Below are 222,230 nucleotides of genomic sequence, written 5' to 3'. Positions count from 1 at the left end.
AGCCACTGATGCACGCCAACGCCGCGCTTGAGAGGGATGGGCGCTGCGTCGGCAGCCACAAGCAAGGCGAGCACCCAGGCAACAACATACACCGCTTTTTGCATCGCTCCCTCCGCATGCTCGCGGGAGATATTAACCGCAACGAACGGGAAAGAAGATTGCCGGCCCGCAGCTTTTCGACGGCATGGTATACAAGGACCGAAACGTTGACGGGGCGTGCATGAGAATCGGCTGGTACATCAACCGATTGCGCAGCATGGGACCGGCCGAGGTGTTGCACCGGCTGGGCGAGCAACGTCGAAGGATCGCGTCGCGCCGCCGCGATGATGGGTGGGAGCGCTATCCATCGCCGCAGTTGCACCCAGTGCTGCCCGGATTTCGCCATGCTGCGCTGGCAGCGACCGACGCTCAACGGCAAGCCATAGCGGCGGCCGCGCAAGAGATACTTCACGGCCGGTTTTCGGCACTCGGGCGGACATGGCCAAAGCGTGAGCCAGATCTTTTGTTTCCTGCTGAGCTTTGGCGTCTTGATCCGGTGACCGGCAGGCTTTGGCCTGGCCCCGAGGCTCATACCTTCGATATCGATTTTCGCGATGGCGGCGACCTTGGCGATATAAAATATGCCTGGGAGATCAACCGGCTGCAGCAATTGCCAGTACTGGCTGCATACCTGCTCCTCAGCGAGGACAATCGATCCCGGAATGCCATCGAGGCGGCAATCGGCAGCTGGCATTCCGCCAATCCGCCGTTCCGAGGCATTGGCTGGGCTTCCGGCATCGAAGTAGCGCTGCGAGCCATCAGCCTGATCATCACCCTGGACCTTATCGGTGACCGGCTTGACCCGGCGACGCTGCGGAAAGCTGGTGAGATACTCGCGGCAAGCTCCTATTGGCTGCCGCGGTTTCCGTCGCGATATTCCTCCGCCAACAACCATCTTGTCGCAGAGTTGGCTGGCGAATATCTGGTTGGCCTGGCGCTCGGGGCCGAATCCGAAATTGCCCGCAGCGTCCTTTTGAATGAGACGCACAAGCAGATTCTTGCCGACGGCGCCGGTGCCGAGCAAACGCCGACCTATGCAGCTTTCAGCGCCGAACTCATCTTGCTGTGCGCCGCCGCGGCACGCCAGGCGGGAATGCCGTTTCCCTCGGCCGTCGAAGCGCGTCTGGGCGCCTTCGCCAATTTCGTCGGCTGGCTGCCACAGAAAGCCGCCCGCTTCGGCGACGACGATGAGGGCCATGTGCTGAAGCTGGGCGACGAGCCGAACTATATCCGATCGGTCGCGGCCGCCATCCACGGCTTACTGGGGACGCCGGGCAACGCGCCGGAGCCCGACGATTTTCGTTCGCTTTTCTTTGGTGCGCCGTCGGGCCCGACGCCCGCGGCGCATGGCTTGCAGACGTTCACGCAAGGCGGGCTCTCCGTCTGGCGCGGAGCAATGAATGGCCGCAATATCGAACTGACGTTCGACCATGGACCGCTCGGCTATCTCTCGATAGCGGCCCACGGCCATGCCGACGCGCTGTCGCTCACCCTGTGCATCGACGGTGAGCCGGTGCTGGTCGATCCCGGCACCTGGCTCTACGGTTCGGGAGGCGCATGGCGCGACTGGTTCCGCTCCACACCGGCGCACAACACGCTGAACATCGAGGGCAAGAGCCAAAGCACCATCGCTGGAAGTTTCAACTGGTCGCACAAGGCAGTCGCAGCGCTGGTGGAGAGCAAGCCGGGGACGCACTGGAGGCTGAGCGCCCGGCATGACGGCTATAGAAGCCGCTTCGGCGTCGTGCATCAGCGCACCTTGGCACGCCAGACCGATGGCATCCTCATCACCGACCAACTGCTCGGCGGCAGGCGCCAGTCCGAGATCGTCTTCCAACTGGCCGCCGGCCTCCATGCCGACCGGCACGAAAACACGGTCACGGTGTTGCGCGACGACGAGGCGCTGTTGGCCATCCGCTTTCCCGATGCTGCGCTCGATATCGGCGCCGGCGGTGACATGCCAGGGCAAGGCGGTTGGGTTTCACTGCGTTTTGGCACCAGGCAGCAAGCCGAACGCCTCGCCTGGCACGGTGAAGTGGGCGAAGCCGGGATCAATATCCATCTTGCCCCAATTCATCAGCCGCAATGGCAAAAACCGTCGCCAACGTAGAGTTGCCGGGCGAGTTCCAGCCGTATTCGACATTAATTACGTTTGGACATTTAGCGGTTTCGTTACCGTTGATCTGCTAGTCTCGCACCATCCAGCCTGCTTTGCCCGCTGCGTCCGCAACAGCCACTGGTTGCAGGCGGCGTAGCGGGTTTGGCGGGATTTTGTGCTTTGCTATTCGCCAGATCGCCTTCTTGCGACCCCAGACTGCCTTCTTACGACCAGGAGCCGCTGCAACGATGTTTCCCGAATTTGCCCGAGCGATTGTGGAAAAGCTTTCGAACGTCAATCTGACCACGCTCGGCCTGCTTCTCCTCACCGCTCTGGGCAGCGCGGTGATCGCCTACTGGCGAACTGCCGAACATAAGTCCCTCAGGGACTTTTTCGACTTCGCCTTCCCACAGGAAGTCATCCTGCACCCGTCGGCGCGAGCCGACGCCCTGTTCTGGATCACGAAACGGGCGATAATGCCTTTCCTGCTTATTCCTGCCGGCGTCACCTTCGTCGTCGCGGTGGGCTATGGCACACGCGAGGCAATTGGCTGGTTCCTTAACATCCACGCGCCGCTTCTAGGCGGCCCGGCGGGACCAGTGACGATCGTCATCTTCACCGCAACCATGTTGGTCGCCTATGATATTTCATACTACCTCTACCACGTCGCCCAGCACCGTTTCCCGTTCCTGTGGGAATTGCACAAGGTACATCATTCGGCCGAAGTGATGGTGGGGATCACCAAGGACCGGGTTCATCCGCTGGACGATCTGATGAACCGTATGTGGGATGGCGTCATCCCGGGCATCTGCTTCGGTATCTGGAGCCTGATCGCACTCCATCCGGTAGAGGTCGCTATCTTCGGCATCAACGTCTACGTCATCCGCAACATCCTGATGATGGACTTTGTTCGCCATACGCATCTCAAAATATCGTTCGGCCCGTTGAACAACATCATCCTGTGTCCGCACTGGCACCAGGTGCATCACAGCATCGACCCGCGTCACTACGATAAGAATTTCGGCCTGCTTTTTTCGTTCTGGGATCGTCTGTTCGGAACGCAATTTGTCCCGGAGCCGGATGAAGACCTGAAATTTGGCCTGGTCGATCGCGATGTGCGCGATTACCAGTCGCTCTTTGGGCTCTACATCCTGCCGCTCAAGAAGATGGCAAGGCATGTCATGCGACTGTTTCACAGACGGCCCAATGTGGTCGCGCAGCCACAGGACAGTTCTCCTTCATGAACACCGCTGTTTCCATCGACGTCCTAGGCGCGGAGCGCCTGGAAATCGTCCGTTCGGCGGATCGCCTGGCTGCGGTCGAAGCCGCTTGGATGGAGCTTTGGCATCGTACCGACGGGCTGATCTTTCAAAGCCATCCCTGGATTTCGGCATGGTGGAGTACCGTACAACGCCGTGACCAGCGCGCGTTGCGGATCGGCCTGGTCTGGAAGGGCGAGAGACTCGTCGCTGTCGTTCCGCTGGCGATCGGCAGGCGCAGGGGGCTGCGGTTTCTCGAATGGGCGGCCGGCAGCTATACCGACTATGGGGATATTCTCGTCGCTCCGGAATGCTCGTTGTCGGCGCTGCAGGAGCTATGGACCCAACTCTGCGATGCAGGTGGCTTCGATCTGGCCTTGATCAGTCGTCTCTCGCCGGATGCGGCGGCCCGCAAAATTTTCACGCCGGGAGCTTCCGCCGGCATCAGGCTCCGTCACTTTCACCGAACGGAAGTCAGCTATCGCGTTGCCGGACAATGGGAAAGCGGAGCGGCATGGTTGGCGGACCAGTCGAAAAAGACGCGCCAGAACTATCGGCGCGGCATCAAAGCGCTGGAAGAAACCGGAGAGGTGAGATTTCGCCTGCTTGCGCCCGACGAGCCGCTGCAACCGGTACTGGAACGCCTCGCGGCCTTGAAGCGGAAATGGCTGACCGAGCGCATGCGTGAGTCAGACCTCTTCGAAGAGGGCGTGCCGGTACTCGCCGCGCTCGTCGATGCGCTGGCGCGCGCCGGCGTGCTGCATATCTTCGTCCTCGAATGCAATGGCGTGATGGTCGCTGTGTCGATCAACTTCGTTCAGCACGACGTGATGATGGCCTTCGTGACGACGTTCGATCCGGATTTCGGCCGGGCGTCGCCGGGTGTGATCCTGTTGATGGATTACGTGAAGTGGTCAATCGATCACGGCTTGAGCACTGTCGATTTCCTCTGTGGCGCAGAGTCGTTCAAACACAAATTCTCGACGCAGGCGGTTACGCTGGAATCCGTCATCGGGACGCGCACGGCACAGGGTGTGCTTGCATCTCTTGCCGATCGTGTCCTTCAGACCGTCAGGCACATGCGCGAGCGTTCATCGGCAGCACCAGAGGGACGTGGTACGCCCACTCAAGCCGAAGCAGCCTTGGATTAGCGGCCCGCTCGCAAAAAGCTCAAATGAAGCCCGGTATCGGACCGTTTTGCGGCGTGGTGCGGTCGCCGAGGTCGAGGAAGATCTCGTCGATGTAGCACCACCCCCAGCCTTCCGGCGGATCGTAGCCTTCGATGACAGGATGGCCGGTTGCCCGAAAATGCTTGGTGGCATGGCGGTTGGGCGAGTCGTCGCAGCAGCCGACATGGCCGCATGTGCGGCAGAGCCGCAGATGCACCCACTGCGAACCGCTCTTCAGGCATTCCTCGCAACCGAGCGCGCTCGGGGTCACGTCGCGAATATCCCCGACGTGCCTGCATTCGTCTGCCATCATACGCTCCTGATCAGTTGTGGCGCCACGGCGAGACTGCCGTTTCGCGCGAGATATGCATGCAGCGCCGCAACCACCTGGGCGCCTTCACCGACAGCAGCCGCGACGCGCTTGATCGAGCCCGAGCGCACGTCGCCGATCGCGAACACCCCGCCGCGGTTCGTCTCCAGCGCACCACGTTCCTGGCCAATATCCGGACCCGTGCGAACGAAGCCCTTCGCGTCCAACGCCACGCCGCATTGCGCCAGCCAATCGGTGTTGGGGTCGGCACCGATGAACAGGAAGAGGTGGCGGATTGGACGCGAAGTCTCGGTGTCGCGGTTGCGCCAGCGCACTTTGCCAAGATTGCCGTCGTCGCCTTCCAGCGCCGTGATCTGCGTCTCAGCCAGCACTTCGATGTTCGGCTGTGCCCTGACGCGCTCCACCAGATAACGCGACATGCTCGTATCCAGGCTGCTGCCGCGCGCCAGCAGCCATACCTTCTTCACATGCGCCGCCAGGTAGACGGCAGCCTGGCCAGCCGAATTGCCGGCGCCGACCAGGGCCACATCTTGTCCGGCGCAAAGCCGCGCTTCGATCGGCGAAGCCCAGTAATGCACGGAGGTTCCCTCGAATTGCGCCAGGTTTGCCATGTCAAGCCGGCGATAGCGCGCTCCGCTGGCGATCACCACCGACCGTGCCCGCACGGTCTCCCCGCTGCCGACAGCGAGCGTGTAATGGGCGCCGGACGTGTCGCTTGCACTGCCCAGCAGCTTCGCCTCGTCCGGTATCACCATCTCGACGCCGAATTTCTGCGCCTGATTGTAGGCGCGCGCCATCAGCGCCATCCCCGAAATGCCGGTCGGGAAACCGAGATAGTTCTCGATGCGCGAGGAGGCGCCCGCCTGTCCGCCAAAGGCACGGCAATCGAGCACGATCGTCGACAACCCTTCGGAAGCCGCATAGACGGCCGCCGCAAGGCCGGCCGGTCCGGCGCCGACAATGGCTACGTCGTACAGCTTGCTGGAGTCGATCGGCCTCACCAGGCCGATGCAGCGGGCAAGCTCGTTCTCTCCGGGATTGAGCAGCAGCTTGCCGTTCGGACAGAGCACGATCGGCAAATGGTGGATATCGACATGGAAGCGTTCGATCAGCGTCCTGGCGCAGGGATCGGCAGCCGAATCGAGAACCCGGTGCGGCTGACCGCTGCGGGCCAGAAAACCTTGCAGCCGCAACACGTCGCCGCTGTCGACCGGTCCGACAATGATCGGTCCGGCTGTGCCGCTCTCGAGCAGGCCGACACGGCGCAGGATCAGCGCCCGCATGATGCGCTCGCCGAGGTTTGCTTCCTGTACCATCAGGTCCCGCAGCCTTTGTGAGGGGATGACGAGCGCCTCGACCGGCTCGATCGCCTCCACATCCACTAGTGAGGGCCGGGCTGAAAGCTGCGCCAACTCGCCGACGAAATTGCCCGCACCATGCGTGACGATTGTTTCGCGCCGGCCGAAGCTGCCGCCCTGGATAATATCCACCTTGCCGGACAGGACCACGATCAGACCGGGTGCCAGCTCGCCGGCTTTGACGATCCGTTCGCCTGTGGCATAGGACACGGCTTCGCCGAAACGGCCCATGCGGTCCAGGTCCGCCTCAGCCAGCGCTGGAAACATCTGATCGTGACGGGCAATGGAGATCGGACTAGCGGATTGAGACATGGTTCGAACCTATCGCCGGTGTCCGACGGTTTGAAGGGGTTTTTTGCGGCTTGCGGCCGGTAGAAACCTAGCCCGCCTGTCGGCAAACGCTGTGCCCTGCGCTTCGCAGTTAACTGACGGCGGCGCGTGCGACGATGTCGTCGCGACGTGCCTCACAATCCGTTGCATCTCCTTGATTTGTTTGATTTGCGCATCCCGGCAAACCCGGCGCATGCTGCTTCAGCCGGCACCCGTGTAAGCCGGCCAGGCCCGGCGCGCCGTCCTGTGTCAAACTCTCGGCCGCCGGGCTTCTGGGCTGCAGAAAACGGCCTGTGTCCGAGCACTCCGCAAACTGGCCTGCGGCCTGTTGTTCGGCGAGTGCTCAGGCGGCTACCTGAAGCACGATCTTGCCGCGCGTGTGCTGCTTTTCGAGCCGTTCCTCGGCCTTGGCGACTTCCTCGAGAGGATAGATTGCCTGCACGAACGGCCTGACCTTCCCGGCGTCGATGAGGCGGCTGATTTCGGCAAGCTGCGCCGCGTTCGGCTTGGTCAAATAGGAAACGCCGCGAGCCCGATGCAGGCGGGCCTTCTCCGCTGATGGTTCGGAAAGCGTTGAGACGAGCGTCCCGCCAGGCTTGAGCACGTCCCACGAGCGGTCCTGTGTTTCACCCCCTACCAGGTCGAAGACGAGGTCGACGTCCTCGACAACTTCCTCGAAGCGCTGGTTCTTGTAATCGACCGCCTGGTCGGCGCCAAGCGCGCGGACGAAATTGAAATCCTGCGCGGAAACGGTCGTCGCGACGAAGGCGCCCGCGGCCTTTGCAAACTGCACCGCCAGATGACCGACGCCGCCGGCGCCGCCATGGATGAGGACCCGGTGCCCGGATTTGAGGCCGCCGTGATCGAACAGGCCTTGCCACGCGGTAAGGCCCGCAAGCGGCACGGCGGCCGCTTCTGTGTGGCTTAAGCGTTGCGGCTTCGCCGCCGCCTCCGTTGCCTTGACGACGACATATTCGGCGTTGCCGCCGCGGTCGTTGCCGAGCATGGCATATAGCGGATCGCCCTTCTTCAGCGTATGGGCCCGCGTGCCGCACAGTTCCACCACGCCGGATACGTCGCGGCCGAGCGTGACGGGCAGATCCGCGCCCGAAGATCCCTCGCGAACCTTGTAGTCGACGGGATTGACGCTTGCCGCGTAGACCTTGAGCGTGACCTCGTCGTCATGCGGCTGAGGCAACGGAACCGCATCCAGCGAAAGAACCTCCGGTCCGCCAAAATCGTGGATACGGACGGCCTTCATAGTAATCATGGCTCGCTCCTCGTCGGGTTGCAGTCCAGTTTGCCTCTGAACAGTTTCGCCGGCAGGCCGGCGTCTATCCAGCCGGCGGTTCGGTCGTAGCAAAGGCCGGCCGGGGTTGCGCGGTCAGTGTATCGTTTGCGAATGCTCGCCGCCGGGTTGCGAGATGCCGCTTAGCGCTTCACCTGCTGTCGCCGTCTCGCTGTTGGTGGCGAGGTCGCCCAGCGAAACGATGCCGACGAGGCGCTTGTCGCGGTTTAGCACCGGCAACCGGCGCACTTTCAGGTCAGCCATGTTGCGCAGAACATCCTCCGCGTCTTCGTCTTCGAAGCAATACCTGACCTCGGTGCTCATCACTTCCCGTACCTTGGCGTCAGGTGTCTTGCCTTGGGCGACGCCACGGATTGCGATGTCGCGATCGGTTACCATGCCGACAAGCCGGTCGTTCTCGCCCACCGGCATCGCGCCGGCGTCGAGGCGCCCCATCATTTCTGCCGCATCGCGCAGGGTTTGCTGCGGATTGGCGATCTCGACGTCCTTTGTCATGCAGTTGCCAACTTTCATTTTGACCTCCGCTGGTTGCAGGCCCGCCGCCGAATTCCGTGATGGAAGGGTGAATGAGCGCCAGCGCAAAACGTTCCATGGCAGGACCCGTTTCGAGCGCTTCGCCGGAATCACCCTTGCCATCTTCCACCCGACCGCCCCTTCAGGCGGTCGGCCCGGGAAAGGTCGGTTCCGAAGGAATTTCGGAAGGCGTGCCAGGAGGAACTCCGATCGGCTCCTGGTCCGGCGTTGGAATTGGATCCGGCGAGGGAGGGGGTACGCCTGGAGGTTCTCCCGGCGGCGTCTCCGGCGGGGCAGGCGGCCGGGCCGGCTCAGGATTGGGATTGTCCGGCAGTGGATTCGGGTTGTTCGGATCGGGATTGTTCATCGATCACTCCCCTGACATCTGTGACTGATCTCCGCCAAGACTGGGTTGCCGCAGCGGCGATCAAGGCTCTCTTGTGCTAAACCAAGGGGGAGCAAAAGCGTTCCCGCACCCGATGCCAAGCGCGGTGCCAATCCATCGGGCTATCGGGCGGTTCCCAGGCTGGCATACATTCCGTTAGTGCGGAACTGCGTCGGGTTGATGCCGTAGAGGCGGCGGAAGACCTTCGAAAAATAATTGGCATCCTCGAAGCCGCACATGATGGCGACTTCCTTGACCGGCAGGAAATCGGCCTTCGTCAGCAACTTCGCCGCGCGCTGCAGTCGCTGCTGCAGCACGAATTCGGCGGGCGGAAGTCCCTCGCTCTCGGCGAAGCAGCGCGAGAAATGCGCGCGGCTCAGGCCGCTGATCTCGGCGAGATCGGCAACGCGGAGCGGCCTGTCGAGATTGGCCTTGATGTGATCGATGACCGGCTGCATGGCGCTCTTGTCGTCGGTGACGGCATGCGAGCCGAAGACATCGTCGTAGAGCGCCATGGCTGCTTCATAGGCGACTGCCGAGGCGGCTCCCGGCGAGACCGCGCCCGTGATCAGGCGCACGCTGCAATCGGCGAGATGATCGATCGTCGAGGGCTGCAGCCGCAGTACCGGACCGACGGCAGCAAGGATCGACTTGTGGATGCGCAGTGCCTCCTCGCCGTTCATCGATATCCAGAAGAACTCCCAGCGCTCGCCCCTGGCCAGCCAGTAACGGTGGTTGTGCGGCACGAGAACCAGCAAAGTGTCGCCCTTTTGCAGGCGGTAGTTCCGGTTCTCGTAGCGCAATCGGCCGGTGCCGCTGATCGAATGCTGGAGCACGGTAAACGGCGTCTGGCCGCGCTTGCGCCCATCCCAGTCGTAGACCTCGTTCTCGCGCACTTCATAGCCGGTGCTTGTCGGCATGGTGTGTAGGCGCTGGCGCCCGCGCGGCAGGGATACCGTCCTGCCCGCCGGGCCGATGTCGATCAAGTTCCGCAGCACAAAATTACCCCTAAAAGCATAATCCTTCTCTGGTCGCGTGCCGAATAAGGCGCATAATCCCTCGAGAAAAGCAAAAGAAACCGCGGTCAAAGAGCGGATGGGAGGAAGTGCCGGATTCCAGCCTGCATAGCGTGGCAGGCGGGCCAGGCTTCTTTTCGCCGCCTTTGCCCTAGCGTTTGATCAGGTCGAGGTGAGGACTGATGAGTTTCAAGATCGCTATCATCGGTGCGGGAAGCGTCGGGTTCACCAAGAAGCTCTTCACCGACATTTTGTGCGTTCCTGAATTCAGGGATGTTGAATTCGCATTGACCGATCTCAGCGAGCGCAACCTCCAGATGATCAAGTCGATCCTCGACAGGGTCGTCGAATTCAACAGGCTGCCGACCAAGGTTACGGCAACGACCGACCGCCGTGCTGCCCTCGAGGGTGCCCGCTACATCATCAGCTGCGTTCGCGTCGGCGGTCTCGAAGCCTATGCGGACGACATCCGCATTCCGTTGAAGTATGGCATCGACCAGTGCGTCGGCGACACGATCTGCGCCGGCGGCATCCTCTATGGCCAGCGCAACATTCCGGTGATCCTCGATTTCTGCAAGGATATCCTCGAAGTCGCCGAGCCTGGGGTGAAATTCCTGAACTACGCCAATCCGATGGCCATGAACACCTGGGCGGCGATCGAATATGGCAGGGTCGATACCGTCGGCCTCTGCCACGGCGTCCAGCATGGCGCCGACCAGATTGCCGAAGTGCTCGGCGCCAAGTCGCGCACCGAGCTCGACTACGTCTGCTCCGGCATCAATCACCAGACCTGGTTCATCGACCTGCGTCTCAACGGCCGCAAGATCGGCAAGGACGAGCTGGTTGCCGCCTTCGAGGCGCATCCGGTCTATTCGCAGCAGGAAAAGCTGCGCATCGACGTCCTGAAGCGCTTCGGCGTCTATTCGACTGAAAGCAACGGCCACCTTTCCGAATACCTGCCCTGGTATCGCAAGCGGCCGGACGAAATCACCCGCTGGATCGACATGTCCGACTGGATCCACGGCGAGACCGGCGGCTACCTTCGTTATTCGACCGAAACGCGCAACTGGTTCGAAACGGAATTCCCGCAATTTCTGGAATCCGCCGCCAGGCCGATCGATCCCGCCAAGCGCTCCAACGAGCATGCCAGCCACATTCTCGAAGCGCTTGAGACGAACCGCGTTTATCGCGGCCATTTCAACGTCAAGAACAACGGCATCATCACCAACCTGCCGCAGGACGCGATCATCGAGTCGCCCGGCTTCGTCGATCGCTTCGGTATCAACATGGCGGCCGGCATTACGCTGCCGGAGGCCTGCGCTGCCACTTGCATTTCCTCGATCAACGTCCAGCGCATGTCGGTTCATGCGGCAATCTCCGGCGATATCGACCTGCTTAAGCTCGCGGTCCTGCACGACCCGCTGGTCGGCGCGGTTTCGACGCCGGAAGAGGTTTGGCAAATGGTGGACGAGATGGTCGTCGCCCAGGCTCGCTGGCTGCCGCAATATGCCGATGCGGTGCCGGCCGCGAAGGAACGGCTTTCGAAATCCAGGGTCAAGACCCGCGAATGGGCCGGTGCGGCACGGCGCGACGTCCGTTCGATCGAGGAGCTACGTGCGGAAAAAACGGCTCTCAAGCAGGCCGTCTGAATGTCGCCTGGACGGATCGCGGCGAGCTTTCGGGAGGATTTTCCGCACCCGTCTGTACATTGTTCGAGGAGAGATGGAGCAGCGTCAACGCGCTCCTGAACAACAGGGAGGAGAGACGATGAGGAATTTTCGAAACATTGGCATTCTCGCCGGGCTGGCGCTTAGCGTCTCAGCCTCGGCGCTGAACGCGTATGCATCCGAGCCGACCGTGCCGCCGGTGCCTGCGCAATTTCCCGCCGAGGGAAAGATCAAATACGTCGCGCGCGACTCGATCCTGGAGTTCAAGGCACTTCCGGAATACCACGAGCCCGATTGGGTTACCGACAAATACGTCAAGGCAGGCAAGCTGCCGCCGGTCAAGGACCGGCTGCCGAAGGAGCCGCTGGTCTTCAAGACCGGCAACATGCCGGACGGCGTCGGCGTCTACGGCGATACGATGCGCCATGTCATCGGCGGCCGGCCGGAGGGCTGGAACTACGGCGCGGGCCAGACGCAAGGCTGGGGCGGCATCGACATCGGCCTTTCCGAATGCCTGACGCGCACCGCACCGCTTTTCCAGGTCGAGGCCAAGGACACGGAGCCGCTGCCTAACCTCGCCAAGAGCTGGGACTGGTCGAAGGACGGCCACACGCTGACGATGCATCTGGTCGAGGGCGCGAAATGGTCTGACGGCGTTCCGTTCAACGCCGACGATGTGATGTTCTACTGGGACGACGAGGTGATCGACCCTAATGTCTCGCCGCTGAACGGCGCGACGCAGGAGACCTTCGGCGTCGGCACGATGTTGAAGAAAATCGACGACTACACCGTCGAGTGGACCTTCAAGGACGCCTTTCCGAAGCAATATCTCTACGCCATGGCTTACGGCACCTTTTGCCCCGGCCCGTCGCATATCCTTAAGCCGCAGCATCCGAAATATTCGAAGAACACCTACGAGCAGTTCAAGAACGCCTTCCCGCCGGAATATATGAACATGCCGGTGATGGGTGCCTGGGTGCCGGTGGCATACCGCCCCGACGACATCATCGTCCTGCGGCGCAATCCGTACTATTGGAAGGTCGACGAGAAGGGCAACCAGCTGCCGTATCTCAATGAACTGCACTACAAATTGTCGACCTGGGCCGATCGCGACGTTCAGGCGGTCTCGGGGGCGGGCGACTTCTCCAATCTGGAGCAGCCGGAGAACTTCGTCGCCTCGCTGAAGCGCGCGGCGCAAAAGGACGCACCGGCACGGCTTGCCTTCGGCCCGCGGTTGATCGGCTATAATCTGCGCATGAATTTCTCGGCCAATGGCTGGGGCAACCCCGACGAGCGCGGACAGGCGATACGCGAGCTGAACCGCAACGAGGATTTCCGCAAGGGCGTCACCATGGCGCTCGACCGCAAGGCGCTCGGCGACTCGCTGGTCAAGGGTCCGTTCACTGCCATCTATCCAGGCGGCTTCTCCTCGGGCACGAGCTTCTACGACCGGAAGTCGACGGTCTACTACCCCTTCGATCTCGAAGGCGCCAAGGCGGAACTCGCCAAGGCAGGCCTGAAGGACACGGACGGCGACGGCTTCGTCAATTTTCCTGCCGGCACCGCCGGCGGCAAGAATGTCGAGATCGTGATGCTGGTCAACAACGACTACACCACCGACAAGAGCCTCGCGGAGGGCGTCGTCGGTCAGATGGAGAAGTTAGGTATTCGCGTTGTCCTGAACGGGTTGAACGGTACCCAGCGCGATCAGGCCAATTACTCCGGTCGCTTCGACTGGCTGATAAGGCGCAACGAAACAGAGCTCACCTCGGTCGTGCAGAACACCGAGCAACTGGCGCCGGTCGGCCCACGCACTAGCTGGAACCACCGCGCTCCGGAAAACGGCCAGGTCGATCTGATGCCGTTCGAGAAGGACCTTGTCGACATCGTCAACAAGTTTGTTTCCTCGTCAGACAATGACCAGCGCGCCAGCCTGATGAAACAGTTCCAGAAGATCTCGACCGAGCACGTCTACAATGTCGGTCTGACCGAATATCCCGGCGCTCTGATCATCAACAAGCGCTTTTCGAACATTCCGCAGGGCACGCCGATCTTCATGTTCAACTGGGCCGAGGATTCGATCGTCCGCGAGCGGGTCTTTGTTGCTGCCGACAAGCAGCAGAAATATGAACTGTTTCCCGAACAGCTTCCCGGAAAGCCCGGCGACAGGGGTCCGACGAACTGAGTTTCCTCCCTGACTTGAAAATTCCCGGCCGCGCTGCTGGCGCGGCCGGGACAAAGCCAGCGGTGAGGCATAACTGAGAACCTGAGCGAGGAGAAGAACGGTCGATGCTGCGATTTCTGCTTATGCGCATAGCATCCGCAATACCGGTTCTCGCCATTTTGAGCGTGGTTACCTTCGCGATCATCCAGGCACCGCCGGGTAACTATGCCGATTACATTCGCTTGCAGCTTATCAACCAGGGTGGAGCCTCCTTTGCCGAGGCCGACGCCCAGGCGAAGGCTTACAGCGTGGAGCATGGCCTCGATAAGCCGGTTCCGCTCCAATACCTGAACTGGATCGCCGGCATCGTCACCCGCGGCGATTTCGGCCACAGCCTGTATTACAACAAGCCCGTCGCCGACGTGGTAGGCGAGCGGCTGCCGCGCACGCTGCTGCTTGCGCTTGTCTGCCACCTGTTGGCTTCGGTGCTGGGCATCGGCTTTGGTATCTGGGCGGCGACCCGGCAGTACAGCTGGATCGACAGTACGCTATCAGCGATTTCCTTTCTCGGAATGACGGTACCGCGCTTCCTGATGGCGCTGATCATCGTCTATCTGCTGGTCTTCCAGTTCAACGTCTCCGAGATCGGCAGCTTCTTTTCGCCGCAATTTGGGGGGGCGCCGTGGTCCTGGGCGAAGTTCGTCGATCTCGTCCGGCATGTCTGGCCGGTTGTCGCAATCGCCACCTTCGGCGGGCTCGCCTACAACATGCGGGTGATGCGCGGCAATCTGCTCGACACGCTGAACGCGCAATATGTCGAAACCGCTCGCGCCAAGGGCCTCAGCGGCGGTGCGGTGGTCATGCGTCATGCCGTGCCCAATGCGCTGCATCCGCTGGTCATGTATCAGGGTGTGGTGCTGCCTTATATGCTGACCGGCGAGATTGAGACCGCGATCATCTTTGCCCTGCCGACCGTCGGCCCGGCGATCGTTGGCTCGATGGCGGTCGGCGACGTCTATGTCACGGCGACCTTCATGATGGTGCTGTCGGCAACGCTGATCGTCGGCAACATCATCGCCGACATGCTGCTCGTCATGCTCGACCCGCGTGTACGCCAATATGCAGGGTCCTGAGATGCTTGCGTTCGAGCCCTCGCTGCCGCCACTTGCCGAGGAATCGGCCAAGATCAAGCCGCGCGGCAATGAGAGCTACATCGCACTCGTCTGGCGCCGCCTGAAACGGTCCTGGACCGGCATGGCCGGGCTCATCCTGGTCGCGTTTCTGGTGCTGCTGGCGGTCTTTGCCGACTTCTTCGCACCGATGGATCCCAAGGTGACCGATGTCGGCTTTGCCCCGCCGCAGATGATGAGCTTCCATGACAAGGACGGCAACTTCGTCTTCCAGCCACGCGTCTATGCCCTGACGGATTCGGAAGACCTCGACCCGGTTACCTTCCAACCCGTCGTCGGACCGGACTACGACCATCCGCGGCTGCTCGGCTTCTTCGTCAAGGGAGCGGAGTACAGACTGCTCGGCCTGCTTCCCGCGAACCGGCACTTCTTCGGCTCGACCGACGGCCAGCCGGTCCACTTCCTTGGCACCGACAAATTCGGCCGCGATGTGCTGGCGCGTGCGATCTATGGTTCGCGCATCTCGTTGATGATCGCATTGACCGTGGTCTTCATCGTCACCGTGATCGGCACGACGGTCGGCATGGTGTCGGGCTATTTCGGCGGCACATTCGATGTCTGGGTCCAGCGCTTCGTCGAACTGGTGCTCGCATTTCCGCAATTGCCGCTTTATCTGGCGCTGACCTCGCTGGTTCCGGTGACGGCGCCGACGAATGTCTTCCTGGCCTTCGTAATCGTTGTCATGTCGGCACTCGGCTGGGCGCAGATGTCGCGCGAAGTGCGCGGCAAGACCTTGGCACTGGCGCGGATCGACTACGTTCGTGCGGCGATGGCGGTCGGCGCCACAGATGGCCGCATCATCATGCAACACATTTTTCCAAATGTGATGAGCCACGTGATCGTTGCGGTCACGTTGGCAATCCCCAGCGTGGTCCTGCTCGAATCCTTCCTCGGTTTTCTCGGCTTCGCAGTGAAGCCGCCGCTGATCTCCTGGGGCCTGATGCTGCAGGACACCGCGACCTATTCGGTCATCGGCACCTATCCCTGGATCCTCTCACCGGTCGGCTTCGTGCTTGTCACCGTCTTCGCGTTCAACGCGCTTGGCGATGGACTTCGCGATGCGGTCGATCCTTATTGAGCGTGACATGATGCAACACGCGCTCGTCAAATCCTTCGCACCGCCTGTCCGGCTCGACCATGACGGCCGTTCGGAAAACCCGGTCATCGATGCCCGCAACATTGCCGTCGATTTCAAGGTCGAGCACGGCATGGTCGAAGCCGTCAAGGACATCTCCTTCCAGCTCTATCGCGGCGAGACGATCGCCATTGTCGGCGAATCCGGATCGGGCAAGTCGGTGACGGCGCGCACCGTCATGGGGCTGTTGTCGAAGCGCGCGGTCGTGTCGCCGAAATCGACCGTCGAATACAATGGGGCGAACATCCTGAAATTTTCCGAGCGTGCGCGGCGCAAACTGCGGGGCGACCGCATCTCGATGATCTTTCAGGAGCCGATGAGTTCGCTCAACCCGATCTACACGATCGGCAGCCAGATCGTCGAGGCGATACGGGTGCATCGCAAGATGAGCCGCAGGCAGGCCGAAGCAAGAGCGCTCGAGCTGCTGCAACAGGTGCAGATTCCTGAACCCAAGGCGCGGCTGAAGCAATACCCGCACCAGCTTTCCGGCGGTCAGCGCCAGCGTGTGATGATCGCCATGGCGCTGGCCAACGATCCCGATGTGCTGATCGCCGACGAGCCGACGACGGCGCTCGACGTTACGGTTCAGGCGCAGATCCTCAATCTCATCCGCAACCTGCAGAAGAAACTGCGCATGGCGGTGATCCTGATCACGCACGACCTGACCGTGGTGCGGCAGTTCTCCGACTATGTCTACGTCATGCAGCATGGCGAGATGCGCGAGCACAATGTGACGGAGAAGCTGTTTGCCGATCCGCAGCATCCCTACACCTGTCATCTGCTTGCCTCCGAGCCGCGCGGCCAGGCCAATCCGTTGCCGGAAGGCGCCGACGTCATTCTTGAAGCTAGGAATGTGCGCGTCTCTTTCATGCTGCGGCATGGCACGTTCATGAGGCCGGACCTGCGCGAACTCGTCGCCGTCGACAGCCTCAGCCTGACCCTTCGGCGGCACGAGACGCTGGGTCTCGTTGGCGAATCCGGATCGGGCAAGACTACCTTCGGCGAGGCGTTGCTCAGGCTCAACACCACGGACAGCGGCGAGATCTATTTCGATGGCCAGCCGATCCATGGCTGTTCGCGCGCGCAAATGCGGCCGTTGCGGTCGCGCATGCAGGTCGTCTTCCAGGATCCGTTCTCGTCGCTCAACCCGCGCATGACGATCGGCCAAATCATCGAGGAAGGGCTGGTCGTCAACCGCATCGGCGCCACCAGGAACGATCGGATCGAGCGGGTGCGCGAGGCGCTGATCAGCGCCGGCATGCCCGGCGATATCCTGTCGCGCTTCCCGCACGAGTTTTCCGGCGGCCAGCGCCAGCGTATCGCAATTGCCCGCGCCGTCGCGCTCGAACCAGAATTCATCGTACTCGACGAGCCGACATCGGCGCTGGATCTCTCGGTCCAGGCGCAGATCATCGAATTGCTGCGCAAGCTGCAGCGCGAACGGGGCCTGAGCTACATCTTCATCTCGCACGATCTCAAGGTCGTGCGGGCGCTGTGCCATCGCGTCATCGTCATGCAGCACGGCAAGATCGTCGAAGAGGGGCCGGTCGACGAAGTCCTGTCCCATCCCAAAACCGCTTACACCGAACGGCTGGTCAAAGCCGCTTTCGAGGTAGCCTGATTGCTTATGCCGGAGGTCGTTGTGGCAAGAAATCCCAAGGTCGCTTTCATCGGAGCTGGCTCGACGGTGTTCATGAGGAACATCGTCGGCGACATATTGCAGCGTCCGGCTTTATCCGGCTCGACGATCGCGCTGATGGACATCAATCCGCAACGGCTCGAGGAAAGCGCAATCGTCGTCGGCAAGCTGATCTCGACGCTTGGCGTCAAGGCCAAAGCCGAAACCTATTCGGACCAGCGCAAGGCGCTGGCGGGCGCCGATTTCGTCGTCGTCGCCTTCCAGATCGGCGGCTACGAGCCCTGCACGGTGACCGATTTCGAAGTTCCGAAGAAATACGGGCTGCGCCAGACCATCGCCGATACGCTCGGTGTCGGCGGCATCATGCGAGGCTTGAGAACCGTGCCGCATCTCTGGAAGATCTGCGAGGACATGCTCGCCGTCTGCCCGCAGGCGATCATGCTGCAATATGTCAACCCGATGGCGATCAACACCTGGGCCATCGCGGAGAAATATCCCGATATCAAGCAGGTCGGCCTCTGCCATTCGGTGCAAGGCACGGCGATGGAACTGGCGCATGATCTCGACATTCCCTACGAGGAGATTCGCTACCGCTCGGCCGGCATCAACCACATGGCCTTCTACCTGAAGTTCGAGCATCGCCAGCCGGACGGCTCCTACCGCAACCTCTATCCGGATCTGCTGCGCGCCTACAGCGAAGGGCGGGCGCCGAAGCCGGGGTGGAACCCGCGCTGCCCAAACAGAGTGCGCTACGAGATGCTGAAGCGCCTCGGTTACTTCGTCACCGAGAGCTCCGAACATTTCGCGGAATACACGCCCTATTTCATCAAGGACGGGCGCGAAGATCTGATCGAGAAATTTGGTATCCCGCTCGACGAATACCCGAAGCGCTGCATCGAGCAGATCGAACGCTGGAAGGGGCAAGCGGAAGCCTATCGCTCGGCTGACAAGATCGAAGTGGAGCAGTCGAAGGAATATGCGTCCTCGATCATGAACTCGGTCTGGACCGGCGAGCCGTCGGTGATCTACGGCAACGTCCGCAACAATGGCTGCATCACGTCATTGCCATATAATTGCGCGGCCGAGGTACCATGCCTCGTCGACGCCTCCGGCATTCAACCCACGTTCATCGGCGACCTGCCGGTGCAGCTCACCGCGCTGATCCGCACCAATATCAACGTCCAGGAGCTGACGGTCCAGGCGCTGATGACCGAGAACCGCGAGCACATCTATCACGCGGCGATGATGGACCCGCATACGGCGGCTGAGCTCGACCTCGACCAGATATGGTCGCTGGTCGATGATTTGCTGGTTGCGCATGGCGATTGGCTGCCGGCCTGGGCGCGTGGAGCGCGCAGCGTTCGGGCGGCCTGAGCATAGGAATGGCGTCCCCTTCGGGCCTGGGCCAGTGCGCTCTCCCACCTTCAATCCGAAGAAGTGGCCGGGTCAAAATCCGTAGGAACGACCGGGATCGGTAGCACGCCCGCAGGCATCGATTCATATCGATCCGGGCGGCTTTGCACTGCGAAATGAGGGCCCGGCGCACTGCTGTTGCTCCCAGTCAACGACGGCAGTTACACTACCGGCGCGACCATCTGAGCCGATGGCGGCATCTCGTTTCATCCTTGTGAGCGCCATGAATTTCGACATTTCCGTCCGCACCGAGGCCTTCCGCAGCCGGATCGCCGACTTCGTCGAGCGCGAGATCCTGCCGCTCGAGGCAGACAAGGCTTGTTATGACGGCCATGGCAATATTGCGCTGCCGCTGCTCGAAACGCTGCGGGGCAAGGCGAAAGCAGCCGGCCTGTGGTGCCTGCAGCTGAAACCCGAGACCGGCGGGGCCGGCCTTTCCAAGGTGGATATGGCCGTCTGCTATGAAGAGATGAACCGCTCGATCTTCGGTCCGGTCGTATTCAATTCCGCGGCCCCCGATGACGGCAACATGATGGTGCTGGAACGGCTGGGGACGCCGGAGCAGAAACAAAGATGGCTGAAGCCGATCGTCGAGGGAAAGGTGCGCTCGGCTTTTGCAATGACGGAACCGCATCCGGGGGGCGGCTCCGACCCATCGATGATCTCGACCAGAGCCGAACGGCGCGGCGACAGATACGTCGTCAAAGGCCGCAAATGGTTCATCACCGGGGCGCAAGAGGCGAGCCATTTCATTCTCATAGCGCGCACTTCGGACAATCCGCGTCACGGCCTTTCGGCCTTGCTGTTCCACAAGGACCAGCCGGGTTGGCGGATCCTGCGGCGCATCGAGATCATGGGACCGGAAGAACATGGCGGCCATTGCGAGCTGGAATTCGACGGCCTTGAAGTCCCGGTCGAGGACGTGCTTGCCGGTGAAGGCAGCGGCCTTATGGTTACACAGGTCCGGCTCGGTCCGGCGCGGCTCACCCATTGCATGCGCTGGCTCGGTCTTGCCAAGCGCTGCATCGAAATCGCGCGCGCCTATGCCGCCGAGCGCAGCGGTTTCGGGCAGCTTTTGGCCGGCCGCGAGAGTATCCAGCTGATGCTCGGCGACCTTTCCATGCGCATCGAGATCGGGCGGCTGCTGGTGATGAAGGCGGCCTGGGAACTCGACCGCGGCGGCTTTGCCCGCAAGGAGGTCTCCATGGCCAAGATCCAGGTCGCCAACGTGCTGCATGACGCCGCCGACGTGGCGATCCAGATCAACGGCGCCCGCGGCTATTCGAAAGACACTGTACTCGAATGGATCTACCGCTACGCCCGCCAGGCTCGCCTGGTCGACGGCGCCGACGAGGTCCACAAGATGGTGCTCAACCGCTTTCTCAACGAGGAAGGTACAGGCTTCTGGCGCTGGCATGTCGAAGCCGGCACGCAAGACGAAACAGGTGGCGGCGGGAACCGCTGAGCCGGCAATGAGGATGGATTTCGATCCAGTACGCCTGGAGGATTTTCTGAGAGCGCATTTTGGCGATGGCCAGATGTCGCTTGAGCGGATCGTCGGCGGCCAATCCAATCCGACCTATTTCGTCGACTATGGCGGCCGCCGCATGGTGCTGCGCAAGAAACCCCCGGGACCGATCCTGCGCGGCGCCCATGCCGTCGATCGCGAGTACCGGGTGATCGAGGCGCTAGCGTCGACAAAGGTGCCGGTGCCGCGGCCGGTGCTCTTTCACGACGGCGACGAGCCGCTCGGCACGCCGTTCTATCTGATGCAGCGGCTCGGCGGCCGGGTGTTCCACGACGGCTCGTTGCCGGGACTGGCGCGGGACGAGCGGCGCGGCATTTATTTCGGCATGGCCGAGGCGCTGGCGAAGTTGCACGCCGTCCTGCCGGAAGAGGTCGGGCTCGGCGATTATGGCCGTCCCGGAAATTACTTTGAACGACAGATCGCGCGCTGGACCAGACAGTTGCGGGAATCGCCGAGCGAACGCATTGCCGCGCTCGAAGCCGTCGCCGAATGGCTGCCGCGACATCTTCCGCCGGATGACGGCCACGTCTCGATCGCGCATGGCGATTTCCGTCTCGGCAATCTGATCTTCCATCCCGAGCGGCCCGAGGTGATCGGCATACTCGATTGGGAGTTATCGACCCTCGGCCATCCGCTTGCCGATCTCGGTTTTTGTTCGATGCCCTGGCATTCCTCATCAGACGAATATGGCGGCATCCTCGGCCTTGATCAGGCAGCGCTCGGGATTCCGACACAACGCGAATTCCTCGATCATTACTTCGCCCACGCCGTGCCGACGGCGCCGCTGCAGCGGTTCCATCTGGCGTTTGCCATGTTCCGCTTTGCGGTGATCTTCGTCGGCATCGCCGACCGCGTGCTTGCCGGCAGCGCGGTTGCGGCCGATGCGGCGGATGTGGCACCGCTGGCCGGCCGTTTCGCTGTACGTGCCATGGAAGTCATCGACGGCGCGCGGCCCTGGTGACGCGAGGCTGGCAGCCGGCTGAGCGAGTTGCAGCGATACGCGTTCAGTTCATGCGAACTTCCGGTTCCGCCAGCAGGGGAATCTCCAGGCCACGCCGCAAACCGGTCGCCACGACCGACACCCTGAATTTTCCGGCGAGTGCCTTGTCGAAGATGGCGCCGACGATGATGTCGGCATCGTTGTCGACCTCCTCGCGGATGCGGGTAGCGGCTTCGTCGACCTCGAACAGCGTCATGTCCATGCCGCCCGATATCGAGACAAGGACGCCCTTGGCGCCCATCATCGAAGCTTCATCTAGCAGCGGGTTGGCGATTGCCGCTTCCGCCGCCTTCTTGGCGCGGCCTTCTCCGGCTGCCTCGCCGGTCCCCATCATGGCGCGGCCCATGTCGCGCATCACCGACTTTACATCGGCGAAGTCGAGATTGATCAGGCCTTCCTTCACGATCAGATCGGTAATGCAGCCGACGCCCGCATAGAGGACCCGATCGGCCATGGCGAAGGCGTCGGCGAACGTGGTTCTGGCGTCGGCGATTCTGAACAGGTTCTGGTTGGGGATGACGATGACAGTATCGGCGCTTTCGCGCAGGCGCTCGATGCCCTCATCGGCAGCGTACATGCGGCGCCTGCCTTCGAAGACAAATGGCTTGGTAACGACGGCGACGGTCAGTATTCCGGCTGCCCGCGCCGCCTGCGCTATAACAGGCGCGGCACCGGTGCCGGTTCCGCCTCCCATGCCGGCGGTCACGAAGCACATATGCGTTCCAGCAAGGTGATCCATGATCTCGTCGATGGATTCCACGGCCGCGGCACGGCCGACCTCGGGCAGGGACCCGGCGCCCAGACCTTCGGTGATATGAGCGCCCAACTGGATCAGCCTCGTTGCCTTCGACATGGCAAGGGCCTGGGCATCGGTGTTGGCGACGATGAATTCCGCGCCCTGCAGGCCTTCGGCGATCATGTTGTTGACGGCGTTGCCGCCACCGCCGCCGACCCCGACGACGGTGATCTTGGGCCTCATTTCCGAGATTACCGGCCTCGCCGCGGTGTTCATTGCCGTTCTCCCTGGATACGCCGAGTGGTCGCCGGAAGCTTGTCCCGGGCGCACTGCGAAAACTTTGAACCGGGCAGTGCGAATCAGGACAGCCCAGAATGCAGGGAATCAGAGCGCGGAGCGGGCTGCAAGTGCGCGATGTGCCTCATAGGCGACTTGTGTCTGAAAGTTCACGCAATGCGCCCTGATACAATGCAGATCGTGGCGCGGGGCGCCGCACGCTACAACTTCGGCGCGAGGCGCCGCGCGACATGGTCGGCAATCGCCAGGCAGGAGGTCAGACCGGGGCTTTCGATGCCGAACAGGTTGACCAGGCTATCCACGCCGTGCACCGCCACGTCCTGGATGACGAAGTCGGCATTGGCCTCACCGGGACCGGACAGTTTTGGCCGGATGCCACTGTAAGCGGGCTGCAGGCTGCCGTCGGTCAGGTCCGGCCAGTATTTGCGGATCTCGCTGTAGAAGCGCTCGCCACGAGCTGGGTCGACGCGATAGTCGAGTTGATCGGTCCATTCGACGTCCGGCCCGAAGCGGGTGACGCCGTCGAGATCGAGCGTTAGATGAACACCGAGCCCGCCGGGTTCGGGCACCGGATAGACCAATCGCGAGAAGGGCGTCTGGCCGACCACCGAAAAATAATTGCCCTTGGCATAATGGAGCTTTGGCACGAATTGCTGATTGAGCCCTTCAAGCGAACCGGCAAGTGCTGCAGCGCCAAGCCCGGCGGCATTGACGAAGCGCGGAGTGGCGATCTCGAAGTGCTCGCCGCCGGCAGCGTCCACCGTCTCGAGCACGACGCGGCCCGCTTCGATGCGGCCGGAGACGACGCGGGTGTTGAGGCTGAGTGCCGCCCCGTGCGCCTCGGCATCAGCCAGCAAGGCAAGCATCAGGGCATGGCTGTCGATGATCCCGGTGGCGGGTGACAGCAACGCCGCCGTACACTTAAGGCTGGGCTCCAGCGCATGCGCCTCGGCTTCGCGCAACGGCACCAGGTCGCCGGCGCCGCAAGTGCGTGCATTGGCGCGGATTGAGGCGAGCACCGGCTCCTGTTCGGCACTTGTGGCAACGATGAGCTTGCCGCAGCGCGAATGCGGGATCGCCCGCTCCTCGCAATAGCGATAGAGTCTTTCCCGGCCGGCCACGCAGAACCGGGCCTTCAGCGATCCAACCGGATAATGGAGGCCGGCATGGAAGACCTTGGAATTGCGCGAACTTGTCCCGGTGCCGATAGCGCTCTCGGCCTCCAGGATCAGCGTATCGATGCCGCGCTGCGCCATCTCTCGCGCGATCGCCAGGCCCACAACGCCGGCGCCGGCGACAATGCAGTCGACATGGTCCACGGTCAAGTCAAGCCGAAGTTCTGCATGCGTCCATCCATCCGCTGGCCCTGTCGAAAGCGCTTGACACTATACCGTTCGAGAAAGATGCATCAAACGGCATAATGCACGGGGATCTGCCGAGCCGGACCGGCGGCAGGACTGTTTCCGCGTGCAGCACAGGAGCCATCATGGACGCACGACCGAATTCTCCCGAAGCCCGCGACATAAGCTTTCACATGCATGGCTATACGAATGCGCGCAAGCATCAGGAGTCGGGGCCGCTCGTTATCGAGAAGGGCGACGGCATCTATGTCGAGGACCTTGCCGGCAACCGCTATATCGAGGCGATGGCCGGGCTTTGGAGCGTCGCGGTCGGTTTTTCGGAGAAGCGGCTGGTCGATGCGGCAATACGGCAAATGTCGAAGCTGCCTTACTATCACGATTTCGGCTCCAAATCGCATTCGCCGCTGATCGATCTCGCCGAGAGACTGGTGCAGATGGCGCCGGTGCCGATGAGCAAGGCGTATTTCACCAATTCCGGCTCCGAGGCCAACGATACGGCCATGAAGATGATCTGGTACCGGTCGAATGCGCTCGGCCAGCCTGCGCGCAAGAAGATCATCAGCCGCAAGAAGGGCTATCACGGCGTCACCATCGCCTCGGCGAGCCTGACTGGCCTGCCCAACAACCACATCTCGTTCGATCTGCCGATCGCCAATGTGCTGCACACCGCGACGCCGCACCATTGGCGCGAGGCGCTGCCGGGTGAAAGCGAAGAGCAGTTTTCGAGCCGGCTCGCCGACGAGCTGGAAAAGCTGATCCTGGGCGAAGGACCGGAAACCATCGCCGCCTTCTTCGGCGAACCGATCATGGGCGCCGGCGGCGTCATCGTTCCACCGGCCGGCTATTGGGAGAAGATACAGGCGGTGCTGTCGAGACACGACATCCTGCTCGTCGCCGACGAGGTGATCTGCGGCTTCGGCAGAACAGGTGAAATGTTCGGCTCGCAGGCCTTCGGCATCAGGCCCGACATCATGGTGTTGTCGAAACAGATCTCTTCGTCCTATCTGCCGATCTCGGCCCTGCTGATCAACGACAAGGTATTCACGTCGATCGCCGACGAAAGCAATCGTATCGGCACCTTCGGCCACGGTTTCACCGGCGGCGGCCATCCCGTTGCGGCCGCAGTCGCCCTCGAGAACCTGAAGCTGATCGAGGAGCGCGACCTTCTCGGCAATGCGCGCACGGTCGGTGCGCATATGCAGAAGCGGCTGCGCACGCTCGCTTCGCACCCGCTTGTCGGCGAGGTGCGCGGCATCGGCCTGATTGCGGCGGTCGAACTGGTCGGCGACAAGGCGAACAAGGCGCCGTGGGGCACGGTCGGTGCCTTGGGCGGGCTCGTCAACGGCTTCATGCAGCAGAACGGCGTCATCTCGCGCAATATGGGCGATGCGCTGGCTTTCTGCCCGCCGCTGATCATCACCGAGCCGCAGGTCGACCAGGTGATCGACGCGTTTGAACGGTCGCTCGAGGCTGCCGCCAAGCAGGTCCGATCGTCGAGCTGATCGCGCTACTCAGGAACGCCGACCGCGTCCGGCACAACGACCAGCTTGCCGACGAAGTCCTTGGCGATGAAATCGGCCTGGGCGCGATGGAAATCGGACAGCCTGTAGACGCCGCCGACCAGCGGCCGGATCTTCTTCTCCTCGATGTAGCGCACGATGCGGCGGAAATCCGCCCGCGTGCCCTGGCTCGACCCATGCAGTTGCAGCTGTTTCAGATACATGGTGCGCAGATCCAGCTGCACGACCGGGCCGGCAATTGCACCAGCCGTGGTGTAGCGGCCTTCCGGCCTCAAGATCCGCAGGAGGTCGTTGAAGATCGCGCCGCCGACCAGATCGGCCACCACGTCGATCGGCTGGCCCTCGGTCGCCGCGCTGACTGCGGCCGGCAGATCGGCAACGCCACGGGTGATCACCGCCTCGGCGCCGATATCGCGCACCGCCTGTTCCTTGCCCTTGCCGGCAATGGCATAGGGAATGGCGCCGCGTGCCCGCGCCAGCTGCACGATGCCTGAGCCGACGCCGCCCGAGGCGCCGGTGACCAGCACCCGCTCGCCGGCTTTCAACGCGGCACGTTCCAGCATCTGCTCGCCGGTGAGATAGGCGCAGCAGAATGTGGCAAGTTCGACGTCGGTCAGGTCGGTGTCGACGATATGGGCGTTCTCGGCCGGCACTGCCTGGTATTCGGCATAGCCGCCGTCGCGGCCGTGGCCCATATAGTCGATGTCGGCCAATGAATCGTCGTCACGATTGTATATCGAGAAATCGACCATCACCCGCTCGCCGATGCGGGCCGGCGACACATCGTCGCCGACGGCAACGATGTTGCCGACCGTGTCGGTTCCCTGAATACGCGGGAAGGTCAGCGTATTGCCTTGCCGCCGCCAGGTCGACACGGCGGCTGCATCCTCCTCAGTGCCATACGCGCCCTGTCGCACCCAGACATCGGTGTTGTTCATACCGCAAGCGGTGACCTTGACCAGCACTTCGCCCGGGGCGGGCGAGGGTACTTTGACGTCGGTGCGATAGACGAGCTTTTCCGGCCCACCGTGCCCGATCAACTGCACGGAGGCCATGGTGGCGGGGATGGTCTTCGTCATGGCATTCATGTCGTTCTTCAGATGTTGGCAAACACGCTCTTCACCGCATCGGCCGTCTTGGAGACGACGATGTCGGCCTCTTCCCGCGTCAGGCAGAGCGGCGGCGCGAAACCGAGAATGTCGCCTTGCGGCATGGCGCGGCCGATGACGCCGCTTGCCGCAAGTGCGGTCGCGATCTGCGGCCCGATCTTTTGCGAGGCGTCGAAGAACACGCGGTCGTCCCGGTCGGCGACGAACTCGATTGCCGCCAGCATGCCATCGCCGCGCACCTCGCCGACGTGTTTGTGGCCGCCGACGGCCTTCGTCAGCTCGGCGCGGAAATAGGCGCCGGTCTCGCCGGCGTTCCTGACCAGATCCATCTCGTCTATCAGTTCCAGGTTGGCGACGCCGGCGGCCACGCAGATCGGATGCGCCGAATAGGTCCAGCCATGGCCGAGCGAGCCAAGCTTGTCGGAGCCTTGGACGAGCACCTGCCAGACCTTGTCGGAGACGATGACGCCGGAGAGCGGCGCATACGCCGAGGTCAGGCCCTTGGCGATGGTGATCAGGTCGGGCTTGATGCCGTAGTGGTCGGAGCCGAACATGGTACCCAATCGGCCGAAGCCGGTGACGACCTCGTCGGCGACCAGCAGCACGTCGTACTTCTTCAGCACCGCCTGGATCTTCTCCCAGTAGCCGGCCGGCGGCGGCACGATGCCGCCGGTGCCGAGGATCGGCTCGCCGATGAAAGCGGCGACCGTTTCCGGCCCTTCGGCGAGGATCATCTCCTCGAGCTTGTCGGCGCAGTATTGCGAAAATTGCTCTTCGCTCAGCGAGCGGTCGGCGCGGCGGAAATAGTAGGGCGCCTCGGTGTGCAGGACAGGCGCACGCGGCAGGTCGAAGGCGTTGTGGAACAGGTCGAGGCCGGTCAGCGATCCGGTCATGATCCCGGAGCCGTGATAGCCGCGCCAGCGCGAGATGATCTTCTTCTTCTCGGGCCGGCCGAGCACGTTGTTGTAGTACCAGATCAGCTTGATATTGGTTTCGTTGGCATCGGAACCGGAGAGGCCGAAATAAACCCTCGACATGCCTTGCGGCGCGCGGTCGATGATCATCTTGGAAAGCGTGATCGATGCCTCGGTGCCGTGCCCGACATAGGCGTGGTAGTAGGCGAGATTCTTGGCCTGTGCGGCGATGGCGTCGGCGATCTTCTGGCGGCCATAGCCGACGTTGACGCAGTAGAGCCCGGCGAAGGCATCGATGCTCTTCTTGCCGTTATTGTCCCAGATGGTGACGCCTTCGCCACCGGTGATCACACGTGTCGGGCTCTCGCCACGCGCATGCGTTCCCATATGGGTCGAGGGATGGAAGAAGTGATCGCGATCCCAGGCGGCGAGTTCGTTTGACTGGTCGAGCATTTTTCTACTCCTGAGGAAAATGTGTCGGGCGCGGCTTACGCAACGTCGAGGCAGAGATATTTGAGATCGGTAAAGGCTTCGAGCCCGTGACGCGAGCCCTCGCGGCCGATGCCGGACTGCTTGACGCCGCCGAACGGGACCGGCGCGCCGGTGATCTTGACGCGGTTGATGGCGACCATGCCATAATCCAGCGCGCGGCCCATGCGCAATTGGCGGCCGCCGTTTTCAGTGATGACATAGGCGACGAGGCCGTATTCGGTGGCGTTGGCGCGGGCGATCACTTCGTCTTCGCCGTCGAAGGGCGTCACCGCGGCAACCGGACCGAAGGTCTCATCGCGCATGATCAGGGCATCGTCGTCAACATCGGCCAGCAGGGTCGGCTGATAGAACAGCGGCCCGGCCGCATGGCGCTTGCCGCCGGTCAGGCAACGCGCGCCTTTGGCGAGCGCATCGGCCACCTGCTCCTCGACCTTCTTGACGGCGCGCTCGTGCATCAGCGGCCCGATTTCAGTGTCGTCAGCGAGGCCATTGCCGGCCCGCAATGCCTCGACACGTCTGGCGAAAGCAGCGCAGAACCGATCGTATAGCGGACGCTGGACATAGATGCGGTTGGCGGCGAGGCAGTCCTGGCCGGAGGTGGCGAATTTGGCATCGACGGCTATTCTCACCGCCTTGTCGATATCGGCATCCGCAAAAACGATCAGCGGCGCATGGCCGCCAAGCTCCATCACCAGACGCTTCATCGTCGGCGCACTCTGCGCGGCGATCAGCCTGCCGATCTCGGTCGAGCCGGTGAAACTCATGGCGCGAACGCGCCGGTCTTCGCACATCCGCCCAACGATGGTCGAAGCCTTGCCTGTGAGAACGTTGAACACGCCTGCCGGCAGGCCGGCACGTTCGCCAAGCTCGGCCAGCGCCAGTGCAGACAGCGGCGTTTCCGAGGAAGGATGCGCGACGATGGTGCAGCCGGCGGCAAGCGCGGCAGCCGCCTTGCGGGTCAGCATGGCCGCTGGAAAATTCCACGGCGTGACGACGCCGATTACGCCGAGCGGCTCGCGCCGCACCATCATCTCGGCGTTTGGCAGATGGCTGGTGACGCTTTCGGCGTTGAGGCGTTTGGCCTCCTCGGCATACCACTCGACGAAGGTGGCTGCGTAATCGATCTCGCCGAGCGATTCCTTCAGCGGCTTGCCTTGTTCTAGCGTCATCAGCAGGGCCAGGTCATTTTTGGCGGCGGCGATCAGATCGAACCATTTTCGCAGGATTTTCGACCGTTCCTGCGGCAGCAATGCGCGCCAGGCAGGAAAGGCGCGCGATGCCGCATCGATCGCCAATGTCGTCTGCCGGGCATCGAGCGCGGCAACGAAAGCGACGGTGGATCCGGTGGCCGGATCGGTCACCTCGAAACTCTCCGCGGTCTCGCTTGCCGTCCAGTGGCCATCCACATAGGCGAGTTCGCGCAGCAGCCGCCGGTCGGCAAGGCGATCAAGCGCTTCATGGCGGTGCGAGCGGGCAAAATGTGCGGACATCATCGGGCTCCCGGTTCGGGTGATGCCGCAAGACTATCTCTGCCGCGCAAACAGAGAGGCTGTTTGCGTGCCTGCACGTAGAGAGATTGTCTCTATTGCATCGCCCGGGCAGACGATCTCTCCGGTATCAGGAAGACGCCGGCAGCAGATCCGCCACCGGCAGCACACTCTCCTCCTTCACCGTCTTGGTGACGATGTAGGTGAAATAGCGGTCGATGCCGATCTCGCGTTCGAGCAGAGTGTCGACCAGCCGCTGATAGGCGTCGATGTCGCGCGCCATCACCTTCAGCAGGTAATCGACGCCGCCGCCGACAGACCAGCAGGCGACGATCTCGCGGATGTCGCGGATGACGCGCTCGAAACGGTCGAAATCGGCCTGGCGGTGGCTGGCAAGCGTCACCTCCATCAGCACGGTGGCGACCGGCGCGATGGCGCGCATGGCGATCCTGGCGTGATAGCCCGAAACGATGCCGGCCTTTTCCAGCTTGCGCAGCCGCATCCAGCACGGCGTCGGCGACAGGCCGACTTTCTCGGCCAGCGCCAGCTTGGTGATGCGCCCGTCGCGCTGGATGGCGTCGAGGATTTTGAGATCGATCGGATCGAGTTTCGCTGCAGCCATGATCGTCCACTTCCAGTGCCGGACACCATGACGGCGCATTATTTCGATTGTCAATTGCACTGATTTCGATCTCTAATAAGTCATGACATTTTGGCGACCAGATCCCGCTCTTATCCGGCGGCCGGCCTACCAATCGCTCGCCGACCAGTTCGCGCGCGCCATCCATGACGGGCGCCTGGCCAATGGCGCTCGTTTGCCGACGCACCGGCAGCTCGCCGACGATCTGAAACTTTCCGTGCAGACGGTCAGCCGCGCCTATGAGGAGCTGATCCGCCGCGGGCTGGTGTCCGGCGAGGTCGGCCGCGGCAGCTTCGTGCAGACACAGGGCCGCGAGCCGGAGCCGCCCTATCTGCCGGAGCGGCTGGGCGAGGTCATCGACCTCTCCATCCTGAAGCCGGTCTGCGAACCGATGCATCTGGATCGGCTGAGGCAGGCGCTGGGCTGGCTCGCCGAAAACCTGCCGTCGAGTTCGGCACTGTCGTTCAGGCCGAACATGGTGTTCCCGCGCCACCGCGCGGTAGGTGTCGAGTGGCTACGCCTCTGCGGCCTCGACGCGTCGCCGCAGAACATCAGCCTGACCAACGGCGCAACGGCCGGCATGACGGTGGCGCTGATGAGCGTGGCGCCGCCGGGTTCGACCGTCGCCACCGAGGCGATCGGCCACCACACGCTGGTCCCGCTGGCGCGCTATCTCGGCTTCAACCTCGAGGGTTTGCCGATCGACGACAATGGGCTGATCCCGGAAGCCCTCGACGAGGCCTGCCGGCTGTCCGACATCCGCGCTGTGTTCGTCCAGCCGTCGGTGATCAACCCTACGGCCACTCTGATGGACGCCGCCCGGCGCGAACAGATTGCTGCCGTTGCGCGCAGGCATGATATCGCCATTATCGAAAACGACGTCCTCGGCCCGTTGGTCGAGGACCGGCCGCCGCCGGTCGCGGCGTTTGCACCCGAGCGCACGCTCTACGTCACCTCCTTCACCAAGATCGTGGTGCCGGGCCTGCGCATCGGCTATCTCGCGGCGCCCGATCGTTATGTCGCCGCGGTGGCCAACCGCCACCTCGTCTCGAACTGGATGGCGACGCCGCTGGTGGCCGAGATCGCCACCAAATGGGTGACCGACGGCACCGCGATGGAACTCGTGCGATGGCAGCGCGTGGCTTTGCGGCGGCGTCTGGACATCGCCGCCGAGGTGCTCGCCGGAGTGGACTATCGGGCTCATCGCGACGGGCTGCATGTCTGGCTGCAACTGCCGGATGACCGCGGCGAGGAAAGCTTTGTTTCCCAGGCCCGCCTGCAGGGCGTGGCGATCGCGCCCGGTACGTCGTTCCGCATTTCGCAGACGCCTTGGCATCCAGCTGTACGGATTTCGCTTGGCTCGACTACGGAGGGGGAACTGCGTGCCGGTCTCGGCGTTGTCACCAAGCTGCTGCTCGGCGATCCCGAGCATCTCCTGCTTGCGATCTAGGCGACAAATGGCGGGAAATTGTGCGGAGTCCGAAATATTGTCATGATATTATTTTCCTGATTGACATGATTTGCCGCGATCCGCATCGTTAAAGGCATCGCTTCTCCAGCACGGGAAATTCATTGTCGGCGCCCATCATCAATATCGACGGCATTTCGAAAAGCTTCGGCACCTTCAAGGTGCTGGACGGCCTCTCGATGCAGGTCATGCCCGGCGAGAAGCTGGCACTGATCGGCCCGTCGGGTTCCGGCAAAACGACGATCCTGCGCATCCTGATGACGCTAGAGCGTATCGACAGCGGCCACATCCAGGTCGACGGCGAACAGCTGTACCACATGGAGCGCAACGGCCGCCTGCTGACGGCCGATGAACGGCATTTGGCAAAGATGCGCCAGAAGATCGGCATGGTCTTCCAGCTGTTCAATCTGTTTCCGCACAAATGCGTCATCGACAATGTGACGCTCGCACCGATGCTGACCAAAGCAGTGCCGCGGGCCGCCGCCGAGAAGCGGGCGATGGAGCTGCTCGACATGGTCGGCATGGTCGACAAGGCCAAAGCGATGCCGGCGCAGCTTTCCGGCGGACAGAAGCAGCGCGTCGCGATTGCCCGGGCGCTGGCGCTGTCGCCGAAGATCATGCTGTTCGACGAGGTCACCTCGGCGCTCGACCCGGAACTCGTCGACGAGGTGCTCAACGTCATGCGCAAGCTCGCCGCCGAGACCGACATGACCATGCTGCTGGTCACCCACGAGATGGGTTTCGCCCATGACTTCGCCGACCGGGTGCTGTTCTTCGATCGCGGCAGAATAGTCGAGGAGGGCAAGCCCGACGAGATTTTCCGCCATCCCAAACAGGAGCGCACGCAAGGTTTCCTGAAGAAGATCATTGCGGCCGGACATCGGGTCTGACTGCCATGCGAGGCGGCGACGCCTCAAGCAAGCCAAGAAGACCGACAAACAAGGAGTTGGGAACAATGAAGAAATTTGCCATTTTGGCCGGCGTCGCCGGTGTTGCGCTGACGGCGGTACTGGCCGCCTCGACGCCCGGTTCGGCCGACGACAGCAAGCTCGAAGAGCTCAAGGCGCAAGGCTTTGCCCGCGTCGCCATCGCCAACGAGCCGCCCTATACGGCGGTCGCTGCCGACGGCAAGGTTTCGGGTGCGGCGCCTGACGTTGCCCGTGAAATCTTCAAACGCCTTGGCGTCAACGACATCGTCGCCTCGATCTCGGAATATGGTGCCATGATCCCCGGCCTGCAGGCCGGCCGTTTCGACGTCGTCACCGCCGGCCTGTTCATGAAGCCGGAACGTTGTGCTGCGGTCGCCTATTCGGAGCCGGTGCTGTGCGACGCCGAGGCGATGCTGGTGAAGAAGGGCAACCCGAAGCGCTTCAAGAGCTACGAGGACGTCGCCAAGGACACCAGCGCGACGATCGGCGCACCGGGTGGCGGCACCGAGGAAAAGCTGGCGCTTACCGCAGGTGTGCCGCGCGAGCGCGTCATCGTCGTGCCGGACGGCCAGAGCGGCCTGAAGATGCTGCAGGACGGCCGCATCGATGCCTATTCGCTGCCCGTGCTGTCGATCAACGACCTGGTCAAGAAAGCCAATGATCCGAACCTCGAAGTTATCGCGCCGGTGGTCGGTGCGCCGGTCTATTGCGACGGCGCGGCCTTCAAGAAGGGCGACGAAGCGCTGCGCGACGCCTATGATGTCGAGCTGGCGAAACTGAAGAAGTCCGGCGAGTTCGCCAAGATCATCGAGCCTTACGGCTTCTCGGCGGCGGCGGCAATGTCGACGAGCCGCGACAAGCTCTGCTCGGCGAAGTAGGCGCCTCTTTTGCCTTCTCCCCGTTCACGGGGAGAAGGTGTCACGAAGTGACGGATGAAGGGCAGCGCCATACTTTCGTGAGTTCGCGCTGCCCCTCATCTGCCTGCCGGCATCTTCTCCCCGTCAACGGGGAGAAGGATCCAAGGCCACCTGCCTCGCACAACCGCAAGCGTTAGGAACTTTCGAATTTCATGACCCAATGGTCTGGCTATTTCGGCCTGATTTTGCAAGGAGCCCTTGTCACCATCGAATTGACGTTGATGGGGTCGGCGCTTGCCTTGGTCATGGCCTTTCTTGCCGGGCTGGGGCGGCTGTCGCGATTTTTCGTGCTACGGGCGCTGGCCACGGCCTATATCGAGTTCTTCCGCGGCACCTCGATCTTCGTGCAGCTGTTCTGGGCTTATTTCGTGCTGCCTTTTGCCGGCATTTCGCTGACGCCGCTGCAGGCCGGGGTGCTGGCGCTGGGCCTCAATGTCGGGGCCTATGCAGCGGAAGTGGTGCGTGGCGCCATCAAGTCTATCGGCCGCGAACAATATGAGGCCTGCACCGCGCTCAATCTCGGCCGCTGGCAAGCCATGCGCCATATCATCCTACCGCAGGCGCTTCTGGTGATGCTGCCTACCTTCGGCAACAACGCCATCGAGCTGCTCAAGGCCACCGCCGTCGTTTCGCTGATCTCGCTCGCCGACCTGACCTTCCAGGCGCAGGTGGTGCGCTCGCAGACCGGCAATACACTGGTGCCGTTCAGCACCATCCTCGTCATCTATTTCGTGCTGGCGCTGCTCATCTCATGGGGCGTGCGGTCGCTGGAACGCCGCATGGCGCGCGGCCTCGACGGGGTGCGCGTATGATGGATCAGGCCTGATAATGGAATGGGATTGGGATTTTGTCCGGCAGATCCTGCCGACGCTGATCGAGGGGGTGAAGATCACCATCCTGGCGACGCTGCTCGGCTCGGTGCTGGCGGCCATCGTTGGGCTGGGCATCGCGTTGGCGCGCCGGTCACCGAACAGGGCGTTGTCGCGCACGATCGGCTTTCTTGCAGAGTTCATCCGTGGCACGCCGCTGTTGGTGCAGCTCTATTTCATCTTCTACGTGCTGCCGGATTTCGGCGTCCTGTTGCCGCCGCTGGTGGCGGGCGTCATCGGTCTCGGGCTGCATTACGGCACTTACACGGCCGAGGTCTACCGCGCCGGCATCGACAATGTGCCGCGCGGCCAGTGGGAAGCGGCCAAGGCCTGCAATCTGAACGCCACGCAGACTTGGACGCACATCATCATTCCGCAGGCAATTCCGCCGATGATCCCGGCGCTTGCCAACTATTTCATCGCCATGTTCAAAGAGACGCCGCTGCTGTCGGCGATCACCGTGCTGGAACTGATGAACCAGGCCAAGAGCGTCGCCAATACCTATTACCGGTATATCGAACCGATCACCTTGGTCGGCGCCTTCTTCCTCGCCATCAGCCTGTTCTCGGTGGTGCTGCTGCGCTGGCTGGAACACCGTTATGGGCGGATCGAACGATGAGCGCTGCACCCGAAATCCGCCTGCATTCGGCCCGGCCGGCGCTCGACGCGCGTCCGCTGGAACAGCGGGTCGGCTTGATCATCCTCGCAACCGACCACACGAGCGAGCCGGATTTTCAGCGTATGGTGGCAAGCGACCGTGTCGGCGTCTATGTCGCGCGTATTCCGTACGCCAATCCGACGACGCCGGAGAATTTGCGCAAGATGCAGCCGTCACTGACGGCGGCCGCGGGCCTGATCCTGCCCGACGAGCCGCTCGATGCGATCTGCTATTCCTGCACCTCGGCTTCCGTCGTGATCGGCGATGCCGAAATCGAGGCGGCGGTGCGGGCCGCCAAGCCCGGCGTGCCGGTGGTAACGCCGCCGATGGCTGGGGTGCGCGGCCTGAAGGCGCTGGGCGCCAGGACGATCAGCATCCTCACTCCCTATACGGTCGAGACCAGCCGGCCGATGGCGGACTATTTCACCGAGTATGGATTCGAAATCGTCAGCTTCACTTGCCTCGGCTTCGAGGACGACCGCGAGATGGCGCGGATTGCACCGAAATCCTTGGTCGATCTGGCCCGCGAGATGACGGCCCCGCAGGCCGACGCGCTGTTCGTGTCCTGCACGGCGCTGCGGTCGGCGGCGGCAGTTGTCGGCATGGAAGAGGCTATCGGTCGCCCGGTGGTCACCAGCAACCAGGCGACGGCCTGGAATTGCCTGCGGCTCTGCGGAGATGAGATGTCGCGCCCTGAATTCGGCCGTCTGATGACGCTGCCGTTGAACTGATTGCAGAGCCATGACCACGTCCAGGATAAGCCTCTCCGATATCCGCGCCGCGCGCGAGCGCATCGCAGGCAAGGTCGAGCGTACGCCGACCGTCACTTCCCGGAGTCTTTCCCAGCACTTGGGCACTGCTGTTTATCTCAAGCTCGAACATCGGCAGACCACCGGCGCCTTCAAGCTGCGTGGTGCCTCGAACGCTATCGCCTCGCTGACAGGAGAGGAGAGGGCGCGTGGCGTCGTCGCTGCCTCTACCGGCAACCACGGCCGGGCGCTTGCCTATGCCGCTCAACTGCAAGGTATTCGCGCAACGATCTGCATGTCGCGGCTGGTGCCTGAGAACAAGCTCGACGAAATCGGCCGGCTCGGCGCCGAGATCCGCATCGTCGGTAACAGCCAGGACGATGCGCAGCGGGAGGTCGAACGGCTGGTCGCGGAAGAGGGGCTGATCATGCTGCCGCCTTTCGACCATCCCGCCATTGTCGCCGGGCAAGGCACACTCGGGCTGGAGATAATCGAACAGGTTCCGGACGCCGCCTTGGTGCTGGTGCCGCTTTCCGGCGGTGGGCTGGCGGCGGGCGTCGCTGCTGCCGTGAAGGGCGTCAGCCCGGCGACGAAGGTGGTGGGCGTTTCAATGGCGCGCGGTGCGGCGATGAAGGCAAGCCTCGATGCCGGGCATCCGGTGCTGGTTGAGGAACTGCCAACGCTGGCCGATTCGCTCGGCGGCGGCATCGGCCTCGACAACCGGCTGACCTTTTCCATGTGCCACGACCTGCTCGACGATGTGATCCTGCTCGGCGAGGACGAGATCGCCACCGGTATCCGCCACGCCTATGAGCAGGAGCGCGAGATCGTCGAAGGCGCCGGCGCGGTCGGCATCGCGGCCGTGCTTACCGGCAAGGCCAAGGCGAATGGCCCGACGGTGCTCGTTCTGTCCGGCCGCAACATCGATATGACACTGCACCGCAAGATCATCTGCGGCGAAGCAATTGCGGAGAGCGCAGCATGAGCCGTATGACGATCCTCACCGAAGCCGAATTGCGCAAGATCGTGAAGCTCGATCTCGATGCCGTCGCCTGCGTCGAGAACGCGTTCCGGGCGCTCGCTACCTTGCCGGTGGCGATGCCGCCGATCCTGCGGCTGGACATTCCAGAGCATCGCGGCGAGGTCGACGTCAAGACCGCCTATGTGCCGGGCATCGATGGTTTTGCGATCAAGATCAGCCCCGGCTTTTTCGATAATCCCAAGCTCGGCCTGCCCAGCGTCAATGGCATGATGGTGTTGCTGTCGGCGAAAACCGGGCTGGTCGAGGCGCTGCTGCTCGACAATGGCTATCTCACCGACATCCGCACGGCCGCCGCCGGCGTGGTCGCCGCCAAACATCTGTCGCGGGCGGACTCTTCCATTGCCGCGATCTTCGGCGCCGGTGTTCAGGCCGGACTGCAGCTCGAGGCGCTGATGCTGGTGCGGCCGATCACCGAGGCTCGCATCTGGGCAAGGGATGCCGCCAAGGCCGAAGCCGCGGCGGACGCATTGTCCGAAAGACTGGGCATCGCCGTTCACGCCGAGCCCGACGCGGCAAAGGCAGCCGCCGATGCCGACATCATCGTCACCACGACACCGTCGACCGAGCCGCTGATCAAGGCCGGTTTCGTCTCCGCCGGCCAGCACATCACCGCGATGGGCTCGGACGCCGAGCACAAGAACGAGATCGCGCCGGCGATCCTGCGCATGGCCGATCTCTACGTCGCCGATAGCGCCAAGCAGACGCGGCGCTTGGGCGAACTGCACCATGCCATCGCGGCGGGCGTGATGGCGGCCGACGCCGAGATCACCGAGCTTGGCCACATCATCGCCGGCGAAAGGCATGGCCGGCGCTCGGACAGCGACATCACCATTGCCGACCTGACCGGCACCGGCGTGCAGGACACGGCGATCGCCACGCTCGCCCGCGACCGTGCGCGTGCGGCCAAGACCGGTACGATTTTCGAAAGCTGATGCTGGCCGCAAGGCCCAACAAACGAGGACCAAGAACAATGCAGCCCAATTTGAAATTCTCGCGCGGCGAATATGCGGAGCGCCTCGCCAAGACGCGGAAGTCGATGGAGGCCAAGGGCGTCGATCTGTTGATCGTCAGCGATCCGTCCAACATGGCCTGGCTGACCGGCTATGACGGCTGGTCATTCTATGTGCACCAGGCCGTCATCGTGCCGCCGTCGGGCGAGCCGGTGTGGTACGGCCGCGGCCAGGACGCCAACGGCGCAAAGCGCACCGCCTATCTCGCGCACGACAACATCGTCGGCTATGCCGACAACTACGTGCAGTCGACCGAGCGCCATCCGATGGATTTTCTGTCCAGCGTGCTCTCCGATCGCGGCTGGGGGAAGCTCAGCATCGGTGTCGAGATGGACAATTACTGGTTCTCGGCCGCTGCGTTCGCATCGCTGCAGAAGCACTTGCCCAATGCCCGCTTCGTCGATGCCACTGCACTGGTCAACTGGCAGCGCGCGGTGAAGAGCCCGACCGAAATCGATTACATGCGCAAAGCCGCGCGGATCGTCGAAGCGATGCACCAGCGCATCGTCGACAAGATCGAGGTCGGCATGCGCAAATGCGACCTGGTCGCCGAGATCTACGATGCCGGCACGCGCGGCGTCGACGGCATCGGCGGCGACTATCCGGCGATCGTGCCGCTGCTGCCGTCGGGCGCCGACGCGTCGGCGCCGCATCTGACCTGGGACGACCGGCCGATGAAATCGGGCGAGGGCACCTTCTTCGAGATTGCCGGCTGCTACAACCGCTATCACTGCCCGCTGTCGCGCACCGTCTTCCTCGGCAAACCGACGCAGGAATTCCTCGATGCCGAAAAGGCGACGCTGGAAGGCATGGAGGCGGGACTTGCCGCCGCCAAGCCCGGCAACACATGCGAGGACATCGCCAACGCCTTCTTCGCGGTGCTGAAGAGGTACGGCATCGTCAAGGACAACCGCACCGGCTACCCGATCGGGCTTAGCTATCCGCCGGACTGGGGCGAACGCACCATGAGCCTGCGTCCCGGCGACCGCACCGAGCTCAAGCCCGGTATGACCTTCCATTTCATGACCGGCCTGTGGCTGGAGACGATGGGCTTGGAAATCACCGAATCCATCCTGATCACCGAGACGGGCGTCGAGTGCCTGGCCAATGTGCCGCGCAAGCTGGTGGTGAAGAATTGAGCCCGATGTCCAGCCTTCGTCCATCACCGATCACGCCGAGCGTCGATTTCGAGCGCGACGGCGTGCAGCACGGTTTCTTGCGCCTGCCTTACAGCCGCGACGATTCCGCCTGGGGATCGGTGATGATCCCGATCTGCGTCATCCGCAACGGCAACGGGCCGAGCGCGTTGCTCACCGGTGGCAATCACGGCGACGAGTATGAGGGGCCGCTGGCGCTCTACGATCTCGCCCGTACGCTCGACCCGAAGCAAGTCAGCGGCACGGTCATCATCGTGCCGGCGATGAACTATCCGGCGTTCCGCGCCGGCACGCGCACCTCTCCCATCGACAAGGGCAATCTGAACCGCAGCTTTCCCGGCCGGCCCGACGGCACGGTGACCGAGAAGATCGCCGATTATTTCCAGCGCGAACTTCTGCCCCGTACAGACATCGCGCTCGATTTCCATTCCGGCGGCAAGACGCTCGACTTCGTGCCGTTCTGCGCCGCCCACATCCGGCCCGACAAGGTGTTGGAGGAGAAAGGGTTTGCTGCGGTCGAAGCGTTCTCCGCACCATGGTCGATGAAGATGCTGGAGATCGACGCGGTCGGCATGTTCGACACTGCCGCCGAGGAGATGGGCAAGCTGTTCATCACCACCGAGCTTGGCGGTGGCGGGACTTCGCGCGCGGAAACGGTGCGGATCGCGCGTCGCGGCGTGCTCAACGTGCTGCGCCATGCCGGCATCGTCGCCGGCGCGGTCGAGATGCAGCCGACCCGCTGGCTCGACATGCCGTCGGGCGATTGCTTCTCGTTCGCCGAGGACGACGGGATGATCGAAACGATGATCGATCTCGGCGAGCCGGTGGCAGAAAACCAGGTGCTGGCACGCATCCATTCCATAGGCCGCACCGGCGGCGCTCCTCAGGAGATCAGGGCCAAAATGTCCGGTCTGTTGGCGGCGCGGCATTTTCCGGGCTTGGTCAAGGCCGGCGACTGCGCTGCCGTTGTCGCCGTGTTGGTCGATTGACGGTCAGGAAGCCGATGTCGGGAACGGCTCGGCCTTGCCTTTGGGGGGATCGCCGATGGCAAAGACGGCGCTCGCCTCACTGACGATCGAGACATGATCCTTGGCGGCTGTTGCGGCCGCCGCACTGTCGCCGCGCATGATTGCGGTGACGATGGCGTCATGTTCTTGCCAGGACTGGGCCAGCCGCCCGGGCAGCATGAATTGCGCGCGCCGGAACGGCGCGAGGCGGCCGCGGGTCATGACGGTCAACTCATAAATGTGCTTGCTGTGGGCGCCGCGATAGAGCCGGGTGTGGAACTCGGTGTTGAAAAGCTCATACTCTTCTTCGACCCCGAGCTGCACCAAGCGCGCCGATGCCTGATGCTCGGCCTCCAGCGTGCGGCGCTCGCCGGCCGTCATGCGCTCGGCCGAGAAGCGCGCGCAGATCGCTTCAAGCTCGGCCATGCTCTCGAACATCGAGGCGAGGTGCTCCTGCGTCACCACGGCGACGGTGGCGCCACGGTTCGGCCGTCTTTCGACCAGTCCCATGGCGCTGAGCCGGCTGAGCGCTTCCCTGATCGGCGTACGTGAGACATCGAAGCGGGCGGCGAGCGAGGCCTCGTCGAGCTTTTCGCCTGGGCGCAGGAAACCGGTGACGATCCGGTCGCTGATCGCCCTCACCATCTGATCGACGGTCGTGCCCGACCTGATCAAATTGCGCTTTCCCGACACGTCTCCTCCGTCCAGTCCTCTCGCTAGAGCCGAGAGCCACTCACCGGCCTCGATTCCTCCGCAGCTCTGTATGCCTATGTTTTAGCCTTCATGTCAAATTGACGATTTTGAAGGCAAAAAGTGTATGCAATTGCTCCGGCTTTGTGCAGCCCACATCGGCACACTCATTGATATTGCTGAATAAATCCTGATTCTGAAACTGGCACGCTGATTGCATACACTTCTTTCATTGAGGTGTTAACCGGCCCCAAAGGCCCCACAGAGGGAGCATTCAATGTCCGAGAGATTCATGCTTAGCCGCCGCGACCTGCTCAAGACCTCCGCCGCCGGAGCGGCGCTCGGCCTTGCGTCCGCATCGTTTCCGATCAGCAGGGCCTTCGCCGCGACGGCCACCGTTGGCTTTATCTATGTCGGGCCAAAGGACGATTACGGCTACAACCAGGCGCATGCCGAAGGCGCCGCCACGCTGAAGGGGATCGAAGGCATTTCCGTCGTCGAGGAGGAGAACGTGCCGGAGACGGTCGACGTCCAGAAGACGATGGAATCGATGATCAATCTCGACGGTGCGTCGCTGATCTTCCCGACCTCGTTCGGCTATTTCGATCCGCACATGCTCGCCATGTGCGCGAAATTCCCCGACGTGCAGTTCCGCCATTGCGGTGGCATGTGGAACAAGGACAAGCATCCGATGAATGCCGGTTCCTATTTCGGTTATATCGGCATGGGCCAGTATCTGAACGGCGTCGTCGCCGGCCACACCAGCAAGACCAAGAAGCTTGGCTTCGTCGCGGCAAAGCCGATCCCGCAGGTGCTGCTCAACATCAATTCCTTCCTGCTCGGCGCGCGCTCGGTCGACCCGACAATCACCTGCCAGGTGATCTTCACCGGCGAGTGGTCGCTGGCGGTCAAGGAGGCCGAGGCCACCAACGCGCTGGTCGACCAGGGTGCCGACGTCATCACCTGTCATGTCGACAGCCCCAAGGTGGTGGTCGAGACGGCGGCCGGGCGTGGCGCCTTCGTCTGCGGCTATCATGCCAACCAGAGCCCGCTGGCACCGGAAAAATACCTGACCGGCGCGGAATGGAACTGGGCCAAGGTCTACAAGATGTTCGTCGACGATCTGGTGGGCGGCACGCCGCTGCCCAATTTCACGCGCGGCGGCCTGGCCGACGGCTTCGTCAAGATGAGCCCGCTCGGCCCCGCTGTTGGCGACGCCGCCCGCAAGCAGTTCGACGGCACGCTGGCCGAAATGATGAAAGGCGGATTTTCGGTCATCAAGGGTCCGCTGAAGAGTAACAAGGGCGTCGTCGTCGCGACCGAGGGCCAGGCCTTCGTCGAGACCGCGCTTGAACTCGAAAGCATGGACTACCTGGTCGAGGGCGTCGTCGGTTCGACCGCCTGAACCGGATCGGAGACGGGGCAATGGCAGACACGGTCAGCACTGCGGGCGCACCGGCGCTGTTTGGCGCCAGGAGTTATCCGGCGGCGCTCGAATGGGCGGCGCGGCGGGCGGAAGCCTTCGTCATACCGCTCGCGGCGCTGATCGTCGGCATGGCGCTGTTCAGCGTGTTCATCGCGCTGGTCGGCAAATCGCCGGTGCAACTCTACGAGACGATGTGGCGCGGCGGCTTCGGCTCGTGGTTCTCGATCCAGAACTCGCTGTCGCGAGCAGCACCGCTTTTACTGGCAGCGCTCTGCGTGGCACTGCCGGCACGGCTCGGCCTGGCCGTCATCGGCGGCGAAGGCGCGATCGTGCTGGGCGGCGTTGCCGCCGCCGCCATCGGCGTCGCGGCGAATGGCGCGCCGGCTTTTCTGGTCATCCTGCTGATGGGCGTGGCGGGCGTGGTCGCCGGCGGCATCTGGATCGGTGCCGTCGGCGCACTCCGCCACTACCGCGCCGTCAACGAAACCATCTCCAGCCTGCTGATGGCCTATATCGCCATCGCGTTGATGAACCATCTTGTCGAAGGGCCGCTGCGCGATCCGGCCTCGCTCAACAAACCCTCGACCGAGCCGCTGGTGGATGCCTACCGCATCGGCAACATTCCAGGCATGGACGTGCACTGGGGCCTGGTCGTCGGCATTCTCGCCTGCGTCCTGTCCTGGCTGCTGATCGAAAAGACGCGCTGGGGCTTTGCCGCCCGCATCGCCGGCGGCAATGTCAGGGCGGCCCAGGTGCAAGGGCTTGCCGTCGGGCCGCTGATCGTCGGCTTCACCGGGTTGGCCGGCGGCTTCGCCGGGCTGGCCGGCATGCTGGAGGTCGGCGCCGTGCAAGGCAGCGCCAACGCCTCGCTTGCCGCCGGCTATGGCTATACCGGCATCCTCGTCGCCTTCCTCGCCCGCCACAATCCGCTCGCCATCATTCCGGTCGCTTTCCTGCTCGGCGGCATCGGCGCATCCGGCGGGCTGATCCAGCGCCGCATGGACCTACCCGACGCCACCGTGCTGGTGCTGCAAGGCATGCTCTTCGTCGTCATCCTGTTCAGCGAAACCTTTTACGGGCGCTTCAAGGTCTTCAATCCAGATCTGTGGAAGAGGGGCTCCTGATGGACGCGACCGAGATCGGCCTGTGGGGCGTGCCGCTCGCCATTCTCGGCGGCGCCATCCGCGTCTCGACGCCCTTCATCTTCGTCTCGCTGGGCGAAGCGATCACAGAGCGCTCCGGCCGCATCAATCTTGGCCTCGAAGGCACGCTGGTCTTCGGCGCCATGACCGCTTATGCCGTAGCGGTGATGACCGGCTCGCCATGGCTCGGCCTGCTGGCCGCCGCAGGTGCCGGTCTTTGCTTCGGTCTGTTCCACGGCTGGATCTGCAAATTCCGCGGGGTGAACGACATCGCCATCGGTATCGCGCTGATGCTGTTCGGCTCGGGTCTCGCCTTCTTCTTCGGCAAGCCGTTCATCCAGCCCTCGGCGCCAGACCTGCCGGCCATCGCCTTCGGTGGCTGGTCGAACATTCCGCAGGTGCAAGCGGCGCTCAACGTCAACGTGCTGTTCCTGATTGGTGCGGCACTTGCCGTGTTCCTGCGGTGGGCCTTCCGCAACACCCGTGCCGGCCTGATCGTGCGCGTCGTCGGCGACAGCTCCGATGCGGCGCGCGCCATGGGCCTCAATCCCAACACCGTGCGCCTGCTTGCGACAGGCGTCGGCGGCGCGCTCGCCGGCATCGGCGGCGCCTATCTGTCGCTCTATTACCCCGGCAGCTGGACCGAACGCATCTCGTCGGGGCAGGGCCTGATGGCGGTGGCGCTGGTCATCTTCGCGCGCTGGAATCCGCTCGGCTGCTTTGCCGCGGCACTATTGTTCGGCGGCGCGGGCGCGCTAGGCCCGGCGTTGCAATCGGTCGGTGTGACGCAGGGCTATTATCTCTTCTACGCCGCACCTTACATCCTCACGCTCATCATCATGATCGCCACCTCGTCGCCGAGCCGCACGCTTGCCGGCGCGCCGGGCGAGTTGTCGATCACCAAATGACTGGAGTTTTCCCGATGAACGCCAGAGCCGAGATCACCCAGCGCTACATCGATGCCGATCCCTATCCATGGCCCTACAATGGCGAGCTGCGGCCCGACAATACGGCGCTGATCATCATCGACATGCAGACTGATTTCTGCGGGCCGGGCGGCTATGTCGATCATATGGGCTACGATCTTTCGCTGGTGCGGGCGCCGATCGAGCCGATCAAGTCGGTGCTCTCAGCCATGCGGACCAAGGGCTACACCATCATCCACACGCGCGAGGGCCACCGGCCCGATCTCGCCGACCTGCCGGCCAACAAGCGCTGGCGCTCGCGCCGCATTAATGCCGGCATCGGCGACCCCGGACCTTGCGGTCGCATCCTGGTGCGCGGCGAAGCCGGCTGGGACATCATCCCCGACCTCTATCCGGCGGCGGGCGAACCGATCATCGACAAGCCGGGCAAGGGCTCGTTCTGCGCCACCGACCTGGAGCTGATCCTGCACCAGCGCGGCATCGAAAACATCGTGCTGACCGGGATCACCACCGATGTCTGCGTCCACACGACGATGCGCGAGGCCAATGATCGCGGCTTCGAATGCGTCATGCTGGAGGATTGCTGCGGCGCGACCGACTACGGCAACCATCTCGCTGCAATCAAGATGATCAAGATGCAGGGCGGGGTGTTCGGCGCGGTATCGAACTCGGCATCCTTCGTCGCGCAACTGCCGTGAGGACACGACCTTGAGCGGAAGCATCGGCAAGAAAGCCGTCGGCGTCGAGACCATCGGCATGACCATGCGCTTCGGCGCCTTCACCGCGCTGGACGATGTGTCGATCAAGGTGCCGGCGGGATCGTTCCACGCGCTGCTCGGCGAAAACGGCGCCGGCAAGTCGACGCTGGTCAAATGCATGATGGGTTTTTACCACCCGACCTCGGGCGACATGCTGGTCGAAGGCCGCGAGGTCGCGATCGCCAGCCCCAAGGATGCGTCGGCGCTCGCGCTCGGCATGGTCTACCAGCATTTCACGCTCGTCCCGTCGCTGACCGGTGCGGAAAACCTGGTCATTTCGCGCGAGAAGGTGCCCGGCGTCATCGACTGGCGCAAGGAGCGCGCCGCACTTGCGCAATTCATGCAGCGCATGCCGTTCAAGCTGCCGCTCGACGTCAAGGTTGCCGAGCTTGCCGCGGGCGAGAAGCAGAAGCTCGAAATCATCAAGCAGCTCTACCTCGGCCGCAGTTTCCTGGTGCTCGACGAGCCGACTTCGGTGCTCACTCCCGGCGAGGCGCAGGAAGTGCTTGGCCTGGTGCGCGACATGACCAGGACCGGCGACCTTACCGTGCTGATGATCTCGCATAAATTCCACGAGGTGACGGCCTTTGCTGACGACATCACTGTGCTGCGGAAGGGCAGGCTGACCGGAACCGGCAAAGTCTCGGAGCTTTCGCACAAGCAGATGGCGGCGATGATGATCGGTGACCAGCCGATTGCAGCACTCGACAGCCGCGCTCCGGTGCCGGCCGGCGCCAGGCAGGTGCTGACGGTAAAGTCGCTGAAGGCGCCCGACCGCACCGGCTTGAAAACCATCGACATCGGCGAGCTCGATGTGAAGTCCGGTGAGATCGTCGGCGTCGCCGGCATCTCCGGCAACGGCCAGAAGGAGTTTCTCGAAGTCCTTGCCGGACAGCGGGCGCGCAATGGCGGCGACGTTCTGGTGAAAGGCTCGCCCTATGGCGCCAGCCGCAGCGAGGCGCGCACGCTCAATGTCCGCTTCATTCCGGAGGAGCCGTTGCGCAATGCCTGCGCACCGAAGATGACGGTGGCGGAAAACATGGCCTTCCGCACCTTCGACCTCAACGAGGCCGGCAAGCCGGTCAGCTGGATCAGGATGAGTGCGATCAGGGAATACGCGGCCCGTCTGGTCGAACAGTTCAAGGTCAAGACGGCCTCGCTCGCTTCGCCGATTTCGTCGCTGTCGGGCGGCAATGTGCAGCGCGCGGTGCTGGCGCGGGAGCTGACCGGCGAGGTCGATTTGCTCATCGTGTCGAATCCCTGCTTCGGCCTCGACTTCTCCGCCGTCGCCGAAATACGCGCCCGCATCATGAAGGCGCGCAACGCCGGCGCCGCGGTGCTCCTTATGTCGGAAGACCTTGACGAGCTGCTTGAGCTTTCGGACCGCATCTTCGTCATGTCGGACGGCGCGCTGGTCTATGAGACGCCGATCGCGCAGGCGAGCGTACAGACGATCGGCGAGCACATGGCGGGACATCACTGATGGCCGAGATCGAGGCGCTGCCGTTTCCGTTCGCCTTCAAGCCTGAGGCGATGGCGCTGGTCGTCATCGACATGCAGCGAGATTTCGCTGAACCCGGCGGCTTCGGCGCCAGCCTCGGCAACGACGTCAGCCGGGTGGTGGCGATTGTGCCGACGGTGAAGAGATTGATCGAGGGGTTCCGCACCGCTGGCCTGCCGGTGATCCACACGATGGAGTGCCACAAAGCAGATCTTTCGGATCTGCCGCCGGCCAAGCGAAACCGCGGCAATCCGTCGATCCGGATCGGCGATGTCGGGCCGATGGGTCGCGTGCTGATCGTCGGCGAGCCGGGAACGGCGATCCTCGATGAACTTGCCCCTTTGCCCGGCGAAATCGTCATCGAAAAGCCGGGCAAGGGCGCGTTCTATGCCACTAGCTTCGGCGACGACCTGAAGCGGCTCGGCGCACAGCAACTGGTCTTTGCCGGAGTGACGACGGAGGTTTGCGTGCAGACGACGATGCGCGAGGCCAACGACCGCGGCTATGAATGCCTGCTGGCGGAGGATGCCACCGAGAGTTATTTTGCCGAGTTCAAGGCGGCCGCCCTGGCCATGATCAGGGCGCAGGGTGCCATCGTCGGCTGGACGGCGACAACCGACCAGGTGCTCGAGGGGATTGCCAATGCCTAACCTTGCCTTTGCCGGCCTCCTTAATGGTGGCTGGCGCGATCTGGCGTTCGGGCATTTCCGCGATGGCATTACGGCGCACTGGCTGCTCAAGGGCGGACCGACGGAACCGTCGGTCGCGATCCTGAACTACCGGCCCGGCGCCAGCGTGCCGCGCCATCGCCATGCCGGGCTGGAAACGATCATCGTGCTGGAAGGCACCCAGAGCGACGAGAACGGCGATCATGCCGCGGGCAGCGTGATCCTGAATCCGGTCGGAACCGAGCATTCGGTGTGGACAAAAGACGGCTGCGTCGTACTCATCCAGTGGAACCTGCCGGTAGTCATTCTGGGCGAGGCCAAATGAGCGACATCCGCTTCGACATAGCGAGCCTGCACGCCGCCTATCAGGCCGGCGTCGGCATCGGCGAGGTGATCGATGCGGTCGATGCGCGGCTCGCAGCGGCCGATGACCCCGGCATCTTCATCCATCTGGCGAGCAGGGCGGAGATGCTGGCCGAAGCAGAAAAGCTCGGCCCGTTCGACCCCGTGGCAAAGCCGCTGTGGGGCGTACCGTTCGCGGTCAAGGACAACATCGATGTTGCCGGCATGCCGACCACGGCCGGCTGCGCCGAATATGCCTACCTGCCGGCGAAAGACGCCACAGTCGTCGCGCGGCTCAAGGCCGCCGGCGCACTGGTCGTCGGCAAGACCAATCTCGACCAGTTCGCCACCGGCCTGGTCGGTGTGCGCACGCCTTATCCGATCCCGAGGAATGCGATCGACCCGAAACTTGTGCCGGGCGGCTCTTCATGCGGCTCGGCCGTCGCGACGGCGCGTGGCATCGTCTCGTTCGCGCTCGGCACCGACACCGCCGGTTCGGGGCGCATCCCCGCCGGCCTCAACAACATCGTCGGGCTGAAGCCGAGCGTCGGCGCGCTGTCGGCCACCGGCGTCGTGCCGGCCTGCCGCACGCTCGACTGCGTCTCGGTCTTCGCGCTCACCGTCGACGACGCCTACCACGTGTTCGAGGCGGCGGCGGCAAAGGACGACGCCGATCCCTATTCGCGTGACCTCGGCGTCCAGGGCCTTGCGCGCCCACCCGTGCTGACGGTTGGCGTGCCGGCCAGAGCCGACTGGACCTTCTTCGGCGACGAGGCGATGCAGGCGGGCTTCGAGGCCGCCCTTGCCTCGCTGGAGACGCTGGGCTGCAGGCTGGTCGAAATCCCGTTCGGTGATTTCTACGCCACGGCCAACCTGCTCTACGAAGGCGCCTGGGTGGCCGAGCGTTACGCCGCGATCAAGGACTTCATGGACGCCAACGAGGCGGCCATGCATCCGGTGACGCGAACGATCATCGGCGGCGCGCGAAAACTTTCAGCCGCGGACGCCTTCAACGGGCTCTATGCCTTGCAGGCCTACAAGGCCAAGCTTGCGCCGGTTATCACCTCGGTCGACCTATTCTGTGTGCCGACCGCGCCGACGCATTACACAGTCGAAGCGGTGTTGGCTGACCCCATCGTCACCAACAGCCGGCTCGGAACCTATACCAACTTCGTCAATCTGCTCGACATGTGCGGCATTTCGGTACCGAGCGGAACACGCAGTGACGGTCTGCCGATGAGCGTCACCTTGCTTGCCGCGGCCGGCAAGGACCATTTGACGGCGTCGCTTGCCCACGACATCCATGCGGCAAGCCGCCTGTCGCTGGGCGCCACCGGCTGGCCGCAGCCGCCGCGTGGCGATGTTTGCGTGGACGTGGATGAAGGCACGATCGAGCTGGCCGTGGTCGGCGCGCATCTGTCGGGGATGGCGCTGAACGGCCAGTTGCAGCAGCTCGGTGCGATTTTCGCCCGGGCTGCGAGAACGGCGCCGCTCTACCGGCTTTACGCGCTCACCGGCCAGTCGGTGCCGCGACCGGGGCTCGAGCGCAGCTGCAACGGCAAGGGCACAGCGATCGAGGTCGAAGTCTGGCGGCTGTCGCCGCAAGCCTTCGGCCGCTTCGTCGGCGCGATCCCGCCGCCGCTCGGCATCGGCACGCTTCTGCTCGATGATGGAACTTCGCCGAAAGGCTTCCTCGTCGAAAGTGCCGGCCTTACTGATGCGCAAGAGATTTCGCATTTCGGCGGCTGGCGCAATTTTATTTCGGCTCAGCAACTGCGGAGCTGACGCTATCACTCGACCTTTTGCCGGAATTTCGAATGGCAGCTCGAGCAATCCTGCAAGATGAGATGCAGGAGGTGCTCCGCCGGCAATTTAGTGGGATCGGCTTCCGCGAGTGACGGTCGCTTGCCAAGCAGGCTGCCGCCGCCCATTGCCAGGCCGGAACCCATTCTCATGTCGTCAGTGATGCGCGGCGGCGCCCGCGCGGCGTCGGAGGCCAGGGCGCTCGCCAGCGTCCCTATGTGACGGGCCAGCGCTTCGAACTCCGCGCGGGCGGGGTCGATATCCGGCTTGGCGCCTGAAGGCGCACCCAATGTCGCGCTGGGGAATTCGGCAATCAGGGCAGGGCCGGTGCGGGCGCGGATGGTCTCGGCCGCCGCCTTGAAAGCCGCGGCGTCGTACGCCCGCTTGCCGTCGAACATCCCGGCGATCGCCTTTGCCGCCGCGGCCATTTCCTTCATCGAGGCCTGGCGAGCCGCGATGACCGCATCACGGCTCGAATGGGCGGCAGCGAGCACGACAGAGACGCAGGCAAGAGACAGCACCGTTCCAGCGGCTGCGAGCCTCACTGGGCCACACCTTGTCCCGCCAGCTCGTCGATGATCGGGCAATCCGGCCGCTCGTCGCCGTGGCAGTGACTGACCAGATGGTGGAGCAAGCCGCGCAATCCGACCAGTTCGGCGATCTTCCTGTCGATCTCCACCAGCTTGGCTTTCGCGATCGCCTTCACGTCGGCGCTGTCACGTTCCCTATCTTGGTACAGCGACAGCAGCTGGCGGCATTCGTCGACCGAAAACCCCAGGCTGCGCGAGCGCTGCAGGAAGCGCAGCCGGTGAATATCGGCCGTCGAGTAATCGCGATAGCCATTGTCGGTCCGGGCCGGGTGCAAGAGCCCGATATCCTCGTAGTAACGGATCGTCTTGGCCGGCAGGCCGGATTTTTCGGATGCGACGCCGATGTTCATGGCGGAAATCTCCTTTGTCGGAGGAAATAGACCTTCCAGTAGATGGAAGGTCAACATGATGTGGCGATTTTGGACGCCCGACGCAACCGCCCGCCGGCTCCAACCGTTTGCTGCCAACAGCACATACTGGACCTTCGGGAAGAAATCAGTTTTCGGAAACGTTTATCGAACAGCGCTCAAACTCGGAGCCCACTCCGGGTGCCGATGAGCAAGGACCCTCCGGCGGCACGCTACACCGTGCAGACGTCGAGGAGACAGAACATGCCCGTCAACGCCTATATCAACCGGATCGCGACAGCGGTGCCGGAGCACGAGGTTCATCAATTCTACCTGCGTTTCGCGGCCTCCATGCTCGCGGCCGATCGCCGGAGGCTCTTCGAACGCATGGCCGATCTTGCCGGCATCGAGCACCGCTATTCCTGCTTTGCGCCGGCGTCCAACCCCGAAGGACCGTCCGCCGACCTGGCCGGGACCTTCATCCGCGGCGCGTTTCCCGGAACGGCCATGAGGATGGCGATGTTCGACGATGCCGCACCTGTTCTGGCGCAAAAGGGCATCGACGGATTGCAGCTTGGCGACGACGCTTCCCGCATCACCCATCTTATCGTCACCACCTGCACCGGCTTTTCGGCGCCGGGCATCGATCTCGAGCTGGTTGCGCGCTGCGGGCTGCCGGACAGCGTCGAACGCACAATGATCGGGTTCATGGGTTGCTATGCCGCGATCAACGGCCTCAAATTGGCCCGCCACATCGTCCGCTCCGACCCGCAGGCCAAGGTCCTGCTGGTCAATATCGAACTCTGCACGATGCATCTGCGCGAAACCACCGAGCTGGAAAAACTGCTGTCGTTCTGCCTTTGGGGCGACGGCTGCGCGGCTGCGCTCATTACTGCCGAGCCGGCCGGCATCGAGCTCGATAGCTTTCACTGTCTGGTGGCGAGGGAACGGCGGGACCTGATGCGCTGGAACATTCGCGACCACGGCTTCGAAATGGTTCTTTCCGGCCAGGTGCCGGCAGCGATTCATGAAGCGTTGCGGAACAGCCAGGCCGCCATCCTCGGCGGTCGATCGGCGGAAGACATCGACCTTTGGGCCGTGCACCCGGGTGGACGTTCGGTGCTCGACGCTGTCGAAAGGGCGCTGGAACTGGAGCCCACTGCGCTGGAACCATCGCGCGCGGTGTTGCGCCAATACGGGAACATGTCGTCCGCGACCGTCATGTTCGTGATGAAAGAGATGTTGAAGGCGCCACCCGGCCTGCTCGGCTGCGGCATGTCGTTCGGGCCCGGGCTGACTGCCGAAACCATGCTCTTTCGAACGGTGTCATGAGCGGCCTGGAGCATCGGCAGCTTGCGCCGGAAATCCTCGACGGACTTGCGGCCGACGATCCGCGAGCGCTGACCGCGCGCCGCGACCTTCGGCGCATCAACATGCTGATGTTTCAGGTGCCGATCATGACGTCGTTGCTCAAGAGGTTTGTGCCAAAGCCGCCACGCCGCATCCTGGAGATCGGCGCCGGCGATGGCTCCTTCATGCTTGCGGTGGCTCGGCGCATGGCCAGGCATTGGCCTGGGGTCGAACTGGCAATGCTCGACCGCGTCGACCTCGTCACCGCGCAATTGCGCGATGATTTTGACAGGCTGGGATGGAAGGCTGAAGGGATCACCGCCGATGTCTTCGACTGGACAGGAAAGTTCGAGGGCGCACGGTTCGACGCCGTCACCGTCAATCTGTTTCTGCACCATCTCGACGATGCCCAGCTCGTGCGCCTGTTTTCGCTGATCAGGCCGAAAGCCCCGTTGCTCATCGCGACCGAGCCGCTGCGGGCCAAACTGGCGCTGGCCGCGACCCGTCTTCTGCCGGCAATCGGCGCCAATGACGTCACACAAAACGACGCGGCGCAAAGCGTGCGTGCCGGCTTTCGCGGCAGCGAGCTTTCCGGCCTCTGGCTTGCGGCCAACGGCAAGCCAGTCGAGGAACGACGCGCCGGTCTGTTTTCCCACATCTTCGTCGGCGCCAGCGCCAGTGTCGAGCCATGACCGGATTGTCGACCCATGACGCCATCGTCATCGGCGCCGGCCCGGCGGGCACATCCGTCGCGCTCTCGCTGGCCCGGCGCGGATGGGCCGTGGCCATTGTGGAAAAGACCGCATTTCCGCGCCGCAAGGTCTGCGGCGAATATATCTCGGCAAGCAATCTTGCGCTTCTGGACCGGCTGGAGATCGGCGATGCCTGGTATGCCAATGCCGGCCCCGAAATCCGTCGCGTCGGCCTGTTTTCCGGCGAGACCTACGTCGAGGCGGCAATGCCACGTGCAGGAGCTGGGCTTCGTGCGAAAGATAGCTTCGGCCGGGCGCTCGGCCGGGACATTCTCGATTCCCTGCTTTTGCAGGCGGCACGCTCGGCGGGTGTCGAAATCTTTCAGCCCTGCCGCGCTGTCGCCATCGAGCGGGATGGCCAGATGCAACGGGTGCGAATTCAGGCCGGGGAGGAAACGACCATGTTGCGTGCGCCGGTGATTGTCGCCGCACACGGCTCGTGGGAACCAGGGCCGCTGTCCAGCCAGCTCGGAAAGGCAAATCGCCCCTCTGACCTGCTCGGCTTCAAGGCGCATTTCACCGGGTCGTCGCTGGCGCCGGATTTGATGCCTCTGCTGGCTTTTCCCGGCGGCTATGGCGGCATGGTCTCGGCGGATCACGGCCGGCTGTCGGTGTCGTGCTGCATTCGCCGCGATATGCTCGCGCGGTTGCGCAAGCAACATGGCCCCAAACGCCGGAGCCATGTGCCGGCCGCCGATGCGGTCTTCCGCCATCTCGTGGACTCATGCCGGGGCGTGAGAGACGCCCTGGAACCGGCGCTTCTCGACGGTCCGTGGCTTGCCGCAGGTCCGATCCGGCCGGGAATTCGCTCCTGCTACGAAGGGGACATCTTCCGCGTCGGCAATGCGGCCGGAGAGTCTCACCCAGTCATCGCCGAGGGCATCTCGATGGCGCTTCAGTCCGGCTGGTTGCTGGCTTGCGAACTCGCATCCGCGCCAAGTGGCCGGGCAGGGCGCGAGGCCGCCGCCAGACGCTATGAGGCGGCCTGGAAAAAACTGTTTTCGACGCGGGTCTACGCCGCCGCGGCTCTTGCCGGAATTGCCCTTCGCCCCGGTAGCGCCACCTTGATGGCGGCGATCGTCCGGAATTTCCCGCAGGCACTGACATTGGGCGCGCAACTGAGCGGCAAGACCAAGCCGGTTCCAGGCTTTGCCTGACGAGGGTGGGGCGTCGTGCTGCGCTGGTTCGCCTTACATGCCACCGCCACAGACGGCAGCGGTTGCCCCTTCTCCCCGGAATTTGCCATCACATAGTCGTATACCTGAAGGTATCTACGACTTCAGGTTCGCAGGTATTTGACCAGCGCTGCAATCGCGAGCAAGAGCGCGACGAACACCAGGACCCAGACGAGCGCCATGCCGCCCATCATCCATGTACCCATTGGACCATTCATCATTGCAATCACCTTTACGGTCAGTGAAGGCCCGCCTTCGTCGGTAAGCATCGGCGACTGCGAAGGCAATTAGCTCGCCGGGGAATTCGGTCAAGACGACGAGGAAACCCCGATCGGCCACCCTGCCGCCGTGTCCTGCCAACCGGAAGTGTCCTGTCCTTGCCGTCTCACATACCTCCGCCGCAGCCGTCCGAGAGATCCCAGACGTCGACGACCTGCTTGCCGGTGAAACCATGCTCGTGGATCAGGAACTTCGCCAATCCGCCATACACTTTCCAGCGCCAGCATGCGCAGCAGCATGGGCCTTTCTCGTTGGAATTGGCCATTGCATAGTCATAGGCCTGCTGCTCGTCGCCGGAGAGTTTCACATCGTAGTAGGGCAGCATCTTCTGTGCGATGCCGGCCGGAATGTCGTACGGATCGCTGGGGATCATTGCGATCTCGCGGTACTCGGCCAGGCCGCTCACCTGCTCGGCATAGCGCTTCGTCTCCATAGGGCTGCAGCACGAGCCCGTGATCCGCGACATCGCCGGCATGGTCGCGATCGACTCAGTGAACTTGGCCGAACACGTGCTGTTGCCGTTCTGGCTGAGATATTTGAAACGGCGCACCAGATCGGAATCCTCCGCGGCGATCGCCAAATCCGGCCTCTTGAGCAAGCCAACGACCGCAGCGATGCCAAAGGCGCTGCCCAGAACAACCGTCCGTCGGGTTAGGTAGCATATCCGGCTCATTTGCTGTTCCTCGCTTGCTCGATCAGTTTCTTCATTGTTGCGAGGTCGGTCGCGCCGGGGAAAATCTGCTCGCCAATGACGAAGCTTGGCGTTCCGCTGATCTTCAGCGCCTGGGCGAGTTGCGTATTCCGGTCGATCGACGCCTGGATATCGGGCCGCTGCATGTCGGCCTTCATTTTAGCCACGTCGAGCCCGACGTCGGCAGCGACCTTCAGCACGACCGCTTCGGTCACCCGCGTCTTCACCGCATACAAGGCCTTGTGGAATGCCATGTACTTGCCCTGGCGCACTGCGGCGAGAGCCGCCTTGGAAGCAAATACGGAATCCGTGCTGAGGATCGGGAATTCCTTGTAGACGATCCTGAGCTGCGGATCGTCGGCCATGGCTTGCGCCATGATCGGCGCAACTTGCCGGCAATAGGGGCAGTCATAGTCAAAGAACTCGACCATTGTGACGTCGCCTTCGGCGTTGCCGCCGACCGGGCTCGCCGGGTCCCGGAAAATCTCGTCGGCCCTGGCCGCCAGGGCGGCTTTCGCCTCTTTTGCCGCGGCCTCGCGCTGGCGGGCATCGAGGCTCTGCAGCGCCTCCATGACGACTTCGGGATGCGCGAGGATATAGTCGTGGATGCGCTGGTCGAACTGGTCCTGGGACATCTCGCCCGCGGCGATCGCCTGACCGTGAAGACCGAGCGCCAGCCAGACCGTCGCGCCGGCCAGGACGAAGGCACGGGCCATTTTGCCGATGGCTCCGCGCAATGGGTTGGACTTGTGGATCACAGGGTTCTCCTTCCCTCTGTTTCGCCGGACCGCCGGCATGTGAATGGTGCCTCAGAACATGCCCTTGATCTTCGCCCACCATCCCGTTTCCGGCTCATGGTGCGGGCGCTCGACATTGTTGGTGAGTGCATTGACGAAGGTGACAAGATTGACCGCGGCGAAATTCAGGCCATGGAAATTCGCCCGCCAGCGGCCCTCCTTGTCGATCACATGGGTGACGGTGCCGTGCATCTGATAACCATCATCCGTTAGCGTGAACTTGTGGCCGAAGGCTTCCGCCAGCTTCGGGGTCGCATCCTCCGGCTGATCTGGGGTCGTGGTCAGGAACAGCCAATTGATGGGATCGAGCCCGTGCGTCTGCCCGTATTTGCCGAGCACATCCGGCGTGTCCCTAGTCGGGTCGGTGGTGATGGTCACAAAGCTGACCTGACCTTTCATCGGCGTGCCGTTCACCATTTTCTGGACTTCGGCGATCTTCTCGGCATGCAGGGGGCACACATCCGGGCACGATGTGTAGATGAAGTGGAGGACGACCACCTTGCCGCGCAGGTCTGCCGTTCGCACGACACGCCCATCGGCGGTGCGCAGCGTGAATTCAGGCGCCGGCTTGTCGATCGTCTGGAAATATTTCTCGTCGCCCTCAAGCATGGCGTCGATTTCGTCGAGCGAGTGGGCTTGGGCCTGATACGAAAAGCCCACGGCCAGCGGCGCAATGGCAATAACGCCCAGCAGCAAACACCTCCACTCGTTCAAAGCCGATGCGACGCAGCGAGCCTTCAACCCGGACATATCTGTTCCTTTCTCACTCGGAGGCGATGCGGCTGCGGATGAAGTCGACCATGTCGGGCGCGTCCCATTCGGCCGGCCCAATCAGCCGGCCAATCTCCTTGCCATCGCGATTGATCAGCAGGGTTGCCGGAAGGCCGACGGTGCCGATGGCAAACATTGCCTTGCCCGAGACATCGATGTTGAGGGCGAGGAGCTTGATGCCGATCTCGGCAAAGAACTTCTTCACAATCTCAGGACCGGCACGGTCCATGGACAGCGCGACGACCTCGAAATCCGGACCGCCGAGTTTGGCCTGCAGACGATCGAGCGTCGGCATCTCCTTGCGGCAGGGCGCGCACCATGTCGCCCAGATGTTGAGCAGCACGACCTTGCCGTGGAAATCCGCAAGCGTTTTCGGCTTGCCGTTGCCGTCCTCGAAGCTGATTTCCGGCACCGCGACGGGCGCCTCGTGAACGACAAAGTTCTGCGGTGGCTCGGCGGCTGATGCCGGCAGCAAAAATGCCAGCAGCATGCCAATCAGGACCATGGCCAGTTTGCTCACAACAGCCTCACTCGGTCGCGTAGACGGTGGGTGCCTTGCCGTCCTTGGTGAAGGCGTAGACGACGAAAGGGCCTTGCTTCTCACCACCCATGCCCGGAGCGCCCGTCGGCATGCCGGCCAGCGTTATGCCGGTGATCGCCGGGCGTTCGGTCAAAAGCTTCTTGACGATCTCGACCGGCACCAGGCCATCGACGACATAGCCGTCGACCATCAGCGTGTGGCAGCCTTCGAGGTCAGCCGGCACGCCGGCATCGCTGCTGATCTGAGAGAGATTGTCGACCGGCTTGATGTCGATCTTGAAGCCGTTGTGCTCGAGATAGTTGGCGTAGGATTCGCAGCAGCTGCATTGCGGGTTCTTGTACATGACAGCGTTGATGGTGGCGGCGAAGGCCGGCAGCGGCGTTGCGATCAGCAGGGACAGTGCGGTTAGGCGGTAGGTCAGTTTCATTGCAGTTCTCCTTGGTTGGATAAAGCTTTCAGGTCACGCGGAACACTGTCATCAAGCCGGCCATCTGGTGATCGGCGACATGGCAGTGCAGCATCCAGTCACCGGGATTGTCGGCAACGAAGGCGCATTCGATCGTGTCCTTGGGGGCGAGCAGCACCGTGTCCTGCCATTGCCGGTGCGGCACTGGCGAACCATTGCGCGAAAGCACCGACAGGCTGAAGCCATGGACGTGCATGGGGTGCCACCAGGCGGTTTCGTTGCGCATGGTGAGACGGCAGGTGGCGCCGCGCGACAGTGTGAACTGCGGCGCCATGCCGGCGTGGCCATCGCCGGTCATCGACATGCCGTTGATTGCCCAGGCGGCGCTGTTCATGCCGGGCATCGCCATGCCCATCATGCCGCCGACGCCGGCCAGCTTGCCGCCGCCCATCATGCCGCCCTGCAGGACGATTTCATGCCGTTCGGCCCTGGCCAGGTCGGGGGCCGGCAGCGGATTGGCCGGCAAGCGAAGCGGCGCATCGAGAGGATGGTCGCGCAGCGGCGCTCCGGCGTCGTAGGCGAGCGTGGTCAGGGTGTAGGCGAGGCCATCGTAGTAATCGTCGATCACCGCGTGCCGGCTGCCGGGGTCGCCCTGCAGGTCGAGCTGGACATCGACGCGCATCGCAGGCGCCAGCACCAGGCGGCCGCTTTCAGGCTCGTGCGGATCGCAGGGCTGGCCGTCGATGGCGATGACAACCGGCCGGTGGCCTTCGAAGCTCAGAGCCATGATGCGGGCGAGCGATGCATTGGCCAGCCGCAGCCGGAGGCGCTCGCCGGTCCGCACCTTCTGGTCCGCCGGGCGCGCGCCGTTGAGGGTCACGAGACCGCCGACGCGGCCGGACATGGCGGCATCCATCGCGCTGCCGAAGCCGGCGGCGATCTGTCCATCGGCCGCAAGCCGCCAGTCTTGCAGCAGCCACAGAATGTCGCGGTCGACGGCGATCGGCTCGGCCTCCTCGACGATCAGCGCGCCGGCAAGGCCACGACCGAGCTGAACCAGGCTGTTGGCGTGCGGGTGATACCAGAAGGTGCCGGCATCGGGCGGGGTGAATTCATAAGTAAAGTTTTCATCTGGCCTGATCGGCTTCTGCGTCAGGCCGGGTACTCCGTCCATCGCGTTCGGCAGCCGGATGCCGTGCCAGTGAACCGTGGTGTCTTCGCCCAGTCCGTTCTCGACGACGATGCGAGCGGGCCGCCCCTGGCGCAAGCGCAGTGTCGGGCCCGGGACCGTGCCATCATAGGCCCATACCGGAGTGCGCGGACCATCGGGGCCGGTGAGCCGTGCCTGGCCCGGCGCCACCCTGATCCGGTGTTCGTCGGTAGCCAGTGCAGGGCGGATCGCTGCGGAGGCGGCAATGCTCGCTGCCGCAAACAGGAATTTGCGGCGCGTTATGGGCGGACTTGAAACGGAATTCACTCTTGTGACCCTTGCGGTAACCGACGGCGAACGTCGCGACATCGATTGAATTGCTGCCGCGCCCGCTGCGCGGTACACGCAAGCGGGCGATCAGACGCCGTCAATCAACCGCGGAAACGGCAGAACGGCGTCAGACGAGAGCGCTGGGTCTTGGAGGGAATGGCTCGGGCAGCAGACTTCGCCCATGCAGGAACGCGGCGGGAAGCGCCGGCGGCAGCTCGGCCTGCGGCAGTCCCGTTACAGGGAGAGCTTCCGGCAGCACCGCCAGAACCGGTGCGACGCAGGTCGGCGCACATTGCATCGGTTTGTCGTTGTCGGCTGAGCTCTTGAGGCAAGCGCTGCAGTCGCCGCCCTTGGCATCGGCCATCTTGGCCATGTCGGTGGTGCCGGCATCTGCGACCATCATCATGCGGCTGTCGATCGCCATCCTCGCCGACATGACGGCAGCCTGGGCGGCGGACAGGCTGAACCCGGCGGTCACGAGAACCGCAAGCAGCATGACCAGGAGGCGTTTTGGCGACAGACCTGCCATCATCCGCTCAGGTTGACTGCAAAGCGCGGCTTTTGCAAGCTCCGCATGCTGCGACATCGGCGCTGCTGCGAGCTCTGGTCTGGCAAATCAATGACGAGGATGCTCACATTGATCGTGATCTGAAAGCACCTCGATCACACGGCATTCGCAGACTTTCCCCCGGCGGCAGCCCTCAACCATCAGCTCCAGCTCGATCTTCAATGCGGTAAGGCTGCGTATTCGCTGGACGACCTCGGCCAGACGGGCTTGGGCGATGGCGTCGGCGGTTCCACAGGGCTGGTGGGGATCATCCTGCAACGTCAGCAGCGTCCTGATGGCCTCGATGTCGAACCCAAGCTCGCGCGCGTGCCTGATGAAGGCGAGCCGGCGCAAATCGGCCGCTTCATAATGCCGGCGATTAGCTTCGCTGCGGGCAGGGGCTGGAAGCAAATCGATCTGCTCATAGTAGCGGATGGTTGGAACCTTCACGCCGCTGCGTCGGGCTGCTTCACCGATGGTCACACCTGCTGACATTTTTTCGCTTGCTCCTCTAGTCACTAGAGGATGTAGCGTCGCGTTGAAAGTTACAAGGGGTGCGAGATGGCTGCGATCGGACAAGAGACAAAATTCCGGGTGGAAGGCATGGATTGCGCCAGCTGTGCCAGCAAAATCGATACCGCCGTGCGGTGGATGCCTGGTGTGCAGGATGTTAGCGTATCCGTTTCGGTAGGCATTCTGACGGTCCTTCATACTCCCGAAAGCAATCTTGACGCGATCGAGAGGAAAGTCACCGGCCTCGGCTACGCTGTTGCACCGGTGACCGCCAAGTCTGGAGCGCCGGCCTCCGATCAATTGGCCGACCATGACCACAGAACGCACAGTCACGACAAGAAATTAGCGGGATTGCATGGCAACGATGATGCGCCAATGTCGGGGCCATGGTGGAACAGCGCCAAGGGCGGCTTGACCATCGCCAATGGTGTCGCCTTAGCGGTGGCTTTTGCGGTTTATTACATGTGGCCGGCCACTGACTCCTGGGCTTTCATCGCCGCTATGCTGATTGGGCTGGTGCCGATCGCGCGCCGGGCCGTCATGGCCGCACTCGCCGGCATTCCGTTCACAATCGAAATGCTGATGACCATCGCGGCCGCCGGTGCCGTGATCATCGGCGCCGGCGAGGAAGCGGCGACGGTGGTCCTCCTGTTCCTAATCGGCGAGCTTCTGGAAGGGGTGGCTGCCGGGAAGGCGCGTTCCGGCATCCAAGCGCTCACCACACTGGTTCCCAAGACCGCGCTGGTCGAAGAGGATGGGAGGAGCCGCGAGGTGCGGGCCGAAAGCCTGGCCGTGGGCGCTATCATCCTGGTGCGGCCGGGCGACCGGATTCCGGCTGATGGCGAGATCACCGAAGGGGGGAGCGCCATTGATGAATCTCCTGTTTCGGGTGAAAGCGTCCCGGGGGGCAAGAAGGTTGGCGACACGGTTTTTGCCGGCACTATCAACGGCGACGGCGTGCTGCGCATCAAGGTGACGGCGGCCGCCGCCGACAACACGATTGCGCGGGTCGTCAAGCTCGTCGAGGAGGCGCAGGAAAGCAAGGCGCCCACCGAGCGGTTCATCGACCGTTTCTCACGCTGGTACATGCCCGGCGTGGTCGCCGTCGCGTTGCTCGTCGCGATCATGCCACCGCTGCTCCTTGGCGGCGATTGGAACGAATGGATTTACAAAGGTCTGGCGCTGCTGCTCATCGGCTGTCCGTGCGCGTTGGTCATTTCTGTGCCGGCGGCAATTGCCGCGTCGCTTTCGGCGGGCGCCCGGCGCGGCCTGCTGATGAAGGGCGGCGCGGTGCTGGAAGGGCTCGGCACTATCACTGCCGTGGCGCTCGACAAGACCGGCACGCTGACGCTCGGCAAGCCACAGGTCACCGATGTCGTTGCAGTGGGCGCCAGTGAACGTCAGGTCCTTTCCCTCGCGGCAGCGCTTGAGACCGGCTCAAGCCATCCCCTCGCTTTGGCCATCCTCCAAAGGGCTGGTTTCGACAAGGTTCCCGTGCCGCCTGCGGCTGATGCCAAGGCGCTCGGCGGCAAAGGGGTAATCGGTCGTGTCGGCGGCAAAAGCCTGTTTCTGGGCTCGACGGTCGCTGCCGGCGAGATAAGCCCGCTGCCGGCCGACCAGGTTGCACGCATCGCGGCCTTCAACGATGAAGGAAAATCGGTGTCGGTGCTGCTAATCGACGACGCTCTTGCCGGCTTCATCGCCATGCGCGACGAACCCCGGCCGGACGCGTTCGCCGGGCTGAAGGCGCTGACTGACGCTGGTATCAAAACAGTCATGTTGACCGGTGACAACAAGCGCACCGCCGCTGCCATCGGCAAACAACTCGGCATTGAGGTGCTCGCCGGATTGATGCCGGAGGACAAGCAGCGCATCGTTGTCGAGTTGAAGGGGCAGGGGCTCAGGGTCGCCAAGGTCGGAGATGGCATCAACGATGCGCCGGCACTTGCGGCGGCCGATGTCGGCATCGCCATGGGTGGCGGCACCGATGTCGCTCTTGAAACGGCTGACGCAGCGGTGCTGCATGGACGCGTCGGTGACGTCGCCGCCATGATCAGGCTGTCCCAAGCAACCATGGCCAACATCAAACAGAACATTACAATGGCATTGGGGCTGAAGGCGGTGTTCCTGGTGACGACGATCGCCGGCATTACCGGCCTTTGGCCCGCCATCCTCGCCGACACCGGGGCGACGGTGCTGGTGACAGCGAATGCCGTGCGGCTGTTGCGTTGGAAAAACAACTGGTAAGAGCACCAACGGCATCACATCGGGACAGACCATGCAGCAAGCCATTACGTCGGACGGCCTTCGCCGGGTGGTGCTTGTCGTCGCGCTGTTGAACCTCGGCTATTTCGGCATTGAATTCGCCGTGGCGCTGGCGATCGGCTCGGTGTCGCTGTTCGCCGATAGCGTCGATTTCCTGGAAGATGCCTCGGTCAATCTCCTCATACTGCTCGCCATGGGATGGTCGCTGCGTGCCCGCTCGCGGGTCGGCATGGCGCTGGCGCTTATCCTGCTGGTGCCCGGCCTGGCGACGCTGTGGACCGCGTGGGAAAAGTTCAACATGCCGGTGCCGCCGCAGCCAACGGCGCTGACGCTGGCAGGGCTAGGCGCCTTGGCGGTCAACCTGTCATGCGCCTACATGCTGGCGCGCTACCGCCGTTACAGCGGCAGTCTTACCAGAGCGGCATTCCTCTCGGCCCGCAACGACGCCGTCGCCAACATCGCGATCATACTGGCCGGGTTGGTGACGGCTTTCCTATGGCGATCGGCATGGCCGGATCTGATCGTCGGCCTGGGAATCGCGGCACTGAATGCAGACGCCGCGCGCGAGGTCTGGGAGGCCGCTCGGGAAGAACACCGAGCCGTTTCGTGAAGCCAAATGTCCAGCGCGGCGCCGGCTTGCGAATGCGCCGATGCAGGGGCGCCAATGCAGGCCCGCAGACCGGTCTGCGGTCATCCATAAACTTGCGTGATTTCTAATATAAGCGCACACTTGCAAAGCGGGCGGAGGGAGAAACGGCTCATAAGTAAATCGGGAGGAAAGCCATGGACAGCATGAGCCTCACCACACTTGAGCGCGGCACGACGACCGTCGACGCCGCAGCCCTGGAGGCGTTTTCGGCGCAGTTGCGTGGCACCATGCTTAGGGAAGGCGATGCCGCCTATGACGAAGCACGGACGATCTGGAATGCCATGATCGATCGGCGGCCGGGACTGATCGTGCGCTGCGCCGGCGCCGCCGATGTTATCGCCGCTGTGAATTTTGCCAGGGAAAACCGGCTTCTGCTTGCGGTCCGCGGCGGCGGCCACAACATTGCCGGCAACGCCGTGTGCGATGGCGGCCTGGTGATCGATCTGTCGCCGATGAAGTCGGTGCGGGTCGATCCGGCGACGCGGCGGGCATGGGTGGAACCTGGAGCGACGCTCGCCGATGTGGACAGGGAAACACAGGCGTTTGAACTGGCAGTGCCGACCGGGATCAACTCGACGACCGGCATCGCAGGCCTGACGCTGGGCGGCGGCTTCGGCTGGATCACGCGGAAATTCGGCATGACCATCGACAGTCTTCTCTCCGCCGACGTGGTCACCGCAGACGGCAAGCTTTTGCGCGCCAGCCAGACGGAAAATCCGGACCTGTTCTGGGCGCTGCGCGGTGGCGGCGGCAATTTCGGCGTCGTCACGGCCTTCGAGTTTAAGCTCCATCAGGTCGGTCCACAGGTCCTGTCGGGACTTGTCGTTCATCCTTTTGCCGATGCAGAAAACGTGCTGCGTGAGTACCGGGCGGCGCTTGAAGCGGCGCCCAATGAGTTGACCTGCTGGGTGGTCATGCGGCAGGCGCCGCCGCTGCCGTTCCTGCCGGCGCAATGGCATGGCAAGGAGGTGCTGGTCCTGGCTATGTGCTATTGCGGCGACCTCCAGGAGGGCGAGAAGGCGACGCAAAGGCTTCGCGCCATCGGCACACCGATTGCCGATGTTGTCGGTCCTAACCCGTTCACCGGCTGGGAGCAGGCATTCGATCCGCTGCTGGCGCCAGGCGCTCGAAACTACTGGAAGAGCCATGACTTCACCGAGCTGTCCGACAGCGCGATCGAGGTCGTCACGGCCGCGATACCCCGGCTTCCGGGGCCGGAATGCGAGATATTCTTCGCCCATCTCGGCGGTGCCGCGGGCCGTGTGACAGCGGATGCAACGGCGTTTCCGCAACGCAGCGCGCACTACGTCATGAATGTTCACGCGCGCTGGCGCGAACCGGCAATGGACCGCGCCTGCATCGACTGGGCGCGCGGCATCTATGAAGGCACGAGGCCCTTCGCCGCTGGCACGGTCTACGTCAACTTCATGCCGGACGACGAAGTCGACCGGGTCGCAGCCGCCTATGGCGGAAACCATCAGCGGCTTCTGGAGATCAAGCAGCGCTATGATCCGCTGAACCTGTTCCGCATGAACCAGAATTTGCGTCCCCTGGAGAATTTGCGCGCCGCTTAGGCCAGGCAGATCATCAAAAGGCCCGCGTCTCCGAAGAGGGGCGCGGGCCGGTTTTCGTTGGCATGCGCTAGGCAGGTATCAAGACGGCGATACGGTGGATGCCGACCACCTTGCTGGTGTTGGCTGCCTCGTCGGTCTTGCCCTTGGAGCAGGTATAGACGTCACCTTCCTTGAGCTTGAATTGCTTGTCGGCTTTCTTGATGGTGAATTCACCGGCGGTAATGGTGCACACCATGTCGTTGTCCATTACCATTGCAGGAGCGGCTGCTCCCGGCTGAAAGACGATATCGACAATTGAGATGCTCTTGTAGGCGGGGATATCGGAATTGCCCGTGCCGACCTCAACGAGCCTGACGCCAGGGGCTATCTCCTTGCCTTCCTTCGGGCCGTATTTCTTGACCTTTGCAGCAGCCGCCAGCGTGAACAAAGGCATTACCGCGGCCGCCGTCACGCCGAGCGCGATTGCAGACCTGCGATTTATGGTTTTCATCGCATCCTCCCATTGTATTGGCCATGCACCAATGCGCATGGCCGCAATATATTAACACATATGCAGGTAATTGCAGCACGGCGTTCCGGAGCTTCCGGGAGCGAAACGCCTCGCGGTCGAATGCGACCGAATAGCAAACAATTCCATGCTATGCTGGCGAGCCATCAAACGGGCGACGGGGATAGCAATGTTGGAAACGGACAAGGTGTTCGCTGGCTCAATTCCGGAAAACTACGACCGCTATATGGTGCCTTTGATTTTCGAGCCGTTCGCCGCAGATCTTGCACGACGAGCAGCGTCGTTGTCGCCAAGCGCCGTTTTGGAAACCGCCGCAGGCACCGGGGTTGTCACCCGCGCATTGGCGCCAAAACTGTCCACCGGTGCAAGCTATGTCGTAACCGACCTCAACCAGCCGATGCTCGACTATGCCGCTTCGCGGCAAGCTCCCGACGATCGCATCAAATGGCGTCAAGCTGATGCTCTGGCGCTGCCGTTTGAAAATGCGACCTTTGATCTCGTTTGTTGTCAGTTCGGTGCGATGTTCTTTCCCAACCGCTCATCTGCCTACCGCGAGGCCCGGCGAGTCCTGAAACCCGGAGGACATTTTCTATTCAGCGTATGGGATCGCATCGAAGAGAATGTATTTGCCGACGATGTGACGAATGCTCTGGCGAGGATTTTTCCGAACGATCCGCCGCGCTTTCTGGCACGCACGCCGCATGGCTACCACGATACGGCACTGATCCGCAGCGAGCTGGAGGACGCAGGTTTTTCCGGTGTGGTGATCGAGACGAGGGCCGAACAAAGCCGTGCCTCCTCGCCGCGCCTTCCGGCCGTTGCTTATTGCCAGGGTACTCTGCTTCGCAACGAAATCGAGGCCAGAGAGGCGGGAAAGCTGGACGCTGCAACCGATTATGCCGCAGCCGCGATTGCAGACAGGCATGGCAGCGGCGAGGTTGCTGCCAAAATTCAGGCTCACATAATCATGGCTGTAGCCTAGGTGTTTGAATATCCCGTTCCAGCCTTCGCGACATTCAGCTGCTATGCAGCAAACATCTTGCCGCTATCCCAAATTCTCAGACGTTAACCGTTCATTCGCCCGCGTGGCAGTCGACAAGTGGCAGTTCGACAAGTGGCCGTTGACCGATAGCCGGGGCTTGATGGCGGCGGCTGCCGGCCGCGCGATTCTGGAAGGCCCGACTTCATTTTGGCAGCCATGGCCAACTCCGCCCAGCAAGGTCTAGTCATTTCGCTTTCTTGACTCGGCCGACAAAAACGGGCAGCAAAGTCATCATTGGAGGGCAGTTTTGCCAACTATGCAGGTTTTGGAGGGCGTTTTTCGGTGTGACCGTCGCCCAATCGGCGGTCGGTAGAGGGATTGGTTAACCAACTTTGTCCATCTTTTGAATCAATCGGCAACAGACGCGAAGTGTGCTGGGGGCACCAGGCGAACTGTGAATGTCACGGCTGCGAAATCCGCTAGCCGGCATCGGCCGATTGAGAGTGGTTGAATGGCGTTTGTAAGTGCGAAAATCCGGGGTGACAGTCCTGCAACTGGATTGACTTCGATGAGGCCCGGCCTGCGCTGGGTCGCGGTTCCGGCCGTCGGCGCAGCCATTGCTTTATGGTCGGTAGCGACCTTGGCCGGCCTCAATTCGATGGCAACCTCGCTCACCGCCGCTTCCAACGGTCTTCCGCAAAGCCTGCTCGCGCCGCGCACCATCGCGCTCGCCGATCCTCGCCGCAGCCTTGCAAAGGCGCAGGCCCCGACATGGGCCGCGGCAAACGCAGCGCTGTCGGCCCAGCTGCTGCAGCATGGATGCGATGCCAACTGCCTGCGGTCGGCATCGAACTTCGTTCACCGGGGAAAATCGGCGCGTCTCAAGCGCAATACCGTGCCGCCTGTCGCCGACGCATCGCGGCATCCAAGCTTCGACGACGTGGTGGCCAAAGCCGCGCTGTCGCCGCAAAAGCTTGCCGCCGCCTTTGCCCGTGCCTCCTCCGGCTCACCCGTCATGCTCGCAAGCCTGCCGGCCGACGCCCGGTTCGCCGAGCCGGTACGCATACCCGACCCGAACGGCCCGGCATCGGTGCGCTTCGGGCCGGAGGTGGCGGAGATCGAACGCTCGTCGCGACTGGCGCTAGCGCTGGCGAATACATTGCCGGAGCAGATGATCGACATGCTTCCGGCAGCCGTCGCGGCAAGCGAGCCCGCGGCTTCGCAAGAGCCGCAAGAACCCGAGATCCAGCTGGCCTCGCTGCCGCCGCAAGACGACATGCCCGACAGCATTCCGCTGCCGACGCTGCGTCCGCGGGCGGACATCGATGAGGCAGCGCCTCAGGCTCAAGCCTCGAAAGACCGGGCGCCGAAAGACCGGGCGCTAAAGGATCAGGCAGCAAAAACGGAGCCGCCCCAGGCATCCAAGGCCCAGGCATCCAAGACCCAGACATCCAGGGCGAGCAAGGTCCAGACGGCCGACGCTCCGCCGGTCGAGACGCAACCCGGCAGCCTGTCGCCGCGCAATTCGTCACAAGCGGCAGTGCCGGCCGTGTCGGGCAAGCCGGGCAAACGGTCGAAGACGCAGGGCGGCGACATGCTGGCCTACGCCAAGCCCGACATGCCTTCCGGTGGTCTCGGCGGGGCCTTCAGGAACCTGTTCACCACGCCCGGCATGGGCAGCGGCGTCGCCGTCTACGACATCTCGGCCAAGACCGTCTATATGCCCGACGGCTCGCGGCTGGAGGCGCATTCGGGACTGGGCGCGATGGTCGACCAGCCGCGCTATGTTCACAAAAAGAATGTCGGTCCGACGCCGCCCGACACCTACAATCTGACGCTGCGGGAATCACGCTTCCACGGCGTCGAGGCCCTGCGTCTCACCCCTGCCAGCGGCAGCAACAAATATGGCCGCGACGGCCTGCTCGCCCACACCTACATGCTGCGCGGCGGCCGCGCCGAATCCAATGGTTGCGTCGTCTTCAAGGACTATGCCCGCTTCCTCGCCGCCTACAAGAAGGGCAAGATCAAGCGCCTCGTCGTGGTGCCGCGCCTGTCGAAGCCGTTGACACGCGTCGCCCAAGAGGGCCGCGGCGCGTAGACGGTAGCGGCAGCGACGCAATACGAAAGCCGTTTTGTCGCGATCCTTCGCCCCCCGGCATCGCTGGTTTTGCCGCCCGGACGTTCCCGCCCGCTTTCCAACAGATTGTCAGTAGCTGGCCGCGAAACGGTTTTCATTCCCGGCCGAGGATATTATGACTGACCGGCCGGGGCGGCTCCAGCTTCAAACAATCACGAGGACATCATGACAATACGCGCTGTCGTCTGGGGCGAGAATATCCATGAGCGGACCAATGAGGTGGTCGCGGGCATCTATCCCGAGGGCATGCATGCGACTATTGCCAATGCGCTGAAGCTCGACCCGGAGATTTCGGTATCGTGGGCAACGCTGGAGCAGAAGGAGCATGGGCTGCCGGCCGACCGTCTGGCCGAGACCGATGTCTTGCTGTGGTGGGGACACAAGGACCATGGCGGCGTCGCCGACGAAGTGGTCGAGCGCGTGGCGCGCCGCGTCTGGGAAGGCATGGGGCTGATCGTTCTCCATTCCGGCCATTTCTCGAAGATATTCAAGAAGCTGATGGGCACGCCGTGCACGCTGAAATGGCGCGAGGCGGGCGAGCGCGAGCGGCTTTGGGTGACCAGCGCCAATCACCCGATCGCTGCCGGGATCGGCGAGTATTTCGAGCTCGAGAACGAGGAGATGTATGGCGAGCAGTTCGCCGTGCCGGAGCCGCTGGAAACCGTGTTCATCTCGTGGTTCCAGGGCGGCGAAGTGTTCCGGTCGGGGCTGACCTATCGCCGCGGCGCCGGCAACATCTTCTATTTCAGGCCCGGCCACGAGACCTATCCGACCTATCACGACGCCAATGTCCAGAAGGTGCTGCGCAATGCGGTGAAATGGGCGCACAACCCGCAAGGCGCCAATCCGGCCATCCTCGATGCGCCGAACGTGCCGGTGGAAAAGGCGCTCGAGCCGATCGTCGAGCGTGGCGGAAAGCTGCATTCCGCGGGCGAAGCCGGCTTCCGCTAGGCTACGATCTCGAACCGTTGGTTCGGGAAATCCATGATCGAACAAGAAGATAAAGCCCTGTCCTAAGGATAAGAATCATGCGTCTGTTGATACTCGGTACCGGCTGGATGGCGGAGGAGCACGCCAGGCAGTTCGGCAAGATCGAGGGCGTCGAACTGATCGGCGCCGTCGATCTCGACCGTACGCGCGTCGACAAGTTTTCGGACATCTACGGCATCCGCAACCGCTTCGCGTCGCTGGACGAGGCGCTGGCATGGGGCAAGTTCGACGCGGTGGCGAACGTGACGCCCGATCGCGTCCACCATCCGACCACCATGATGCTGATCGCGGCGGGCAAGCCGGTGCTGTGCGAGAAACCGCTGGCCGAAAATTACCAGCGGGCCAGTGAAATGGCCGATGGCGCCGAGCGGGCCGGCATCATCAACATGGTCAACCTGACCTATCGCAATGTCGCGCCGCTGCAGAGGGCGCGCGCCATGGTGCTGGCCGGCGAGATCGGCACAGTCAGGCATGTCGAGGCGTCCTATCTGCAGAGCTGGCTGGTGTCCAAGTTCTGGGGCGACTGGCGCACCGATCCGAAATGGCTGTGGCGGCTGTCGCGCGGCCACGGCTCCAATGGCGTGCTGGGCGACGTCGGCATCCACATTCTCGATTTCGCCAGCTATGGCGCGGCGCTCGACATCGACCATGTGTTCTGCCGGCTGAGATCCTTCGACAAGGCGCCCGGCAACCGCATCGGCGAGTACGGGCTCGACGCCAATGACAGCTTCACCATGGCGCTGGATTTCAGCAACGGCGCCTTCGGCGTCGTCCATGCCAGCCGCTGGGCAACCGGCCATTTGAACGAACTCCGGCTGCGCATCTACGGCGACAAGGGTGGCATCGAAGTCGTGCACAATCTGACCGGCTCGGAGCTGAAAGCCTGCATCGGTGAAGATGTCGAAAACGCCAAATGGCAGGTTCTCGACGCCGGAACGGTGGCGACCAACTACCAGCGCTTCGTCGATGCAGTCCGCAACGGCGTCCAGGCCGAACCGTCGTTCCGGCATGCTGCCGAATTGCAGAAGGTCCTCGACCTCGCAGTCGTCTCGGATGGGAAGAGGGCCGAATTGAGCACGCACGCGGATGCGCAATAGGCTTGGGTTCCCTCGCCGTCGGACGGGGCAGTCAGGGTCGAAACAAACTGATCCCTTTGAACGACCGAGTTCGAATCTCGGCCGTTCACGGCAGGAAGCGACGCCTGTGAAGGAAGAGTTCATCCTCTTGAAGAGAGGCCATCGAGCAGGAAGCCGAGGCCTTTCCGGAAAGCACCATCCCAATCGTTATCCAACAGCAGACGGGAGCGCTCAATTGTCGGGTAGCGTTCGCTGAGACGCGTATGGCGCTGCTGCGTGGCGGCCCTGCCGTCGTCCGAGAGGTCGAAGTTCGCCCGGCTGATGGTGGCGCCCATCACATAGTTCCACAGCGACCATATCGCGACGTTCAGATCTGCGTCCGCCACACCGGCCCTGGACAAGGTCTTGCTCAGCAGTTCCAGGCGACCGAGGATGTTCGGGCCGAGCGCCCGGCGCGGCAACAGCGATGCCGACCAAGGATGGCGCAGCATGCTGGCGCGCCAGTCTTCGAGCATATGGACGACTTGCCCGCGCCAGTCTCGAGACTCAACCATTTGCGGTCCACGATATTCGAGCACCGAATCGAGCGCCAGATCAAAGACATCCTCCTTGTTGTCGACGTGCCAATATAGGCTCATCACGCCCGAGCCGAGGCGATCGGCCAGCCGACGCATCGTCAATCCGTCGACCCCTTGAGCGTCCAGCAGCTCCACCGCGGTCGCCACGATACGTTCCCGCGACAAAGGCGGTTCACTGCGCGACTCCTGCACGGGCTGGAGCCGCCCGCTTGTCCGTTGAGACCGCGTGCTCCGGGCGCCGCTGCGTTTGGCTGCCATCCGTCTTCCCCGCTGTTCAGGCCATCGATTTTGACCGGCAACGCGATGAATGTCGATCCTGAACGATTGACTCGTACATCGTACCATGCGACTGGCTCGTGCGGTGTACGAGCCGATCGCCGATACCGGTTAATGTTCAATCATGGCGGCCGCGAGGGTTACGTTGCTCGCGGTCCGCAGAGCCAAGAGAAAATCATGCCACGCGCCAAGCGCCTGCTTATCGGAGGGTTAATTGTTATGACCATGGGAGTTTCCACTGCTGCGACGGCGAATGAGAAAGATCTCAAATTGACCATCGTCAATCCACAAACCCTCTACGACCCGTCACCGAATGGCTACAGCACGGCAGTGATCACGCCCCGCGGAGCCCGGGTGGCCTACATCTCCGGCCAGGGCGGCCAGGACAGCACGGGAGCCTTGTCGCCCGACTTCGCTGTCCAGGTTGCGCAGGCCTATGCAAATTTGCGCACCGCCCTCGATGCGCTCGGTGCGAGGCCGGATCAGGTCGCCAAGCTCACGGTCTTCGTGGTCGATCACAATATGTCTAAGCTCGAGGTGTTGACCAAGAACGTCAAGGAGATGTTCGTCGAGGCACTGCCGGCGCAGACTCTGGTTCCCGTTCCCAAGCTTGCAATCGACCCGATGCTCTTCGAGGTGGAGGCCGTTGTCGTGCTTGACTAGGTGCGCGGCTGTAGCTCCGATCGCCCAAATTGAAATGGGTCGAGCGCGCCTGCGACAGCCGCGCGATCGCCATCACGAGGGGCGAGCAACAGGGCTTCGCCTGTTGCATCGGCGACAAGGGTGGCGTCGAAGTCGTGCACAATCAGGGTCGCACCACGCCTTCGTCATCCCAGGACGGAGCAAGGAGCGGTGCGACGCGGCGCAGACCCTGGGATGACGAAGTCATGATGGCTGAAGGCAAATTACGGATGTCTGAGATTTACGCAGCGTTCCCGCCGCCTGCCGCCTCGCTTCGCTCTTGCTCCGCCCTGGGACGAAGTCATGATGGCTGAGGGTCAATTGCGGATGTCGGAGATCGGCGGAGCGTTTCCTGGTCCCACCCAACATAGCCGCACCTGGAGATGAAATCATGGAGACCAGCGTAAGGAAGCTATTCGAGCGATATGAGCGCTTTTTCAACCAGTCCCTCGGCGGCGACATGGACATGGATGAGGTCGCATCGCTGTATGCCTCGGACTTCATAGCGGCTTCGCCCGCCGGGGTCATGACCGGAAAGAACGATGAGCAACTCAAGCAGGTCATGGCGCAAGGCTATGCGCACTATCGCGCGATAGGGACGAAGGAAACGCGGATACGCAACGTCCGGCTCTCGCCGATAGACGAACATCATTGCGTGGCTCATGTCGCCTGGACGGCAACCTATGCCCGCAAGGATCAATCGAAGGTGGCGATAGATTTTGACGTCCACTACCTCGTGCAGAAGTTGGACGGGGAGCCGAAGGTTTTCGGCTGGATATCGGGCGACGAGCAGGCGCTGTTGAGAAAGCACGGCATCGTCTGAGGTCCGCTTTCTCCTAATGCCCCCTAATGCCGCAGGATCTTGCTCAGAAAAGCGCGGCCGCGGTCGGTCTTCGGGTTGGAGAAGAACTCGTCCGGCGTGCCGCTCTCGACGATGGCGCCGCGTCCATGAACACGACGCGCTGGGCGACCTTGCGGGCAAAGCCCATCTCGTGCGTCACCACCGTCATGGTCATGCCTTCCTCGGCGAAGATGTCGAGAACGCCAAATGGCAGGTTCTGGACGCCGGAACGGTGGCGACCAACTACCAGCGCTTCGTCGATGCAGTCCGCAACGGCGTCCAGGCCGAACCGTCATTCCTGCATGCGGCCGAATTGCAGAAGGTCCTCGATCTCGCCGTCGTCTCGGATGAGAAGCGGGCCGAATTGAGCACCCACGCGGATGCGCAATAGGCTTGGGTTCCTCGCCCCCGCCAAGCGGTGGGAGAGGTGGCCGCAAAAGCGGCCGGAGAGGGGTCTTTGGCAGCGAGGGCCTTCGCAAGAATGAAATGTCTTTGATGTCGGGACAAGGTCGCACGCAATGACATGGTCAGCGCAATTCCCCCTCTCCGTCTCGGCGACCCGAGTGGTTTGTGAAACTCGCTAGCCGCGAGCGAGACTGAACTAACTCGGAAGGTCAGTTGACTCTTCGCCGCAACGGCCCATCGTTGATTGTTGGCCTACCTTTCCGACCAACTTTTGAACAGGGAGGAAACCATGGAAGCCGTCAATCGTAGATCCACAATTGCACTCGGTCTTACACTGGCCGCAACGCCTCTGATCGCTTGGGGGACACCAGCAGCCGCCCAGACTTACGGCCCCGATGAGGGCAAGGAGGTCTCACCCGGCGTCAGAGTTGTAGCGCTTGGTGAGCGCAAGTCGGTCATACCAGCCTATGCAACGGTGAAGCTGCGCGATGTTGTCATTCAGCCCGGAGCGAAGACGACTGACAACATGATGAAGAACGACATGCTCTGCCACATGACTGAGGGAGAACTTTCGGTCGTTCACAACAAACAAAAGTTCACAGTCAAGAAGGGCGATGTTTGGGCCTGCGCTAATGGCGCTACGACAGAAGGCACCCAGAACACGAGCAGTGCGGTCGCGATCATGCGGGTCATCGATTTGATGCCAGCATAAGGGAAGCGGCTGGTGGAAGTGCGGCAATGGCCGCCCTAAGAGGAAGCCCGGCGCGCATCTGTCGTATTAGGGAACGTCCAGCGAAGGGCCGCTTTCCATCCATCTTGGCCATCGACGACAGCCAGCTGAGTTGAGTTTGAACCCTAATGCCGCAGGATCTTGCTCAGGAAGGCGCGGCTGCGGTCCGTCTTCGGGTGCGAGAAGAACTCGTCCGGCGTGCCGCTCTCGACAATGGCGCCGGCGTCCATGAACACGACGCGCTGGGCGACCTTGCGGGCAAAGCCCATCTCGTGCGTCACCACCATCATGGTCATGCCTTCCTCGGCGACCGCGACCATGACGTCGAGCACTTCCGAGATCATCTCTGGATCGAGCGCCGAGGTCGGCTCGTCGAACAGCATGATCTTGGGGCGCATGCCGAGGCAGCGCGCGATCGCCACGCGCTGCTGCTGGCCACCTGACAGCTGCGCGGGATAGGCATTCACCTTGTCGGCGAGGCCGACCTTGGCGAGCAGCTCGCGCCCGGCCTTCTCGGCTTCGGTGCGCGGGATCTTGCGCACGTGGATTGGCGCCAGCGTGACGTTCTCGAGCGCCGTCTTGTGCGGGTAGAGGTTGAACGACTGGAAGACGAAGCCGATCTCGGTGCGCAGCCGCGTCATGTTGGTGGCGGGGTCGCCGAGGCGCTGGCCGTCGACCGTAAGGTCGCCGTCGCGGATCGTCTCCAGCCCATTGATGCAGCGGATCAAGGTGCTCTTGCCCGAGCCGCTCGGCCCGCAGACGACGACCACTTCGCGCGGCTCGACGCTCAACGTGATATCCCTGAGCACATTGAGCTGGCCAAACCATTTGTTGACGCCGCGAAATTCGATCATGCCGGTTTTGGTCATATTGCCGGACCCTTGGGGTTCGATGTCACAACTGCACCTCGTCATGCGCCGCACCCATGCGCTGTTCCAGCCGGCGGGCCAGCATGATCAGGGGATAGCAGACGATGAAATAACCGAGGCCGACGAGGAAGAAGACGAGCAGGCCGTTCGGCACACGCTGCACCACCAGCCAGCCGACGCGCGTGAGGTCGGTGAGCCCGATGGCCGAGACCACCGAGGAATCCTTGATCAGCAGCACATATTGCCCGACCAGCGGCGGCAGCACGATGCGCATCGCCTGCGGCAGCACGACCTGGCGCATGCGCTGCCAGCGCGACAGGCCGGACGCCAACGCCGCCTCTACCTGGCCGGTCGGCACCGAGCGGATGCCGGCGACGACGATCTCGCAGATGAAGCAGGCGGCCAGATTGGTCAGCGCGATGATGCCGGCGGTGAAGGCGTCGAGCTCGATGCCGAGTTCCGGCAGGATGAAGAAGATCAGGAAGATCTGCACCAGGAACGGCGTGCCGCGGATCAGGTCGACCCAGGCACCGATCGCGCCGCTGATCAGCCGGTTGCCGCCGGTGCGCAGAATGCCAAGGCCGAAGCCGAGCAGCGTGCCCAGCACCAGGCTGATCAGCGACAGCACCACGGTCATGCCGAGGCCGCGCAGCGCGAGGGGATAGTTGCCGGCGATGCTTTGCAGCTGCTGCCAGATCATGTCCGTGCCCCCGCCAGGCCGAGCCAGCGCCCGGAGAGCGCCGCCAGTCCCTTCAGCCCGTAATAGAGCAGCAGGTAGAAGGCGGCGATGGTGATAAAACCTTCGGCCGGCATGAAGCGGTCGGAGGCGAGCAACTGTCCGGCGCGCGTCAGCTCGGCGACCGAGATCAGCGACAACAGCGCGGAATCCTTGACCAGCACAATCGCCTGGCCGAGCAACGGAGGGATCGTCACCTTGAACGCCTGCGGCAGGATGACGAGGCGCATGCGCTGGATATAGGTCATGCCCGAGGCGACGCCGGCCTCGACCTGGCCGCGCGGGATCGACAGGATGCCGGCGCGGATGATCTCGGCGACATAGGCGCCGCTGTTCAGCGACAGGGCCAGGATGCCGACGACGAGCTCGGGCAGGACGAAGCCGAGCCGCGGCAGGCCGAAATAGAGGAAATAAAGCTGCGCCAGCAGCGGCGTGGCGCGCACGGCGTCGATATAGGCCTTGGCCGGGACGCGGAACAGCCGGCCGCGCTGCAGGTTCATGGCGGCGAGCACGATGCCGACGGCGAGCGCGCCGGCAAAGGAGAGGACAGACAGCCACACGGTCGTGACGAGGCCCTGCCCGAACAGGGGCAGATATTCGACGATGGTGCGGAAGCTGAAGTTTTCGAGCATGGGTGTGGCGGTGAATGGCGAGTAGGGGAGTAGGGGAGTAGGGGAGTAGGGGAAACGGCCATCCCGGACGCGCTTCCCTACTCCCTACTCACTCTCCTCAGTGATCCTTCTTCCAGGCGTCGGAATTGACCCAGTAGTCGAGGTTCTTCTGCAGGCGGCCGTCGAGGCTGACCTGGTCGAGGAACAGGTTCATCCAGGTCAACAGATCCTGCTCGTCATAGCGCGTGGCGAAGGCCAGAGGCTCCTTCGACAGCATGTCCGGCATGATGGTGAAACTGCCGGCCGGGTAAGCGGTCGACTGGCCCTTGACCGCCGAGACGTCGTTGACGCCGCAATCGGCCTGGCCGTTGTTGACGGCGTCGAGCAACAGCGGGCCGCCGCCCTTGTAGCTCTTGATGTCGGCATCGGGGAAGGCGGCCTTGGCTTCCTTCTCGCCGGTGGCGCCAAGCAGCACGGCGATCTTGGTGCCCTTGGCCTTGCAGTCCTCGGTGGACTTGAAGGCGGTCCCAGCCTTGGTGAAGACGGTGCTGCCCGTGTACATGTAAGGCTTGGTGAAGGCGACCTTCATGCCACGCGCCAGCGTCGGTGTCATGTCGGCGACCAGAAGATCGGCCTTGCCCGACAGCAGCGCCGGGATCAGGCCATCCCAGTCGAAGTCGAGGAAGGTGATCTTGACGCCCATTTCCTTGGCCATCAATTCGGCGAGTTCGACCGAACTGCCGGTGCGTTCGCCGGCAGCACCCACCAGCGAGAAGGGCGGTCCTTGCGTCTGCACCGCAACGCGCAGCTCACCGCGCTTGGTGATCTCGTCGAGCGTTCCGGCGCTGGCGGCGGCGGTGAGGCCGGCGAGCGCAAGTCCGGCGATGAAAAGCTTGGCAATCTTCATTTGGGCATTCCTCCTTGTTGTCGTTTGTTGTTCCACTTGTTGTTTCACCCCATCGAGGTGCTTTTTGAGCGGCAGCGCCGTTGCCGGCAGCAACCACCGTTCGAAAATCCTTCAGTCCCAGCTCACCGTTTCGGCAACCTTGATGCCGCGCCTAGCCAGCTCATCGAGGAAGCGGCCATCCGGCACATGCAGCAGCGGGTTGAGCAGGCCGGGCGTAGCGATCTCGCGCCGTGCCAGCATCTGCGCCACGATGCTGGCGGGATAGCCGACGCCGAGGCTCATGCCGAACAGGCCGGAGGCGAGGTCGCGTTCGATGACCAGCTCCGAGGTCACCGTCTTGCGGCGGCCGCGTTCGCTGCCGACAAAGACGTTGCGCATGACGCAAAGGTCCTTTTCGTCGGCGCCATATTGCAGTTGCGGACCGAGCAGCCGGCCGAGGAATTCGCGTGGGCTGACGCCGGTGCCGGGCACCTTGTCCTCGGAGAGGAAGCCGAGCCGCTTCAGCGGCACCCAGAACGCCGACCAGCCGGGCCAGCGCAGCGAATAGCGGCCGGAGCGCTGCAGCCCCTTGGCGGCGGCGAGCATGCCGGCATAATGTGGCGCGTCGCCATTGGGGAAGGCTTCGAGCCTGCCCAGTCCGGCCACCTCGATTTCGTGGATGAAGCGATTGTCGTGCTGGCGGGCGGCCGGCACGTCGACCCGTTTGCCGTCCTCGACCAGCACGCTGTCGCGGTTCTGGCTGATCAGAACCATGTCGAAATTCCAGCTCACCTTGTAGCGCAGCGGCTCGACCGCCGCTTTCGGCTCGGGAATGCCGCCACAGTAGGAATCGATCGCAGTGATGGTGTCGAACTGGCTTGCGGCGCGTGCGTAGAGCACCAGGTCGATGCCGGGGTCGAGCCCGCATTCGGTCACGATCGACACGCCGGCCTTTTCGGCCTCCAGCGCCAGATCGGCGATCGCCTTGCCGTAATTGGTGGTGACCAGCGGCGTGCGCGTCGCGATCGCCGCCTGCACCGCCTCGCGCATCAGCGGTTGCGGCAACAGGTCGATGACCGCATCGACGTCCGTCATCACATCGGCCAATGCCGGACCGATCGCGCCCTGCGGCACGACGAAACGCACCCGGGCAAGGTTGGTCAGGCCGCCAAGCCGTGCAGCGCCGTCGGTTGTAGTGTCGACGCAGACCACTTGCTCGACACCATCGCTGGCAACGAGGTCAGCGATCGCCGCCCGGCCTTGCAGGCCGAGGCCGCCGAGAACCGCGATCTTCATGCCATTTCCTTTCGCGTCTCGTCCGACCAGCAGCCTTCGGGCAGGCTGACCCATTTGTTGCAGGACGCCATGACGACGAAGGTCTCGCTGCGCACGACCTCGCCCGGCTCACCGGCGCCGGGGATCAGCTCGCTGGTGACGCGGTAGAGATCGGCGACATCACCGGCCACGGTCACGTCGACGATGATGTCGAAGCGCCCGGTGACGACGGCGGCCGAGTTCACGAAAGGCAATTCCGAGATACGCTGCGCCAGTTCTCGCGCCCGACCACGCCCTTGCGCATTGATGCCGACGATCGCCGAGATCAGTTCGGGGCGCTCGGTCAGGTTGAGCAGCCCGACGATCTTGAGCAGGTTGCGGTCGAGCAGACTGCGCAGCCGCATGCGCACCGTCGGCACCGAGATCGCCATCTTCTCGGCAAGGCGGTTGACGCCAAGCTGCGCATCCTGCGACAGCAGCTTGACCAGTCGCCGGTCGGTCTGATCGAGATGTTCCCGCAAACGCTCAGGCTTTCATAAAGGGAAAGAAACGATTGGATTTTCTTTCGGATATGAAAATACCTTATGAGAGATTTTTAACAACGGCAAGAGCCATGTCATCCGCCGTGGCTCTGTGCCTGTCGGTAGTTTCGTCGCAGATGCCACATTTTGTTCTTGCTTTGTGCCGGCAGCTATGCTACTAATTTGGGTGTGGTGCCAATTGGCTCCAACGACCCGTCCGCCCGAGGCGGGTTTTTTGTTTCCGGATCTTTTGAAGGTTCAGCGCCGCCGGTTTAAGGTTGGCGGGATAGCGTCGTTCTGCGGGGCGCAGCTGCAACTCATGCCTTCACGTGACGGGCGGAGAGGCTCATCCGCGAAATGGCCAAAACCGGCTTTTCAATAAAACTGTAGCTGGCCAGGGAGACGGCAATGCAGGCGGCGACAATCACCATGCCAGCAAGCCATGGTGATACATTGGCGCTTGCAACGACAGGAGCAGTCGCAAGCAGCACAATAGGATGCGTCAGATAGAGAGAGTAGGAAGCGTCACCCAACCTTGCCAGCACGCGAGGAGCAAAAAGCCGGAAGTAGCTTTCCAGGCTGATGCAACCCGCGACAAGGATCAACGCCGGGATTCCCTGAGCAAGGGTTCGCGGCAAGTTGAAGCCAAGTACCATCACCAGCATGGACACGATGCCGAACACGATTGCCGAGACACCCGGGACGGCAGGCAAACGCGCCAGTCTGCCGACCAGGTGGCCGAGAGCCATGCCGGCAAGGAACTCAAACAGGATTGGCGTGGTATAGAAAAACAGCACAGTGTCGGCGGCGGGTTTGAAGATGATGCGCGCCGCCACGGCGATTGCAAAGACAACGCCGACCGCGGCCATTTGCGTCAACCTGCCAAAACGCATAGTCGCCGCGAACAGAATGTAAAACAGGATTTCCAGATTGAGCGTCCAGCCCACGCCAAGCACCGGTTGGACAAAGCCTGTGACCGTATCGAGATAGGGTATGAAAAGCAGGCTATTGCTGATCTGCTCAAGAGACACTGCACGAGCGGCAAACAACCAAAGTGCGGCGACCATGAGGAAGGTCATGACCCAATAGAACGGAACGACGCGCGTGAACCGCTGCATCAAAAATGCTCGGTGGTCGCGACGTCTGTTCTCCGTCGAGAGAATCATGACAAAACCACTGATGACGAAAAACAGGTCGACGCCACTGTTTAGAACGGGAATACGCAGATCGAGCATGCCCAGTGCGGCCGGAAGATGATAGATAACAACCATGAGGGCTGCTAGCCCGCGCAGGACCTGTATCGATGTATATTGTTGAACCCGACGCGGCGCAGCGTGATCATTCTGTGGAATGATGTTCATCAAAAATGGTCCCCGGTGCGGGAGAGCTTTAACACACGTGATCGTTGGTGTGCTGATTAACTGCTGGTTTAATTAATATATAAAGTTTTAGATAAGTTTTACTGAAATTGGCGCGCGGCCACACTTGGGCTCGCCCGACTTTGTCCTGCCTCGTTGCCAAAAACTTGGCATCTCCCCGTGAAGAGGAGATTGGCCGTCATCAACGCTTCCCCGCGCTAACGGCTGGCCTCGAAGATGGCGACGGCTGCCGCTGTCAGCGCGGCGTTACCGGATGCTACCGTTCCATCAGGAAGCTCCTTGCCGTCTTCCAGTCCGACGCGCGTCGACCAACGGCGTCCCGCCGCCCGGTGCACGAAAGGCCAGACCGTGGCGTCGGCGCCGTGCAGCAGGATTGCCCGGCGCATTCCGGCGCCGTCGAGCACGGCGGCGATATCGTCGCTGATCTCCAGCGCAGCGTCCGGCTCCTGCTCGGAGATTTCGATCAGGATGCGCAGCACGCGTTTGCCATGGTCGAGGCTCACCAGCCGCTCGGCATCGGCGACCGAGGCGAGCCCGGCCTCGATACCAATGCCGCGCTGGCGCAGACGCTCCATGACGGCGGGGGCGGCGTCTTCGCTGAGATTGACCGAGGCGTAGTCGGGCAGTTCGCCCCAGCCGGCGATCGCAGCCAGTGTCCGCTGGTCGTCGTTCTCGATCCAGGCACCGGTCGACACGCCGATCAGCGTCCCCGGGCAGGCGCGGCGGAGCGCCAGCACCGTCCGGTCCATAGCCATCGGAGCCAGGCTTTCGCGACCGTCCAGCCCGCGGGCATGAACATGCAGCTCGGCGGCACCGGCAGCGACGCAGGCCGCGCCGTCACGCGCCATGGCCTCCGCGTCGAGTGGCAGGTTGGGGTGGAAGTCGGCGCTGCGCGCGCCATTGATGCAGGTCTGGACGATCATGGAGGTGGCCCGGTTAAGGTTGCTGCCAGTCTAGCGCGGGCCAGTGAAAACCGGAATCGCGCTGGCGAAGGCTCCTGACATACGGACGCGGCACAGCCTGAATCAGTCTGGCAGAATGCACCTCTATCGTGTTGTTCGGCTTAGTTTTCTTAGCAAACGAACATCCGTCGGGCAGAGTTACGGCGAAACACCCAACTCGCGTAATGCAGCGTTGGCGGCACGGTATTCGATAAAACTCTTTGGACAATGGCTGACGGTATGCCTGTAAAGCCATAGGGCGTGATCGCGGTGCCCTTTGAGCCGGCTGAGTTCCGCGCTATAGAAACTGATCTCGCAAAATTTGCCGTGTTTCCTGGTTGGATCCGAGTCATCGACGTCGTTCAATGTCGCGGTCGGCGTCTTTTCGCCAAGCAGCATTCGAACCACAGGCGCCGGCCACTTCGTCATGTCGAGCTTAGAAGCTGCCTCCCGCAAATGGCCCGCCGCACCGTTGCGTCGTTCAACAATATCCAGCCATATGGCAAAATAGGCGTAGTCGGGCTTGAGCGCGGCCGCCTTTTCAAAGTCAGCCTGCGCCTTGGCCAGCGAGCCAGAATAGAAATAGAGAACACCCCTGTTTGAGTAGCTGTACGGATAGTTCGGATCGAGCAGGATCGCTTGGTCGAAGTCAGCAATGGCTCGACCGTCGCCGGCCTTTGCCATCCAGGCAACGCCGCGGTTGTGGTAAATTCTTGCATTTTTCGGATCGAGACCAATCGCCCGGTCGTATTCGGCGATGGCCTGATCGTAATCACCTCGCTTGTTCCAGAGAAAGCCTCGGTTGCTATAGGCGATGGCAAGTGTTGGGTCGATATCGATTGCGTGGCTGTAGTCCGCGAAGGCGCGAACATCGTTCTCCTTTGCCATCCAGGCCAAGCCCCGATTATTATATGCGAGGGCCTGTTTCGGGTCGAGCTTGATCACCTGGTCGTAGTTGGCGATGGCGCGATCATTGTCTCCCTTGCTAGCCCAGGCGACACCTCGATTGAAGTACGCTTTGGGGTCTTTCGGATCGAGGCTGATCGCCTTGTCGTAGTCGGCGATGGCGTGGTCATTGTCGCTCTTGCCTGACCAGGCCACCCCTCTGTTGTACCAGATGCTCGCATCGTTCGGATCGAGGCTGATCACTTGGTTGTAGTCGGTGATGGCGCCGTCAAAATCGCCGTCCGTCAGCCGGGCGTTGCCGCGCCGGTAGTAGGCATGCGCGTTTTTCGGATCGAGGCCGATCACCTTGTCATAGTCGGCCAGGGCGCGCGCTGCATCGCCCTTGCTGGTCAACGCATCGGCTCGATCGTTCAGGGACCCGGCGTCGTTCGGGTTGAGCCTGATGGCCTGATCGAAGTCGACTATCGCGCGGTCGTCGTCGCCTTTGCGTGACCAGATCAGCCCGCGATTGTGGTAATTTCTGCCGTCTCCGGGATTGAGGCTGATTGCCCTGTCATAGTCGGCCAAAGCCCGGTCGTTCTCGCCCTTGAAGGTCCAGGCGACGCCGCGGTTGTAGTAAGCATCGCCATATTTCGGGTCCAGGCTGATCGCCTTGTCCAGATCGGCGATGCCCTTGTCGTAGTCGCCCTTGAAGACCCAGCTGATGCCCCGGTTATAGTAGCCGCTGGCGACGGTCGGGGCGATGCCGATGAACGCGCTGTAGTCGGCAATGGCGCGGTCGTAGTCGCCTCGTTCCGTTAAGGTATTGCCGCGCTTGAAATAGGCAATGCCACGGTTTTCGACAGGCTCTGTCGCATCCTCGATCATGCGCGTGCAGGCGGCGATCCGCGTGCTTGCCTCGACCTCGTCGTCGCTGACGCAGTCGCTGCTGGCGGACAAGGCCGGAAGCCCCGTGACAAGCAGGACGATGAGACCAGCCAGCGTGCGCCAGAAAAACCTGTGCCGTTCTCGAACCGGTCCGGTCAATTCGCTCCTCGGGTCATCAAAAACTCTTGGAAATTGTCGTCACGGAACCGCGCCCAACTCGTGCAGAGCGGCCTTGGCCGCAACGTATTCGTAATAGTCCCCAGGGCAATCGCTGGCAGCGACCCGGTAGAGCCGCAAGGCTTCGTCGTCATGGCGTTGCAGCCGATCGAGTTCGGCGATGAACAGGTTCGCCTCGCACGAATTGCCACGCTTCTTGGCCGGGTCGACGTCGTCGGCTGCCGCCAGCACCTCGGCCGGCGTTAGTTCTCCAAGCAGCATGCGAACCGCTGGCGCCGGCCATTTGGTCATGTCGAGCTTTTCAGTCGCTTCCTGCAAGTGGCTCACCGCACCGTTGCGCCGCTCGGTCATCTCCAGCCAGATCGCAAAATAGGCATTGTCGGGCTTGAGCATGGCCGCGTGTTCGAAATCGGCTTGCGCCTTGGCCAGCGCGCTCGAATAGAAGGAGAGAATGCCGCGGCCCAAATAGGCATAGGCATATTTCGGATCGAGGCTGATTGCCCGATCGTAGTCGGCGGTCGCGCGGGCGTAGTCGCCCTTTGCCGACCAGACAACGCCCCGGCCATTGTAAGCACGGGCGTCTTTCGGATCGAGGCTGATCGCCTTGTCGTAGTCGGCAAGGGCGCGGTCATTGTCGCCCTTCTTGTGCCAGATACGGCCTCGGTACCTGAAGGCTTTGGCATGTCCTGGATCGAGCACGATCGCCTGGCTGTAGTCGGCGATGGCGCGGTCATCGTCGCCCTTGTGTGCCCAGGCATTGCCTCTGTTGTCGTAGGCAGTTGGGTCTTTAGGATCGAGCGTGATCGCCTGGCTGAAGTCGGCGATGGCGCCGTCATAGTCGCCCTTGTCAGACCAGACGAGGCCCCGGTTGTACCAGGCATCAACGTTTTTTGGGTCGAGGCTGATTGCCTGCGTGTAGTCGGCGACAGCGCGGTCGTCGTCGCCCTTCTTCTTCCAGGCAATGCCACGGTTGTTGTAAGCGGTGGCGTCCTGGGGATCGAGGCCGATCGCTTGGTCATAATCCGCGATAGCGCGGTCGTAATCGCCCTTGTGTTTCCAGGCAACGCCTCGATTGTTGTAAGCACTAGCGTCCTGAGGATTGAGGCCGATCGCTTGGTCATAATCCGCAATGGCGCGGTCGTAGTCGCCCTTGCGTGCCCAGGCCACGCCTCTGTTGTAGTAGGTGCTGGCCTCTTTCAGACCTAGGCCGATTGCCTGATCGTAGTCGGCAAGGGCGCGATCATTATCGCCCTTGCGTGCCCAAGCGATGCCACGATCTCCATAAGTGTCGGCATGTTTCGGGTCGAGGCTGATCGCACGATCATAATCTACAATGGCGCGGTCATAGTCGCCCTTGCGTGTCCAAGCGATGCCACGATCTCCATAAGTGTCGGCATGTTTCGGCTCGAGGCTGATCGCACGATCATAGTCTGCAATCGCGCGGTCATAGTCGCCTTTTAGTACCCAGACAGCACCACGATTGCTGTAGGCTTTGGCGTCTTCCGCATTCAGACTGATCGCCTGTTCGTAGTCGGCGATGGCTCGGTCGTATTCGCCCTTCTGTTTCCAGGCAACGCCACGGTTGTTATAGGCTCCCGCATTTTTAGGATCGAGGCTGATTGCCTGGTCGTAGTCGGCGACGGCACGATCGTAGTCGCCCTTGTCTGCCCAGGCGTTACCCCGGTTGCTGTGGGCATCGGAATGCTTCGGATCGAGGCTGATGGCCTGATCATAGTCTGTAATGGCGCGGTCGTAGTCGCCCTTGTGCTCCCAGGCGACACCTCGGCTGTTGTACGCCTCGGGGTTTGTCGGGTCGAGGCTGATCACCTGGCCAAAATCGGCGATGGCGCGATCATTTTCGCCCTCTTCGACCATTGTGATGCCTCTGACATAGTAAGCACCAGCAAATGTCGAATCGAGGTCGATAGCCTGGCCCAAATCTGCAATCGCGCGGTCGTAGTCGCCTTGTGACGCCCGTGCCTCGCCGCGCTTGTAGTAGGCAGTCGCGCGGTTGGCCACAGGCTCCGTGGGATCCTCGATCATGCGCGTGCAGGCGGCGATCCGCGTGCTTGCCTCGACCTCGTCATCGCTGACACAGTCGCTGCTGGCGGACAAGGCCGGGAGCGCCGAGACCAGTATCGCGACGAGGCAAACGAGGAATTGCGGGACTGCCCCGTCCCTTTGTCGAACCCGTCCGATCAATTCGCCCCCCATCGCGGCAAGTCCAGCTGCATTGTATTCAACGAAATCCGCGAGACAATCGCTAACGAGCTCACCCTGCAAGAAACGGGTGGTCCGCGCGCGCCGTTTCACCCATCTCAATGACAGAGAAGCCACAGGAGGCGGAGCCATGACAATCCATTCGATAGGCGCGAAAGCGGCGGTCAAATCGGCTGAGGTGCGCGTTGCCGGATATGACTGGCGGACGCTGGCCGATGAACTGAGCGGCTATGGCTGCGCAGTGATGGAAAAGCTGCTGACGCCGCAGGAGTGCCGGCAGATCGCCGGGCTCTATCCGGACGAGAGCCATTTCCGCAGCCATGTCCAGATGGCACGGCATGGTTTCGGCAAGGGCGAGTACCGCTATTTTCGCTATCCCTTGCCCGATCTGATCGGCGGCTTGCGCACCGCGCTCTATCCGCGCCTCGCTGCGGTCGCCAACGACTGGAACGCGCGCATGGGTATCGCGCAGCGCTATCCCGACGAACACGCCGCGTTCCTCAGGCAATGCCACGAGCAGGGCCAGACGCGGCCGACGCCGCTCTTGCTGCAATATGTCCCGGGCGACTTCAACTGCCTGCACCAGGATCTCTACGGCGATCTTGCCTTCCCGCTGCAGGTGGCGATCCTGTTGTCCGAATCGGGCAAGCATTTCACCGGCGGCGAGTTCGTGCTGACCGAGCAGCGTCCGCGCATGCAAAGCCGCGTCGAGGTGGTGCCGCTGCGCCAGGGCGATGCCGTCGCCTTCGCGGTCCACAATCGTCCGGTCCAGGGCACACGAGGCAATTACCGGGTCAATCTCAGGCACGGCGTCAGCCGGCTTCGCTCCGGCATGCGCCACACTGTCGGTATTATCTTCCACGACGCCAAGTAACCGAGCCGCCCGGTCGAGGCCCGGCGGCGGTTACCTGGAAAAATCGCTGCGGACGATGCCGTGGCGCTGGAGCTTGTCGTAGAAGGTCTTGCGCGGAATCCCCAACGCTTCGATCGTGCGCCTGACGTCGCCCTCGTTGCGGCCAAGCGTCTCGCGGATGATGTCGGCCTCGTAGCGCTCCAGCCGCTCCGGTAGCTTCATGGCGGTGTTCGATTGGGTCGGGGCAGGGGCTTCGGCGCCTTCCTCCAATCCAAGCACGAACCGCTCGGCGAAATGCGCCAGTTCGCGCACATTGCCCGGCCAGTCATGGTCGCTGAGATGGCGATGCACCGTCGCCGGCACTGCCGGCACCTGGCGGTGGAAGCGGGCGGCGGCGCGCTCGGCGAAATAGAAGAACAGCAGGGCTACGTCGTCGCGGCGCTCGCGCAGCGGCGGAATCGAGATCGTCACGACGTTGAGCCGGTAGTAGAGGTCCTCACGGAAAGCGCCGCGCTGGCGCGGATCGCCGAGGTCGACCTTGGCGGCGGCGACGACGCGCAGATCCACCGGCCGCACCTCGTTGGTGCCGAGCGGGGTGACCTCGCGCATCTCCAGCACACGCAGCATCTGCACCTGTGTCGAGACCGGCATGCTTTCGATCTCGTCGAGGAACAGCGTGCCGCCGCTGGCATGCTCGATGCGGCCGATCCGTTTCTTCTGCGCGCCGGTGAAGGCGCCGGCCTCATGGCCGAACAACTCGCTCTCGATGACGGTCTCCGGCAGCGTGCCGCAATTCAGCGCGACGAAATTGCCCTTGGCGCGGCGGCTCCAGCGATGCAGAAGGCTTGCCACCACTTCCTTGCCGGAGCCGGTCTCGCCGGTGACCAGTACATCGACGTCGGTGTCGGCGATCTGGCGCAGTGTGCGGCGCAGCCTGTCCATCGCCGGCGTCTGACCGATCAGCGGCAGGCCGTCCTGCGCCTCTCCGGCCGCCTCGCGCAAGGCGCGGTTCTCCATCACCAGGCGGCGCTTTTCAGCCGCGCGGCGCACGCTCTGCACCAGCCGGTCGGCGGCGAAAGGCTTTGTGATGAAGTCGTAGGCGCCGTCCTTGATCGCCTTGACGGCCATGGCGATGTCGCCGTGGCCGGTGATGAGGATGACGGGAATGTCGGCATCCAGCCGTAGGATGCGGTTGAAAAGCTGCAAGCCGTCGATCTGAGGCATGCGGATATCGGACACCACGACGCCGGCAAAACCGGCGTCGAGCCTGGCCAGCGCCTCGGCGGCCACCGCAAAGGCCGAGACCGAGAAGCCGGCAAGCTCCAGCGTCTGCGCGGTGGCCTTGAGGAGATCGCGGTCGTCGTCGATCAGGATCACCGGCGCGGCATTGTCGTTCGTCATGATGGCTTACGCTGCTGTCTGGAGATGAATGGTGAAGCGGGTTCCGCTGTCGTCGCTCGAAACTTCGATACGGCCGCCATAATCGGCGACGATGTCCTTCGAGATGACGAGGCCAAGGCCAAGGCCTTTTTCCTTGGAGGTGTTGAACGGCGTGAACAGCGATTTGAGGATCCCTGGCGGAATGCCGGGTCCGTTATCGGACACGCCGACCGTGACGCCGTCCGCGGTCTCTTCGACCGAAACCTGCACATGAGCGTCGTCGCGGCCGTCGAGCGCCTCCAGTGCGTTCTGGAAGAGGTTGATCAGCACCTGTTCGAGCCGGACCCGATTGCCCATGACCTTGAGGCTCGGCGGCGGCAGGTCGATGGCCAATGCGTCGAGCCGGCCGGCAAAGCGGCTCCTCAACAGCACGACCGCGCCCTCGATGACACCACGCAATTCGACAGGCTCGGCGGCGGTGCGGCCCTTGCGGGCAAATGCCTTCAACTCCTCGGTGATTGAGCCGATACGTTCGGTAAGGGCTGCGATAGCGCCGAGGTTTTCCTCGGCCGGCCCGGTCTGCTTGCGGTCGAGGAAGGTGCGGGCATTGTCGGCATAGGCGCGTATGGTGGCGACCGGCTGGTTGATCTCATGGGCGACACCGGCGGCGACCTGGCCGAGGATGGCGAGGCGGTTGGCCTGGACCAGATCCTGCTGCACGATTTGGAGCTTGGCTTCCGTGCTGCGGTGGTCTGATATCTCGGCCTGCAGCCGGTCGCGGGCGCGGCTCAAATCCTCGGTCCGTTCGACGACGCGGCGTTCGAGCTCGATGCGGGCCGCCTGTTCGGCGGCAATCCGCATCTGCGCCGACTGCCGGCGCCACAACAGATAGGCGGCAAGGCCGAGCAGCGGGACGACGACGCCGAGCGCAAGAAGCCGCATTTCGCGGACGGCGGCGGCGATCGGCCCTTCGACCGGGATGAGATAGTCGAGCCGCCAGGGGGTCGAAGGAACCGGCGTGGAAAGGCTGAGATACTCCGCGTCGCTGCCGCCGGGCGTCACCGCGTGAACAATCGACACATCCGGGCTGAGCGCCTGCGGGTGCATGATCGGCAACGGCACAAGCGGCGCGTCGCCGAACTGTTGGCTGTCGCGAATTGCGGCCTGCTCAGGTGCGGCCAGCGGCGCGGTTGTCATGAAGCGCCAGGACGGCACGCTGGTGATCAGGACGACGCCATTCTCGTCGCTGACATAGGCCGGGCGGTTCGCCTCGCGCCAGTCGGCTTCGAGCTGGTCGAACTCCATCTTGACGACGACGACACCGAGCGGTGCGGCTGCATCGCCGACGCGGCGCGAAATGTAGAGGCCGGGACGCTTGCTGACATTGCCGAGTGCAAAATATTCGGCGGTTCCGGCCTGCATCGCGCCGGAGAAATAATCGCGAAAACGGTAGTCATTGCCGACGAAGCTGATCGGCTCGCGCCAGTTGCTGGAGGCGATCGCCAGTCCGTCGGTGCCGATGACATAGAGTACCGACGCCTTGGTGCCGGAGACCAGCCCCTCGAGCTTGCGGTTCAGCACATCGATTGCCGCGGCATTTTTTTGCGACAGCGCGTCGCGCACTTGCTGGTCTGCGGACAGAAGCAGGGGCAGGGCGCGCGGGCTTTCGAGCACGGCGCGCAGCAGCGCGACCTTCAGATTGGCGTCGGTACGCCCCTGCGCCGCCAGGGTCCCGATCTCGGCGGTGCGGCCGTAAAGGCCGGCGCCATAGAGCGCTGCCGTGACGATCAGCAGGGCGACGGCCGCAAACAGCAGCCAGGCTCGGCGCGCCCGCCTGGCGAGTTGCTCGGGGGTCGAAGACAAGGCACCGGCGGGGCGTTGCAGCATCGCCCATTTGTGCATGAATTCGCACAAAGCACAATTCGACCTATGCGGAGATTCGCACTTGCCCATGCGTCCCGCACTGCAGTCGTTTGCGAATGCTCAACAAAATCAATGATGAAAAGCTCTTCTGCGTATCTGGCACAGCTGTTGCAAACACGAATTCAGCAGTCGCGAGGCTGCTGGTCAAAACAACTGCCCCGGGGAGTCGAGCTTTCGATCGGGGCGCCATGGAGGACGTCATGCAGACAACAATCGCTGCCACCGAGCCGCGCGGCAAAGTACCCTTATACCGGCATCTTTATGTGCAGGTGCTGGCGGCGATCGCCGCCGGCGTGCTGCTCGGCCATTTCTATCCCGAAACCGGCGAGGCGATGAAGCCGTTCGGCGACGCCTTCATCAAACTGGTGAAGATGGTGATCGCGCCGGTGATCTTCCTGACGGTGACGACCGGTATCGCCGGCGTTTCCGACCTGCAGAAGGTCGGCCGCGTCGCCGGCAAGGCGATGATCTATTTCCTGGTGTTCTCGACGCTGGCGCTGGTCGTCGGCCTGGTCGTCTCCAATGTCGTCCAGCCCGGCGCCGGCATGCATATCAATCCGGCGACGCTCGATACCACCAAGGTGGCCGCCTATGCCGAGAAGGCGCACGACACAACCATCGTCGGCTTCCTGATGAACATCATCCCCGACACCATCACCGGCGCCTTCGCACAGGGCGACATCCTACAGGTGCTGTTCTTCTCGGTGCTGTTCGGCGTCGCCCTGGCGCTGGTCGGCGATCGCGGCCGTCCGGTCGTCGATTTCCTGCAGGCGCTGACCACGCCGATCTTCCGCCTGGTCGCCATCCTGATGAAGGCCGCGCCGATCGGCGCGTTTGGCGCCATGGCCTTCACCATCGGCAAATACGGCATCGGCTCGATCGCCAACCTCGCCATGCTGATCGGCACGTTCTACCTGACCGCGCTGCTGTTCGTGCTGGTGGTGCTCGGCGCGGTCGCCCGCTACAATGGCTTCTCGATCCTGGCGCTGATCCGCTATATCAAGGAAGAGCTGCTGCTGGTGCTCGGCACCTCGTCCTCGGAAGCGGCATTGCCGGGTCTCATGGCCAAGATGGAGCGCGCCGGCTGCAACCGCTCGGTGGTCGGCCTGGTCATCCCGACCGGCTATTCCTTCAATCTAGACGGCACCAACATCTATATGACGCTGGCGGCGCTGTTCATCGCGCAGGCGACCGACACGCCGCTCACCTACGGCGACCAGATCCTGCTGCTCGCCGTCGCCATGCTGAGCTCCAAGGGTGCCGCCGGCATCACCGGCGCCGGCTTCATCACCCTGGCGGCGACGCTCTCGGTCGTACCCACCGTACCGGTCGCCGGCATGGCGCTGATCCTCGGCGTCGACCGCTTCATGTCGGAATGCCGGGCGCTGACCAATTTCATCGGCAATGCCGTGGCGACAGTGGTGGTGGCGCGCTGGGAGGGGGAACTCGACCAGACGAAGTTTGCCGCCGCCATGGCCGGCGACTTGCCGGAGGAAGTCGACCTGTCGCTGCCGGGTTTGCAGGCCGCCTGACTGTTTAGGCCACATGACTATAAGCCCGGAGGCGGTTCGCCGGCTCCGGGCAAAAGCACCGGCGGTCGTGGCATGCCGCCTGAAACGCAACCTGAAGTGGCTCTGTTTTCGACGCGGGGCTTGTTCCAGCCGCATTTGAAGGCCAGTATCCGCCATGCCTTCATGGCACCGTCCGCTTCGCTCCCGACCTGATCGCGAGGCGAGACATTTCCGTCGGGCTCGGTTGCATCTCATCCTTGCCGAAATCGTCGGAGCTTTTGCTGCCGCCGACCCCTGACCATGGCAGCAGCCTCGAAGGCAATGGCGGCCTCAGTACGAAGTCGCAAAGCGAAACGTGACCGGTCTCCTCGTGGAAAGCGCAGGCTTTCTCCCAGGGAACTCGTTGCGCGCCAAGAGGGGCGCTTGAAGAGGGGCAGGCCCATGAGCGGGCCTTTGCCGAACCAAAGCAAGATGCGAGGTCAAACGCGATGCAGTCTGTCCAAAACAGGATTCCGGTATCCATCATCATCCCGAACTACAACTATGCGCGGTTCCTCAAACGCAGCATCGACAGCGCCCTCGAGCAGGACTACGCGGATGTTGAAGTCATCGTCGTCGACGATGCATCGCAGGACAATTCCACGACAATCATGGAATCGTATCGCGACGAGATCCTCGCATGCCCGCGAGCGCAAAATGGCGGACACGCGGCGGCGTTTAACACCGGCTTTGCGGCGAGTTCGGGCAAGATCGTCCTGTTCCTCGACGCCGACGATTATCTCTATCCGACCGCCGTCTCCACCATTGTCGACACCTGGGACGAGGCAACCGCCCAGGTGCAGTCCAGACTGCATATCGTCGACGAGGGGCAACGCATCAAGGATGTCTTTCCGCCGCCCGAACTGCCCTTCGACAGTGGCGACGTCATGCCGAAACTTCTGCACAAAGGCCGCTATCAGACCACCGTGACCAGCGGGCTCGCCTTTGACCGTGCAACCCTGGAATCGATCATGCCGATACCGGAGCCGGAGTTCCGCCAGGGCGCCGACGGCTATCTGGCAACGCTGGCGCCGATGTACGGGCATGTCCAATCGATCGACGAATGCCTCGGCGCCTACCGGATCCATGGCGCCAACCATTCGGTCTTCGGTGAAAAGCTCGCCGAGCGGGCACGCTGGCGGGTAACCCACGATTTCCGCCGCATGCAGGCGCTGTCGGACCAGGCCTCCGGGATCGGCCTGACCATCGTGCCCTCGGATGCCGTGCGCCACGATCCGGTCCACCTGGAAGAGCGGCTGGCGTCGCTTTGCGCCGACAGAGACCGACACCCTGTGGCCGACGATTCCCGGCTGGCGCTCGGGGCGGCTGGCGCCGTCGCCAGCCTTGAAATGACCGCGTCACTGCGGCGGCGCGCCATCCTTGCCGCGTGGTTCCTGTCGGTCGGGGTGTTGCCGCGGAAAATGGCGACCGCGGTCCTGTCGTGGAAGCTTGACGCGTCGTCGAGGCCGGCATTTTTGAGCCGCCTGTCCAAGACCATCCGCCATGCGATGGGTTAGTGGCGATCACGGCCCCTGCTGCCGGGATCGACCCTCCGGTTCGACGGCTCGCTCGACCAGGACATGCGCCTCCCGCGCGGCCTCGATGAACGCGTCCCTGGCGGCTTCGGTCCAGCGGTCGTCGCTCATGGCGCGGCGGCATGTGCGCAGTGCCAAGCCGTGTTTGGCGCTGCCGGCGTCGCGCCAATGGGCCTCCAGCAATTCGACAGCCTGCCGTGCGTTGGAAATGTTGCGGATATCTCCCACGATGCCGACCGCAACCGCAACCGGCTTGGAAAACCATCCTTGGTTCATGGCGAAGCCTTCGACGTGTTGAACTACCTATAACGAAAATCGTAGCGCAAGGTTTCATTCGCGCCAGTCACCACGGCGTGAGGCCGCCCTCACTGCGCCTCGCGCAGCCTGACCACGACGCTGCGCGCCACAAGCACCAGCACCGTAATGACGATCAGGATCACCGAGAGTGCGGCGATCGCCGGGTCGATGTTGTCGCGCAGGCCCATCCACATCAAGCGCGGCAGCGTGATGGCGTTGACCGATGTGATGAACAGGGTGACGCCGATCTCTTCCCAGGACAGCACAAAGGAGAGCAGTGCCGCGGTGACGATGCCGAACTTGATGTTGGGCATGATGATGCGGGTGGCGCGTTCCCACACGGTCGCGCCGAGGCCGCGGGCAGCGAGGTCGATGCGGCGGTCGAGTTGGCTGAGCGATACCAGGATCAGCACCGTGGCAAAGGGCACAGTCATCACCGCATGCGCCATGGCGACACCGAGCCAGGTGTCATAGCCGAAGAACGACGAGAACCCCGAAATCGAGGTCAGCAGGAAATAGAGCGTGATTGCCGATACCACCGGCGGCACCACCATCGGCAGCAGCACGAAGCCGACCAATGCTGCCGTGAAGCGCGGCTGGAACATCCAGACGCCGAGGCTGAAGCAGAGTGCCAGCACCGTGGAAAAGGCGCTGCTGACGACGCCGATCCTGATCGAGAGCAGGATCGAATTGATCCAGCGCGGATCCTCGATCAGCGCCCGGTAATGGCGCAGCGACAGTTCGCCGGATGGCATCGCCAGCATGCGGCTCGGCGTCAGCGACACCGGAATGACGGCGAGCAGCGGCAGCAGCAGGAACAGCGCGACCAGGGCGGCGAGGATCAGCGAGATGGGACCGGGGCGGTAGGTCGGCATCGCGCTACACCAGTTGCTTTGGCCTGATATAGCGGAACAGCAGCGCCATCAGCGCGCCGACGAACAGCACCAGCACCACGCTGATCGCAGCACCCAGGCCCCAGTCCGGGCTCTGGAAGATGCGGAGATAGATCAGCTCGGCGATCATCACGCTGCGGCCACCGCCGAGGATCGCCGGCGTGACGAAGAAGCCCAGCGAAAAGACGAAGACGATCAGCGCCGAGCCGATGATGCCGGAGCGGGTCATCGGCACGAACACCGACCAGAAGGTGCGCATGCGGCTGGAGCCGAGGCCGCGCGCCGCCAGCAGCACACGGTCGTCGAGGCTGCGCATCGAAGAGGCCAGCGGAAACACCGCGAAGGGGATGAGGAAATGCGTCATGCCAACGATGACGCCAAACTCGTTGCGCACCAGCGCCAGCGGCTCCGAGATGAAGCCGACCGCCTGCAGCCAGGTGTTGATCAGGCCGCGATTGGACAAAAGCGCCACCCAGCCGAAGGCGCGCGTCAGCACAGAGATCCAGAACGGCACCAGGATGCAGAATTCGGCCACGACACGCTGCACGGGCGTGCCGCGCACCCAGACAACGGTGATGGCGTAGGCGGCGGCAACTGAAACGATCGTCACGATCGCCGCGATGCGCAGCGTGCGGATGAAGACCGACTGCACCAACTGATCCGTGAGCAGCGCATTGTACTGCCCCAGCCCCGGCGTGGGCAGCGTAAAACTCCATTTGACCACGCCAAGGAATGGCCAGGCGTAGGCCAGCACAAGAAAGAGGAGCAGCGGCGCCATCAACAGCGCCGCGCCCATCCTGTCGGAGAGGTATGCTCTCATCCGGTTATCCCGGCTTGTCAGGCGGAGATGATCTTCGTGTATTCGTCGAGTGCCGCCCCGTAGTTCTTGGCGTACCAATCCATGTCGAGCGGGATCTGCTTCTTCATGTTCTCGGGATCGACGGGGTTGATGCGCTTCTTGTCGGCAGGGATCAGCGCGTCGGCGGCCGGATTGGCCGGACCCTGGCCGAGCTTCTCGAACATGATGAGTTCCTTCTCCGGGTCCTGCGTGCTGGCGATGAACTTCATCGCCGCGTCCTTGCCGCCGGGATTGCCTTTGAGCACGGCGAGCGCGCCGGGCGAGATCAGGCCCTGGTCCCAGATGAACTTGATCTTGCCGCCGGAATCCTGCTCGATAAGCGAAGCCCGGGTCGACCAGACGATCGCCATCGAGGCCTCGCCATTGAGCAGCACGCTCTGGCTTTCGGCGCCGCCACCCCAATAGGCGACGACGTTCTCCTTGAAGGCAGCGATCTTGTCATGCGCGCGCTTCAGGTCAAGCGGATAGAGCGAGGCCGGCGCGATGCCGTCGGCAAGCAGTGCCGCTTCCCAGCTCGACACGCCCCATTTGTAGAGCGAGCGCTTGCCGGGGAATTTTGCCACGTCGAAGAAGTCGGCCATGCCGGTCGGTGCCTGGCTGCCGTATTTCTCGGCATCGTAGGCGATGACATAGGAGAAGAAATAGGTCGAGGCTGCGTATTCCCAGCCGAATCCCGGCCGCATCTTCTTCTTGTCGACGATCGAATAATCGATCGGTTCGAGCATGCCTTGCGCGCCAAGCGTGATCGCCGAGAACGGATCGACGTCGACCAGGTCCCAGGTCGGCGCGCCGCTCTTGAACTGCGCCGCGATCGCGCCTTCCGTCGGGCCGGAGCCGTCCATCTTGACGGTGATGCCGGTCTCCTTGGTGAAGGCCTGGCCGTAAGCGGCGTCGTAGGCGGTGATGGCGTCGCCGCCCCAGTTGACCAGCACCAGTTCTTTCGCCGCGGCAGAGGCGCCGGTCGAGCGCAGCAGCATCGGCGTGCCGGCCAGCACCAGCGCTGCCAGCTGCGTGAACTGCCGGCGCGAGATCTCGCCGCGCACTGCCCTGGCGGACAGCGCCTCGATGGAATTTTTCTTGGTTTGGTTTGTCATGTCAGTTCCCCTTTTTTGTCGTTGATATTTCCTGAAAGTCAGCTTGGCGACTTCGCCACGCCGATGGTCATTGTCCTCCGTTCGGAAGGAGGAAGCCTTTCTCCGCCGGCCAGGTCAGCCAGACGGAATTGCCCTTGCTGAGCGCGGAGGCGGCGACCTCGTTCGGCACCGACACCGTCACCTTGGCGCCCTGGCGCGTCGTCAGATCGAGCCGCGTCGCAGCGCCAAGATAGGTCGAGGCAACGGCAGTGGCGGCAATGCCGTTCTCGCCCGCGGCCGCTTCCGGCGCGATCGACATGTATTCGGGCCGGATCGCCAGGATGGCGTCGCCACGGACCTTCTCGGCCTTGCAGCGCATGCTGATCGCGCGGTCTTCGCAGAGGCCGGTCGAGCCATTGTCGGCCGGGCGCACGCCCTTCAGCGGCAGCATGTTGATCTCACCTAGGAACTCGGCGACGAAGCGGTTGTCCGGCCGGTCGTAGACCTCGTCCGGCGCGCCGACCTGCAGCAATTTTCCATGATTGAAGATGGCGACGCGCGACGACAATGCCAGCGCCTCGCTCTGGTCATGGGTGACGAAGACGAAGGTGGTGCCGGTCTCCTGGTGCAGCCGCTTCATCTCGGCCTGCATCTGGCCGCGCAGGCCCTTGTCGAGCGCCGAAAACGGCTCGTCGAGCAAAAGCACACCAGGCTCGAACACCAGCGCCCGCGCCAGCGCGACCCGCTGCTGCTGGCCGCCGGACAATTGCGACGGCAGTTTCTTCTCGTGGCCCTTAAGCCCGACGCGCTCGATCATCTCGCCGACGCGGCGCTTGATCTCAGCCGCCGATTTCTTGCGCACCTTGAGCGGGAAGGCGATGTTGGCCTCGACGCTCATATGCGGGAACAGCGCGTAGCCCTGGAACACCATGCCGGCGGCGCGCTGCTCGGCCGGCCGCTCGGTGATGTCGACGCCGTCGCTGTAAAGGCGACCGTCGGTCGGCTGAATGAAGCCGGCAAGGATCATCAGGAAGGTAGTCTTGCCGGAACCGGAGGGGCCGAGCAGGGTGAGGAACTCGCCACGGCCGATATCGAGCGTCAGATCGTCCAGCGCACGGAACGAGCCGAAGCTCTTGCCGATCCCGATTGCCTTGATCTCTGCGGCCCGGCCGGGTTGCTGCATCCTGCCCTTTCCTTAGCGTAGGCGAAATCGTAGGCAGGGCGGCGGCTCACCGCAACCGAATAGTTTTCGCCTGATCGGCAAATTTGATTCATCTATGCCCCAATCTTCCCCCTCCGGAGGGAGATTAACGCTGGTTCTCCGACAGCTTCGACCTCAGCCACCGCCCAAACGCTTCCAGCACCGGATGCGCCGCCTTGGCGTGCTCGGAAACCAGAAAATACGAGCGCGGTGAATTGATCGCGATGTCGAAGGGGCGCACCAGCCGGCCTTCGCTCAGTGCCCGGCCGCTGGTCAGCTCGTCGCCCATGGCGATGCCCTGGCCGGCGATCGCCGCCGAAAAGACCAGGTTCATGTCGGAAAAGAAGATGCCGCCTTCCGGGTCGGGGTTCTCGACCTTGGACAGCGCCAGCCAGCGCGCCCAGTCCTCGGTATCGCCGAGATGCAGGAGATTGGCGGGCAGCACGTCTGCCGGCTTGGAGAAGCCGCCGATCTTGTTGAGCAGCGTCGGGCTGCACAGCGGCGTGAACGAGATCTCGCACAACAGCTCGACCGCGCGGTTGGGCCAATTGCCTACGCCGAAGGCGATGAAGGCGTCGGCCTCGGCATTGCTGACGTCGTCGAGGCGGCGCGGCGTCAGGATGCGCAGCGCGACATCGGGATACATCTGCCGGAACTCGCCGATATGGGTGCACAGGAACAGCGAGGCGAAACCCGGCGTACAACTGACGCTGAACGAGCCGCCGACGCCGGTGCCGGCATGGCGCGTCACCGCGTCACCCAACACCGTCAGCGCCTTGCGCACATCGCTGGCATAGCGCTGGCCTCGCGGGGTGAGCGCTACGCCCTTGCCGATGCGCTCGAGCAGGTCGAAGCCGAGATCGCGCTCGAGCAGGCGCAGTTGATGACTTACGGCACTGCGGGTCAGATGCAGTTCGTCGGCGGCGCGCCAGACGCTGCCGTGGCGGGCAAAACTGTCGAGGGCGCGCAGCGCCTGCGTCGAGGGAATTCTCAAGAGGTGAACCGAATTTGCATGAGCCGGGAAAACATATCACTTTTTGGCGGGGCGCTTCACTGCTTTCTTTCCGCCATGGAGAAACCGGTGACCTCGGCGCAAGCGACCGCGCTTGCCTGTCTGGACGACATCCAGCCGTCGCTGTCGGCGTGGACGCGGACCATCTTCGACTTCGGCGAGACCGCCTGGCGCGAATACCAGTCGGCCGCCTGGTATGTCGAGCATCTGAAACACGAAAGGTTTTCGGTCGAGGAGGGCTCGGGCGGCATGCCGACCGCCTTCTGCGCCCACTGGACCAACGGGACCGGCCCGACGATCGGCTTGTATGCCGAATACGACGCGGTGCCGGGCAATTGCCAGGATGCGGCGACGGTGAAGCGACCGCGTCCGGGCCTCGGCGAACAGGCCGGCGGCCACACCGATCCGCATTCCGGGCTCGGCATTGCCAGCTTGGGCGGGCTGCTGGCGACCAAGGCGGCGATGCAGCGCCACGGCATATCAGGCACGCTGCGCTTCACCGGCGAACCGGCGGAGAAGGTGAGGGGATCGAAGCCGATCCATGCCGCCAAGGGCTATTATGATGGGCTGGCGGGCATGGTCTCCTTCCATCCTTTTTACATGCTGCCGCTGTGCAATACGGCGCGCTGGGACACGCATTGCGGTGCGGCCTACGCGATGATCTACCGCTTCATCTGCGACGAGCCGGAACATTGGGCGAGCGCGGCAGGCACCGCAGCACCCATCCCGCAGGCGCATTCGGCGGTCAGGGCGCCCGGCGCCAACGACGCGCTCATGATGATGTATATGGCCTCCAAGGCGCTGCGCGATTCCATGCTGCCGCACCAGGGCGGCTGGTCGATCAGCGAGGCGATCCTGACGGCGGGCCAGGCGACTGCCGACAATCTGCCGGCCGGGCTGGGCGAGATCCAGTACATGATCCGCGCGCCGACGCTGGCGATGGCCGAGCAGGTCACCGCCGTGCTCGACCGCAATGCGGAAGCCGCAGCCAGGATGAGCGGCTGCCGCCATGAGCGGCACTGGGTGTCGAAGTCGCGACCGGGGCTGGCCAATCACGTCATGGCCGGCATTGCCTTCGACGCGCTGGCGGCGGTCGGGCCGCCGCGCTGGGACGAGACGGCCAAGGCGATCGCCCGCGAAATCCAGGTCAATGCCGGCGGCGAGGCGACCGAGGAACCATTCATCTATGAACTGGAGCGGCTGATTGCGCCGCAGGTGGCCGAGGCGCTGCTGCGCCGCGACCTGCCGCCGTCGCAGCTCAATTCCACCTCAGACGACTACACCGACATGTCGTGGCACACGCCGACGGCGCGGTTCTATGTAGCCCGCCCGGCACTGCGCTCGGAGAATGGTCACGCCTATCCGGCCTGGGCGATGAATGCGCTGGGTGGCATTTCTGTCACCATCGACCCGATGGTCACCTGCGCAGCAAAGACGATCGCGCTCGCGGCACTTCGCCTGCTGGAAGACAAGGCCGCCCGCGATGCGGCGATGGACGAATTCGTCGCCCGCACCGGCGGCGGGATCGGCGGCACGAGTTGGATCGCGCCGCTCTGCGACTACGAGCCGCCGATTGGATTTCGCTGGCCGGAATACATCACCACCCCGCGCGGACGGGACTGGTGGATACCAGGCAACCAAGCCGCATGATCAACCAAGCCGCCCCCTTCACGAGGAGAACCCTATGACCGTCCATGACCGCATCGTCGCCGAGCCGTTTTCGCTGCAGCGCCGCAACCCGGCCGGCGGCACCAAGCCGCTGACCGCCTGGGGCTTCGCCAACGAGACCGACGTGCTGACCGACGTGCTGCTCGGCTCGCCGAATTTCCTGCGCCATCTCTCGACCAGCTCGCTGTCGCGAAAACATCTGCGCGAGGCGCCTTGCAACGTCCAGATCGCGCAGGCACAGCACAAGGACCTGGCCGCCGCCTACGAGCATTTCGGCGTCAACATCCACTGGCACGAGCCGACGCCGGAGCTGCCGATGCAGGTCTATTCGCGCGATTCCAGCGTCATGACGCCCTACGGCGCCATCATCACGGCCATGGCCCAGTGGTGGCGGCGCGGCGAGAACTACGCGGCGATCCGCACCTATGAGAAGCTCGGCATCCCGATCTACGACATGGTCACCGCCGGCACCCTCGAAGGCGGCGACTTCAATGTCATCGAGGATGGCGTGGTGCTGATCGGCTGCGGCGGCGCCCGCACGCAGGAGGAGGGCGCCCGCCAGGTGCAGGCCTGGTTCGACAAGGAGGGCTGGGAGACCCGCATCGCCTTTATCGACGAATATTACGTCCATATCGACCTGATGGTGGTGCCGATCGCTGAAAAACTGACCGCCGTCTGCCTTGCCTGTACGGAGCCGGGCATCGTCGACTGGCTGAAAGGCAAGGGCCACGAGATCATCGACGTGCCGTTCCAGGACACGATGGCGCTCGGCTGCAACTTCATGTCGCTGGGCAAGGACCGGGTGATCGCGCCGACGTCCAGCCAGACGCTGATCGGCCAGCTCAAGGCGCGCGGCTTCGAGGTGGCGGCCATCGATATGAGCGAAATCTCGAAGACCGGGGGCGGCATCCACTGCATGGCGCAGGCGCTGAAGCGCGAGCCGGCCTGAGAGGCCGCCTTTAGTCCGGCCGCTTCCGCGAGGGGGCCATTGTCAGGAAGGTCGATCCCGCCTGGCTCGCGGCAACGCGCCTACAGCTCGATGAGCTTTCCCTTGCGCAGACGCTTGGCGCAACGATAGGCGAGATCGGCGGCGACCATGTCTTCCATCGCAATGCCCATCGCCTTGTAGGTGGTGATTTGTTGATTGGAAACGCGACCCGGCGCGCGGTCGAGCAGCATGGCGCCAAGCTCGGTGCCGAAATCCGGGTCGAAGCCGGCAAGCTCGCAGGAACCGACCGGGGTCGGTTTGAACGCATCCTTGGTTTCGACAAAAAGACTGGACTTGCCGATGAGCTCGATCGGCATTTCACCGCCGGGCGGTGCCACCCCGACCGACGAGACATGCGTGCCCGGCTGGACCCAGCCTGCGTCGATCACCGGCTGGTAGGAGTGGGTCGCCAGGCACACCACGTCGGAACTGCGCACTGCCGCCTCGAGGTCGGCGACCGCCACCACCGACGGATGCAGCCGGGCAAGTGCTGCCGCATCGTCGAAGCTCTTCGAAGCGACCCGAATTTCGGCAAAGTCGCGCACCAGCGGCAACAGATGCAGGTGTTGGTTGGCCTGCACGCCGGCGCCGATCACTGTCGCTATCCTGGCATCCCGGCGGGCAAGGGCGCGCACCGACAGCACGGCGGAGCCGGAGGTTCGCACCGCGGTTATGAAGGTGCCATCCATGATGCAGACCGGCAGGCCGGACAGCGGATCGAACAGGCTGATGGTGGCGAGGTGGCTGGGCAGGTTCTTGGCCAGGTTGGCTTCGAAGACATTGACGACCTTGACGGTCAGGTTCATGCCCTCCATCCAGGCCGGCATGGCGAGGCTGTAGCCGGCTCCGGGGATGTCGAGCTGTGGTCGGGGTGGATTGACGACCTTGCCTTGTGACAGCGCCTTGAAGCCGTCTTCTAGAACATCGAGAAGCTGGCTGAGGTCGATGCACGCCATCACGTCGGCTTCGCTCAGCACCAGGATCTCGGTTGCTCCCTTGCTGATTTCCGCCGCACTCTTGCCGGCTTGGCTGAACGCTTCCCTGGTCATCCTGCACTCCTGTGTTCGTCGAAATCGGCTCACCACATCTGCTTTGAGTGGGTGAGGGAAGCGCAGGCTATTGCGAAGTTTGATGTGATGAAATACGTTGATTTTGGCATCTCTGCGTGAAATCAGCACATAAATCCCTGAGATAGAGTGGATTGTGAATGGACGACCTCGACCAGATAGACCGCAGCCTGCTCCGGCTGCTGCAGGAGGACGGGCGCCGGACGACGCTTGATCTTGCCGGGCGTGTCGGGCTGTCGCCGACCGGAACCAGCCAGCGGGTGAAGCGCCTGTTCCGCGACGGGTTCATCACCGCGGTCAGGGCTATGCTCGATCCGCGCAAGGTCGGCAGGGGAACGCTGGTGTTCATCGAGGTCCGGCTTGACCACACGGCGCCGCATGTCTTTGACCGCTTCGCCGAAGCCGTGGCGAAAGCTCCGGAGGTTCTGGAGTGCCATATGGTGGTTGGCGGTTTCGATTATCTGGTCAAGGCGCGGATCGCTGAAATGGCGGTGTTCCAGGATTTCCTGCAGCGGGTTATTCTGCCTCTGCCCGGCGTGCGCGAAACACACACTTTCGCCTCCATCGCCGATGTCAAGCCGAATGCCCTCTTGCCGGTGTGATCAGATGGAGGAGGGGTATGCTGTTCAGGGCGACCTTGAACGCATCTTCGCCACCTTATCGCTCCCCCTGGCGCGCCTTCCGATGCAGAGATGCCGGAGACCGGCTCTAGCCTTGCAGGGTCAGCAGGTTCGCGTCGCGCGCGAGCCGCCACTCACCATCGGCCTCCTTGCGCAGGAGCGTCAGCGCATATCCCGATCGATGGACCGGCTCGCCATTCGGCGGGATCGCGGTCATGTCGATGCGGCTGCGGATAAAGGCCCAATTGCCGAGAAGCTGTAGTTCCACGATATCGCTGGTGCCGTCGATATGAACGCCGGCCGTCTCCTGCGCGGCCGCCGCGAAGATCTCCTTGTCGAAGGGTTCCCGGCCGGGAACCATGAAGATCGCATCGTCCGTCATCAAGCTGAGGACAGTCGCGATGTCTCCACGCTTGCTCGCATCCATCCACGTCCCGACCAGCGTTCGGATTGCTTTTTCGTCGTCCGTCATCCGTTATCTCCTTGGCATCTCGCGGTCATCGATAGCGCACGGCGCTCCTCCCTCGCCCCAACATAGGGCCTGGATCGCTCTCGTCATCGATTGCAGTGCGTCGCGCGGCGTGGGCATGGTCCGCGAAACGGCAGGTCCGGGCCCTCGATGCCTATCGCCAGCCGCCCGAGGCGGTGATGCGCTCGCCGGTCAGCCATGACGCCTCGTCGGAAGCGAGGAACACCGCGACGCGGGCGACGTCGTCGGGCAGGCCGAAGCGGCCGAGCGGGGTCATGGCGACGATCTGCTTCTCGAATTCGCTGCCGACGATGCCGATGCGTGCGAGGCCTTCGGTATCGACACCGCCGGGCGCGATGGCGTTGACGCGGATATTGCGGGCGCCGAGCTCCCGCGACATCGACAGCGTGATCGTGTCCACCGCACCCTTGGCGGCGGCGTAGACAAGCGAATTCGGCTGCGGATTGCGGCTGGCGACCGAGCTTATGTTGATGATGCTGCCGCCGCCCGGGCCAAAATGCTTCACTGCTGCTTGCGTGGTCAGAATGATGCCCAACACATTGGTGTCGAACTCACGGTGAAACTCGGCCTCGGTCACCGCTTCCAGCGGCTCGAATGCGAAGACGCCGGCATTGTTGACCAGTATGTCGAGACCGCCAAACTCCGATTTTGCCACTTCGAAAAGACGACACACGTCGGCCGCTTGCGACACGTCGCCTCGGACGGCGAGGGCGCGGCCGCCACGGTCCTCGATCTCGGCGACGATCCGCTCGGCGCCTTCTCGCGACGAGGCGTAGTTGACGATCACCGCGGCGCCGGCCGTGGCAAATCTCTTGGCAATGGCGGCGCCGATACCCTTGGATGCGCCGGTGACGATGGCGACCTTGCCGTTCAGCTTGCTCATCAATCTCTCCTTGTCGACGATGAGCGGTATCTAATGGTGATCAAAAAGCGTATTAGGATGCCTACGCTCCGTTCTTTCGTGCCTGGAATTCCGGAATGACCACCATCCTCGAAAAGACCGCCGGTCTCGTCGCCTTCGTCCGAACCGTCGATGCCGGCTCGTTCCATGCCGCCAGCCGGCTGGTCGGCTCCAGCCCGTCGGCGGTGTCGAAAAGCGTGGCGCGGCTCGAGCGCCGGCTCGGCGTCAGGCTGATCCAGCGCTCGACGCGCCGGCTCGGGCTCACCAGCGAAGGCCTCGCCTACTACGAGCGGGTGGCGCCGCTGCTCAGGGCGCTGGATGATGCCGAGGACATCGTCCAGATGGCCGATACGGCGCGCGGCCTGCTGCGCGTTACGGCGCCGGTCGAACTTGGGCGCGGCCTGATCGCCGCATGGGCGCAGGCGTTCCTTGCGCAGCATGGCGAAGTGAAACTCGAGCTCAGCGTCACCGACCGTCACGCCGACCTGATCCGCGAAGGCTATGATGTTGCCGTGCGCATGGGGGCGCTGTCGGACACCGGGCTGGTTGCCCGCAAGATCGCCAATCTGCCGATCGTGCTGGTGGCATCGCCAGCCTATGTCGAGCGGCGCGGCCGTCCGGCATCGGTCGAGGACCTACGGGATCATGATTTCGTCCGCCACCAGATGGCAGGCCGGCCTTATCCGGTCACGTTTGCCGATGGCGCGATGATCGTGCCGGATGGCCGGTTAGACACCGACGACGGCGGCGCCATCCGCAATGCGGCACTTGCTGGCGCCGGCATCGCGCATCTGATGCGGTTTGCGGTGCAGGACGATCTCGACGCGGGCCGCCTGGTCCGCATCCTGCCCGAGGTGGCGATGCCGACCATGCCGGTGCACATCGTCCATGCCTACGGGCGGCAGCTGCCGGTCCGGGCGCGGCTGTTCGTCGACTTCCTGGCGGGCCAAATGGCGGCACTGACGCGATAGGGCGGGGCGGAATGGCCTCCGCAGCCGATCCGACGCCGTCGCAAGCAAGATTCTTGCCCCCATCACCCGATCATCAGAACGTGATCTTCACTGACTCGGCGCTGCGGTTGGCCGGGCCGTGATGGACGGCCTCGATATTGTTGCCGTCGGGATCGAGCAGGAAGGCGGCATAGTAACCGGGGTGATAGTGCTGCCGCTCGCCCGGCGCACCATTGTCGGTGCCGTCGGCCTCAAGCCCGGCCTTGTAGAAGGCATCGACCATCGCACGGTCCTTTGCCTGGAAGGCAAGGTGATGGCGGCCGGTCAGCTTTCCCTGGGCTGCCGGGCTGTCGGGGCTGGAGATGAACAGCTCGTCGGCCCAGAAATAATCATTGCCGGCGCCACCGATCGGTACGCCGAGCACGTTGAGAACCGCCTCGTAAAAGCGCCGGCTGGCCGGAAGATCCCTGACCACCAACTGGATGTGGTCGATGAGACGGCCGCGATGAAGTTCCATGCCCGATAGCTCCTGATCGCCAGGCTGGAAATCTAGCTCAGGACGATGCACGGTCAATGGAATGGAACAATTGAGCGGCGCAATTTCCTGACTGGATAAAAAATGCAACCGGATTGTCGGATTCAAAAGTTGTCCAACGTCCTTCGGACGCAAGCGGCTCGGCGAAGCTCGAAAAGGTCGTGCCGTATCAACGCTTCCGGCATGGGAGAAACTTGAAATGAGCCTTCCCTATCGTTGGGTTATCGTCGCGGCTGGCGCGCTGATGACCTGTGTCGCCCTCGGGGCGATGTTCTCGCTGGCGATCTTCCTCGAACCGATGGCGCTCGACACACAATGGTCGCGCGCCGGCATATCGAGTGCCATGACGCTGAACTTCCTTGTAATGGGTCTCGGCGGCTTCGCCTGGGGCGCCATTTACGACCGCTTCGGCGCCCGCATCGTCGTCATGACCGGCGCCGTGCTGCTCGGCCTGGCGCTGGTCCTGGCCAGCCGCACCGGTTCGCTGCTCGTTTTCCAGTTGGCCTACGGCGTGCTCGTCGGCCTCGCGGCAAGCGCCTTCTTCGCGCCGATGATCGCGCTCACATCCGCCTGGTTCGACACGAACCGCAGCCTCGCCGTCTCGCTGGTCTCGGCCGGCATGGGCGTGGCGCCAATGACCATCTCGCCCTTCGCCCGCTGGCTGATTTCGGCCTACGACTGGCGTACCGCAATGTTCGATATCGGCATAACGGCGTGGGTGCTGCTACTGCCGGCCGCGCTTCTTGTGCGCCAACCGCCCAAGCCCGCTGCCGACGGCGCTGCCCCAAGCGTTGCCGCCGAGGGCGCCGGCATGACGGTTCCGCAGGCGCTGCGCTCGCCTCAATTCATCGTGTTGGGACTGACCTTCTTTGCCTGCTGCGCAGCGCATTCGGGGCCGATCTTCCATATGGTGAGCTATGCCATGCTGTGCGGCATAGCGCCGATGGCGGCGGTCAGCATCTACAGCATCGAGGGCCTGGCAGGGCTAGGTGGCCGGCTGCTTTACGGCGTGCTTGCCGATCGGCTGGGCGTCAAACCGGTGCTGATCACCGGGCTGGCCATACAGGCCGTGGTCATCGCAGCCTATCTGGCGGTCAGCGAGCTTGGTCAATTCTACACGCTCGCTGTCATCTTCGGCGCCACCTATGGCGGCGTCATGCCGCTCTATGCGGTGCTGGCGCGCGAATATTTTGGCCAGCGCATCCTCGGCACGGTGTTCGGTGCCGTAACCATGCTGTCCAGCCTCGGCATGGCTTTCGGCCCGCTCGCCGGCGGCATGGTGTTCGATGCCTATGCCAGCTATTCTTGGCTGTTCATCGGCTCGGCTCTTGTCGGGCTTGGCGCGATGGCGATTGCGATCGCCTTCCCGCCGCTGCCGCGCAGGGAGTTGCAACCGGCTTAAAGCCGGATCGGCGGAAAAGGGCGGCCGCTTGGATGGCAAGCGGCCGCGATCCAAAATAGCTGGTGCGTTCCAAGAAAGCGGGCTGGCCCGTGCTCGGTTCGATATTCTGAAAGAGAGTTGCTATGCTTGCAGGGCCACCACCTCGGCGCCATCAAGCGTGTAGCGCGCATAGCGGAAATCGCGAATTCTCGCCAATCTGTCGCCCGCCCATTCCAGCAGAATAAAGTATCTTGGCCCTCCGGCCGAGTCATCCGGATCGATCACCAGAATGGCTGGGTGCCGATCGACCAGGCCTGGAAGCAGCCGCCAATCGTGGATACCCGCGTAATTGTGGAAGTACCGGCCCACTTTCGTGCGGCCGCTCGCCCGGAGCCGGTTGACGAGGTCAAGCCGCACGTCCTCGGCCAGCATGTCGCGGATCGCATCGAAGTCGCGGGCGTTGAACCGCTCCACGTAGGCTGCCAGACGCGCCCGCTCGGGCTCGGCCAACACCGGCACAGGCCGATCGTCAGGCTCGCCGGCGACTTCGCGCAGGCGCAGACGGCCGCGATGCAGTGCGGCTTTCACCGCCGGAACGCTGCTGTCGATAATGTTGCCAATCTCTTCGATCGTATAGCCGAGCACATCCATGAGGATGACGCTGCGACGCTGCGCTGCGGGCAGGCGCATGAAGGTCCGCAGGCTTGCGGCTGCAGTGTGCCGGCCCTCGGCCGACATGCCGGGGTCAGGTATCGTGTCGATATCCTCGACGGCATGCGCGGCATCAACCCTGGCGCGACGGCGTAGGTGGTCGAGTGCTGCATTGTGCGCGATGCGGAACAGCCAGCCCTCGACATTGGCTATCGGCCCGGTCCCGGGGAACGCCTCGAGCGCCTTGACCGTAGCTTCCTGAACGACATCCTCGGCATCGATCACCGAACCTGTCATGCGGGCGCAATAACGGTGCAGTTTCGGCCGCAATTCGCCGAGCAGCCGGTCAAACGGCTCCCGTCCTTCTGGCGTGCCGATTGCGGATCCGGTCATCGCACAAGGGTCGATTTCATGCGTATCTCCCAGGCAGAGGCGCCCGCCATCGGGCGCAGCGTCCTATAGACGCTCGACGATGGCAAAAGGATTCGGTCGAAAAAACTTTCTTTAGCTGGAATCCTTTGGTGGTGCCTACGCGTCTCTGCATCGTGGGCCCGCGAACCTGGCGGGCCCTCTGTTCAAGCCGGAGGCATCCATAGTCATGAGCAAGCAAAGCGCGGCATCAACGAAGGTCTGGGTTCTCGCCCTCACGTCGATAGGCTCCTTGATGGTCGTTCTCGATGCGATGGTCGTGGCGACCGCATTAAGTACGATGCGGGTCGAACTCGATGCCTGGCTGGAGACGCTGCAATGGACGATGAACGCCTACAATTTGAGTTTTGCCGTCCTGCTCATGACCGGGGCGGCGCTCGGTGACCGGTTCGGCCGACGCCGCATCTTCATCGCCGGATTGGCGCTGTTCGTCGCAGCGTCCGTTGCCTGCGCGCTCGCTGGAAATGCCGGATTGCTGATTGCGGCCCGCGCGGTTCAGGGCGCGGGTGCCGCAATGGTCATGCCGCTGGCAATGGCGCTGCTGAGCGTCGCTTTTCCCCCGGAGGAACGAGGCAAGGCGCTGGGTATCTTCAGCAGCATCACCGGACTGGCCCTGATCATCGGCCCGATGGCGGGCGGTGCAATCTCCGAATGCCTCTCCTGGCACTGGATCTTCTGGCTCAATGTCCCGGTCGGCATCGTTCTCATCCCGCTGGTGATGCGTCGAATTCCGGAGAGTCACGGGCCGGGCACGGCAATCGATGTCCTTGGCGTCGTGCTGGTCACTGCGGCGGCATTTGGAGTGGTCTGGGGTCTGATGCGCGGCAACATCGTGGGCTGGAGCGGCTCTGAAGTGCTGACGGCGCTGACTGCCGGACTGCTTCTCGCCATCGCATTCGTCCTTTGGCAGTTGCGTACCCGTGAGCCCATGCTGCCTTTGCGGTTCTTTCGGGCGCGCGCATTCTCCTCGGGCGTAGGGGCGAACTTGCTGCTCTGCGCCGCCATGTACGGCCTCGTATTCCTGTTGCCGCAGTTTCTGCAGTTTTCCCAGAGCCGTGGGCCGCTCGGCGCCGGCATGGGATTGCTGCCCTGGACCGCCACGCTTTTCGTGGTCGCACCGATCGCCGGCAGCCTGATCAACCGCGTCGGCGAGCGCTGGCTTGTCGTGGTCGGATTGATCCTGCAGGCAGCCGGAATGGCTTGGCTGGCGCAGATCGCAGCACCTGATCTGCCCTATATCCAGCTAGTCGCGCCGCTGATCATTACCGGTGCCGGCGTGTCGATGGCTATGCCGGCCGCGCAGAACGCGGTCCTCAATGCGGTTGCGCGACCGGAAGTCGGCAAGGCCGCCGGCACGTTCAACACATTCCGTTTTCTGGGCGGCGTGTCCGGGATCGCCATCGCCGGTGCGGTGTTCGCCGGGACCGGAAGCTTCGCGTCCACCGACGCGTTCAGTGATGGCTTCACCTCGGCAATCGACGTCTCCGCTCTGCTCTCGCTCGCCGGCGCGCTCGTCGGAATGGGCCTCCCGGAGCGTCGCACAGTGGCGCTCGCGAACGCGAGCAAGGAGGCGTAACTCGGAGGCGGGCTGGAGGCTCGCGCGCTTGCTCCCGCTGTTGTTGCGCTAACAGCTGCCGCGCCAGCGCAGCAGAAAGGTCGCCGAGCATCGGATCGGTCCGTACGGGCGGCGAACATGTTGCATCGCAGCACCCTGCCGCCGATATCGGCGAGCCAAGGCAGCGCGCGAAAATCGTCAAAAATGGACAATTCGGGCTGTTTCCTGCAGTTTTTTGGCCTTTATTAGCCGCACCTCACGTTCCTGTTTCAAATGTGTCAACTTTTTGTGTTGCGTTGCACAACGGTGGCCCTATTCTGCGTGAGGGGGGCGCTTCCGATTGGAAATGCGCCGTGAACGACGCCGCCATGTTGACCGATTGGCAGTTTCGCCGTCCCGCCGGCATACGCCGCTAATGGGAAACGCGCGCGACACCCAATTGGACGCGCTGAGGGCCATCGCCGTGACGATGGTGCTGTACTCCCATTTCTTTGCGGCGGGCGGGTCCTCGTTCTGTGGCCATATCGGCGTGCGTCTTTTCTTCGTGCTGAGCGGCTTTCTGATCACCCGCCTGCTGCTCGAAGCCAGATCGGCCGCCGAATTCGAAACCGGACCGGCGCTGAAATCCTTCTATGTCAGGCGGGCGCTGCGGATATTCCCGCCCTATTTCGCCGTGCTGGGTTTCGTCTGGCTGGTGGACCTGGAGCAGTCGAGGGGTTCGCTGGTCTGGCATGCGCTCTACCTGTCGAATTTCTGGTACGCAGCGCAGAATGAATGGACGCCGTGGCTGCTCTGCCATTTCTGGAGCCTGAGCATCGAGGAGCAGTTCTACATCGCCTGGCCGCTGATCGTTTTGCTGGCGCCGCGCCGGCGCCTCGAAGCGATCTGCGCCGGCGTCATACTGCTGTCGCTGGCCTATCGCTTTTACTGGCCGATCGCTGGAACGCCCAGCCTGGCGCGCGACCTGCTGCCGCCGGCGTCGATGGACGCGCTGGCGTCCGGTGCGCTGCTTGCCGCCTACCGGTCAAGAGCTGCTGGCTTGCCGCAATGGCTTCGAGTTGGCTGGCCGGGGCTCGCTGCGGCGTTTTTCGTTCTGCAGTGGTTTGCGCCGGCGCCGGCAAATCCGGGGCAGGAATGGGCCCGCTGGCTGCTGTTGCAGATCCTGCCTCTCGTGCCGCTGGTGGTCATCGTTGCAAGCTGTTCGACAGGCGTTGGCGGCTATATCGGAAAGCTTCTCGAACTGCCACCGCTGCTTGGCCTTGGCCGCATCAGCTATGGCGTCTATCTCTACCATCCCATAGTGCTGTCGCTCGCCGTCAAATCGCAGCCTTGGATCCCGCTCAACGTCTCGGAACAAGGGCCGGGACGGTTCCTGGTCGCGGGAGCGGCGACGCTCATGCTGGCCTTGGTCTCGTGGCTGCTTTTCGAGAAGCCGCTCAACAGCCTCAAGCGCCATTTCCCCTATGTTGCTCGAAAAGGCCGCGGCGCCACCCCGGCAGGCATCGACGTGGGCAATGCCGGATGGCTCGCGGCGGGAGCATATCTGGGCAGGCCGCTTGATGGTGGCACTTCACCGTTGCCACGCAAGCTGCAACGAACCGATAGGAGCTGATCATGGCTGCTCCCTTGGTGTCAGTTCTGCTGCCGATCTACAATGCGGGACCTTACCTCGCCGCTGCGCTGGGCAGCATCCTGCGCCAGGATTACGAGCGTGTGGAGGTCATCGCCATTAATGACGGCTCGACGGACAACTCGCTGCAGATCCTGCAGAAATATCGCCAGGCCGACAGCCGCATCTCGATCATCTCACGCGAAAACCGTGGCCTGATCGCAACGCTCAATGAAGGCTTGGCGGTGGCCCGCGGCGATCTGGTCGCCAGGATGGATGCCGACGACATTGCCTATCCCCGGCGCCTGTCGCGGCAGGTCGCGCTATTTAACCAGCAGCCTGACCTTGCGCTGTGCGGTGCAGGCTTCGACACCTTGCTCGGCAACCGCGTCGTCAGGGGTTCGCCCGATCCGATATTCCAGGACAATAGCTTGCGGATATTGTCGATGTTCTTCACGATCTTCATGCACTCCACCGTGGTATACAACAGGAATGTCATAGAAGAAGACGTTCTATATTATGACACGAGCTACAAGCATGCCGAGGATTTCGACCTGTTCAGGCGGCTGACCGACCGCTACCCGGCGGCCATGATCCCCGAAAGCCTGATCGCCTATCGTATCCACGACGACAGCGTGACCAACAGGCACAAGCGCGAAATGCGCAGGACGCATTTGAAGATCGTCGCCGAGAACCTAGAGCGCGAAGGGCTCGCACAAGAGACGCAAGGCCTCCGCGACATCGGTGAGGTCCTGTCGATTGGCACGGTTCGCCGTGCCGCCGAATGGATCCTTGCGCTGGAAGAAAGGATTGCCGCCCTGCCGGCCGAGACGCGGCCGAGCTACCAGGCCGGCACACTGAACCTGTTCTATTTCCTCTATCAGCTGATATCGGGAGAAAGACAGCCGCTGCTGATGCACGAATTCCTGACACGGACGGCGAAATGGAAGCTCATCCGGCGCCGCGAGCAATACGTGTTTCGAACCGGTGCCTTCGCGCCGCGCTTCAGCCTCGCCTCGATGTCGGTCACCAGGCAGGTGGATGCCCTGTCGCGTTATCTGCAATCCGTGCCGGCCGCGGCGGTTTTGCCTTCCCTTGAGTTGAGCTAGCAACGCATGTTCGTCAAATCGCACCAGCTTCAGCAGCGCGGCCACTCGACGGTACCGGCGGCCATGTCGCCGCGGCCGCAGCATGGACCGGCGCCGGCGGTCAGCTTCATCGTCTGTACACGCGACCGCGTCAGCGTGCTCGAGCCTTGCATAAAGTCGATCCAGGCTGCGTGCCGCGCCCATGCTGACTTTGCCGCCGAGCTGGTGGTTGTCGACAATGGCTCGACCGACAGCACGGCCAAACGGCTGGCCAGCATCGCCGAACTTTCGGACATCCCGTTCACGGCTATTCGCGAACCACGACCCGGATTGGCGGCCGCCCGCAATGCCGGGCTCGAGCGCGCGCGGGGCCGCGTGCTGGTCTTCGTCGATGATGATTGCGCGGTCCACAAGGATTATCTGCGCGATCTGCAGCGGCACTATGCGGCCGGCGAACGGGTCATCCGCGGCGGCCGCGTCGAGATTGGAGATGCCCGCGACCTGCCGTTCACCATCAAGCGGTCGCCGGTGCGCGCGCGGCTTACGCCGGATGTCCATCCCGGTGGCTTCGTGCTTGGCTGCAACATGACGATGCACCGCGATGTCGCCGCCCGTATCGGGCGTTTCGACGAACGCTTCGGCGCCGGCGGCCCGCTGCGCTCGGCGGAAGATACGGACTATCTCGTCCGGGCGGTGCTGCTCGGCATTCCGGTCGAATATGTGCCCGACATGACCATCTATCACCATCACGGCCGACGCGACCGCAAAGCCATCGAAAAGCTGCATCGCGACTACAGCATGGGCAATGGCGGGCTTTGCCTGAAACATGTCCGCCATGCGCCGTGGCTGCTTCGGCATTTCTACTGGTCTATGAGGGCGGCCTTGCGCGAACTGAGGAAAGGCCCGCTGTTCGATCGCGAACTCAAGCTGTCGCACTGGCCGATCATCGGCATGAATTTGCTCGGCGCGGCCAAGTTCGCGGTGCTTTTGCTGGCGAAATCGCCAAAGACAACGGAAATGCGACAGGAGCAACAGGCAAATGCCGAGGCGAGGTGATCCGCTATCATGCGAATGATGCCGCCTAGCCTGCCGATGCTGCGCCGTGCGCTCGGGCAAAAGCAGTTGCGGCTGCTTCCCGCCGTGGTGGTGCTCGGGCTGCTCAGCGCCGCGCTCGAAGGTTTTGGTATCGGCCTGATCATCCCGTTGCTGAACATAATCATGGGGCAGGGGCAGACCGGCATGGCCGGCTTTTCCGCCGTCTTCCAGCATGTCGGAGCGAGCCTGAGCGAGCGCGACCGGCTGATCGTCATATCGGTCGCCATCCTCGGCTCGATCGTTCTGAAGAACCTGTTCGCCTACGCCAACACGCTGCTGACCACCTTCATCTACGGCAAGGCCAGTCATTCGATTCGCAGCGCGCTGTCGGAGCAGCTGCTTAGGGTAGGCTACCCGTTCTTTCTGCAGCAAAGCCCTGGACGGCTGCTCAACATCATCTCCAACGAATCCTGGCGGGCGTCGGATGCCATCCAGATCACGCTTGGGGCAATCGTCAACGCATCGGCCGCAATCATCCTCCTGACCTTCCTGCTGCTCCTGTCGTGGCAGATGACGCTGCTGGTCACGCTGGGCCTGGCGCTGGTGCAGGTCGCGCACGCCATGCTGTCGGCCAATCTGAAGGCGCCGAGCCGCAGCGTCGCCTCCCGCAACAGCCAGCTCGCATCGCAGATGCTGCATCTGGTGCATGCCGGGCGGCTGATCCGCATTTTCGGCCAGGAGCAACGCGAGAAGGCGGCCTTCGACCAGGCATCGGATGCGGTGCGCCGGGCGGCGTTCGTGCTTTTGACGCGCCAGGGGGCGTTGCCGCCGCTGACCGAGGTTCTGCACGCCATGCTGTTCCTGGCGGTGGTGATCGGCGCCTGGTTCGCCAATGTCAGCTTCCCGTTGATCGTCGCCTTCGTCATTCTGCTCTACCGGCTGCAGCCCTATATGCGGTCTTTGCAAATGGCCTGGAGCCAGCTGCAGGGCCTGAGCGGATCGCTTGAAGAGGTGACGTGGATGCTGGACCCATCCGGCAAGCCCCAGCCGCCGCAAGGCGACGCGGCGTTCCCCGGGCTCAGCCAAGGCATCAAGTTCGAGGACGTCACCTTTACCTATTCCGGCCCCGATACCGGCGAGGAACAGCGCGCGGTGGTGCTGCATGCGGCGAGTTTCGACCTGCACAGCGGCCGCTCGACCGCGCTGATCGGCCGGTCGGGCGCCGGCAAGACGACGATCGTCAATCTCCTGTGCCGCTTCGTCGAACCGGATAGCGGCAGGATCCTCGTCGATGGATCGCCTCTCGACCGGATCGACCCCAGCCAATGGCGACAGCACATCGCGCTCGCCAGCCAGGAGCTGGAACTGGTCGACGGCACGATTTTCGACAACATCATCTACGGCCAGGACGCGGCCTCGGCCGACGACGCCGAGCGCGCGGCAAAACTGGCCGAAGCGCATGGCTTCATCGAGCAACTGCCGCAAGGCTACAGGACCGTTGTAGGCTACCGCGGCGTCAACCTTTCAGCCGGACAGCGGCAGCGGATCGCGCTGGCCAGGGCCCTGGTGCGCGATCCCGATATCCTCATCCTCGACGAAGCCACCAATGCGGTGGACGGCCTGTCGGAAGCAGCAATCGTCGAGACGCTGAAGTCGCGCGCCGGCCGCCGCACCACCATCGTCATCAGCCATCACCGCAGCACCATCTCGTTCTGCGACGACGTGGTGATCCTGAGCCACGGCCGGGTGAAGAAGCAGGCGCCGTTCGCCGCGCTGGCGACGCTCAGCATGGACGAGCTTTACCAGCACGAGGCGCTGGAAGGCTGAGGGCGACCCCGCTGCGCGCATTCTGGCCGTCGTGCCGGATGCAAGGCCAACCATCTCAGGGGCGAGGAGCCCTCCGCCATGCCTCTCTGCAGGATTTCTGGGATGATGAGTGATCCAGAGCTTACCCGCTTTGCATCTGGAGCGTACGGAACCAAGGGTCCGCCTGCCAAATCCAGCTATGGCAGGCAGACCCTAATCAGCGCATGAAGGGACTGATTCTGCGCCGATCTCTCCTCGAGGAGGTGACGCCATCAACTGAAAACGGCCGCAGTTGTTCCCGACGCCGGCCGTACACGAGACCATTGCGCAGGCAGGTCAGACTTAGGTCCTATAAACGGGCATCGCTGGCTGTGAGTGAACATCGGATCGGCTCGGTGGTAGCGAAACTCGGCCGGAGGTCGACGCAGCCATTGGTTCCGAGGCATGACCGGCTCGGCGCTGATCATGGGCGGCGATCGATCCCCGCACGACTGATGCGGAGGGGCACTTGTCCTGCGGAATACGCATCCACCGGCGCCAAGTGAAGTTGTCCAAGCGGTACGGGCTCAGCGGTCGTCAAGCTGTTGCTAATATGCAGCACAGGCAGTGCTCTATGAACGGCGTCGCTTGGAACCGCTACCTCCGGCCAACCGTTAGTGTCACAGTGACAAACTAAAAAGTGAGGCTGAGGATGGACCCGCTGCAAAACAACACGTTGGAGATCTGGTGTCTTGCGGCCGTTCCGCTGTCGCTGCTCCTTACGGTGCTATTGGCCGGATTTATTCTTTAGCCGAACCCAACGAGGCCGGCTTGCGGACCGGGCCTGGAAGATGAAAATGACGGCCATTAGGCACGCTAGGCGTCGCGGACACCCCCGTGGCGCCAGGCCGTGGCAGGCTTTTCCAACGTTGCCATCATAATCGGCTCTTTCGACCGGTCCGGTCCGCGGCGATTGCTCGCGGCCCGTTGCGAGGGCGAGCATCCGAGCTCGTACGTTTTTTACACAATCTCTGATTGGTGGACTCGCCCGCCGCCATCGACGTTAATTTTGCGTTAGCGACTGGAGGGGGGAGATCGCTAAGGGAGGAAGAAAATGAAAGAAAACTACGATCTGACGATCGACTACGACGACGACGAACCTTACGACAACAAGCCTTACGATCTAGCCACATTCGCAAGGAAGCACGGGCTCAACATTCGAGCCGCCGAGCTTCTTCTTTTCGCCAAAGGCCCGTCTCGAGCGGCCTGCGATGCCGCGGCGAGGGCTTTTCTGGCGGCGGTAGCCGCACAAGCCATGAGACAATCGGCGCGGTAGGTCTCACAAACATTGCTGACACGGCCTGCCGTGTCAGCAACCCAACGGACAGCGCTGGAAATTCCGGGCCGTTTCCAACAAGATGCGTGAGCATCCGGGAACGGCCTGAAATGTGCAATCTTTACAATATCACGACCAGCCAGGAGGCCATCCGCCAGTGGACACGCGCCCTGCGTGACATCCTTGGCAATCTCGAACCCTCCATCGACATCTATCCCAACCAGCCAGGCCCGGTGGTGCGCAACGCGCCGGACGGCGAACGCGAATTGGCCAATCTGCTGTGGGGCATGCCGACGCCACTGGAGCGGGTGAAGGGCAAGGCCGACTACGGCACCACCAACATCCGCAATCCGCAATACGGCCATTGGCAGCAATATCTCGGCATCGAGAACCGCTGCGTGGTGCCCGTCACCAGCTTCGCCGAGCCCAGCCCGACGCCCGGCGACAAGGACCCCGAGACCGGCATCCAGCGCAACTACTGGTTTGCACTCGGCGAGGACCGCCCGCTGTTCTTCTTTGCCGGTCTGTGGACGCATTGGCAGGGCATTCGCAAAGTCAAGGACGGCCCCGGCGATCACCAGGTCTATGGCTTCATGACGACCAGGCCCAACGCGCTGGTCGCGCCGATCCACGAGAAGGCGATGCCGGTGATCCTGACCACGCCGGAAGAAACCGAGACCTGGCTCACCGCGCCGTGGTCGGAGGCGAGGCACCTGCAGCGCACGGCGCCCGATGATGCGCTGGTGATCGTCGACAAGCCGGCGACACAGATCAAGTTTCCGCAGCAGGCGCCGGCGCAAGGCTCATTGTTTTAGCGCTTGAATTTCTGCAGCACCCAGATGTAGCCCTTGGGCGGATGGTCCTGGTCGATGAACTGCGTCCTCACCGTCGTGTCCTTGCGGCTGCATCGCTTGCACCTGAACCTGATCGCTTCCAGCGGCTTGTTCCAGCCCACCACCTGGGCCACGTCATTCGCCCTGAAGCGCCCGACATGATAGCAGTGGCCGCACTCCACGATAAGCAGCATGTTGGCCTTGGCGGCACGTCCAACGCTGTCCATCGGCCCGGCCATGGCTCATTTCTGGGTCGAGTAATCCTCGGGCAGGGGAAGCAGGCCAAGCTCCGCCATCCGATAATCGGGCTCCTTCTCCGCTACGCTGGCCAGCACCTCGTGCAACTTCTCGACAAGCCCGCAAAGCTGCCAGAACAGCTCGCCATGCGCCTTCAGATGCAGCTGCGACGACAGCACCGTCCGGCGCAGGCTCAAAGCGTCCCTGATGATCGCCTCCGCATCCCTCGCCGACAGCCTGTCAAACCGGCTTTTTCGTCTGCCCATCGCGGCTCTCCTCGATTTGTGAGCAACCGCCCCACCCACTGACAAATAGGAAGGCATTCCTCGCAGAGTCAATTCGCTCTTGACATTTTTGTTCCCGTTTTGTTCAATTTCAACAGGAACGCTGGAGGCACCGCCATGGACCACATCGTGACACTGGACAGCCGCCAGGAGGCTGCGCTGCAGGCAATCGCCGACAGGTTCATTGCCCAGCATAAGGGCGATGCGGTGAAGGCGCTCAAGGAGATGATCGTGCTGAATGGGAATTTGCAGGAACGGCTGGATGCGGTGGAGGGAGCGCGCCGGGCGAAACGGTAAGATGGGGAAAATGGCCAAAACTCAATCTAAAAAATTGCTCGACTGCTATACGATTCTAGCGAGCGGCAACTCGCCGATCGAACGTTCTAATCTTACTATGGGGCTTTTGGGGTGTTCAGTAAAAAAACTGTTTTTATAGTCGGTGCCGGCGGCAGTCGCGAGGTCGGCTTGCCCATGGGCGAGGAACTCAAAGGCATCATTGCAGAGAAAGTGCGAATACAATTCAAGAATGGCTATGAACAATCGGCGGGCGACTTTACCATAAGCGACGCGCTTCGCAAAATAGTTGCCGCTACTGGAAAAAATGACATCAACCCTTATCTTCACGCGGGTTGGAGCATTGCCGATGGGATGCCGCAGGCCCCCTCAATCGACAATTACCTAAACACCCACAGCGACGACGAGAAGGTCGTGCTTATGGGCAAGCTCGGGATCGCCATGTCGATCCTGCACGCCGAAAAAGGGAGCAAGATTTTCTGCAACCCTCAGGTGAGCGATAGAATCCTCTTCGGCAGCATACCTGAAAGCTGGCACGCAACCTTTTGCAAGATTCTGATGGAAAATGTGAAGCGTTCCAACATTGAAAATATGTTCGACGATGTGGCTTTCATAACATTCAACTATGATCGCTGCATCGAGCATTATCTAGCTCAGGCGCTGGCCAACTACTTGCGTATGCCACACAATGAGGCACAGGCCTTGGTGAACCGTGTCAATATCATTCATCCCTACGGACAGGTTGGTAGGCTGCCGTGGCAAACAAACGCCGGACAAGGTGTGCCGTATGGGGCGCTACCGCACTCAGCAAACCTTGTAGAAATAGCCGCTCAGATAAGGACATTCACCGAGCGCGTGGACGATGACACGATGCTTGAGCGAATGCGCGGAGTTATCGCGGAAGCCGAAATGGTCGTTTATTTGGGCTTTTCCTACGGCGACATGAACATGGAACTGATGAGCATCCGAGAGGAAGTTACGCCAAGGCACGTACTCGGCACCAGCTTTGGACTGTCCCATTCCAATAAGCGCGTCATTGAGAGGGACATCCGCAACGCCATGGGGCCAACCTCAATCGCCGTCACGAGCCTCGAGCTAGCGGACATGACCTGCAATGATCTTTTGAACGCCTACCAGCGGTTTATATTGCGTGGGTAATGCGCCGCTGGAGAGCCTAGAGGGACGTGCACACAGGCTCATGCGGCTCCGAAAGTAACTGGTGCAGTGTGCCGTGACGGTCCTTCAGCCAAGCGGCATATGTGGCTGCAAATGGGGTAGTGAGCTGCGGCAGCGCGACCGCCAGCCAGTTTTTGTATTCGTCTAAGGGCAAACACATCCCCGCCATTAGAGCGGCTGGCTTGTCCCATTCGCTAAGCGAGCCGAGCTGCGTCTTAAGTGCTCGGAAATATGCACGGTCGTTCGCCAGACCCCGGAAAAAGAAATTCGAACGACGCTCGATTATGCTCCTGTTGAAATCGTAGGACTGCCAGTCGGAAAGAGAAACCGGCAGTGAGCCGTCAACAAACAGATTCAACAGCCACGATCTGACATAAGCAAGGTCCGAATAGGGTGACATAGCAAGCAACGCTATAACCCTGGCCTTTACGAGCTCGGCAGGGAAATTATCCTGCTTTGACGCCGCGCTCAGGGCGAGGCAATACTCGCGGGGTACATAATAAAGCAGGTCAGCATGCTTATCGAGCAGTCGGACTGCATCGATGTCTGGCAAGAACCGAAGCGCCCGGAGGATGGCCTTGAAAACCGACAGATCGGCGCCTTTTTTGTCACCTATCTCATCCAGCCTATCCAGTAAAAATTCTGCCGAAATGAACGGATTCGTGATAATGTCCTCGTCCTCTGGCTCGTCATCGTCGCCATAGCTCAAGGTTATAAAGGCCCGCATCTTTTCCATCTCAGCGGTGGTGAACACGTCTTGCAGGCGCGCCTTCGAAGAACGCTCCATCTCTTTGACTGTCGTCAACTTCGTTTTCGTCACATTCAAGGACAGCCCCTCGGTGACCATTAGATGTTCAGCAAGCCGACACAGGATGGAATGAGCTTCCATCCCGGCAGGTACAGCAATGCGAAAATCATCCACGTATCTGGTGAATTTGACGCCCATGTTCTTCAAGAGCATGTCTGTATCGTTCAGCAGACATTCAGCTAGCAGGCGCGAAGCGGTGCTCCCGACAGGCAGGCCGTAGGACTGCCTGGCACGGGTTGTCTTAATTATCTTCTTCACCAGATCAGACGGCCCCTTGGGGCATCCAGCATCCTGCAGGACATTCTCAATCCGGTGAAAGTATATCCGCTGATAGAAGTCGGAAATATCAGTAACAATCGCTGGACGATCCTCTGCAAACGGATTCTCTGGTCCACTCAGTCCGGAGAGATGAGCCAACCATTGGTGATAGCCGCGCGCGGGCTCAAATATCCTTAGAGACTCGCCTTCAGAGAAACGATAAGCAAACGCCTCGTTTTCATCCTTCGGAAGTCGAGCCGATTCTAGGTAAGGAGCACAATCCAGAAGCCCAGCAAGGTAGATTACGTTATCGGATGCAGTAAGCTGGTGGGCAATCCTGAACCCGAGCCACGATTTGGGGGTCAGGGTTTCTACAACACCGACCGGCATGTATTGTCCGATGTTTAGATTTTCGCAGTCTTTGGCGATGGTCCCGGGCCGCTCGAGAAAGCATCGCATCTCAGGTAGGCGCGGAAAGAGGTCGGTATCTCCAAATGATCCCAAGTGATTGATCGCGCGCCGAACGCTCGCCTCGGAAATCATTGAGCTACCCCCCGAAATAAGAAGCGGACTATAAGACGGTGATTTTGGGAGAGCAAACACGCCCACGCGAGCGCGAGCGGGTCATGTCTAGATGCCCGACAGCCGCGCGCCTATCTATCAGCGCCCGCCTACTCGCACTGCCTGTGGGGCCGCCGGAATAGGGCTGATAGCTGTTGTCTCCCGGCCGATAGGAGCGCTAGCGGCTGAAGCAATATTGCACGTGGTGGGGCGGAAGCCAGGCGGCGCCGGCTTCCTGCGACGGAACCTAGCCGTCCATTGGCAACGTGTCGCTCGCTTCGACATAGCTGGCGCCATCGTCGGGAGGCTGTGCGGCGCAGCGCCGGCATCGAGATACGGCGAGATGCAGGGGCGCTGCTCTCTACTGTAGGGCGTGTAGTGGTCGTCGCTTGGCCTGTAGCAGCGGTAGTGGCTTCGCGACGGCTTGTTGCGGCTGGATTCACGTTCCGCCAGCCATCCGGCGCAACTGCTTGGCGGGCACCGGCCACCAACGCCCCTCAATGCCTCTTGAAATACTGCACCTCGCGTTCGTGCTTCTCGGCGGCCTCGCGGGTATCGAAGGTGCCGAGATTGCGGCGCTTGCCGGTCTTTTCGTCCTTCTTGCGCGAATAGAGGCGATATTTTCCGTCTTTGAGTTTTCTGATCATCTGTCACTCCCCGAGCCGCTGCTTCCCCTTGAGGTTGCGCGCGGCTTGTTCGATCGCCGCCCTGTCGTTTCCCAGCCTGTCGATCAGCTCCTGCGCCTGTTTGCCCGATATGCCGGTGCGCACCGCCAAAGCCTCCACCGTCAACACGTCGGAGCTCGCGACCTCGCGGGTTTCCGGCAGGGCATCGCCTGCCGTCAGTGGCAGGGCTGCCTCCCTGTCGATCTCGGCCTCGGCCCGGTGCCAGTGCCGCTCGGGATCGCCATGGATTCCGCCTTCGCGTTCCCAGATCTGGTATGCGCGCTCACGAATCTTGTCTTCCCGGTCGTCGCCCATGTTGATTTCTCCTTTGGGTATCGGATGAACGCCGTGCCAACCCGAACGATCCAAGAAATCTGCGTGATCGTTGGGTGGGGTCGCACAAGGCGCCATGCACTGCGGTCGCCAGCCACCCCGGCCCGCGCTACTCGCACTGCCGGCGCGGCCCGCCGGAGTAAGGCTGATAGCTATTGTCTTCCGGCCGATATGACCGGTAGCGGCTGAAGCAGTATTGCATATGGTCGGATGAGAACTCGGCGGCGCCGGGTTCGTCCGATGGCGGGTAGCCCTCCACCGACGACGTATCGCTCGCCTCGACGTAGCTGCCGTCATCGGTGATGTCGAGATAGGGCGAGATGCAGGGGCGCTGTTGTCCGCTGTAGGAAGTGTAGCGGTTGTTGTCCGGCCGGTAGGAGCGATAGCGGCTTGCGCACCATTCGACATGAGCGGCGGGCAGCGCTTGCTGCTCTTCCGCTGGTGGCTGGATAGAGCCGGTGGCGGTGGTGTCGGCTGTCGAAGCCGCGGGGGTGTCGGCGGGTTTGGAGGTGCGGTCAACTTCCGAGGTGCGAACGGGAGCCGGGCGGGCCGGGAGGCGTTCGAGGCGCTGCGAGGCCGGGTTTACCGGGCGCGGATCCTTGGCCCACAGTTCGACGACGCTGGAGACCGGGGCGGCCGGCCGCACCGGCTTGGCTATCAGAAGCCAGGTGGCGAACGCCAGGCCGCTGGCGAACACGGCGAGCGTCAGCACGAAGCCGCCAAAGATTGCGAACAAAGCTTTCATACCGCGCTCCTTCGCCCCCCGGTTAAGGAAATGCGGGGGCGGGGAATCCGGTTCCAGGAAAGAGCGCGGGGCAGGGGCACTCAAAGGAAGGCCCCTCTCCGTCTCGGCTTCGCCGAGACACCTCTCCCCGCTTCGCGGGGCGAGGAATCCAAGGCCTTTTATGCTTTCAGTGCAGGCCGAATTCGCGCAGCAGTTCTTCGCGGTAGCGCACGAAGCGGCTTTCGCTGCGCTCGCGCGGGCGGGGCAGGTCGATGTCGATCAGCCGCGCCGCGCCGCCTTTCTCCTTGGGCAGGATCAGCACGCGGTCGGCGAGGTAGATCGCTTCCTCGAGGTCGTGCGTCACCATCACCATGGTGACGTTCTCCTCGCTCCAGATGCGCGCCAGTTCCTCCTGCATTCCGATCTTGGTCATGGCGTCCAGCGCGCCCAGCGGCTCGTCGAGCAGCAGGATTTCGGGCTGCACGGTCAGGGCGCGGGCAATGCCGACGCGCTGCGCCATGCCGCCCGACAGTTGCCTTGGGAAAGCATCGCTGAATTCGGCGAGGCCGACGAGCGCGATATAGAAGCGCGCCCGTTCCTCGGCCTCGACCTTCGGCACGCCGCGCACTTCGAGGCCGAAGGCGACATTGCCGAGCACCGTCAGCCAGGGCAGCAGGCGCGGTTCCTGGAAGATCACCGCGCGCTCGGCACCGACGCCGTGCACCGGCTTGCCGTCGATGGCGACACCGCCGCTGTCCGCGGCCTCCAGCCCGGCAAGAATGCGCAGCAGCGTGGTCTTGCCCGATCCGCTGGCGCCGACGATGACCAGGCATTCACCCGAGCGGATGTCGAGGTTGAGGGTCCTCAGCACGGCAAGCGAACGCCCACCGATGCTGAACGATTTGGACAGGTCGCGTATCCTGACCTCACCGCCGCTTGTGCTGCTCATCGTGCTCGTCTCCCAGCTGATTGCCTTGCCGGTTGGCCTTGTCAGTTGGTCTTGGTTTCGCCGGGCCGGTAGAGGATATCCGCTGCCTTCAGCTTACCCTTTGCCAGGCGGCCGTCGCGCTCGAGCACGCTGACCCAGAAGTCGATGTCGCGGTCCGTCGCCTTGGCCCCCTGGCGCAGCCCGAAGCCGGTCCAGTAGCGCGCCAGCTCGCCGTTTTCGCCGCGCTTGTCGAGGATTGTCGCGAGCACTTTGCGCGCTTCGTCGGGGTTCTGCAGCGACCAGTCGGAGGCGCGCGCCGATTGCTCGACGAAATTGCGGGCGGCGTCGGGATGCGCCGCGATGAAGTCGCGCCTGAGCACGACGAAGCCGCCGGCCAGTTCGCCCAGCACGTCGGTGTCGTTGAACACGCCACGCACGCCGCCATTGTCGACCAGGGCGCCGGCAAACGTCGCCTGCCAGTAGCCGAGAGCCGCGATGTCGACCTGGCGGGAGCGCAAGGTCTGCTCGAGCTGCGGTCCGGGGACGACGACGAGATTGGCGGCATCCGGCGATAGGCCGACGCTGTGCAGCGCCTCGCGCACGGTGTAGTCGAGATGGGCGCCGAGCGTGTTGACGGCGATGGTCTTGCCGGCAATGTCGGCGATCGATTTGATCGGGCTGTCGTCGAGCACGTAGAAGACGCTGCGCACCTTGCTGTTGATGCCGTTGCTCGGATAGACGGCGACGAAGTCGTTGCCGCCGGAAATCGAATTGATCACGGCGGCGGTCGCGGCCGAGCCGATATCGACGCTGCCGGAGGCGAGCGCGAACAGTGATTCCGGGCCGCCGCCGGAATAGCCGACATTCTCGACCTCGATACCGAGGCCTTTGAAATAGCCGAGCTCGCCGGCCAGCTCATGCGGAGAGATGCTGCCACGGCTGGCGAGGGAGCGGAACTTGACGGGTTCCGCTTCGGCAAGGGCCAAGCGCGGCAGGCCGGCGGCGAGAAGGCCGGCGGCGAAGGGCGCGCCGGCAAGCAGGGAACGGCGGGTGATTTTCATGATGCGTGTCTTTCCTGATTTGAGTTCTGCCTGGTTGAGATTGGTAAAAGCGGGTGGTCAGTCGACGGCATTGCTCCAGCGGCAGAGCCGCCGCTGCAGGCTGACCAGCGCCTGGTTGGCGATCAGGCCGAGGCCGGCGAGGATGACGATTGCCGCAAACATCAGCGGGATCTGGAAGTTGTACTGCGCGTTCATCACCTGAAAGCCGATGCCCTTGTTCGCGCCGATCATTTCGGAGGCGATCAACAGCAGCAGCGCCGTGGTGGCGCTGAGCCTCAATCCGACAAAGATCGACGGCACGGCGCCGGGCAGCACGACACGGTGGAAGACGGTGAGCTGCCTGGCGCCATAGACCCGGGCCATCTCCAGCAGTTTCGGATCGACCTGCTTGACGCCGCCGATGGTGTTGAGCAGCAGCGGAAACAGCGTCGCCCAGAAGATGACGAACACCTTGGACGCCTCGCCAAGCCCAAGCAGCAGGATGAACACCGGATAGAGCGCCAGCGCCGAGGTCTGGCGGAAGACCTGCAGGATGGGATCGAGCGCGGTCTCGACCGCGCGCACCTGGCCCATGAACAGGCCAAGCGGGATGGCGACCAGCACGGCGGCCGCGAAGGCGAGACCGGCGCGCTGCAGGCTGATGGCGATGTCACCGAGCAGAGTGCCGCCGGCCAGCCCCTTCCAAAGTGCCGCGACAATCGTATCGATCGGCGGCAGCACGGCCGTATTGACCCACCCGGCGCTGCTCGACACTTGCCAGATTGCGAGGAAAGCAATGAGGACGCCGTAGCGCGACAGGAAGCGGATGCCTGCCCGGCCGCCGTGGCGCAGGAAGTCCGTGCCGAGGCTTGTCGTGCTGTCACGCGTGCCGAGGCTGGCGGCCTGTTCGATGTGCTGCAAGGTCATCGTCTTGCCTCTCGCTTCGAGGGTAGTGGGCTTCGTGGAATTATTCGGCGGCCAGCACGGCCGAGCGGGCGGCGGTCCACGGGTTTTCCGGCCGCCTGAGGCCGAGATTCTCGCGCAGGGTCCTGCCTTCATAGGCGGTACGGAACAGGCCGCGGCGCTGCAGTTCGGGGATCACCAGCTCGACGAAGTCGTCGAGCCCGCCGGGCAGCCAGGGCGGCAGGATGTTGAAGCCGTCGGCGGCTTCGTTGCCGAACCATTCCTCCAGCTGATCGGCGACCTGCACAGCACTGCCGATGACGGTGTAATGGCCGCGGGCCGTTGCTACCCACTGGTAGAGCTGGCGGATGGTGAAGTTGTGCTCGTCGGCAATCTGGCGGATCAGCGCCTGGCGGCTCTTCATGCCTTCGGTTTCCTTGCTCGGCGGCAGCGGGCCATCAAGCGGATAGCCCCTGATGTCGAGCGTCTGGCCGGCCAGCCCATTAAGCAGGGCGACGCCGTCATCGGGCAGGATGAGATCGTTCAGCTGCTGGTATTTGGCGCGCGCTTCTTCTTCGGTGCGGCCGACGAAGGGTGCCACGCCCGGCATGATCAGCACCTGCTCGGGATCGCGGCCGACGGCCGTCACGCGCGCCTTGATATCGCGATAGAATTCCTGTGCCGACGCCAGGTTCTGATGGGCGGTGAAGATGACTTCCGCCGAGTGGGCGGCGAGCTTGCGGCCGTCTTCCGATTGCCCCGCCTGCACCACCACCGGGTGCCCCTGCACGGGGCGTGGCACGTTGAGCGGACCCTTAACGCTGAAATGCGGGCCCTTGTGGTCGATGTCGTGAAGCTTGTCCTTGTCGTAGAAGCGCCCCGATTCCTTGTCGCGGATGAAAGCATCGTCCTCCCAGCTGTCCCACAGCGCCTTGACCGTCTCGACATGCTCATGCGCGCGGGCATAGCGCTCGGCGTGGGCAGGCTGCGTCTCACGATTGAAGTTGCGCGCGGTTTCGTCGCCGGCCGAGGTAACGACGTTCCAGCCGGCCCGGCCATTCGACAGAAGGTCGAGCGAGGCGAACTTGCGGGCGAGCGTATAGGGCTCCTCATAGGTGGTCGAGGCGGTGGCGATGAAGCCGAGATGCGTGGTGAGCGGCGCCAGCGCTGCAAACAGCGTTACCGGCTCGAAGCCGGCGATCTTGGCGTTGCCGCCTTCGCGGGCGCCGAGCCCGACCGTCAGATTGTCGGCCAGGAAATAGGCGTCGAACAGGCCGCGCTCGGCGGTCAGGGCAAGCTGCTTGTGGAACTCGAAATTGGTGGCGCCGTCGGCCGGCGCATCGGGGTGACGCCAGGCGGCGATATGCTGTCCGCCGCCGGGCAGGAAGGCGCCAAGTTTGATTTGCCTGGATTTGGTGGATCTGGTCATCGCGGCGTGCTCCTGGATGGATCGGAAAGGGGATCTCGGGTCAGTGGTGCGTTCAGGCGGCGAGGCCGACGCGATGGGGCACTCCGGTTACCCGGCATGCCTCGGCGACCGCCTGCCGGGCGCGGGCGTGGATGGCTTCCGACACCAGCACGCCATTGGCAAAATCCTTGTCGGAGGCGTAGATCGCGGTCGGCACAGTCAGCGCCTCGAAGAAGCCGAACAGCGGCCGCAACTGGTGCTCGACGATCAGCGAATGGCGCTCGCCGCCGCCGGTCGCGGCGAGGATGACGGGCTTGCCCCGCAGCGATGACGGATCGAGCAGGTCGAAGAAGTGCTTGAAAAGCCCGGTATAGCTGCCTTTGAAAGTCGGCGAGCCGGCCACCAGGATGTCGGCGCCGAGCAGCCGTTCGACGATGTTGCGCGCCGCCGGGTCGAGGTCGCCGAGGCGCCTTGCCTGCGGCAGTGACGCGCCAAGATCCTCGATGTCGAAGACGGCCGAGGCCGCGCCGATGCTTTCGGCGGCTTGCCCGACGATGTGGCTGACGAACGCCTTGGTCTTCGAGGGCCGGGTCAAATTGCCCGACAGCCCTACAACGAGCTTCTTCGACATTCCAGGCTCCCTCTCAAACGCTCAATTTTTAAGATCTTGGGTCTAGCGATCTATTTTAAGTCTAGAGAGTTTGTAGAATTAAAAGAGCGAGAAAATTTCAAAAGCAGGGGGATGAGCGAACTGAGTTTGCGGCACATCGCCCGCAATTGGTTCATTCCATGCGGCGTAGCGCGCCGGCGCAGCGCATCGACCAGCGATGCAAAGGCCTGGCAGCACCTTGTCCCGCGGGCTCAGTGAGTCAGGCCAATTTGATTCAAATCCGGCTGTGGATATTTGCTTTTGGGTAAAATGAGGCGGTCATCTTGCCGGCCGGCGGGCAACAGGGAGAAGCCTATGACAAGCGACTTTGCCGCCGCACACCTCCACCTCGAACGAGCCTGCCATTATTTGAGCGGCGACGACGAGACGAGCCGCACGGCTCGTGCGGCTCTGGATCTCCTGATCGATGCAATTGTCGCGGCGCAATACAAGCGGCCCACGGGCGACGTTGTGGAATTTCCAAGACCGGCAAAGCTGGGACAATCCGCAAGCGGGAACGGGTAATCCAACCGGCGGCGTCCCTTTGCTTCCGCCCGATCACATGAACCAGGTTGCCACCAGGCCGATCGTCGCCGAGAAGATGGCGGCGGTCGTTGCCCAACCGAGTATATTGGTGCTGCGGCTGTTCACCTGGTCCCCCATGATCCTGTGGCTGTTCGTCATCAGCATGATGAGCAGCAGCAAGGGCGGCGTCGAGAAGCCTTGAACGATGCCGGACCAGACCAGCGCCTTCATCGGATTGAAGCCGAGAAAGTTCAGGCCAGCGGCGATCGCCGTAAAAAAGCCGATGGCGAGATAAAATTTGGGGGCCTCCCGAGCCCGGGCGTGCAGGCTGTTTTTCCAGCCGATGGCTTGTGCCACGTCATAGGCAGCGCCGGTGGTCATGACAGGAACCGCTAGGAAACCGACGCCGATCACGCCTGCTGCGAACAGGACGCTTGCGGCCTGGCCGGCGAGCGGGCGCAGCGCCTCCGCGGCTTGCGCAGCCGTGTCGATATCGTGATGGCCCGCCTTGTAGAGCGTAGCACCCGTCGACAGGATGATGAAATACATGATGAGATTTGAAAACATCATGCCGATGAGGATGTCCCGGCGAGAGCGACGGAGTTCGCTGTCGGTGGCGCCCTTCCTTTGGCTGAGCGTTGTCCGGCCCTGGGCAATCTCCTCCTCGACCTCCTCATTGGACTGCCATGTGTAGAGATAGGCGGACAGCGTGGTGCCGATGATGGCGACCAGGATCGACAGGAACTCGCGGTTGAATTCGATCTTCGGAAGCAGCGTTCCGCGCAGCACTGCCGCGGCGTCCGGCTTGGCCAGAATGGCGGCACCGACATAGGCGAGCAGCGCCAGCGCCAGCCAGCGAAAGATGTTGCGGATCAAAGTATAGGAGCCGAAGACCTGGAGAGCGAAGATGATGGCAGCGACGAACAGCACGATCAGCGGGATGGGAAGCGGCACGAATATGTTGATCGCCGCCGCCATTCCACCAAGATCCGCCGCTGCCTCGATGGTGTTGCCGATAAGCACACCCAACAGCACCGACCAAAGCAGCCACCACGGGTAGAAGTCCTTGATGACGTGGAACAATCCGCGCCCCGACACCTGGCCGAGCTTCGACGACAGGTAGACGACCGCGTACATCATCGGCAACGTCACCGGAGCAGTCCAAAGCAGGTCGGGTCCGAAGCGGGCGCCGGCGCTGGCATAGGTGCCTATCGCGGAACAATCGTCGTCGGCCGCCCCGGTTATCAGTCCGAGGCCGAGCGCTCGTCCTATGCCGCCTTGCCTCTCCTCCGGTGGGATGGAACGATCGGAACCGGCCTGCCTCATTGCGACCGGACCGGGTTGCGAACGAACGACGCGGCCCGCCATGCAACAATGGTAAGGATCGGTCGCGGCGCTGGTCTCATTTTGCTTTCCTTCAACAACTTGCCCAAACCCGGCGCGCCATGACTTGTTCCGCGACGACGGGGGCAGGGGTTTTGCCTCAGGCAAGAAAGTTCAGGTTGACCGCTTCCGAACGCGAAGCGACTATCGGTGCGAGGCGAAGATTGCAGGAGGAAGTGCAATGGACGAGCCCGGTCAGTGGCGCCACATGTCGAGCGCGCCAAGGGACGGCAGCAGAATCCTTGTCACGGTTCGGCCGTCCGAACAGGGTCCGGCCGAGGTCGACATGGCTTACTGGGCCCGCGCCGATCAGTTCGGCAGCGAAGGCTGGCGCGCTTCCGATTCGTCTCCAGGACGCATCGTCGAATATGCCGAACCCGAACTGAAGTGCTGGATGCCGCTGCCGTCGGCCAATCTCAGCAAGGGATCGATGCCGAGCCCCTGGGAAGGGGAAGATGTGCCGCTGGTGGATGGCTCGGGGATATAGGCTGGAGGAAAGGGTAGTTTTGATCGCTGGCGGGACAGCACCCCCCTCTGTCCGGCAGGACAGAGGGGGTGTGAAGGAATGCCAACGTCCCGGTTGGCCGCCTCGTTAGAACAAAAACGCAGCCGTGGCGGGGTTCGGGCCGGTGCGGCCGTCGGGCGAATCCATGCCCCTGATAAGCTCGAGGTCCTTCGCTTCCAGCTCGAAATCGAAGACATCGAAATTGGCGGCGATGCGATCCTGGTGGATCGACTTTGGAATGACGATCAGCCCTTCCTGAAGGTGCCACCTGACGATCGTGTGCGCCACCGACTTGCTGTGTTTCCTGGCGACGCTTTCAAGCGTCGGATCGCTCAACAGTCGGCCGCTGCCCAACGGGCTCCAGCTCTCGATTCGGATGTTGTGCCTGTCATGGAATTCGCGTTTGTCACGCTGCTGGAAGCGGGGGTGGAGTTCGATCTGGTTGACGGTCGGCGTGACGCCGGTCTCGCCGATGATCCGTTCGAGGTGGTCCTGGTTGAAGTTCGAAACGCCGATCGACTTGATCCGGCCTGATTGCCTGAGTTCGATCAGCGTCTTCCAGGCCTCGACATATCTGTCCCGGCTGGGCACCGGCCAATGGATCAGGAACAGGTCGATCTGCTCGATGCCGAGCTTGCTCATCGTCTCGTCGAACGCGCGCAAGGCGGCGTCGCGCTGATGTGCGCCGTTGCGCAGTTTCGAGGTGATGAACAACTCGCTTCTCGGCACGCCGGCCGAGCGGATTGCCTGCCCGACACCTTCCTCATTCTGATAGCCTTCGGCGGTGTCGATCAGTCGGTAGCCGGCCTCGATTCCCCAGCGCACCACCTTGGCGGTGATGGCTGGATCGACCTGCCACACGCCGAGGCCGATTTGCGGAATGGCGGAGCCGTCGTTCAATCTGATTTGTTCAGGTCTATTCAGGGTAATCTGTTCAGGCATGTTCAGGTCCTTCTGCATCGTTCCGCCCGGCGCACGCTCTATCTAGTCTGGATGGCCGCGAAAGCCAGTCGATATCAGGAGAATGTGAGGAGACGGACGTGAAGCGCTGATCCTCCGCTTCGGGCCGACAGCTCTCTGTGACCCACGGACTCCAGGGAACTCTATACAGGACGACCCCGCTGTCGCGGATTCTGTGGTATTCTGTGGACTATCCGAGGAGGCGACTGCGTTGACCAACAGCTTGGAAGCCGAAGGGGCAAGAGACTGGTCGCCCCTGCTGATCGCGGCAGAAAAAGGCGATGCGGAGGCGGTTCGATCGGAATTGGCGGCTGGCGCCGACATCAATCAGTCGGACGACGGCGGCTGGTCTGCACTTCACCTTTCAGCCCTCAATGACCGCACAGCGGTGGTCGAGGTGCTGATCGAAGACCCGGAAATCGACGTGAATTCCAGAAACAAGTGGAAGAGCACGCCCTTGAGCCTTGCGTCGGCCAAGGGACATTACGCGTGTATCTCAGTCCTCATGAGACACCCCCGAATAGAGGTCAACGCGCGAGCTGACTACTACGGCAGAACGGCTCTTATCGAGGCGGCGAAGAACGGGCATCTCGAAGCCGTCAGGTTGCTCGTGGAGAATGGCGCGGAAGTAAACCTGACCGACAAGACGGGGAGAAACAACGCGCTCATCGAGGCTATCAAGGGGCGGCACTACGAGATCGCGGAATACCTGCTGGATTCTAGGAAAGTGAGCTTTGTCAACAAGGAGATGAGGCTAAACGCCCTGATCTGGGCTGGCAGCTGCCACAACCCTCAGCTTATCGAAAAGCTGGAAACCGCGATCCACAGTTTCTTCGACGGCAAGTAAGGGCCTCGCCCTTACTGTCGCGGGGCGCGTCCGTACCTCCGTCACGTCGACACGCTCGATCGCGCAAACGGCCCCGCGGCGCTTCCCACGAATTATTCAACCAAACGGTTGACGATCCGAAGCTGCGCGTCTATATTCAACTACATGGTTGAATTAGAGACGCCTCAGATGGATGCGGTTTTTCACGCCCTTGGCGACGCCACCCGGCGGCACATGCTTCGCGATCTCGCCGATGGCGAGAAAACGGTAAGCCAGCTGGCGGAACCCTTCGCGATGTCGCTCGCGGCCGCCTCCAAGCACATCAAGACGCTGGAGAATGCAGGGCTTATTCGTCGAGAGGTGCGGGGCCGCACGCATCTGTGCCGACTAGCTCCCGGACCGCTGGCCAGCGCCCATCAGTGGCTCAGCTTCTACGAGCGCTTCTGGACGGGGCGTCTCGATGTTCTCGAACGCCTCCTTCGCGAGGAGGACGCACGCAAAGCCCAGGAAGAGCCCAGGAAATCGCCCAACTCAGAAGAAGGAGACGAGCAATGAACCAGATGAGAAGCATCGACGCCTATGGCGAGCTGAGCGAGCCCGCCACGTTCACCATCCAGCGCCTTTTGCCCGGACCCATCGAGCGCGTCTGGGCCTATCTCACCGAGAGTGACCTGCGCCGGCAATGGATGGCCGCGGGCCAGATGGAAATGAAGGCGGGCAGCTCGTTCGAATTGGTCTGGCGCAATGACGAGCTGACGGACCCGCGTGGCCAGCGCCCCGCGGGCTTTCCCGAAGAGCATCGGATGGAGGGCCGGATCACCGAACTCGATCCGCCGCGCAAGCTTTCCATCACCTGGGGAAACACCGGCGGCGTCTCCTTCCTGCTGGAGCCGAAGGGGAGCGATGTGCTGCTCACCGTCGTCCATCGGCGCCTGCCGGAACGTGCAATCCAGCTCAACATCACGGCCGGCTGGCACATGCACCTCGACCTGCTGGCCGCCCGCCTGGCGGGCAAGACGCCGACCTCGTTCTGGGACGGCTGGACCCGCCTGCGGGAAGAATACGACCGCCGCCTGCCGGCCTGATGTGACTCGCGGCGGCCATCCCTGAGGTCGCCGCCAGCAACACGAAGCAACGATGAGCCGATGAAACGTGCTTGCATCCCGCAAGCCTGATGGAGGAAGTCATGCGTAAATTGATCGCTGGAATGAAAATTTCCGTCGACGGCAAGATGGAGGGACCCGAGGGTTACGCCGATTGGGTCGACGCGTGGTCGGACGAATACGGCCTGACACCGCAAATCGACGCCTGCCTGCTTGGCAGCGTCATGTACGCCGGCTACGAGCGCTACTGGAGCGCCATCCAGCACGAGCCCGACAAGCCGCTGCCGATGACCGGCAAATTGCCGAAGCCGGCCGAGCTCGAATGGGCCCGCTTCGCCGCACAGACCCCGCATTATGTGCTGTCGAACACAATGACTTCGGCGGCCTGGCCAAAGACGCGCTTCGTGCGGAATTTCGAGGATATCGCTGCGCTCAAGCAGCAGCCCGGCAAAGACATCTACCTTATGGGCGGTGCCCGAATTACCGCGAGCCTTATCGATGCCGGGCTGGTCGATGAACTCAGGCTGATCGTCTATCCCCTGCTCGCCGGTGAAGGAAAGGCGCTGTTTGGGACGGCGAAAAATCGTCGTGGGCTCGAACTGCGCAAGGTCGAACAGCTGTCGCACGGCCGCGTCGGGCTGGTCTACGGGATCGGCTAAAGCGACGCGCCTTAGGTTCTTCTTTATGCACGTCGTTATCGCAAAACCGCCGCACACCCTCGGGTCAAGCCCGAGGGCATGCTTTTGCGCGACATCCATTAGCGCCGACGTCAGGCAACGATACCGCAGCAGGCCCAGGCGACATTGGCAAAGGACCTAGGGCCGTCGGGCCGGCCGGCCTCGTAGGCGTCGCGCATGGCGGCGTCGGTGCGCGCCCGCTCTTCCGGGTCGAGCGTGGCCACATACTTGCCGAGCGGCCCTTCGCCCGCGGCAATCGGCGCCCAGTAATCGTCGAAGTTTTGATAGTCCATGCGGATCATCAGCTCGGTCTCCGTGACGTCGCGGAGACCTTGCCCGACAAAGGTCCGTTTCATTTCACCCGGCTGCATCATCGGCTGGGCGCAATAGCGGGCACGCAGCTGGCGTCCGCCTTCACTGAGCACCGCCACCGTGTCGATCATCATGCGCATCCCCGGCATGCCGCCGAGATGGTCCCATACCGTCGCCGCGACCACGCCGCCCGGCCGCACGACGCGGCGCATCTCAGCGACTGCCTTGCCGGCTTCGGGCACGAAATGGAGCACGAGCAGCGCCAGGGCACGGTCGAACGCGCCGTCCTCAAAGGGCAGGGCGCAGGCATCCGCCTGACGGATTTTTATCCGCGGATCGGAGTTGCGCCGGATTGCCTCCTCGACAAAAACGGCCGAAAAGTCGATCGCAGCGACCTCACGGAGGTCAGCGGCCTTGACGAGCGCGAAGGTCAGGCTGCCGGTACCGCAGCCGACGTCGAGGATCTTTTCGCCGTCCTTGAGACCCGCGAAGCCGATGAACAGCGGCGCGAGCCTTTGGCTCCAGCGGCCCATGAGCTGCTCATAGCCGGCAGCATGGTGAACGTTGAAACTTGAAGTCATCGAAGGCTCCTCCCAAGGCCGTATGCTAGACTTCGGCGGCCGCTGACGAAAGCCACTTTTGGCGCGTGTTGGTTCGGTCACCCGGGGCGCGCGAAGACATCACCGGCCGGATTTGACGGCGCCGGCCAGCCAGCCTCCGTGCCTCGACCACCTATTCGGCGGGCAACCCGCGGCGTTTCAATTCGCTGCGCGGCACCGGATTTCCGACACGGAAGGCGAAGGAAATGACTTTCGTCGCGTCCGGATCGACCTCGCAACGAAAGCTCAGGTCGTACCACTGCCCGTTTGCAGGGAACGGCGCACTGGCGACGTTCATGACCGTGCCGGCCTTCAGCCGATACTCAAGCAAGCTGTCTGGGAAATAGGGAGGCGACGCGTGCACCAATTGCTGCGCGAGTTCCGTGTTGCAGAGCTGACCGATCCGCACGGCGCGCGGCACATTTTTCATGGCGGTTGTCGCTACCGGATCACCGGTTGCTGTTTGCGAGAACAATCTTTTCGCTTTTTCAAGCTTCAACGGCTTTTGCACTTTGGCGACATCCGCAGACTTGGGCTTCGGCGGCTGTGATGCGCCAGGCGGCGGAGCCTGGTCTTTCCCCTCGACCGCAGTCACGGCAGGTGGCTGCGCAAGATCTTGTTTATTGGGATCTTGCGGCGCCGGCGGTTGTTCCGAACCATCCTCCGCACTGTTGCCGTCCAGAGACTTGCGAGGACCGGCGTCCTTCTCACCGAATTGGAAGACAGGTATCTGCGCGGCGACCTCACGGCTCGTTGGGGTCTCGACCTTTGCTTTCGGCGGCTTTTCGGGCTTGGCCGGTTTCGCGGGAGGCGGAGGTTTGGCTTTCTCCGATGGTTTGGGCGGCGGCACCAGATCCACCCCGATGGCCTGCTCCTTCTGCGGTTGCGGGGGCGACACCGGCAGTGCGGACAAAAGAAGCGCGGCGGCGAGCAAATGCAGGACCGCGGAGGCAGGCAAGGCCCACCTGAATACCTGGCGCTGATCCCGTATCTCGTCCCTCATCGTGACCGGTGTGTGGAATGAAATATTGGCGGCATCAAGCATCGATGCCGCCAGACGTCGAAATAACCCGTTGCGAATCGAAAGTCGGCGGCTGCAATACGGCGCGTCATCCAATCGTCTGGCGTCGGCGTCCGCGCAGGGGACCGGGCCAGCACCGCATGCAGCAAGTCGTCATTTCAAGCGGCTAGCAGACACGCCCTGCCGGCACGGTGTCGCCGATTGAAATCACAGGGAAACCGATAGCCCGCCGTCGACCGCCAGCACGTGCCCGTTGACGTACGCGGCAGCGTCGGAGGCGAGAAATACCACGGCTCCGCCGAGCTCCTCAGGCTGGGCCCAGCGGCCCGCGGGGGTTCGTGCCTCGACCCATTTGGTGAAGGCTTCGTCGCGCATAAGTGCGGTGTTGAGCTCGGTGGCGAAATAGCCAGGGGCGATGGCGTTGACGGTGATACCGTGACGGCCCAGCTCAGCCGCAGTGGATCGTGTCAGCCCGTGCAGGCCCGCTTTTGCCGCCACATAGGCGTGAATGGTGGGACGGCCAAGGATCGCTGCGACCGATCCGGTGTTTATTATGCGCCCGAACTTGTTTGGCAGCATCAGGCGCACCGCGTCGCGCATCATGCGGAAGCAAGCCGACAGATTGACGGCAACCACATGGTTGAAATCCTCGTCCTCCCATTCGACCAGCGGTTTACGATGCTGGATGCCGGCGTTGTTGACCAGAATGTCGAGGCGGCCGTGGCGTTCGACGATTCCTTCGAGCGACGCCCTTGAGATCGCCGCGTCGGTGACATCGAACGGCAGGGCTTCTGCACCGATCCTTTCGGCGGCCGCGGACAGGGCGGCCATGTCGCGGGCATTGACGATCACCGTCGCGCCGTTTTCCGCAAGTGCCTTGGCCATGGCAAAACCAAGACCACGCGAGGCACCCGTGACCAATGCGACACGGCCCTTGAGCGAGAACAATTCCGGCATTGAGATCCCCTATGAAAAGGGCGGGAGTTTCCTCCCGCCCAAAAGCACTATTTGGCGACGCAGGTGTCGGCTGTCTCCGGAGTGCAGACATCGAGGCCCGTGTAGGTCGGGTCGGCCGGCGGAGCCTTGCCCTCCTTCATGTCCTTCAGCGCCATCATCGTCTTGTAGCCCATCTCGAACGGCCGCTGGCCGACCTGGCCAAGGGAGAAACCTTCCTTCATCTGGTCGATCTGTACCGGAAGCGTATCGGCAACGACAAGGGCCAGGGCCTTCGAGGCGATCTTGTCCTTGTACGGTGCGACGGCGGCGCGGTTGGCATCGGGGATGAACTGCGGGAAGCCGCCGGTTGGGACGAATGCGTCGAGGTTCGGGTTTTTCGCCATGATATCCTCGAACTGTTGCACCGAAAGCGGGAAATCATCGTTGGTGTAGAGCGGGCAGCCTTCGATTTCGGTCCAGCCGTTCTGGCCGGTCAGCCGATCCCCGGGCGAGGCTGCCGATTTGGTGCCCGAAAGCGTATCGCGAATGCCTTGCATGCGCTCGTTGTGGTTGGCCGCCGCGGCGCCGCCCGACTGGATGCAGATCGTGCCGCCTTTTGGCTTGATCTGCATGACAAGCTTGGCAAGGTTCACGCCGATCTCGTAATTGTGGGTCCCGATATAGGCAACGCGCAGATCCTTGTTTTCGGGCAGGAGATCGGAGTCCCAGGTGAGGACCGGGATGCCGGCATCCTTGGCGGCCTGCAGCGCAACCGCCATCGCCGCGGCGTTCGAAGGCGAGACGGCGATGCCGTCCACCTTCTTGGCCACGAGATCCTGCACGATCTGCACCTGCTCGTCGCCGCCGCCATGTTCGCCGGGGCCGATATACATGCACTCCACCGCGCCTTTGGATTCGGCTTCGGCCTTCTTGCAGCCGTCGCGTGCCTGGTCGAAGAAAGGATTGTTCATGTTCTTCGGCACCAGGGCAAAAGTGTATTTCGCCTGGGCGCCGGAAACGGCGAGCACCATTGCGCCAAGCGCGACGGCGGCCGTCAGCAGATGTTTTTTCATGTGACGTTCTCCTCCTTGGTGTGATCCCGCAAGCCTCCCGCCGGCGGGTTTCTAGCGGCGTTTTTTGGGCATCAAGACTGCTAGCGACGCGGCGAGAATCGATTTGCCGCCGGTTTGCATGCCCAAGAGAACCGCAAGAACGATGAAGGCGCCGACGAAGGCACCCTGCCAGTTTGAATCGATGCCGGCCATCAGCAGCGCATTCCTGATCACCTCGAGGAAGGCCGAACCGATGATTGCACCGAACGCCGTGCCGGCGCCGCCCATGAGGCTGGCGCCGCCAATGACCGTCGCGGCGATCACGCGCAGCTCATAGCCCTGGCCCATGGCATTAATGGCCGAGCCGTTATAGCCGAGGAGCAGGAGCGAGGCGAGAGCGGCGGTGAAAGCCGAGAAGACATAGGCCTGGAATTTGATCCAGTTGACCGGAACGCCGGTGAGCCGTGCCGCCTCTTCATTGCCGCCGATGGCGAAGAGATGCCGGGCCCAGGCTGTGAAGTTGAATACGAAGCCGACAATCAGGGCCAGGATCACCATGGTCCAGAATTGCGACGACAGTTCTGGTATCCAATGCGGTGCCCAGTCGTTCGGACCGTGCCGCGGCCATTTCCACTGACCGATTGCCTTCACGATCGGAGCATCGGGCCCGAACTGGTAGAGCATCTGGTTGGCCGAGAATACGACCGCCAGCGAGCGCGCCACGGACAGCATGCCGAGGGTGACCACAAAGGACGGCATCCCGACATAGGCGACAAAGAATCCGTTGACCGCGCCACAGGCCAGACCGGAGAAAAGACCCATGGCGAAGGCGACGTACCAGGGATAATGCCAGGTGAGGAACAGGCCGGCGACGATGACCACGAGACCCATGACGGAGCCGACCGACAGATCGATACCGCCGGTGATGATGACGATCGTCATGCCAAGTGCCATGATGCCGAAAGGTGCGAAATTGCGCGTCACATTGGCGACGTTTTCAGAGGTGCCGAAGCTCGGCTCCATCGCAGTCATCAACATGACGAGCGCGATGAGCGCGATCGTCACCCAGAAGGGCTGACTTGAAATCACGCGTTGGAGAACTGTTTTTTCCTTGGTCGGGACGAAATCCGACATGGCCGGCCGGCCATGTTCTTCGACTGAGCCCTGAACGCCAACTGACCCCTGAACACTATTCGCCACGGATGGCCCCCGTTATCAGTCCAGTGATTTCCTCGGGCGATGTTCTGTCGGCTGGCTTGTCGGCAACTTTCGAGCCCCGCCTGAGGACGATAATACGATCTGCCACGGCGAACACGTCAGGCATTCGGTGACTGATCAGCATGACGCCGACTCCTTGTGCTTTGAGGCGTCGGATCAGTTCGAGTACTTCCGCCACCTGGCGCACTGAGATGGCGGCGGTTGGTTCGTCCATCAGCACCAGCTTGGCATTTGAAAGCCGGGTCCGCGCGATGGCGACCGCCTGGCGCTGCCCACCCGACATCTTCCTGACGAGGTCGCGCGGCCGGGTTTCCGATTTGAGTTCCTTGAACAGCGCTGCCGAGCGATCGATCATCGCCTGCTTGTCAAGAATCCTGATCGGCCAGAAGCCCTTCTTGATCTCGCGCCCCAGAAAGACGTTCTGCGCGGCCGTCAGATTATCGGCGAGCGCCAGGTCCTGATAAACAACTTCGATCCCCTTGGCGCGGGCCTGCACGGGCTGGTGGAAGTGGCACACCTCGCCCTCGACCATAATTTCGCCGTCGCTCGGCGGGAAATTCCCGGCCACGGTCTTGACGATCGTCGACTTGCCGGCGCCGTTGTCCCCCATCAGACCAACGACTTCGCCTCGCTCCACCTGGAAGCTGACGTCGGTCAGGGCCTGGATAGCCCCGAAATTCTTGGAGACGTGGCGAACCTCAAGCACCGGCATCGCGGTCCTCCCGGGACAACATTTATCGGTCTTGTCCCTGGTCTATGCACAGCAGCTAATCAGCGAAACGTATTCAACACAATCATTTATTAGGTCAGGCATTTATCAGGTCAGGCATTTATCAGGTCAGGCCTCCCGGCAGTGACACGCGTCGTCTTAGGCCGCGACCTTGTAGCTGCTGCAGAAACACCGAGGCGCTCGGCCGGTCCTTAAGACAATCACCAGGCGATCCCTCAGGCTTGCGCCGCTTCATATCCGTTTCGGGTGAAATGAGTGGGCATTTTGCGAGCGGCGCCAACGGCTCGGGTATGGAGTGCGCCAGAACACGTCATTCAAACACACGAGGACAGTGGCGAAGCCTGTCCCTAGCGTGCGTCGGCCAGAGCGCATGTCAGGAGATGAACCCGCATCCGGGGGAGGCGAGGATCAAGTGTTGAAAGTCCGCTCCTCAACGGCGCTGCACGAGAGGGATATTCGGTCATGAATTTCAAAGGTTTGATCAAGCGTGCCGAGACTGTGGAGAAAGCGTTCAAGGAGCTCGAAACCGATTTGGCGGATGCATTCAGCGAATGTCTCAATGTGGACGATCAGTCGCCGCTGTATGACGTCACAGTGCCGGAGGAGACTGCGTCGGATGAGAATCTCGCGGCAATGGATGACAGCTCGCAGCTCGAGGCCAATGCGGACGCCTTCGAGACCGCGCGGCGGCTGACCCCCCATACGCAAACCCGGCTGGCTGCCTTGAGTGCGGTCGATGGGCTCTTTCACGACGCGCAGGAGTATCTGGGGGAGATCAACGCAAAACTGTCGGAGATCGCGACCTCGCATCATCTGACAGGCGAATTCCTAAAACTCCTCCACGGCGACATTCTTCGCGCCAACGAATTGGAGCTGGCAAATACCGGCCTGACCGCGCAACAAAGAGTGCTGTCCGAACAGCTCCACGATGCAACCAGAAAGCAGCGCGAGCGCGACAGCGCTATCGAGGCGCTGCAGCAGCACGAGGCGAGCCTGGTCGAGGACAAGGAAGCACTTCGCGGCGCGCTGGCGGCGGCAAGGCTGGAACTCGTCGTGGCAGGCAATGCGAGCGCAAAACGCGAAGCCGAGTTCGGCGAGCTTGTCAAAACGCTCTCGGCCAGAGCCGTCGAGGCCAACAGACGCTCGCGCGAGAACGAGATGCTGCGGGAGAAGCATGTCAGCCTGTCGATCGACCTCGACAAGGCGCTGAAACGGGAGGCCGAGGCCCGGCACAGGCTGGATGAACTCTCGACTGTCCATGCCAATGATGCCGCGCAGGTTTCGGAACTGCTGGCTGCGCTTGGCAAGAGCGAGAAAGAGGAGATGCGGCTGCAGAAATCGCTGGATATGGCGCAGGCAAAGCTATCGGAAATAACGGAAGCGGCCCGCCTCAGGGACGGTGACAGGGAAGCCGAGCTTGCACGCAGTGTTGCGGAGATGACCGGCTTGCGTTCCGAAATCGAGGATCTTCGATCGCGACTGGAGGCCGCCTCCAACCAGAACAGCGACGCCGCCAGCGAGATAGCCAGGCTCAAGGCCCAAGCGAGCGACGCGGTGGCGGAAAAGCAAATTGTCGAGCAAAAACTGTCTGCTCTCACGAAGGAGAGCGAAAACGACAAGATGAACCTTTCCGCGATCAGCGCGAATTTTTCGCAGCTTTCCCTGCAGCAGGCGTCCGAACAGATACAGTTCGACGTCCAGAGGCAGGAATGCGAGGATCTGCGCGTCGAAGTCGCGTCGCTTCAAGCCCGGGTCAAGGAACTGTTGCCCTACGAGCGGCTCCACAAGGTTACCAACGCCAGACCGCGTGAAGACGGCGTGGTCGAGATCACCGCCGCGGTGGCGGAGAAGGCCCGCACCAGCAGGCGGCGCCTCCGCCTGCGTGCTGCATCCTAGTTCAGGCGCGGCTGTCTGAATTTCGACTGGTGTGAAGCGGACATCCGTCAATGGATGGCGGGTCGAGCGTGAGACTGGCCTTCCCTGCGTCGGCCTGCGATAGTGCACGCCGGTGAGGCGGAGGGGCTGAGCATGCGGCTATTCACAAACCGGAATCACCTCCGGTGGAGGATGTTGGCCTTCATCGCCATCATGGTGCTTTTGCCGAAAGCGGCGTCGGCCGATACCATCCCACCCGACAGGATCGCCGCAGCTCTGTCGAAGCTCGAATTGCTTGCCGAAGGCGCCGTCGCGAACGGTGCCGTACCGGGTCTGGCCATCGGCGTCGTGCATGGCGACGAGGTGATCTTCCTCAAGGGGTTCGGGCATCGCGAGGCCGGCAAGCCGGAGGCAGTCGACGCCGACACGGTGTTCCAGATCGCCTCGCTCTCCAAGCCGGTCTCCGCAACCGTCGTGGCGGCGCTGGTCAGCGACGGGATCGCTTCGTGGGATTCCAAGATCGCCGACCTCGATCCGGCCTTCAGGCTCGCCGAGCCCTATCCGACCAGCGAACTCACGGTCCGCGACCTGTTTGCGCACCGCAGCGGGCTTCCCGGCACGGCAGGCGACGACCTCGAGGACATTGGCTTTGACCGCGCGGAGATCCTGCGCCGCCTGCGGTTCGTGTCGCCGTCATCGAGCTTTCGTGCGGGCTATTCCTACAGTAATTTCGGACTGACCGAGGGTGCCGTCGCGGCCGCGAAGCCGACAGGCAAGCCGTGGGAAGAGGTCGCCGAAGAGAAGCTCTATCGTCCGCTTGGAATGGCCTCGACCAGCTCCCGCCACTCGGACTTCATCAAGCACGCCAACCGTGCCGAGCTCCACGCCAAGATCGATGGCGCCTGGACCGCGAAGGTCCAGCGCTACCCGGATGCGCAGGCGCCAGCAGGCGGCGTCAGTTCCACCGCACGCGATCTCTCGCAATGGATGCGGCTTGTGCTCGGCAACGGGGTCTATGCCGGCAAGACGCTCATCAAGGCCGATGCGCTGGATCAGACACATGTTCCCTTGATGGTTCGCGGCAAGAACCCCGTCTCCGGAGGCGAGGCCTTCTACGGCCTCGGCTGGAATGTCGAATTCGGCCGGCACGGGCCGATCTGGGGTCATGCGGGCGCCTTCAGCGCCGGCGCACGCAGTCTGGTGATGCTCTTTCCCGAGGAGAAGCTTGGCATCGTCGTCATCGCCAACGCCTTTCCGACAGGCGTGCCGGAGGGACTGTCCGACAGCTTCGCCGATCTCGTCTTCGACGGAACGCTGGGGAAGGATAAGGTAAAGGCATGGAATGATATCTATGCAGGCATGTTCGGCCCGGTGATTGCGGCGGCCAAGGCCACCTATGCCGCGCCTCCTTCTCCGGCAAGTCCGGCCGAGCCGGCCAGTGCCTACGCAGGCCGTTATTTCAACGACTTCATCGGCGATGCTATTGTGTCAGGCGAAGGAGACGCCCTTGTCCTCAAGGTCGGGCCCGCCGGTGCGCGGTCCTATCCACTGAAGCATTTCGACCGCGACCTCTTCCTGACCTTTCCCGATGCCGAGATGCCGGACAGGCCCTCGGCCGTCAGCTTTGCCGTCGGCTCCGACGGCAAGGCGTCGGCCGTGACCATTGATTTTCTCAACGACAATCATCTCGGCACGCTGCAACGCGTAGGGGATTAGCCGCCGCGGGGCGGGCGAGCCTTTGCCGGTTCAGGATGCCGGGCCGAACTGGAGCAATTTGAAGCAGTCGCCGCTGCCCGACGTCATTTGCGCCAGGAAGGGTTTCGACCGCTCGATCCATTCCTGGTGCGATCTGGCATCGGCTTCGATCTCGTTGGCCGGTGCAAGCTTGACGAAGCCGCGCCCCTTGCTGAAAAGCCAGCACGCGCGGCCGAGAAAACGCCTGCTGCGCTGGCGCAGGAGGTCGGCATCATAAAAGACGTCGAGCACCTCCTGCCTGATCTTCCGCTCCTTTTCGGGATTGGCGATCGCAACCTCGATCGGCTCGCCGCCGATCGCATCCTGCAGGTCCTTGTAATCTAGGGCGATCTGGGTGGTGGCATATTTGATATCGCTCTCGTCCCGGACGATGTTGAACCATAGCGTTGGGTTGAGCTCGTTGACGACGAACGATGCTTCGAAATCGCGCGACAGATTGAGAATATCGAACCCCTGAACATCGACATCGCGCTCGACCAGAAGGATCTGCGAGACCTGCTTGGCGAGCGCCGTTCCGTGAGCGCTGATGGCGGCATTGTTGCCGCCGAGTTCCGGGCTGACATAGGCGCCGCCATCATCCAGCAGCGCATCGAATTCGCCGAGGGCCTCCACGACAGCGCTGGCGCGGGCAACACGCGCCGCCAGTTTGGCGAGAACCTGCTGGAGCTCCGTTTCGCGTTTACGCTGGTCCTGATAATCCTGCTGGAAAAAGAAGATGAACAGGGACACGCCAATCCCGATCAGGATCACGCCCAGCTGCGAAAAGATATTGCGATAATATTCCAGCAGCTTTTCACGATGGCGTACGTCGTCACGCACACTGTGCGCCACGCGAAGATTGACGATCAGCGAAACGATCAGGAGCCCGGCACCGACCAGGATCAGGCCGCCGATCAGGAGGTAGCCATGGCGTGAGTTGAAGTCCATTCCTTTGCCGCGCTCCCCGAAACCCCAGACGGGCACAGACTAATACCATTCCGCTTCAACACCTACGTGTTCGTGGGCACCGGCGACAGATCCCCGCCATTCGGCCGCTGTTCTTACAGCCGGGACTATGCTCGCCATCGCCTCGTTTCGTAGCGGTCTTCTCGCAGCCGGATTCAGGCCGCGCGCTTGGAACCAATGACGGGCGAGACTGTTCAGCTATGACTTTGATCCGACGCTGGCGTGCCCGGCCCGGTTGGGCATGCGGCGATCTTGAGGAGTTCTCATCATGAAGATTTCGTCCAGATTTCGTTCAGTCGTGGTTGCCGTCATCACTGCGGCGGCAGTTAGCTTTGCCAGCGTCGCACATGCCGACAGCGGTACGATCCGCTTCGCCGTCTACAAGGCGGCCTTCTTCATCGGCGGCTCCGGAGGCGAGGGCACACTGACCTTCCATGGTCGCCGATATCCCATCTCGGTCGGCGGCATCTCGGGCGGCCTCGCCTTCGGTGCCTCCAAGACCTATTTCAAAGGTACCGTGCGCCACATACGCCGCGCGCGGGATGTGACGGGGGTTTACGGTGCAGCGGGCGGTGGCGGCGCGCTCGGCAAAGGGGCCCAGGTGATCGTCATGACCAATGACAAGGGTGCCCAACTCGAACTCACGGGCAGGCAGGTAGGCCTGCAGGTCAATGCCGATCTCAGCGGTATGAGCATCTCGCTGAAATAAGGACAGTCACTGCATTCGTCATTCCTTGGATGGGCCGGATTTGGCCGCTCCAAACCGCAGCCCATCCATCAAGAGCGACACCAATCGGCGCGAGCGGTCGCGCCAGTCCTTGGTGTCCGGGGCCGAATAGATGCCGCCCAACGCATGCAGCACGTCGGAGGCATCGACGTCGCCGCGGATCGAGCCGTCGGCGACCGCGGCATCGATCAGCCGCCGCAAGGCGAGCGTCACCCTGCCCGAAACGTCGGAGAACAGGGTTGAGTTGGTCGTGAGCAGGATGCGCAGGCTTGTCGACAACCCGCGCTTGGTGGCGATGTAGTCGACGAAGCGCTGCATCCATTGTTCGAGCGCCATGTCAGGCGCATGATCGTGGGCGAGTTCGTCGGCCGCCTGGCTCAGCCCTTCCACTTCGCGCCGGTAGACCACCTCGACCAGGTGCTCGCGGGTTGGAAAATGCCGGTAGAGCGTGCCGATGCCGACGCCGGCCTGGCGCGCAATCTCCTCCAGCGAGGCATCGACGCCGTGCGCGGCAAAGGCCTTTGCCGCGACCTCGACCAGCGCGTCGCGGTTGCGCTGCGCATCGGCGCGCAGCGGTTTTGCAACAGCGGCTTCGGCCTTGTCTCGAGGTATCACGGGCGGCTCCGCGGCCAATTTTTTCTCCAGTGTCGATCCGAAGCATAACCGGATAGGCAGGCCCCGTTTCAACAACGCGGACGCTTCCACCTTCGTTACGTCTCCAACAAATATAATCGCAAGTAATCACAGGATCGAGTCTGGGCCGGCATTCCGGCAGGCGAGGCATCTTGCCCGTCTCCGGTGAACGACCGGTGGATGACGACGAAGGATATTTCACTCCTCATCTGTTCGGCCGATGCCGTGGGGCAAAAATGAGCCCACATTGAGCACGATCCCCTCAGGATCATTGGACTGTCCTGCCCCTACAGACAGTTCAGAGAGCACCACCGGCTTGGGCCGGTGGTGCTTTTTTGTCTCCAGGCATGACGGCTGGCTGCCCAGCCAATTTTCTCCAATTTCGATCATTTTCGATCCTGGGCTTGAACAGCGCCGAGCGGGCCCTTAGGTAATAAGCGGAGGCGCCTCCGATTGTGGAGCGCCTTTCTCATGTAATCACGGGATCGGGTATGTCACGTCTTTCGACCTCGCAAGCCGCAGCCCTCCTCGAGGTCGCACCAAGTCAGGCAGACCCCCTCTGCCCTGCCGGGCATTTCCCCCAAGGGGAAGATAGCCTTCACCTAGCCATAAGCTGACCTTGCCGCTCGCCGGCCGGGCACCAGATCATCCCCTCCCGCGTCAAGCAACTGGAGCCAGACGCCCCATGACAAGCAAAACCCGAACTCCAATCCAACTTCAAATCAACGGACATCGACATGAGCTGGAGGTCGAACCGCGCGTTACGCTGCTCGACGCCTTGCGCGATCATCTCGGCCTGACCGGCACCAAGAAGGGCTGCGACCAGGGCCAGTGCGGCGCCTGCACGGTGCATATCGACGGCCAGCGCGTGCTGGCCTGCCTGACGCTTGCCACTCAGGCCGAAGAACGTGCCATCACCACCATCGAAGGGCTTGCCGGGGAGGATGGCGCGCTGCACGCAGTGCAGGCCGCCTTCCTCGAACAGGATGCCTTCCAGTGCGGCTATTGCACGCCGGGCCAGATCATGTCGGCGGTCGCCTGCATCCGCGAAGGCCATGCCGGCTCGGATGAGGAGATCCGGGAATACATGGCCGGCAATCTCTGTCGCTGCGGCGCCTATCCGCATATCGTCGCCGCCGTGCGCCAGGCGGCCATGGAGGCCGCATCATGAGGGACTTTTCGTATCTCCGCGCCGGCTCCGTCGATGCAGCCCGTGAGGCAGCAGCACTGCCCGGCGCCATGCTTTTGGCCGGCGGCACGACGCTTGTCGACCTCGCCAAATGCGGCGTTGCCGAACCCGAGACGGTGGTCGACATCACCCATCTCAAGGGACTGGACACGATTGCCGTCGATGACCGGGGCGCGACGATCGGCGCGCTGGCCAGGATGAGCCGCGTCGCCGACCATGCCGATATCAAGAGCAGGTTCCCTGCCGTCTCGGAGGCGCTGTGGCAGGCGGCATCGGCGCAGTTGCGCAACATGGCGACCATCGGCGGCAATCTGATGCAGCGTACGCGCTGCCCCTATTTCCGCGATCCGGCGAATTTCCCCGCCTGCAACAAGCGCTCGCCAGGCAGCGGCTGCTCGGCGATCGGCGGCGTCACCCGCGGCCATGCCGTGTTCGGCACCAGCCAGGCCTGCATCGCCACATATCCCGGCGACCTGGCGGTTGCACTCGTCGCCTTCGACGCGATCGTCCATCTCGGCGACCGCCAGATTGCCGTCGATGACTTTTTCCTGCTGCCGGGCAGCACGCCCGACAAGGAACATGCGATCGAACCCGGCGAGATGATCACCGCGATCAGCATTCCCGCTTCGGCCGCCGCCCGCCGCTCGACCTATCTCAAGGTCCGCGACCGCCAGTCCTATGAATTCGCTGCGGCAAGTGCCGCGGTCGGCATCGAATTCGAGGCTGACGGACGGACAATCAGCGATCTGCGCGTCGCGCTTGGCGGCGTCGCCACCAAGCCATGGCGCGCCCGCGCCGTCGAAGAGGCGCTGAAAGGCAAAGTGGTCGAGCCGGAGGTCGTCAGGCAAGCCAGCCTGCTTGCCGTCGAGGGCGCTGTCGACCATGGCGCCAACCACTACAAGATCGAACTGGCGCCGCGCGTCGTCGCCCGCGCCATCCTCAAAATGGGAGAAACGGCATGACCGTTCACGAGTTGAGAACAAGACCCGGCGATGCCAAACGCGGCGACGCTTCGGACGGCGCCGTCCTCGCCGATCAGGTCGGCGGCCGGCTGTCGCGCGTCGACGGCCCGGCCAAGATCACCGGTGCCGCCAAATACGCCGTCGAGCAGCAGCTCGAGGGGCTCAGCCATGCGGTGCTGGTCGAGAGCACCATTGCCGCCGGTCGGGTGCGTTCGATCGACACGGCGGCGGCCGAGGCCGCGCCGGGCGTGCTGCTGGTGCTGACGCCCGACAATATCCTGCCGCTGAGAACCGCAACGGACTGGCTGGGCACGCCGCCGCCGTCCGTTGCCTATTGCCCGCTGGCGCGCGACATCACCTTCAGCGGCCAGCATGTCGCGGCGGTGGTGGCCGAGAGTTTCGAGCAGGCGGTCGCAGCCGCAGCACTGGTCAAGATCGCCTATGACGAGGCGCCGGCGATCGTCGACCTCAGCGATCCAAAGGCCGGCGACGGTATCCCGGTCGATGCGATGACCAAGGAATGGGGCGAGGCGGAGACAGCGTTCGCCTCGGCTCCGGTCAGGATCTGCAATGCCTACAACACGCCGCGCGAATACCAGGCGCCGATGGAGCCGCATGGCCTGATCGCAAAGTGGCAGGGCGACCAGCTGACGGTCTGGGAGCCGAGCCAATGGCTCGACGGCATGGCGCGGACCTATGCCGAATGGTTCGGCGTGCCGTTCGAGAATGTGCGCCTTGTCTCGCCCTATATTGGCGGCGGCTTCGGCTCCAAGGCGTTCGCCTACGGCTACGGCGCTGTGGCGGCAGTCGCCGCGAAAATGCTGGGACGGCCGGTGAAGCTGGCGGTCACCAGGCCGCAGACCTTCACCGCCTATGGTGGACGGGCAGCGACGCGCCAGACGGTGGCGCTCGGCGCCAACGCAGAAGGCCAGATCCAGTCGATCGTGCATCGTGGCGTCAACGAGACCTCGGTCGATGGCATGTGGGTCGAGCCGCTCGGCTCGGTCACCTCGGTCATGTACGCGACGCCGAATTTCTCGTCGCGGCAGAACGTCGTGCGGGTCAACACGGTCGTACCGGGGGCATTGCGCGCGCCGGGCGAAAACCCGAGCGCCTTCGGCATCGAAAGCGCGATCGACGAGCTCGCCTACGAGGTCGGTATCGACCCGCTGGAAATCCGTCTCAGGAACTATGCCGAGCAGGATCCGCATGCGAAGAAGCCGTGGTCGACACGGCAGCTGCGCGAGGCGTTCGCCGCAGGCGCGGAAGCCTTTGGCTGGTCGAAGCGGGACCCCCGGCCGCGTTCGATGCGCGACGGCAACCAGCTGATCGGCTGGGGCGTCGCCGCCGGCACCTACCCGGTGCGGCGCGCCTATGGCGAGGCGGTCGTGCGCATTCTCGCCGACGGCTCGGTCGAGGTCGAAAGCTCGTCGATCGACATGGGGCAGGGCACTTACACGATCCTGGCGCAGACCGCCGCCGAGGTGGTGGGCGTGCCGGCGGAAAACGTCATCGTCAAGCTTGGCGATTCCCGCTATGCCCGTGCCGGCGTCACCGGCGGTTCGCGGCTGGCCGGGGTGATGACCGGCGCCGTCCACAAGGCGGCGAGTGCCGCGCTCGACCAACTGATCGGGCTCGCCATCAGCGATCCGGCTTCGCCGTTCCATACGCTGCAGGCCAACACGCTCGTCGTCGCCAATGGCCGCATCGCTTCGCCGCGCGGCAACGGCCCTGAAGTTTCCATCGCCGAACTGCTCAGGAGCGTCGGGCGCGAGCATATCGAGGCGAAGGGCGACACCATGCCGGCCAATTCGACGGTCGAGGACCGCTACAAGAACTACACCACCATAGCCATGGCGCTGCCGCACACCGAGGGCGACTATTCCCGCCACAGCTGGTGCGCGCATTTCATCGAAGTGCGCGTCGACGAGGACTTTGGCACGGTTCGTGTGTCGCGCGTGGTGTCGGCGCTGGATTCGGGCCGGCTCTACAACCCCAAGCTCGCCGAAAGCCAGTGGAAGGGCGGCATCATCATGGGCATCGGCCAGGCGCTGCTCGAGGAAGGCATCGTCGACCGCCGGCATGGGCGCATCGTCAACAACAACCTTGCCGACTATCTCATCGCCACCAATGCCGACATTCCAGACATCGAGGTGATCTCGGTCGGTATTCCCGATCCGCATTCCTCGGTGCTCGGCGGCAAGGGGGTCGGCGAGCTGGGCATCGTCGGCGTGGCGCCGGCGATCGCCAACGCGGTATTCCACGCCACCGGGAAAAGGGTGCGGGATCTGCCGATCACGCTGGAGAAGCTGATTTAAGGCGAGACGGTGGAATTGCCAATCTCCCCCCTCGTGGGGGAGATGCCCGGCAGGGCAGACGGGGGCGTGAAGGATCGCCAGCGTTCAGTTCAACTTTGATGAGCCGAGAACCTTACGTGGGTGCGCGAACTGCTATTGTCCGATAGGCTGGAGGGACAGCGCCCCCCTCTGTCCTGCCGGACATCTCCCCCACGAGGGGGGAGATCAGCAGCTTCATCGCTCTGCCTTTTCCAGGCTCACCACGACAGGCTGAACGCGAGCTTGCCGAAATGCCGGCCGCCGGCTGCCATGTGGGCGTAGGCCTCGGTCGCCTGGTGCTGGCCGTAGACCGTGTCGATGACCGGATCGATACGGGCGGCGCCGATGGCGCGTGCGGCATCGCGCAGGTCGGATACTGAACCGGTGTTGTTGCCCACTACCTTGAGCGCCTTTATGATGATCGGCAGCAGGTTCGTGGTGGCCTCTGCGCCGGTGACGAAGCCGATGGCGAACACCGTGCCGCCGGGCGCTGCGGCATTGATCGAGCGGGCGAAGGTAGCCGCGCCGCCGGTTTCGACGATCAGGTCGGCGCCGAGGCCGTCGGTCAGTTCGAGCACCTTGGCGTCCCAGTCCGGTGTCTCACGATAATTGATGAGATGATCCGCACCCAAGGCCTTGGCGCGCGCCAGCTTGTCGTCAGACGACGAGGTGATGATGACCGTGGCGCCGGCTGCCTTGGCCAGCTGCAGGGTCAAGATCGAGACACCGCCGGTACCGAGCAGGACGACGACCGATCCCGGCCCGGCATCGGCGGCGCGGAGCGCATTCCACGCGGTGGTGCCGGCGATCGGCAGCGTCGCTGCCGCTTCGAACGACAGATGCGCCGGCATCGGCACGACGGCATTGGCCGGCAGCGCGACATATTCGGCGAGTGAGCCCGGCAGCGTCAGGCCGCGCATCTCTCTGGTCTCATAAGGCCGCGGACGGCCGCCGATCCACCGCGGTTTTGCATGGGCGATGACGCGGTCGTTGATGGCGAGCCTTGACACGCCCTCGCCGATGCCGACGATCTCGCCGGCGCCGTCGACGACGGGAATGAGCGGAAAGCTCGGGCCTGGATAGTTGCCGCTCGCGATCGCGACATCGACAAAATTGAGGCTTGCGGCGCGCAGGCGGATCAGCACTTCGCCGCGCTGCGGTTCAGGCGTGGGAACGGTGGCCGCGCGAAACGCGTCCAGTCTCGGGGCAGTCAGTTCGATGGCTTTCATGTCTCACTCCGGTTGATGGGCCGATTGACGGGCCGGGATTGAGTGAAACTAGCTGCTGCGTTATTGGTATATAATCCTTGGCTTTTACATTTGAGCTCTGCGTTTGATGCAGCAATCGTACGAACCGGCAGCATTGGCCGAAATGGCCGCCTTCGCGGCAATCGCCGAAGCACGCTCCTTCACCAAGGCAGCGGCTCGCATCGGCCGCGACGCGACGATCCTGTCGCGACGCCTTGCCTCGCTGGAAGAGCGGTTGGGCGTGCGCCTGCTGCATCGGACGACGCGAAGCGTGTCGCTGACCGAGGCGGGTTCGGAGTTCCTCGCCCGCGTTCGTGCCATTCTGGCCGCCGTCGACGAGGCCGAGGCTGCGGCGTCGGCGCATGCCGGCGGCGGGCCGCGCGGCGTGCTGCGGCTGGCGCTGCCCGGCTCGTTCGGGCGCATGTGGATCGGCCCGCTGCTGCCCCAGTTTCTCGCCGAATTTCCCGACGTTCGTATCGAGGCCGAGTTCTCCAACCGTTTCGTCGATCTCGTCGCCGAGAATTTCGATGTCGCCGTGCGTCTCGGCGCACTGGAGGATTCGCGGCTGGTGGCGCGCAAGGTCGCGACACGGCGGCGGCTGCTATGCGCCGCACCGTCCTACCTCACCCGCCGGGGCACGCCGACTGAACCTGAAGCGCTGCTTGAACACAGCTGTCTCGGCTTCTCAGGCTTCCAGACCTTTCCGGCCTGGGAGATGACCGACAGCACGGGGCGCCGCGTCAGTATCGAGGTCTCCGGGCCGCTGGTCACCGACGATGCCGAGGTACTGGTCGAAGCCGCCGTGCAGGGCGTCGGGCTGATGATGAGCACGGATTGGCTGGTCGGACGCGAGCTCGCCGACGGCCGGCTGGTGCCAGTGCTGGAGGACTGGACGCTTGCCGACGAAGGCGCCGTCTATATCGTCATGCCTTCGGCCAAGGGACAAGCCGCAAAGACACGTGCCTTCGCCGACTGGATCGGCAAACGCTTTGCACCGGTCCCGCCGTGGCGGAGGTGAGGTGCTGATCTCCCGCCTTGAGGGGGAGATGTCGCCGAAGGCGACAGAGGGGGCGCCGCGCGTGGAGCGCCAGCGCCGTCTCTCGTAGAGGAAGGCGTCGGCGATCTATGTGAGACGACCCCCTCTGGCCGCTTCGCGGCCATCTCCCCCTCGAGGGCCCTCGAGGGGGAGATTACGCGCTCAGCCGCCTCCGCCTCCACCGCCCTGCAGTTTCAGGAACTGGCTGAGCAAATCCACCGGCAGCGGGAACACGACCGTCGACGAGCGTTCGCCGGCGATGTCGTGCAGGGCCTCGAAATAGCGCAGCTGCATGGCTTGCGGCTCCTCGGCCAGCATCTTGCCGGCCTCGACGAGTTTTGCCGCCGCCTGCTGTTCGCCGTCGGCGTTGATCACCTTGGCGCGCCGCAGCCGTTCGGCCTCTGCCTGCTTGGCGATGGCACGGATCATGTTCTCGTTGAGGTCGACATGCTTGATCTCGACATTGGAGACCTTGATGCCCCAGGCATCCGTGCGCTGATCGAGGATCTCCTGGACGTCGCTGTTGAGCTTGTCTCGCTCGGCCAGCATTTCATCGAGCTCGTGCTTGCCGAGCACCGAGCGCAGCGTGGTCTGCGCCAGCTGGTTGGTCGCGGCCATGAAGTCCTCGACCTGGATGACCGCCCGCTCGGCGTCGACGATACGAAAATACAGAACGGCGTTGACCTTCACCGAGACGTTGTCGCGCGAGATCACGTCCTGCGGCGGCACATCCTGGACCACCACTCGCAGGTCGACCTTCACCATCTGCTGCACGAAGGGGATGAGGATGATAAGGCCGGGGCCCTTGACCCCGGTGAAGCGGCCGAGCGTGAAGACCACGCCGCGCTGATATTCCCGCAGGATGCGAATGGCCGCGGATAGGAACATGACCACGACGAGCGCTGCTGCCAGATAGGCCACATAACCGATGATCATTGCCTTGCTCCATCGCTTTTCACATTGCGGCGCCGTATCGTCAGAACGAGACCCCTGACATCAGCCACCTCGACGCTGTCGCCCACCGCAAGGGGTTCGTCGGCTTTTGCCCGCCAGCGCTCGCCCCGGGCGAGCACGTGGCCCTCGCTGCCCTGCCAGTCGAGGACCTCCGCTGGCAGTCCTTGCATGGCCTGTGCGCCAACACGCGGAACGTTCTTGCGGGCCGCCCACAGATAGCTGCCGGTCAACAGCGCCAGGCCGAGCGTCAGGACGGCGGCGGTGCCGATAACGGCCCACGACATCTCGAAGCCGGGCCCCTCGATCCTGAGCAGCATGGCAGCGCCCAGCAGAAACGCAGCCACGCCTCCCAGCCCAAGGACCACAGTCGGATTCAAGGCTTCGACGACCAGGAAGATGATGCCAAGCAGCATCAAGGCAAGGCCGGCATAGCTGATCGGCAAGAGATTGAGCGCATAGAGGCCGAGCAGAAGGCAAATCGTGCCGATCACGCCAGGCGCGACCGCGCCCGGGCTCGTGAATTCGAAGACGAGGCCATAGACGCCGACCAGCATCAGGATGACGGCGATGTTCGGGTCCGTGATGACGGCGAGAAGCCGGATGAGCCAGCCTGGCTCGAGCGTTTCGACCGGCAGCCCTTTCGTCGCCAATGCCTCTTTTTTGCCGGCGATCTCGACGGTCCGGCCGTCGGCCAGTTGAAGCAGTTCGGTGGTGTCGCGGGCGACGAAATCGATGACATGCTGCTGCAGCGCCGCGCCGGCCGATAGGCTGGCCGCCTCGCGCACGGCCTTTTCACCCCATTCGGCATTGCGCCCCCGCAATTCAGCCAGGCTGCGGATCAGGGCAACGGCGTCGTTCGTCGCCTTGGCGATCATCGCATCGCCCCCGGGTGCGTTCTTGTCCTTGTCCGCCTCGGGGCCATCATTCTTGCCGCCGTCGGGAAACGATGGCAGCGGCCCACCCATCTCGATCGGCGTTGCCGCGCCCAGATTGGTGCCGGGCGCCATCGCCGCCAGATGGGTGGCGTAGAGGATATAGGTTCCGGCGCTCGCCGCATGCCCGCCGGCGGGCGCGACATAGCCGATGACCGGAACCGGCGAGGCGAGGATGCCGGCGATCATCTCGCGCATGCTGGTGACCAGCCCGCCGGGCGTGTCCATCTGCAGGATGAGAGCCTGGGCGTTTCGGTCCGCGGCCACCGCCAGTGCTTCCTCAAGCTGCCTGGCACTCGCCGGACCGATGGCGCCGTCTATCTCGACGCGCAACACAATTTTCTCCCGGCCGTCCGCCTCTCCGGTTGCGGAAGAGGGACAAACGGCCGCAACAGCCACGAAAGCCGCGGCAAGCAGGACCGCACGCGCGAGTTTCACGCTCAAAGCTCCACATCTAGGAATATGGGCTGGATTTTGCCGAAATCCATGACGCTTCGCGGTGGGTGACGCAGCGCACGGTGCTGCTGGGCGTAGGCCTGTTCAGCGGCGGCTACGGCACCGAGAAGTTCCGCCAATCGGGCACGTTCCGCGGCTGTGCAGACCCGACGACGTGTTGCGCCACATAGACGAGGTCGGCGGCCATACCTGACGGCGGCGGATCCGCCGCTAAGTCCAGTCGATTTCCCCGTGATCGGTTCTTGTCGTTATCGGCCCAGCCGGCAACCGATCACAAAACGCGACGACGTTCAGGCAGTCATACCGCGCGCTGGGCGCGATCAGACCGTCATAATCGAGGAAATATGCGGCCTCACCGATGTCTTGCGACCTCGGATATTCGGCGTGCTTTTCCTGGTATGAAAGCTGCCCGTAGCGCGAGGTATCGAGGCCAAGGGTCTGCAAGGCGGCCAGGTCGAGCAGTCTGAGCGTCCGGTCCAAAGCAAGATCGATCTCGAAGAGATTGTATCTGACACGCGAAGGGACCACTGGCTGCCCCCGCGCCAGGTGGAATCTCATCTCGCTCAAGGCACCTTCGCGCTCTTGCGAGGTGTAGAGCACGTCGAATGTTCCATCGTCCCAACGGCCACCGGAACTCGAGCACTGGATCGGGCTGCGGCCCTGGCGCACCACACGCCAAACCGTTCCGGAGTATTCGACAGGAATTATTGCCTCGATAGCGTCGATGAGCCGGTTGTCACGTCGCTTCCGCCCGGCGATTGCCAATTATACAAAGACCTCGTTTTCGAGCCGATCGATGACTTTGAGCACGTCGAGGGCCCGGTCGTCGTGAATGAGATCGATTGCTCTTTCACCGTTCAATTGCGGGTGTCGGGCATAGAGCCACGTGCGGATATCGCCGGGTTCATAGAACTCCTGCAGACGACCGACGATATAATGCAGGTCCGACAGGATGAGTTCGCTGCGCGGCTGGGGCTTGATATCACCGGCCTTCCATCTGGAAACCGTGGCCTTGGAGACCTCGGTGATATTCGCAATGTCGGTCCCCTTGAGACCGCCAAACATGCTCAATTCGTCCAGGAATCTGGGGACCGCCCGCAATGGCGTACTCATGATTTTCTCTCCGGCTGCCGAGCCGGTTCGCGTCGAACCAGCACCTCGGTTGCGCGTTACATTTCGGTTTCACAGAAGGAAAATATGAAACAGAAATGTTAATGTCAATCGTCCCTTCGATGCGAAGGCGCTGAAGCCAGCAGCCCAGGCCTCAAGCAGCGCCAGCTCTTCAGTGCTCAGATGGCGCGCCTTGCCTTTGGCGAGGCCGCCGAGCTGCAGCGAACCGATCGCGATCCGCACCAGCCGCCGCACCTCGACATCACTGGTGATGCCACGGGACAATTTGCTCTGTATAGTCCTTGATGCCACGTGGCTGACGATGGTTCGATGGCTGGGGAGGGGAAGATCATGCGAAGCGGATTGGCGAAATTCATCGCGGCGGGTTGCGTCGCCGCTCAGACCGCGCTGCAAGCGGCGCAGCCGGCATCTGCCGCGCCGTGCGGCTGGACCGCGAAACTGGAGGAAGACGAGGGCGGCAAAGTTCTGATGGCGTCGGTCTGTGGCGGATCGAATGGCGGCGCCCAGCTGACGCTGGCCTGTTTCGGCAAGCCGACGCTGAGCTATGATCTGGGCGACACCGGTCCGCAACTGGAGGCCGGCAGCGCTTCGTTCACGTTCAAGGCCGGGGGCAAGACGGTGACCAAGACGCTTCAACTCGAAGAGATGTACAACAACTTCACCGTGGAATTGGGCAGCGCCGACCCGATGCTGGCCCTGCTGCGTTCCAAGGGCGAGGTCACGGTCGTCTCAGGCAAATATGGAGAGAACAGCTTTCCGCTTGCCGGCTCATCCGCCGCCATCGCCAAGGTGCTGGCCCAGTGCGGCAAAGCCAAGGCTCCTTCCGACAATGAAGATTGATGAACCCCTCACATTTCGGTTTGAATCACGCGAGACCATCGCCAGGCTTTGATCGATTTGTTTGTCCCGTCGGTTGGCTAGCTCCCATGCCCGCCCAAGAATCGCTCAAGATCTTTATGCAGAAAATCAAAGCCGCCGGCTGCGATCTGTGGTGTGCTGACGGATGTAATACCGACAGAGATTGATATCCGCCGCGCTGCTTGTTGCGTTACTTGGGCTTCGACTGGCAGCTGGCTGACTGTCGAGTCGCCGCCAGCCGCTCAGGCCCGAAGCAGCGCCAGCTCTTCCGCCGTGAGATGGCGTGCCTTGCCTTTGGCAAGATCGCCGAGCTGCAATTGGCCGATCGCGACCCGCACCAGCCGCAGCACCTCGACATCGTGGGCGGCGAGCAGCCGGCGGATATGGCGGTTGCGGCCCTCGTCGAGCACGATCTCCAGCCAGGCTGTGCTGGTGCCGCTGCGCAGGATCTCGATCGAGCGGGCCGTCAGCAATTCGCCGTCGACGGTTGCGCCGGCGCGAAACCCTGCCAGCATGTCCACATCGGGCAGGGCGCCGATCTGCACGTGATAGGTCTTGGCGACATGCGAGGCGGGGTCGAGCAGGCGCTGCGCGAAACGGGTGTCGTTGGTCATCAACAGCAGGCCTTCGCTGGCCTTGTCGAGGCGGCCGACCGGCGAGACGAAAGGCAGGTCGAGGCCTGCCAGACAATCATAGACGGTGCCGCGGTCCTGCGGGTCGTCGCGAGTGGTGACCAGCCCGCGCGGCTTGTTGAGCATCAGATAGATCTTGCGCTCGGCGGCGACGCGGCGGCCGTCGACCTCGATACGGTCGCGGCCGGGATCGACGCGCATCGAGCCGTTGCGCACGATCTTGCCGGCAACCCGCACGCGGCCCTCGGCAACCAGAAGCTCGGCCTGCTTGCGCGAGCACAGGCCAAGTTTCGACAGCGCGCGGCACAGGCTGACGCCGGGAGGCTGGGTCCCTGGGGCAGGGCGCTGCCGGGCAATGTTCGGTCGCGGCGACATGGCGTTGCCTGTGGATTCTTGTATACGAGCATCCCAGTATAGCCGGCCGCCGGCTATGTCCACGGAAGGGAACTGCATGTCTTTTGCATCGTGCGCAGCAGCCGCGAGGACTTGCATAAAAACAGCCGTTCGCCTTTGCCTGCTGCTCGCCCTCCTGCCGACATCGCCGGCGCATGCCGGCTGGCAGGCGGTCGAGAAGGTCGAGACCTATGCCATCTCAGGGCAGACCGGCCCGGAGCTCTACGCCTCGATCGGCGGGCGCGGGCCGCTGCTCGGCGAGCGCCGCGTCATCGCGCATACCAATTTCAAGCTGACCTGGGTGAGGGACTACCAGCCGCAAGGCGATGCCTGCGTGCTGGTGTCGGCGCGGCCGAAGCTGATCATCACCTACACCTTGCCGAAGCCGGCCGCGCGGCTGCCGGGCGCAATCCAGAAGAACTGGGAGGTTTTCGCAGCTGGCCTCGCCGCCCACGAGAAGGTGCACGGCGCCAGCATCGTCGACATGGTGCACAAGATCGAGACGGCCACCATTGGCCTGACCGTCGCCGATGACCGTGGCTGCAGCAAGATCAGGACCGAAGTGACGAAACGGCTCGCCGGAATCTCGCAGGCACAGCGGCAGGCGAGCCGCGATTTCGACCGGGTCGAATTCGGCCCGGGCGGCAAGCTGCGGCAGCTTGTGTTCACGCTGATGACCGGGGGATAGTCGAGGCAGGGCAAGGTTGGCGGGACAGCACCGCCCTCTGTCCTGCCGGACATCTCCCCCTCAGGTGGGGAGATTGGATATCACCCCTGATTTCGCCAATCGCGAACGTTGCAAAAAGAGTGCTGCCGACGAAGCTGCCGATCTCCCCCTCTGAGGGGGAGATGTCCGGCAGGACAGAGGCGCAGCGCATCGACGTCTGCAGGCTGACCTCACGCCTGCTCGGTCGGATAAAGCGTCAGGATGTTGACGTTGACCCGTGGCGGCTGGGTCACCGCATACAGGATGGCGGCGGCGATGTCCTCGCTTTCCAGCTGTTCCATATCGCCCAGCCTTTGCTCGACCGCCTGGCGCACATCGTCGCGCATGTTGCGGGTGAACTCGGTCTTGACGGCGCCAGGCTCGATGCAGGTCACGCGGACGCCGTCCTTGCCGATCTCGCGGCGCAGTGACTCCGCCATTGCGCTCACCGCATGCTTGGTGCCGGAATAGACGACCGAAGGGTGGATGTAACGGCCGGTACCGGACGAGACGACGACGATGTGGCCGGCGCCTTGCCGCTGCATCGACGGCAGTGCAGCATGGATCGGATAAAGCAGGCCGAGAATGTTGACGTCGACCATCCGGCGGTATTCTTCCGGCGTCGTATTGCGGAACGGCGCGGCGACGCCGACGCCGGCAACCGCAAGCAGCATGTCGAGCCGGCCGTACTCCTGCTGGACCCGTTCGACCATCGCCGTGGCTTGCGTTTCGTCGGTGACGTCGACGGCAATCGGCAGTGCTGCGCTGCCGGTCTCACGGATCCGCCTCGCCAGATCGTCCAGGCGCTCAGCGCGCCGCGCGGCAATCGCCAGCGTGGCGCCCTCGGCCGCCAGCGCCAAGGCAGTGGCCTCGCCGATGCCTGAGGAGGCGCCCGTCACCAAGGCGATCTTGCCGCTCAGTTTTCCTGTCCGCATCTTTTTCTCTCCTGACGCTTTGAGCACGCCGTGAAGCTAGGGCGCAGGCTTTCGGGCAACAATGCTGATCGAAAACCGAATCCACTCTTGGGGTTCGTGGGCTCAATACGCGACGGCGCCCGCTCCCCGCAGAATGCCGCAACGCATGCAGGACAGTGCCCTCCGGCAAGCCCATGTGTGCGCAATTTCCTTTGAGCGGACGACCGGGCCTTGACGTGACTGGAGCTGTTGCGTCTTGATATGGGGGCTGCGGGGCTTCGCATGAAAACAGCTGATCGACTATGTCTGCGGGTGGCTTGTTTGCATGCGACGCGCCTGCACGCACCATCGCGATCCTCTCGCGACCGACCGGTCTGAGCGCAAGATGAAGGTCCTCGTCGTCTATTGCCATCCCTGCGCCGACAGCTTCAACGGCGCCGTGCGCGATACGGTGCTGGAGACGCTTGCCGAAAACGGCCATCAGGTCCACCTGCTCGACCTCTATTCGACCGGCTTCGATCCAGTCATGCGCACGCAGGAATGGCGCGGTTACCACGACAAGGCGGCAAATCTGCAATCGGTGCACGAACATGCGCAGGAGCTGCTCTGGGCGGAGGCGGTCGTCTTCATCTATCCGACCTGGTGGTATGGCCTGCCGGCTATGCTGAAAGGCTGGCTGGAGCGCGTGCTGGTGCCGGGCTTCGCTTTCGAGATGCCGACCGCTCGACGCGGCCCGCAGCCCAAATTGCGGCATATACGCCGGGTGATGGCAATGACCACATGCGGCGCCACGCCGCTGATGTCGTGGATCATGGGACAGCCCGGCCGGCGGACCCTGCTGCGCGGCTTCCGCTCCGTCTGCCATCCGCTGTGCCAGACCAAATTCCTGGCGCTCTACCGGATGGACAGTGTTTCGGAAGCCGGGCGCCAGGCGCATCTGCGGCGGGTCAGGAAAGCGGTGGCCGGTCTTGGCCGCGCTGATGCGGTCGCCGCCACAGTGCCTGGCTGATTTGGACCAGGCGAGCCGGCGAGGGGCAGCGGGCGCTCGCTTTGGACAGGCGATAGCTTCGCCGAAGTCGGCGCCCCCCTGATCGCCCTGCCGGGCACTTATCCCCGTGAACGGCAGCGCTATCGCATATGGCGGCCCCCTCATCCGGCCGCTTCGCGGCCACCTTCTCCCCGCTGGGGAGAAGAGCCTGGCATCAACGCAGGCGACCTCCTCTCCCCTCGGGGAGAGGTCAGATTGCCCCGAATTGCCCTTCGCAATTCGGTTGGCAATCCGGGTGAGGGGCACTTGCCGACGTGCGATTGCCCTGCGGTGAACGGGGAGTCGCTGGCCCATGCGCGTTGACTCTCTTCGTCATTTCTGGAATATTGGAAACATGGATAAGACACTCGCCCTTTCGGCGCTTGCCGCGCTCGGCCAGGAAACCCGGCTGGACGTTTTTCGCCTGCTGGTGCGGGCTGGAGCCGACGGTGTGCCGGCAGGTGAGATCGCCTCGCGGCTCGCCGCGTTCCCGAACACGATGTCGGCTCATCTCAAGATCCTGTCGCATGCCGGCTTGGTGCGGACCGAACGCGAGGGCCGCAGCGTGCGCTACTTTGCCGATATGACCGGCTTTCGCGATCTGCTGGCCTACCTCATGGAGGATTGCTGCAATGGCGCGCCGGAACTTTGCCAGCCTGTCATCCAGGCCGTGACCTGCGATTGATAGCGAGAAGATCCAGCATGGCCAACCTCTCCCGCCGCCTTGTTGCCGAGGCCCTCGGCACGGCTCTGCTGGTCGCCACCGTGGTCGGTTCCGGCATCATGGCTGACAGGCTGAGCAGCGATGTCGCCGTCTCCCTGCTCGGCAACACCTTGCCGACCGGGGCGATCCTGGTCGTGCTCATCACCATATTCGGGCCGATATCCGGAGCGCACTTCAACCCGGCGGTGACGCTGGTATTCGCGCTTCGACGCGAGATCGAAACGAACGCAGCGCTGGCTTATGTCGCCGCCCAGATTGCCGGCGGCATTGCTGGAACGTTGCTCGCGCATGCGATGTTCGAACTGCCGATCCTGCAAGTGTCGGCGACGGTGCGGACCGGAAGCGGGCAATGGATTGCGGAGCTGGTTGCCGCCTTCGGGCTGGTCTTCACCATCCTCGCCGGCTTGCGTTTCCGTCCGGATTCGATCTCCTGGCTGGTCGGGCTCTATATCACCGCCGCCTACTGGTTCACCGCATCGACATCCTTCGCCAATCCGGCCGTCGCCATCGCCCGAGCGTTCTCCAACACTTTTGCCGGCATCCGCCCCGCCGATCTGCCGGGCTTCATCGGCGCCGAACTTTTGGGCGCGTTGCTCGCCATGGCATTGGCAGGGTGGCTGCTCGCCCAACCGAAACCAGTCGGACAGATGAAAGCTGCGCAATGACCATCACCATCTACCACAACCCCGATTGCGGCACCTCGCGCAACACGCTGGCCATGATCAGGCAGTCCGGCGAGGAGCCTGAAGTGATCGAATATCTGAAAAACCCGCCGTCGCGCGAAAAACTCGTCGAACTGATCGCAGCGATGGGCATGACGCCGCGCCAATTGCTGCGCGAAAAGGGCACGCCCTATGCCGAACTTGGCCTGGGCGACCGCAAGTGGAGCGACGACCAGACCTCGATTTCATGCTAGCGCATCCGATCCTGATCAACCGGCCGATCGTGGTGACGCCGCTCGGCACCGTGCTTGCTCGACCCTCCGAAGCCGTGCTCGATATCCTGCCCAATCCGGATATCGGCCCGTTCACCAAGGAGGACGGCGAGGTCGTGATCGACGTCAGCGGCAAGCGCGTCGCCTAGAGACCAGCTTATTTCGATCTTTGTCGAAATTCTCTTGACGTGCAGCGATTCTGGAAATAGCTTATTTCCATGAAACTCGAAAAAGCAGCCTCGCAACTTGAAGCCCTCGGCAGCCCGACGCGGTTGCAGCTCTATCGGACGCTGGTGCGGGCGGGCGATGAGGGGCTGCCGGTCGGGCGCATCCAGGACAGATTGGGCATCGCTGCCTCGACGCTGTCGCATCACCTCAAGCGGCTGGTCGACACCGGCCTGGTGACACAGGAGCGCCAGGCGACCACGCTGATCTGCCGGGCCAACTATCCCGCCATGAACGGGCTCATCGGATACCTCGCAGACGAATGCTGCGCCGACGCCACCTGTGCGCCGGCATCGGCGGAAGCGGCCGCCAAAACGGCGGCGTGATTTTTTTGGCATTATAATTCGAAATTACCGGAAGGATGGAAGACATGGAGATGGTCGAAAAACTCCCCGTTGCGGTGATCGGCGCCGGGCCGGTCGGTCTGGCGGCAGCCGTCCACCTCATCGCGCAGGGCATTCCTGTCAAAGTCTACGAAGCCGGCAATGCGGTTGCATCCAATCTCAGGGATTGGGGCCATGTCCGTGTGTTCACGCCCTGGCGCTATTGCGTCGATCAGGCGGCCAGAAACCTGCTCGAGGCGCATGGCTGGCGGATGCCTGAGCCCGAGGCATTCCCGACCGCGGACGACCTCGTCGCGGATTATCTCGAGCCGCTTGCAGGGCTTCCGCAATTGTCGCCGTCGATCGAAGCCGGCGCCCGGGTCGTCCGCATCTCGCGCTGGGGCGCCGACAAGGTGCTGAGCAAGGGACGCGAGAACCGGCCGTTCATGCTGGCGGTCGAGACTGCCGATGGTACAAGACGCGACAGCGCCCGTGCCGTCATCGATGCTTCGGGAACCTGGCAAATGCCGAACCCGCTCGGCGCCGGCGGAATTCCTGCAGAAGGCGAAGCCGAGTTTGCCGACCGCATCGCCTACGGCATTCCCGATATCCTTGGCCGCGATCGCAGCCTTTATGCCGGCAAGACGACGCTGGTTGCCGGCTCCGGCCATTCGGCCGCCAATGCGTTGCTGGATCTCGCCAGCCTGGCAAATGTGGACGCCGGCACGGCTTTCATCTGGACAACGCGTGGCACCGACCTGGTGCGCATCTATGGCGGCGGCGATGCCGACCAATTGCCGGCACGCGGCGAACTCGGCGCCGAAGTGCGCGAACTCGCCGAGAGCGGCGGCGTCAGGCTGGTGACGGGCTTTGCAGCCGTTTCGATCCGCGATGCCGACGGCCGGATGGTCGTCGAAGGCCACACCAGGGACGGCTTGCAGGCCCTTGGCCCGGTCGACCGCATCATTGCGGCGACCGGACAACGCCCGGATCTCTCGCTGACCCGCGAGCTTCGGCTCGAGCTCGATCCGTGGCTGGAAAGCGTCAAGGCATTGGGACCGTTGATCGATCCCAACGAGCACTCCTGCGGCGACGTGCCACCGCACGGCCATCGCGAGCTCAGCCATCCCGAGCAAGGGTTCTATACAGTCGGCATCAAGAGCTATGGCCGCGCACCGACCTTCCTGCTGCTGACCGGATATGAGCAGGTCCGCTCGGTCGCGGCGGCGATCGCCGGCGACATGATTGCGGCCGACAATGTCCAGCTTGTGCTGCCCGAGACCGGGGTCTGCACCGTGCCGAGGATCGGCATTGCCGACAAGGGTTGCTGCGGCGGTCCGGCGCCGGCAGCGGTGGATGCCTGCTGTGTCGCCGACGCCGAGGCGAAGGCGGTCGGCAAAGGCGGCTGTGGCTGCAGCGTCGCGGCATGAGCCTTTCGCCGCCTTCGCCGGCCATCTTGCGCAGCCGCGGCGCAATCATCACGGCGCTTGGCCTGACGCAGATCATGGCGTGGGGGTCATCCTACTATCTTCCCGCGGTCATCGCGCCGGCGGTCTCCTCCGATACCGGCTGGCCGCTGGCATGGGTTGTCGGCGGCCTGTCTCTCGGCTTGCTCGTGGCGGGATTGATCTCTCCGCGAGTCGGGTCGTCGATCGAGCGGCATGGCGGCCGCAATGTCCTGGCGTTCAGCGCCGGATGCATCGGGGTCGGCCAGATCGGGCTGGCCGTTGCCCCCAACCTTGCGGCCTATATCGCTGCCTGGCTGGTCATCGGCCTGGGCATGGGGGCGGGGCTCTACGATGCCGCTTTCGCAACGCTTGGCCGCCGCTACGGCCATGGCGCGCGCTCCGCCATCACCGCGCTGACGCTGTTCGGCGGTTTTGCCAGCACGATCTGCTGGCCGATCTCGGCCTTGCTGCTACAGGAGGTCGGCTGGCGCGGCACCTGCCTGGCATACGCGGCTGTTCAGTTGGTGATTGCGCTTCCGCTCTATCTGGTGATCCTGCCCCGCGAGGCGCCGAAACCGCCAGTCAGGCCAGGATTGCCAGTCGGGCCAGGATTGAACCAGGCGCCGCCGGCCTGCGAAGGCAATCCCGATCCGTCGATCATGATCGTTTTGGCCGCCACACTTACGCTCGCGGCGGTGATCTCCTCGACGCTGTCGGTGCACCTGCTCACCATCCTGCAAGGCAGCGGCATGGCGCTGGCCGCGGCCGTCGGGCTCGGCGCGCTGGTCGGCCCGTCCCAGGTGGCGGCGCGCGCGATCGAGATGACCATCGCGCGCTACCACCATCCGATCCTGACCAAGTTTGCCTCGGTTACCTTCGTCGCGATCGGCGTTTCGGCGCTCTGGGCCGGCATGCCAGTCATCCCGTTGGCGCTCGGCTTCTACGGCGCGGGCATCGGCCTCGAATCCATCGCGCGGGGGACGTTGCCGCTCGCGCTGTTCGGCTCGAACGGCTACGCGAAGCTGATGGGCCGCCTCGCCATGCCGAGCCTGATCGCCCAGGCAGCGGCACCCTCGGTCGGCGCCTTGCTGCTGGAGCGCTTCGGTCCGCATGGCACGTTGGCCGCGCTTTCCGGTCTGGCGCTGGCCAACGTCATCCTCGCATGCGGCCTGGGGTGGCGGATGCTCCGCTGGCGGCAATCGCAGGTTCAAACTCGGTAGGATTTCGACCTGCGTTCAGCGCCGTCAACTGGAGAGCGGGAGATCGTCCAAGGGATCGACAAGGAAGGACGCGGCAATCAGATCGTCCGCGTCGAGGCGCAGTGAACCTTTGGCGCCGCCCATAATGGCGGCAACCTTTTGAAACGTCTTGATCTCGTGCTCGGTAATCTGGGCACTTTGCATTCTGGATTTGAGGTCAGCAACGCGCAGCCCCAAACTGTGGGACATTCCGATTTTACGGTTCGACATGGTAAGATGCTCCTCCCCGGCCCATGTTTGTTTTGCCACCCGCCCTTATTCGCATTTCCTCCGCCTGCCTAAATATGAGGCATCGCGAATACAGCGCCCGAACGCCCGATGCAAGGGAAGGTTCCGGCGCGCAGAGGTCACGAAATAATAACAAGAAGGAAGCACGGCCGATGGTCCGGCCGGAGATAGGACTTAGGTACGACGCCCCGCCAGACAGAGGGCTCCGGTGGCTTATCGGCTGGCGAGGACCATGCGGTTGCCTTCGCTGTCGCGAAACTCCGCCACCGTGCGCCCCGGCTGCCACGTCGCCTCATGCGGTTCGGTGACGATCTCGACGCCGCCCGCCTTCAACGCCGCGATCATTGCTCCGACATTTTCGTCGACCAGCACCAATACGGGCTCCGCGCCGGGGGCGTCATCGGCGCGCCTGATGAAATGCAGGTTCGTCACGGCATGCGGAAATGCCAGCTCGATCCAGCGCCAGCCGCCATCGCCCATCTTCTGGTCGGCCAGCACCTGACAGGCGAGATGCCTGGTGTAGAACGCCTTGGCGCGGTCCTGGTCGAATACCGGAAGCTCGGCAAACTGGATATGCATGATCGTCTCTCCTGCTTGATGGCTGCCGCGCAGCCGCCCACGCGGGAAAGACGATGCGGGCGACCGAAAAGATTCTTCGGCAAGGAGAATCTTTTCAGCGCAGCCGGTCGTCCTTCGTTCATACCAACCAATCAGGAGACGACGATGGACTACGCGCTCATTCGATACGGTGTGAACCAAGCCGACCTGGCAGATAACCGCGCGCTGGTCGAAAAAGTGTTCGAAGCGCTGGGCGAGGCGGCACCGCCGACGGTGCGCTATCTGGTGCTCGAGCTGGACGACGGCTCGTTCGTCCACATCGTTGGCCAGGACCGCGATTCCTCGGCGCTGACCGGGCTTGCCACCTTCAAGGCATTTACGGAAAACCACGCGCAGCGCCGTTCGACCCCGGCAATGAGATCGCCTGTCAAAGTTATCGGCAACTACCGTATGCTGGCGGATCAGAAGGCGGGATAGCGCCTGCCATGCCGCCCGCGCAGAAATGGGATGCTACGCCGAAAATGAACAGGGCGACTTTGGAGGCGATGCTCGTCGGGTTGCGGCCAAGGCTGCATCGCTACTGCGCGCGCATGGCCGGCTCGGTGATCGACGGCGAGGACATCGTCCAGGAGGTGCTGATCAAGGCGCTACAGGCGATCGACGGCGGCGCCATGGTCGAACGGCCGGAGCAATGGCTGTTTCGCATTGCCCACAATGCCGCGCAGGATCACCTGCGGCGGCGCAATCGGGAAAGGTCGCGCATGACCGAGGCCGACATGAGCGTGATCGAAGATCCCTCCGGCAGCGCCGACAGCCGGCTCGCCGCCCAGACCGGCCTGCGCTCCTTCATGCGGCTTTCGGTGTCGCAGCGCAGCGCCGTGATCCTGGTCGACGTGCTCGGCCTCAGCCTGCATGAGACCTGCGAAGTGACCGGCGCGACGCTCGCCGCCACCAAGGCCGCGCTGCATCGCGGGCGGGCGCAGCTCAAGCTGCTGGCGCTGCAGCCCGAGCAGGCGCTCGCGCCGAGGCTCGACGCCGACGACGAGCGCCGGCTGCGGCGCTATGTCGACCTGTTCAACGCGCGCGACTTCGACGCGGTCAGGGCACTGATAGCCGAGGACGTCCGGCTCGATGTCGTCAACCGCGTCCGTCTGCGCGGCAAGGCCGAGGCGTCGACCTATTTCGGCAATTACGACCGTATCAGCGACTGGACATTGTCGCTCGGCTTCGTCGACGGCAGGCCGGCAATCCTCATCCGCAACCCGCAAGCGGCCGACGGCGCCGTGCGCGGCTTCATGCTGGTCGAATGGGCGGGCGATGAGGTCATCCAGATCCGCGACTTCCGCTATGCACCGTGGTGCCTGGTCGATGCGGAGATTGAAACGGTCGAAGGGTGAAAAACCCGGCCCATTTACAACTCCTTTTCGGCTAGTTCGCGAAAGGCGTCGGGAACCGACCGCTGTAGTCCGAGCGCGACCGAGGCATAGCCGACCGCCTCCCAGCCGAAGCGGTCGCGGATCTTGTCGATGGCGCGATCCGCGGTCCAGCGCGCCGCGCCCTTCCGGGTACCGGGGCGGCGGCGGTCATCGTCGAGCCCGAGCGGCAGTTCCAGTTGCAGGCCGGCATGCTGCTCCAGATGCGATACGGCGATCGCCAGCAGCGAGATTGTCTTTTCGTGCGGATGGTCGATGAGCACCTTGCGCACCAGCGCCTCGGCGATCTCGGCCAGCATGGCGGTTGCCGAAATCGGTTGGTCGAGCGTGATCGAGCGCGTCACCGAACGCAAATCGGCAAAGCGGACGCGAACCGTCACCGTGCGGCCGGGCCGGGATTTCGCCCGCAACCTGGTGGCGACCCTGTCGGCCAGATGCAGCAAAGCGGGCACGAAGACGTCCTCTTCGGCCGGTTTTCGGCCAAGCGCCGATTGCGCGCCGGCCGATCGCGCGCGGCGCTGCGTCTCGAGCTTGCGCGGATCGCGGTTCCACGCCAGCGCGTTGAGTTTCTCTCCCGCCGCCGGCCCGAGCAGGCGCTCCAGCGCCCCACCATTGGTTCTCGCCAGCTCGCCGATGGTGTTGACGCCGATGCCGGCCAGCCGCTCCCTGGTGACCGGGCCGACACCCCACATCAACTCGACCGGCAGGTGATGCAGGAACTCCAGCTCGTGGCGCGGATCGACCACCACCAGCCCGTCGGGCTTTGCGACCTGTGAGGCGATCTTGGCCAGGTGCTTGGTGCGGGCTACGCCGACCGAGATCGGCAGGCCGAGCTCGGCCCGCACGCGGCGGCGGATCTTGCCGGCGATCTCGGCCGGCGAGCCGAACAAATGGGTGCAGCCGGCGACGTCGGCAAAGGCCTCGTCGATCGAAATCCGCTCGACCACCGGCGTGAAATCGCCGAGCACCTTGATCGCCGCATCGCCCAGCCGCTGATAGTCCTTGAAATGGCCGCCGACGAAAATGAGTTGCGGGCAGAGTTCCCGCGCCCGCCGTCCCGGCATGCCGCCGCGCACGCCGAACGCCTTGGCTTCATAGGATGCGGCGAGCACTACCCCGCCGCCGACGGCAATCGGCTTGCCGCGCAAGGCCGGGTCGAGCAATTGTTCGACCGAGGCATAGAAGGCATCCAGATCCGCGTGGAGGATGTTGGCTTCCATCCGGCCCCGTCGCCCGCGGCGGCTCGAACGCCGCATTGTCTCGAGTTGCGATAGGAACATAAAGAGAACATTGTGGGTGGATTGTCAAGCAGCGCGGAGGCTGCCGCCGATGACGGGCGGACGGCAATGTTCAGCCGCGCAGCCGATCGCGGGCCTGCATCAGCGCGAATCCCAACAGGTTCTCGCCGCGCCACAGCAGCGGGTTCACCGCCCTCTCGTCATCCGCCGCAAGACCGATGCCCCACACCCGGTCGACAGGGCTCGCCTCGACCAGCACCCGGTCATGCGTCGACAGCAGATATTCGCGCAGCGCCGCGTTCTGGCGGAACTTCTGAAAGCTCCCTTCGGTGACGATGCGATATTTGTCGGCATCCCATTTGGTGCCATCGAAGCCGCTCACCTGGCGGCCAAGTTGCTTTGCCTGCTTGGGGCTGGCCGCCCTGAGGATTTGCGTTGCCGTCTGAGCGTCACCGAACAGGCGAGCCTTCTCGGCCATCATCCAGTGTTCGGCAGTCGGATAGCTCAGGCCATCGACGATAAAGGGCGCATGCCACCACTGACTGAAGCACGACGTGGTTATGCGGCCGTCCTTGGACGGCTGGTGGCCCCAAAAGAACAGAAACTTCTGATTGGGTTTTGCGCGAAAGGCTTTTTCAAGCCAAGGTCCGGTCGTAAATCATGGGGCGGATGGAGAAGGGCGAAGGGGCGGCTTGTCAATGCTCCATTCAGAGTGGGGTAGCGAGGATGAGCGGTCGGTGCTGAATGCGATGAAATGCTGATCTACAGGGCCATCTTGTAGCCGAGATGACTGGCGGTGAAACCGAAGCGCTCGTAAAAAGCGTGCGCCTCGAGTCGACCTTTGTCCGTGGTGAGTTGGACGAAGCTGCAATTGCGCGAACGGCACGTTTCAATCGCCCATTCGATCATCAGCTTGCCGACGCCGCGAGAGCGCCATTGCCGGGCGACGCGAACGCCTTCGATCTGGCCGCGCCAGGCGCCTTTCCTCGAAATGCCTGGAAGGAAGCTGAGCTGCAGCGTTCCGACCACTTGCCCGGCGTCGACGGCCACGGCCAGCAACTGGTTGGGATCGGTATCGATTGCGCTGAAGGCGTCGAGATAGGAGGAGGCTAGCGGCGTGGAGGCGTCTTCCCGGTCTGCGCCGAGCACATCGTCGGCAAGCATTGCAACGATCGCCAGCAGGTCAGGCGCCTGGGCACGACGGAATTCGATCTCGCTCATCGCCTGGACATACGGCGCGGATTTGGCGGTCGCAATATCCGTTTTGACCCGCAAGGGAGGCCCGCGCCTTCAGGCGGTCTCAAACGCCCAGAGGCGCTGGCCGTAGCGGCGGAAGAAGCGGGCGAAGAGGCGTTGTTGCCTGGCGCGGGCGAGGTCGGCGGCGCGCCTTTCCTGCCGCCAGCGCGGCATGTTGTGGAACATCGAAAGGAAGCAGGCGGCGTCCTCGAGTGCCTCCTCGGCTGACTGCGCCGGGCGGATCGCCGCCAGGAACAGAGCGCGGCTCGGCTTCATCTGGTCAATCGCCGCCTTGCGCTGGCGATGACCCTGGCGTGCCTTGCGGATGCCGTCCTGGCGGATGGCCGCGAAAGCCGCAAGCATGGCCGGACTGTCGCCGCTATAGCCGCAGGCATGGGCGAACTGGGCTGGGTCCATCGTCGTTCCCTTGCTGCCGGCCGGCCGCGGTTCTGTGGCTCGCGCCGATTCCAGTCCGCAGCACGATATAAGCATAACTCAAATAATTGAACAAGTGAAACTTTCACGTTGATGTAAGCGGAACCGACTCGACTCCGCTCCAAAAACCGATAATGATGTGAACAAAGCAGGAACAACGATGGGGATGGCCATGGCATTGGCGGGCAAGGAAGCGACGATCGCCGATGTTGTGTCGATTGCCGTCGAGTGCATCGACTGCGGCCGCAACAGGTGGTGGAAGCCGGCCGAGCTGAAGCGGCATGGCGTGATGCCCGAGACACCGCTGGCCGCACTTTCGGGGCGCCTGATCTGCAAGGCCTGCCGGGCGGACGGCCTGCCGGGCGCCGCCGTTTCGATCCAGGCCGCCTTCATCGACGACCGGCAGCGGGCCCGCGCCGAGGCGCTCCTGCTCAATGGTCGAGAGCTGGAGCAGTCGAGGCGGGCTTGAGGGGAGGGCGTGCTGCTCTTCCCTTCTCCCCTTGTGGGAGAAGGTGGCCGAGCGAAGCTCGGTCGGATGAGGGGTGTCGCTACTATGAAGACGTAAGGCTCTAAAAATCGTTCCGTATTTTTGACGCCGAGTTTCTTCGAGCACCCCTCATCCGGCTCGGCGCTGTGCGCCGATCCACCTTCTCCCACAAGGGGAGAAGGGAAAGCCCCTCAATACCCCAGCAATTCCTTGAGCGGGATGACGCGGAAGACGTTCTTGATGGCGTAGCGGTTGAAGGTCAGCGTCTTCGGCGGGTTGTACTGTTCGACGATCAGCTCAGCGGCGGTGCGCTTGACCAGCTTCTTGATGAAAGCCTTGCCATTTTGCTCGTTCTCCTCGGGCAGCGTCTCGATCACCACATGGTCGCCGGGCAGCGCTTCGCGGCCGCCGCAATAGATCATCTCGCCGGGCTCGTAGCGCGGCACCATGGAATCGCTCAGCACGTGCAGCGCAAATACATTGCGCAGATGCCGGATCCCCGGCGGCCGCTGGACATAGCCGGCCGGCTGGCCGTTGAAGGTGAAGTCGCCATCGTCGCCGCCGACGGCTGTGCCGAGAAGCTGGATGTCCATCGGCCCGGCGGGCAGGGGGCCGGGATCGGTGACGATCTCGGCATCGGCGACCGGTCCGGCGTCGTCGAGGAAAACGACCTCGCCCTTGCCGAGCGCCACCGGGTCGACGCGCAGGAAAGCGGCGGTCTTCAAAAGGTTCTCGGTCTTGGGCAGGTTGCGCCCGGTCTCCCAGTTACCGACGGCAGCGACGTCGGTGTCGTTGTGCTCGGCAATGTGACGCATCACCAGGCCGCGCTGCTTGCGCGCCCGGCGGATCGCCGCTCCGACCTTGATCGACAGTGCAGTTTTCGCCATGGCTCCATCTGAGGCATAAGATTCGGTTTCGTCTATGCAAGAATCGCTTGCATTTTGATTTGAGTTATGCTCTTATGTGGGCATGCACAAGTCGCTTCACCAGCTTTCGGTCATCGAATCCGCCGTTCAGCGCGCCGGCAGCGCTCGCCTGGGGGCGGTACCGCAAACGATCGCCAAGGCCGTGCATGTGCCAACCCTTTCCCCTTCGTCGCGGCTGTCCTCCTCCCCGGCCGGGACGATGCCCGAGGCTCGCGCCTCGGATCCGGCAGCGCAAGCGGCCGGAACGGCCGGAGCCGTTCCCCTCACGGCTCCGGCCACGAATTACCTGCCGGCCGGCAATCCGGATGCTGCGGTTTCCTGCATCCGCACCGAAGACGGCACGGTCATCGCGTTCGACAAGCGGACGGGCAAGGCAGTGTCCGGCGCAACAAGGCAGGCGGCCGAGATGAAGCTCGATCGTAGCAGACCACGCGAAGGCTGACCGGCTTTCGCGCCTGAGGCCGGCGAAGCCGGCGCTGCACACAACCACCTTTGTAGGGAATGAAACATCATGGCCGCCCGCTATTCCGCCTCGGAATTGGAACAAATCGAGAACTGGCTGATGAGCGGACTGTCGGCCGCGAAGATCGCCACCAGGCTCGGTGCGCGGCGTGGTAGCCCGGTCTCACGCGCGGCCATCATCGGCATCGTCCATCGCACCGCCCGTTTGCGCACCATCGGCCTTGCCAGATCCAAGGGCCGGTGTGGCGGACGGTCGGGCGGCCGGCTCGGAAATTCGGCGCCTGAGCCATCAAATGCCGCAGGCCAAGCGGAAGCGGCTCCGAAGGCCGAGCCACGCTGCCGCCCGACAAGGCTGTCGGCCAGGCTGGCGCCGCCGGCCTGGCAGCCGGGTCCGGCTCGGATCACCGGGACCGATGGCGCGCCGCTCGAAATGCCGGCGCCGCGCCCGATCGCCGCCGGCGGCCGCCAGCCGCATTTCGCCGCCATGCGCCTCATCGATTGCCTGTTCGAGCGCTGCCGCGCGCCGCTCGACACGACGTTACAGGAGGATGCGGAAAACGACGCCCCCGGCAGCCGCCCCGGTTTGGACATGCTGTGCTGCGGACTGCGCACGAAGCCATCGAAAAGCTACTGCGCCTATCACGCGGCGCGCTTCCTGCGCACGCTGCCGGCCGAAGTGATTTGAGCCTGCTGGATGACGGAAGTTCGCCAGAGCCCGACGACGGAAAACCAGGAGGACCGAACCGATGAGCACCAAAACCGTCCAGAAGATCAAAACCAGGCTGCCGCGATTGCCGAAGGGCGAGGCCGAGCAGGTGCGCATCCGCAAGGAGATCGGCCATGATTTCGCGCTGAAGGACGACCGGTTCGGCCGCAAGCGGCTGGCCAAGGGGACGCAGGAGGGCGCGCGCCTCTATGAGGTCTCCAATGACGGCCACACCGCGACCGGCGGCATCGTGCGGGTGCGCAATGTCGACCCGCTGAGCGGCCTCACCTCGCTGTCGCGCCAGCAGCGCGAGGCGGGGATGCGCTACCGCCAGGATTTTCGCGACTCGTCGGAGGCAACCGCCAAGCCGATGGCCTGGGCCGAGCGCGTCGACGGCGGCCGCACCGGCAGCGGCGTCGCCGAACACATCCTGTCCGCCGGCCGCGACCATGCCGAGGCCACCAGGGCGCTTGTCCATTGGGAGATCGCCGGCATCGTGCAAAAGGTCTGCTGTGCCGACACAACGGTGAAGAGCCTGGCCGAACAGGCCGGCGAGCCGCGCGACGTGGTGGTGAAACTACTCAAGATCGGGCTCGACATATTGGCCGTGCATTACGGCATGATGCTGATGCGCAAGCCGAGATGAGGAGCCCGCCGATCCGGCCGGCACTACCGGCCGGATCGATCCGTCAACGACGGCAGACACGGATTCTTTCGATAATCCGGTGGTGATGACGCCAGTGCCTGATGACTTCTGTGTGGCAGCGCCGGTGGTATCGGTACCGGTAGCGCGGCGCGTAGTCCTCGTTATAGACATCATAGCGGTAACGGGGGACGTACTCATCGTCGTAATCGGAATACCGATGGTGGCGATAGTAATAGTCGTCGTCATAGCCGCTGCCGATGCCGATCGTGACACTGCCGCCGGCATTCGCCGGGCCGATCACGGAAGCCGCCGAGGCGATGGCGATCACCGAGGCAAGCAGGAGCTTCTTCATAGCTACCTCCTTCTTTAACGTCCCTCTAATAGAAAAACCCGCGAGGCGCAGCCTCGTTCCATAGATTGGCAAGATGTAACGAACGGACGAGCCCGAAGTTTAGCGCCTGCCGGCGCGAAAATGCCGCTGCTGCGGCGGGGTCGGATCGCCGACGCAGCGTGACCGCTCCTCTCATCAAACAGCGGCAATCGCGCGTCAGTCCCGTCTTTTGCCAACGTCTGCCTACAGAACGTGGCCCAGTTCCAGCAAAACGAAGGCGGTCGCACCCAGCACAGCGAGGGCATAGGCCGCATAAAGAACAAGCAGCATCACCTCAAAGTCCCGGACGAAGCTTGCGGCAATCCTGGTCTCCTTGGGCTCCGCTGTCTCGATGCGGTCGGTTTCCAGCTGCTCCGTTGCCACGACGAGGCAGACGATCCTGTCGTTGTCGGCCGCCTGTAATATCCGTTCGGTCAAATCGACGGCAATCACCGGGTCCTCGGCCAACTGGTCCCGCGGTAGCCGGCTTTCAGTGACGGTCTGGATTTCACGCTTTCTCACGCACGCATAATTGCGTCGACTAAATTAGGTTCCACTAAAATACATAGATTGCCTCGGACCCGATCGCCATGGGTGAGGCGTGAGCCCAGCTGGGCGTGGAACCCCCGCCCGAGGGCCGCATTTGTCGGCTGTCGAGGCGAATCTCGATCCGCATCCTCCGATCAAAGGGCGCGGGCTTCTTCATTGGCTGCTACGATGCGCCAGTGGGTAGATCGCAATGCTAAAGCTGCCAAACCTTCATATCGCGAACGCAGCGCCGACGTCTTCGGTGCTGACCGGTTATGACGAAGATCGCATGCTTACTTATATCCGGCTGCTCGACGCTTCGGCGGAAGGAACCGATTGGCGCGAGGTCGCCCGCATCGTCCTGCATATGGATCCGGAACGGGAGCCGGAGAGGGCTTTCCGGGCGTGGGCGACACATCTGGCGCGTGCACGATGGATGACCAGGAAGCGGAACGAACTGCGCCAATTGCATGATGAGTGGTGGGGGTGAGCACCATCCAAGCGGAACTGCCGTCCCGGTCTGGCCGTTGAGGGAGGAGGCCAACATGGAAAAGCGACCAATGACTTCTTGGCGAGCCAATACTTTCGAGCTGTGCTGCCTTCTTGCAGTTCCGCTGTCGCTTATCCTTACGGTTTTCCTGGCGGGTCTCATCCTCAGCTGACGCCCGCATGGTTGTTTGCTGGGGCTGGTGGGTCGGATCCGACAAGATTCGGAACCGTTACTTTACAGCCGCCGCCATCACATCCGAAAACAGCGCCCGTTCCACTGCCGGTTCCAGCGTTTCGGCGAAGGGCGTCGCCAGGTGGTGGCGGTCGCGGAAGGCTAGTTTGCCGTCGATGAAGACATGGCAGGTGGTCTGGTCGCAAAAGCGGTCGGTCATGTCGATGTAAGCAGCGTTCGGTGTCGAGCGCACGATGTCGCGCTCGACGGTGGCGATGTCGTCGTTTGCCGCCAGGATCCTCGGCGTGTCGCATGTCGCGGGCGTCTGGCCCCGCCACAGCGCCCGCGCCACGCATTTGTCGGCGTAGCTTGCATTGTAGGGAACGTCCCTGATGACCGCGACCTTGATGCCCGCCTGGCTGAAGGCTTGAAGCGTCCAGGTGAGGCCCGTCCGCCATTGCGCTTGCCAATTGGCGTGCTTCAACTCCTCGGGCGATTCCTTCATCACATTGCCGATCGAGAATTCCGAGATCACCACCAGTTGGGGATGCAGCGCGATGATGTCCTTGACCGACTGCTCGCGCCATTGATCGCATTCGGTGTAGTCGCGCTTCAGCCGCCAGTTCCAGGTCGTCACCCGCGAAGCCCGGCAGGAAGATTTGAGAAAGGTGACGACGCGAAAGTTGTTCTTCTCGGCCGCCTTGATCAGCGGCGTCGACCAATGGTCGGCATGCGAGTCGCCGAACAGCACGACCGGGCGCTGGGCATCCTTGCGGCCGAACATGCAGGGTTTTGGCTTGACGGTTTCGAAATCGAGCACGCAGCCGCCATTGGTCGCGCGCACGGTGGAGAGTTGGGCGGCACTGTCGGCGATGACGTGCTGTTCGGGGCTGAGATTGTGCTCGGCAAAGCGCGCATTGCCATAGGCTGCGACCACGCCGGCGCCGGTCAGCGCGACGGCGGGCACCAGCGCCCGCGCTGCTCCGGCCATCAGCCAGCCGTTGCGGCGGATCGGGTTCTCGATGAAATGATAGGTGAACATCGATAGAACCAGCGTCAGTGCCGCGCAGGCAAAGCGGCCGAGGATGGACAGGCTGGGAACCACCATCGCCGCATAGACAATGACCGGCCAGTGCCAGAGATAGAGCGAATAGGACAGCCGGCCCAACCATTGCATGGGGGCCAGCGCCAGCACGGCGCTCGGCAGATTGCGGCCGCCGCTGCCGCTGAGCAGCAGCAGCACTGTGCCGGCGACAGGCGCCAGCGCATTCACCCCGGGAAACGGCGAATCTTCGTCCAGCATCAGATAGGCCCAGGCGATCAGTGCCAGACCGAGGCATGCCTGGAGAGTGGCCAGTAATGGCCGGTCGCGCCAGATCTTTGCCGGTGCCATGGTCGCCAGGCCGCCGGCGGCGAATTCCCAGGCCCTGAGCGGCGAGAAATAGAAGGCCCAGGGCTGCGACACTTCCGTCAGCCAGGCGCAGGCGGCGAAGGAGGCCGCGCCGGCGACGCCGATGACGACGATAGCAGTGCGCTTGCCGGGGCGTAGCCATGCGGCGGCAAGCAGCAGCGCCGGCCATGCCAGATAGAACTGTTCCTCGACCGACAGCGACCAGAAGTGGATGAACGGGTTGTTGGTGGCGTCGGCGGCGAAATAGTCGAACGACCAGCGGATCAGCCAGAGGTTGATCATGTAGGCGGAGGCGAACATGGCGCCTTTCGAATAGAGCGCCTGTTCCTCCGGCGACAGGATGAAGTAACCCGCGAACAGCGTGGCAAGGATGACGAACAGTGCCGCCGGCAACAGGCGCCGGGCGCGCCGGGCATAGAAACGCCAGAGGTTCAGCCGCCCGGTTTCGGTGATTTCTGTAACCAGGTGCCGGGTGATCAGATAGCCGGAGATGACGAAGAAGATGTCGACGCCGGCAAAGCCACCGGGCAGGCCGGAGAGACCAAAATGGAAGGCGATGACACCCGCCACCGCCAGCGCGCGCAGCCCTTCGATGTCAGGCCGAAATGATGCCGACACAATCACCTCATACAAGGAATGCCCACCTCGCAGAGGCTCGACCCGCTGCGCCGATATTGCAATGCAACAAATCTAACGCAGTGCAACATAGGGGGAGGGCGCAGCTCCTCCAGCTCCTCGCGCGGGGGCGATTCACTCACATGAGCGATTCAGTCATGAGGGCGATTGATATGGAAGCGAAGGGTGCCGAGGCGATCACGCCTTTTTCAAAAACTCGGTCTTCAGCACCAGGCCCTTCACCTGCTTGGTGCTGCATTCGATCTCGCCGGGATTGCCGGTGAGGCGAATATTCTTCACCAGCGTGCCGCGCTTGATCGTCTCCGACGTGCCTTTGACCTTGAGATCCTTGATCAGGGTCACGGAGTCGCCCTCGTGCAGCGCCGTGCCATTGCTGTCTCTTACGATCGCGTCGGTCATGGCAGGTCTTTCGGGGAGCTCCGGTGCGGAGGTGGTTGGCTCATTACCCGGCCTATCTCACGGTTGGCGGCGAGGTCAAGCGTGCTGGGGTCGAGCCCACTGGGTCAAGCGTGCCGGCGGCCAAACGTGCCCGACCGGCAATGCTATGTGGACGGCCAACCGGAAAACTCGGTTGCGAGCAGAACCCCCCGGGCGGTAGTGGTATTGCCGCTCCGCGACATGCGCTCCGACCAAGCCGTCCTACATGCCCATGGCGCCACGGCAATCGAACAAAAGCCGTAGCCTTCATTACGTGGATATTCCGGCACGAGTTCAAATGGCTGAGCGCTCGCCGGTGCGGACAGGAAGGTCGCACAATGGCGGAGCTGCCCGCCCTTTCGCTTGGTCCGTTATTGCAATCGGCAAGAAGCCGGCGGTCACTTGTTGAGCTGCATGGCCATCTTGCAGAAGTCGGCATGCGTCTTGGCAATGCCTGCGTCGCTGCATTCCTTCAGCATCATGGCCCGGTCGCTTGTGGACATGGCCATCCATGCCGCCTTGAATTCGGCTTCCGACTTCATGCTCTTCATGCCGGCGTCGGTGAAGAAGGGCGTCATTTTCTGCGGATCGTCGAGCGCCGAAGTGCCAGTGGCACCGGCGGCAAGCGCTGCGCCGGTCATCATCGAAAGCGCCATCGCGCCCATGCAAAGCATCTTGATATTCATGATCATTCCTCCTGAGCTGCTGCTTTGAGGTTGTCCATCAGCGATCTACGAAGGAACGGCGTTTTGACCCAAAAGTTCCACGTTTCGGCGCAGGCATGGAACAGGATTGCCCGTGACGCCATTAATGCAAAAAATTCTACCATGACTGAATTGCCGCGCTGCCGACCAGGGCAATCTGGGTGAGATGCTGCGAAGTTGCACGCCGGCTCAATATGCCCGATCATGGCGATGGCGGGGCGGAGGTATCAAGTGGCGGCAAATCGTCGAAACGGCGCGCACCTGTCGGAGCCCCGGCAGGCGGGCATTGTTTCCGCGGCCAGGGCGCTTCCGCGCACATCCTTGCCCAGCGTAGCGTCGGTCGTGACGGCGGTCGCGGCACTCTATTTCGGGCGCGAGGTCTTTCTGCCGATCGCAATCGCGCTGCTGCTTACCTTTGCGCTCGTGCCCATGGTGTCGGCACTCAAGCGAGCCGGCATTCCGCGTCTTCCTGCCGTGATCGCCAGCGTGCTCGGCGCATTCACGGTGCTGGCTCTGTTCTCCTTCATCGTCGCCACGCAGGTCAGTGAACTGGCGCAGAACATTCCGCTTTACCAGGCGAATATCCTGACCAAGGTCCGGTCGCTCAAGGAAACCGGCGTCGGCGGCGGCATCGTTTCCAGATTGAGCCGGGTGATCGAACGCGTCGGCCAGGAGCTCGACAGACCCGAGCCCGCACAACCCGCCGCCGATCAGCCTCCGCGGGAACCGATCCCGGTCGAAATCGTCGCGCGCGAACGACCGCTCGAGGTCCTCCAGAATCTGATCGGCCCGCTGCTGAGCCCGCTGGCATCGGCCGGACTGATCGTCGTGGTCGTCATATTCATGCTGCTCGAGCGGGAGGATCTGCGCGATCGCTTCATACGCCTCGTCGGCTACGGCGATCTGCATCGAACCACCGAGGCGCTGCAGGATGCCGGCAAGCGTGTCGGCCGCTACCTGCTCATGCAATTGGTCGTGAACATCGTCTATGCCGTCCCGATTGCAATCGGACTTTGGCTGCTGGGCATACCCAATCCATTGCTGTGGGGCTTGCTGGCGCTGGCGCTGCGCTTCGTTCCCTATATCGGCCCGGTCATCGCGACGCTGCTGCCTCTATTCCTGGCGCTGGCCGTGGCGCCCGGCTGGTCGCTCGTGCTGTGGACCGCAGGGCTTTTCGTGGTCGTGGAATTGATCACCGGCAACGTGATCGAACCCTGGCTCTACGGCTCGCGCACCGGGCTGTCGCCATTGGCTATCATCGTTGCGGCGATCTTCTGGACCTGGCTCTGGGGACCATTGGGCCTGGTTCTGTCGACGCCGCTCACGGTCTGCCTCGTCGTGCTCGGCCGCCATGTGCCGCAGTTCGAATTCCTCGACGTTCTGTTCGGCAACGAACCCGTGCTCGAACCGCACGCACGGCTTTACCAGCGGCTGCTGGCCGGCGATCCCGAGGAAGCGACGGACCATGCCGAGGAGATGCTGGAGGAAAAATATCTGGTCGAGTTCTACGACGAGGTCGCGATTCCCGCACTTCTGCTCGGCGAGCAGGACCGGGTGCGTGGTGTGTTGAGCGATGAGCAAAGACAGCAGGTCGCGGGCAGCGCGCTGACGATGGTGGCGAACCTCGACGACAGCGCGCAGGAGGAGGCGGAAGCGGACGACACGGCCGCGGCCGAGGACAACGGCTCACGCGAGGACAAGCAGGTTCAGGGCGAGGTTCAGCGCGAGGACGACACCGAACTGCCGGATGGCACGGGCATGTCGGTGCTGTGTGCCGGAGGGCGCGGCGAACTCGACGACGCGGCTGCCGCCATGCTGGCGCAGGTGCTCGAGGTCCAGGGCGCCACGGTGTTGAGGGCGAGCTTCGCCGAGATGGAACCAGGGAGCATTCGCCACCTTGAGCTCGACGCCGTCGATACCGTCGTCGCCGGATTTTTGAACCGGGATTCCGTCAAGCACGGGCGGTTCCTGGTCCGTCGGCTGAAGCGCGCCAAACCAAGGTTGCGGGTGGGCATCGTGTTGTGGTCGGAATCCGACAGCGACAACCAGGAGGCAGATGCCAGATTGGCCAATGAGATCAACGCCGATTTCGTCGCACACGGCATGGTCGGCGCGGTGCTCGGTGCGTTGTCCAGCGCTCCGCCGGTGGCGCTGAAGACCACCGCCAAACGCCGCATGCGCCGCCTGGCGCCGGCGCGCAAGAAAGAGCCGCTCGCCGCGGCAAAATGAGCGCGGCCAACGACCGCGGCAGATGGAACTGTTACCGTTGTCGCGAAAACGGTAATAACGAGATGGATCGGGTGTCTTCGCGAGGGTCGAGCTTAACCGTCCGGACGGTGCCGCAGCAAAGGGCGCACCGCTCACACAGTCCAGAAATAGCGCACCGTATGGAAGAAGACCGGGGCGGCGAAGACCAGGCTGTCGGCGCGGTCCATCATGCCGCCATGGCCTTCGATCAGGTGGCCCCAGTCCTTGACGCCTTGATCGCGCTTGATGGCGGAGGCGACAAGCCCGCCGAGGAAGCCCATCAGGCAGGCGATGAACGCGACGCCGGCTGCCTGCAGCGGCGAAAACGGCGTCAGGAACGACAGCAGCGCGCCGAGCAGGCTTGACGCCGCCAGCCCGCCGACCAGCCCCTCCCAGGTCTTCGACGGCGAGACCGTCGGCGCCAGGAGATGCCGGCCGAACAGCTTGCCGAAGATATATTGCAGCACGTCGCTGCCTTGCACGGTGATGATCAGGAAAGCGATCAGCAACAGGTTGCGGCCTTCGAAGCCTGGCACTTCGAGCGTCAGCAGCGCCGGCACGTGGCTGACGCAGTAGACCGAAATCATGACAGCCCATTGCTGCGCCGAGACGCGCTCGAGAAAGCGCTCGGTGTCGCCGTGCAGCGCGGTGATCGCCGGCATCAGCAGGAAGCAGTAGACCGGGATGAAGATGGTGAAGAGCCCGTACCAGGCGGTCCACACCAGCCAGTACTGGAACGGGATGACGATGCCGAACATGCCGAGCAGCACCCAGTGGTCGCTGCGGCGGCTGTGCGTCAGCGTCACGAATTCGCGCAGGGCGGCGAAGGAAATCAGCGCGAACAGGATGGTCATGCCGGGACGGCCGAAAAAGAAGGCAACGGTGATCGCCACCACCATCACCCACCAGGCATTGATGCGCTGGGTCAGGTTGACCAGCGCCGGCGACAACGGCTTTGGCGCCCGCCATGACAAGACGCCGGCGATGACGCTGGCGCTGATCAGCACCGCCAGCAGGCCGACAATCAGAATGAGGGTCTCGTGCATCATCGGCAGCATTTTGCCTTGGTCCTCAATCGTCTCGCTGCGGCCGGGGGTTCAGCGTCAGCAGCGTTTCGCGGGCGCGGTCGAGAAAGGCGCGGCGTTCCTCACCCGGTCGAATGGCGATCGGCGCGCCGAAGACGACGCGGCAAAGCAGCGGCACCGGCACGAATTGCCCCTTGGGCAGCACCCGCGACATGTTCTCGATCCAGCACGGGATAAGCTCGACATCGGGCCGCGCCATCGACAGGTTGTAGAGGCCGGAGCGGAACGGCAGCAGCGGTTCGTCGGTCATGTTGCGCGTGCCTTCGGGAAACAGGATCAGCGAATGGCCCTGGTCGAGCACCGACAGCATGATCGAGATCGGGTGCTGCGTTTCGTCCGTCCATTGCCGGTGGATCAGCACGGAAGACAGCATGTCCTCGGCAATGAAACGGCGCAGCCGCGTCTTGCCCCAATAATCGGCGGCCGCCACCGCATGGGTACGGGCGCGTTCCTTCTCGCTGAGGCAGGCCGACAGCAGGATGAAATCGCCGTGGCTGGCATGGTTGGCGAAGTAGATGCGCTGCCGGTCCGATGGCTGGCTGCCGTTCCAGATCGGCCGTACGCCGGTGACCACCCAGGCCAGCGCCGACAGGCCGACCGAGGTCACCGTCTGCAGCAAGGTATAGGTGCTGACGCGAAGCTTTGTCATGGACAGGCTCAAAAGAATGCCGCGACGACCGAGGCCGCCGCGAACAGGCTGAAAGCGATACGCTGCCTGGCGAGCAGACAGCGCGTGCCGGCCATCCGCTGGTCGAGCGAGCGGCCGCCGGCCGCCGTGGGTTTCAGCCGCATGCGCGCCAGCACGTCGTCAATCGCTGCGCCGCCGCCTGCCTCGCTGGCGTGGCTGGCCATCAGCCGGAACAGCAGCGCGTCGAACAAAAGCAGGGCCGACAGAATAATTGTGGCTATGGCACCCGCGGCGGCGATCAGCCAGGCCGCCGCCGACAGCGACGATGTTTGCGGCGCAGCCGCCAGGCCGACGACCGGCGCCGCCAGCAGGGCAGCAGCAATCAACAGCAGCGGCCATGCCACCTGTACTATCAGCCCGGCTGCGAACGTCTCGGCCCTATCTCGAAAGGCGGTCATGTCGCCGCGTCCATGCCAAGATGCACAGGCCGGCCCGCGGCGGCGAGTTGGCCTCGCGCCTGATCACGCGTGACGGCCCGGCCGCTGGCGACCAGCCATTCGGCGACGACGGCGGCGCTGCGCTGGAAGCCGAGCGCACAGCAGACCAGCACCGTGCCCTGGCTCTGCGCCGTCTCGATCGCCGCCACCGCTTGCGCACGCGCCTCGCGAGACGGCGGCAAAAGGTCGACCATGGGCAGGCTCAACCAGTGGATCGAGACGCCACGCGGCCTTTCCAATTCGCCGGCAAGGTCGATCACCGTGCCGAAGGCGTCGGCCTCGGCGGCGGTCGGAAAACGGCCAAGGGAAACACCGTCGGCGATGACGATCTGCGCCGGAAGCTTTCGCGTCCACGCCCAGACATTGGCCTTGGCGGCAACCCGGTAGGACCACAGCAGAAGACGGCTGGCCAGCGACACGCTGCCATCGGCTGTTTTCTGGAACACCTTGGCGCCGGCGCCGGCATAGGCGAAAGCGACTATGGCCAGCGCCAGTGCCGGCCACAACAGGATGAGCCACAGCGCCGAGACCAACGCGCCGGCGGCCGCGCCGGCCAGCGCCAGGCTTGCGCCGAGCGCATAGAACAGCGCCAGCCGCCGCGCCTTCGGGTCAGCGCTCAGGCGGAAGCCGGCGAACGGCAGCTCGCCGTCGCGCGGAAACAGCCACAGCGCGAAAAGGCCGAGCAGCGCGCCGGTCGGAATGTCGATGAAATGGTGCTGCCATGTCGTCAGCACCGATGCGCCGATCAGGAAACACCAGGCATGCCAGGCGACGCCGGCAATGCCGGTCAATCTGTGACGCCAATGGTCCCAGATGATGACCAGCAGCGCGATATGCAGCGACGGCGCCTGGTTGAAGGGTTTGTCGAAGCCTCCGAGTACGGCGAACATGAAGCCGGGGAGGCCGCTCGTCTGCGGGCGCACGAAGGTCGCCGTCAGCGGGAACAGGATGAAGCAGGCGACAGCGACGAGCTGCGCCGTCAGATAGCGGCCGGCAAGGCGGTCGACGCCGCTCTTCGAATTGTTCAACAGCAGCGACAGGCCATAGAACAGGTTGATCGACCAGTAGGGCACGATCGTCCAGGCAAGGAACGGGATGCCATGCTCCCAACCGAAGACGATGCTGCCGACGTCGTCGCGCCGCGACGCCAGCCAATTGGCGAAGCCGTAGGTGGCGTAGAAGAACGGCGCCAGAAATGCCAGCCACAGCGCGGCGCGCAGGACTATCCCGGTATACGGCTCGCGCGGCAAGGCCGGAAGGGCAGGGGCATCGCGAGGTAAGGCAGAGGCAGGCAAGTCCATGCTCAGACGCGCCGCGCGACCGAAACGGTGAAGATGCCCCACTGGTCGATGCGCTGGTCGTGCTTCTCGAAGCCGGCGGCCGCCACCAGCTGGTCCATCTCGGCCTGCGTGCGGCGGCGCATCACCCAGGCCTGGCCGCCGCGATGCGAGGTCAGGCTGCACGCGATCATCTCGAGCTGCGGATGCCAGGGCTGGTTGGTGTAGACGAGCAGCCTTCCGGGCTGCATCGCGCTGGCCAGTCCACCGAGCGAGCGCCCGATCATGGCATTGTCGGAAAACAATTCGTAGAGCCCCGAGACGATGGCGAGATCCGGCGCCGGTTCGAGCCCGGCCAGCATCGTGGCGTCGAAGGCGTCACCTTGATGGAACGAGACGGTCGCCGGCAGCCTGCGCTCGGCGATCAGCTTGCGGCCGAGCGAGACGTTGAGCTCGGAGAAATCCTGCAGCCGTACGCTTGCCGGTGGCTCGGCGCATTTCTGCACGGCATCGAGCACGTAGCGGCCATGGCCGGCGGCGATATCGACGATATGGACTGGCCGGCCGGCGGCCTTCAGCGTCTCAACGGCGCTGCCGATCAGCTCCTCCAGATGCAGCTTGCGCTGGCGGATGCCGCGCCAGCCGATGGCATCGAGAAAGGTGCGGTCGATCATGCGACCGATGGGGCTGATGCCGCGCGCCTCGTTCTCGTAGACATAGTCGAGCGTCGAGCCGGAATCGAAGCCGGTGGCAATCCCCGTCTTCATGCCCGACGACAGCCAGGCGCCCATGCGGATCGAGGCGCGGCTCATCGCCCAGTAGAGGCCTCTGGGCGACAGCAGCGGCAGCGGCGAGGCCAGCCGGTCGGCCTCGTCGCGTGTATAGCCGGCGCGGTCGGCGCAGGTCAGGTCGACCGGCTCTTCCGGCGCTGTGAACTGCCTTTCGAGGAAAGGCCTGATCAGGTCGAGTGCCTTGTGGCGGTCGCGCTCGCCCAGCGTGTCGTGAAAGAAACCGGGCAGCACGTGCCGCTCCTTGGCCGGGCTCGCCAGGTTGACGAAAAACTCGTGCTGCGGTCCATGCCGCACCACCCAATCGCTGCCGGAAATCAGAACCTGTGTCGGCACGGTGATGGCGCGGGCGTCGGCGACGATGCGCGCGGCATGGTCGTAGAGTTCGACCAGGATGTTGGAGGCGATCGGCCGGGTGATCAGCGGGTCGGCGTCGAAGGAGGCGATGCGCTCGGGGTCGTGCGTCAGGAATTTCGCCTTGACGTAGGAATTGACGAAGAAGCGGCCCTTCAGCTTCTGCCACAACGCAATGCCTTGCTTGGCGAAGGGCACGTAGAGCTTGACCGAGAAGGCGGGCGAGGCCAGCACCAGGGCGCGAATGTCGGGCGCATAATCGTGCACCCAGGCGGCGGCAAGCACAGCGCCGAAGGATTGCGCGATCAGCGCAATGTCGCGCCGGGCAAAACCGTCGCTGCCGATCTCGCGCACGAAGCAATCGATGTCGCGCACCAGCGCCGCAAAGGACGGCGCATAGCCGCGTTCGCCGGCGGAGCGGCCATTGCCACGCGCGTCCCAGGCATAGAAGGCGTGGTCGGGCATCTGGAGCTCGTCGACCAGATGCGCCATGCGGCCGCCATGCTCGTGGCCGCGGTGGAACAGCAGGATGGCGCCCTTGCGGTTTTCCGACAGCGCCGGCCAATAGCGATAGAAAATCTCGGTGCCGTCATGGCTCTTGAAGCTGCGCTCCTGCGCCACCCGCTCGATGTTGGCTGAAGCCACTGCGGCAACCGTCTGTTGGTGAAGCATGTTGTTCTCCCTGGCGAGACCGGAATTCAGCTGCCGCTCCCGTTAAGCCCGCTGCGTATCCGGTTGATGGCGGTCGCCAGCGAGAGTGTAGCCATGGCCGGAAACACGAGCGGCGTGAGCGCCGGGACCCACAGGCCGGACGCGACAAGCACGGCGAGGATGCCAAGTGCCAGCGCCCGGTCGCTTTTGCCGAACGGGCCGGCATAGTTGCGCCCGGTTCCTGCGGCGATACCGAGCACGCCGGCGAACTCCGTGATCATCGCCGCGATAGCAAACGCAACGACGCCCCAGGCAGGAAAAAGGACGGCAAGGGCCAGGATCAAAGCGAGATCGGAGACAACGTCGCAGATCTCGTTGAGATACATGCCGAGCTTCGAGGCCTGGCCATGTTCCCTTGCGAGCATGCCGTCGATCGCATTCAGCGCCATTCGCATAAACAGCACGAACGGCATCAGCAGAAAGACCGCGCGGTATTCGGCAAGGGCTGCCACCACAAGGCCGGTGGCGAGCGAGAGGGCAGCGGCCAACAGCGTGATCTGGTTGGCGGTGACGCCGGCCCTGGCCAGGCCGTCGGCAAGCGGCCGCAGCCTGGTCTGGAAGGCCGGTTTCAGCGCATAAAGCGTAGGCATATGCGAACCCCCCGGCCGCGGTGCAAATGATGTTGGCGAGGATGGTCAATTGGCGCGCAAGACGCAAGGGCGGCGCCCTGCCACTTTTCGACATCCGGTTGTGTCGGCGCTAGCTTTCGCTGCTGCCATCGTCGCCCGGGAACCGTGCGGGCAAGCTTTCTTCGGCCGCCGCCCAGGCGCGACTATGATAACGCCGCAGGACGAGAATGCAGGTCGCGAAGACCGCCAGCCCGCAAATCACGCCGGGCGACATGCCTCCGCCGAAAGCGGACTTAACAACGATGCCGGTGAAGACGCCGGCGATGGCGCCGTTGATCGTGCCCACCATTCCCGCGGTCGTCATGAAATATTGCAGCGGCGAGGGCCTGAGACCTTTGTCGACCAGCACCGCCGAGGGGTGCGTGGAATTGACAAGGTATCTTTGCAGGACGGGCGCCAGTTCGACGAAATAGTGGCGGATCCTGGCCATGCCGCGGGCATGCACCATGTCCTCGATGGCAACCTGCACCGCGCGCACGAAGGTGACCAGTCCGATGAAGAAGAGGCAAGGCAGCAAGATCAGGCTGAACAACACGAACGGCCTGCCCATTTCGGTGACCTGTGCGACGAAGGACAATGCAATCGTTGCGCTCGAGACCGAGGTCAGGAACAGGTCGGCTCGCTGGTTCGCTTCCTGAATGGTCGCGGCGCGGGCGTTTTGCAGCACAAAATGCTCGGTCGTCAGGCACTGCAAAGCCTGCTGCGCCTGGTCAGGCGGAACCGGCGCGTCGGGAGAACGGGTCATCGACATTGCCCGCTTCTGCCCGCCGGAGACCGGCAGGGCAGAAGGGGGCGTCGTCCTGCTGCGAGCCATCAGGACTTGTCGCTGCCGCCCTTGATGGCGATACGCTTGGCCTTGTCCTGGGCGCGCTCCGGCTTCGGCAGCGTCACGCTGAGCACACCGTTCCGGAACGCGGCATTCACCTTGTCTTCGTCGACTTCGTAGCCGAGCGGGATCCGCCGCTCGAAACGGCCATAGAAACGTTCGGAGAACTGCCTGTCCTTGTCCTCGGTCTCTTCACGTTTCTCGCCGCGCAGCGTCAGTACGCCGTCATCGAGCAGCAGCTCGACGTCCTTCTCGTCCATGCCGGGGATCTCGGCGGTGACGCGGATCTCCTTTTCGCCATCGGAGATTTCGACACTGGGCCAGCTGGCGCGGGCAGCGGAGAAGCCACCGAGCGACGGCAGCCGCGTGTCGAAGCCGCGGAACGCCTCGTCGAACAAGCGGTTCATTTCGCGATGCAGCGTCAGGAAGGGATCGCGATCGCCGTGCCGGAACAGGCTGGGGGCCTGATTGTTCTCCCGGCCCCAGGGAATGAGATCACGAATAGCCATTGCATAGTCTCCTTTCTCGACCGGTGCATTCAGGCAGCCTGCTTGTTTGCTTCGACCTGCGCGACCTTCGGCCCGGTCTTCGGCGCCGCGAAATCGGTCGCGATGGCGATGCGCCGAGGCTTCATCTCCTCGGGCACCTCACGTACCAGATCGATGCTGAGCAGGCCGTTGTCGAGCGAGGCGCCCGCGACCTTGACGTGATCAGCAAGCTCGAAACGGCGCGTAAAGGGCCGTGTGGCGAGGCCACGATGCAGATACTCCGCGTTATCCGGCTCCTTGTGCTGGCCGGAGATAATCAGGAGGTTGGGTTCATGGGTGATTTCGAGGTCGTCCTCGGAAAAACCAGCGACGGCGATAGTGACGCGGTAGTTATTCTCGCCGCTGCGCGCGATGTCATAGGGCGGCCAGGCGTCGAAAGCCTGCGGAGCATTTTCCAGCAGGTTGAAGATGCGGTCGAAGCCGATGCTCGACCGATAGAGCGGGGAAAAGTCGACTGCGGTTCTCATAGCTACATCCTCCATCGAGCAACATAGATACGAGGGGCGCCAAAGAGCTGGCGCTCCCTGGTTCCGCCGGCCCCATTTCGGCGACCGATGCCTTCGATCTGGTTATTGTCCGCCGCAAGTCAAGACCCGGTGGCTTTCGCGTTGCCGGTTTTTTCGGGTCGGTTTTTCGGCCGGTTCGGCGAGGCTGCCAATCTCCCTTTTTGCGGCGAGATATCCGGCAGGAGATTGCCTGTTTCCCAGCTGGCCTCAGTCGCCAACGCTGACTTCCCCGGCGGTTATTGTCTGCTGCAGGTCAAGACCCAGATTCTTCTGTTGCCGGGCCCATTCCCGGCACTTGCAGATGGAGCTGACCATGACACGCGACGAGATCATTTCTGTGCTGGGCCCGGTCGATGAAGCCGTGATCGCCGACATTGCGGCGACGGACGGAACGGTCCAGGAATTGCGCGAGGCCCTGGCCTGGATCGCCGCCGACGAGGCTCTGGTGAACGAGGGCCGGCCGCTGCCGACGGCAAGGGTAGCGACGCTGATCGAACTGCTGCAAGGGCCGGACGAGGACGAATAACCGGCTGTCGCCGCGATGCTCTTGAACCGCGCCCCATGCTCTTGAACCGCGCAAAGAGGCGAACCATGTCCTTCAGCGGCGCCGGCCGGCCGCCGGTGCCCGCCTGCATAACGTTGCTTGCTCAAACAAGAAGACGATCAGAAAACAAGGAGGAAGTGATGGACGACGTCCGCTTTACCGAGCCGATCACGTTGAAATTCCAATCCAGCGAGCGCAAGGTCGCCAGCAGTTGGGAAGCCATCGAATGCATGCGCCAGCAGTGGCCGGACCGTGCACGCGGCCGGAGTTGGCGCGCTGCCTATCGGACCTGCCGGGACGCGCTCGACGGTTGGCGTACCGCGCATGATGCGCGCAAGGCCTTCGTCAGGGCGGCGCGCAAGGCCGGATTGCTCGCATCGGCCCGCAAGCCTGTCGACCACGCCGGCTAGTCCGGACCCCCTCCGATATTGTGAGGTCCAAAACATGTGGGGAGAGGCAGCTGCCTTTCCCCACTTCGGAGACTTTGTCCGCTGTCTAGCGGCTGATCGGCTTGCTCCTCAGTGGACGGTGATAATGCCGTTTACGGCCCGCCATTCGGAGGGCTGGATCAGGTGATGATGGGCGACGCGCACCGAATGCAGCGGGCCTTCGATCTCGCGCTCCCAGAAATCGAGGAAATGCTTCAGCGTCGGGAAATCGGGGGCAATATCGTATTCCTGCCAGATGTAGAGCTGCAGCAGGCTCCGATGATCGGGCAGGCGGTAGTGGATCTCCGCCGTGGTGAGGCCAAACCCTTGCATCTGGAGCTGAAAGTCCCTGCTGGTCATGCGATCGTCCTTTCCGTTGAAATCTCGGTCCGTTGAAATCTCAGTTCGCAAAACGCCTCGCCTTCCACATAGGTTCCAGCCGCCACGAGGGCTCCGGATGGGCGGGATTTTGAAAATATCCTGCCAAAATTTGAGCCGCATGTAGCTGAGAGCGGCTAATGTGCGAACGTCTACAGCGTATTGGCACTCTCAGGTGCCGAGTGCTAAAATTTTTGCCTGATCCTCTTGAAAGCTGAAAAAAGCGCGACTAGTTCGTATGCGCGCGATGCCTGATGAAGGGTCGCGCACCCCGTACCGGGCCGATATTGCCGGTCCGGTCAGGAGGATTTTCGAAAATCTGTTTGTCCCGAGAGGAGAACGACATGACGTTCCGTCCATTGCACGACCGTATCCTGGTCCGCCGCATCGAGGTCGACGAGAAGACCGCCGGCGGCATCATCATCCCCGACACCGCCAAGGAGAAGCCGCAGGAGGGCGAGGTCATTGCCGCCGGTCCGGGCGCGCGCGACGACAGCGGCCAGTTGCAGCCGCTCGACGTCAAGGTCGGCGACCGCATCCTGTTCGGCAAATGGTCCGGCACCGAGATCAAGCTCAATGGCGAGGATCTGCTCATCATGAAAGAGAGCGACGTGCTGGGCGTTATCGAGGGCGCCGGCGAGATGAAGAGGGCCGCCTGAGCGGGGCCTGAACAAGCATTCCAGTCAACGAAAAGCTGCCTATTCGAAGGAGTGATCCAATGGCTGCCAAAGATGTGAAATTTCATACCGAAGCCCGCGAGAAAATGCTGCGCGGCGTCGATATTCTCGCCAATGCGGTGAAGGTAACGCTCGGTCCCAAGGGCCGCAATGTCGTCTTCGACAAGTCGTTCGGCGCGCCGCGCATCACCAAGGACGGCGTGACTGTCGCCAAAGAAATCGAGTTGGAGGACAAGTTCGAGAATATGGGCGCGCAGATGGTGCGCGAGGTCGCCTCGAAGACCAGCGACACCGCAGGCGATGGCACCACGACTGCGACGATTCTTGCTCAGGCCATTGTCAGGGAAGGGGCCAAGGCGGTCGCTGCCGGCATGAACCCGATGGATTTGAAGCGCGGCATCGACAAGGCGGTCGACGCCGTCGTCGCCGACCTGAAATCCAATGCCCGCAAGGTGACCAGGAACGACGAAATCGCTCAGGTCGGCGCCATCTCTGCCAATGGCGATGCCGAGATCGGCCGCTTCCTCGCAGAGGCGATGGAAAGGGTTGGCAATGAGGGTGTCATCACTGTCGAGGAAGCCAAGACCGCTGAGACTGAGTTGGAAGTGGTCGAAGGCATGCAGTTCGACCGTGGCTATCTCTCGCCCTATTTCATCACCAACCAGGATAAGATGCGCGTCGAACTCGAAGAACCCTATGTGCTGATCCACGAGAAGAAGCTGTCCAACCTGCAGGCCATGCTTCCTGTGCTCGAAGCCGCCGTGCAATCCGGCAAGCCGCTGTTGATCATCGCCGAGGACGTCGAAGGCGAGGCGCTGGCGACGCTGGTCGTCAACAAATTGCGCGGCGGCCTGAAGGTTGCGGCCGTCAAGGCGCCGGGCTTCGGTGATCGCCGCAAGGCCATGCTCGAAGACATCGCCATCCTGACCGGCGGCACGGCGATCTCGGAAGACCTCGGCATCAAGCTCGAGAACGTCACACTGGAGATGCTCGGCCGCGCCAAGAAGGTGCTGATCGAGAAGGAGAACACCACCATCGTCGACGGTGCCGGCCGCAAGGATGAAATCCAGGCCCGCATCAGCCAGATCAAGGCGCAGATCGAGGAAACCACCTCCGACTACGACCGCGAGAAGCTGCAGGAGCGGTTGGCCAAGCTCGCTGGCGGTGTCGCAGTCATCCGCGTCGGCGGCTCGACCGAGATCGAGGTCAGGGAGCGCAAGGATCGCGTCGACGACGCCATGCACGCCACACGCGCGGCGGTCGAGGAGGGTATCCTGCCCGGCGGCGGCGTGGCGCTGCTGAGGGCGGCGAAGGCGCTCGATAACGTCGTCGTCGACAATCCCGATCAGAAGACCGGTGTCGACATCGTGCGTCGCGCCATCGAAGCGCCGGTGCGCCAGATCGCCGAGAACGCCGGTGCGGAAGGTTCGATCATCGTCGGCAAGCTGCGCGAGACGACCGACTTCGGCTATGGCTGGAACGCCCAGACCAACGAGTTCGGCGACCTGTACGGGCAGGGCGTCATCGACCCGGCCAAGGTCGTACGCACTGCGCTGCAGGGTGCCGCCTCTGTTGCCGGCCTGCTGGTGACGACCGAGGCGATGGTGGCCGAGAAGCCGAAGAAGGAAGCTGCCGCGCCGGTGATGCCCGGCGGAGGCGGCATGGACTTCTAAGGCCAGGCTTCCAAAGCGCGACTTCGAAACGGCAGATGGGCCATGTCCGCCAAAAGCGGGCACGGTCTTGCCGGTCCGGGACTAATGCTGAGCAGGTGTTGCCATGGATATGATGGACAGTTTTGGAAAGATCGCGGCGCCGACCCGCCCGAAAAACGATTTCAACTATGAAACCGACTGCAGGGCGGCGCTGGCGCCTTTGGTCGAAGGCTTGCTGGATATGGCCGAGTCGGCCGGCTGGGACCGCCGCAAGGCGGCCTACACGCTGATGTTTCTGTCGGCTCAACGCGTGGGGGCCGGCACGAAGGAGCCCAAATGATCGCGGCGAGGATGCGCGAATGCCTGCGCCTGCTGCGGTGGTCGGAAACCGATTTCGCCGAAGAGGCGGGGTACCCCATAGCCAAGGCAAAGGCGTGGCTCTACGGGCGCGAACATCCGCCGCTGGGCGTGGCGGCCTGGCTCGAGGCGCTGGTCAAGGTGCATCGGCTGCTGCCGCGGCCGGGCACGCCGCAGGCCGTATTGCATTCACCGATCGACGCCGTCCTGCAGGCGGATCGAAGCGCCGGCGCGGTTGAGTTCCGAAAGGAGCCGATTGAGCCAGGAAAGGAGAGTGTCATGGATCGTGCTTCGTTCGACAAGCCGGTTACCATCCTCACCGGCCTCGGTACGCCGACGAAGATAGAAAGCGCGGCTGAGGCCTATGCGCTTTTGGCTGAATGGCCGGCAACGAGCCGGACGGCTGCGCATGACATTGCCGCAAAAGCGTGCCGTGCCGCATTGGAAGGAGAGATCGACGCCGAAACGGCGCGCGCCACCTTCGTTGCCTTCGCCCGCCGCAACGACCTGCTTGCGCCGCAGACGACCGGGATGGTTGCCGGCGGGAGCGTTGCTGGCGCGACGGTTGCCGACTGGGCAACGCGCCCGCAACGCGTCAACGCCCCGGCCTGAGCTGGCGCGTTTTGAGCGAACTCTGGAGATTGGCGAAAGCCGGGGTGCCGGCCAATCTCCCCCTCAAGTGGGGAGATTGGCAGCTTCGCCGACAGCGCTCTAAGCCATCGGCAGCAGCCGGCGCATGATCAGCGAGGCGTGACCGCCCACGCCGTGTGCAGCCGGCCGGCGCTCGACGACCTCGAAGCCGTGCTTGCGATAGAAGGCGATTGCGCGGTCGTTGCCCTCGATCACCTCCAGGGCGATGCTGGGAATACCCGCATGCGCGGCAAGAACGGCATGCAGCAGGTCAGCGGCAAGGCCGGTGCCGTACTCGCTTTTGTCTATATGGAGCCGCTCGAGCATGACCTCGCCCTTGTCGTCCATCGCGGCCATCGCATAACCGGCGAGCGAGCCGTCAGCCCGCTCGGCGACGAAGGACATCTTGCTGTCGTCCCCGAGCTCGGCCGCCAGCCGCTCCGGCGCGTGCCTCTCGTCCGAAAGCCGTGCCGTGGTCTCGGCACCCAGAATCGGCGAATAGATGTGTCGCCAGGATTGGCCCAGCAGCCGCGACACCGCCGGAATTTCCTGTTCGGTCATGGTCCTTATTTGAGTCATTGGCACCTCGCCTCAGAAACCTGCCCCTTTGAGCGGAGATGTTCGGCAGGACAGAGAAGGTACTGTCCCACCGACCCCTGCACGGCCGAGTTCAGCGCGTATCTTCGCCGGCCACGATTACGATGTGCTGACAGACATTGTCGATATCGCGAATGACGTCGTCGTTCCAGAAGCGCAGGATAGTCCAGCCGCTGCTCTCCAAATAGGCGCTGCGTATCCTATCCCGCTCGGCGTGCTCAGCATCGGCGTGCTGGCTGCCATCGATCTCGACGATGAGGCTGTGCGTCGGGCAGGCAAAATCCACAATGTAGGGTCCAATCGGCACCTGCCGGCGAAAGCTCAAATCCATCAGCCGATGCGCGCGAAGCTCATTCCACAGTTTCAGCTCGGCGTCGGTCATCACGCGACGCATGGATTTTGCATTCTTGCGCTGGCGTGACGGAACGAGATCGTGCCCCACTAGGCGCCCCTGTCTTCGTGATTGGCGAAGTCATGGGTGACGGCCGATCTCCCCCCTTGCGGGGGAGATGCCCGGCAGGGCAGAGGGGGTGCTGCCCCGCCAGCTTGTCAGCCATTTGCAGTCTAATCCTCCTGCTGGAATGGGCTTGGAAGCGGCTCAGATTGGGACGTTGGCGATCCTTCCCACCCCCCTCTGTCCTGCCGGACATCTCTCCCGCAAAGGGGGAGATTGGCTGTTGCCAGCGCTTCGCCAACCTCCTGCTGCCTTGCAGCGAGAATCGTCGCTTCTCCGCCATCACCGCCTTACCCGCGATTTCAGCCAGCGGTCGAAGGCCACGGCGAGGATCAGGATCAGGCCGATGACGATGCTTTGCGTGTAGGACGAGACGTTGTTGAACTGCAGCCCGTTCTGCAAGACGCCGATCAGTCCTGCACCGACTACCGTGCCGCCGACGCTGCCGATGCCGCCGAATAGCGAGGTGCCGCCGATGACGACCGCCGAGATCACCGTCAGCTCGTAGCCGATGCCGGCGACGGCTTCGGAGGAGTTGAGCCGCGCCGACAAAACGAAGGCGGCAAGGCCGGCGAAGAAGCCGACGATGATGTAGACCGAGATCAGGATGCGGTCGACGCGCAGGCCGGAGAGCCGTGCGGCCTCGGCATTGCCGCCAACGGCGTAGACGGCGCGACCGTAGCGCGTGTAACGCAGCACGATGTGGCAAAGGATGGCGGCAATCGCGAAGATGATTGCCGGCACCGGAACCGGGCCGATCAGGCCGGTACCGAACCAGCGCATCGAGGCGTCGAAGCCGGAGATCGGACCGCCATTGGAGATTGTCAAGGTCAGGCCGCGAAACACGGTGAGGCCGCCGAGCGTGACGACGAAGGGCGGCACTTTCAGCCTGGTGATGGCAAAGCCCTGGGCGCCGCCGGCCATGGCACCGACAACGACGGCGGCGAGAAGGGCGGCGAACCAGCCATAGCCTTGCGTGCCAGACGTCGACAGCGACAGCGTGTTGGCGGTGCCGCCTTTGGCTACCACGGCCGCGACCATGCCACAGAAGGCGAGCAGCGAGCCGACCGACAGGTCGATACCGGCGGTCAGGATGACGAAGGTCATGCCGAGCGCGATCAGCCCGGTGATCGAGATCTGGCGCATGATGTTGAACAGGTTGATCGGGTCGATGAAGCTCGGCTTCAGCACGGTGAAGACGACGATCAGCAACGCCAGGAACATCAGTGGGCCGAAGCTCATCAGCAGGCGCGCAAGATTGACGCCGCCGCGCTGGCTCCGTTCGGTCGTGCTGGTCATTGCGTTGCTTCCTGCTTCTGGTCGAGCGCCATCAGTTCCATCAGTTTCTCCTCGGTCGCCTCGATACCGGGCATCTCGCCGGTGATGCGCCCGCGCCGCATGGTCACGATCCTGTCCGACACCGCAAGCACTTCGGGCAGCTCGGAGGAGATCATCATGATGGCGATGCCGCGCGCCGCGAGCTCCACCAGGATCTGGTGCACCTCCGCCTTGGCGCCGACATCGACACCACGCGTCGGTTCATCGACGATCAGCACCTTGGGGTCGCGCGCCAGCCAGCGGGCAAGGATGACCTTCTGCTGGTTGCCTCCCGACAGTCCCTCGATCGCCTGCTCGGGCGAGGCCATGCGGATCGACAGCGTCTTCCTGTAGTTCGCCAACGCCTCGCGCTCGCGCCGCTCGGCCATGAAGCCGACATTGGAGTAGCGGTCGAGCGCGGCTACGGAAAAATTGGTGAGGATGGCGAGGGCCGCGAAGATCGCCTGGTGCTTGCGGTCCTCCGGCACCAGGCCGATGCCGAGCTCGATGGCGTCGGCGGGTGAGGCGGGCGCGATCGGCTTGCCGTCGAGCCTGATGGTGCCGGCGGCAATGCGGTCGGCGCCGAAGATGGCGCGAGCGAGCTCGGTGCGGCCGGAGCCGACGAGCCCGGCGACGCCGAGGATCTCGCCCGCCTTGAGGTCGAGATCGACGCCTTCGAGCACGATCGCGTGCGGCGCCTGCGGATCGCGCACGGTGCGCAGGCCGCGCACCGAGAGCCTGACGTCGCCGGCGACGTCGCGCTGCGTCGGCCTGGCATAGAGCTCGGAAGCGGCGCGGCCGACCATCTTCTCGATAATCTTCGGCAGTTTGATCGGCCCACCTTCGCGGTCTAGATGGCCGGCCAGCCTGCCGTCGCGCAGCACCGTCATGCGGTCGCAGATCGCCGAGGCCTCTTCCAGCCGGTGGGTGACGAACATGATGGCGACGCCGTCCTTGCGCAGCCGGCCCATGATCGACATCAGCCTGTGCACTTCGGTTTCGGTCAGCGCCGAGGTCGGCTCGTCCATGATGATCAAGCGGCTCTTCAGCGACAGCGCACGGGCGATCTCGACCAGCTGCTGCTCGGCCACCGACAGCGCCGACACCGGCGTCGCCGGGTCGAGGTCGAGGCCGACGCGAGCGATGATCGCGCGCGAATCTTCCTCCATCTTCCGCCAGCTGACCAGCCCGAACCGGCCGAGCGGCGCACGGCCGATGAAGATATTCTCCGCCACGGTCAGCGTCGGGATCAGGCTCAGTTCCTGGTAGATGGTGACGATGCCGTGGCGCTTGGCATCCTGCGGATTGTGCGGGCTGAATTCGACCCCATCGAAGACGATGCGGCCGCTGGACGGCGGCATCACGCCGGACAGGATCTTGAGCAGCGTCGATTTGCCGGCGCCGTTCTCACCGAGCAGGCCGAGGATCTCGCCGGGGCGGACTTCGAGCGAAACGTCGTTCAGCGCGGTGACGCCGGCAAAGCGCTTGGTCACGCCCTCGACGGTGAGCAGGGCGGGAGAGGGTGATGGCTCCAAGGCTTCGGCTGGCAAAGGATGCTCCTTCGATGCAATTCACGCCGCTTGAACACCCCCTCTGTCCTGCTGGACATCTCCCCCCCACAAGGGGGGAGATCGGATGTCACGCCGGCTTTCGCCAATTTTCGATCTTGCAGAAGAGGCGAGGCCAATGAAGCTGCCAATCTCCCCACTTGCGGGGGAGATGGCCGGCAGGCCAGAGGGGGGTGCTGTCCCGCCGGCTTTGCCTACTTCGTCTCGCCCAGCCTCTCCGCCTTGTCGAGATTGTCCTTGCCGATGACGATCGGCGTCAAAAGCACCAGCTTTTCCTTCGGCTCGGTCTTGTCCCTAGCGTAGGCGACCGCGATCTGCACCGCGGTGCGCGACTGCTCGCCGGGGAATTGCTCGACCGTGCCGGCCAGCTTGCCGTCGCGCACGGCGACCAGCGCTTCGGGAAGCGCGTCGAAGCCGTAGATCTTGACGTCGGTGAAGTTGCGCGCCGCGCAGGCTTCGACCGCGCCAAGCGCCATGTCGTCATTGGCGCAGATGATCGCGTCGGGCTTGCCGTTGGCGGCAAGGCCGGCCTCGGTGACGGAGAGCGCTTCGGCGCGGGCGAAGTTGGCGGTCTGCTCGAAGATGATCTGGTACTTGTCCTTCATCGGATCGAGGACGTTGTGCACACCCTTGTTACGGTCGATCGCCGGTCCGGCACCGGGCTGGCCCTGCAGATGGAAAATCTTGGCCCCGTTCGGGAACGCTGCCACCATGGCCTGCGCTTCGGCCTCGCCGCCCTTGACATTGTCGGCGCCGACATGGGCGAGGATGCCTTCGACGCCCTCGACGCGGCGGTCGATGGTGACGACGGGAACGCCGGCCTTGACCGCTTCCTCGATGGCTGGGGCCAGCGCGTTGACGTCGAGCGGCGAGATGACGATGGCGTTGACCTTCTGCACGAGTGCCGCCTCGATATCGGCGGTCTGCTTGGGCGCCGAGTTCTGGCCGTCGCTCTCGATCAGGTTGACGCCCTGCGCCTGGGCTTCCGCCTTGATCTGGTTCAGCATGTGCACGAAGAACGGAAAGCCGAGGCTCGGCACCGAACCAAGGATGGTCAGCTTGTCCTGAGCAAAAGCCAGTTGCGGAGCGGCCAACGCCAAGGCGCCTATCGCCGCGGACGACAGCAGGAATTCACGTCTGTTGATCAATTTAGTCTCCTCCCAGATGAGCGCACGACCCCGGAACCGGAATGGGTTTTCCGGAAGGTTCCTTGCGTCGATTCAAAAATGGAGTGTCCTTTGAGCGCCCAACTCGTGTTTGAAGGGACGCAACGGCGCTCCAGCCGGTCCACCGCGACGTTCTCCTCCGCTCGGTGCCTGCGGGCAGATGCTAGCCAAGGCCGGAGCTTTGCGCAAGAACGGGAGAAGCAAGACCTACCGATCGATCATAACCATGGTGCCCTCGCCGTAGCGCGGACCGGCGACCTTTCCCGGCGCCAGCGCGTCGTCGAGCACCTTCATCTCGGCGGAATCCAGCTTGATCGAAGCTGCGGCGACATTCTCCTCGATGTATTTTCTGCGCTTGGTGCCGGGGATCGGCACGATGTCGATGCCGAAGGCGCTCGCCTTGTGGAGCAGCCAGACCAGCGCGATCTGGCCTGGCTTGACGCGCTTCGCCGCGGCGATGTCGAGTACCGTGGCCGCCGCCCGCATGTTGGCGTCATAGTTGGCGCCCTGGTAGCGCGGGTCGCCGCGCCGGTAATCGCCCTCCGGATACTCTTCGGCGCGCCTGACGTCGCCGGTGAGAAAGCCGCGGCCGAGCGGCGAGAACGGCACCAGGCCGATGCCGAGCTCCTTCAGCAGCGGAATGATCTCCGGCTCCAGATTGCGCTCCCACAGTGAATATTCGCTCTGCACGGCCGACACCGGATGCACGGCATGCGCCCGGCGGATGTTGGCGGCGCCGGCTTCAGAGAGGCCGAAGAAGCGGACCTTGCCGTGAGCGATCAGCTCGCCGACAGCGCCCGCCACATCCTCGATCGGCACCGCCGGATCAACGCGGTGCTGATAGAGGAGGTCGACGTGGTCGGTGGCCAGCCTCCTCAGCGAACCTTCCAAAGCCTTGCGGATATGTTCGGGCCGGCTGTCGCGCTCGGTGCCGACTTGCTTGCCGTTTTCAATGCGGAAGCCGAATTTCGTCGCGATCGTCACCTCATCGCGCCGACCCTTCAGCGCGCGGCCGAGCAGTTCCTCGTTGGAGAACGGCCCGTACACTTCCGCGGTGTCGAGGAAGGTGCAGCCGAGTTCGATGGCGCGGTGCAGCGTGGCGGTCGATTCCGCCTCGTCGGCCGGGCCATAGGACTGGCTCATGCCCATGCAGCCGAGACCGATTGCCGAGACTTGCAGCCCCTGGCTGCCGAGTTTGCGCATCGTCAATGTCATGTGAAGTTCTCCGGATCAGCATCGCTTTCCAAGCCGCCAGGTTCAATATAGCGCACCGGCTCGGTTTCCACAGAGCGGGAGGCGCCACCGCCGGAGGGCTCGCAGCGGCCGCTAAATTGACAGCCGACCCGCTCTCGGCCATCCTTAAGGCACGCCGCCTTGCGGCCTGTGCGTGAGTAACCAGCATGGCCAGTTCCGTCGCCAGTCAGAAATCCAAGCGCGCCGCGGTGCGGAACGCGCTCGACCGCCACAAGGTCTACATCACCGCGCAGCGTTTTTCGGCCGGCAGCTACAGCGCGCGCGTGCTGGTCGACGGCGAGGCCTATTGGGTCGACGAATTCCGGCTCAGCCAGCTGCAGCAGGGCCTGTCGCCGGCCGAACTCGAATTGACACCGGCCACCGACGATTGAGCGGCGTGACCTCCCATCCTTCGTCATCCCAGGGCGGAGCAGGAGCGAAGCGACGTCGCGAAGACGCTAGGATCCATGCCGTGACATTGGAGCGCCGCTGCGATGGGATTTTGATGCCGCGCTCGTCGCTTTTGCCCATCACCCGCGCCTAGTCCATGCCAGCTCCTTCGAAGCTCAAAGCTTATCGCGCCAAGCGCGAGTTCACGAGGACGCCGGAACCAGCGGGTGGCCTGGTTGCCGGTGAGGGCAATCGTTTCGTCGTCCACAAGCATCATGCCACCGCCGATCACTACGATCTGCGCCTGCAGGTCGGCGACGTGCTGAAGAGCTGGGCGGTGCCGCGCGGCCCCTCGCTCAATCCCGCCGACAAAAGGCTGGCGGTCGAGACCGAGGACCATCCGCTCGAATATATCGATTTCGAAGGCGTCATTCCCGAAGGCGAATATGGCGGCGGGCCGATGATCGTCTGGGATGCCGGCGTCTGGGCGCCGATGGACGATGTCGAGAAGAGCCTGCGCACCGGCTCCTTCAAATTCCGCCTCGCCGGCGAGAAGCTCAATGGCGGCTGGATGCTGACGCGGCTGAAACCGAAGCCCGGCGAGGATGAGGGCAAGAAGAACTGGCTGCTGTTCAAGGAGCGCGATCTTGCCGCCGATGTCACGCTCGACATACTGGAAGTCAGGCCGGAAAGCGTCAAATCCGGCCGTCGCATCGAGGAGCTGGTGGCAACGCCGAAGCCTGCCGCCAAACCTGCCAAGCCGGTGGCGCTGAAACCCGGCGCTTTGCCGGGCGCCGTCAAGGCGCCGCCGCCTTCCCGGATCGAGCCGCAATTGGCCACGCAGGTTCCGAAGCCGCCGGGCGGCGATGACCCCGCGGCCCGAACGGGCGAAGCCTGGCTGCACGAGATCAAGTTCGACGGCTACCGCACCATGGCGCATGTTTCCGACGGGAAGGTCAGGCTGATCACCCGCGCCGGCCTCGACTGGACGAAGCGCTATGGCGACCTGCCGCTTGCATTCGCCAGGCTGCCGTGCCGCGAGGCGATCGTCGACGGCGAGGTCGTCGCGCTCGACGCCAAGGGCATCAGCCGCTTTGCGCTTTTGCAGGACGCGCTCGCCGAAGGCGCCGGCAACAAGCTCCACTTCTACGCCTTCGATCTTCTGTATCTCGACGGCTGGGACTTGAGACAAGCGCCGCTCCGCCGGCGCAAGGCGCTGCTTTCGCAACTGCTGTCCGGTCTCGGCGCCAATTCGGCCATCCAGCTCAGCGATCATGTCGAGGGCGACGGCCAGGCACTTTATGACCAGGCATCCGAGATGGGGCTCGAGGGTGTCGTCTCCAAGCGCGCCACGGCAATCTACCAGAGCGGCCGCACCAAGACCTGGACCAAGACCAAGGCGCTTCAGACCGGCGACTTCGTCATCGCCGGCTACACGATCTCCGATGCGGCAGAGGGGTTGGCCGCACTCGGCCTCGGTGAATTCGAAGACGGCGAGCTGCACTATCGCGGCAAGGTCGGCACCGGCTTCGATGCGGGGACCGCCGGCGAATTGCTGGCCAGGCTGGAGCCGCTAAGGGCGGGTGCATCCGCGCCCGAAGGGGTTCCCCGCGAAATCATGCGCGAGATGAACTGGGTGCGGCCGCTGCTCTCGGCGCATATCCATTACGCCAACCGGACCACCGACAATGCGCTGCGCCATGCCGTGTTCCGCGGCCTGCGCGACGTCGGCCTGTCGACGCCGGTTTCGGCCAAGCGCAAGCGGCTGATCGCCGAGGCCGACCTCGCCACCATCTGGGTGACCAATCCGACGCGGCGGCTGTTCGGCAAGACCGGCCCGACCAAGCTCGACATTGCCGTCTATTACGCGCTGGTCGGCGATTTCATGCTGCCGCATATCCTTGGCCGGCCGGTGTCGCTGGTGCGTTGCCCGACCGGCAAGCCGCAGGACTGTTTCTTCCAGCGCCACGCCTTCACCGGCATGCCGTCCTCGGTGGCGACCTTCGAGGCGACCAATTCGGAGGGCGAGACCAAATCCTACCTCTCGGTGGAAGACGCCAAGGGCTATCTGGCGCTGGCGCAGTTCGGCGTCGTCGAGTTCCACACCTGGGGCACCCATCGCACGCGGCTCGACAAGCCGGACCTGATCGTTTTCGACCTCGATCCAGGCGAGGGGATCGCCTGGCGCGAGGTGGTGGAGGCGGCGGTGCACGTTAAGGGCGAGCTGGAAGCGCTAGGACTGGTGCCGTTCGCCAAGACCTCCGGCGGCCACGGCATCCACATCACCGTGCCGGTCACGCAAAAGCAGAACTGGAAGAAACTGCACCAGGCGACCAGCGCCATCTCCACGCATCTTGCCGCCACCGCGCCCGACACTTTCACCACCACCATGGGCAAGGACAACCGCAAGCGCCGCATCTTCATCGATTATCACCGCAATGCGCGCGGCCACACTTCGGCGGCTCCCTATTCGCTGCGCGCCCGCACCAATTTGCCGGCCTCGACGCCGGTCAGCTGGAGCGATCTGGCGACCATCGACGCTCCGCAGGATCTGAATTATTCGTCGCTGCCGAGCCTGCTGGCAACGTCAGGCGATCCCTGGGCCGACATGGAAGATTTCGCCCGGGATTTGCCGGTGATAGGCTCCGCGAGGTAGTGCCGCGGGCGCGGCCCAGACTCCATCGACGCTCCGGAAAATTTGAATTATTCTTCGCCACGGACCTCTTGCCTGCAGGCGGCTCCCAGCGGAGGAAGATTTCGCTAGGGATTTGCCGGTATTGTAAGGGTCAATGTAGGATTTCGGCAGCCCCGTTCGTCCTGCGGACGAATGAACGCTGCAAACAGTTCGACAGCACAAGGCCGCGTAGGAGTATTTCATGGCGCCCAGAGCAAGTTGGAAAGGTTACCTCAAGCTCAGTCTGGTCAGCTGTCCGGTCCGGCTCTATCCGGCGACGAGCGCCAGCGAGCGCATCAGCTTCAACCAGCTGCACAAGAAGACGCACAACCGCATCAACATGAAACCTGTCGACCCCGAACTCGGGCTGGTCGAGCGCTCGGATCTGGTCAAGGGCTACGAATACGAGGACAAGCAGTACATCATCATCGAGGACTCCGATCTCGATGCGGTACGCATCGAATCCAACCATACGATGAACATCGAGGCCTTTGTCGACGAGCATTCGGTCGACGTCATCTATCAGGACGCGCCCTATTATCTGGCGCCAGACGGCGCAATGGCCGAGGAGACCTTCGCCGTGCTGCGCGAAGCGATGCGCAAATCCGGCAAACTGGCGATCGCCCGCCTGGTGCTGTCCAGCCGCGAACGCGTGGTGACGATCGGCGCGCGCGAGAACGGCATGTTCGTCTGCACCTTGAGGAATCCGAACGAAGTGCGTGGCACGGCTGAATATTTCGGCAATATCCCGGCCGGAAATCCCGATCCCGAAATGCTGCAATTGGCCGAAGCGCTGATCAAGCAGAAGGAAACCACCTTCGACCCGAAGAATTACGAGGACCGCTACGAGATCGCGCTGATGGCGATGATCCGCGAGAAGCTCAAGGGCCACAAGCCTATCATCGCAGCGGCGCCCGAGCGCGGCAATGTCATCAATCTCATGGATGCGCTGAAGGCGAGCCTGTCGCAATCGGCCAAGCCGCCGGCCAAGTCCAAGAGCAAAGCCGATGAGGCGGCGAAACCGGCAGCCAAAGCAAAGTCCGCCAAGGGCGGCGCCAAGGAAAACCCGCTCAAGGCCAATCTACTGCAGGCCGTCGGTAAGAGCAAAGGGTGACGGCGCCTACTGGCACGATCTTCGGCACTATCGGCGCGCTCGCGGCGTTTCCGCTTCGGCTGGCGGCGCGCGAGGTCGCGCGCCAGCACGGCCAATTGCGGCGCGGCGTCACCCGGCGCACGACACATGTCGTGTTGGGCCGCAAGTTGCTCGCCAAAGCCGGCGATGGCGAGATCGAGCGTCGCACTGCTGCGGAGCGCGCGGCGGGGCGCAAGCTGGTCAGCGAGAACGGCTTCCTGCGCCTGCTTGGCCTGATGAAGGCACCAGAGGCTTCGGCGCTGTCGCGGCAGTCGCTGATCGACCAGTCGCGGCTGACCGGCGCGGATCTCGACCTTTTGTCGCTGTTCGATGCCTTCGAACATGACGCCGAACCGTATTCCTTTCGCGACCTGATCCTCGCCCGCAAATATGCCGGGCTGGTCGCCGGCGGCGCTTCATGGGCGGCGATCGCGCGCTCGGTGCACCGCTCGGGCCCGATCGCCTCGCTCACCGCCAAGTCGCTCGCCGTCGGCTCGCAGCATGGGCGGGCCGATGCCATCTATCTCGAGGGAGGCCAGAGCGAACTCGACGGCCAGCTGCTGTTCGATCTGGGAACGCAGGATGACGACACGCTGGAAGAGCTGTTCGCCGATGCCGAGGCGGCGGAAGAGGCTGAAGACCACGAGCAGGCCGCGGCACTCTACCAGCGCTGTCTGGCCATCGACCCGAGCGACGCCATCGCCGCCTTCAACCGCGCCAACTGCCTGCGTGCCGCCGGCCACGCGGCCGAGGCGGCGCACGACTATGCCCGCGCGATAAAGCTCGATCCCGGCTTCGTCGAGGCCTGGTTCAATCTGGCCGGGCTGATGAGCGAAGAGGGGCGGGTGGCGTCGACGCGCCGCCATTTGCTGAAGGCGATCGCACTGGATGCGAAGTACGCCGATGCGGTGTTCAACCTTGCGAGGCTGGAGTTCGACGCCGGCAATCTCGCCGAGGCGCGGCGGAGCTGGGTGCGCTATCTCGAGCTCGATGCCAATTCCGAATGGGCGCGTATGGCGGCCAAGGGAATACAGTTCGTGGATTTGCAGCTGGCGCGGATGTCGGCAGGGTAAGGTAATCCAATGCCTGCGCTTGAACACCCCCCTCTGTCCTGCCGGACATCTCCCCCGCAAGTGGGGAGATCGGCAGCTTCTCCTTACCGCCCGCCTTCCAACGTTGGTGATTGGCGAAAGCGATGGCGACATCCAATCTCCCCCCTTGCGGGGGAGATGGCCGGCAGGCCAGAGGGGGGTGGGACGGAACGCGGCCTCTATAAGTGGGCCGCCCCATGACCACCTTCCTCTTCGACGGCCCCGACACTGCCCCAATCACCATCTTGCTCGCCCATGGCGCCGGGGCGCCGATGGACTCTGCCTCGATGGCCGCCACGGCAAAAGCGCTCGCCGCGGCCGGCTTCCGCGTTGCGCGCTTTGAATTCCACTATATGGCGGCCCGCCGCTATGGCCACCGCAAGCCGCCGCCGCGCGCCGAGACGGTTAACCCGGAATACGTCAAGGCGATCGCCGACCTCCGGGCGAAGGGCGTGAAGGGTCCGCTGATCATCGGCGGCAAGTCGATGGGCGGACGCGTCGCTTCGATGATCGCCGACGAGATGTTTTCGAAGGGCGAGATCTCGGGCCTGCTTTGCCTTGGCTATCCCTTCCATCCGCCGGCCAAACCGACGCAGCTTCGGACAAAGCACCTCGCCGATCTCAAAACGCCGACATTGATCTTCCAAGGCACGCGCGACGAGTTCGGGACCAAAGACGAGGTCGCGACCTATGCTCTGTCCGACGCAATCGAGATTTTCTGGCTGGAAGACGGCGACCACGATCTGAAGCCGCGCAAAAACATCTCCGGTTTCTCCACCGCCGATCATCTGAAGACGCTCGCCGATGCGGTGAAAGCGTGGACCGAACGCATCGTGCGCTGAAGCAGGCCGATGAAGATCGCCACCTTCAACGTCAACAACATCAGCAGCCGGCTGCCGAACCTGCTCGCATGGCTGGCCGCCGCCAAACCCGACATCGCCTGCCTGCAGGAGCTCAAGACCAGGCAGACGCAGTTTCCGCGCACCGCGCTGGCGGCCGCCGGCTACGGCGCGGTTTGGGTCGGGCAGCCGACCTGGAACGGCGTCGCCATCCTTTCGCGTGGCTCAGAACCCGTTCTGACCCGCGAGGCGCTGCCCGGCGACGATAGCGACCAGCAGGCGCGCTACATCGAAGCGGCGGTCAACGGCATCGTCGTCGCCTGCCTCTACGCGCCGAACGGCAACCCGCAGCCCGGCCCGAAATTCCAGTACAAGCTGGCCTGGCACGAAAGGCTGGAGGCGCATGCTGCGCAGTTGCTCGACACCGGCCTGCCCGTGGTGCTGGCAGGCGACTACAACATCGTGCCCGAACCGCGCGATATCTACCCGACCCGCTCCTATGACGACAACGCGCTGGTGCAGCCGGAAAGCCGCGCATCGTTCCAGCGCCTGCTCGATCAAGGCTGGCTTGACGCGCTGCGCAAGAAGCACCCGAGCGAGACGCTCTACACATTCTGGGACTACCGCCGCAATCGCTGGCCGCGCGATGCCGGCCTGCGACTCGACCATATCTTGCTCTCGAAGAAGCTGTCGCGCCGGCTGGTAGCGGCGGGCATCGACCGCGACGTGCGTGGCGAGGCCGGCGCCAGCGACCACGCGCCTGTCTGGGTGGAGTTGCGGTGAAGCATGAAACTGGCGCCGCCTTCCGGGCGGCAACCAGTCAGGTTGGCCGCGCCGCTTCGCGGGCGAACGCTTCGATCAAAGGGGCGTATCCCTCAAGGTCGGGCTGCGTAGCGAAACTGTGGGTAGCGGCGGTCGAAGCCCAGGGCAGCTTTTCCGACGTGAAGACTTCGACGAAAGGCACATACCAATAATGTTCGTCCAGCATGGTCGCGCGAACGTTGACGAAAAAGTCCAGCCCATGCGGACGCGTGAACATCCAGTTCTTGCAATGCGGGCAATAGAGTTGCCGGTGCGGGCCGTGCAGGCCGCCGACCACCGGCTCGCCTTGCGTTATGGCGAAACCGTCGCTGGGCACGGCCATGGTCAAGGAATACGCGCTGGCGCTCAGCTTCTGGCAGCCGGTGCAGTGACACGCCGTCGTCAGCAAGGGCGGCGCACTGATGCGAAAGCGTATTCCGCCGCACAGGCAACCACCGTCCCAAGGTAGCTTCCAATCGTCCATCGCTGGCCTCGCGTTAGCCTCTGCCAGCGATCTAGCGCGCGACCGGCAAGTTGCAATCTCCCCCTTGACGGTCCCGCAAGGGGGAGATCGGCAGCTTCACGTCTTCCGCCCAGGAATCGTGAACACCACGTCGGCGCGGCCGTAGCCGCCATCGGCGACCTCCTCGATCAGCACCATCGTGTAGGGGCGAACGCCTTCCCCGAACATCTCGACGAACAGGGCTGTGGTCTTGTGGACGAGGTCCTCCTTCTGTCCGGCGGACAGCGCGCGCTCAGGCACCTTGAAATTTGCAAACGGCATGATGTCGATTTCCTGTTGGTTGATGGAGATAAATTCAGACCGTGCCGCCATTGGCGCGCAGCACCTGGCCGTTGACCCAGCCGCTGTCCGGTCCGGAGAGGAACGACACCACGCCAGCGATATCGGCGGGCTGGCCGAGCCGCCCGAGCGGGATCATCCTGGTGATGGTCTCGACCAGTGCCTCGGACTTGCCGCCGAGGAACAGCTCGGTGGCCACCGGCCCCGGCGCCACGACATTGACGGTGATGCCGCGCGGCCCGAGTTCCTTGGCCAGCACATGGGTCATCGCCTCGACGCCGGCCTTGGAGGCAGCGTAGACACCGTAGGTCGGCTGGTAGAGCCCGACCACGCTGGACGAGAAGCTGATGATGCGGCCGCCGTCGCGCAGCCTTCTTGCGCCCTCGCGCATGCCGCGGAAGACGCCACCGAGGTTCACCGCGATCTGCTGCTCGAAACCAGCGTCGTCCATCTGCGCTATCGGCGCGAGCTTCATGATGCCGGCATTGTTGACCAGCACATCGAGGCCGCCAAAGGCCTGCTCGGCTGCGTCGAACAGATGCGCCACGCCCCTGGGATCGCCGACATCGGCCTGAACGGCGATCGCCGTGCCGCCTGCAGCCTCGATCTCGCGCAACACGCCTTCGGCGGCTTCTGCGCCTCTGGCATAGTTGACGATGACCGAAAAGCCGTCGCGTGCCAGCCGCCTGGCAATTTCGGCGCCGATACCCTTCGAGGCGCCGGTTACCAGCGCCACCTTTCCATTCCGCGTAGTCATGTCAGCTCTCCGATTCTTGTCGGCTGAAAATAGACGATAAATCCTGCGGGATAATCGCTCGGGACTTGCCAACACCATTCGGATATGGCGAACAATGGCGATGGACAGTCTCGACCGGATGCGCCTGCTTGCCCGTGTGATCGAGCGCGGCAGCTTCACCGCGGCGGCCGCCGATCTGTCGATGTCGCGATCGACCGCCACCGAAGCGATCAAGGACCTCGAGGCGCGGCTGGGGGTGAGGCTGCTCGAACGCACCACGCGTCATGTCAGGCCGACATTGGACGGCCAGGCCTATTACCAGCGCTGCCTTGCCATCCTTGCCGATGTCGAGGATGCCGAGGCCGGCTTTCAATCGGCGCAACCGCAGGGCCTTTTGAGGATCGACGTGCACGGCTTCATGGCTCGTCATTTCATCCTGCCGCGGCTCTCCGAATTCCTCGACCGCTACCCCGGGATCGACCTGCATATCGGCGACGGCGACCGGCTGGTCGACCTGGTGCGCGAGGGCATCGACTGCGTGCTGCGTTCCGGCGAACAGGCCGACAGCGGCATGATTGTGCGGCGGGTGGCAACATTGCGCGAAGTCACCTGTGCCAGCCCCGCCTATCTCGAAAAGCACGGTATGCCGGCAACCCCCGACGATCTCGAAGGCCATCTGATGGTCGGCTTCCGCTCGTCGCGGACCGGCGAGGTCATGCCGCTCGAATTCACCGTCGGCGGCGCGTTGCGCTATGTCAGCCTGCCCAGCCGGGTGACGGTCAACGGCTCCGACACGATGGCGGAGCTGGCGCGTCTCGGCTTCGGCCTGGTGCAGGCGCCGCATTACCGCTTTGCCGGGGATTTCGCACGCGGCACGCTTGTCGAAGTGCTGCCGGATTACCCGCCGTCGCCGACACCGCTGTCGGCGCTCTATCCACAGAACCGCCAGCTCGCGCCACGGGTACGCGTGTTCATCGACTGGGTGACCGGGATTTTTGGCGAGGATGGGACATCGGGCCGGGCGTGATCGTGCACCGGGCCGCCGGCTACTTTGCGAAGGGCGATCGGACGAGATATGCCGTGACGGGCGGGATTGGGCGAGGACAAAGGCTGCGCTCTCGCTGCGTTCGCGTCCAAAGGCCGGCAAACTGTAGGAGATCACCGATATCGTTGCGCTGATCGAGGGAAGCCGTAAAGCCGTGGTCGCGGAACGTACAAAAACGGACCGCCTCACTTCACGATGGAAAATTCGGACAGTTAGCCGACAACTCGGCCCATGCTCGATCCAATTCGACTTTCGATTGGGTCTTTTCAATGCTTTTCGCAGTGGCGTTGTCGATGAAGTTGCTTTCGATCCGCATGACTCGAAAATTTCCAACTGACGGCCGCTGATAGAGGACAACATAGCCGCAGTAACGATCGATGTTTTCAAACTTCGCCGCTATGTCGACTGCGGCATAAACGCCGGGAAAGGCAGCGTTCGCTGGGTCCTTCAACCACGTGAATTTGAGTAGCCGGCGCTCGCGCACAGCGCCGGCCTGAGAATGAAAATCTTTACTTTGCTCCAAGAAGGCGTTCGATGGGATCAAAGCTTTCGCGGTATCAGTCATCATTTCGTATGCCCGCCCATACTCTTGGTTATCGAGCGAAAGGAAGTAGCGACCAACCGTTTCCGTTGCATCTCGAACCGCGTCCTCCGAGGGAGTCCACTCTTGTGATTGTGCGGGTAGGATCGCAACCAACACCGAAGTCACGATCGCAAGGAAAGCTACGGCTGCATGTGTCATGGTAATTTCTTCGCAGGAGGTTGCCACGAATGCAATCCGGTCACGGCCGATAGCCAGAATTTCGAACTGTCACATATCTCCAACTCCAGCCACCTGCCGTTGCCCTGCGCGTCATCGCGGCCCTGATCCTTGATCAGTTCCGCCCTCGTGCTATAAAAAACCATGTCAGGGACCAGCCCCGCGGCCACTGCGCCGCTCATCGTGATCGATCTTCAGACCGGCATGTTCGACGGTGTCGCCGAACCGCCGATCCATGATGCCGACGGCATGGTTGCCCGCACCCGCGCGCTGATCGAATGGGCACGGCGCAGCGGGCGCAAGATCGCCTTCATCAGGCACGACGGCCCGCAGGGCGATCCTCTGGAGCCGGGTGAGCCGGGCTGGCCGGTGTGGCCGGCGCTCGGCCAGGCCGAGGACGAGCCGATTTTCGCCAAGCGTGTCGGCGACGCGTTCAGCAATGCCGCGCTTGCAGAATGGGTGGTCGGGCAGGGCGCCAGCGAGGTCGTTCTGATCGGCGCGCAGACCGATTTTTGCGTGGCGGCCACGGTGAAGGGCGCCTTTGCGGCGGGTCTGGGCGTCACCGTGGTTTCCGACGCCCACAGCACGCTCGACACCACCAGCGAGACCGCCGCGGAGATCATCGCCCGGCACAATGCGGCATTTGCCGCCGCCGGGGTCAAACTGGCGACGACGAAGGTGCTGATCGGCGGCTGATCCGCCGGCTCATCACCGTGCCGTCAAAGCCTGATCCAGCCGGGAAGAAACTGGCGGGTTCAGACAATTTGGCGCGGGGCGCCTCACCACTTGCGGGCTTCCGCCGGCGCGGCCTATCGCGTATTGGCGCGGGACCTCTCCTTTGGCCTTTCTCGGAAAACCATGATTCGTCTCGAAAGCATCAGCAAACAGAACGGCCGCCAGATCGTCTTCATCGAAGCCTCCGCCACCTTGCAGAAGGGCGAGAAGGTCGGGCTGGTCGGGCCTAACGGCGCCGGCAAGACGACGCTGTTTCGCATGATCAACGGCGAGGAGCAGCCTGACGAGGGCCAGGTCTCGGTCGATCGCGGCGTCACCATCGGCTATTTCAGCCAGGATGTCGGCGACATGTCCGGCCGCAGCGCCGTTGCCGAAGTGATGGACGGCGCCGGGCCGGTGAGCGAAGTGGCGGCCGAGATGCGCGAGCTCGAGCACGCCATGGGCGACCCCGATCGCGCCGGTGAGATGGACGAGATCATCGCCCGCTACGGCGAGGCGCAGCACCGCTTCGAGGAGCTCGACGGCTACGCGCTGGATGGGCGTGCGCGCGAGGTGCTGGACGGGTTAGGCTTCAGCCAGGAGATGATGGACGGCGACGTCGGCAAGCTGTCCGGCGGCTGGAAAATGCGCGTGGCGCTCGCCAGGATCCTTTTGATGCGGCCCGACGCCATGCTGCTCGACGAACCGAGCAACCATCTCGACCTGGAAAGCCTGATCTGGCTGGAGCAGTTCCTGAAGAACTATGACGGCGCGCTGCTGATGACCTCGCACGACCGCGAGTTCATGAACCGCATCGTCAACAAGGTGGTCGAGATCGACGGCGGCTCGCTGACTGCCTACTCCGGCAACTACGAATTCTACCAGCAGCAGCGGGCGATTGCCGACCGGCAGCAGCAGGCGCAGTTCGAGCGCCAGCAGGCGATGCTGGCCAAGGAGATCGCCTTCATCGAGCGCTTCAAGGCGCGGGCGTCACATGCCGCCCAGGTGCAGAGCCGGGTGAAGAAGCTGGACAAGATCGACCGTGTCGAGCCGCCCAAGCGGCGCCAGAAGGTGTCGTTCGATTTCCAGCCGGCGCCGCGCTGCGGCGAGGACGTGGTGACGCTGAAGAACGTGCACAAGGGCTATGGCAGCCGCTCGATCTACGAGGGATTGGATTTTCAGGTGCGCCGCCGCGAGCGCTGGTGCATCATGGGCGTCAACGGCGCCGGCAAGTCGACGCTGCTGAAGCTGGTGGCCGGCGCGTCCGAGCCGGATAATGGTACGGTGGCGCGCGGGCCGAGCGTCAAGATGGGCTATTTCGCCCAGCACGCCATGGAAGTGCTGGAAGGCGAGCGCACCGTGTTCCAGACACTGGAAGACGCATTTCCGCAGGCCGGCCAGGCGCCGCTCAGGGCGCTGGCCGGCTGCTTTGGCTTTTCCGGCGACGAGATCGAGAAGAAATGCCGCGTGCTGTCGGGCGGCGAGAAGGCGCGTCTGGTGATGGCGCTGATGCTGTTCGATCCGCCCAATTTGCTGGTGCTGGACGAGCCGACCAACCACCTCGACATCGCCACCAAGGAGATGCTGATCACGGCACTGTCGCAGTACGAGGGAACCATGCTGTTCGTCTCGCATGACCGCCATTTCCTGGCGGCGCTGTCGAACCGGGTGCTGGAACTGACGCCCGAGGGCATCCACACCTATGGCGGCGGCTATACCGAATATGTCGAGCGCACCGGGCAGGAGGCGCCGGGGTTGCGGAGCTGAGGCCGGCTCTGCCGCTCGGTCACATAGACGCTCGATTCCGGAGGCCAAGCATGAGCTGCTCAGCCATGTATCGCAATTTCGCGCAGCGGATCGCCGCCGTCGATGAACAGCCGGCCTTGCGCGGTCAACGCCGCCTTGAGCCGTTGCAGGGCGATTTTTCCTGCTTCGGGATGACGCCCGTCCAGCGCGCCGACGCGCACCGCAACGGCAATGTCGAAGTGCTTCTCGTCCGCCTCCAACTCGAAATCCTCGATGGCTACCTGGCGAAGGCTCAGCCGGCCTGCCGCAATCTCGGCGCGTGAGGCGGCCCCGGCCTGCGCGATGGCCTTGGCCGAGCGGTCGATCGCCAGCACGTGCCCGCCGCCGATCCGGCGCGCGATCTCGCGCGCTGCAGCACCTGGTCCGCAGCCGATCTCCAGCACTCGCATGCCCTGCCGCAAGGGCAGCGCATCGACGATGGCCAAAAGCCTTGGCGACAAGTCGTTCGCCATACCCTCTTCTCCAGCTTTTTCGCGATCCGAGATTAGCGACCACGCCCGGCGACGGGAAGGCCGAGAGACGCGGGCATTGCCGATGGGGTCAGCTGGTGTTTTGGGTACTGGTTGAGGAGGGGGGAATGATCGACATCGAAGAGGTCGACGATCCGGTCTCGACCGCGGGCGACCGGGCGGACCCCGAGCGGCCCGGCGTCGTTGACCTGAGGGGTAGGGAGGGAACTGGCGCCGAGCCTAACCGGTTGGGGGGTAGATCACCGGCCGTTTATGTGTATACGCTCAAGCTAATATAAGAGCAAGCTAATGTTTTGCGTCAGCAATGTAGGTGATTGTTCTGATCAGTGGCCGGTTGTGGCTTCCTGCCGCGCCCTCCAACCCGGCCAAGCATCCGTTATTGCCTTCAAGTCCTGGCTCCAATGCTGTACCCCGGCCCGAAATTCAAGGAGCCTGCGATGACCTCACATCCCGACATCCCCGACGCCGGCATGGCGGTCGATGCGGCCGGCATGGCAGCCGATGACGAGCGCGCACGCGAGGCGGATGCCGCATGGCAGGACGATGTTCGCGAGGGCGTGCGGCATATAGGCGATCTGGATTCTCTGCCGCTGTCGCCGGCCGAGCGGGCGGCGGCCGAAGCCGCGGCCACGCGCCACAAGGTTCGCATTCCCAAAGCCTATCTCGACCTGATCGACTGGAACGACCCCGCCGACCCGATACGGCTTCAGGTCATCCCGTCGCCCGACGAACTGGCAGAGCAGGAGGGCGAGCTCGACGATCCGATCGCCGACCACGCCTTCAGTCCGGTGCCGCGATTGACGCATCGACATGCCGACCGGGTTCTGTTGTTCCCGACCTATCAATGCGCGGTCTATTGCCGGTTCTGCTTCCGCAAGGAGCAACTGACGTCGATCGGCCGCGGCTTTTCGCGCGAGGCGCTGGAGCCGGCCTTCGCCTATATCGCGGCCCATCCGGAAATCCGCGAGGTGATCCTGACCGGCGGCGACCCGCTGTCCTTGCCGGATAAGGCGCTGGCGGAAATCCGCGCCCGCGTCGAGGCGGTTCCGCATGTGCGGCTGTTGCGCATTCACACCCGCGTGCCGGTCGCGCTGCCGTCGCGCGTCACCGGCGGGCTGGTTCAAGCCTTGCAGGGCCGGCTGATGGTCACGGTCGTCACTCATTTCAACCATCCGCGCGAAATCACGGAGGCGACCGAGCGGGCCTGCCGCACGTTGCGGCAGGGCGGCTTCGTGCTGCTGAACCAGAGCGTTCTGCTGAAAGGCGTGAACGATACGGTCGAGGTGCTGGAAGAGCTGTGCCGCGAGCTGATGTATCGCCTTGGCGTCAAACCCTATTACTTGCACCACGGCGATCTCGTGCGCGGAATGGCGCACCGGCGCACCACGATCGCCGAGGGCCAGGCGCTGGTCAGCGCCTTGCGTGCGCGCCTGTCGGGTATCTGCAATCCCGTCTACGTGCTGGACCTGCCGGACGGCGGAGGGAAAGTGCCGCTCGGCCCGTCGCATCTCGAGGCGCGAGACGGGGAGACGTGGCGAATCCGTGGGCTTGATGGGGTTGCGAGGGTGTATAGCGAGGTTGCTGGGGAGTAGGGGGACGCTCAGCCGCCGAACCGTCGAGGTCGCGTTCAGCTTATATAGTAATGTCCCATATAGATATCATGGTCTAGACAGGACATGTTCGGTTCTGGGAATGTGCATTGGACGTTCCGCTAGTTTAGTCAACTAATATATATCGCCCAACTGATGTCGTCGTTTTTGGGCTAGCGGGAAAACCTGCCTGCTGCTTGTACGACGGTGCCTAAGGCCACATTTTATAACCGGCTGGCAAAGCTCCCTTTTGTTGATGTCAGCCTAAATCCGGCCGGTGTTTCGGTGCGGCGCTGAGGCTATAAAGCTGTTCAACCTGGCGGCATCGAGACGCATTTCGGCCGGTCGAGAGGGTTGTGGTGATCGACGGAACGCCAAACGTGATCTTGCTGATCGGCAGCGCCCCGGATGTGGTGCGCTGCGCGGCCTGGCCCAAGCAGGCCTTCGGCAAGATCGTCGCCATCAACAACGCCTGGCGCGTGCGCCCCGACTGGGATTTCCTCGTCCATGCCGGCGATTTCCCGGCGGAGCGGATGCCGCAAGGCGATCCCCTGCAGCAGGCGCAGATCTTCAGCGCCTCACATTACGTGCCGGCGCAAAACAGCTTTCGCGGCTTCGTCTATGCCGGCGGCACCATGTCGATGACGGCGGCCCACTGGACGATCCACAGCCAGAAGCCGGACGTGCTGGCATTCCTTGGCTGCGACATGATCTACGACCAGCCCGGCAACACGCATTTTTACGGCGTCGGCCGCGCCGATCCGCTTCGCAACGACGTCACCCTGCGCAACCTCGAGGCGAAGTCGGCTCGCCTGCTCATCCATGCGCTCAGGCGCGGCTGCCTGTGCGTCAACCTATCCGACCTGCCGCGCAGCCGGCTGATCTTCCCGCGGCTGACGCTCGACGAACTCGGCGCGCTTTCTTCCTCGCAGCTTTCGGAAATGAAGGCCGAGATGCTTGCCGGCCTGCGGCTCGATCAGGCGGAGGAGGCCGAGAGGATCGAGAAGGAACTCGGCTATTTCTTCGAGGACGGCATGTACTGGAAGCACCTCGACAAACTCGACGAGAAATTCCTGGCCAGCATCGACCGGCTGTGGATGGCGGCGGTGGAGACGGGCTTGAGCAGTCGACCGAAGCTGCCGATCTCCCCTACAAGGCGGGAGATCGGCGCGTCGTCCGCTTAGCTTTTGGCCGCCGCGAGCTTGTCTTGCGTCTTGGTCTCGAAATCGCTGGCGTCATGGCGCTCGTGCAGCTGCATCGAAGGCTCGCCGAAGGTGCGGTTGACCATGCGGCCGCGCTTGACCGCCGGCCGCGCGTCGATGGCGTCGGCCCAGCGCTGCACGTTCTTGTACTGCTCCACCTGCAGGAACTCGCCGGAATCATCATACATGCGGCCCTTGGCCAGCCCGCCATACCAGGGCCACACCGCAATGTCGGCAATCGTGTAGTCGCTGCCGCCTAAATACTCGCTTTCGGCGAGGCGCCGGTCGAGCACGTCCATCTGCCGCTTGGTTTCCATGGCGAAGCGGTCGATAGCATATTCGATCTTCGTCGGCGCATAGGCGTAGAAATGGCCGAAGCCGCCACCCAGATAGGGCGCCGAGCCCATCTGCCAGAACAGCCATGACAGGGTCTCGGCGCGAGCCGGCTGCTCCGTCGGCAGGAATTCGCCGAATTTTTCGGCGAGGTAGAGCAGGATCGAGCCGGATTCGAAGATGCGGACCGGCTTTTTCCCACTGCGGTCCATCATGGCCGGGATCTTCGAGTTGGGGTTGACCTCGACGAAGCCGCTGCCGAACTGGTCGCCGTCGTTGATCCTGATAAGCCAGGCGTCGTATTCGGCGCCGCTGTGGCCGAGCGCCAGAAGTTCCTCCAGCATGATCGTCACCTTGACGCCGTTCGGTGTCGCCAGCGAATAAAGCTGCAGCGGATGCTTGCCGACCGGCAGTTGCTTGTCATGCGTCGGGCCGGCAATCGGCCGGTTGATGCTGGCGAAGGCGCCGCCATTTGGCTTGTTCCAGGTCCAGACTTTTGGCGGGGTGTATTGGTCCGTTGCGTAGTCGTTCATTCGGGAGGCCTTTGGAAGGGTTGGGTTGGGAGGATTGGGGAGGACATCAGATATCAACTTGGGTAAGGGCGGAGGAACTTTGCATAGGGCAGCTTGGGATAGCCGTAGGTACAGATAGGGCTGCCGGCGCTGTTGCAAAACCCCGGCGCGAACGGCGCGGCGCCGGTCCACGCCAAAGCCGGCGCCACCTCTTGCGCCTGATCACCTGCGCCATACCTATAGCCCATATCAGCCTGCGAACATTGCCAGGAACCAAAGCATGAATATCGAACCCCTTTTGCGATCCATCGTGGCCGTCCGCGCCACCGTGCCGGAGGACGCCTTCACGGCAAACACACTTGGCACCCGCCGCGAGGGCAGCGGCGTGGTCATCCGCGGCGACGGGCTGGTACTCACCATCGGCTATCTTATTACCGAGGCCGAAGAGGTCTGGCTGGCCGACCAGGACGGGCGCGTGGTTCCCGCCCATGCGCTCGCCTACGACCAGGAATCGGGCTTCGGCCTGGTGCAGGCGCTGGCGCCGCTCGGGCTGCCCGCCATTGCGCTCGGCGATGCGTCCAGGGCGAAGATCGGCGATCCCGTCGTGCTCGCCGACGGCGTCGGCCGTTCCGTGCGGGCGCGGATCGTCACCAAGCAGGAATTCGCCGGCTATTGGGAATATCTGCTCGACGAGGCGATCTTCACGGCGCCGGCTCACCCCTCATGGGGCGGCGCCGGCCTGATCGGCGCGGATGGCAGGCTGCTCGGCATCGGTTCGCTGCGCCTGCAGATGAGCCGCAACGGTGAGGTCGCCGACATCAACATGGTTGTGCCGATCGATCTGCTGCCGCCCATCCTCGACGATCTGCTGACGCGCGGGCAGGTTGCCAGGCCGCCGCGGCCCTGGCTCGGCGCCTTCTCGGCCGAGAGCGACGGCAAGGTCGTGGTGATGAGCGTCGCCGAGGGCGGTCCGGCCGCCCAGGCGGGCCTTCGCCAAGGCGACGTCATCTCGGATGTCCGCGACACGGCGGTCGACGGGCTTGCCGATTTTTATCGCAAGCTTTGGAAGAGCGGCCCGGCGGGCGCCGAGATCCCGCTCCGGGTGCTGCGCGACGGCCGCGAAACCTGGCTGCGCGTCAAGTCCGCCGATCGCAACAGCCTGCTGTGGAAGCCGCCGCTGCAGTGAGGCAACCGAAAGCTCTCACTCTCCGCAAGCGCTGAAGCCAGTGCCCGGGGTCCATTCCGCAAATGGGATGACCTTGCCTTCGACCGATACAGTCGCTTGCCCGGTGGTGCCGTCCGCCAGTTTCTTGCTGCTTTTGCCCTTGCCGGTCAGCACATTGTAGTCGCAGTCGCCGGCAACATTGTCGTCCATGTAATCCCAATATTCGTAGGCGAAACCGGCGACGACGAACGTGCCGTTGCGCCAGGCGAGCGTCAGCGTCTTGTTGGTCCGCTCGCTGCCGATCTCCATCGCCGGGATATAGAGCTTGATCGAGCCGTTGGGGAGCACGGTGAGTTCGGGCTCGGTGTCGGATGTGGCGGGGCCCGGCCGGTCGTAGTTCTTCCATTCACCGTAAATCTGTTCATGCACGACCCCGGCAGGTCTGAGAAAATCGCCGTCGCGGTCCCTGAGGAACAAATGCAGGTCCATGGCATGGCCGGGCTCGGTCTCGACGATCATTGCCAGATCGGCGGCGCCGTCGCCGTTCCAGTCGCCGGTCGCCGCCGTGATGATCTTCTGGGTCTCGATCGGCTCCGCCAGGGCGGCGGCCGGCAGCAGCAGGACCAGACCGAATATTGTCGATCGCATGTAAATCCCCCGAGCTTGGGCAGGCCTGAGACGCAAGCGCTTCTCAGGAGGCCCGGCTCTGCCGCATCTCGGAACGGCTCGTCTCGTTGAGCAGCCGGCAGAGCGAAACCGCTTCACGACGACTCAGGCCGATCAGCGCGATTTCCGAAAATTGCGCCGGCAGATCATGAACGATGTCCCACACCATCCATCGGCCGTTCGGCTCCATGACACATTCGTAGCGCAATAGTTGTTCCTGCATCCGACCCCCGGCTTTGCTCACCGGACTGGTACAGTGTCGAGGTAAATGAGTTGTTGCGCCGCGAGAGTATTCCGCGGCTGTCAAAACCAGGCGTTGAATCCCGCAGCCGCGACGCGCGAGCAGCGGCCCGCACCGGGCCGATGGTGCCGATACGCTCGACAAGGCGGCAGGGGCAGGGACGCTTCTGGCGTGAACGGAGGCCGCCGCCAAAATTTGGATCAGGCGTTGCGGCTAGCCATATGGGCGTCGAGCTTCCTCCTCGAGGGGCCGTAACGCTTGATGATGGTTGCGGCCTCGCTTTGCGGTATGCCGTATTTGCGGGCAAAAGCAGCGACCTCGTAAGGCTCTTCGCTGGAGACCAGTTTGCGATCCTGCTTGGTCTTGGATTTGTCGTCGGCCATGGCGTCCTCCATCACATCTGGTCGTTATAGGGCTCCTTGGTCCGGCCGACCATCCTGGCCAGTTCGGCAAAGGACGGTACGCCGGTTTCACCCTGGGCATTGTTGGCCGCCTGCAGCAGCCTGAGCGGAAAGCAGACGGCGTCGCGGTTGGATGGCGACATGTCTTCATAGAGACGCTCGTCGCTGGTCATCGCCGCCTCGGCCCGGCGCAACGCGATATCGACCTCGTCGACCGACAGCAGGCCCTTGTGGACCAGCGCGTTGTTGACGGCCGCGATCGCCATCATCAGTCCTTCGAGCTGGAGATTGGCGACGTTCATCGTCTTGCGTCCTTGCCGGGCTTCTTGGCGGTGGCCTTGCCGCCTGGCCGGATCGCTGCGCGGGGCGGGTTCTGGCCCTCCGAATGCCGGGTCTTGTCGTCGAAATCGTCAGCCGGCCTGGTCAATCCCATGCCGCCGGGCGGTGGCTTGTTGCCGGCCGCATCCTGCGAGAATTCGTCGGCCGCGTCGGGGCTCGTCTTTGCCGGATATTTCCTCGCTCCGGTCTCGTAGCGGTTCGGGTCGTCGGCCATGTCCTGTGCTCCGGTTGCAATGAGCAGATAACTTTCATGCGGCGGCAGCGGTTCCGTGGCGAAATCGACGTTGCCGGTGCGCAAGCCTTCGCAATCTGTCGGGTTTCGTGCATTCTTGTGCATGCCAACGATGCTTCGCTCCAACGCGCCGGCAAAATGCTGCTCCTACTGCGGCGGGCGCGACCACGACTACGAGGATTGCCCGAAGCGCAAAAGCGATGCCGAACGGCAGAAGGAGACGCCAGGCAACGCGTACCAGCCCGCTGCCGCGGCTGCAGGGGAAATCCGCTAGCCAGTCTGAACCACCCCGCCGGTCCGGTCGGCTGGCGCGAAGGCCCTGCCATGTCCAGAGGATTGCAATGCCGCCACTATTGTGGGCAAAAGCAGCACGGGCAATCAGGTTGGGGTGGGGCAATGACCGAAACGCAAGGCAATTCAGGCCGTCCGCAGGGCAAGCCGGGGACGGCATCGGGGTCGATCGGTTCCGGCCTGATCGCACTCGTCATCGTGGCGCTCGGCGTCTTTGCGTTGTTTGGATCCTGGTACACGATCGACCAGGGCGACCGCGGCGTGCTCTTGACCAACGGGGCGCTGAGTTCGGTCGTCGATCCCGGACTGCATTTCAAGCTGCCGTGGCTGCAGCGCGTCGAGAAGATCAGCCTGCGCCAGCAGGTGCTCAAATGGGGCTGCGAGAACCAGAACGATTGCAGCGGCCTGCCGGCCATGCAGGCCTATTCGCGCGACCAGCAGCCGGCCGACATGCGCGTCACCGTCAACTTCCACGTGCCGGCCGCCGAAGTCAGCAACGTCTACACCAATTATGGATCGATCGAGGCACTGGCCGACCGTGTCATTGCCAGGAAAGCACCGCAGGAGATCAAGACGGTGTTCGGCCAGTACGACGCGGTGTCGGTGATCCAGAACCGGGCGAAGTTCAACAAGGATGTCGCCGAGGCCATCGCGGCGGTAACCGACGGCCCGGTGATGATCGACAGCGTGCAGGTCGAGAACATCGACTTCTCCGACGCCTACGAGCAGGCGGTCGAAGCCAGGATGACGGCGCAGGTCGAGGTGCAGAAGCAGGAACAGAACCTGCAGCAGGAAAAGATCAAGGCCGACATCGCCGTCACCCAGGCCAAGGGCCGCGCCGACAGCGTCAAGGCCGAAGCCGAGGCCAGCGCCTACAAGACCAGGGTCGAAGGCGAGGCGACCGCGGAAGCCATCAAGGCCCGCGCCGCGGCACTTGCCAACAATCCGCTGCTGGTCGAACTGACCAAAGCCGAGAAGTGGGACGGGGAGTTGCCGAAGTCGATGATCCCAGGTTCGACAGTGCCGTTCCTCGAACTCAGCACGCCCGCCGCAGCATCGAACTGAGGCGCGGCGCCGCGGCGCAAACCAGGTCAGCGCGGCGGCGCGATAGCCGTTCCTGGTGCGGTTACGGCTGAAGCACGGCGCCTCGGGCGATTGCTTGCGTTTGCCTGAGAAAAGCTGTCAGCAGCTCCATTCCCGCCGGCCAGTCGCCGAGACCGCTGTCGCCATTGATGTGGCCAAGCGGCCCGGCGATATGGAGATCGCTGCCCCAGCGCTCGGATTCCGCCCTGACATAGTCCAGCGAGCCGTAGGGATCGTTGGTGCTGGCGACAATCAGCGATGGAAAGCGAAGCCGTTGTTGCGGCGCGTCGGCGAAGGCTAGGGCGGAGGAGGGGAAGGCCGGCGACGCCGGGTCCGGAACCGCGACCAGCAACGCGCCGCTGATCTCGCGGGGGGAGAAACGCTGCCAGTGGACGACCAGCAGACAGCCGAGGCTATGGGCGACAAGCACTGGCGGTGTCCTTGCCTGGCCCACAGTGGTGTCCAGCGCAGCCACCCAGTCGTCGAAATCCGGCGCGTCCCAACTCGCCGGGTTGAACCGACGCATCGCCGGGCCTGCCTGCTGCCAATGCGTCTGCCAGTGGGCTTTGCCCGATCCGCCGATGCCCGGCACAATGATGAAGTCGGTCATGCGAAGCCCTTCTTTCCTGATGCAGCGCGTGCAATTCTAGGTCTTCCCCCGGGCGGCGGAATGAGAGGTCATCGGAAAGCAGCGAAGAAATCCGATGGATTAAAGGCGATCATGCGAAGCAGCGATTATCGGCCAAGGCTCGATCCCACCGATCTGGCGATCATCGAGATCATGCAGGAGGACGGCCGCATCGGCATCTCCGAGCTTGGCCGCCGCGTCGGCCTGTCCCAGCCCGCTACCTCGGAACGGGTGAAGCGGCTGGAGGAGCGCGGCGTCATCACCGGCTACAAGGCGGTGATCAATTCGGCAGCGCTCGGGCTCGGCACCATGGCGGTGATCCGCCTGCGCACCACGCATGTGCATATCCAGGCCTGCCTGAAGAAGTTCGCCCAATTGCCGGAGGTGGTCGAGGTGCTGCGGGTGACCGGCGAGGACTGTTTTCTGGTCAAGGTCGTGGTCCCGTCACCGCCCGATCTTGAAAGCATCGTCGACAGCATCGGCCACTACGGCACGGTGACGACAAATGTGGTTCTGCGCGCCGAGCGACCGAAGCGGCTGGGACGCGAATTGATGACCAGGGCCTGACCGGTCTATCGCTTGGTCTGCGTATGCCCGACGGCATTGGCGAACGAGATGCCGCCCTTGATCTCGCGCATCGCCATCGAGGTGATCGTGCGCCGCACGCCGGGCAGCCGGCTGAGCTCTTCGCGCAGCATCCTGTCGAGCGCCATCATGTCGACGGTGACGATCTGCAGGAGATAGTCGGCCTCGCCTGTCGTGGCGTGACAGCGGCGGATCAGCGGATGCTTTTTGACCGCCGCCTCGAAGGCGTCCGACAGCTCGAAATCGATCGACACCTGGATGAAGGCCTCGATGCCGAAGCCGAGCTTTGCCGGGTCGATCAAGGTCGAGTAGCCGCGGATGACGCCGGCGTCCTCAAGGGCCTTGACCCGCTTCCAGCACGGCGTCTTGCTCAGGCCGACCTCGTCGGCGAGCGCGGCAAAGGAGATGCGGGCCTCGCGTTCGAGCGCCGCGACGATCTTCCGGTCGACCGCATCCAGCATCATTCGTTCTTCCCATCCGCTTCAGAAGCAGTGTTTGTCCTTCATTTTGCGTCAATCGAATAACAGAAAGGGACAATGTTCGGCAAGAAAGCCGTTAGACTCAAGGGAACCGGGACCCAACAGCGCCCGCGCCCGGACGGGCCGGGGCAAGGAGCATGGCCATGGACAAGCAGGACTATTATGCCCGCATCGAAACGGCTGAGATGCGCGATTATGGCGTCTACCTCAAATGCGACAGGCTGCTCGCCTGCCAGAAGCCGCTGGCCGAGATGGTCAATGCCGACGAGCTGCAGTTCCAGATCGTGCACCAGGTCGAGGAGCTGTGGATGAAGCTCATCGCCTACACGCTGGTCGATGTCGTCGATTTCCTGGAAAGGCAGGACACGCATCGCATCGTCACTTTGATGGGGCGCGTGCATCGGCTGATGCGACTGATGACGGCGCAGCTCGACCTGCTCGAAACCATGTCGCCCAAGGAGTACCAGCAGATCCGGCTGCAGCTGGGCAATGGCAGCGGCCAGGAATCACCGGGCTTCAAGCAGCTGCTGCGACTGCCGCCCGATCTGTGGCGGGCCTTCAAGGCGTCATACCTCGACGGCCGCGGCCTCTCGGTCGAGGATGTCTACGATACCGGCTACGATCACGGCGACAGCTATGTCGTTGCCGAAGCGCTGATCGAGTTCGACGAGCTGTTCCAGAAATTCCGTGCCAACCACCTCTATCTCATCCACCGCACGATCGGGCTCGGCGCGAAATCGCTGAAGGGCCGGCCGGTCGAATTGCTGGAGGCCGGCGCCCGCCGCCGCTTCTTCCCGGAACTCTGGGACATACGCTGGACGATGACCGACCGCTGGGGCAGCCAGTATGGAACGGTACGGGAGCCGATCAGCCAGCCAGGGGCCAAGGTGAGGTAGTTCCAGACTTGGGTCCCGCGCCCGCGAAGCGGCCGGAGAGGGGCTTTTCTTCCTTGCAGGCGAAGGCCCCCTCTCCGTCGCGGCTTCGCCGCGCCACCTCTCCCCCACTTCGTGAGCTATCGGATTCACACATTTTGCAGATTGAGTTTGGTTCCGTACTTGATGGCGTGGAATTCGGCGAGGCCGATGCGCATGACCTTGGGGCCTGGCTTGCCGTAGTAGCCTGTCCAGCCGCCGAGGCGGGCGATGGCCCAGGCCGCGAAGGCTAGAGAGCCTTTGGGGTGAGGATTGCGTTGTCGTTCGGTCTTGCCTTCGAGCTTGGCTGAGACGGCTTCGAGGATGGGTCGGTCATCGGGATCGAAAGCATCGCTGAGCCGCTGATCGGTGTTGCCGTCGCGAGCCTGGACGAGCTGCTTGATGGTGACGGCGGCGACGC

Annotated in this window: 230 protein-coding genes and 6 pseudogenes (1 of these 236 running past the window's edge); 114 read left to right on the top strand and 122 right to left on the bottom strand. The window is 63.4% G+C overall.

Annotation, left to right across the window (positions count from 1 at the left end; translation table 11 throughout):
* Positions 1–104, bottom strand: partial view of a glycoside hydrolase family 5 protein gene (locus NKJ46_RS03465; RefSeq protein WP_352661911.1) — the beginning only. Its footprint begins 1,138 nt before the window's first position; the window shows 104 of its 1,242 coding nt (coding positions 1–104); its start codon is at positions 102–104; the stop codon falls past the left edge of the window.
* 116 nt (positions 105–220) lie between these two features.
* On the opposite strand from NKJ46_RS03465, the gene NKJ46_RS03460 reads away from it, so the two are divergent.
* From NKJ46_RS03460 to NKJ46_RS03450, 3 genes are all read left to right on the top strand, one after another.
* Entirely contained in the window at positions 221–2,149 is a 1,929-nt protein-coding gene (locus tag NKJ46_RS03460) for a heparinase II/III family protein (protein ID WP_352661908.1), read from the top strand.
* A gap of 236 nt (positions 2,150–2,385) precedes the next feature.
* Positions 2,386–3,381, top strand: coding sequence for a sterol desaturase family protein (locus NKJ46_RS03455; protein WP_352661905.1), 996 nt, complete (start codon positions 2,386–2,388; stop codon positions 3,379–3,381).
* Positions 3,378–4,547 carry a GNAT family N-acetyltransferase gene (locus NKJ46_RS03450; protein ID WP_352661902.1) on the top strand — a complete coding sequence of 390 codons (1,170 nt, stop codon included), beginning with the start codon at positions 3,378–3,380 and terminating at the stop codon, positions 4,545–4,547. Before NKJ46_RS03455 ends, NKJ46_RS03450 begins: the two co-directional genes overlap by 4 nt.
* Before the next feature lie 19 nt (positions 4,548–4,566).
* Here NKJ46_RS03450 and NKJ46_RS03445 read toward each other — a convergent pair whose 3' ends face one another.
* The 5 genes from NKJ46_RS03445 to NKJ46_RS03425 form a co-directional block, all read right to left on the bottom strand.
* The gene (locus NKJ46_RS03445) at positions 4,567–4,878 is read right to left on the bottom strand and encodes a UBP-type zinc finger domain-containing protein (RefSeq protein WP_352661899.1); all 312 of its coding nucleotides are present in this window, start codon (positions 4,876–4,878) and stop codon (positions 4,567–4,569) included.
* Positions 4,875–6,566, bottom strand: a complete 1,692-nt coding sequence (locus NKJ46_RS03440) for an FAD-dependent oxidoreductase (RefSeq protein ID WP_352661896.1) — start codon at positions 6,564–6,566, stop codon at positions 4,875–4,877. The genes NKJ46_RS03445 and NKJ46_RS03440 overlap by 4 nt, the downstream gene beginning before the upstream one ends.
* A 361-nt stretch (positions 6,567–6,927) precedes the next feature.
* Positions 6,928–7,854, bottom strand: coding sequence for an NADP-dependent oxidoreductase (locus NKJ46_RS03435; RefSeq protein WP_352661893.1), 927 nt, complete (start codon positions 7,852–7,854; stop codon positions 6,928–6,930).
* A 114-nt stretch (positions 7,855–7,968) separates the two neighbouring features.
* Complete coding sequence (locus NKJ46_RS03430) at positions 7,969–8,406, bottom strand: CBS domain-containing protein (protein WP_352662389.1); 438 nt, start codon at positions 8,404–8,406, stop codon at positions 7,969–7,971.
* A gap of 507 nt (positions 8,407–8,913) precedes the next feature.
* Positions 8,914–9,789 carry an AraC family ligand binding domain-containing protein gene (locus NKJ46_RS03425; RefSeq protein WP_502903354.1) on the bottom strand — a complete coding sequence of 292 codons (876 nt, stop codon included), beginning with the start codon at positions 9,787–9,789 and terminating at the stop codon, positions 8,914–8,916.
* Positions 9,790–9,989: 200 nt separating this feature from the next.
* Between NKJ46_RS03425 and NKJ46_RS03420 the strand changes: the two genes are divergently transcribed.
* The 8 genes from NKJ46_RS03420 (at position 9,990) to NKJ46_RS03385 (ending at position 21,504) form a co-directional block, all read left to right on the top strand.
* A complete protein-coding gene (locus NKJ46_RS03420) occupies positions 9,990–11,456 on the top strand; it encodes an alpha-glucosidase/alpha-galactosidase (RefSeq protein ID WP_352661890.1) in 1,467 nt (488 codons plus the stop codon).
* 118 nt (positions 11,457–11,574) lie between these two features.
* Positions 11,575–13,659 carry an ABC transporter substrate-binding protein gene (locus NKJ46_RS03415; protein WP_352661887.1) on the top strand — a complete coding sequence of 695 codons (2,085 nt, stop codon included), beginning with the start codon at positions 11,575–11,577 and terminating at the stop codon, positions 13,657–13,659.
* A gap of 104 nt (positions 13,660–13,763) precedes the next feature.
* Positions 13,764–14,771: an ABC transporter permease gene (locus NKJ46_RS03410; protein WP_352661884.1), complete on the top strand. Its 1,008-nt coding sequence runs from the start codon at positions 13,764–13,766 to the stop codon at positions 14,769–14,771.
* A gap of 1 nt (position 14,772) precedes the next feature.
* Positions 14,773–15,906, top strand: a complete 1,134-nt coding sequence (locus tag NKJ46_RS03405; RefSeq protein WP_352661881.1) for an ABC transporter permease — start codon at positions 14,773–14,775, stop codon at positions 15,904–15,906.
* 10 nt (positions 15,907–15,916) lie between these two features.
* Positions 15,917–17,584, top strand: a complete 1,668-nt coding sequence (locus NKJ46_RS03400; protein ID WP_352662383.1) for an ABC transporter ATP-binding protein — start codon at positions 15,917–15,919, stop codon at positions 17,582–17,584.
* A gap of 21 nt (positions 17,585–17,605) precedes the next feature.
* A complete protein-coding gene (locus NKJ46_RS03395) occupies positions 17,606–18,976 on the top strand; it encodes an alpha-glucosidase/alpha-galactosidase (RefSeq protein WP_352661878.1) in 1,371 nt (456 codons plus the stop codon).
* Between the two features lie 262 nt (positions 18,977–19,238).
* Positions 19,239–20,480: an acyl-CoA dehydrogenase family protein gene (locus NKJ46_RS03390; protein ID WP_352662380.1), complete on the top strand. Its 1,242-nt coding sequence runs from the start codon at positions 19,239–19,241 to the stop codon at positions 20,478–20,480.
* A gap of 7 nt (positions 20,481–20,487) precedes the next feature.
* The gene (locus NKJ46_RS03385; protein ID WP_352662377.1) at positions 20,488–21,504 is read left to right on the top strand and encodes a phosphotransferase family protein; all 1,017 of its coding nucleotides are present in this window, start codon (positions 20,488–20,490) and stop codon (positions 21,502–21,504) included.
* Between the two features lie 43 nt (positions 21,505–21,547).
* Here NKJ46_RS03385 and ftsZ read toward each other — a convergent pair whose 3' ends face one another.
* Both ftsZ and NKJ46_RS03375 read right to left on the bottom strand, forming a co-directional pair.
* Positions 21,548–22,555, bottom strand: coding sequence for a cell division protein FtsZ (ftsZ, locus tag NKJ46_RS03380; protein WP_352489868.1), 1,008 nt, complete (start codon positions 22,553–22,555; stop codon positions 21,548–21,550).
* Positions 22,556–22,776: 221 nt separating this feature from the next.
* Positions 22,777–23,895: an NAD(P)/FAD-dependent oxidoreductase gene (locus NKJ46_RS03375; protein WP_352661875.1), complete on the bottom strand. Its 1,119-nt coding sequence runs from the start codon at positions 23,893–23,895 to the stop codon at positions 22,777–22,779.
* A gap of 167 nt (positions 23,896–24,062) precedes the next feature.
* Between NKJ46_RS03375 and NKJ46_RS03370 the strand changes: the two genes are divergently transcribed.
* On the top strand, positions 24,063–25,439 hold the full coding sequence (locus NKJ46_RS03370) for an aspartate aminotransferase family protein (RefSeq protein ID WP_352661873.1): 1,377 nt from the start codon (positions 24,063–24,065) through the stop codon (positions 25,437–25,439).
* 5 nt (positions 25,440–25,444) lie between these two features.
* On the opposite strand, the gene NKJ46_RS03365 is transcribed toward NKJ46_RS03370, so the two are convergent.
* The 4 genes from NKJ46_RS03365 to NKJ46_RS03350 form a co-directional block, all read right to left on the bottom strand.
* Positions 25,445–26,545: an alcohol dehydrogenase family protein gene (locus NKJ46_RS03365; RefSeq protein ID WP_352661870.1), complete on the bottom strand. Its 1,101-nt coding sequence runs from the start codon at positions 26,543–26,545 to the stop codon at positions 25,445–25,447.
* 8 nt (positions 26,546–26,553) lie between these two features.
* Entirely contained in the window at positions 26,554–27,933 is a 1,380-nt protein-coding gene (locus NKJ46_RS03360) for an aspartate aminotransferase family protein (protein ID WP_352661867.1), read from the bottom strand.
* Positions 27,934–27,968: 35 nt separating this feature from the next.
* On the bottom strand, positions 27,969–29,462 hold the full coding sequence (locus NKJ46_RS03355) for an NAD-dependent succinate-semialdehyde dehydrogenase (RefSeq protein WP_352661863.1): 1,494 nt from the start codon (positions 29,460–29,462) through the stop codon (positions 27,969–27,971).
* Positions 29,463–29,589: 127 nt separating this feature from the next.
* Positions 29,590–30,081 carry an Lrp/AsnC family transcriptional regulator gene (locus NKJ46_RS03350; RefSeq protein WP_352467670.1) on the bottom strand — a complete coding sequence of 164 codons (492 nt, stop codon included), beginning with the start codon at positions 30,079–30,081 and terminating at the stop codon, positions 29,590–29,592.
* Positions 30,082–30,163: 82 nt separating this feature from the next.
* Here NKJ46_RS03350 and ehuR point away from each other — a divergent pair, with 82 nt between their 5' ends.
* From ehuR to doeB, 10 genes are all read left to right on the top strand, one after another.
* Entirely contained in the window at positions 30,164–31,549 is a 1,386-nt protein-coding gene (gene ehuR / locus NKJ46_RS03345; RefSeq protein WP_352661859.1) for a MocR-like ectoine utilization transcription factor EhuR, read from the top strand.
* Positions 31,550–31,671: 122 nt separating this feature from the next.
* Positions 31,672–32,457, top strand: a complete 786-nt coding sequence (ehuA, locus tag NKJ46_RS03340; protein ID WP_352661856.1) for an ectoine/hydroxyectoine ABC transporter ATP-binding protein EhuA — start codon at positions 31,672–31,674, stop codon at positions 32,455–32,457.
* 65 nt (positions 32,458–32,522) lie between these two features.
* Positions 32,523–33,374, top strand: a complete 852-nt coding sequence (gene ehuB / locus NKJ46_RS03335; RefSeq protein ID WP_352661853.1) for an ectoine/hydroxyectoine ABC transporter substrate-binding protein EhuB — start codon at positions 32,523–32,525, stop codon at positions 33,372–33,374.
* A gap of 191 nt (positions 33,375–33,565) precedes the next feature.
* Positions 33,566–34,225, top strand: coding sequence for an ectoine/hydroxyectoine ABC transporter permease subunit EhuC (gene ehuC, locus NKJ46_RS03330; protein ID WP_352661850.1), 660 nt, complete (start codon positions 33,566–33,568; stop codon positions 34,223–34,225).
* Between the two features lie 16 nt (positions 34,226–34,241).
* Positions 34,242–34,901: an ectoine/hydroxyectoine ABC transporter permease subunit EhuD gene (gene ehuD / locus NKJ46_RS03325; protein WP_352661847.1), complete on the top strand. Its 660-nt coding sequence runs from the start codon at positions 34,242–34,244 to the stop codon at positions 34,899–34,901.
* Positions 34,898–35,671, top strand: a complete 774-nt coding sequence (gene eutA, locus NKJ46_RS03320; protein ID WP_352661844.1) for an ectoine utilization protein EutA — start codon at positions 34,898–34,900, stop codon at positions 35,669–35,671. Before ehuD ends, eutA begins: the two co-directional genes overlap by 4 nt.
* Before the next feature lie 10 nt (positions 35,672–35,681).
* A complete protein-coding gene (gene eutB / locus NKJ46_RS03315; RefSeq protein ID WP_352661841.1) occupies positions 35,682–36,674 on the top strand; it encodes a hydroxyectoine utilization dehydratase EutB in 993 nt (330 codons plus the stop codon).
* Positions 36,671–37,663 (top strand): cyclodeaminase, encoded by a 993-nt coding sequence (locus tag NKJ46_RS03310; RefSeq protein ID WP_352661838.1) that lies wholly within the window; start codon positions 36,671–36,673, stop codon positions 37,661–37,663. Before eutB ends, NKJ46_RS03310 begins: the two co-directional genes overlap by 4 nt.
* A 38-nt stretch (positions 37,664–37,701) precedes the next feature.
* Positions 37,702–38,880, top strand: coding sequence for an ectoine hydrolase DoeA (gene doeA / locus NKJ46_RS03305; RefSeq protein ID WP_352661835.1), 1,179 nt, complete (start codon positions 37,702–37,704; stop codon positions 38,878–38,880).
* 5 nt (positions 38,881–38,885) lie between these two features.
* Entirely contained in the window at positions 38,886–39,887 is a 1,002-nt protein-coding gene (gene doeB, locus NKJ46_RS03300; protein ID WP_352484021.1) for a N(2)-acetyl-L-2,4-diaminobutanoate deacetylase DoeB, read from the top strand.
* Between the two features lie 3 nt (positions 39,888–39,890).
* Here doeB and NKJ46_RS03295 read toward each other — a convergent pair whose 3' ends face one another.
* Positions 39,891–40,550, bottom strand: a complete 660-nt coding sequence (locus NKJ46_RS03295; RefSeq protein ID WP_352662374.1) for a GntR family transcriptional regulator — start codon at positions 40,548–40,550, stop codon at positions 39,891–39,893.
* A gap of 322 nt (positions 40,551–40,872) precedes the next feature.
* Here NKJ46_RS03295 and NKJ46_RS03290 point away from each other — a divergent pair, with 322 nt between their 5' ends.
* From NKJ46_RS03290 to atzF, 8 genes are read left to right on the top strand one after another with little or no spacing between them, the layout of a single operon-like run.
* On the top strand, positions 40,873–42,000 hold the full coding sequence (locus tag NKJ46_RS03290; protein ID WP_352661832.1) for a BMP family ABC transporter substrate-binding protein: 1,128 nt from the start codon (positions 40,873–40,875) through the stop codon (positions 41,998–42,000).
* Between the two features lie 20 nt (positions 42,001–42,020).
* On the top strand, positions 42,021–43,145 hold the full coding sequence (locus NKJ46_RS03285; RefSeq protein WP_352661829.1) for an ABC transporter permease: 1,125 nt from the start codon (positions 42,021–42,023) through the stop codon (positions 43,143–43,145).
* Complete coding sequence (locus NKJ46_RS03280) at positions 43,145–44,071, top strand: ABC transporter permease (RefSeq protein ID WP_352661826.1); 927 nt, start codon at positions 43,145–43,147, stop codon at positions 44,069–44,071. Before NKJ46_RS03285 ends, NKJ46_RS03280 begins: the two co-directional genes overlap by 1 nt.
* Before the next feature lie 14 nt (positions 44,072–44,085).
* A complete protein-coding gene (gene biuH / locus NKJ46_RS03275) occupies positions 44,086–44,787 on the top strand; it encodes a biuret amidohydrolase (RefSeq protein WP_352661824.1) in 702 nt (233 codons plus the stop codon).
* 10 nt (positions 44,788–44,797) lie between these two features.
* Entirely contained in the window at positions 44,798–46,330 is a 1,533-nt protein-coding gene (locus NKJ46_RS03270; protein ID WP_352661822.1) for an ABC transporter ATP-binding protein, read from the top strand.
* Positions 46,330–46,998, top strand: coding sequence for a cysteine hydrolase family protein (locus NKJ46_RS03265; protein WP_023677214.1), 669 nt, complete (start codon positions 46,330–46,332; stop codon positions 46,996–46,998). Before NKJ46_RS03270 ends, NKJ46_RS03265 begins: the two co-directional genes overlap by 1 nt.
* The gene (locus NKJ46_RS03260) at positions 46,991–47,341 is read left to right on the top strand and encodes a cupin domain-containing protein (RefSeq protein ID WP_352661819.1); all 351 of its coding nucleotides are present in this window, start codon (positions 46,991–46,993) and stop codon (positions 47,339–47,341) included. The genes NKJ46_RS03265 and NKJ46_RS03260 overlap by 8 nt, the downstream gene beginning before the upstream one ends.
* Positions 47,338–49,143, top strand: coding sequence for an allophanate hydrolase (gene atzF / locus NKJ46_RS03255; RefSeq protein ID WP_352661816.1), 1,806 nt, complete (start codon positions 47,338–47,340; stop codon positions 49,141–49,143). The genes NKJ46_RS03260 and atzF overlap by 4 nt, the downstream gene beginning before the upstream one ends.
* 5 nt (positions 49,144–49,148) lie before the next feature.
* Here the strand turns inward: atzF and NKJ46_RS03250 are convergent, their stop codons facing one another.
* Positions 49,149–49,706 carry a cytochrome c gene (locus NKJ46_RS03250; protein ID WP_352661813.1) on the bottom strand — a complete coding sequence of 186 codons (558 nt, stop codon included), beginning with the start codon at positions 49,704–49,706 and terminating at the stop codon, positions 49,149–49,151.
* The gene (cueR, locus tag NKJ46_RS03245; RefSeq protein ID WP_254819466.1) at positions 49,703–50,101 is read right to left on the bottom strand and encodes a Cu(I)-responsive transcriptional regulator; all 399 of its coding nucleotides are present in this window, start codon (positions 50,099–50,101) and stop codon (positions 49,703–49,705) included. Before cueR ends, NKJ46_RS03250 begins: the two co-directional genes overlap by 4 nt.
* A 42-nt stretch (positions 50,102–50,143) precedes the next feature.
* Here cueR and NKJ46_RS03240 point away from each other — a divergent pair, with 42 nt between their 5' ends.
* Genes NKJ46_RS03240 through NKJ46_RS03230 form a run of 3 tightly spaced genes read left to right on the top strand, consistent with a single transcriptional unit; the run spans position 50,144 to position 53,357 of the window.
* Positions 50,144–51,430, top strand: a complete 1,287-nt coding sequence (locus NKJ46_RS03240; RefSeq protein ID WP_352661810.1) for a type III polyketide synthase — start codon at positions 50,144–50,146, stop codon at positions 51,428–51,430.
* Complete coding sequence (locus tag NKJ46_RS03235; protein ID WP_352661807.1) at positions 51,427–52,140, top strand: methyltransferase domain-containing protein; 714 nt, start codon at positions 51,427–51,429, stop codon at positions 52,138–52,140. The genes NKJ46_RS03240 and NKJ46_RS03235 overlap by 4 nt, the downstream gene beginning before the upstream one ends.
* A complete protein-coding gene (locus tag NKJ46_RS03230; RefSeq protein ID WP_352661804.1) occupies positions 52,137–53,357 on the top strand; it encodes an NAD(P)/FAD-dependent oxidoreductase in 1,221 nt (406 codons plus the stop codon). The genes NKJ46_RS03235 and NKJ46_RS03230 overlap by 4 nt, the downstream gene beginning before the upstream one ends.
* A gap of 122 nt (positions 53,358–53,479) precedes the next feature.
* Here NKJ46_RS03230 and NKJ46_RS03225 read toward each other — a convergent pair whose 3' ends face one another.
* The 9 genes from NKJ46_RS03225 to NKJ46_RS03185 form a co-directional block, all read right to left on the bottom strand.
* Entirely contained in the window at positions 53,480–53,644 is a 165-nt protein-coding gene (locus NKJ46_RS03225) for a hypothetical protein (protein ID WP_023720633.1), read from the bottom strand.
* Between the two features lie 116 nt (positions 53,645–53,760).
* Positions 53,761–54,327 carry a hypothetical protein gene (locus NKJ46_RS03220; RefSeq protein ID WP_352661801.1) on the bottom strand — a complete coding sequence of 189 codons (567 nt, stop codon included), beginning with the start codon at positions 54,325–54,327 and terminating at the stop codon, positions 53,761–53,763.
* Entirely contained in the window at positions 54,324–55,103 is a 780-nt protein-coding gene (locus tag NKJ46_RS03215) for a DsbA family protein (RefSeq protein WP_352661798.1), read from the bottom strand. Before NKJ46_RS03215 ends, NKJ46_RS03220 begins: the two co-directional genes overlap by 4 nt.
* A gap of 51 nt (positions 55,104–55,154) precedes the next feature.
* Positions 55,155–55,973 carry an SCO family protein gene (locus NKJ46_RS03210; protein WP_352661795.1) on the bottom strand — a complete coding sequence of 273 codons (819 nt, stop codon included), beginning with the start codon at positions 55,971–55,973 and terminating at the stop codon, positions 55,155–55,157.
* Positions 55,906–56,433, bottom strand: a complete 528-nt coding sequence (locus tag NKJ46_RS03205) for a TlpA family protein disulfide reductase (RefSeq protein ID WP_352661792.1) — start codon at positions 56,431–56,433, stop codon at positions 55,906–55,908. Before NKJ46_RS03205 ends, NKJ46_RS03210 begins: the two co-directional genes overlap by 68 nt.
* Positions 56,434–56,440: 7 nt before the next feature.
* Positions 56,441–56,881 (bottom strand): DUF411 domain-containing protein, encoded by a 441-nt coding sequence (locus NKJ46_RS03200; RefSeq protein ID WP_352661789.1) that lies wholly within the window; start codon positions 56,879–56,881, stop codon positions 56,441–56,443.
* A gap of 28 nt (positions 56,882–56,909) precedes the next feature.
* Positions 56,910–58,337, bottom strand: a complete 1,428-nt coding sequence (locus tag NKJ46_RS03195) for a multicopper oxidase family protein (RefSeq protein ID WP_352661786.1) — start codon at positions 58,335–58,337, stop codon at positions 56,910–56,912.
* 130 nt (positions 58,338–58,467) lie between these two features.
* Positions 58,468–58,869 (bottom strand): hypothetical protein, encoded by a 402-nt coding sequence (locus tag NKJ46_RS03190; RefSeq protein WP_352661784.1) that lies wholly within the window; start codon positions 58,867–58,869, stop codon positions 58,468–58,470.
* 87 nt (positions 58,870–58,956) lie between these two features.
* A complete protein-coding gene (locus tag NKJ46_RS03185) occupies positions 58,957–59,382 on the bottom strand; it encodes a MerR family transcriptional regulator (RefSeq protein WP_352661782.1) in 426 nt (141 codons plus the stop codon).
* A 66-nt stretch (positions 59,383–59,448) separates the two neighbouring features.
* Between NKJ46_RS03185 and NKJ46_RS03180 the strand changes: the two genes are divergently transcribed.
* The 3 genes from NKJ46_RS03180 to NKJ46_RS03170 all read left to right on the top strand — a co-directional run bounded on the left by NKJ46_RS03180 (position 59,449) and on the right by NKJ46_RS03170 (position 63,888).
* Positions 59,449–61,647 (top strand): heavy metal translocating P-type ATPase, encoded by a 2,199-nt coding sequence (locus tag NKJ46_RS03180; protein WP_352661779.1) that lies wholly within the window; start codon positions 59,449–59,451, stop codon positions 61,645–61,647.
* A gap of 31 nt (positions 61,648–61,678) precedes the next feature.
* Entirely contained in the window at positions 61,679–62,275 is a 597-nt protein-coding gene (locus NKJ46_RS03175) for a cation efflux transmembrane domain-containing protein (RefSeq protein ID WP_352661777.1), read from the top strand.
* A 173-nt stretch (positions 62,276–62,448) separates the two neighbouring features.
* The gene (locus NKJ46_RS03170; protein WP_352661774.1) at positions 62,449–63,888 is read left to right on the top strand and encodes an FAD-binding oxidoreductase; all 1,440 of its coding nucleotides are present in this window, start codon (positions 62,449–62,451) and stop codon (positions 63,886–63,888) included.
* A 67-nt stretch (positions 63,889–63,955) separates the two neighbouring features.
* Here NKJ46_RS03170 and NKJ46_RS03165 read toward each other — a convergent pair whose 3' ends face one another.
* Positions 63,956–64,378, bottom strand: a complete 423-nt coding sequence (locus tag NKJ46_RS03165; RefSeq protein WP_352661771.1) for a hypothetical protein — start codon at positions 64,376–64,378, stop codon at positions 63,956–63,958.
* A gap of 187 nt (positions 64,379–64,565) precedes the next feature.
* On the opposite strand from NKJ46_RS03165, the gene NKJ46_RS03160 reads away from it, so the two are divergent.
* The 4 genes from NKJ46_RS03160 (at position 64,566) to NKJ46_RS03145 (ending at position 69,602) form a co-directional block, all read left to right on the top strand.
* Complete coding sequence (locus NKJ46_RS03160) at positions 64,566–65,378, top strand: class I SAM-dependent methyltransferase (RefSeq protein WP_352661768.1); 813 nt, start codon at positions 64,566–64,568, stop codon at positions 65,376–65,378.
* A 568-nt stretch (positions 65,379–65,946) separates the two neighbouring features.
* Positions 65,947–67,476: a DUF2778 domain-containing protein gene (locus NKJ46_RS03155; RefSeq protein ID WP_352661765.1), complete on the top strand. Its 1,530-nt coding sequence runs from the start codon at positions 65,947–65,949 to the stop codon at positions 67,474–67,476.
* A gap of 204 nt (positions 67,477–67,680) precedes the next feature.
* Positions 67,681–68,466, top strand: a complete 786-nt coding sequence (locus tag NKJ46_RS03150; protein ID WP_352661762.1) for a ThuA domain-containing protein — start codon at positions 67,681–67,683, stop codon at positions 68,464–68,466.
* 77 nt (positions 68,467–68,543) lie between these two features.
* A complete protein-coding gene (locus NKJ46_RS03145; protein WP_352661759.1) occupies positions 68,544–69,602 on the top strand; it encodes a Gfo/Idh/MocA family protein in 1,059 nt (352 codons plus the stop codon).
* Positions 69,603–69,721: 119 nt separating this feature from the next.
* Here the strand turns inward: NKJ46_RS03145 and NKJ46_RS03140 are convergent, their stop codons facing one another.
* On the bottom strand, positions 69,722–70,417 hold the full coding sequence (locus tag NKJ46_RS03140) for a TetR/AcrR family transcriptional regulator (RefSeq protein WP_352661756.1): 696 nt from the start codon (positions 70,415–70,417) through the stop codon (positions 69,722–69,724).
* A gap of 195 nt (positions 70,418–70,612) precedes the next feature.
* On the opposite strand from NKJ46_RS03140, the gene NKJ46_RS03135 reads away from it, so the two are divergent.
* Together NKJ46_RS03135 and NKJ46_RS03130 are read left to right on the top strand one after the other, a co-directional pair.
* Positions 70,613–71,098 carry a RidA family protein gene (locus NKJ46_RS03135; protein ID WP_352661753.1) on the top strand — a complete coding sequence of 162 codons (486 nt, stop codon included), beginning with the start codon at positions 70,613–70,615 and terminating at the stop codon, positions 71,096–71,098.
* Positions 71,099–71,507: 409 nt separating this feature from the next.
* Entirely contained in the window at positions 71,508–71,939 is a 432-nt protein-coding gene (locus NKJ46_RS03130) for a DUF6841 family protein (protein ID WP_352661750.1), read from the top strand.
* 23 nt (positions 71,940–71,962) lie between these two features.
* Here the strand turns inward: NKJ46_RS03130 and NKJ46_RS03125 are convergent.
* Positions 71,963–72,144, bottom strand: a pseudogene (locus NKJ46_RS03125) (polar amino acid ABC transporter ATP-binding protein); the annotation flags it as partial.
* On the opposite strand from NKJ46_RS03125, the pseudogene NKJ46_RS03120 reads away from it, so the two are divergent.
* Together NKJ46_RS03120 and NKJ46_RS03115 are read left to right on the top strand one after the other, a co-directional pair.
* Positions 72,133–72,348: pseudogene (locus NKJ46_RS03120) on the top strand (Gfo/Idh/MocA family protein); the annotation flags it as partial. The pseudogenes NKJ46_RS03125 and NKJ46_RS03120 sit on opposite strands and share 12 nt — an antisense overlap.
* A gap of 303 nt (positions 72,349–72,651) precedes the next feature.
* Positions 72,652–73,074: a hypothetical protein gene (locus NKJ46_RS03115; RefSeq protein ID WP_352475654.1), complete on the top strand. Its 423-nt coding sequence runs from the start codon at positions 72,652–72,654 to the stop codon at positions 73,072–73,074.
* Positions 73,075–73,217: 143 nt separating this feature from the next.
* On the opposite strand, the gene NKJ46_RS03110 is transcribed toward NKJ46_RS03115, so the two are convergent.
* The 10 genes from NKJ46_RS03110 to NKJ46_RS03065 all read right to left on the bottom strand — a co-directional run bounded on the left by NKJ46_RS03110 (position 73,218) and on the right by NKJ46_RS03065 (position 84,375).
* Complete coding sequence (locus NKJ46_RS03110; RefSeq protein WP_352661744.1) at positions 73,218–73,961, bottom strand: amino acid ABC transporter ATP-binding protein; 744 nt, start codon at positions 73,959–73,961, stop codon at positions 73,218–73,220.
* Between the two features lie 25 nt (positions 73,962–73,986).
* Positions 73,987–74,661, bottom strand: a complete 675-nt coding sequence (locus NKJ46_RS03105) for an amino acid ABC transporter permease (protein WP_352661741.1) — start codon at positions 74,659–74,661, stop codon at positions 73,987–73,989.
* Positions 74,658–75,329, bottom strand: coding sequence for an amino acid ABC transporter permease (locus NKJ46_RS03100; protein WP_352661738.1), 672 nt, complete (start codon positions 75,327–75,329; stop codon positions 74,658–74,660). The genes NKJ46_RS03105 and NKJ46_RS03100 overlap by 4 nt, the downstream gene beginning before the upstream one ends.
* A 97-nt stretch (positions 75,330–75,426) precedes the next feature.
* Positions 75,427–76,215, bottom strand: a complete 789-nt coding sequence (locus NKJ46_RS03095; RefSeq protein ID WP_352661735.1) for an ABC transporter substrate-binding protein — start codon at positions 76,213–76,215, stop codon at positions 75,427–75,429.
* 111 nt (positions 76,216–76,326) lie between these two features.
* The gene (locus NKJ46_RS03090) at positions 76,327–77,490 is read right to left on the bottom strand and encodes a saccharopine dehydrogenase family protein (RefSeq protein ID WP_352661732.1); all 1,164 of its coding nucleotides are present in this window, start codon (positions 77,488–77,490) and stop codon (positions 76,327–76,329) included.
* On the bottom strand, positions 77,487–77,990 hold the full coding sequence (locus NKJ46_RS03085; RefSeq protein ID WP_352661729.1) for an Lrp/AsnC family transcriptional regulator: 504 nt from the start codon (positions 77,988–77,990) through the stop codon (positions 77,487–77,489). The genes NKJ46_RS03090 and NKJ46_RS03085 overlap by 4 nt, the downstream gene beginning before the upstream one ends.
* Before the next feature lie 317 nt (positions 77,991–78,307).
* Entirely contained in the window at positions 78,308–79,351 is a 1,044-nt protein-coding gene (locus NKJ46_RS03080; RefSeq protein ID WP_352661726.1) for an acyltransferase family protein, read from the bottom strand.
* 215 nt (positions 79,352–79,566) lie between these two features.
* Entirely contained in the window at positions 79,567–80,292 is a 726-nt protein-coding gene (locus NKJ46_RS03075) for a 3-keto-5-aminohexanoate cleavage protein (protein ID WP_352661723.1), read from the bottom strand.
* A 177-nt stretch (positions 80,293–80,469) separates the two neighbouring features.
* Positions 80,470–82,242, bottom strand: a complete 1,773-nt coding sequence (locus NKJ46_RS03070) for a tetratricopeptide repeat protein (protein WP_352661720.1) — start codon at positions 82,240–82,242, stop codon at positions 80,470–80,472.
* Between the two features lie 39 nt (positions 82,243–82,281).
* The gene (locus NKJ46_RS03065) at positions 82,282–84,375 is read right to left on the bottom strand and encodes a tetratricopeptide repeat protein (protein WP_352661717.1); all 2,094 of its coding nucleotides are present in this window, start codon (positions 84,373–84,375) and stop codon (positions 82,282–82,284) included.
* A 235-nt stretch (positions 84,376–84,610) separates the two neighbouring features.
* On the opposite strand from NKJ46_RS03065, the gene NKJ46_RS03060 reads away from it, so the two are divergent.
* Entirely contained in the window at positions 84,611–85,354 is a 744-nt protein-coding gene (locus NKJ46_RS03060) for a 2OG-Fe(II) oxygenase (RefSeq protein WP_352661714.1), read from the top strand.
* 30 nt (positions 85,355–85,384) lie between these two features.
* Here NKJ46_RS03060 and NKJ46_RS03055 read toward each other — a convergent pair whose 3' ends face one another.
* Together NKJ46_RS03055 and NKJ46_RS03050 are read right to left on the bottom strand one after the other, a co-directional pair.
* Positions 85,385–86,734, bottom strand: a complete 1,350-nt coding sequence (locus NKJ46_RS03055) for a sigma-54-dependent transcriptional regulator (protein WP_352661711.1) — start codon at positions 86,732–86,734, stop codon at positions 85,385–85,387.
* 6 nt (positions 86,735–86,740) lie between these two features.
* Positions 86,741–88,600 carry a sensor histidine kinase gene (locus tag NKJ46_RS03050; protein WP_352661708.1) on the bottom strand — a complete coding sequence of 620 codons (1,860 nt, stop codon included), beginning with the start codon at positions 88,598–88,600 and terminating at the stop codon, positions 86,741–86,743.
* Between the two features lie 236 nt (positions 88,601–88,836).
* On the opposite strand from NKJ46_RS03050, the gene NKJ46_RS03045 reads away from it, so the two are divergent.
* Both NKJ46_RS03045 and NKJ46_RS03040 read left to right on the top strand, forming a co-directional pair.
* Positions 88,837–90,168, top strand: coding sequence for a dicarboxylate/amino acid:cation symporter (locus tag NKJ46_RS03045; protein WP_352661705.1), 1,332 nt, complete (start codon positions 88,837–88,839; stop codon positions 90,166–90,168).
* Between the two features lie 467 nt (positions 90,169–90,635).
* A complete protein-coding gene (locus NKJ46_RS03040) occupies positions 90,636–91,703 on the top strand; it encodes a glycosyltransferase family 2 protein (RefSeq protein ID WP_352661702.1) in 1,068 nt (355 codons plus the stop codon).
* Between the two features lie 6 nt (positions 91,704–91,709).
* Here the strand turns inward: NKJ46_RS03040 and NKJ46_RS03035 are convergent, their stop codons facing one another.
* From NKJ46_RS03035 to NKJ46_RS03010, 6 genes are all read right to left on the bottom strand, one after another.
* Positions 91,710–91,997 (bottom strand): DUF982 domain-containing protein, encoded by a 288-nt coding sequence (locus tag NKJ46_RS03035; RefSeq protein WP_352649646.1) that lies wholly within the window; start codon positions 91,995–91,997, stop codon positions 91,710–91,712.
* 89 nt (positions 91,998–92,086) lie between these two features.
* On the bottom strand, positions 92,087–92,893 hold the full coding sequence (locus NKJ46_RS03030) for an ABC transporter permease (protein WP_352661699.1): 807 nt from the start codon (positions 92,891–92,893) through the stop codon (positions 92,087–92,089).
* Between the two features lie 4 nt (positions 92,894–92,897).
* Positions 92,898–93,731, bottom strand: a complete 834-nt coding sequence (locus NKJ46_RS03025) for an ABC transporter permease (RefSeq protein ID WP_031194462.1) — start codon at positions 93,729–93,731, stop codon at positions 92,898–92,900.
* A gap of 17 nt (positions 93,732–93,748) precedes the next feature.
* Complete coding sequence (locus tag NKJ46_RS03020; RefSeq protein WP_352661696.1) at positions 93,749–94,864, bottom strand: ABC transporter substrate-binding protein; 1,116 nt, start codon at positions 94,862–94,864, stop codon at positions 93,749–93,751.
* A 67-nt stretch (positions 94,865–94,931) separates the two neighbouring features.
* Positions 94,932–96,026, bottom strand: coding sequence for an ABC transporter ATP-binding protein (locus NKJ46_RS03015; protein WP_352661693.1), 1,095 nt, complete (start codon positions 96,024–96,026; stop codon positions 94,932–94,934).
* Positions 96,027–96,150: 124 nt separating this feature from the next.
* Positions 96,151–97,038 (bottom strand): LysR substrate-binding domain-containing protein, encoded by an 888-nt coding sequence (locus tag NKJ46_RS03010; RefSeq protein WP_352661690.1) that lies wholly within the window; start codon positions 97,036–97,038, stop codon positions 96,151–96,153.
* A gap of 75 nt (positions 97,039–97,113) precedes the next feature.
* Here NKJ46_RS03010 and NKJ46_RS03005 point away from each other — a divergent pair, with 75 nt between their 5' ends.
* The gene (locus NKJ46_RS03005) at positions 97,114–98,706 is read left to right on the top strand and encodes a zinc-binding metallopeptidase family protein (protein WP_352662372.1); all 1,593 of its coding nucleotides are present in this window, start codon (positions 97,114–97,116) and stop codon (positions 98,704–98,706) included.
* A 34-nt stretch (positions 98,707–98,740) separates the two neighbouring features.
* Positions 98,741–99,673, top strand: coding sequence for a dimethylarginine dimethylaminohydrolase family protein (locus tag NKJ46_RS03000; protein ID WP_352661687.1), 933 nt, complete (start codon positions 98,741–98,743; stop codon positions 99,671–99,673).
* A gap of 80 nt (positions 99,674–99,753) precedes the next feature.
* Here the strand turns inward: NKJ46_RS03000 and NKJ46_RS02995 are convergent, their stop codons facing one another.
* Positions 99,754–100,761, bottom strand: a complete 1,008-nt coding sequence (locus tag NKJ46_RS02995; RefSeq protein WP_352661684.1) for an ornithine cyclodeaminase family protein — start codon at positions 100,759–100,761, stop codon at positions 99,754–99,756.
* A gap of 158 nt (positions 100,762–100,919) precedes the next feature.
* Between NKJ46_RS02995 and NKJ46_RS02990 the strand changes: the two genes are divergently transcribed.
* On the top strand, positions 100,920–101,381 hold the full coding sequence (locus tag NKJ46_RS02990; protein WP_023720584.1) for an Lrp/AsnC family transcriptional regulator: 462 nt from the start codon (positions 100,920–100,922) through the stop codon (positions 101,379–101,381).
* Positions 101,382–101,487: 106 nt separating this feature from the next.
* Here NKJ46_RS02990 and NKJ46_RS02985 read toward each other — a convergent pair whose 3' ends face one another.
* Together NKJ46_RS02985 and NKJ46_RS02980 are read right to left on the bottom strand one after the other, a co-directional pair.
* Positions 101,488–101,871, bottom strand: coding sequence for a YybH family protein (locus tag NKJ46_RS02985; RefSeq protein ID WP_352661681.1), 384 nt, complete (start codon positions 101,869–101,871; stop codon positions 101,488–101,490).
* A gap of 151 nt (positions 101,872–102,022) precedes the next feature.
* Entirely contained in the window at positions 102,023–102,772 is a 750-nt protein-coding gene (locus NKJ46_RS02980) for an SDR family NAD(P)-dependent oxidoreductase (protein WP_352661678.1), read from the bottom strand.
* Positions 102,773–102,867: 95 nt separating this feature from the next.
* On the opposite strand from NKJ46_RS02980, the gene NKJ46_RS02975 reads away from it, so the two are divergent.
* Complete coding sequence (locus tag NKJ46_RS02975; RefSeq protein ID WP_352661675.1) at positions 102,868–103,761, top strand: LysR family transcriptional regulator; 894 nt, start codon at positions 102,868–102,870, stop codon at positions 103,759–103,761.
* A 73-nt stretch (positions 103,762–103,834) separates the two neighbouring features.
* On the opposite strand, the gene NKJ46_RS02970 is transcribed toward NKJ46_RS02975, so the two are convergent.
* Positions 103,835–104,257: a VOC family protein gene (locus tag NKJ46_RS02970; RefSeq protein WP_352661672.1), complete on the bottom strand. Its 423-nt coding sequence runs from the start codon at positions 104,255–104,257 to the stop codon at positions 103,835–103,837.
* Between the two features lie 217 nt (positions 104,258–104,474).
* On the opposite strand from NKJ46_RS02970, the gene NKJ46_RS02965 reads away from it, so the two are divergent.
* Positions 104,475–105,677 carry an MFS transporter gene (locus tag NKJ46_RS02965; RefSeq protein WP_352451471.1) on the top strand — a complete coding sequence of 401 codons (1,203 nt, stop codon included), beginning with the start codon at positions 104,475–104,477 and terminating at the stop codon, positions 105,675–105,677.
* 120 nt (positions 105,678–105,797) lie between these two features.
* On the opposite strand, the gene NKJ46_RS02960 is transcribed toward NKJ46_RS02965, so the two are convergent.
* Positions 105,798–106,700: a sigma-70 family RNA polymerase sigma factor gene (locus NKJ46_RS02960; RefSeq protein WP_352661669.1), complete on the bottom strand. Its 903-nt coding sequence runs from the start codon at positions 106,698–106,700 to the stop codon at positions 105,798–105,800.
* A gap of 205 nt (positions 106,701–106,905) precedes the next feature.
* On the opposite strand from NKJ46_RS02960, the gene NKJ46_RS02955 reads away from it, so the two are divergent.
* The 7 genes from NKJ46_RS02955 (at position 106,906) to NKJ46_RS02925 (ending at position 115,959) form a co-directional block, all read left to right on the top strand.
* Entirely contained in the window at positions 106,906–108,312 is a 1,407-nt protein-coding gene (locus NKJ46_RS02955) for an MFS transporter (RefSeq protein ID WP_352661666.1), read from the top strand.
* A 394-nt stretch (positions 108,313–108,706) separates the two neighbouring features.
* Complete coding sequence (locus NKJ46_RS02950; protein WP_352661663.1) at positions 108,707–109,903, top strand: acyltransferase family protein; 1,197 nt, start codon at positions 108,707–108,709, stop codon at positions 109,901–109,903.
* A 2-nt stretch (positions 109,904–109,905) separates the two neighbouring features.
* Complete coding sequence (locus tag NKJ46_RS02945) at positions 109,906–111,009, top strand: glycosyltransferase family 2 protein (RefSeq protein WP_352661660.1); 1,104 nt, start codon at positions 109,906–109,908, stop codon at positions 111,007–111,009.
* A gap of 6 nt (positions 111,010–111,015) precedes the next feature.
* Entirely contained in the window at positions 111,016–112,044 is a 1,029-nt protein-coding gene (locus NKJ46_RS02940; protein WP_502903353.1) for a glycosyltransferase family 2 protein, read from the top strand.
* A gap of 9 nt (positions 112,045–112,053) precedes the next feature.
* Positions 112,054–113,850 carry an ABC transporter ATP-binding protein gene (locus NKJ46_RS02935; protein WP_502903352.1) on the top strand — a complete coding sequence of 599 codons (1,797 nt, stop codon included), beginning with the start codon at positions 112,054–112,056 and terminating at the stop codon, positions 113,848–113,850.
* A gap of 1,072 nt (positions 113,851–114,922) precedes the next feature.
* Positions 114,923–115,144, top strand: a complete 222-nt coding sequence (locus NKJ46_RS02930; RefSeq protein WP_352661657.1) for a hypothetical protein — start codon at positions 114,923–114,925, stop codon at positions 115,142–115,144.
* A 110-nt stretch (positions 115,145–115,254) separates the two neighbouring features.
* On the top strand, positions 115,255–115,959 hold the full coding sequence (locus NKJ46_RS02925) for an SOS response-associated peptidase (protein ID WP_352661655.1): 705 nt from the start codon (positions 115,255–115,257) through the stop codon (positions 115,957–115,959).
* Here NKJ46_RS02925 and NKJ46_RS02920 read toward each other — a convergent pair.
* Positions 115,956–116,216, bottom strand: a complete 261-nt coding sequence (locus NKJ46_RS02920; protein ID WP_352661652.1) for a hypothetical protein — start codon at positions 116,214–116,216, stop codon at positions 115,956–115,958. The two genes, NKJ46_RS02925 and NKJ46_RS02920, sit on opposite strands and share 4 nt — an antisense overlap.
* Before the next feature lie 3 nt (positions 116,217–116,219).
* Positions 116,220–116,480: a hypothetical protein gene (locus NKJ46_RS02915; RefSeq protein ID WP_352661649.1), complete on the bottom strand. Its 261-nt coding sequence runs from the start codon at positions 116,478–116,480 to the stop codon at positions 116,220–116,222.
* Positions 116,481–116,615: 135 nt separating this feature from the next.
* On the opposite strand from NKJ46_RS02915, the gene NKJ46_RS02910 reads away from it, so the two are divergent.
* Positions 116,616–116,795, top strand: a complete 180-nt coding sequence (locus NKJ46_RS02910; protein WP_352661646.1) for a hypothetical protein — start codon at positions 116,616–116,618, stop codon at positions 116,793–116,795.
* A gap of 111 nt (positions 116,796–116,906) precedes the next feature.
* The gene (locus tag NKJ46_RS02905) at positions 116,907–117,950 is read left to right on the top strand and encodes a hypothetical protein (protein WP_352661643.1); all 1,044 of its coding nucleotides are present in this window, start codon (positions 116,907–116,909) and stop codon (positions 117,948–117,950) included.
* Between the two features lie 16 nt (positions 117,951–117,966).
* On the opposite strand, the gene NKJ46_RS02900 is transcribed toward NKJ46_RS02905, so the two are convergent.
* From NKJ46_RS02900 to NKJ46_RS02850, 10 genes are all read right to left on the bottom strand, one after another.
* Positions 117,967–119,577, bottom strand: a complete 1,611-nt coding sequence (locus tag NKJ46_RS02900; RefSeq protein WP_352661640.1) for an RNA-directed DNA polymerase — start codon at positions 119,575–119,577, stop codon at positions 117,967–117,969.
* Positions 119,578–120,092: 515 nt separating this feature from the next.
* Positions 120,093–120,242 carry a hypothetical protein gene (locus NKJ46_RS02895; RefSeq protein WP_023677295.1) on the bottom strand — a complete coding sequence of 50 codons (150 nt, stop codon included), beginning with the start codon at positions 120,240–120,242 and terminating at the stop codon, positions 120,093–120,095.
* Positions 120,243–120,245: 3 nt separating this feature from the next.
* On the bottom strand, positions 120,246–120,575 hold the full coding sequence (locus NKJ46_RS02890; protein ID WP_352661637.1) for a DUF2934 domain-containing protein: 330 nt from the start codon (positions 120,573–120,575) through the stop codon (positions 120,246–120,248).
* 127 nt (positions 120,576–120,702) lie between these two features.
* Positions 120,703–121,338, bottom strand: a complete 636-nt coding sequence (locus NKJ46_RS02885) for a BA14K family protein (RefSeq protein ID WP_352661634.1) — start codon at positions 121,336–121,338, stop codon at positions 120,703–120,705.
* Positions 121,339–121,504: 166 nt separating this feature from the next.
* Positions 121,505–122,266: an ABC transporter ATP-binding protein gene (locus NKJ46_RS02880; protein WP_352661631.1), complete on the bottom strand. Its 762-nt coding sequence runs from the start codon at positions 122,264–122,266 to the stop codon at positions 121,505–121,507.
* Between the two features lie 41 nt (positions 122,267–122,307).
* Entirely contained in the window at positions 122,308–123,306 is a 999-nt protein-coding gene (locus NKJ46_RS02875) for an ABC transporter substrate-binding protein (protein WP_352661628.1), read from the bottom strand.
* Positions 123,307–123,363: 57 nt separating this feature from the next.
* Positions 123,364–124,212 carry an ABC transporter permease gene (locus NKJ46_RS02870; RefSeq protein ID WP_352661625.1) on the bottom strand — a complete coding sequence of 283 codons (849 nt, stop codon included), beginning with the start codon at positions 124,210–124,212 and terminating at the stop codon, positions 123,364–123,366.
* Between the two features lie 40 nt (positions 124,213–124,252).
* On the bottom strand, positions 124,253–125,617 hold the full coding sequence (locus NKJ46_RS02865; protein ID WP_352661622.1) for an LLM class flavin-dependent oxidoreductase: 1,365 nt from the start codon (positions 125,615–125,617) through the stop codon (positions 124,253–124,255).
* Positions 125,618–125,669: 52 nt separating this feature from the next.
* Positions 125,670–126,227: an FMN reductase gene (gene msuE / locus NKJ46_RS02860; RefSeq protein WP_352661619.1), complete on the bottom strand. Its 558-nt coding sequence runs from the start codon at positions 126,225–126,227 to the stop codon at positions 125,670–125,672.
* 576 nt (positions 126,228–126,803) lie between these two features.
* Entirely contained in the window at positions 126,804–128,096 is a 1,293-nt protein-coding gene (locus tag NKJ46_RS02850; RefSeq protein ID WP_352661613.1) for an Nramp family divalent metal transporter, read from the bottom strand.
* 238 nt (positions 128,097–128,334) lie between these two features.
* On the opposite strand from NKJ46_RS02850, the gene NKJ46_RS02845 reads away from it, so the two are divergent.
* Complete coding sequence (locus tag NKJ46_RS02845) at positions 128,335–128,640, top strand: hypothetical protein (protein WP_023677305.1); 306 nt, start codon at positions 128,335–128,337, stop codon at positions 128,638–128,640.
* A gap of 105 nt (positions 128,641–128,745) precedes the next feature.
* On the opposite strand, the gene NKJ46_RS02840 is transcribed toward NKJ46_RS02845, so the two are convergent.
* Positions 128,746–129,600 carry an aldo/keto reductase gene (locus NKJ46_RS02840; RefSeq protein ID WP_352661610.1) on the bottom strand — a complete coding sequence of 285 codons (855 nt, stop codon included), beginning with the start codon at positions 129,598–129,600 and terminating at the stop codon, positions 128,746–128,748.
* A 229-nt stretch (positions 129,601–129,829) separates the two neighbouring features.
* On the opposite strand from NKJ46_RS02840, the gene NKJ46_RS02835 reads away from it, so the two are divergent.
* The 4 genes from NKJ46_RS02835 to NKJ46_RS02820 all read left to right on the top strand — a co-directional run bounded on the left by NKJ46_RS02835 (position 129,830) and on the right by NKJ46_RS02820 (position 132,206).
* Positions 129,830–130,465, top strand: coding sequence for an ankyrin repeat domain-containing protein (locus tag NKJ46_RS02835; RefSeq protein ID WP_352661607.1), 636 nt, complete (start codon positions 129,830–129,832; stop codon positions 130,463–130,465).
* A gap of 144 nt (positions 130,466–130,609) precedes the next feature.
* Positions 130,610–130,999 carry an ArsR/SmtB family transcription factor gene (locus NKJ46_RS02830; RefSeq protein WP_352661603.1) on the top strand — a complete coding sequence of 130 codons (390 nt, stop codon included), beginning with the start codon at positions 130,610–130,612 and terminating at the stop codon, positions 130,997–130,999.
* Positions 130,996–131,529 (top strand): SRPBCC family protein, encoded by a 534-nt coding sequence (locus NKJ46_RS02825; RefSeq protein ID WP_352661600.1) that lies wholly within the window; start codon positions 130,996–130,998, stop codon positions 131,527–131,529. The genes NKJ46_RS02830 and NKJ46_RS02825 overlap by 4 nt, the downstream gene beginning before the upstream one ends.
* 101 nt (positions 131,530–131,630) lie before the next feature.
* Positions 131,631–132,206 carry a dihydrofolate reductase family protein gene (locus NKJ46_RS02820; protein WP_352661597.1) on the top strand — a complete coding sequence of 192 codons (576 nt, stop codon included), beginning with the start codon at positions 131,631–131,633 and terminating at the stop codon, positions 132,204–132,206.
* Between the two features lie 110 nt (positions 132,207–132,316).
* On the opposite strand, the gene NKJ46_RS02815 is transcribed toward NKJ46_RS02820, so the two are convergent.
* The 6 genes from NKJ46_RS02815 to NKJ46_RS02790 all read right to left on the bottom strand — a co-directional run bounded on the left by NKJ46_RS02815 (position 132,317) and on the right by NKJ46_RS02790 (position 138,074).
* Complete coding sequence (locus tag NKJ46_RS02815; RefSeq protein ID WP_352661594.1) at positions 132,317–133,117, bottom strand: class I SAM-dependent methyltransferase; 801 nt, start codon at positions 133,115–133,117, stop codon at positions 132,317–132,319.
* Between the two features lie 151 nt (positions 133,118–133,268).
* Positions 133,269–134,180: a DUF930 domain-containing protein gene (locus tag NKJ46_RS02810; RefSeq protein ID WP_352661591.1), complete on the bottom strand. Its 912-nt coding sequence runs from the start codon at positions 134,178–134,180 to the stop codon at positions 133,269–133,271.
* Between the two features lie 183 nt (positions 134,181–134,363).
* Positions 134,364–135,113, bottom strand: coding sequence for a glucose 1-dehydrogenase (locus NKJ46_RS02805; protein ID WP_352661588.1), 750 nt, complete (start codon positions 135,111–135,113; stop codon positions 134,364–134,366).
* 47 nt (positions 135,114–135,160) lie between these two features.
* A complete protein-coding gene (locus tag NKJ46_RS02800; RefSeq protein WP_352564173.1) occupies positions 135,161–136,165 on the bottom strand; it encodes a sugar-binding protein in 1,005 nt (334 codons plus the stop codon).
* A gap of 51 nt (positions 136,166–136,216) precedes the next feature.
* Positions 136,217–137,278 carry an ABC transporter permease gene (locus NKJ46_RS02795; protein WP_023677317.1) on the bottom strand — a complete coding sequence of 354 codons (1,062 nt, stop codon included), beginning with the start codon at positions 137,276–137,278 and terminating at the stop codon, positions 136,217–136,219.
* A gap of 55 nt (positions 137,279–137,333) precedes the next feature.
* Entirely contained in the window at positions 137,334–138,074 is a 741-nt protein-coding gene (locus NKJ46_RS02790; RefSeq protein ID WP_352661585.1) for an ATP-binding cassette domain-containing protein, read from the bottom strand.
* A 480-nt stretch (positions 138,075–138,554) separates the two neighbouring features.
* On the opposite strand from NKJ46_RS02790, the gene NKJ46_RS02785 reads away from it, so the two are divergent.
* Positions 138,555–139,988, top strand: coding sequence for a coiled-coil domain-containing protein (locus NKJ46_RS02785; RefSeq protein ID WP_352661582.1), 1,434 nt, complete (start codon positions 138,555–138,557; stop codon positions 139,986–139,988).
* A 132-nt stretch (positions 139,989–140,120) separates the two neighbouring features.
* The gene (locus NKJ46_RS02780; RefSeq protein ID WP_352661579.1) at positions 140,121–141,683 is read left to right on the top strand and encodes a serine hydrolase; all 1,563 of its coding nucleotides are present in this window, start codon (positions 140,121–140,123) and stop codon (positions 141,681–141,683) included.
* 30 nt (positions 141,684–141,713) lie between these two features.
* Here the strand turns inward: NKJ46_RS02780 and NKJ46_RS02775 are convergent, their stop codons facing one another.
* Positions 141,714–142,649, bottom strand: a complete 936-nt coding sequence (locus NKJ46_RS02775) for a hypothetical protein (protein ID WP_352661576.1) — start codon at positions 142,647–142,649, stop codon at positions 141,714–141,716.
* 286 nt (positions 142,650–142,935) lie between these two features.
* Between NKJ46_RS02775 and NKJ46_RS02770 the strand changes: the two genes are divergently transcribed.
* Positions 142,936–143,376 (top strand): lipid-binding SYLF domain-containing protein, encoded by a 441-nt coding sequence (locus NKJ46_RS02770; RefSeq protein WP_292662068.1) that lies wholly within the window; start codon positions 142,936–142,938, stop codon positions 143,374–143,376.
* Positions 143,377–143,394: 18 nt separating this feature from the next.
* On the opposite strand, the gene NKJ46_RS02765 is transcribed toward NKJ46_RS02770, so the two are convergent.
* Together NKJ46_RS02765 and NKJ46_RS02760 are read right to left on the bottom strand one after the other, a co-directional pair.
* Positions 143,395–144,027 (bottom strand): TetR/AcrR family transcriptional regulator, encoded by a 633-nt coding sequence (locus NKJ46_RS02765; protein WP_352661572.1) that lies wholly within the window; start codon positions 144,025–144,027, stop codon positions 143,395–143,397.
* 198 nt (positions 144,028–144,225) lie between these two features.
* Positions 144,226–144,417 carry a hypothetical protein gene (locus NKJ46_RS02760; RefSeq protein ID WP_352661569.1) on the bottom strand — a complete coding sequence of 64 codons (192 nt, stop codon included), beginning with the start codon at positions 144,415–144,417 and terminating at the stop codon, positions 144,226–144,228.
* Positions 144,418–144,712: 295 nt separating this feature from the next.
* Here NKJ46_RS02760 and NKJ46_RS02755 point away from each other — a divergent pair, with 295 nt between their 5' ends.
* From NKJ46_RS02755 to NKJ46_RS02745, 3 genes are read left to right on the top strand one after another with little or no spacing between them, the layout of a single operon-like run.
* Entirely contained in the window at positions 144,713–145,198 is a 486-nt protein-coding gene (locus NKJ46_RS02755; protein WP_352661566.1) for a (2Fe-2S)-binding protein, read from the top strand.
* Positions 145,195–146,178: an FAD binding domain-containing protein gene (locus NKJ46_RS02750; RefSeq protein WP_352661563.1), complete on the top strand. Its 984-nt coding sequence runs from the start codon at positions 145,195–145,197 to the stop codon at positions 146,176–146,178. The genes NKJ46_RS02755 and NKJ46_RS02750 overlap by 4 nt, the downstream gene beginning before the upstream one ends.
* Complete coding sequence (locus NKJ46_RS02745) at positions 146,175–148,496, top strand: xanthine dehydrogenase family protein molybdopterin-binding subunit (protein ID WP_352661561.1); 2,322 nt, start codon at positions 146,175–146,177, stop codon at positions 148,494–148,496. Before NKJ46_RS02750 ends, NKJ46_RS02745 begins: the two co-directional genes overlap by 4 nt.
* A 236-nt stretch (positions 148,497–148,732) precedes the next feature.
* Here the strand turns inward: NKJ46_RS02745 and NKJ46_RS02740 are convergent, their stop codons facing one another.
* Positions 148,733–149,743, bottom strand: a complete 1,011-nt coding sequence (locus NKJ46_RS02740) for a zinc-dependent alcohol dehydrogenase family protein (RefSeq protein WP_352661558.1) — start codon at positions 149,741–149,743, stop codon at positions 148,733–148,735.
* Between the two features lie 106 nt (positions 149,744–149,849).
* Between NKJ46_RS02740 and NKJ46_RS02735 the strand changes: the two genes are divergently transcribed.
* Positions 149,850–150,779 carry a LysR family transcriptional regulator gene (locus tag NKJ46_RS02735; protein ID WP_352662365.1) on the top strand — a complete coding sequence of 310 codons (930 nt, stop codon included), beginning with the start codon at positions 149,850–149,852 and terminating at the stop codon, positions 150,777–150,779.
* A gap of 180 nt (positions 150,780–150,959) precedes the next feature.
* Here NKJ46_RS02735 and NKJ46_RS02730 read toward each other — a convergent pair whose 3' ends face one another.
* Both NKJ46_RS02730 and NKJ46_RS02725 read right to left on the bottom strand, forming a co-directional pair.
* Positions 150,960–151,733: a slipin family protein gene (locus tag NKJ46_RS02730; RefSeq protein WP_352661555.1), complete on the bottom strand. Its 774-nt coding sequence runs from the start codon at positions 151,731–151,733 to the stop codon at positions 150,960–150,962.
* The gene (locus NKJ46_RS02725; protein WP_352661552.1) at positions 151,730–153,121 is read right to left on the bottom strand and encodes an NfeD family protein; all 1,392 of its coding nucleotides are present in this window, start codon (positions 153,119–153,121) and stop codon (positions 151,730–151,732) included. The genes NKJ46_RS02730 and NKJ46_RS02725 overlap by 4 nt, the downstream gene beginning before the upstream one ends.
* An 86-nt stretch (positions 153,122–153,207) precedes the next feature.
* On the opposite strand from NKJ46_RS02725, the pseudogene NKJ46_RS34710 reads away from it, so the two are divergent.
* Positions 153,208–153,332, top strand: a pseudogene (locus tag NKJ46_RS34710) (HAD family hydrolase); the annotation flags it as partial.
* A gap of 17 nt (positions 153,333–153,349) precedes the next feature.
* Here the strand turns inward: NKJ46_RS34710 and NKJ46_RS02720 are convergent.
* The 3 genes and pseudogenes from NKJ46_RS02720 to NKJ46_RS34705 form a co-directional block, all read right to left on the bottom strand.
* Positions 153,350–153,808 (bottom strand): RES family NAD+ phosphorylase, encoded by a 459-nt coding sequence (locus tag NKJ46_RS02720; protein ID WP_352662362.1) that lies wholly within the window; start codon positions 153,806–153,808, stop codon positions 153,350–153,352.
* Between the two features lie 96 nt (positions 153,809–153,904).
* A complete protein-coding gene (locus NKJ46_RS02715; RefSeq protein WP_352661549.1) occupies positions 153,905–154,252 on the bottom strand; it encodes a hypothetical protein in 348 nt (115 codons plus the stop codon).
* Positions 154,253–154,405: 153 nt separating this feature from the next.
* Positions 154,406–154,510 (bottom strand): annotated as a pseudogene (locus NKJ46_RS34705) (pseudouridine synthase); the annotation flags it as partial.
* A 90-nt stretch (positions 154,511–154,600) separates the two neighbouring features.
* Between NKJ46_RS34705 and NKJ46_RS02705 the strand changes: the two are divergent.
* On the top strand, positions 154,601–155,110 hold the full coding sequence (locus tag NKJ46_RS02705) for a hypothetical protein (protein ID WP_352661546.1): 510 nt from the start codon (positions 154,601–154,603) through the stop codon (positions 155,108–155,110).
* A gap of 260 nt (positions 155,111–155,370) precedes the next feature.
* Here NKJ46_RS02705 and NKJ46_RS02700 read toward each other — a convergent pair whose 3' ends face one another.
* Positions 155,371–156,135 carry a pseudouridine synthase gene (locus NKJ46_RS02700; RefSeq protein WP_352661543.1) on the bottom strand — a complete coding sequence of 255 codons (765 nt, stop codon included), beginning with the start codon at positions 156,133–156,135 and terminating at the stop codon, positions 155,371–155,373.
* 76 nt (positions 156,136–156,211) lie between these two features.
* On the opposite strand from NKJ46_RS02700, the gene NKJ46_RS02695 reads away from it, so the two are divergent.
* Positions 156,212–156,841: a DUF922 domain-containing Zn-dependent protease gene (locus NKJ46_RS02695; protein WP_352661541.1), complete on the top strand. Its 630-nt coding sequence runs from the start codon at positions 156,212–156,214 to the stop codon at positions 156,839–156,841.
* A 209-nt stretch (positions 156,842–157,050) separates the two neighbouring features.
* Here NKJ46_RS02695 and NKJ46_RS02690 read toward each other — a convergent pair whose 3' ends face one another.
* Positions 157,051–157,794, bottom strand: a complete 744-nt coding sequence (locus tag NKJ46_RS02690; protein ID WP_352661539.1) for an SDR family oxidoreductase — start codon at positions 157,792–157,794, stop codon at positions 157,051–157,053.
* A gap of 364 nt (positions 157,795–158,158) precedes the next feature.
* On the opposite strand from NKJ46_RS02690, the gene NKJ46_RS02685 reads away from it, so the two are divergent.
* The 7 genes and pseudogenes from NKJ46_RS02685 (at position 158,159) to NKJ46_RS02655 (ending at position 163,674) form a co-directional block, all read left to right on the top strand.
* Positions 158,159–158,782 (top strand): NAD(P)H-dependent oxidoreductase, encoded by a 624-nt coding sequence (locus NKJ46_RS02685; protein ID WP_352661536.1) that lies wholly within the window; start codon positions 158,159–158,161, stop codon positions 158,780–158,782.
* 373 nt (positions 158,783–159,155) lie between these two features.
* Positions 159,156–159,485, top strand: coding sequence for an ArsR/SmtB family transcription factor (locus NKJ46_RS02680; protein ID WP_352661534.1), 330 nt, complete (start codon positions 159,156–159,158; stop codon positions 159,483–159,485).
* A 17-nt stretch (positions 159,486–159,502) separates the two neighbouring features.
* Complete coding sequence (locus NKJ46_RS02675) at positions 159,503–160,189, top strand: aquaporin (RefSeq protein ID WP_352661531.1); 687 nt, start codon at positions 159,503–159,505, stop codon at positions 160,187–160,189.
* Positions 160,186–160,607, top strand: a pseudogene (arsC, locus tag NKJ46_RS02670) (arsenate reductase (glutaredoxin)). The gene NKJ46_RS02675 and the pseudogene arsC overlap by 4 nt, the downstream one beginning before the upstream one ends.
* A 69-nt stretch (positions 160,608–160,676) precedes the next feature.
* Positions 160,677–161,009: an ArsR/SmtB family transcription factor gene (locus tag NKJ46_RS02665; protein WP_352490030.1), complete on the top strand. Its 333-nt coding sequence runs from the start codon at positions 160,677–160,679 to the stop codon at positions 161,007–161,009.
* 50 nt (positions 161,010–161,059) lie between these two features.
* Positions 161,060–162,436: an NAD(P)/FAD-dependent oxidoreductase gene (locus tag NKJ46_RS02660; RefSeq protein WP_502903355.1), complete on the top strand. Its 1,377-nt coding sequence runs from the start codon at positions 161,060–161,062 to the stop codon at positions 162,434–162,436.
* Positions 162,433–163,674, top strand: a complete 1,242-nt coding sequence (locus NKJ46_RS02655) for an MFS transporter (RefSeq protein ID WP_352661527.1) — start codon at positions 162,433–162,435, stop codon at positions 163,672–163,674. Before NKJ46_RS02660 ends, NKJ46_RS02655 begins: the two co-directional genes overlap by 4 nt.
* A 24-nt stretch (positions 163,675–163,698) precedes the next feature.
* Here the strand turns inward: NKJ46_RS02655 and NKJ46_RS02650 are convergent, their stop codons facing one another.
* Both NKJ46_RS02650 and NKJ46_RS02645 read right to left on the bottom strand, forming a co-directional pair.
* Positions 163,699–163,923, bottom strand: coding sequence for a hypothetical protein (locus NKJ46_RS02650; RefSeq protein ID WP_352490035.1), 225 nt, complete (start codon positions 163,921–163,923; stop codon positions 163,699–163,701).
* Between the two features lie 231 nt (positions 163,924–164,154).
* Positions 164,155–164,520, bottom strand: coding sequence for a VOC family protein (locus NKJ46_RS02645; RefSeq protein WP_352661524.1), 366 nt, complete (start codon positions 164,518–164,520; stop codon positions 164,155–164,157).
* 144 nt (positions 164,521–164,664) lie between these two features.
* Between NKJ46_RS02645 and NKJ46_RS02640 the strand changes: the two genes are divergently transcribed.
* Together NKJ46_RS02640 and NKJ46_RS02635 are read left to right on the top strand one after the other, a co-directional pair.
* Complete coding sequence (locus NKJ46_RS02640) at positions 164,665–164,976, top strand: hypothetical protein (protein ID WP_352661522.1); 312 nt, start codon at positions 164,665–164,667, stop codon at positions 164,974–164,976.
* Positions 164,977–165,020: 44 nt separating this feature from the next.
* Complete coding sequence (locus tag NKJ46_RS02635; protein ID WP_352661520.1) at positions 165,021–165,896, top strand: sigma-70 family RNA polymerase sigma factor; 876 nt, start codon at positions 165,021–165,023, stop codon at positions 165,894–165,896.
* Between the two features lie 14 nt (positions 165,897–165,910).
* Here the strand turns inward: NKJ46_RS02635 and dinB are convergent, their stop codons facing one another.
* The 4 genes from dinB to NKJ46_RS02615 form a co-directional block, all read right to left on the bottom strand.
* Positions 165,911–167,152 (bottom strand): DNA polymerase IV, encoded by a 1,242-nt coding sequence (gene dinB, locus NKJ46_RS02630; protein WP_352661518.1) that lies wholly within the window; start codon positions 167,150–167,152, stop codon positions 165,911–165,913.
* 130 nt (positions 167,153–167,282) lie between these two features.
* Entirely contained in the window at positions 167,283–167,771 is a 489-nt protein-coding gene (gene ybiA / locus NKJ46_RS02625) for a riboflavin biosynthesis intermediates N-glycosidase (protein ID WP_352662359.1), read from the bottom strand.
* 161 nt (positions 167,772–167,932) lie between these two features.
* Complete coding sequence (locus NKJ46_RS02620; protein WP_352662356.1) at positions 167,933–168,391, bottom strand: GNAT family N-acetyltransferase; 459 nt, start codon at positions 168,389–168,391, stop codon at positions 167,933–167,935.
* Between the two features lie 69 nt (positions 168,392–168,460).
* A complete protein-coding gene (locus NKJ46_RS02615) occupies positions 168,461–168,823 on the bottom strand; it encodes a hypothetical protein (RefSeq protein WP_352661515.1) in 363 nt (120 codons plus the stop codon).
* 190 nt (positions 168,824–169,013) lie between these two features.
* On the opposite strand from NKJ46_RS02615, the gene NKJ46_RS02610 reads away from it, so the two are divergent.
* Positions 169,014–169,310 (top strand): hypothetical protein, encoded by a 297-nt coding sequence (locus tag NKJ46_RS02610; RefSeq protein ID WP_352661513.1) that lies wholly within the window; start codon positions 169,014–169,016, stop codon positions 169,308–169,310.
* A 209-nt stretch (positions 169,311–169,519) separates the two neighbouring features.
* On the opposite strand, the gene NKJ46_RS02605 is transcribed toward NKJ46_RS02610, so the two are convergent.
* Entirely contained in the window at positions 169,520–170,215 is a 696-nt protein-coding gene (locus NKJ46_RS02605; protein WP_352661510.1) for an XRE family transcriptional regulator, read from the bottom strand.
* Between the two features lie 82 nt (positions 170,216–170,297).
* Between NKJ46_RS02605 and NKJ46_RS02600 the strand changes: the two genes are divergently transcribed.
* From NKJ46_RS02600 to NKJ46_RS02590, 3 genes are all read left to right on the top strand, one after another.
* Positions 170,298–170,696 (top strand): hypothetical protein, encoded by a 399-nt coding sequence (locus NKJ46_RS02600; protein WP_352661507.1) that lies wholly within the window; start codon positions 170,298–170,300, stop codon positions 170,694–170,696.
* Between the two features lie 69 nt (positions 170,697–170,765).
* Complete coding sequence (locus NKJ46_RS02595) at positions 170,766–171,401, top strand: GcrA cell cycle regulator (protein WP_352661504.1); 636 nt, start codon at positions 170,766–170,768, stop codon at positions 171,399–171,401.
* A 61-nt stretch (positions 171,402–171,462) separates the two neighbouring features.
* Positions 171,463–172,068, top strand: coding sequence for a DUF6456 domain-containing protein (locus tag NKJ46_RS02590; protein WP_352661502.1), 606 nt, complete (start codon positions 171,463–171,465; stop codon positions 172,066–172,068).
* A gap of 43 nt (positions 172,069–172,111) precedes the next feature.
* Here the strand turns inward: NKJ46_RS02590 and NKJ46_RS02585 are convergent, their stop codons facing one another.
* A complete protein-coding gene (locus NKJ46_RS02585) occupies positions 172,112–172,420 on the bottom strand; it encodes a hypothetical protein (RefSeq protein ID WP_352661499.1) in 309 nt (102 codons plus the stop codon).
* Positions 172,421–172,642: 222 nt separating this feature from the next.
* The gene (locus NKJ46_RS02580; RefSeq protein WP_352661496.1) at positions 172,643–172,960 is read right to left on the bottom strand and encodes a hypothetical protein; all 318 of its coding nucleotides are present in this window, start codon (positions 172,958–172,960) and stop codon (positions 172,643–172,645) included.
* Positions 172,961–173,177: 217 nt separating this feature from the next.
* On the opposite strand from NKJ46_RS02580, the gene NKJ46_RS02575 reads away from it, so the two are divergent.
* The gene (locus NKJ46_RS02575; protein ID WP_352490061.1) at positions 173,178–173,456 is read left to right on the top strand and encodes a DUF2285 domain-containing protein; all 279 of its coding nucleotides are present in this window, start codon (positions 173,178–173,180) and stop codon (positions 173,454–173,456) included.
* Positions 173,457–173,685: 229 nt separating this feature from the next.
* Here the strand turns inward: NKJ46_RS02575 and NKJ46_RS02570 are convergent, their stop codons facing one another.
* The 3 genes from NKJ46_RS02570 to NKJ46_RS02560 form a co-directional block, all read right to left on the bottom strand.
* Positions 173,686–175,656: an acyltransferase family protein gene (locus NKJ46_RS02570; protein WP_352661491.1), complete on the bottom strand. Its 1,971-nt coding sequence runs from the start codon at positions 175,654–175,656 to the stop codon at positions 173,686–173,688.
* Between the two features lie 195 nt (positions 175,657–175,851).
* Entirely contained in the window at positions 175,852–176,073 is a 222-nt protein-coding gene (locus tag NKJ46_RS02565; RefSeq protein ID WP_352467930.1) for an alkylphosphonate utilization protein, read from the bottom strand.
* Positions 176,074–176,489: 416 nt separating this feature from the next.
* Positions 176,490–176,777 (bottom strand): hypothetical protein, encoded by a 288-nt coding sequence (locus tag NKJ46_RS02560; RefSeq protein ID WP_352490065.1) that lies wholly within the window; start codon positions 176,775–176,777, stop codon positions 176,490–176,492.
* Positions 176,778–177,026: 249 nt separating this feature from the next.
* On the opposite strand from NKJ46_RS02560, the gene NKJ46_RS02555 reads away from it, so the two are divergent.
* Positions 177,027–179,024 carry an AI-2E family transporter gene (locus NKJ46_RS02555; protein ID WP_352661489.1) on the top strand — a complete coding sequence of 666 codons (1,998 nt, stop codon included), beginning with the start codon at positions 177,027–177,029 and terminating at the stop codon, positions 179,022–179,024.
* Positions 179,025–179,155: 131 nt separating this feature from the next.
* Here NKJ46_RS02555 and NKJ46_RS02550 read toward each other — a convergent pair whose 3' ends face one another.
* The 9 genes from NKJ46_RS02550 to NKJ46_RS02510 all read right to left on the bottom strand — a co-directional run bounded on the left by NKJ46_RS02550 (position 179,156) and on the right by NKJ46_RS02510 (position 186,852).
* Complete coding sequence (locus NKJ46_RS02550) at positions 179,156–180,091, bottom strand: phosphatidate cytidylyltransferase (protein ID WP_352662353.1); 936 nt, start codon at positions 180,089–180,091, stop codon at positions 179,156–179,158.
* Positions 180,092–180,113: 22 nt separating this feature from the next.
* Positions 180,114–180,776: a lysophospholipid acyltransferase family protein gene (locus tag NKJ46_RS02545; protein ID WP_352661486.1), complete on the bottom strand. Its 663-nt coding sequence runs from the start codon at positions 180,774–180,776 to the stop codon at positions 180,114–180,116.
* 8 nt (positions 180,777–180,784) lie between these two features.
* The gene (locus NKJ46_RS02540) at positions 180,785–181,213 is read right to left on the bottom strand and encodes a hypothetical protein (RefSeq protein ID WP_352661483.1); all 429 of its coding nucleotides are present in this window, start codon (positions 181,211–181,213) and stop codon (positions 180,785–180,787) included.
* A complete protein-coding gene (locus tag NKJ46_RS02535) occupies positions 181,210–182,553 on the bottom strand; it encodes a phosphatase PAP2/dual specificity phosphatase family protein (RefSeq protein WP_352661480.1) in 1,344 nt (447 codons plus the stop codon). The genes NKJ46_RS02540 and NKJ46_RS02535 overlap by 4 nt, the downstream gene beginning before the upstream one ends.
* 2 nt (positions 182,554–182,555) lie before the next feature.
* Positions 182,556–184,343, bottom strand: a complete 1,788-nt coding sequence (locus tag NKJ46_RS02530) for a bifunctional alpha/beta hydrolase/class I SAM-dependent methyltransferase (protein ID WP_352661477.1) — start codon at positions 184,341–184,343, stop codon at positions 182,556–182,558.
* Positions 184,344–184,369: 26 nt separating this feature from the next.
* Positions 184,370–184,972: a CDP-alcohol phosphatidyltransferase family protein gene (locus tag NKJ46_RS02525; protein WP_352661474.1), complete on the bottom strand. Its 603-nt coding sequence runs from the start codon at positions 184,970–184,972 to the stop codon at positions 184,370–184,372.
* A 109-nt stretch (positions 184,973–185,081) separates the two neighbouring features.
* The gene (locus NKJ46_RS02520) at positions 185,082–185,756 is read right to left on the bottom strand and encodes a hypothetical protein (protein ID WP_352661471.1); all 675 of its coding nucleotides are present in this window, start codon (positions 185,754–185,756) and stop codon (positions 185,082–185,084) included.
* A gap of 68 nt (positions 185,757–185,824) precedes the next feature.
* Positions 185,825–186,346, bottom strand: a complete 522-nt coding sequence (locus NKJ46_RS02515) for an Hsp20/alpha crystallin family protein (protein ID WP_352661468.1) — start codon at positions 186,344–186,346, stop codon at positions 185,825–185,827.
* A gap of 29 nt (positions 186,347–186,375) precedes the next feature.
* Positions 186,376–186,852 carry an Hsp20 family protein gene (locus tag NKJ46_RS02510; RefSeq protein ID WP_352661465.1) on the bottom strand — a complete coding sequence of 159 codons (477 nt, stop codon included), beginning with the start codon at positions 186,850–186,852 and terminating at the stop codon, positions 186,376–186,378.
* A 352-nt stretch (positions 186,853–187,204) separates the two neighbouring features.
* Here NKJ46_RS02510 and NKJ46_RS02505 point away from each other — a divergent pair, with 352 nt between their 5' ends.
* Together NKJ46_RS02505 and NKJ46_RS02500 are read left to right on the top strand one after the other, a co-directional pair.
* Complete coding sequence (locus NKJ46_RS02505; protein WP_352490081.1) at positions 187,205–187,417, top strand: hypothetical protein; 213 nt, start codon at positions 187,205–187,207, stop codon at positions 187,415–187,417.
* A 158-nt stretch (positions 187,418–187,575) separates the two neighbouring features.
* Positions 187,576–187,845, top strand: a complete 270-nt coding sequence (locus NKJ46_RS02500; protein WP_352661462.1) for a DUF982 domain-containing protein — start codon at positions 187,576–187,578, stop codon at positions 187,843–187,845.
* A gap of 108 nt (positions 187,846–187,953) precedes the next feature.
* On the opposite strand, the gene NKJ46_RS02495 is transcribed toward NKJ46_RS02500, so the two are convergent.
* Positions 187,954–188,223 (bottom strand): usg protein, encoded by a 270-nt coding sequence (locus NKJ46_RS02495; protein ID WP_023718102.1) that lies wholly within the window; start codon positions 188,221–188,223, stop codon positions 187,954–187,956.
* A gap of 362 nt (positions 188,224–188,585) precedes the next feature.
* Here NKJ46_RS02495 and NKJ46_RS02490 point away from each other — a divergent pair, with 362 nt between their 5' ends.
* The 4 genes from NKJ46_RS02490 (at position 188,586) to NKJ46_RS34700 (ending at position 191,539) form a co-directional block, all read left to right on the top strand.
* Complete coding sequence (locus NKJ46_RS02490; protein ID WP_023718103.1) at positions 188,586–188,900, top strand: co-chaperone GroES; 315 nt, start codon at positions 188,586–188,588, stop codon at positions 188,898–188,900.
* 59 nt (positions 188,901–188,959) lie between these two features.
* Positions 188,960–190,591, top strand: a complete 1,632-nt coding sequence (groL, locus tag NKJ46_RS02485) for a chaperonin GroEL (protein WP_352661459.1) — start codon at positions 188,960–188,962, stop codon at positions 190,589–190,591.
* Between the two features lie 103 nt (positions 190,592–190,694).
* Positions 190,695–190,910 (top strand): hypothetical protein, encoded by a 216-nt coding sequence (locus tag NKJ46_RS02480; protein ID WP_352661457.1) that lies wholly within the window; start codon positions 190,695–190,697, stop codon positions 190,908–190,910.
* A complete protein-coding gene (locus tag NKJ46_RS34700; RefSeq protein ID WP_502903350.1) occupies positions 190,907–191,539 on the top strand; it encodes a DUF982 domain-containing protein in 633 nt (210 codons plus the stop codon). Before NKJ46_RS02480 ends, NKJ46_RS34700 begins: the two co-directional genes overlap by 4 nt.
* A 99-nt stretch (positions 191,540–191,638) precedes the next feature.
* On the opposite strand, the gene NKJ46_RS02470 is transcribed toward NKJ46_RS34700, so the two are convergent.
* From NKJ46_RS02470 to NKJ46_RS02445, 6 genes are all read right to left on the bottom strand, one after another.
* Positions 191,639–192,136, bottom strand: coding sequence for a GNAT family N-acetyltransferase (locus NKJ46_RS02470; protein WP_352661454.1), 498 nt, complete (start codon positions 192,134–192,136; stop codon positions 191,639–191,641).
* Between the two features lie 91 nt (positions 192,137–192,227).
* The gene (locus NKJ46_RS02465) at positions 192,228–192,596 is read right to left on the bottom strand and encodes an endonuclease domain-containing protein (RefSeq protein ID WP_352661451.1); all 369 of its coding nucleotides are present in this window, start codon (positions 192,594–192,596) and stop codon (positions 192,228–192,230) included.
* Positions 192,597–192,890: 294 nt separating this feature from the next.
* The gene (locus NKJ46_RS02460) at positions 192,891–193,907 is read right to left on the bottom strand and encodes an ABC transporter permease (protein ID WP_352661448.1); all 1,017 of its coding nucleotides are present in this window, start codon (positions 193,905–193,907) and stop codon (positions 192,891–192,893) included.
* Positions 193,904–195,475: a sugar ABC transporter ATP-binding protein gene (locus NKJ46_RS02455; protein WP_352661445.1), complete on the bottom strand. Its 1,572-nt coding sequence runs from the start codon at positions 195,473–195,475 to the stop codon at positions 193,904–193,906. The genes NKJ46_RS02460 and NKJ46_RS02455 overlap by 4 nt, the downstream gene beginning before the upstream one ends.
* A gap of 212 nt (positions 195,476–195,687) precedes the next feature.
* Positions 195,688–196,638, bottom strand: a complete 951-nt coding sequence (locus NKJ46_RS02450; RefSeq protein WP_352662348.1) for a substrate-binding domain-containing protein — start codon at positions 196,636–196,638, stop codon at positions 195,688–195,690.
* A 228-nt stretch (positions 196,639–196,866) separates the two neighbouring features.
* Positions 196,867–197,874: an aldo/keto reductase gene (locus NKJ46_RS02445; protein WP_352661442.1), complete on the bottom strand. Its 1,008-nt coding sequence runs from the start codon at positions 197,872–197,874 to the stop codon at positions 196,867–196,869.
* Between the two features lie 185 nt (positions 197,875–198,059).
* Between NKJ46_RS02445 and NKJ46_RS02440 the strand changes: the two genes are divergently transcribed.
* The 6 genes from NKJ46_RS02440 to NKJ46_RS02415 all read left to right on the top strand — a co-directional run bounded on the left by NKJ46_RS02440 (position 198,060) and on the right by NKJ46_RS02415 (position 204,801).
* Positions 198,060–198,284 carry a hypothetical protein gene (locus tag NKJ46_RS02440; protein ID WP_023675682.1) on the top strand — a complete coding sequence of 75 codons (225 nt, stop codon included), beginning with the start codon at positions 198,060–198,062 and terminating at the stop codon, positions 198,282–198,284.
* A gap of 155 nt (positions 198,285–198,439) precedes the next feature.
* Positions 198,440–200,938 (top strand): DNA ligase D, encoded by a 2,499-nt coding sequence (gene ligD, locus NKJ46_RS02435; RefSeq protein ID WP_352661439.1) that lies wholly within the window; start codon positions 198,440–198,442, stop codon positions 200,936–200,938.
* Positions 200,939–201,158: 220 nt separating this feature from the next.
* Positions 201,159–202,070, top strand: coding sequence for a non-homologous end joining protein Ku (gene ku, locus NKJ46_RS02430; RefSeq protein ID WP_352661436.1), 912 nt, complete (start codon positions 201,159–201,161; stop codon positions 202,068–202,070).
* Positions 202,067–203,161: a tetratricopeptide repeat protein gene (locus NKJ46_RS02425; RefSeq protein ID WP_352661433.1), complete on the top strand. Its 1,095-nt coding sequence runs from the start codon at positions 202,067–202,069 to the stop codon at positions 203,159–203,161. The genes ku and NKJ46_RS02425 overlap by 4 nt, the downstream gene beginning before the upstream one ends.
* A 215-nt stretch (positions 203,162–203,376) precedes the next feature.
* Positions 203,377–204,021: an alpha/beta hydrolase family protein gene (locus tag NKJ46_RS02420; protein ID WP_352661431.1), complete on the top strand. Its 645-nt coding sequence runs from the start codon at positions 203,377–203,379 to the stop codon at positions 204,019–204,021.
* A gap of 9 nt (positions 204,022–204,030) precedes the next feature.
* Entirely contained in the window at positions 204,031–204,801 is a 771-nt protein-coding gene (locus tag NKJ46_RS02415) for an exodeoxyribonuclease III (RefSeq protein ID WP_352661428.1), read from the top strand.
* Positions 204,802–204,838: 37 nt separating this feature from the next.
* Here NKJ46_RS02415 and NKJ46_RS02410 read toward each other — a convergent pair whose 3' ends face one another.
* From NKJ46_RS02410 to NKJ46_RS02400, 3 genes are all read right to left on the bottom strand, one after another.
* Positions 204,839–205,303, bottom strand: a complete 465-nt coding sequence (locus NKJ46_RS02410; protein WP_352661425.1) for a GFA family protein — start codon at positions 205,301–205,303, stop codon at positions 204,839–204,841.
* A gap of 96 nt (positions 205,304–205,399) precedes the next feature.
* The gene (locus tag NKJ46_RS02405; protein ID WP_352661422.1) at positions 205,400–205,603 is read right to left on the bottom strand and encodes a tautomerase family protein; all 204 of its coding nucleotides are present in this window, start codon (positions 205,601–205,603) and stop codon (positions 205,400–205,402) included.
* Between the two features lie 34 nt (positions 205,604–205,637).
* Positions 205,638–206,378: an SDR family oxidoreductase gene (locus NKJ46_RS02400; RefSeq protein WP_352661420.1), complete on the bottom strand. Its 741-nt coding sequence runs from the start codon at positions 206,376–206,378 to the stop codon at positions 205,638–205,640.
* 100 nt (positions 206,379–206,478) lie between these two features.
* On the opposite strand from NKJ46_RS02400, the gene NKJ46_RS02395 reads away from it, so the two are divergent.
* Positions 206,479–207,384 carry a LysR family transcriptional regulator gene (locus tag NKJ46_RS02395; RefSeq protein WP_352662345.1) on the top strand — a complete coding sequence of 302 codons (906 nt, stop codon included), beginning with the start codon at positions 206,479–206,481 and terminating at the stop codon, positions 207,382–207,384.
* 208 nt (positions 207,385–207,592) lie between these two features.
* On the opposite strand, the gene NKJ46_RS02390 is transcribed toward NKJ46_RS02395, so the two are convergent.
* Entirely contained in the window at positions 207,593–208,144 is a 552-nt protein-coding gene (locus NKJ46_RS02390) for a DUF4019 domain-containing protein (RefSeq protein WP_352661418.1), read from the bottom strand.
* Between the two features lie 162 nt (positions 208,145–208,306).
* Between NKJ46_RS02390 and NKJ46_RS02385 the strand changes: the two genes are divergently transcribed.
* Positions 208,307–208,858 (top strand): cysteine hydrolase family protein, encoded by a 552-nt coding sequence (locus NKJ46_RS02385; protein ID WP_352661415.1) that lies wholly within the window; start codon positions 208,307–208,309, stop codon positions 208,856–208,858.
* A gap of 162 nt (positions 208,859–209,020) precedes the next feature.
* Positions 209,021–210,643 carry an ABC-F family ATP-binding cassette domain-containing protein gene (locus tag NKJ46_RS02380; RefSeq protein WP_352661412.1) on the top strand — a complete coding sequence of 541 codons (1,623 nt, stop codon included), beginning with the start codon at positions 209,021–209,023 and terminating at the stop codon, positions 210,641–210,643.
* A gap of 59 nt (positions 210,644–210,702) precedes the next feature.
* On the opposite strand, the gene NKJ46_RS02375 is transcribed toward NKJ46_RS02380, so the two are convergent.
* On the bottom strand, positions 210,703–211,134 hold the full coding sequence (locus NKJ46_RS02375; RefSeq protein WP_352661409.1) for an SAM-dependent methyltransferase: 432 nt from the start codon (positions 211,132–211,134) through the stop codon (positions 210,703–210,705).
* A 125-nt stretch (positions 211,135–211,259) separates the two neighbouring features.
* Between NKJ46_RS02375 and NKJ46_RS02370 the strand changes: the two genes are divergently transcribed.
* The 3 genes from NKJ46_RS02370 (at position 211,260) to NKJ46_RS02360 (ending at position 213,925) form a co-directional block, all read left to right on the top strand.
* Positions 211,260–211,430, top strand: coding sequence for a hypothetical protein (locus NKJ46_RS02370; RefSeq protein WP_023675693.1), 171 nt, complete (start codon positions 211,260–211,262; stop codon positions 211,428–211,430).
* 213 nt (positions 211,431–211,643) lie between these two features.
* Positions 211,644–212,744 (top strand): KamA family radical SAM protein, encoded by a 1,101-nt coding sequence (locus NKJ46_RS02365; protein WP_352662341.1) that lies wholly within the window; start codon positions 211,644–211,646, stop codon positions 212,742–212,744.
* Positions 212,745–213,121: 377 nt separating this feature from the next.
* A complete protein-coding gene (locus tag NKJ46_RS02360; protein WP_352661406.1) occupies positions 213,122–213,925 on the top strand; it encodes a hypothetical protein in 804 nt (267 codons plus the stop codon).
* On the opposite strand, the gene yghU is transcribed toward NKJ46_RS02360, so the two are convergent.
* Positions 213,922–214,809, bottom strand: coding sequence for a glutathione-dependent disulfide-bond oxidoreductase (yghU, locus tag NKJ46_RS02355; RefSeq protein WP_352661403.1), 888 nt, complete (start codon positions 214,807–214,809; stop codon positions 213,922–213,924). The genes NKJ46_RS02360 and yghU overlap by 4 nt on opposite strands.
* A 259-nt stretch (positions 214,810–215,068) precedes the next feature.
* On the opposite strand from yghU, the gene NKJ46_RS02350 reads away from it, so the two are divergent.
* Positions 215,069–215,974 carry a S1C family serine protease gene (locus NKJ46_RS02350; protein WP_023675699.1) on the top strand — a complete coding sequence of 302 codons (906 nt, stop codon included), beginning with the start codon at positions 215,069–215,071 and terminating at the stop codon, positions 215,972–215,974.
* 15 nt (positions 215,975–215,989) lie between these two features.
* On the opposite strand, the gene NKJ46_RS02345 is transcribed toward NKJ46_RS02350, so the two are convergent.
* The 5 genes from NKJ46_RS02345 to NKJ46_RS02325 all read right to left on the bottom strand — a co-directional run bounded on the left by NKJ46_RS02345 (position 215,990) and on the right by NKJ46_RS02325 (position 217,937).
* Positions 215,990–216,601 (bottom strand): hypothetical protein, encoded by a 612-nt coding sequence (locus tag NKJ46_RS02345; protein WP_352661400.1) that lies wholly within the window; start codon positions 216,599–216,601, stop codon positions 215,990–215,992.
* Positions 216,602–216,644: 43 nt separating this feature from the next.
* Positions 216,645–216,809: a hypothetical protein gene (locus NKJ46_RS02340; protein ID WP_352661396.1), complete on the bottom strand. Its 165-nt coding sequence runs from the start codon at positions 216,807–216,809 to the stop codon at positions 216,645–216,647.
* A gap of 251 nt (positions 216,810–217,060) precedes the next feature.
* Complete coding sequence (locus NKJ46_RS02335; RefSeq protein ID WP_352490958.1) at positions 217,061–217,243, bottom strand: DUF3606 domain-containing protein; 183 nt, start codon at positions 217,241–217,243, stop codon at positions 217,061–217,063.
* 11 nt (positions 217,244–217,254) lie between these two features.
* Positions 217,255–217,563, bottom strand: coding sequence for a hypothetical protein (locus NKJ46_RS02330; RefSeq protein WP_352661393.1), 309 nt, complete (start codon positions 217,561–217,563; stop codon positions 217,255–217,257).
* A complete protein-coding gene (locus tag NKJ46_RS02325) occupies positions 217,560–217,937 on the bottom strand; it encodes a hypothetical protein (RefSeq protein ID WP_352661390.1) in 378 nt (125 codons plus the stop codon). The genes NKJ46_RS02330 and NKJ46_RS02325 overlap by 4 nt, the downstream gene beginning before the upstream one ends.
* On the opposite strand from NKJ46_RS02325, the gene NKJ46_RS02320 reads away from it, so the two are divergent.
* Complete coding sequence (locus NKJ46_RS02320) at positions 217,936–218,106, top strand: hypothetical protein (RefSeq protein ID WP_352661387.1); 171 nt, start codon at positions 217,936–217,938, stop codon at positions 218,104–218,106. The genes NKJ46_RS02325 and NKJ46_RS02320 overlap by 2 nt on opposite strands.
* 122 nt (positions 218,107–218,228) lie before the next feature.
* The gene (locus tag NKJ46_RS02315; protein WP_352661385.1) at positions 218,229–219,188 is read left to right on the top strand and encodes a prohibitin family protein; all 960 of its coding nucleotides are present in this window, start codon (positions 218,229–218,231) and stop codon (positions 219,186–219,188) included.
* 61 nt (positions 219,189–219,249) lie between these two features.
* Here NKJ46_RS02315 and NKJ46_RS02310 read toward each other — a convergent pair whose 3' ends face one another.
* Positions 219,250–219,816: an RBBP9/YdeN family alpha/beta hydrolase gene (locus NKJ46_RS02310; RefSeq protein WP_352661382.1), complete on the bottom strand. Its 567-nt coding sequence runs from the start codon at positions 219,814–219,816 to the stop codon at positions 219,250–219,252.
* Between the two features lie 111 nt (positions 219,817–219,927).
* Between NKJ46_RS02310 and NKJ46_RS02305 the strand changes: the two genes are divergently transcribed.
* Positions 219,928–220,401 (top strand): Lrp/AsnC family transcriptional regulator, encoded by a 474-nt coding sequence (locus NKJ46_RS02305; RefSeq protein ID WP_352661379.1) that lies wholly within the window; start codon positions 219,928–219,930, stop codon positions 220,399–220,401.
* Positions 220,402–220,406: 5 nt separating this feature from the next.
* Here NKJ46_RS02305 and NKJ46_RS02300 read toward each other — a convergent pair whose 3' ends face one another.
* Complete coding sequence (locus tag NKJ46_RS02300) at positions 220,407–220,883, bottom strand: Lrp/AsnC family transcriptional regulator (RefSeq protein ID WP_352661376.1); 477 nt, start codon at positions 220,881–220,883, stop codon at positions 220,407–220,409.
* A 158-nt stretch (positions 220,884–221,041) separates the two neighbouring features.
* Between NKJ46_RS02300 and NKJ46_RS02295 the strand changes: the two genes are divergently transcribed.
* Positions 221,042–221,794: a tryptophan 2,3-dioxygenase family protein gene (locus NKJ46_RS02295; RefSeq protein WP_352661373.1), complete on the top strand. Its 753-nt coding sequence runs from the start codon at positions 221,042–221,044 to the stop codon at positions 221,792–221,794.
* A gap of 125 nt (positions 221,795–221,919) precedes the next feature.
* Here NKJ46_RS02295 and NKJ46_RS02290 read toward each other — a convergent pair.
* Positions 221,920–222,230: pseudogene (locus NKJ46_RS02290) on the bottom strand (IS4 family transposase); the annotation flags it as partial.

It is taken from the genome of Mesorhizobium sp. M0166 (assembly GCF_040322255.1).
Lineage (GTDB): Bacteria > Pseudomonadota > Alphaproteobacteria > Rhizobiales > Rhizobiaceae > Mesorhizobium.
Note: the sequence above shows the minus strand (reverse complement) of the source record. Positions and strands in the feature narration are given on the sequence as shown.

Bases quoted from the DNA above. Each gene is read 5' to 3' on its own strand.
- NKJ46_RS03460 (WP_352661908.1), top strand. From the start codon at position 221: ATGAGAATCGGCTGGTACATCAACCGATTGCGCAGCATGGGACCGGCC.
- NKJ46_RS03455 (WP_352661905.1), top strand. From the start codon at position 2,386: ATGTTTCCCGAATTTGCCCGAGCGATTGTGGAAAAGCTTTCGAACGTC.
- NKJ46_RS03450 (WP_352661902.1), top strand. From the start codon at position 3,378: ATGAACACCGCTGTTTCCATCGACGTCCTAGGCGCGGAGCGCCTGGAA.
- NKJ46_RS03445 (WP_352661899.1), bottom strand. From the start codon at position 4,878: ATGATGGCAGACGAATGCAGGCACGTCGGGGATATTCGCGACGTGACC.
- NKJ46_RS03440 (WP_352661896.1), bottom strand. From the start codon at position 6,566: ATGTCTCAATCCGCTAGTCCGATCTCCATTGCCCGTCACGATCAGATG.
- NKJ46_RS03435 (WP_352661893.1), bottom strand. From the start codon at position 7,854: ATGATTACTATGAAGGCCGTCCGTATCCACGATTTTGGCGGACCGGAG.
- NKJ46_RS03430 (WP_352662389.1), bottom strand. From the start codon at position 8,406: ATGAAAGTTGGCAACTGCATGACAAAGGACGTCGAGATCGCCAATCCG.
- NKJ46_RS03420 (WP_352661890.1), top strand. From the start codon at position 9,990: ATGAGTTTCAAGATCGCTATCATCGGTGCGGGAAGCGTCGGGTTCACC.
- NKJ46_RS03415 (WP_352661887.1), top strand. From the start codon at position 11,575: ATGAGGAATTTTCGAAACATTGGCATTCTCGCCGGGCTGGCGCTTAGC.
- NKJ46_RS03410 (WP_352661884.1), top strand. From the start codon at position 13,764: ATGCTGCGATTTCTGCTTATGCGCATAGCATCCGCAATACCGGTTCTC.
- NKJ46_RS03405 (WP_352661881.1), top strand. From the start codon at position 14,773: ATGCTTGCGTTCGAGCCCTCGCTGCCGCCACTTGCCGAGGAATCGGCC.
- NKJ46_RS03400 (WP_352662383.1), top strand. From the start codon at position 15,917: ATGCAACACGCGCTCGTCAAATCCTTCGCACCGCCTGTCCGGCTCGAC.
- NKJ46_RS03390 (WP_352662380.1), top strand. From the start codon at position 19,239: ATGAATTTCGACATTTCCGTCCGCACCGAGGCCTTCCGCAGCCGGATC.
- NKJ46_RS03385 (WP_352662377.1), top strand. From the start codon at position 20,488: ATGAGGATGGATTTCGATCCAGTACGCCTGGAGGATTTTCTGAGAGCG.
- ftsZ (WP_352489868.1), bottom strand. From the start codon at position 22,555: ATGAACACCGCGGCGAGGCCGGTAATCTCGGAAATGAGGCCCAAGATC.
- NKJ46_RS03370 (WP_352661873.1), top strand. From the start codon at position 24,063: ATGGACGCACGACCGAATTCTCCCGAAGCCCGCGACATAAGCTTTCAC.
- NKJ46_RS03365 (WP_352661870.1), bottom strand. From the start codon at position 26,545: ATGAATGCCATGACGAAGACCATCCCCGCCACCATGGCCTCCGTGCAG.
- NKJ46_RS03360 (WP_352661867.1), bottom strand. From the start codon at position 27,933: ATGCTCGACCAGTCAAACGAACTCGCCGCCTGGGATCGCGATCACTTC.
- NKJ46_RS03355 (WP_352661863.1), bottom strand. From the start codon at position 29,462: ATGTCCGCACATTTTGCCCGCTCGCACCGCCATGAAGCGCTTGATCGC.
- NKJ46_RS03350 (WP_352467670.1), bottom strand. From the start codon at position 30,081: ATGGCTGCAGCGAAACTCGATCCGATCGATCTCAAAATCCTCGACGCC.
- ehuR (WP_352661859.1), top strand. From the start codon at position 30,164: ATGACATTTTGGCGACCAGATCCCGCTCTTATCCGGCGGCCGGCCTAC.
- ehuB (WP_352661853.1), top strand. From the start codon at position 32,523: ATGAAGAAATTTGCCATTTTGGCCGGCGTCGCCGGTGTTGCGCTGACG.
- ehuC (WP_352661850.1), top strand. From the start codon at position 33,566: ATGACCCAATGGTCTGGCTATTTCGGCCTGATTTTGCAAGGAGCCCTT.
- ehuD (WP_352661847.1), top strand. From the start codon at position 34,242: ATGGAATGGGATTGGGATTTTGTCCGGCAGATCCTGCCGACGCTGATC.
- eutA (WP_352661844.1), top strand. From the start codon at position 34,898: ATGAGCGCTGCACCCGAAATCCGCCTGCATTCGGCCCGGCCGGCGCTC.
- eutB (WP_352661841.1), top strand. From the start codon at position 35,682: ATGACCACGTCCAGGATAAGCCTCTCCGATATCCGCGCCGCGCGCGAG.
- NKJ46_RS03310 (WP_352661838.1), top strand. From the start codon at position 36,671: ATGAGCCGTATGACGATCCTCACCGAAGCCGAATTGCGCAAGATCGTG.
- doeA (WP_352661835.1), top strand. From the start codon at position 37,702: ATGCAGCCCAATTTGAAATTCTCGCGCGGCGAATATGCGGAGCGCCTC.
- doeB (WP_352484021.1), top strand. From the start codon at position 38,886: ATGTCCAGCCTTCGTCCATCACCGATCACGCCGAGCGTCGATTTCGAG.
- NKJ46_RS03295 (WP_352662374.1), bottom strand. From the start codon at position 40,550: ATGGTGAGGGCGATCAGCGACCGGATCGTCACCGGTTTCCTGCGCCCA.
- NKJ46_RS03290 (WP_352661832.1), top strand. From the start codon at position 40,873: ATGTCCGAGAGATTCATGCTTAGCCGCCGCGACCTGCTCAAGACCTCC.
- NKJ46_RS03285 (WP_352661829.1), top strand. From the start codon at position 42,021: ATGGCAGACACGGTCAGCACTGCGGGCGCACCGGCGCTGTTTGGCGCC.
- NKJ46_RS03280 (WP_352661826.1), top strand. From the start codon at position 43,145: ATGGACGCGACCGAGATCGGCCTGTGGGGCGTGCCGCTCGCCATTCTC.
- biuH (WP_352661824.1), top strand. From the start codon at position 44,086: ATGAACGCCAGAGCCGAGATCACCCAGCGCTACATCGATGCCGATCCC.
- NKJ46_RS03265 (WP_023677214.1), top strand. From the start codon at position 46,330: ATGGCCGAGATCGAGGCGCTGCCGTTTCCGTTCGCCTTCAAGCCTGAG.
- NKJ46_RS03260 (WP_352661819.1), top strand. From the start codon at position 46,991: ATGCCTAACCTTGCCTTTGCCGGCCTCCTTAATGGTGGCTGGCGCGAT.
- atzF (WP_352661816.1), top strand. From the start codon at position 47,338: ATGAGCGACATCCGCTTCGACATAGCGAGCCTGCACGCCGCCTATCAG.
- cueR (WP_254819466.1), bottom strand. From the start codon at position 50,101: ATGAACATCGGCGTCGCATCCGAAAAATCCGGCCTGCCGGCCAAGACG.
- NKJ46_RS03240 (WP_352661810.1), top strand. From the start codon at position 50,144: ATGGAAGGTCAACATGATGTGGCGATTTTGGACGCCCGACGCAACCGC.
- NKJ46_RS03235 (WP_352661807.1), top strand. From the start codon at position 51,427: ATGAGCGGCCTGGAGCATCGGCAGCTTGCGCCGGAAATCCTCGACGGA.
- NKJ46_RS03230 (WP_352661804.1), top strand. From the start codon at position 52,137: ATGACCGGATTGTCGACCCATGACGCCATCGTCATCGGCGCCGGCCCG.
- NKJ46_RS03225 (WP_023720633.1), bottom strand. From the start codon at position 53,644: ATGCTTACCGACGAAGGCGGGCCTTCACTGACCGTAAAGGTGATTGCA.
- NKJ46_RS03220 (WP_352661801.1), bottom strand. From the start codon at position 54,327: ATGAGCCGGATATGCTACCTAACCCGACGGACGGTTGTTCTGGGCAGC.
- NKJ46_RS03200 (WP_352661789.1), bottom strand. From the start codon at position 56,881: ATGAAACTGACCTACCGCCTAACCGCACTGTCCCTGCTGATCGCAACG.
- NKJ46_RS03190 (WP_352661784.1), bottom strand. From the start codon at position 58,869: ATGGCAGGTCTGTCGCCAAAACGCCTCCTGGTCATGCTGCTTGCGGTT.
- NKJ46_RS03185 (WP_352661782.1), bottom strand. From the start codon at position 59,382: ATGTCAGCAGGTGTGACCATCGGTGAAGCAGCCCGACGCAGCGGCGTG.
- NKJ46_RS03180 (WP_352661779.1), top strand. From the start codon at position 59,449: ATGGCTGCGATCGGACAAGAGACAAAATTCCGGGTGGAAGGCATGGAT.
- NKJ46_RS03175 (WP_352661777.1), top strand. From the start codon at position 61,679: ATGCAGCAAGCCATTACGTCGGACGGCCTTCGCCGGGTGGTGCTTGTC.
- NKJ46_RS03170 (WP_352661774.1), top strand. From the start codon at position 62,449: ATGGACAGCATGAGCCTCACCACACTTGAGCGCGGCACGACGACCGTC.
- NKJ46_RS03165 (WP_352661771.1), bottom strand. From the start codon at position 64,378: ATGAAAACCATAAATCGCAGGTCTGCAATCGCGCTCGGCGTGACGGCG.
- NKJ46_RS03160 (WP_352661768.1), top strand. From the start codon at position 64,566: ATGTTGGAAACGGACAAGGTGTTCGCTGGCTCAATTCCGGAAAACTAC.
- NKJ46_RS03155 (WP_352661765.1), top strand. From the start codon at position 65,947: ATGAGGCCCGGCCTGCGCTGGGTCGCGGTTCCGGCCGTCGGCGCAGCC.
- NKJ46_RS03150 (WP_352661762.1), top strand. From the start codon at position 67,681: ATGACAATACGCGCTGTCGTCTGGGGCGAGAATATCCATGAGCGGACC.
- NKJ46_RS03145 (WP_352661759.1), top strand. From the start codon at position 68,544: ATGCGTCTGTTGATACTCGGTACCGGCTGGATGGCGGAGGAGCACGCC.
- NKJ46_RS03140 (WP_352661756.1), bottom strand. From the start codon at position 70,417: ATGGCAGCCAAACGCAGCGGCGCCCGGAGCACGCGGTCTCAACGGACA.
- NKJ46_RS03135 (WP_352661753.1), top strand. From the start codon at position 70,613: ATGCCACGCGCCAAGCGCCTGCTTATCGGAGGGTTAATTGTTATGACC.
- NKJ46_RS03130 (WP_352661750.1), top strand. From the start codon at position 71,508: ATGGAGACCAGCGTAAGGAAGCTATTCGAGCGATATGAGCGCTTTTTC.
- NKJ46_RS03115 (WP_352475654.1), top strand. From the start codon at position 72,652: ATGGAAGCCGTCAATCGTAGATCCACAATTGCACTCGGTCTTACACTG.
- NKJ46_RS03110 (WP_352661744.1), bottom strand. From the start codon at position 73,961: ATGACCAAAACCGGCATGATCGAATTTCGCGGCGTCAACAAATGGTTT.
- NKJ46_RS03105 (WP_352661741.1), bottom strand. From the start codon at position 74,661: ATGATCTGGCAGCAGCTGCAAAGCATCGCCGGCAACTATCCCCTCGCG.
- NKJ46_RS03100 (WP_352661738.1), bottom strand. From the start codon at position 75,329: ATGCTCGAAAACTTCAGCTTCCGCACCATCGTCGAATATCTGCCCCTG.
- NKJ46_RS03095 (WP_352661735.1), bottom strand. From the start codon at position 76,215: ATGAAGATTGCCAAGCTTTTCATCGCCGGACTTGCGCTCGCCGGCCTC.
- NKJ46_RS03090 (WP_352661732.1), bottom strand. From the start codon at position 77,490: ATGAAGATCGCGGTTCTCGGCGGCCTCGGCCTGCAAGGCCGGGCGGCG.
- NKJ46_RS03080 (WP_352661726.1), bottom strand. From the start codon at position 79,351: ATGAACATCATTCCACAGAATGATCACGCTGCGCCGCGTCGGGTTCAA.
- NKJ46_RS03075 (WP_352661723.1), bottom strand. From the start codon at position 80,292: ATGATCGTCCAGACCTGCATCAATGGCGCGCGCAGCGCCGACTTCCAC.
- NKJ46_RS03060 (WP_352661714.1), top strand. From the start codon at position 84,611: ATGACAATCCATTCGATAGGCGCGAAAGCGGCGGTCAAATCGGCTGAG.
- NKJ46_RS03055 (WP_352661711.1), bottom strand. From the start codon at position 86,734: ATGACGAACGACAATGCCGCGCCGGTGATCCTGATCGACGACGACCGC.
- NKJ46_RS03050 (WP_352661708.1), bottom strand. From the start codon at position 88,600: ATGCTGCAACGCCCCGCCGGTGCCTTGTCTTCGACCCCCGAGCAACTC.
- NKJ46_RS03045 (WP_352661705.1), top strand. From the start codon at position 88,837: ATGCAGACAACAATCGCTGCCACCGAGCCGCGCGGCAAAGTACCCTTA.
- NKJ46_RS03040 (WP_352661702.1), top strand. From the start codon at position 90,636: ATGCAGTCTGTCCAAAACAGGATTCCGGTATCCATCATCATCCCGAAC.
- NKJ46_RS03035 (WP_352649646.1), bottom strand. From the start codon at position 91,997: ATGAACCAAGGATGGTTTTCCAAGCCGGTTGCGGTTGCGGTCGGCATC.
- NKJ46_RS03030 (WP_352661699.1), bottom strand. From the start codon at position 92,893: ATGCCGACCTACCGCCCCGGTCCCATCTCGCTGATCCTCGCCGCCCTG.
- NKJ46_RS03025 (WP_031194462.1), bottom strand. From the start codon at position 93,731: ATGAGAGCATACCTCTCCGACAGGATGGGCGCGGCGCTGTTGATGGCG.
- NKJ46_RS03020 (WP_352661696.1), bottom strand. From the start codon at position 94,864: ATGACAAACCAAACCAAGAAAAATTCCATCGAGGCGCTGTCCGCCAGG.
- NKJ46_RS03015 (WP_352661693.1), bottom strand. From the start codon at position 96,026: ATGCAGCAACCCGGCCGGGCCGCAGAGATCAAGGCAATCGGGATCGGC.
- NKJ46_RS03005 (WP_352662372.1), top strand. From the start codon at position 97,114: ATGGAGAAACCGGTGACCTCGGCGCAAGCGACCGCGCTTGCCTGTCTG.
- NKJ46_RS03000 (WP_352661687.1), top strand. From the start codon at position 98,741: ATGACCGTCCATGACCGCATCGTCGCCGAGCCGTTTTCGCTGCAGCGC.
- NKJ46_RS02995 (WP_352661684.1), bottom strand. From the start codon at position 100,761: ATGACCAGGGAAGCGTTCAGCCAAGCCGGCAAGAGTGCGGCGGAAATC.
- NKJ46_RS02990 (WP_023720584.1), top strand. From the start codon at position 100,920: ATGGACGACCTCGACCAGATAGACCGCAGCCTGCTCCGGCTGCTGCAG.
- NKJ46_RS02985 (WP_352661681.1), bottom strand. From the start codon at position 101,871: ATGACGGACGACGAAAAAGCAATCCGAACGCTGGTCGGGACGTGGATG.
- NKJ46_RS02980 (WP_352661678.1), bottom strand. From the start codon at position 102,772: ATGAGCAAGCTGAACGGCAAGGTCGCCATCGTCACCGGCGCATCCAAG.
- NKJ46_RS02975 (WP_352661675.1), top strand. From the start codon at position 102,868: ATGACCACCATCCTCGAAAAGACCGCCGGTCTCGTCGCCTTCGTCCGA.
- NKJ46_RS02970 (WP_352661672.1), bottom strand. From the start codon at position 104,257: ATGGAACTTCATCGCGGCCGTCTCATCGACCACATCCAGTTGGTGGTC.
- NKJ46_RS02965 (WP_352451471.1), top strand. From the start codon at position 104,475: ATGAGCCTTCCCTATCGTTGGGTTATCGTCGCGGCTGGCGCGCTGATG.
- NKJ46_RS02960 (WP_352661669.1), bottom strand. From the start codon at position 106,700: ATGACCGGATCCGCAATCGGCACGCCAGAAGGACGGGAGCCGTTTGAC.
- NKJ46_RS02955 (WP_352661666.1), top strand. From the start codon at position 106,906: ATGAGCAAGCAAAGCGCGGCATCAACGAAGGTCTGGGTTCTCGCCCTC.
- NKJ46_RS02950 (WP_352661663.1), top strand. From the start codon at position 108,707: ATGGGAAACGCGCGCGACACCCAATTGGACGCGCTGAGGGCCATCGCC.
- NKJ46_RS02945 (WP_352661660.1), top strand. From the start codon at position 109,906: ATGGCTGCTCCCTTGGTGTCAGTTCTGCTGCCGATCTACAATGCGGGA.
- NKJ46_RS02940 (WP_502903353.1), top strand. From the start codon at position 111,016: ATGTTCGTCAAATCGCACCAGCTTCAGCAGCGCGGCCACTCGACGGTA.
- NKJ46_RS02935 (WP_502903352.1), top strand. From the start codon at position 112,054: ATGCGAATGATGCCGCCTAGCCTGCCGATGCTGCGCCGTGCGCTCGGG.
- NKJ46_RS02930 (WP_352661657.1), top strand. From the start codon at position 114,923: ATGAAAGAAAACTACGATCTGACGATCGACTACGACGACGACGAACCT.
- NKJ46_RS02925 (WP_352661655.1), top strand. From the start codon at position 115,255: ATGTGCAATCTTTACAATATCACGACCAGCCAGGAGGCCATCCGCCAG.
- NKJ46_RS02920 (WP_352661652.1), bottom strand. From the start codon at position 116,216: ATGGCCGGGCCGATGGACAGCGTTGGACGTGCCGCCAAGGCCAACATG.
- NKJ46_RS02915 (WP_352661649.1), bottom strand. From the start codon at position 116,480: ATGGGCAGACGAAAAAGCCGGTTTGACAGGCTGTCGGCGAGGGATGCG.
- NKJ46_RS02910 (WP_352661646.1), top strand. From the start codon at position 116,616: ATGGACCACATCGTGACACTGGACAGCCGCCAGGAGGCTGCGCTGCAG.
- NKJ46_RS02900 (WP_352661640.1), bottom strand. From the start codon at position 119,577: ATGATTTCCGAGGCGAGCGTTCGGCGCGCGATCAATCACTTGGGATCA.
- NKJ46_RS02895 (WP_023677295.1), bottom strand. From the start codon at position 120,242: ATGATCAGAAAACTCAAAGACGGAAAATATCGCCTCTATTCGCGCAAG.
- NKJ46_RS02890 (WP_352661637.1), bottom strand. From the start codon at position 120,575: ATGGGCGACGACCGGGAAGACAAGATTCGTGAGCGCGCATACCAGATC.
- NKJ46_RS02885 (WP_352661634.1), bottom strand. From the start codon at position 121,338: ATGAAAGCTTTGTTCGCAATCTTTGGCGGCTTCGTGCTGACGCTCGCC.
- NKJ46_RS02880 (WP_352661631.1), bottom strand. From the start codon at position 122,266: ATGAGCAGCACAAGCGGCGGTGAGGTCAGGATACGCGACCTGTCCAAA.
- NKJ46_RS02875 (WP_352661628.1), bottom strand. From the start codon at position 123,306: ATGAAAATCACCCGCCGTTCCCTGCTTGCCGGCGCGCCCTTCGCCGCC.
- NKJ46_RS02870 (WP_352661625.1), bottom strand. From the start codon at position 124,212: ATGACCTTGCAGCACATCGAACAGGCCGCCAGCCTCGGCACGCGTGAC.
- NKJ46_RS02865 (WP_352661622.1), bottom strand. From the start codon at position 125,617: ATGACCAGATCCACCAAATCCAGGCAAATCAAACTTGGCGCCTTCCTG.
- msuE (WP_352661619.1), bottom strand. From the start codon at position 126,227: ATGTCGAAGAAGCTCGTTGTAGGGCTGTCGGGCAATTTGACCCGGCCC.
- NKJ46_RS02850 (WP_352661613.1), bottom strand. From the start codon at position 128,096: ATGAGGCAGGCCGGTTCCGATCGTTCCATCCCACCGGAGGAGAGGCAA.
- NKJ46_RS02845 (WP_023677305.1), top strand. From the start codon at position 128,335: ATGGACGAGCCCGGTCAGTGGCGCCACATGTCGAGCGCGCCAAGGGAC.
- NKJ46_RS02840 (WP_352661610.1), bottom strand. From the start codon at position 129,600: ATGCCTGAACAGATTACCCTGAATAGACCTGAACAAATCAGATTGAAC.
- NKJ46_RS02830 (WP_352661603.1), top strand. From the start codon at position 130,610: ATGGTTGAATTAGAGACGCCTCAGATGGATGCGGTTTTTCACGCCCTT.
- NKJ46_RS02825 (WP_352661600.1), top strand. From the start codon at position 130,996: ATGAACCAGATGAGAAGCATCGACGCCTATGGCGAGCTGAGCGAGCCC.
- NKJ46_RS02820 (WP_352661597.1), top strand. From the start codon at position 131,631: ATGCGTAAATTGATCGCTGGAATGAAAATTTCCGTCGACGGCAAGATG.
- NKJ46_RS02815 (WP_352661594.1), bottom strand. From the start codon at position 133,117: ATGACTTCAAGTTTCAACGTTCACCATGCTGCCGGCTATGAGCAGCTC.
- NKJ46_RS02810 (WP_352661591.1), bottom strand. From the start codon at position 134,180: ATGCTTGATGCCGCCAATATTTCATTCCACACACCGGTCACGATGAGG.
- NKJ46_RS02805 (WP_352661588.1), bottom strand. From the start codon at position 135,113: ATGCCGGAATTGTTCTCGCTCAAGGGCCGTGTCGCATTGGTCACGGGT.
- NKJ46_RS02800 (WP_352564173.1), bottom strand. From the start codon at position 136,165: ATGAAAAAACATCTGCTGACGGCCGCCGTCGCGCTTGGCGCAATGGTG.
- NKJ46_RS02795 (WP_023677317.1), bottom strand. From the start codon at position 137,278: ATGTCGGATTTCGTCCCGACCAAGGAAAAAACAGTTCTCCAACGCGTG.
- NKJ46_RS02790 (WP_352661585.1), bottom strand. From the start codon at position 138,074: ATGCCGGTGCTTGAGGTTCGCCACGTCTCCAAGAATTTCGGGGCTATC.
- NKJ46_RS02785 (WP_352661582.1), top strand. From the start codon at position 138,555: ATGAATTTCAAAGGTTTGATCAAGCGTGCCGAGACTGTGGAGAAAGCG.
- NKJ46_RS02780 (WP_352661579.1), top strand. From the start codon at position 140,121: ATGCGGCTATTCACAAACCGGAATCACCTCCGGTGGAGGATGTTGGCC.
- NKJ46_RS02775 (WP_352661576.1), bottom strand. From the start codon at position 142,649: ATGGACTTCAACTCACGCCATGGCTACCTCCTGATCGGCGGCCTGATC.
- NKJ46_RS02770 (WP_292662068.1), top strand. From the start codon at position 142,936: ATGAAGATTTCGTCCAGATTTCGTTCAGTCGTGGTTGCCGTCATCACT.
- NKJ46_RS02760 (WP_352661569.1), bottom strand. From the start codon at position 144,417: ATGATCGAAATTGGAGAAAATTGGCTGGGCAGCCAGCCGTCATGCCTG.
- NKJ46_RS02755 (WP_352661566.1), top strand. From the start codon at position 144,713: ATGACAAGCAAAACCCGAACTCCAATCCAACTTCAAATCAACGGACAT.
- NKJ46_RS02750 (WP_352661563.1), top strand. From the start codon at position 145,195: ATGAGGGACTTTTCGTATCTCCGCGCCGGCTCCGTCGATGCAGCCCGT.
- NKJ46_RS02745 (WP_352661561.1), top strand. From the start codon at position 146,175: ATGACCGTTCACGAGTTGAGAACAAGACCCGGCGATGCCAAACGCGGC.
- NKJ46_RS02740 (WP_352661558.1), bottom strand. From the start codon at position 149,743: ATGAAAGCCATCGAACTGACTGCCCCGAGACTGGACGCGTTTCGCGCG.
- NKJ46_RS02735 (WP_352662365.1), top strand. From the start codon at position 149,850: ATGCAGCAATCGTACGAACCGGCAGCATTGGCCGAAATGGCCGCCTTC.
- NKJ46_RS02730 (WP_352661555.1), bottom strand. From the start codon at position 151,733: ATGATCATCGGTTATGTGGCCTATCTGGCAGCAGCGCTCGTCGTGGTC.
- NKJ46_RS02715 (WP_352661549.1), bottom strand. From the start codon at position 154,252: ATGAGTACGCCATTGCGGGCGGTCCCCAGATTCCTGGACGAATTGAGC.
- NKJ46_RS02705 (WP_352661546.1), top strand. From the start codon at position 154,601: ATGCGAAGCGGATTGGCGAAATTCATCGCGGCGGGTTGCGTCGCCGCT.
- NKJ46_RS02700 (WP_352661543.1), bottom strand. From the start codon at position 156,135: ATGTCGCCGCGACCGAACATTGCCCGGCAGCGCCCTGCCCCAGGGACC.
- NKJ46_RS02695 (WP_352661541.1), top strand. From the start codon at position 156,212: ATGTCTTTTGCATCGTGCGCAGCAGCCGCGAGGACTTGCATAAAAACA.
- NKJ46_RS02690 (WP_352661539.1), bottom strand. From the start codon at position 157,794: ATGCGGACAGGAAAACTGAGCGGCAAGATCGCCTTGGTGACGGGCGCC.
- NKJ46_RS02685 (WP_352661536.1), top strand. From the start codon at position 158,159: ATGAAGGTCCTCGTCGTCTATTGCCATCCCTGCGCCGACAGCTTCAAC.
- NKJ46_RS02680 (WP_352661534.1), top strand. From the start codon at position 159,156: ATGGATAAGACACTCGCCCTTTCGGCGCTTGCCGCGCTCGGCCAGGAA.
- NKJ46_RS02675 (WP_352661531.1), top strand. From the start codon at position 159,503: ATGGCCAACCTCTCCCGCCGCCTTGTTGCCGAGGCCCTCGGCACGGCT.
- NKJ46_RS02665 (WP_352490030.1), top strand. From the start codon at position 160,677: ATGAAACTCGAAAAAGCAGCCTCGCAACTTGAAGCCCTCGGCAGCCCG.
- NKJ46_RS02660 (WP_502903355.1), top strand. From the start codon at position 161,060: ATGGTCGAAAAACTCCCCGTTGCGGTGATCGGCGCCGGGCCGGTCGGT.
- NKJ46_RS02655 (WP_352661527.1), top strand. From the start codon at position 162,433: ATGAGCCTTTCGCCGCCTTCGCCGGCCATCTTGCGCAGCCGCGGCGCA.
- NKJ46_RS02650 (WP_352490035.1), bottom strand. From the start codon at position 163,923: ATGTCGAACCGTAAAATCGGAATGTCCCACAGTTTGGGGCTGCGCGTT.
- NKJ46_RS02645 (WP_352661524.1), bottom strand. From the start codon at position 164,520: ATGCATATCCAGTTTGCCGAGCTTCCGGTATTCGACCAGGACCGCGCC.
- NKJ46_RS02640 (WP_352661522.1), top strand. From the start codon at position 164,665: ATGGACTACGCGCTCATTCGATACGGTGTGAACCAAGCCGACCTGGCA.
- NKJ46_RS02635 (WP_352661520.1), top strand. From the start codon at position 165,021: ATGAACAGGGCGACTTTGGAGGCGATGCTCGTCGGGTTGCGGCCAAGG.
- dinB (WP_352661518.1), bottom strand. From the start codon at position 167,152: ATGGAAGCCAACATCCTCCACGCGGATCTGGATGCCTTCTATGCCTCG.
- NKJ46_RS02620 (WP_352662356.1), bottom strand. From the start codon at position 168,391: ATGAGCGAGATCGAATTCCGTCGTGCCCAGGCGCCTGACCTGCTGGCG.
- NKJ46_RS02615 (WP_352661515.1), bottom strand. From the start codon at position 168,823: ATGGACCCAGCCCAGTTCGCCCATGCCTGCGGCTATAGCGGCGACAGT.
- NKJ46_RS02610 (WP_352661513.1), top strand. From the start codon at position 169,014: ATGGCATTGGCGGGCAAGGAAGCGACGATCGCCGATGTTGTGTCGATT.
- NKJ46_RS02605 (WP_352661510.1), bottom strand. From the start codon at position 170,215: ATGGCGAAAACTGCACTGTCGATCAAGGTCGGAGCGGCGATCCGCCGG.
- NKJ46_RS02600 (WP_352661507.1), top strand. From the start codon at position 170,298: ATGCACAAGTCGCTTCACCAGCTTTCGGTCATCGAATCCGCCGTTCAG.
- NKJ46_RS02595 (WP_352661504.1), top strand. From the start codon at position 170,766: ATGGCCGCCCGCTATTCCGCCTCGGAATTGGAACAAATCGAGAACTGG.
- NKJ46_RS02590 (WP_352661502.1), top strand. From the start codon at position 171,463: ATGAGCACCAAAACCGTCCAGAAGATCAAAACCAGGCTGCCGCGATTG.
- NKJ46_RS02585 (WP_352661499.1), bottom strand. From the start codon at position 172,420: ATGAAGAAGCTCCTGCTTGCCTCGGTGATCGCCATCGCCTCGGCGGCT.
- NKJ46_RS02575 (WP_352490061.1), top strand. From the start codon at position 173,178: ATGCTAAAGCTGCCAAACCTTCATATCGCGAACGCAGCGCCGACGTCT.
- NKJ46_RS02565 (WP_352467930.1), bottom strand. From the start codon at position 176,073: ATGACCGACGCGATCGTAAGAGACAGCAATGGCACGGCGCTGCACGAG.
- NKJ46_RS02560 (WP_352490065.1), bottom strand. From the start codon at position 176,777: ATGAATATCAAGATGCTTTGCATGGGCGCGATGGCGCTTTCGATGATG.
- NKJ46_RS02550 (WP_352662353.1), bottom strand. From the start codon at position 180,091: ATGATGCACGAGACCCTCATTCTGATTGTCGGCCTGCTGGCGGTGCTG.
- NKJ46_RS02545 (WP_352661486.1), bottom strand. From the start codon at position 180,776: ATGACAAAGCTTCGCGTCAGCACCTATACCTTGCTGCAGACGGTGACC.
- NKJ46_RS02540 (WP_352661483.1), bottom strand. From the start codon at position 181,213: ATGACCGCCTTTCGAGATAGGGCCGAGACGTTCGCAGCCGGGCTGATA.
- NKJ46_RS02535 (WP_352661480.1), bottom strand. From the start codon at position 182,553: ATGGACTTGCCTGCCTCTGCCTTACCTCGCGATGCCCCTGCCCTTCCG.
- NKJ46_RS02530 (WP_352661477.1), bottom strand. From the start codon at position 184,343: ATGCTTCACCAACAGACGGTTGCCGCAGTGGCTTCAGCCAACATCGAG.
- NKJ46_RS02525 (WP_352661474.1), bottom strand. From the start codon at position 184,972: ATGCCTACGCTTTATGCGCTGAAACCGGCCTTCCAGACCAGGCTGCGG.
- NKJ46_RS02520 (WP_352661471.1), bottom strand. From the start codon at position 185,756: ATGACCCGTTCTCCCGACGCGCCGGTTCCGCCTGACCAGGCGCAGCAG.
- NKJ46_RS02515 (WP_352661468.1), bottom strand. From the start codon at position 186,346: ATGGCTATTCGTGATCTCATTCCCTGGGGCCGGGAGAACAATCAGGCC.
- NKJ46_RS02510 (WP_352661465.1), bottom strand. From the start codon at position 186,852: ATGAGAACCGCAGTCGACTTTTCCCCGCTCTATCGGTCGAGCATCGGC.
- NKJ46_RS02505 (WP_352490081.1), top strand. From the start codon at position 187,205: ATGACACGCGACGAGATCATTTCTGTGCTGGGCCCGGTCGATGAAGCC.
- NKJ46_RS02500 (WP_352661462.1), top strand. From the start codon at position 187,576: ATGGACGACGTCCGCTTTACCGAGCCGATCACGTTGAAATTCCAATCC.
- NKJ46_RS02495 (WP_023718102.1), bottom strand. From the start codon at position 188,223: ATGACCAGCAGGGACTTTCAGCTCCAGATGCAAGGGTTTGGCCTCACC.
- NKJ46_RS02490 (WP_023718103.1), top strand. From the start codon at position 188,586: ATGACGTTCCGTCCATTGCACGACCGTATCCTGGTCCGCCGCATCGAG.
- groL (WP_352661459.1), top strand. From the start codon at position 188,960: ATGGCTGCCAAAGATGTGAAATTTCATACCGAAGCCCGCGAGAAAATG.
- NKJ46_RS02480 (WP_352661457.1), top strand. From the start codon at position 190,695: ATGGATATGATGGACAGTTTTGGAAAGATCGCGGCGCCGACCCGCCCG.
- NKJ46_RS34700 (WP_502903350.1), top strand. From the start codon at position 190,907: ATGATCGCGGCGAGGATGCGCGAATGCCTGCGCCTGCTGCGGTGGTCG.
- NKJ46_RS02470 (WP_352661454.1), bottom strand. From the start codon at position 192,136: ATGACTCAAATAAGGACCATGACCGAACAGGAAATTCCGGCGGTGTCG.
- NKJ46_RS02460 (WP_352661448.1), bottom strand. From the start codon at position 193,907: ATGACCAGCACGACCGAACGGAGCCAGCGCGGCGGCGTCAATCTTGCG.
- NKJ46_RS02445 (WP_352661442.1), bottom strand. From the start codon at position 197,874: ATGACATTGACGATGCGCAAACTCGGCAGCCAGGGGCTGCAAGTCTCG.
- NKJ46_RS02440 (WP_023675682.1), top strand. From the start codon at position 198,060: ATGGCCAGTTCCGTCGCCAGTCAGAAATCCAAGCGCGCCGCGGTGCGG.
- ligD (WP_352661439.1), top strand. From the start codon at position 198,440: ATGCCAGCTCCTTCGAAGCTCAAAGCTTATCGCGCCAAGCGCGAGTTC.
- ku (WP_352661436.1), top strand. From the start codon at position 201,159: ATGGCGCCCAGAGCAAGTTGGAAAGGTTACCTCAAGCTCAGTCTGGTC.
- NKJ46_RS02420 (WP_352661431.1), top strand. From the start codon at position 203,377: ATGACCACCTTCCTCTTCGACGGCCCCGACACTGCCCCAATCACCATC.
- NKJ46_RS02415 (WP_352661428.1), top strand. From the start codon at position 204,031: ATGAAGATCGCCACCTTCAACGTCAACAACATCAGCAGCCGGCTGCCG.
- NKJ46_RS02410 (WP_352661425.1), bottom strand. From the start codon at position 205,303: ATGGACGATTGGAAGCTACCTTGGGACGGTGGTTGCCTGTGCGGCGGA.
- NKJ46_RS02405 (WP_352661422.1), bottom strand. From the start codon at position 205,603: ATGCCGTTTGCAAATTTCAAGGTGCCTGAGCGCGCGCTGTCCGCCGGA.
- NKJ46_RS02400 (WP_352661420.1), bottom strand. From the start codon at position 206,378: ATGACTACGCGGAATGGAAAGGTGGCGCTGGTAACCGGCGCCTCGAAG.
- NKJ46_RS02395 (WP_352662345.1), top strand. From the start codon at position 206,479: ATGGACAGTCTCGACCGGATGCGCCTGCTTGCCCGTGTGATCGAGCGC.
- NKJ46_RS02390 (WP_352661418.1), bottom strand. From the start codon at position 208,144: ATGACACATGCAGCCGTAGCTTTCCTTGCGATCGTGACTTCGGTGTTG.
- NKJ46_RS02385 (WP_352661415.1), top strand. From the start codon at position 208,307: ATGTCAGGGACCAGCCCCGCGGCCACTGCGCCGCTCATCGTGATCGAT.
- NKJ46_RS02380 (WP_352661412.1), top strand. From the start codon at position 209,021: ATGATTCGTCTCGAAAGCATCAGCAAACAGAACGGCCGCCAGATCGTC.
- NKJ46_RS02375 (WP_352661409.1), bottom strand. From the start codon at position 211,134: ATGGCGAACGACTTGTCGCCAAGGCTTTTGGCCATCGTCGATGCGCTG.
- NKJ46_RS02370 (WP_023675693.1), top strand. From the start codon at position 211,260: ATGATCGACATCGAAGAGGTCGACGATCCGGTCTCGACCGCGGGCGAC.
- NKJ46_RS02365 (WP_352662341.1), top strand. From the start codon at position 211,644: ATGGCAGCCGATGACGAGCGCGCACGCGAGGCGGATGCCGCATGGCAG.
- yghU (WP_352661403.1), bottom strand. From the start codon at position 214,809: ATGAACGACTACGCAACGGACCAATACACCCCGCCAAAAGTCTGGACC.
- NKJ46_RS02350 (WP_023675699.1), top strand. From the start codon at position 215,069: ATGAATATCGAACCCCTTTTGCGATCCATCGTGGCCGTCCGCGCCACC.
- NKJ46_RS02345 (WP_352661400.1), bottom strand. From the start codon at position 216,601: ATGCGATCGACAATATTCGGTCTGGTCCTGCTGCTGCCGGCCGCCGCC.
- NKJ46_RS02340 (WP_352661396.1), bottom strand. From the start codon at position 216,809: ATGGAGCCGAACGGCCGATGGATGGTGTGGGACATCGTTCATGATCTG.
- NKJ46_RS02335 (WP_352490958.1), bottom strand. From the start codon at position 217,243: ATGGCCGACGACAAATCCAAGACCAAGCAGGATCGCAAACTGGTCTCC.
- NKJ46_RS02330 (WP_352661393.1), bottom strand. From the start codon at position 217,563: ATGAACGTCGCCAATCTCCAGCTCGAAGGACTGATGATGGCGATCGCG.
- NKJ46_RS02320 (WP_352661387.1), top strand. From the start codon at position 217,936: ATGCCAACGATGCTTCGCTCCAACGCGCCGGCAAAATGCTGCTCCTAC.
- NKJ46_RS02325 (WP_352661390.1), bottom strand. From the start codon at position 217,937: ATGCACAAGAATGCACGAAACCCGACAGATTGCGAAGGCTTGCGCACC.
- NKJ46_RS02315 (WP_352661385.1), top strand. From the start codon at position 218,229: ATGACCGAAACGCAAGGCAATTCAGGCCGTCCGCAGGGCAAGCCGGGG.
- NKJ46_RS02310 (WP_352661382.1), bottom strand. From the start codon at position 219,816: ATGACCGACTTCATCATTGTGCCGGGCATCGGCGGATCGGGCAAAGCC.
- NKJ46_RS02305 (WP_352661379.1), top strand. From the start codon at position 219,928: ATGCGAAGCAGCGATTATCGGCCAAGGCTCGATCCCACCGATCTGGCG.
- NKJ46_RS02300 (WP_352661376.1), bottom strand. From the start codon at position 220,883: ATGATGCTGGATGCGGTCGACCGGAAGATCGTCGCGGCGCTCGAACGC.
- NKJ46_RS02295 (WP_352661373.1), top strand. From the start codon at position 221,042: ATGGACAAGCAGGACTATTATGCCCGCATCGAAACGGCTGAGATGCGC.